The sequence below is a fragment of the Bacillus sp. ISL-41 genome (assembly GCF_018613235.1).
Classification (GTDB): domain Bacteria; phylum Bacillota; class Bacilli; order Bacillales; family Cytobacillaceae; genus Mesobacillus.
Map to the genome: position 1 here is coordinate 1 of NZ_JAGGQP010000027.1, position 187,462 is coordinate 187,462.

Annotated in this window: 189 protein-coding genes, 1 tRNA gene, 2 pseudogenes and 7 riboswitches; of the genes and pseudogenes, 53 read left to right on the plus strand and 139 right to left on the minus strand. The window is 43.0% G+C overall.

What is annotated here, in order from left to right; translation table 11 throughout:
• Window positions 1–625 precede the first annotated feature (625 nt).
• Together J7I80_RS12865 and J7I80_RS12870 are read right to left on the minus strand one after the other, a co-directional pair.
• Window positions 626–1,165, minus strand: a complete 540-nt coding sequence (locus J7I80_RS12865; protein WP_214738756.1) for a GNAT family N-acetyltransferase — start codon at window positions 1,163–1,165, stop codon at window positions 626–628.
• A gap of 9 nt (window positions 1,166–1,174) precedes the next feature.
• Window positions 1,175–2,089: a DMT family transporter gene (locus J7I80_RS12870; protein ID WP_214738757.1), complete on the minus strand. Its 915-nt coding sequence runs from the start codon at window positions 2,087–2,089 to the stop codon at window positions 1,175–1,177.
• A 156-nt stretch (window positions 2,090–2,245) separates the two neighbouring features.
• On the opposite strand from J7I80_RS12870, the gene J7I80_RS12875 reads away from it, so the two are divergent.
• The 3 genes from J7I80_RS12875 to J7I80_RS12885 all read left to right on the plus strand — a co-directional run bounded on the left by J7I80_RS12875 (window position 2,246) and on the right by J7I80_RS12885 (window position 4,139).
• Window positions 2,246–2,941: an MgtC/SapB family protein gene (locus J7I80_RS12875; RefSeq protein WP_214738758.1), complete on the plus strand. Its 696-nt coding sequence runs from the start codon at window positions 2,246–2,248 to the stop codon at window positions 2,939–2,941.
• A 103-nt stretch (window positions 2,942–3,044) separates the two neighbouring features.
• A tRNA-Ala gene (locus tag J7I80_RS12880) sits at window positions 3,045–3,117 on the plus strand.
• 254 nt (window positions 3,118–3,371) lie between these two features.
• A complete protein-coding gene (locus J7I80_RS12885; protein WP_214738759.1) occupies window positions 3,372–4,139 on the plus strand; it encodes an alpha/beta fold hydrolase in 768 nt (255 codons plus the stop codon).
• 49 nt (window positions 4,140–4,188) lie between these two features.
• On the opposite strand, the gene J7I80_RS12890 is transcribed toward J7I80_RS12885, so the two are convergent.
• The 8 genes from J7I80_RS12890 to J7I80_RS12925 form a co-directional block, all read right to left on the minus strand.
• Complete coding sequence (locus J7I80_RS12890) at window positions 4,189–4,890, minus strand: polysaccharide deacetylase family protein (RefSeq protein WP_214738760.1); 702 nt, start codon at window positions 4,888–4,890, stop codon at window positions 4,189–4,191.
• Between the two features lie 37 nt (window positions 4,891–4,927).
• The gene (locus J7I80_RS12895) at window positions 4,928–5,320 is read right to left on the minus strand and encodes a MarR family winged helix-turn-helix transcriptional regulator (RefSeq protein ID WP_214738761.1); all 393 of its coding nucleotides are present in this window, start codon (window positions 5,318–5,320) and stop codon (window positions 4,928–4,930) included.
• 200 nt (window positions 5,321–5,520) lie between these two features.
• Complete coding sequence (locus J7I80_RS12900) at window positions 5,521–6,201, minus strand: Dph6-related ATP pyrophosphatase (protein ID WP_214738762.1); 681 nt, start codon at window positions 6,199–6,201, stop codon at window positions 5,521–5,523.
• A gap of 121 nt (window positions 6,202–6,322) precedes the next feature.
• On the minus strand, window positions 6,323–6,880 hold the full coding sequence (locus J7I80_RS12905; RefSeq protein WP_214738763.1) for a hypothetical protein: 558 nt from the start codon (window positions 6,878–6,880) through the stop codon (window positions 6,323–6,325).
• A 2-nt stretch (window positions 6,881–6,882) separates the two neighbouring features.
• Window positions 6,883–7,515 carry an SCO family protein gene (locus tag J7I80_RS12910; protein WP_214738764.1) on the minus strand — a complete coding sequence of 211 codons (633 nt, stop codon included), beginning with the start codon at window positions 7,513–7,515 and terminating at the stop codon, window positions 6,883–6,885.
• Between the two features lie 263 nt (window positions 7,516–7,778).
• Window positions 7,779–9,464, minus strand: a complete 1,686-nt coding sequence (locus tag J7I80_RS12915; protein WP_214738765.1) for a cbb3-type cytochrome c oxidase subunit I — start codon at window positions 9,462–9,464, stop codon at window positions 7,779–7,781.
• A gap of 15 nt (window positions 9,465–9,479) precedes the next feature.
• Complete coding sequence (locus J7I80_RS12920; protein WP_214738766.1) at window positions 9,480–9,941, minus strand: cytochrome c oxidase subunit II; 462 nt, start codon at window positions 9,939–9,941, stop codon at window positions 9,480–9,482.
• A gap of 15 nt (window positions 9,942–9,956) precedes the next feature.
• Complete coding sequence (locus J7I80_RS12925) at window positions 9,957–10,124, minus strand: hypothetical protein (RefSeq protein ID WP_214738767.1); 168 nt, start codon at window positions 10,122–10,124, stop codon at window positions 9,957–9,959.
• A gap of 344 nt (window positions 10,125–10,468) precedes the next feature.
• On the opposite strand from J7I80_RS12925, the gene J7I80_RS12930 reads away from it, so the two are divergent.
• Complete coding sequence (locus tag J7I80_RS12930; RefSeq protein ID WP_214738768.1) at window positions 10,469–10,633, plus strand: hypothetical protein; 165 nt, start codon at window positions 10,469–10,471, stop codon at window positions 10,631–10,633.
• A 102-nt stretch (window positions 10,634–10,735) separates the two neighbouring features.
• On the opposite strand, the gene opuFB is transcribed toward J7I80_RS12930, so the two are convergent.
• From opuFB to J7I80_RS13020, 19 genes and pseudogenes are all read right to left on the minus strand, one after another.
• The gene (gene opuFB / locus J7I80_RS12935; protein WP_214738769.1) at window positions 10,736–12,253 is read right to left on the minus strand and encodes an osmoprotectant update ABC transporter permease/substrate-binding subunit OpuFB; all 1,518 of its coding nucleotides are present in this window, start codon (window positions 12,251–12,253) and stop codon (window positions 10,736–10,738) included.
• Window positions 12,250–13,197, minus strand: coding sequence for an ABC transporter ATP-binding protein (locus tag J7I80_RS12940; protein WP_214738770.1), 948 nt, complete (start codon window positions 13,195–13,197; stop codon window positions 12,250–12,252). Before J7I80_RS12940 ends, opuFB begins: the two co-directional genes overlap by 4 nt.
• 233 nt (window positions 13,198–13,430) lie before the next feature.
• Window positions 13,431–14,420, minus strand: a complete 990-nt coding sequence (mgrA, locus tag J7I80_RS12945) for an L-glyceraldehyde 3-phosphate reductase (protein ID WP_214738771.1) — start codon at window positions 14,418–14,420, stop codon at window positions 13,431–13,433.
• A gap of 33 nt (window positions 14,421–14,453) precedes the next feature.
• The gene (locus tag J7I80_RS12950; RefSeq protein WP_214738772.1) at window positions 14,454–15,389 is read right to left on the minus strand and encodes an aldo/keto reductase; all 936 of its coding nucleotides are present in this window, start codon (window positions 15,387–15,389) and stop codon (window positions 14,454–14,456) included.
• 26 nt (window positions 15,390–15,415) lie between these two features.
• A complete protein-coding gene (locus J7I80_RS12955) occupies window positions 15,416–16,786 on the minus strand; it encodes an MATE family efflux transporter (RefSeq protein WP_214738773.1) in 1,371 nt (456 codons plus the stop codon).
• 279 nt (window positions 16,787–17,065) lie between these two features.
• Window positions 17,066–19,996, minus strand: a complete 2,931-nt coding sequence (locus J7I80_RS12960; protein WP_214738774.1) for a carbohydrate binding domain-containing protein — start codon at window positions 19,994–19,996, stop codon at window positions 17,066–17,068.
• 120 nt (window positions 19,997–20,116) lie between these two features.
• The gene (locus J7I80_RS12965) at window positions 20,117–21,451 is read right to left on the minus strand and encodes a glycoside hydrolase family 30 protein (protein ID WP_214738775.1); all 1,335 of its coding nucleotides are present in this window, start codon (window positions 21,449–21,451) and stop codon (window positions 20,117–20,119) included.
• A 20-nt stretch (window positions 21,452–21,471) separates the two neighbouring features.
• Window positions 21,472–24,651, minus strand: a complete 3,180-nt coding sequence (locus J7I80_RS12970) for a cellobiose phosphorylase (RefSeq protein ID WP_214738776.1) — start codon at window positions 24,649–24,651, stop codon at window positions 21,472–21,474.
• A gap of 26 nt (window positions 24,652–24,677) precedes the next feature.
• Window positions 24,678–26,012 carry a GH1 family beta-glucosidase gene (locus J7I80_RS12975; RefSeq protein WP_214738777.1) on the minus strand — a complete coding sequence of 445 codons (1,335 nt, stop codon included), beginning with the start codon at window positions 26,010–26,012 and terminating at the stop codon, window positions 24,678–24,680.
• A 19-nt stretch (window positions 26,013–26,031) separates the two neighbouring features.
• Complete coding sequence (locus J7I80_RS12980; RefSeq protein ID WP_353050107.1) at window positions 26,032–26,838, minus strand: glycoside hydrolase family 16 protein; 807 nt, start codon at window positions 26,836–26,838, stop codon at window positions 26,032–26,034.
• Window positions 26,839–27,032: 194 nt separating this feature from the next.
• A complete protein-coding gene (locus tag J7I80_RS23675; protein ID WP_214738778.1) occupies window positions 27,033–28,544 on the minus strand; it encodes a response regulator in 1,512 nt (503 codons plus the stop codon).
• A complete protein-coding gene (locus tag J7I80_RS12990; RefSeq protein WP_214738779.1) occupies window positions 28,537–30,399 on the minus strand; it encodes a sensor histidine kinase in 1,863 nt (620 codons plus the stop codon). The genes J7I80_RS23675 and J7I80_RS12990 overlap by 8 nt, the downstream gene beginning before the upstream one ends.
• A gap of 193 nt (window positions 30,400–30,592) precedes the next feature.
• The gene (locus J7I80_RS12995; protein WP_214738780.1) at window positions 30,593–32,248 is read right to left on the minus strand and encodes a type 2 periplasmic-binding domain-containing protein; all 1,656 of its coding nucleotides are present in this window, start codon (window positions 32,246–32,248) and stop codon (window positions 30,593–30,595) included.
• A gap of 211 nt (window positions 32,249–32,459) precedes the next feature.
• On the minus strand, window positions 32,460–33,287 hold the full coding sequence (locus J7I80_RS13000) for a carbohydrate ABC transporter permease (RefSeq protein ID WP_214738915.1): 828 nt from the start codon (window positions 33,285–33,287) through the stop codon (window positions 32,460–32,462).
• 84 nt (window positions 33,288–33,371) lie between these two features.
• On the minus strand, window positions 33,372–34,307 hold the full coding sequence (locus J7I80_RS13005) for an ABC transporter permease (RefSeq protein ID WP_225650232.1): 936 nt from the start codon (window positions 34,305–34,307) through the stop codon (window positions 33,372–33,374).
• A gap of 415 nt (window positions 34,308–34,722) precedes the next feature.
• A pseudogene (locus J7I80_RS23320) lies at window positions 34,723–34,915 on the minus strand (ZIP family metal transporter); the annotation flags it as partial.
• A gap of 77 nt (window positions 34,916–34,992) precedes the next feature.
• Complete coding sequence (locus J7I80_RS13010) at window positions 34,993–36,699, minus strand: methyl-accepting chemotaxis protein (RefSeq protein WP_214738781.1); 1,707 nt, start codon at window positions 36,697–36,699, stop codon at window positions 34,993–34,995.
• Window positions 36,700–36,754: 55 nt separating this feature from the next.
• Window positions 36,755–37,216 (minus strand): chemotaxis protein CheW, encoded by a 462-nt coding sequence (locus J7I80_RS13015; RefSeq protein ID WP_214738782.1) that lies wholly within the window; start codon window positions 37,214–37,216, stop codon window positions 36,755–36,757.
• Between the two features lie 81 nt (window positions 37,217–37,297).
• A complete protein-coding gene (locus J7I80_RS13020) occupies window positions 37,298–38,002 on the minus strand; it encodes an EAL domain-containing protein (RefSeq protein WP_214738783.1) in 705 nt (234 codons plus the stop codon).
• 395 nt (window positions 38,003–38,397) lie between these two features.
• On the opposite strand from J7I80_RS13020, the gene J7I80_RS13025 reads away from it, so the two are divergent.
• From J7I80_RS13025 to J7I80_RS13050, 6 genes are all read left to right on the plus strand, one after another.
• Window positions 38,398–39,753 (plus strand): helix-turn-helix transcriptional regulator, encoded by a 1,356-nt coding sequence (locus tag J7I80_RS13025; RefSeq protein WP_214738784.1) that lies wholly within the window; start codon window positions 38,398–38,400, stop codon window positions 39,751–39,753.
• Window positions 39,754–39,848: 95 nt separating this feature from the next.
• The gene (gene map, locus J7I80_RS13030; RefSeq protein ID WP_214738785.1) at window positions 39,849–40,592 is read left to right on the plus strand and encodes a type I methionyl aminopeptidase; all 744 of its coding nucleotides are present in this window, start codon (window positions 39,849–39,851) and stop codon (window positions 40,590–40,592) included.
• A gap of 182 nt (window positions 40,593–40,774) precedes the next feature.
• A riboswitch (SAM riboswitch) is annotated at window positions 40,775–40,878 on the plus strand.
• Window positions 40,879–40,968: 90 nt separating this feature from the next.
• Window positions 40,969–41,072, plus strand: a riboswitch (SAM riboswitch).
• Window positions 41,073–41,134: 62 nt separating this feature from the next.
• The gene (locus J7I80_RS13035) at window positions 41,135–42,190 is read left to right on the plus strand and encodes a methionine ABC transporter ATP-binding protein (protein ID WP_483297702.1); all 1,056 of its coding nucleotides are present in this window, start codon (window positions 41,135–41,137) and stop codon (window positions 42,188–42,190) included.
• Complete coding sequence (locus J7I80_RS13040) at window positions 42,180–42,830, plus strand: methionine ABC transporter permease (protein WP_214738787.1); 651 nt, start codon at window positions 42,180–42,182, stop codon at window positions 42,828–42,830. The genes J7I80_RS13035 and J7I80_RS13040 overlap by 11 nt, the downstream gene beginning before the upstream one ends.
• A 16-nt stretch (window positions 42,831–42,846) precedes the next feature.
• Complete coding sequence (locus J7I80_RS13045) at window positions 42,847–43,683, plus strand: MetQ/NlpA family ABC transporter substrate-binding protein (RefSeq protein ID WP_214738788.1); 837 nt, start codon at window positions 42,847–42,849, stop codon at window positions 43,681–43,683.
• Between the two features lie 200 nt (window positions 43,684–43,883).
• The gene (locus J7I80_RS13050) at window positions 43,884–45,098 is read left to right on the plus strand and encodes a M20 family metallopeptidase (protein WP_214738789.1); all 1,215 of its coding nucleotides are present in this window, start codon (window positions 43,884–43,886) and stop codon (window positions 45,096–45,098) included.
• A gap of 124 nt (window positions 45,099–45,222) precedes the next feature.
• On the opposite strand, the gene J7I80_RS23510 is transcribed toward J7I80_RS13050, so the two are convergent.
• Entirely contained in the window at window positions 45,223–45,345 is a 123-nt protein-coding gene (locus J7I80_RS23510; protein ID WP_285289143.1) for a hypothetical protein, read from the minus strand.
• A 393-nt stretch (window positions 45,346–45,738) separates the two neighbouring features.
• Here J7I80_RS23510 and brnQ point away from each other — a divergent pair, with 393 nt between their 5' ends.
• On the plus strand, window positions 45,739–47,103 hold the full coding sequence (gene brnQ, locus J7I80_RS13055; RefSeq protein WP_214738790.1) for a branched-chain amino acid transport system II carrier protein: 1,365 nt from the start codon (window positions 45,739–45,741) through the stop codon (window positions 47,101–47,103).
• An 89-nt stretch (window positions 47,104–47,192) separates the two neighbouring features.
• Here brnQ and J7I80_RS23515 read toward each other — a convergent pair whose 3' ends face one another.
• A complete protein-coding gene (locus tag J7I80_RS23515; protein ID WP_285289144.1) occupies window positions 47,193–47,315 on the minus strand; it encodes a hypothetical protein in 123 nt (40 codons plus the stop codon).
• A 351-nt stretch (window positions 47,316–47,666) separates the two neighbouring features.
• Here J7I80_RS23515 and J7I80_RS13060 point away from each other — a divergent pair, with 351 nt between their 5' ends.
• Complete coding sequence (locus J7I80_RS13060) at window positions 47,667–47,837, plus strand: hypothetical protein (RefSeq protein WP_214738791.1); 171 nt, start codon at window positions 47,667–47,669, stop codon at window positions 47,835–47,837.
• A gap of 60 nt (window positions 47,838–47,897) precedes the next feature.
• Here J7I80_RS13060 and J7I80_RS13065 read toward each other — a convergent pair whose 3' ends face one another.
• Window positions 47,898–48,635, minus strand: coding sequence for a C39 family peptidase (locus tag J7I80_RS13065; protein ID WP_214738792.1), 738 nt, complete (start codon window positions 48,633–48,635; stop codon window positions 47,898–47,900).
• Window positions 48,636–48,720: 85 nt separating this feature from the next.
• Window positions 48,721–48,963: a hypothetical protein gene (locus tag J7I80_RS13070; RefSeq protein ID WP_214738793.1), complete on the minus strand. Its 243-nt coding sequence runs from the start codon at window positions 48,961–48,963 to the stop codon at window positions 48,721–48,723.
• Between the two features lie 683 nt (window positions 48,964–49,646).
• Here J7I80_RS13070 and J7I80_RS13075 point away from each other — a divergent pair.
• Window positions 49,647–50,639 carry an LLM class flavin-dependent oxidoreductase gene (locus J7I80_RS13075; protein ID WP_214738794.1) on the plus strand — a complete coding sequence of 331 codons (993 nt, stop codon included), beginning with the start codon at window positions 49,647–49,649 and terminating at the stop codon, window positions 50,637–50,639.
• 171 nt (window positions 50,640–50,810) lie between these two features.
• Here the strand turns inward: J7I80_RS13075 and J7I80_RS23520 are convergent, their stop codons facing one another.
• Entirely contained in the window at window positions 50,811–50,939 is a 129-nt protein-coding gene (locus J7I80_RS23520; protein ID WP_285289145.1) for a hypothetical protein, read from the minus strand.
• Window positions 50,940–51,101: 162 nt separating this feature from the next.
• Here J7I80_RS23520 and J7I80_RS13080 point away from each other — a divergent pair, with 162 nt between their 5' ends.
• Entirely contained in the window at window positions 51,102–51,425 is a 324-nt protein-coding gene (locus tag J7I80_RS13080) for a BC1872 family protein (protein ID WP_214738795.1), read from the plus strand.
• Window positions 51,426–51,478: 53 nt separating this feature from the next.
• On the opposite strand, the gene cydS is transcribed toward J7I80_RS13080, so the two are convergent.
• The 10 genes from cydS to J7I80_RS13125 form a co-directional block, all read right to left on the minus strand.
• Window positions 51,479–51,577, minus strand: coding sequence for a cytochrome bd oxidase small subunit CydS family protein (cydS, locus tag J7I80_RS23740; protein WP_396654820.1), 99 nt, complete (start codon window positions 51,575–51,577; stop codon window positions 51,479–51,481).
• Window positions 51,578–51,588: 11 nt separating this feature from the next.
• Window positions 51,589–52,614, minus strand: coding sequence for a cytochrome d ubiquinol oxidase subunit II (locus J7I80_RS13085; protein WP_214738796.1), 1,026 nt, complete (start codon window positions 52,612–52,614; stop codon window positions 51,589–51,591).
• Window positions 52,611–53,957, minus strand: a complete 1,347-nt coding sequence (locus J7I80_RS13090; RefSeq protein WP_214738797.1) for a cytochrome ubiquinol oxidase subunit I — start codon at window positions 53,955–53,957, stop codon at window positions 52,611–52,613. Before J7I80_RS13090 ends, J7I80_RS13085 begins: the two co-directional genes overlap by 4 nt.
• 279 nt (window positions 53,958–54,236) lie before the next feature.
• Window positions 54,237–54,884: a phosphatase PAP2 family protein gene (locus J7I80_RS13095; RefSeq protein WP_214738798.1), complete on the minus strand. Its 648-nt coding sequence runs from the start codon at window positions 54,882–54,884 to the stop codon at window positions 54,237–54,239.
• Between the two features lie 133 nt (window positions 54,885–55,017).
• Window positions 55,018–56,340, minus strand: a complete 1,323-nt coding sequence (locus J7I80_RS13100; RefSeq protein WP_214738916.1) for a UDP-glucose dehydrogenase family protein — start codon at window positions 56,338–56,340, stop codon at window positions 55,018–55,020.
• Window position 56,341: 1 nt separating this feature from the next.
• Window positions 56,342–57,238 carry a UTP--glucose-1-phosphate uridylyltransferase GalU gene (galU, locus tag J7I80_RS13105; protein WP_214738799.1) on the minus strand — a complete coding sequence of 299 codons (897 nt, stop codon included), beginning with the start codon at window positions 57,236–57,238 and terminating at the stop codon, window positions 56,342–56,344.
• Between the two features lie 119 nt (window positions 57,239–57,357).
• Window positions 57,358–58,125, minus strand: coding sequence for a HipA family kinase (locus J7I80_RS13110; RefSeq protein ID WP_214738800.1), 768 nt, complete (start codon window positions 58,123–58,125; stop codon window positions 57,358–57,360).
• Entirely contained in the window at window positions 58,118–59,224 is a 1,107-nt protein-coding gene (locus J7I80_RS13115) for a glycosyltransferase family 4 protein (RefSeq protein WP_214738801.1), read from the minus strand. Before J7I80_RS13115 ends, J7I80_RS13110 begins: the two co-directional genes overlap by 8 nt.
• A 44-nt stretch (window positions 59,225–59,268) precedes the next feature.
• Entirely contained in the window at window positions 59,269–60,285 is a 1,017-nt protein-coding gene (locus J7I80_RS13120) for a serine/threonine-protein kinase (RefSeq protein ID WP_214738802.1), read from the minus strand.
• A 27-nt stretch (window positions 60,286–60,312) separates the two neighbouring features.
• Window positions 60,313–60,696, minus strand: coding sequence for a hypothetical protein (locus tag J7I80_RS13125; protein WP_214738803.1), 384 nt, complete (start codon window positions 60,694–60,696; stop codon window positions 60,313–60,315).
• On the opposite strand from J7I80_RS13125, the gene J7I80_RS13130 reads away from it, so the two are divergent.
• Complete coding sequence (locus J7I80_RS13130) at window positions 60,674–61,459, plus strand: hypothetical protein (protein ID WP_214738804.1); 786 nt, start codon at window positions 60,674–60,676, stop codon at window positions 61,457–61,459. The two genes, J7I80_RS13125 and J7I80_RS13130, sit on opposite strands and share 23 nt — an antisense overlap.
• 195 nt (window positions 61,460–61,654) lie before the next feature.
• Here J7I80_RS13130 and J7I80_RS13135 read toward each other — a convergent pair whose 3' ends face one another.
• The 10 genes from J7I80_RS13135 to J7I80_RS13180 form a co-directional block, all read right to left on the minus strand.
• Window positions 61,655–62,575 (minus strand): type II secretion system F family protein, encoded by a 921-nt coding sequence (locus J7I80_RS13135; RefSeq protein ID WP_214738805.1) that lies wholly within the window; start codon window positions 62,573–62,575, stop codon window positions 61,655–61,657.
• A gap of 2 nt (window positions 62,576–62,577) precedes the next feature.
• Window positions 62,578–63,537: a type II secretion system F family protein gene (locus J7I80_RS13140; RefSeq protein WP_214738806.1), complete on the minus strand. Its 960-nt coding sequence runs from the start codon at window positions 63,535–63,537 to the stop codon at window positions 62,578–62,580.
• Window positions 63,534–64,964: a TadA family conjugal transfer-associated ATPase gene (locus J7I80_RS13145; protein WP_214738807.1), complete on the minus strand. Its 1,431-nt coding sequence runs from the start codon at window positions 64,962–64,964 to the stop codon at window positions 63,534–63,536. Before J7I80_RS13145 ends, J7I80_RS13140 begins: the two co-directional genes overlap by 4 nt.
• Complete coding sequence (locus J7I80_RS13150) at window positions 64,964–65,827, minus strand: CpaE/TadZ family protein (RefSeq protein WP_214738808.1); 864 nt, start codon at window positions 65,825–65,827, stop codon at window positions 64,964–64,966. Before J7I80_RS13150 ends, J7I80_RS13145 begins: the two co-directional genes overlap by 1 nt.
• Window positions 65,828–65,849: 22 nt before the next feature.
• Window positions 65,850–66,548, minus strand: a complete 699-nt coding sequence (gene cpaB, locus J7I80_RS13155; protein WP_214738809.1) for a Flp pilus assembly protein CpaB — start codon at window positions 66,546–66,548, stop codon at window positions 65,850–65,852.
• Between the two features lie 10 nt (window positions 66,549–66,558).
• The gene (locus J7I80_RS13160) at window positions 66,559–67,467 is read right to left on the minus strand and encodes a pilus assembly protein TadG-related protein (RefSeq protein ID WP_214738810.1); all 909 of its coding nucleotides are present in this window, start codon (window positions 67,465–67,467) and stop codon (window positions 66,559–66,561) included.
• Window positions 67,468–67,477: 10 nt separating this feature from the next.
• Window positions 67,478–67,861: a TadE/TadG family type IV pilus assembly protein gene (locus J7I80_RS13165; protein ID WP_214738811.1), complete on the minus strand. Its 384-nt coding sequence runs from the start codon at window positions 67,859–67,861 to the stop codon at window positions 67,478–67,480.
• Window positions 67,858–68,379, minus strand: coding sequence for an A24 family peptidase (locus J7I80_RS13170; RefSeq protein WP_214738812.1), 522 nt, complete (start codon window positions 68,377–68,379; stop codon window positions 67,858–67,860). The genes J7I80_RS13165 and J7I80_RS13170 overlap by 4 nt, the downstream gene beginning before the upstream one ends.
• 126 nt (window positions 68,380–68,505) lie before the next feature.
• Complete coding sequence (locus tag J7I80_RS13175) at window positions 68,506–68,697, minus strand: Flp family type IVb pilin (protein WP_214738813.1); 192 nt, start codon at window positions 68,695–68,697, stop codon at window positions 68,506–68,508.
• A 16-nt stretch (window positions 68,698–68,713) separates the two neighbouring features.
• Complete coding sequence (locus J7I80_RS13180) at window positions 68,714–69,058, minus strand: DUF192 domain-containing protein (RefSeq protein ID WP_192472188.1); 345 nt, start codon at window positions 69,056–69,058, stop codon at window positions 68,714–68,716.
• Between the two features lie 93 nt (window positions 69,059–69,151).
• Window positions 69,152–69,238, minus strand: a riboswitch (cyclic di-GMP riboswitch).
• A 415-nt stretch (window positions 69,239–69,653) separates the two neighbouring features.
• On the opposite strand from J7I80_RS13180, the gene J7I80_RS13185 reads away from it, so the two are divergent.
• Window positions 69,654–70,037, plus strand: coding sequence for an SET domain-containing protein (locus tag J7I80_RS13185; protein WP_214738814.1), 384 nt, complete (start codon window positions 69,654–69,656; stop codon window positions 70,035–70,037).
• Between the two features lie 55 nt (window positions 70,038–70,092).
• On the opposite strand, the gene J7I80_RS13190 is transcribed toward J7I80_RS13185, so the two are convergent.
• The 10 genes from J7I80_RS13190 to J7I80_RS13235 all read right to left on the minus strand — a co-directional run bounded on the left by J7I80_RS13190 (window position 70,093) and on the right by J7I80_RS13235 (window position 80,668).
• Window positions 70,093–71,556, minus strand: coding sequence for a PAS domain-containing sensor histidine kinase (locus J7I80_RS13190; protein WP_214738815.1), 1,464 nt, complete (start codon window positions 71,554–71,556; stop codon window positions 70,093–70,095).
• A gap of 130 nt (window positions 71,557–71,686) precedes the next feature.
• Window positions 71,687–73,099, minus strand: a complete 1,413-nt coding sequence (hemY, locus tag J7I80_RS13195) for a protoporphyrinogen oxidase (protein WP_214738816.1) — start codon at window positions 73,097–73,099, stop codon at window positions 71,687–71,689.
• A gap of 398 nt (window positions 73,100–73,497) precedes the next feature.
• The gene (locus J7I80_RS13200) at window positions 73,498–74,295 is read right to left on the minus strand and encodes an ABC transporter permease subunit (RefSeq protein ID WP_214738817.1); all 798 of its coding nucleotides are present in this window, start codon (window positions 74,293–74,295) and stop codon (window positions 73,498–73,500) included.
• A gap of 15 nt (window positions 74,296–74,310) precedes the next feature.
• Window positions 74,311–75,108, minus strand: coding sequence for an ABC transporter permease subunit (locus J7I80_RS13205; protein WP_214738818.1), 798 nt, complete (start codon window positions 75,106–75,108; stop codon window positions 74,311–74,313).
• 3 nt (window positions 75,109–75,111) lie between these two features.
• Entirely contained in the window at window positions 75,112–75,996 is an 885-nt protein-coding gene (locus tag J7I80_RS13210) for an ABC transporter ATP-binding protein (protein ID WP_214738819.1), read from the minus strand.
• A gap of 28 nt (window positions 75,997–76,024) precedes the next feature.
• Window positions 76,025–76,654, minus strand: coding sequence for a TetR/AcrR family transcriptional regulator (locus J7I80_RS13215; protein ID WP_214738820.1), 630 nt, complete (start codon window positions 76,652–76,654; stop codon window positions 76,025–76,027).
• A gap of 139 nt (window positions 76,655–76,793) precedes the next feature.
• The gene (kynB, locus tag J7I80_RS13220) at window positions 76,794–77,420 is read right to left on the minus strand and encodes an arylformamidase (protein WP_214738821.1); all 627 of its coding nucleotides are present in this window, start codon (window positions 77,418–77,420) and stop codon (window positions 76,794–76,796) included.
• A gap of 54 nt (window positions 77,421–77,474) precedes the next feature.
• Window positions 77,475–78,305 carry a tryptophan 2,3-dioxygenase gene (gene kynA / locus J7I80_RS13225; protein ID WP_214738822.1) on the minus strand — a complete coding sequence of 277 codons (831 nt, stop codon included), beginning with the start codon at window positions 78,303–78,305 and terminating at the stop codon, window positions 77,475–77,477.
• Between the two features lie 15 nt (window positions 78,306–78,320).
• Window positions 78,321–79,607 (minus strand): kynureninase, encoded by a 1,287-nt coding sequence (gene kynU, locus J7I80_RS13230; protein ID WP_214738823.1) that lies wholly within the window; start codon window positions 79,605–79,607, stop codon window positions 78,321–78,323.
• Window positions 79,608–79,759: 152 nt separating this feature from the next.
• Window positions 79,760–80,668: a hypothetical protein gene (locus J7I80_RS13235; RefSeq protein ID WP_251027751.1), complete on the minus strand. Its 909-nt coding sequence runs from the start codon at window positions 80,666–80,668 to the stop codon at window positions 79,760–79,762.
• Between the two features lie 310 nt (window positions 80,669–80,978).
• Here J7I80_RS13235 and J7I80_RS13240 point away from each other — a divergent pair, with 310 nt between their 5' ends.
• Window positions 80,979–82,106: a CAP domain-containing protein gene (locus J7I80_RS13240; protein WP_214738824.1), complete on the plus strand. Its 1,128-nt coding sequence runs from the start codon at window positions 80,979–80,981 to the stop codon at window positions 82,104–82,106.
• Window positions 82,107–82,616: 510 nt separating this feature from the next.
• On the opposite strand, the gene J7I80_RS13245 is transcribed toward J7I80_RS13240, so the two are convergent.
• From J7I80_RS13245 to J7I80_RS13285, 9 genes are all read right to left on the minus strand, one after another.
• Window positions 82,617–83,858 (minus strand): S8 family peptidase, encoded by a 1,242-nt coding sequence (locus J7I80_RS13245; protein WP_214738825.1) that lies wholly within the window; start codon window positions 83,856–83,858, stop codon window positions 82,617–82,619.
• Window positions 83,859–84,117: 259 nt separating this feature from the next.
• Entirely contained in the window at window positions 84,118–84,927 is an 810-nt protein-coding gene (zupT, locus tag J7I80_RS13250) for a zinc transporter ZupT (RefSeq protein ID WP_214738826.1), read from the minus strand.
• 423 nt (window positions 84,928–85,350) lie between these two features.
• Window positions 85,351–86,229, minus strand: a complete 879-nt coding sequence (locus J7I80_RS13255; protein WP_251027752.1) for a peptidylprolyl isomerase — start codon at window positions 86,227–86,229, stop codon at window positions 85,351–85,353.
• 12 nt (window positions 86,230–86,241) lie between these two features.
• A complete protein-coding gene (locus J7I80_RS13260; RefSeq protein ID WP_214738827.1) occupies window positions 86,242–87,444 on the minus strand; it encodes a S1C family serine protease in 1,203 nt (400 codons plus the stop codon).
• A 225-nt stretch (window positions 87,445–87,669) separates the two neighbouring features.
• Window positions 87,670–88,140: a 6,7-dimethyl-8-ribityllumazine synthase gene (gene ribH / locus J7I80_RS13265; RefSeq protein ID WP_192472173.1), complete on the minus strand. Its 471-nt coding sequence runs from the start codon at window positions 88,138–88,140 to the stop codon at window positions 87,670–87,672.
• Between the two features lie 29 nt (window positions 88,141–88,169).
• Window positions 88,170–89,363 carry a bifunctional 3,4-dihydroxy-2-butanone-4-phosphate synthase/GTP cyclohydrolase II gene (locus J7I80_RS13270; RefSeq protein WP_214738828.1) on the minus strand — a complete coding sequence of 398 codons (1,194 nt, stop codon included), beginning with the start codon at window positions 89,361–89,363 and terminating at the stop codon, window positions 88,170–88,172.
• 11 nt (window positions 89,364–89,374) lie between these two features.
• Window positions 89,375–90,031 (minus strand): riboflavin synthase, encoded by a 657-nt coding sequence (gene ribE / locus J7I80_RS13275; protein WP_214738829.1) that lies wholly within the window; start codon window positions 90,029–90,031, stop codon window positions 89,375–89,377.
• A 12-nt stretch (window positions 90,032–90,043) separates the two neighbouring features.
• Complete coding sequence (ribD, locus tag J7I80_RS13280; RefSeq protein ID WP_214738830.1) at window positions 90,044–91,126, minus strand: bifunctional diaminohydroxyphosphoribosylaminopyrimidine deaminase/5-amino-6-(5-phosphoribosylamino)uracil reductase RibD; 1,083 nt, start codon at window positions 91,124–91,126, stop codon at window positions 90,044–90,046.
• A 328-nt stretch (window positions 91,127–91,454) separates the two neighbouring features.
• Window positions 91,455–91,600: riboswitch (FMN riboswitch) on the minus strand.
• A 56-nt stretch (window positions 91,601–91,656) separates the two neighbouring features.
• Entirely contained in the window at window positions 91,657–91,998 is a 342-nt protein-coding gene (locus J7I80_RS13285) for a metal-sensitive transcriptional regulator (protein ID WP_225650214.1), read from the minus strand.
• 181 nt (window positions 91,999–92,179) lie between these two features.
• On the opposite strand from J7I80_RS13285, the gene J7I80_RS13290 reads away from it, so the two are divergent.
• The 3 genes from J7I80_RS13290 to J7I80_RS13300 are packed head-to-tail and all read left to right on the plus strand — an operon-like array spanning window position 92,180 to window position 95,883.
• The gene (locus J7I80_RS13290) at window positions 92,180–93,673 is read left to right on the plus strand and encodes a spore germination protein (RefSeq protein WP_214738831.1); all 1,494 of its coding nucleotides are present in this window, start codon (window positions 92,180–92,182) and stop codon (window positions 93,671–93,673) included.
• Window positions 93,663–94,775 carry a GerAB/ArcD/ProY family transporter gene (locus J7I80_RS13295; protein ID WP_214738832.1) on the plus strand — a complete coding sequence of 371 codons (1,113 nt, stop codon included), beginning with the start codon at window positions 93,663–93,665 and terminating at the stop codon, window positions 94,773–94,775. Before J7I80_RS13290 ends, J7I80_RS13295 begins: the two co-directional genes overlap by 11 nt.
• On the plus strand, window positions 94,759–95,883 hold the full coding sequence (locus tag J7I80_RS13300) for a Ger(x)C family spore germination protein (protein ID WP_214738833.1): 1,125 nt from the start codon (window positions 94,759–94,761) through the stop codon (window positions 95,881–95,883). Before J7I80_RS13295 ends, J7I80_RS13300 begins: the two co-directional genes overlap by 17 nt.
• Window positions 95,884–96,000: 117 nt before the next feature.
• On the opposite strand, the gene J7I80_RS13305 is transcribed toward J7I80_RS13300, so the two are convergent.
• Window positions 96,001–96,201, minus strand: a complete 201-nt coding sequence (locus J7I80_RS13305) for a hypothetical protein (RefSeq protein WP_214738834.1) — start codon at window positions 96,199–96,201, stop codon at window positions 96,001–96,003.
• 114 nt (window positions 96,202–96,315) lie between these two features.
• Between J7I80_RS13305 and dacB the strand changes: the two genes are divergently transcribed.
• Window positions 96,316–97,797: a D-alanyl-D-alanine carboxypeptidase/D-alanyl-D-alanine endopeptidase gene (gene dacB / locus J7I80_RS13310; RefSeq protein WP_251027753.1), complete on the plus strand. Its 1,482-nt coding sequence runs from the start codon at window positions 96,316–96,318 to the stop codon at window positions 97,795–97,797.
• 1,174 nt (window positions 97,798–98,971) lie between these two features.
• Here the strand turns inward: dacB and J7I80_RS13315 are convergent.
• From J7I80_RS13315 to J7I80_RS13325, 3 genes are all read right to left on the minus strand, one after another.
• Window positions 98,972–99,766, minus strand: coding sequence for an NERD domain-containing protein (locus J7I80_RS13315; RefSeq protein ID WP_285289146.1), 795 nt, complete (start codon window positions 99,764–99,766; stop codon window positions 98,972–98,974).
• A complete protein-coding gene (locus J7I80_RS13320) occupies window positions 99,767–99,910 on the minus strand; it encodes a hypothetical protein (RefSeq protein WP_214738837.1) in 144 nt (47 codons plus the stop codon).
• 219 nt (window positions 99,911–100,129) lie between these two features.
• Window positions 100,130–100,717, minus strand: coding sequence for a cell wall hydrolase (locus J7I80_RS13325; RefSeq protein WP_214738918.1), 588 nt, complete (start codon window positions 100,715–100,717; stop codon window positions 100,130–100,132).
• Between the two features lie 396 nt (window positions 100,718–101,113).
• Here J7I80_RS13325 and katA point away from each other — a divergent pair, with 396 nt between their 5' ends.
• Window positions 101,114–102,574, plus strand: a complete 1,461-nt coding sequence (katA, locus tag J7I80_RS13330; protein WP_214738838.1) for a catalase KatA — start codon at window positions 101,114–101,116, stop codon at window positions 102,572–102,574.
• A 172-nt stretch (window positions 102,575–102,746) separates the two neighbouring features.
• Here katA and J7I80_RS13335 read toward each other — a convergent pair whose 3' ends face one another.
• The 3 genes and pseudogenes from J7I80_RS13335 to J7I80_RS13340 all read right to left on the minus strand — a co-directional run bounded on the left by J7I80_RS13335 (window position 102,747) and on the right by J7I80_RS13340 (window position 104,560).
• A complete protein-coding gene (locus J7I80_RS13335) occupies window positions 102,747–103,382 on the minus strand; it encodes an FMN-dependent NADH-azoreductase (RefSeq protein ID WP_214738839.1) in 636 nt (211 codons plus the stop codon).
• Window positions 103,383–103,509: 127 nt separating this feature from the next.
• Window positions 103,510–103,694: pseudogene (locus J7I80_RS23325) on the minus strand (NADPH-dependent oxidoreductase); the annotation flags it as partial.
• A gap of 8 nt (window positions 103,695–103,702) precedes the next feature.
• On the minus strand, window positions 103,703–104,560 hold the full coding sequence (locus J7I80_RS13340) for a VOC family protein (RefSeq protein WP_214738840.1): 858 nt from the start codon (window positions 104,558–104,560) through the stop codon (window positions 103,703–103,705).
• A gap of 207 nt (window positions 104,561–104,767) precedes the next feature.
• Here J7I80_RS13340 and J7I80_RS13345 point away from each other — a divergent pair, with 207 nt between their 5' ends.
• Window positions 104,768–105,076: a winged helix-turn-helix transcriptional regulator gene (locus J7I80_RS13345; protein WP_214738841.1), complete on the plus strand. Its 309-nt coding sequence runs from the start codon at window positions 104,768–104,770 to the stop codon at window positions 105,074–105,076.
• Between the two features lie 266 nt (window positions 105,077–105,342).
• Here J7I80_RS13345 and J7I80_RS13350 read toward each other — a convergent pair whose 3' ends face one another.
• The gene (locus tag J7I80_RS13350) at window positions 105,343–105,783 is read right to left on the minus strand and encodes a Dps family protein (RefSeq protein WP_214738842.1); all 441 of its coding nucleotides are present in this window, start codon (window positions 105,781–105,783) and stop codon (window positions 105,343–105,345) included.
• A 345-nt stretch (window positions 105,784–106,128) separates the two neighbouring features.
• Between J7I80_RS13350 and J7I80_RS13355 the strand changes: the two genes are divergently transcribed.
• The gene (locus J7I80_RS13355; protein WP_214738843.1) at window positions 106,129–106,320 is read left to right on the plus strand and encodes a hypothetical protein; all 192 of its coding nucleotides are present in this window, start codon (window positions 106,129–106,131) and stop codon (window positions 106,318–106,320) included.
• Here the strand turns inward: J7I80_RS13355 and J7I80_RS13360 are convergent.
• From J7I80_RS13360 to J7I80_RS13375, 4 genes are all read right to left on the minus strand, one after another.
• Window positions 106,317–108,431 carry a glycoside hydrolase family 3 protein gene (locus J7I80_RS13360; RefSeq protein ID WP_214738844.1) on the minus strand — a complete coding sequence of 705 codons (2,115 nt, stop codon included), beginning with the start codon at window positions 108,429–108,431 and terminating at the stop codon, window positions 106,317–106,319. The two genes, J7I80_RS13355 and J7I80_RS13360, sit on opposite strands and share 4 nt — an antisense overlap.
• Window positions 108,432–108,599: 168 nt before the next feature.
• Window positions 108,600–108,995 (minus strand): HIT family protein, encoded by a 396-nt coding sequence (locus J7I80_RS13365; RefSeq protein WP_214738845.1) that lies wholly within the window; start codon window positions 108,993–108,995, stop codon window positions 108,600–108,602.
• A gap of 156 nt (window positions 108,996–109,151) precedes the next feature.
• Window positions 109,152–109,370, minus strand: a complete 219-nt coding sequence (locus J7I80_RS13370) for a hypothetical protein (protein WP_214738846.1) — start codon at window positions 109,368–109,370, stop codon at window positions 109,152–109,154.
• Between the two features lie 93 nt (window positions 109,371–109,463).
• On the minus strand, window positions 109,464–109,913 hold the full coding sequence (locus J7I80_RS13375) for a DinB family protein (protein WP_214738847.1): 450 nt from the start codon (window positions 109,911–109,913) through the stop codon (window positions 109,464–109,466).
• Window positions 109,914–110,169: 256 nt separating this feature from the next.
• On the opposite strand from J7I80_RS13375, the gene J7I80_RS13380 reads away from it, so the two are divergent.
• Window positions 110,170–110,685: a DoxX family protein gene (locus J7I80_RS13380; RefSeq protein ID WP_192472151.1), complete on the plus strand. Its 516-nt coding sequence runs from the start codon at window positions 110,170–110,172 to the stop codon at window positions 110,683–110,685.
• 45 nt (window positions 110,686–110,730) lie between these two features.
• On the opposite strand, the gene J7I80_RS13385 is transcribed toward J7I80_RS13380, so the two are convergent.
• The 3 genes from J7I80_RS13385 to J7I80_RS13395 form a co-directional block, all read right to left on the minus strand.
• A complete protein-coding gene (locus J7I80_RS13385) occupies window positions 110,731–111,063 on the minus strand; it encodes a nucleoside triphosphate pyrophosphohydrolase (protein WP_214738848.1) in 333 nt (110 codons plus the stop codon).
• A gap of 217 nt (window positions 111,064–111,280) precedes the next feature.
• Complete coding sequence (locus tag J7I80_RS13390) at window positions 111,281–111,505, minus strand: hypothetical protein (RefSeq protein ID WP_214738849.1); 225 nt, start codon at window positions 111,503–111,505, stop codon at window positions 111,281–111,283.
• A 265-nt stretch (window positions 111,506–111,770) separates the two neighbouring features.
• A riboswitch (cyclic di-GMP riboswitch) is annotated at window positions 111,771–111,855 on the minus strand.
• A gap of 161 nt (window positions 111,856–112,016) precedes the next feature.
• Window positions 112,017–113,342, minus strand: a complete 1,326-nt coding sequence (locus tag J7I80_RS13395) for an outer membrane protein assembly factor BamB family protein (RefSeq protein WP_214738850.1) — start codon at window positions 113,340–113,342, stop codon at window positions 112,017–112,019.
• Window positions 113,343–113,556: 214 nt separating this feature from the next.
• Here J7I80_RS13395 and J7I80_RS13400 point away from each other — a divergent pair, with 214 nt between their 5' ends.
• The gene (locus J7I80_RS13400; RefSeq protein WP_214738851.1) at window positions 113,557–113,901 is read left to right on the plus strand and encodes a hypothetical protein; all 345 of its coding nucleotides are present in this window, start codon (window positions 113,557–113,559) and stop codon (window positions 113,899–113,901) included.
• 221 nt (window positions 113,902–114,122) lie between these two features.
• Here J7I80_RS13400 and nadE read toward each other — a convergent pair whose 3' ends face one another.
• Window positions 114,123–114,944: an ammonia-dependent NAD(+) synthetase gene (gene nadE / locus J7I80_RS13405; RefSeq protein ID WP_214738852.1), complete on the minus strand. Its 822-nt coding sequence runs from the start codon at window positions 114,942–114,944 to the stop codon at window positions 114,123–114,125.
• Between the two features lie 259 nt (window positions 114,945–115,203).
• On the opposite strand from nadE, the gene J7I80_RS13410 reads away from it, so the two are divergent.
• Window positions 115,204–116,259: a lactonase family protein gene (locus J7I80_RS13410; RefSeq protein WP_214738853.1), complete on the plus strand. Its 1,056-nt coding sequence runs from the start codon at window positions 115,204–115,206 to the stop codon at window positions 116,257–116,259.
• A 47-nt stretch (window positions 116,260–116,306) separates the two neighbouring features.
• Here J7I80_RS13410 and J7I80_RS13415 read toward each other — a convergent pair whose 3' ends face one another.
• The 5 genes from J7I80_RS13415 to J7I80_RS13435 form a co-directional block, all read right to left on the minus strand.
• Entirely contained in the window at window positions 116,307–117,290 is a 984-nt protein-coding gene (locus tag J7I80_RS13415; protein WP_214738854.1) for a Gfo/Idh/MocA family protein, read from the minus strand.
• A 61-nt stretch (window positions 117,291–117,351) separates the two neighbouring features.
• Window positions 117,352–118,758: a sensor histidine kinase gene (locus J7I80_RS13420; protein WP_214738920.1), complete on the minus strand. Its 1,407-nt coding sequence runs from the start codon at window positions 118,756–118,758 to the stop codon at window positions 117,352–117,354.
• Window positions 118,748–119,446 carry a winged helix-turn-helix domain-containing protein gene (locus J7I80_RS13425; protein ID WP_214738919.1) on the minus strand — a complete coding sequence of 233 codons (699 nt, stop codon included), beginning with the start codon at window positions 119,444–119,446 and terminating at the stop codon, window positions 118,748–118,750. Before J7I80_RS13425 ends, J7I80_RS13420 begins: the two co-directional genes overlap by 11 nt.
• Window positions 119,447–120,017: 571 nt before the next feature.
• Window positions 120,018–121,403, minus strand: coding sequence for an MBL fold metallo-hydrolase (locus J7I80_RS13430; protein WP_214738855.1), 1,386 nt, complete (start codon window positions 121,401–121,403; stop codon window positions 120,018–120,020).
• A 193-nt stretch (window positions 121,404–121,596) separates the two neighbouring features.
• Window positions 121,597–122,796, minus strand: a complete 1,200-nt coding sequence (locus J7I80_RS13435; RefSeq protein WP_214738856.1) for an MFS transporter — start codon at window positions 122,794–122,796, stop codon at window positions 121,597–121,599.
• A gap of 201 nt (window positions 122,797–122,997) precedes the next feature.
• Here J7I80_RS13435 and J7I80_RS13440 point away from each other — a divergent pair, with 201 nt between their 5' ends.
• From J7I80_RS13440 to J7I80_RS13450, 3 genes are all read left to right on the plus strand, one after another.
• Window positions 122,998–123,513 (plus strand): DoxX family protein, encoded by a 516-nt coding sequence (locus J7I80_RS13440; protein ID WP_214738857.1) that lies wholly within the window; start codon window positions 122,998–123,000, stop codon window positions 123,511–123,513.
• Between the two features lie 271 nt (window positions 123,514–123,784).
• A complete protein-coding gene (locus J7I80_RS13445) occupies window positions 123,785–124,288 on the plus strand; it encodes a DoxX family protein (protein WP_214738858.1) in 504 nt (167 codons plus the stop codon).
• A gap of 110 nt (window positions 124,289–124,398) precedes the next feature.
• The gene (locus J7I80_RS13450) at window positions 124,399–125,175 is read left to right on the plus strand and encodes an STAS domain-containing protein (RefSeq protein ID WP_214738859.1); all 777 of its coding nucleotides are present in this window, start codon (window positions 124,399–124,401) and stop codon (window positions 125,173–125,175) included.
• A gap of 43 nt (window positions 125,176–125,218) precedes the next feature.
• On the opposite strand, the gene J7I80_RS13455 is transcribed toward J7I80_RS13450, so the two are convergent.
• The 7 genes from J7I80_RS13455 to J7I80_RS13485 all read right to left on the minus strand — a co-directional run bounded on the left by J7I80_RS13455 (window position 125,219) and on the right by J7I80_RS13485 (window position 131,015).
• Window positions 125,219–125,581 (minus strand): cupin domain-containing protein, encoded by a 363-nt coding sequence (locus J7I80_RS13455; RefSeq protein ID WP_214738921.1) that lies wholly within the window; start codon window positions 125,579–125,581, stop codon window positions 125,219–125,221.
• An 11-nt stretch (window positions 125,582–125,592) separates the two neighbouring features.
• Complete coding sequence (locus tag J7I80_RS13460) at window positions 125,593–125,961, minus strand: hypothetical protein (protein WP_214738860.1); 369 nt, start codon at window positions 125,959–125,961, stop codon at window positions 125,593–125,595.
• A gap of 79 nt (window positions 125,962–126,040) precedes the next feature.
• Complete coding sequence (locus J7I80_RS13465) at window positions 126,041–127,300, minus strand: DUF445 domain-containing protein (RefSeq protein ID WP_214738861.1); 1,260 nt, start codon at window positions 127,298–127,300, stop codon at window positions 126,041–126,043.
• Between the two features lie 426 nt (window positions 127,301–127,726).
• Window positions 127,727–128,257, minus strand: a complete 531-nt coding sequence (locus J7I80_RS13470) for a chromate transporter (protein WP_214738862.1) — start codon at window positions 128,255–128,257, stop codon at window positions 127,727–127,729.
• Complete coding sequence (locus tag J7I80_RS13475; protein ID WP_214738863.1) at window positions 128,254–128,829, minus strand: chromate transporter; 576 nt, start codon at window positions 128,827–128,829, stop codon at window positions 128,254–128,256. Before J7I80_RS13475 ends, J7I80_RS13470 begins: the two co-directional genes overlap by 4 nt.
• Window positions 128,830–129,004: 175 nt before the next feature.
• Window positions 129,005–129,661, minus strand: coding sequence for a potassium channel family protein (locus J7I80_RS13480; RefSeq protein ID WP_214738864.1), 657 nt, complete (start codon window positions 129,659–129,661; stop codon window positions 129,005–129,007).
• Between the two features lie 13 nt (window positions 129,662–129,674).
• Window positions 129,675–131,015 (minus strand): TrkH family potassium uptake protein, encoded by a 1,341-nt coding sequence (locus J7I80_RS13485; RefSeq protein ID WP_214738865.1) that lies wholly within the window; start codon window positions 131,013–131,015, stop codon window positions 129,675–129,677.
• Between the two features lie 182 nt (window positions 131,016–131,197).
• A riboswitch (cyclic di-AMP (ydaO/yuaA leader) is annotated at window positions 131,198–131,341 on the minus strand.
• A 279-nt stretch (window positions 131,342–131,620) separates the two neighbouring features.
• Here J7I80_RS13485 and J7I80_RS13490 point away from each other — a divergent pair.
• Window positions 131,621–132,511, plus strand: a complete 891-nt coding sequence (locus tag J7I80_RS13490) for a diacylglycerol/lipid kinase family protein (protein ID WP_214738866.1) — start codon at window positions 131,621–131,623, stop codon at window positions 132,509–132,511.
• Window positions 132,512–132,589: 78 nt separating this feature from the next.
• Here the strand turns inward: J7I80_RS13490 and J7I80_RS13495 are convergent, their stop codons facing one another.
• From J7I80_RS13495 to J7I80_RS23525, 7 genes are all read right to left on the minus strand, one after another.
• On the minus strand, window positions 132,590–134,419 hold the full coding sequence (locus tag J7I80_RS13495; RefSeq protein WP_214738867.1) for a M6 family metalloprotease domain-containing protein: 1,830 nt from the start codon (window positions 134,417–134,419) through the stop codon (window positions 132,590–132,592).
• A gap of 1,091 nt (window positions 134,420–135,510) precedes the next feature.
• Window positions 135,511–136,287, minus strand: coding sequence for a sulfite exporter TauE/SafE family protein (locus tag J7I80_RS13500; protein ID WP_214738868.1), 777 nt, complete (start codon window positions 136,285–136,287; stop codon window positions 135,511–135,513).
• A gap of 106 nt (window positions 136,288–136,393) precedes the next feature.
• The gene (locus J7I80_RS13505; RefSeq protein ID WP_144478685.1) at window positions 136,394–136,621 is read right to left on the minus strand and encodes a sulfurtransferase TusA family protein; all 228 of its coding nucleotides are present in this window, start codon (window positions 136,619–136,621) and stop codon (window positions 136,394–136,396) included.
• 75 nt (window positions 136,622–136,696) lie between these two features.
• A complete protein-coding gene (locus J7I80_RS13510) occupies window positions 136,697–137,818 on the minus strand; it encodes an MBL fold metallo-hydrolase (protein ID WP_214738869.1) in 1,122 nt (373 codons plus the stop codon).
• A gap of 44 nt (window positions 137,819–137,862) precedes the next feature.
• Window positions 137,863–138,441, minus strand: coding sequence for a sulfurtransferase TusA family protein (locus J7I80_RS13515; RefSeq protein ID WP_214738870.1), 579 nt, complete (start codon window positions 138,439–138,441; stop codon window positions 137,863–137,865).
• A gap of 27 nt (window positions 138,442–138,468) precedes the next feature.
• The gene (locus J7I80_RS13520) at window positions 138,469–138,948 is read right to left on the minus strand and encodes a DsrE/DsrF/DrsH-like family protein (RefSeq protein ID WP_144478679.1); all 480 of its coding nucleotides are present in this window, start codon (window positions 138,946–138,948) and stop codon (window positions 138,469–138,471) included.
• Window positions 138,949–139,436: 488 nt separating this feature from the next.
• Window positions 139,437–139,571: a hypothetical protein gene (locus J7I80_RS23525; protein ID WP_285289147.1), complete on the minus strand. Its 135-nt coding sequence runs from the start codon at window positions 139,569–139,571 to the stop codon at window positions 139,437–139,439.
• 144 nt (window positions 139,572–139,715) lie between these two features.
• Between J7I80_RS23525 and J7I80_RS23530 the strand changes: the two genes are divergently transcribed.
• The 6 genes from J7I80_RS23530 (at window position 139,716) to J7I80_RS13545 (ending at window position 144,715) form a co-directional block, all read left to right on the plus strand.
• Window positions 139,716–139,838 carry a hypothetical protein gene (locus J7I80_RS23530; RefSeq protein WP_269745711.1) on the plus strand — a complete coding sequence of 41 codons (123 nt, stop codon included), beginning with the start codon at window positions 139,716–139,718 and terminating at the stop codon, window positions 139,836–139,838.
• A 222-nt stretch (window positions 139,839–140,060) separates the two neighbouring features.
• Entirely contained in the window at window positions 140,061–141,434 is a 1,374-nt protein-coding gene (locus J7I80_RS13525; protein ID WP_214738871.1) for a cbb3-type cytochrome c oxidase subunit I, read from the plus strand.
• Window positions 141,435–141,449: 15 nt separating this feature from the next.
• A complete protein-coding gene (locus tag J7I80_RS13530) occupies window positions 141,450–141,992 on the plus strand; it encodes a cbb3-type cytochrome c oxidase subunit II (RefSeq protein WP_214738872.1) in 543 nt (180 codons plus the stop codon).
• Window positions 141,993–142,077: 85 nt separating this feature from the next.
• Entirely contained in the window at window positions 142,078–142,473 is a 396-nt protein-coding gene (locus J7I80_RS13535) for a c-type cytochrome (protein WP_214738873.1), read from the plus strand.
• Between the two features lie 16 nt (window positions 142,474–142,489).
• On the plus strand, window positions 142,490–143,101 hold the full coding sequence (locus tag J7I80_RS13540; protein ID WP_214738874.1) for a 4Fe-4S binding protein: 612 nt from the start codon (window positions 142,490–142,492) through the stop codon (window positions 143,099–143,101).
• Window positions 143,102–143,128: 27 nt separating this feature from the next.
• Complete coding sequence (locus tag J7I80_RS13545; protein ID WP_214738875.1) at window positions 143,129–144,715, plus strand: beta-propeller fold lactonase family protein; 1,587 nt, start codon at window positions 143,129–143,131, stop codon at window positions 144,713–144,715.
• Between the two features lie 77 nt (window positions 144,716–144,792).
• Here J7I80_RS13545 and J7I80_RS13550 read toward each other — a convergent pair whose 3' ends face one another.
• Window positions 144,793–145,695: a LysR family transcriptional regulator gene (locus tag J7I80_RS13550; protein ID WP_214738876.1), complete on the minus strand. Its 903-nt coding sequence runs from the start codon at window positions 145,693–145,695 to the stop codon at window positions 144,793–144,795.
• Between the two features lie 42 nt (window positions 145,696–145,737).
• Between J7I80_RS13550 and J7I80_RS13555 the strand changes: the two genes are divergently transcribed.
• The 7 genes from J7I80_RS13555 to J7I80_RS13585 all read left to right on the plus strand — a co-directional run bounded on the left by J7I80_RS13555 (window position 145,738) and on the right by J7I80_RS13585 (window position 150,404).
• Window positions 145,738–145,923 carry a hypothetical protein gene (locus J7I80_RS13555; RefSeq protein ID WP_214738877.1) on the plus strand — a complete coding sequence of 62 codons (186 nt, stop codon included), beginning with the start codon at window positions 145,738–145,740 and terminating at the stop codon, window positions 145,921–145,923.
• 280 nt (window positions 145,924–146,203) lie between these two features.
• The gene (locus J7I80_RS13560; RefSeq protein ID WP_214738878.1) at window positions 146,204–146,917 is read left to right on the plus strand and encodes a cytochrome c biogenesis CcdA family protein; all 714 of its coding nucleotides are present in this window, start codon (window positions 146,204–146,206) and stop codon (window positions 146,915–146,917) included.
• Between the two features lie 63 nt (window positions 146,918–146,980).
• On the plus strand, window positions 146,981–147,676 hold the full coding sequence (locus tag J7I80_RS13565; RefSeq protein WP_353050109.1) for a response regulator transcription factor: 696 nt from the start codon (window positions 146,981–146,983) through the stop codon (window positions 147,674–147,676).
• Between the two features lie 4 nt (window positions 147,677–147,680).
• On the plus strand, window positions 147,681–148,730 hold the full coding sequence (locus J7I80_RS13570) for a HAMP domain-containing sensor histidine kinase (protein ID WP_251027755.1): 1,050 nt from the start codon (window positions 147,681–147,683) through the stop codon (window positions 148,728–148,730).
• Window positions 148,731–148,798: 68 nt separating this feature from the next.
• A complete protein-coding gene (locus tag J7I80_RS13575; RefSeq protein WP_214738879.1) occupies window positions 148,799–149,212 on the plus strand; it encodes an OsmC family protein in 414 nt (137 codons plus the stop codon).
• The gene (locus J7I80_RS13580; protein WP_214738880.1) at window positions 149,209–149,820 is read left to right on the plus strand and encodes a hypothetical protein; all 612 of its coding nucleotides are present in this window, start codon (window positions 149,209–149,211) and stop codon (window positions 149,818–149,820) included. Before J7I80_RS13575 ends, J7I80_RS13580 begins: the two co-directional genes overlap by 4 nt.
• On the plus strand, window positions 149,817–150,404 hold the full coding sequence (locus J7I80_RS13585) for a redoxin domain-containing protein (RefSeq protein WP_214738881.1): 588 nt from the start codon (window positions 149,817–149,819) through the stop codon (window positions 150,402–150,404). The genes J7I80_RS13580 and J7I80_RS13585 overlap by 4 nt, the downstream gene beginning before the upstream one ends.
• Window positions 150,405–150,547: 143 nt before the next feature.
• Here J7I80_RS13585 and J7I80_RS13590 read toward each other — a convergent pair whose 3' ends face one another.
• From J7I80_RS13590 to J7I80_RS13620, 7 genes are all read right to left on the minus strand, one after another.
• A complete protein-coding gene (locus J7I80_RS13590; RefSeq protein WP_214738882.1) occupies window positions 150,548–152,005 on the minus strand; it encodes a bifunctional metallophosphatase/5'-nucleotidase in 1,458 nt (485 codons plus the stop codon).
• A gap of 404 nt (window positions 152,006–152,409) precedes the next feature.
• On the minus strand, window positions 152,410–153,531 hold the full coding sequence (locus J7I80_RS13595) for an MBL fold metallo-hydrolase (RefSeq protein ID WP_214738883.1): 1,122 nt from the start codon (window positions 153,529–153,531) through the stop codon (window positions 152,410–152,412).
• Between the two features lie 26 nt (window positions 153,532–153,557).
• Window positions 153,558–153,947 (minus strand): DsrE/DsrF/DrsH-like family protein, encoded by a 390-nt coding sequence (locus tag J7I80_RS13600; RefSeq protein WP_192472589.1) that lies wholly within the window; start codon window positions 153,945–153,947, stop codon window positions 153,558–153,560.
• A gap of 14 nt (window positions 153,948–153,961) precedes the next feature.
• Window positions 153,962–154,540, minus strand: a complete 579-nt coding sequence (locus J7I80_RS13605; protein WP_214738884.1) for a sulfurtransferase TusA family protein — start codon at window positions 154,538–154,540, stop codon at window positions 153,962–153,964.
• Between the two features lie 160 nt (window positions 154,541–154,700).
• Window positions 154,701–155,069 (minus strand): hypothetical protein, encoded by a 369-nt coding sequence (locus J7I80_RS13610; protein WP_214738885.1) that lies wholly within the window; start codon window positions 155,067–155,069, stop codon window positions 154,701–154,703.
• Between the two features lie 98 nt (window positions 155,070–155,167).
• Window positions 155,168–156,196 carry a F510_1955 family glycosylhydrolase gene (locus tag J7I80_RS13615; protein ID WP_214738886.1) on the minus strand — a complete coding sequence of 343 codons (1,029 nt, stop codon included), beginning with the start codon at window positions 156,194–156,196 and terminating at the stop codon, window positions 155,168–155,170.
• On the minus strand, window positions 156,193–156,765 hold the full coding sequence (locus J7I80_RS13620) for a TVP38/TMEM64 family protein (protein ID WP_214738887.1): 573 nt from the start codon (window positions 156,763–156,765) through the stop codon (window positions 156,193–156,195). Before J7I80_RS13620 ends, J7I80_RS13615 begins: the two co-directional genes overlap by 4 nt.
• A gap of 106 nt (window positions 156,766–156,871) precedes the next feature.
• Between J7I80_RS13620 and J7I80_RS13625 the strand changes: the two genes are divergently transcribed.
• A complete protein-coding gene (locus tag J7I80_RS13625) occupies window positions 156,872–157,129 on the plus strand; it encodes a hypothetical protein (protein WP_214738888.1) in 258 nt (85 codons plus the stop codon).
• Window positions 157,130–157,301: 172 nt separating this feature from the next.
• Here J7I80_RS13625 and J7I80_RS13630 read toward each other — a convergent pair whose 3' ends face one another.
• The 8 genes from J7I80_RS13630 to J7I80_RS13665 form a co-directional block, all read right to left on the minus strand.
• The gene (locus J7I80_RS13630) at window positions 157,302–157,637 is read right to left on the minus strand and encodes a hypothetical protein (RefSeq protein WP_214738889.1); all 336 of its coding nucleotides are present in this window, start codon (window positions 157,635–157,637) and stop codon (window positions 157,302–157,304) included.
• A 41-nt stretch (window positions 157,638–157,678) separates the two neighbouring features.
• Window positions 157,679–158,566 carry a helix-turn-helix domain-containing protein gene (locus tag J7I80_RS13635; RefSeq protein ID WP_214738890.1) on the minus strand — a complete coding sequence of 296 codons (888 nt, stop codon included), beginning with the start codon at window positions 158,564–158,566 and terminating at the stop codon, window positions 157,679–157,681.
• A gap of 113 nt (window positions 158,567–158,679) precedes the next feature.
• Window positions 158,680–158,838, minus strand: coding sequence for a hypothetical protein (locus J7I80_RS13640; protein WP_214738891.1), 159 nt, complete (start codon window positions 158,836–158,838; stop codon window positions 158,680–158,682).
• 1 nt (window position 158,839) lies between these two features.
• Entirely contained in the window at window positions 158,840–160,096 is a 1,257-nt protein-coding gene (locus tag J7I80_RS13645) for a Ger(x)C family spore germination protein (RefSeq protein WP_214738892.1), read from the minus strand.
• Entirely contained in the window at window positions 160,071–161,180 is a 1,110-nt protein-coding gene (locus J7I80_RS13650; protein WP_214738893.1) for a GerAB/ArcD/ProY family transporter, read from the minus strand. The genes J7I80_RS13645 and J7I80_RS13650 overlap by 26 nt, the downstream gene beginning before the upstream one ends.
• A gap of 3 nt (window positions 161,181–161,183) precedes the next feature.
• On the minus strand, window positions 161,184–162,728 hold the full coding sequence (locus tag J7I80_RS13655) for a spore germination protein (protein ID WP_214738894.1): 1,545 nt from the start codon (window positions 162,726–162,728) through the stop codon (window positions 161,184–161,186).
• 115 nt (window positions 162,729–162,843) lie between these two features.
• The gene (uptA, locus tag J7I80_RS13660; RefSeq protein WP_214738924.1) at window positions 162,844–163,434 is read right to left on the minus strand and encodes an undecaprenyl phosphate transporter UptA; all 591 of its coding nucleotides are present in this window, start codon (window positions 163,432–163,434) and stop codon (window positions 162,844–162,846) included.
• Between the two features lie 124 nt (window positions 163,435–163,558).
• Entirely contained in the window at window positions 163,559–163,765 is a 207-nt protein-coding gene (locus J7I80_RS13665; RefSeq protein WP_214738895.1) for a hypothetical protein, read from the minus strand.
• Window positions 163,766–163,977: 212 nt separating this feature from the next.
• On the opposite strand from J7I80_RS13665, the gene J7I80_RS13670 reads away from it, so the two are divergent.
• The gene (locus J7I80_RS13670; protein ID WP_214738896.1) at window positions 163,978–164,973 is read left to right on the plus strand and encodes a potassium channel family protein; all 996 of its coding nucleotides are present in this window, start codon (window positions 163,978–163,980) and stop codon (window positions 164,971–164,973) included.
• Here the strand turns inward: J7I80_RS13670 and J7I80_RS13675 are convergent.
• From J7I80_RS13675 to J7I80_RS13700, 6 genes are all read right to left on the minus strand, one after another.
• Window positions 164,970–165,374, minus strand: a complete 405-nt coding sequence (locus tag J7I80_RS13675) for a YugN-like family protein (RefSeq protein WP_214738897.1) — start codon at window positions 165,372–165,374, stop codon at window positions 164,970–164,972. The two genes, J7I80_RS13670 and J7I80_RS13675, sit on opposite strands and share 4 nt — an antisense overlap.
• A gap of 260 nt (window positions 165,375–165,634) precedes the next feature.
• Window positions 165,635–166,984: a glucose-6-phosphate isomerase gene (locus J7I80_RS13680; RefSeq protein ID WP_214738898.1), complete on the minus strand. Its 1,350-nt coding sequence runs from the start codon at window positions 166,982–166,984 to the stop codon at window positions 165,635–165,637.
• 130 nt (window positions 166,985–167,114) lie between these two features.
• Window positions 167,115–168,545, minus strand: a complete 1,431-nt coding sequence (locus tag J7I80_RS13685; protein WP_214738899.1) for a sodium/glutamate symporter — start codon at window positions 168,543–168,545, stop codon at window positions 167,115–167,117.
• Window positions 168,546–168,616: 71 nt separating this feature from the next.
• Window positions 168,617–169,300, minus strand: a complete 684-nt coding sequence (locus J7I80_RS13690; RefSeq protein WP_214738900.1) for a class D sortase — start codon at window positions 169,298–169,300, stop codon at window positions 168,617–168,619.
• A gap of 54 nt (window positions 169,301–169,354) precedes the next feature.
• Window positions 169,355–170,674 (minus strand): LPXTG cell wall anchor domain-containing protein, encoded by a 1,320-nt coding sequence (locus J7I80_RS13695; protein WP_214738901.1) that lies wholly within the window; start codon window positions 170,672–170,674, stop codon window positions 169,355–169,357.
• 137 nt (window positions 170,675–170,811) lie between these two features.
• Window positions 170,812–170,900: riboswitch (cyclic di-GMP riboswitch) on the minus strand.
• Between the two features lie 253 nt (window positions 170,901–171,153).
• Window positions 171,154–172,317 (minus strand): iron-containing alcohol dehydrogenase, encoded by a 1,164-nt coding sequence (locus tag J7I80_RS13700; protein ID WP_214738902.1) that lies wholly within the window; start codon window positions 172,315–172,317, stop codon window positions 171,154–171,156.
• 202 nt (window positions 172,318–172,519) lie between these two features.
• On the opposite strand from J7I80_RS13700, the gene J7I80_RS13705 reads away from it, so the two are divergent.
• Window positions 172,520–172,753, plus strand: a complete 234-nt coding sequence (locus J7I80_RS13705; RefSeq protein ID WP_023626663.1) for a DUF378 domain-containing protein — start codon at window positions 172,520–172,522, stop codon at window positions 172,751–172,753.
• A gap of 65 nt (window positions 172,754–172,818) precedes the next feature.
• Here the strand turns inward: J7I80_RS13705 and J7I80_RS13710 are convergent, their stop codons facing one another.
• The 4 genes from J7I80_RS13710 to J7I80_RS13725 all read right to left on the minus strand — a co-directional run bounded on the left by J7I80_RS13710 (window position 172,819) and on the right by J7I80_RS13725 (window position 177,272).
• Window positions 172,819–174,015 (minus strand): ornithine--oxo-acid transaminase, encoded by a 1,197-nt coding sequence (locus tag J7I80_RS13710; RefSeq protein WP_214738903.1) that lies wholly within the window; start codon window positions 174,013–174,015, stop codon window positions 172,819–172,821.
• A 508-nt stretch (window positions 174,016–174,523) separates the two neighbouring features.
• The gene (yugI, locus tag J7I80_RS13715) at window positions 174,524–174,919 is read right to left on the minus strand and encodes a S1 domain-containing post-transcriptional regulator GSP13 (RefSeq protein WP_041967157.1); all 396 of its coding nucleotides are present in this window, start codon (window positions 174,917–174,919) and stop codon (window positions 174,524–174,526) included.
• 114 nt (window positions 174,920–175,033) lie between these two features.
• A complete protein-coding gene (locus tag J7I80_RS13720; RefSeq protein ID WP_214738904.1) occupies window positions 175,034–176,722 on the minus strand; it encodes a hypothetical protein in 1,689 nt (562 codons plus the stop codon).
• Complete coding sequence (locus J7I80_RS13725) at window positions 176,715–177,272, minus strand: RNA polymerase sigma factor (protein WP_214738905.1); 558 nt, start codon at window positions 177,270–177,272, stop codon at window positions 176,715–176,717. Before J7I80_RS13725 ends, J7I80_RS13720 begins: the two co-directional genes overlap by 8 nt.
• A gap of 274 nt (window positions 177,273–177,546) precedes the next feature.
• Here J7I80_RS13725 and J7I80_RS13730 point away from each other — a divergent pair, with 274 nt between their 5' ends.
• The 3 genes from J7I80_RS13730 to J7I80_RS13740 all read left to right on the plus strand — a co-directional run bounded on the left by J7I80_RS13730 (window position 177,547) and on the right by J7I80_RS13740 (window position 180,377).
• Window positions 177,547–178,890, plus strand: a complete 1,344-nt coding sequence (locus J7I80_RS13730; RefSeq protein WP_214738906.1) for a sodium-dependent transporter — start codon at window positions 177,547–177,549, stop codon at window positions 178,888–178,890.
• Window positions 178,891–178,983: 93 nt separating this feature from the next.
• Window positions 178,984–179,229: a helix-turn-helix domain-containing protein gene (locus J7I80_RS13735; protein ID WP_102264162.1), complete on the plus strand. Its 246-nt coding sequence runs from the start codon at window positions 178,984–178,986 to the stop codon at window positions 179,227–179,229.
• Between the two features lie 293 nt (window positions 179,230–179,522).
• Window positions 179,523–180,377: an alpha/beta fold hydrolase gene (locus J7I80_RS13740; protein ID WP_214738907.1), complete on the plus strand. Its 855-nt coding sequence runs from the start codon at window positions 179,523–179,525 to the stop codon at window positions 180,375–180,377.
• Window positions 180,378–180,409: 32 nt separating this feature from the next.
• On the opposite strand, the gene J7I80_RS13745 is transcribed toward J7I80_RS13740, so the two are convergent.
• On the minus strand, window positions 180,410–180,670 hold the full coding sequence (locus J7I80_RS13745; RefSeq protein WP_214738908.1) for a DUF1871 family protein: 261 nt from the start codon (window positions 180,668–180,670) through the stop codon (window positions 180,410–180,412).
• Between the two features lie 86 nt (window positions 180,671–180,756).
• Here J7I80_RS13745 and J7I80_RS13750 point away from each other — a divergent pair, with 86 nt between their 5' ends.
• Window positions 180,757–181,926 carry a MalY/PatB family protein gene (locus J7I80_RS13750; RefSeq protein WP_353050110.1) on the plus strand — a complete coding sequence of 390 codons (1,170 nt, stop codon included), beginning with the start codon at window positions 180,757–180,759 and terminating at the stop codon, window positions 181,924–181,926.
• Between the two features lie 50 nt (window positions 181,927–181,976).
• Here J7I80_RS13750 and J7I80_RS13755 read toward each other — a convergent pair whose 3' ends face one another.
• From J7I80_RS13755 to J7I80_RS13765, 3 genes are all read right to left on the minus strand, one after another.
• A complete protein-coding gene (locus J7I80_RS13755; protein ID WP_214738909.1) occupies window positions 181,977–182,426 on the minus strand; it encodes a hypothetical protein in 450 nt (149 codons plus the stop codon).
• A gap of 316 nt (window positions 182,427–182,742) precedes the next feature.
• A complete protein-coding gene (locus J7I80_RS13760) occupies window positions 182,743–182,955 on the minus strand; it encodes a hypothetical protein (RefSeq protein ID WP_214738910.1) in 213 nt (70 codons plus the stop codon).
• A 73-nt stretch (window positions 182,956–183,028) separates the two neighbouring features.
• On the minus strand, window positions 183,029–183,766 hold the full coding sequence (locus J7I80_RS13765; RefSeq protein ID WP_214738911.1) for a peptidylprolyl isomerase: 738 nt from the start codon (window positions 183,764–183,766) through the stop codon (window positions 183,029–183,031).
• A 106-nt stretch (window positions 183,767–183,872) separates the two neighbouring features.
• Here J7I80_RS13765 and kapB point away from each other — a divergent pair, with 106 nt between their 5' ends.
• The gene (gene kapB / locus J7I80_RS13770; protein WP_214738912.1) at window positions 183,873–184,253 is read left to right on the plus strand and encodes a kinase-associated lipoprotein KapB; all 381 of its coding nucleotides are present in this window, start codon (window positions 183,873–183,875) and stop codon (window positions 184,251–184,253) included.
• Window positions 184,254–184,388: 135 nt separating this feature from the next.
• Here kapB and kapD read toward each other — a convergent pair whose 3' ends face one another.
• Window positions 184,389–185,012 carry a 3'-5' exonuclease KapD gene (gene kapD, locus J7I80_RS13775; RefSeq protein WP_214738913.1) on the minus strand — a complete coding sequence of 208 codons (624 nt, stop codon included), beginning with the start codon at window positions 185,010–185,012 and terminating at the stop codon, window positions 184,389–184,391.
• A gap of 393 nt (window positions 185,013–185,405) precedes the next feature.
• Between kapD and J7I80_RS13780 the strand changes: the two genes are divergently transcribed.
• A complete protein-coding gene (locus J7I80_RS13780; RefSeq protein WP_251027756.1) occupies window positions 185,406–187,241 on the plus strand; it encodes a transglycosylase domain-containing protein in 1,836 nt (611 codons plus the stop codon).
• The last annotated feature ends 221 nt before the right edge of the window (window positions 187,242–187,462 follow it).

Sequence of the window (187,462 nt, forward strand, 5' to 3'; positions counted from 1 at the left end):
TGTTTAGTTTTCAAAGAGCAAGTTGTTCAGTTCGTCGCCCAGAAGCGACTTTATTAATATAACACGTTGATTTGTTATTGTCAACATCGTTTTTTGTTTTTCTTTTTCGTAAAAACCGATGTTTGATTTTCAATTCAACGTTGTTTTCCTGAAGCGAGATTAAATATACCATGGATAAAATATGTTTGCAATATAATTTTAAAAGAATTTTTCACAAGAAGAGAATTCTTTTCAGGTTTTCCGAGTTTCTTCTTATTAAAGTGTTTTATAATAATTTCTTACAAAGTCCTCATATAATTTAAAGGTTTTTATAATAATTTCTTATAAGTCCTCATATAATGCTTTGGAAAAACTATTTTACAGAGGTGATCCTACTTGCTGCAATCAATCGCACTATATCTATCATTATCTATGGCAATTCTTTTATTTAGCATTGCCTATATTGAAGCCATTAAAATTGCAAACACTGAAGGAAAGGTTCACGGTGGAACTCTTATTTTAAGCTCTGTCTGTGCATTATTATTTTCAAGGTTCACTTACCTATTCATTTAAAAACATTTAAAAAAATCCCCTCTTAATGAAGGGGATTTTTTTGTCTACCCCTTAAGGTCTCGCATCTATACTCTTACAGTTTTTCTCTAGCAGCCTGGCGCAGCAGTTTTAAATCTCTCCACATATATGCTACTTCGATAAATTCTCTGCCTGCAATTTTCACAACTTCTTCCCCAGCTTTTTGCGGCTGAAGGCTTTCATAAAATTTCCGGCTTTCATTATCTGCTAACACCCACACGAGGATGGATTCGTAATTTTGATTCAGCAAATCATCCACACCGGCTTGCAGCAGCCTCAGGCCCAGTTTTCCTCTTTGATACTCTTTAAGGATATAGATCGCGTACAATTCTCCGTCGGCTTTAAAATTCCCTGATCTTTCTTTTCCAAAGGATGCAAAGCCTACTATTTCCCCTTCTGGATTAACAGCGACAAAAACCGGAGAGATATTAGCACTTTCTGATAAGCTTTTTTCCCATAAAGGTTTCCGGTCCTCCACCTTTAAAGTATCCAAGTAATCCTGGCTTATAATCCCCTGATAAGTTTCTTGCCAGCTTCTGACGTGAACCCTGGCAATTCCGCTTGCATCATCTTTTGTAGCCTTTCTAATCTGCACATACATCCCCTACCCCGATATTGATTTGATTTCGGCTTGATTTTTCAGCTTCATCTTTCTTTCATCTACTAAAAACAATGTTATGCCTGCAATAACAACTAGTCCTCCGATAATCTGAGTCCAAATGACTTTTTCACCGAGCAGATAGAAGGCAAGTACGGTTGCGCCAACTGGTTCGAAAAGTATCGCCATCGAAATAACTGAGGCGCTGATCCATTTTATTGACCAGTTGAACAGTGTATGGCCAAGCAGAGTTGGAATCAGAGCTAGAAGGATAAAGTAAACCCAATCACTCGTAGGATATGGATAGAACGAGTCACCAACAGCTACTACATAGAAGAACAATGTAATTGAACTGATGCTATAGACGATAAAGGTATAGGTTATTAAAGACATCCTTTTCCTGACTGTTTGGCCAAATAAAAGGTATACGGTTACTAATGCACAAGCTACAATCGCCAAAAAATCTCCAAACAGAGCGCTTCCACTGATTTTAAAATCACCCCAGCTGATGATGACACTGCCGCCAATCGCAATTACACCACTTAAAATCGCTTTAGCTGAAACACGCTCTTTAAAGAACAGATAAGCACCCACAAATGCAAATAGAGGCTGAAGAGTGACCAGCACGGTTGAGCTCGCTACCGAGGTATAGTTTAGTGATTCAAACCAGAGGATAAAATGGAAGGCCAGAAATATCCCGGCTATTCCGGTGAATACCCAATCCCGTTTCGTAATAAGACGAAGTTCCGAAACATACTTTATAAGAAACACCGGCAGCATTAATAGTACAGAAAAGAATAATCGATAAAAGGCTATGACTCCAGACGGCGCGGATGAGACCTTTACCAGGATCGCAGAAGTTGAGACTGCCACGACACCGATTGCTACCGCCATATACGGATTTACTTTAGGTGATTGCATTTCTATTCTCCTTTAAGTTATACAATGTGAATTAAATGTATTTTACAATGAATTCGAGGTTTTATCTTGAATTATATTTTATTTTTTCTATAAAAAGTTTAGTCCGTGGTTTTTAGGGAAAGTAAATACATCTTATTTAGGGGCAGGAGAAACGATATGTTCTATTCAATTGATATGGAAATATTGCTAAAGTTGGGGATTTCCGCATTCTTGGGCCTGGTGATCGGGCTCGAACGGGAGATTAAAAGAAAACCGGTAGGACTTAAAACAAGCCTTGTTATATCAATCGTCAGCTGTCTTTTAACGATTGTATCAAGTGAGTCGGCTTATATGTTCCCTGGGGATGAAGATGTGAATATCACGATGGACCCGCTCCGTTTGGCAGCGCAAATCGTCTCAGGGATAGGTTTCCTAGGTGCCGGAGTTATTTTACGAAGAGGGAATGACACAATTTCTGGTCTGACCACGGCAGCGATGATTTGGGGTGCCGCTGGAATTGGCATCACGGTTGGCGCCGGGTTTTACTGGGAAGCCATTGCTGGTGTTGCTCTACTCATTGTGAGTGTGGAATTCATACCGTTCCTGATGACTTTCATAGGTCCAAGACAATTAAGGGAAAAAGAGATCCGGCTGCAGTTTAATGTCAATAGTCGGGAAAGTATAGCCGATATTATTACCAGGATCAAAGAGGAAAAAATCGCCTTGAAAAACGTCCGAATTAAGGATCTTGCAGAGGGAAACCAGCTGGTGCAATTGATTGTAACCGTGGACTTCCGCAGAAAGACGACGGATGTGTATGAAACGGTGTCGGAAATCGATGGGATCAACAGGGTTGAAATCGAAGGTTTGTAGGAAAAGCCGCTTATTGCGGCTTTTTTGCGTGCACGTGAAATTTTGTCTTGCATGTCCGGCGAGATGGTTATATAATCTTTCTTGTACCTTATCTATTAGATACGGGGGATTAGCTCAGCTGGGAGAGCGCAACGCTGGCAGCGTTGAGGTCAGGGGTTCGAGCCCCCTATTCTCCACTTCCTAAAAAAGCCGTCAAACCAATTGGTTTGACGGCTTTTTTCATTATTGATTATCTTCCTTCATTAAACGAAATACTCTCCATATCCTTTATCTCTTTAGCTTACCCAGGAAATACGCATTTTTTATAATAAAGTAAGGGAAAATATCATTGAGTGCTTCAGTAAACTTTGTAAGACGGTCTAAACCCTTCCTGATCAGACAATTTTGTTCAAGAATTTAATATTCAATTAGTAATTGAGGTGTCAAATACATGCCCATGCTGAATATGAAAAGTACCAGTCTGTTTTATACTGTAAAAGGAAGTGGAACTCCGATTGTTTTTATACATCCTCCTGTATTGACTTCAGTGAACTTCCAATATCAATTAGAAAAACTCTCAAAAAATTTTCAGATTATTACCTTCGATATTAGAGGACACGGAAAAAGCCCATACTCCACAGAACCCATAACCTATCCACTGATTATCAAGGATATCATTTCAATATTGGACCATCTTAATATAACCAAAGCGTTTATATGCGGATATTCGACGGGCGGTTCTATTGTTTTGGAATTCATGCTGACGTTTCCTGAGAGAGCTTTGGGGGGAATTTCGGTTGGGGCAATGCCCGATGTGAATGACGATTACTTGAGAAAGAAGATCTCTTTAGGAATCAAGCTTTCAAGCAAAGGAGCCATAAACTTATTAGCCTGGTCCATCTCCTGGAGTAATTCAAATAATATAAAGCTGTTTAAAAATATGTTTTCAGAAGCTAAAAAAGGAGATTACCGCAACATTGAGCAGTATTACCGCTATAGTCTAAAATACAATTGTGTCAATCAGCTGCATGAAATTACTCTGCCTATCCTACTGGTTTATGGCAAGAAGGATAAGCCCTTTCACTCTTATGCAAAGCAATTGCATGAAAAATTGCCCCAAAACGAATTGCATTTTATCGAGAATGTCGACCACCGTGTCCCTACTAAGGGTGCGAAAGAACTTAACCAGCTAATTTCTCAATTTATAAATACAAAATGACAGGTATCTATAGGTACCTGTCACCGTTCTTGTAAAAAGCAACTTTAAGTCAATCTCTATTCTGAAGTTCATTTACCGTGATGAATGAATATCCTTCTGCACTCAATGCCTTCAAGATTCCCTCCAGTGTTTGAAGCTCTTCGCCTGTCTTATCATACATAGGATGCAATAAAATGATGGATCCCGGTTTTACATTGTTCTTGATGTAATTTATTTTCTCGGATGACTTGGTGAAATAGGAATCGGGCTCAAGATTCCAGGTGATTGTATCAATATTTTGCTGATCCAGGTAATAAGGAAGAGCGAGCAGTTTTTTCCCATTAGGCGGCCGGAAGTCAATTTCACCGGTAAAGCCGGCCTTTACTATCAGCGTATTAGTTTTCTGGATTTCCTCTTTGATAAAGGAAGGGGATTTCAACACCATTCTATTATGGGAGTATGTGTGATTCCCAATTTGATGGCCTGCCCTGGCGATGAATTGTGCCGCTTCTGGATTTTTTTCGATTTCATTGCCAATCAGGAAGAATGTTGCCTTGGCATCGTACTTCTCTAATATTGGCAAAATGTCTTCCACTTGTTGTGTAGGGCCATCATCAAAGGTTATAGCCACTATTTTTTCGTCGGTATTTACTTGGGCTGTCAGTCCGCCGAACAATTGAAAAGTCCTGGAATTCATCAATTTATAAGTTCCTAGTAAAAGGAGGATTATTACTATAGTTAAAGTTCCAAAATAGATGATTCTTTTCTTCATAAGTTACCTCTTATTTCTCCCGTCATTTATCTGTGTATTAAAACTTCTCCTTGAACAATCCAATCCGCTTTATTTCCTCAAGGTGAATCGCAGACAGGCCCTCGAGAATCTCCATTCCTTTATCCGTTACATCTATCAATACGCTTCTCCCGTCTTCCGGGTTTTTCCTGCGTGAGACCAGTTCTGACTTTTCGCAGCGGTCAATCAGTCCGACGCATGAATGATGGGTGATTTGCAATCGTTCTGCCAGCTCGCTCGGTGTAGCATAATCCCTTTCCGGGTACCCTTTGATGGCTAGCATCAATTGGTGCTGCTGAGCTGTGATGCCCATATTTTCAGCTGCTGTTTCACTGAACTTCTGGAACTTCCTCAATTGGTACCGAAACTCCGCGAGGTACTCATATACGTCTTTACTAAGCAAAAATTCCACCTTACTTTCTTATTGATAATTATATCTTAACACGATATAATTAAAATACAAAATATCGTAATACGATATTTACATCTAAATAAAGGGGTGCTTTTTATGGATCTTTTACATTATCTTTCTCCAAACTCAATTTCGGGCGTCATTTTTTTCATTGTTGGAAGTTTGTTTACTATTTATTTGCACTTAAAAGTTTATAAACTTTAATACGGGATTAAATCTATATATAAGAATCTATCTTTTTTAGTGAAATAGTCCTTTGTCACTTTTTCCTCGCCTAATCTATATTTGATGGGGAATGTAAAGTTAGGTCCATCGAACACAAATGAATGGAATTCTCCATTCTCTCCGCAAATATCATGGTCTTTCGGATATTCCATGATAAATTTTCTATCATATACTTTTCCTGCATAGGACGGCTCCAGACTTTCTAAATCAACACATGTTAAAACCGTTTTGAATCCAAGATCAACAAACTCACGACTTACTTCCTCAACAGGTAAACCCCAGAGAGGGAATATTGGGATTATTCCCGATGCTGATAACATTTTTTCTCGATATTCCCGAACATCCTGAAGATGTATATCGCCAAAAGCGATATGGGTAACTCCGTCTTCTGTCATGCCGGCCATTGCTTTTCCCATAATGTCTTGATATTTTTCATCCGGACAGTCCTTTGGAAGCCAGACCTCTCTTAATGGAATTCCCAATGACTCAGATTGAAGCTTCAACAGCTCGTAGCGGACTCCATGAATCGATACGCGATCGAATCCTTCCGTCAGCGTCACGAGCAATGAATCAACCTCAAAATCAGGATTGTTTTGTATTTTGTATAATGCTAGCGTAGAGTCTTTTCCGCCACTGAATGAGACTGCTATTTTCATATTTGGCCCTCCTTCGCCAGGTTATGTCTATGCAACAATTACCGCTTCTAATAAAATCCCTTCAACTTATTATACCTGATAACGCACCTCACTGTGACTTCTCGTCAAAATGGATCATTTCTTACTCATATAATGAAGGATCCACTAACGCTGTATACGCTAAGTAAATCACCATACAGATGGCCATTGTGATGAATCCCCACCCGAGGATTATCTGATCAACTACCAAATAATTGTTGCATAGCTGATCGTTTGCTTGAATATATAACCAGCCCATACCCAGGAAAATCACTGTGAAAAATCCAATGGTAAAATTTTTCCGGTTCTTGCTGAGTTTTTTCCAGGAATCTCTCAGAGGCACTCCCGCCAATAATGGCAGACTGATAAACTTGAATAATTCCACACTATTTCCCGTCAAGGCTTCATCCATTGTGCGCGGCAGCATCCAATAACCCATGATGATGATAAAAAGAAGGGTTCCTGGAATGCCCTCTTGATTATATTTTAAAAAGAAATGAGGAAAGCGCTGCTGAAAAAACTGTCCCATGAAAAATCCGGCGATCACCAGCATCGGCATCTGCATATGCATGTGAATGATCATGACGGATTCCATTAAGTTTGCAACAGGAGGAAGCATTAAACCGATTAAAAGTGCGAGCCCAAACAGAAACTGATTCATCTTTATTTCCTCCTGTCTGCTTCTAGAGTCTCTTTCAACTTATCTGCAGCCTCATTTACCTTTGTAAAATCCATTACGTTCACTAGTTCTCCCTGCCGGTCCACTAAATAAAACGCTGAATTATGAGCGAAGTTCCCATTTCCATCTGGGATCACAATGACGCCAAACTTCTCCAGCAATGTGTCTAACTGATCCTGGTCCGGGATCCTGGCCATTCTCCATGTCTCCCCATCACTTCCGAATAAATTCTTATACTTATTCAAAGTAGCTGGGTCATCTTTGCCCGGGTCAAAGCTTATGCTTAAAAAGACAATCTCCTTGCCTATATATTCACTGGGAAGCAAGTCGTACACCTGCGACATATTTTCTTCTAATTTAATGCATATCGTAGTGCAGCCTGTATAAATAAAAGTGATAAATACATACTTACCTTCAAATTCAGATATAGAATAGGACCGCCCCTCACTATCCTCAAAGGTTACTTGTGGAAACTGGGGCTGTTCCTCAACCAGCTTTGTCACTCTTGCTGTCTCTGCTGTATAAGCAGTGAATCCGTCTGTTCCTGTATAAAATAAAAGCAGTCCAAACACCAATACAACTATACAGGAAATGAGCGTTTGCCGATTTTTGATCAAATTGATCACATCCCATTTTTTCAGTTGTGATTCTTTTAAGGATTAAGATTTCACATATCGTGCTGATTTGAAAGAGATAGCCCTGAATCAGGAGCTATCCCTTTGTTTACATTACAAGAAAGTTAAAAGGTTTTTGCAATAATGTTAGCTCCAGCGCCTAGCCAGTTTTCATCCTGAAAGTGCTCCCCGACTATCTTGCGATAAGCGTCAGCCTTGAGCAGTTCGAGTCGTTTCGGCTGACTAAGGCGCTTGCGCTTTTCTTTTTACCAAGTTTTAAATGGCGGCGATCCTGGAGGTGCATTCATGATCATGTCTGCGATTGGCAGGACGTAAGCCATTGAAACAACCAACAGCATGAGTACAACCCAGATTCCCCAGCGTTCTGTCCAGTATGGAGTTTTCGCTGCCCCTGCTACCTCTTCGGCAATTGGGAATTCTGTTACTCCCTTAGGTGCGAAGAACATGAGGTTGAACACCGCATAAACTTGAAGGATGACGGCAATCAGCAATAAGCTTGCTCCTATTCCTACCGCTGCCATAAGAGGGTTCCATCCAAGTTTTTCCGCAAAGTCTCCATAGGTGGTGAAGGATGTTCTCCTTGGTGAACCGAAGAGACCTGCAGCATGCATGGAAATCGACATGATCACCATGCCTACAGTCCAAATGACGGTTTGAATCACGCCCAATCTATTTATGGCAGGAGTCAACACCCGTTTTGATAAATATGGAACCAGCCAGTAACTGATGCCGAAGAATGTCATGATGACAGACATTCCAAGCGTCAAATGGAAATGGCCTACCACCCACATCGTATTGTGTACAACCTGGTCCAATTGGTTTGTGCTTTGAGCAATTCCGCCGGCTCCAGCTGGAATGAATGCTACCATGGCGATAAATGGCGACAGGAATCGTACATCTCCCCATGGCATCTTTTTATACCAGCCAACCAAACCCTTTCCGCCTTTCGCTCTTGCTGTACGTTCAAATACCCTGAACATCGCGTATGCGGTCATTAAAGAAGGAAATCCAATAGCAAGGCTCATGAATACGTGCATATATTTGATGGACTCCGAAATACCAGGGTCAATGATCTGATGGTGGAATCCGCCGGTAATGTTCATGATCACTAACGGTATGACAACCATACGAGTCAAAAGATCATTCCAACGGTGTCCGCCGATTATTTTTGGTACGATTACATACCATGCTGATACAGCTGTCAGATACCAAATGTTCACGGCAGTATGTCCGAATGCCCAGAAAAGTGTACGCGCCAGCAATACGTTTATGCCGTCAGTCCAGCCAAGTGTCCATGGAATGATCATGAAAAGGACTTCTACTGCAACAAAAGCTGTTGCGCCGACTAACAGGACAAAGACACCAGTTGCAAAGAAGGCGAGAATCGGGAGATGTTGTCCTTTGTGATTCCTTCTCCAGTTTGCAACCTGAGTAAACGCTCCCAATGAAAGCATCCAGATTCCCAATACAATGAACACTAAGCCAAAGTAAAACATTGGCGATGCAGCCATTGGCGGGTAGAAGGTGTACATGACAGAGGCTTCATTCTTTAAAATCGGAATGACGACCAAAACAAATCCAAAGATTTTCATCCAAAAACCGATCCATGCCATTTTCCTTACTTTAGGCAGCAATCCACCCAGCGTGTGAGAGAGTCCGGCATAAAAATATCCAATGGTGAAAAACGCGGATAGTACAACAACTAACAGGATTCCGTGGGCCGTCAGCACCTGATAATAGTTAAGCCACGGAGGCAATTGCAGGACACCGGCGCGGTTGAGACCTTGCAGCAAGCCCAGAAAGCCGCCGAGCAGCATAGCGATAAACGCGATAGATAAGTATGATTTCGAAATTCTTGCATCTTCGTTGCTGATTCCTAATACTTGATTAGTTTTTTGTTTAAATGAAGTTGATTTTAATGCAGACTGCACATTCTTTCCCCCCTTTTAATTAACGATGATTTTCGTGCTCATTGCCTGGTGTCCTGCACCGCAATATTCATTGCATAACACCAAATATTCACCTGGTTCATCAAACTTCTGTGATATTTTTTGGATATGCCCCGGCATAACCATTGCGTTCAAATTTGTATTTGCCACCTGGAACCCATGAACAACATCTTTTGACGTTAAAGTGAAGTGGACAGTTGATCCAGCAGGAACTTCGATTTCCATCGGTGTAAAACTAAATACCTGAAGCGTCATGACAACTTCATACTCATTTTCACCAATTTGTTTGATTCCCGGCTCATCAAACGGAGCTGTCTGATCGACCTTTTGGGGATCGATCGTTTCTTTATGGCTTGGGGGCCCCATTCCCAAAGCCACTGCCTGGTACCCAGTAAATATCATGAAACCCATGATCATGCCAAAACTTAAAAACAGCCAGATTTTTTCATCTAAATGCATTTCTCTCTCCCCCTTCTAAACTCTTGCCATATAAAGTCCAAATAGAATAAAGTACGTAGCAAGAATCACTGCTCCCACTACTCCAACCGATATCCAGGTCCCTACCTTTGTTTTCTCGTGACTGGTAACCTCCACGATTTCACCCTGAACTTCTGTCTGGGCCTTCCTGTCTGTCGCTTTCAACCAAATCCCCTCCTTTGATTTCTTACCTTCATCTTAATTGCGAATGATTATCAATGTAGTGAGTCAAATCACATATAAAACCCCTGGGAGTACTAGAAATTTATCTTTTTTTAGAAATGTTTTAAACTTTGGCAAACAACAAAAACCCTCGCTTCATTCATCGAGGGTTTTAAAAAACAACTTGTAATTTTCAATACGCTTGGGGGCGAACCCCTTAAGTAGTTCAGAATGAGTTTATTAGTTTTTAAAAGAGGGTAAACATTCATCTACCAAGAAAGCCAACTATGGTTTTTCCATCATGGATTTTTATATTTCCCAACAATAGTTCAACAGGAGGATTTTATATGTTTAAGGATATTTTGACTACAGAAGAACATAATTTAGTGAAAGAATTAAAATATAAGGTTATAGATGTGGCTAATAAAAATGAAAGAGAATCGATTCATGGCGAAATCAATGCCATTTTTGAACAGGCCAAAACTCGCTTTCTATCGAGTATAAATAACTAGTCTGTATTAATTCTTCACTGACAAAGAGGCAGAAAAACCAATTGGTTTTTCTGCCTCTTGTCATTATCCTGATACTCTTCTTAACATTTGTTCCTGAATTATTTATTCCAATAATCCAGCTTCTCTTAAATACTTCCGTGCTGTCTCTTCAGCCGACTCCCCTTCTACATTCACCTGATAATTCATTTTCCGCATTTCGTCATCGGTGATTTTACCGGCCAGCTTGTTGAGCGCCTTGACGATTTCGGGATACTTCTCTGCTGTTTCAGCTCTCATGAGCGGGGCTCCCTGATATGGAGGGAACAAGTTTTTATCATCTTCAAGTACGACGAGATTGTATCGCTGGAGCTCGCTGTCGGTTGAGTAGGCATCCACAAGGTTTATTTCGTCATTTTTGATTGCCCTGTACCTGAGTTTCGGTTCCATCGTGATCAGGCTTGGCAGGTTTAGTCCATAGAGTTTTTGGATTCCTTTATATCCATCTTCCCTGTCTGAAAATTCAAGTGTAAACCCTGCTTTTAGCGAGGATTCAATTGACTTCAAGTCAGAGATAGTTTTCAAGTCATTCTCTTCAGCCAGCTGTTTAGGAACTGCTAGAGCATACGTATTGTTATAGTGCATTGGCTGAAGCATTTCCATACCAAACTCTTTTTTCATCCCATCCCTTGCCTGCTGGTATACTTCTTCCCTGTTTGTGCTGCTGGCTGTTTCTTTTAAAAATTCCGAAATGGCCGTGCCGGTGAATTCGGGATAAATGTCAATATTGCCGTTTTCCAATGCTGCAAAAACAAATGGAGTCTTTCCCAGTCCAGGTTTCAACTGGACAGAATGGTCCGTTTCTTCTTCAATAAGAAGTTTATACATATTGATCAAGAGCTCTGGTTCGGCACCCAGTTTTCCTCCAATAACAATCTCTTCTTCATTTTTTCCGCCTAAAAATGGAATGACCATTATGAAAAGGACTGCTAAGGATAAGGCACCAATGGTGATAAGGGATTTTTTAAAGGAAACCGTTTCAAACCTTCTGAGCACAAGGTCGAACAGGATGGCAAGCAAGGCAGCGGGTATTGCGCCAAGAACGATTAATGTCGTGTTATTCCTGTCGATACCAAGAAGGATCAGGTCACCTAAGCCGCCCGCTCCTATCAGCGCGGCAATCGTCGCTGTTCCGACAATCAAGACCATTGCCGTCCGGATTCCAGCCATAATGACTGGCATCGCCAATGGGAGTTCAACTTTGAGCAAACGGCGCTTGCTGTTCATTCCCATGCCCCGGGCGGCTTCAATTAATGATGGATCAACCTCATTGATTCCTGTATATGTATTTCTTAAAATCGGCAGCAGCGCGTATGCCACAAGGGCAATGATTGCAGGGACTTTGCCAATCCCGAATAAAGGGATCAACAATCCAAGGAGCGCAAGGGATGGGATTGTCTGGAGGATCGCAGTAATCCCAATGATTCCTTCTGAAATCCGCTTCCTTCTAGTCAGGAAAATCCCAAGAGGAATGGCGATTAAGACTGCAAAAAACAGCGCAATAAAGGAAATTTGTATATGTTCAAGCAGAGCACTTAACAGCTCGTCTTTTCTATCTGTAAAAGTGGAAATCCAGCTGTTCATTTAATACCCTCCATCTGCCGGGATAAGATCCGGATCATTCCCTGTCTATCTATCGTGCCGATTATTTCATCTTTTACTTCAACTGCTAGCTGTTCATGCTCGCTCAATAAGGCGAGGATTTCATTTATCGGTATTCGGGAGGATATGACAGGTAGATTGTCCGCTTCTCTTGGATTTACAGGCTTGACACCTTCACGAATATCCACGATTTCTGCCTGAGCCTGGTCAATCCCGACAAATTCACGGACAAAGTCATTCGCCGGCTGTTGGAGCAGCTCTTCCGGAGTTCCGGTCTGGACAACTTCTCCATTCTTCATCAGACAAATCCGTTCTCCGAGCTTAAGCGCTTCACTCATATCATGGGTCACAAATACAATGGTTTTCTTTATGTTCTTTTGCAGTTCGATAAGATCATCCTGAAGCTTCTCTCTGCTTAGGGGATCCAGGGCGCTGAATGGCTCGTCCATTAAAATAATCGGCGGGTTTGCCGCAAGCGCCCGAGCCACGCCAATTCTTTGCTGCTGTCCTCCGGATAGTTCATGAGGAAGTCTTTTACGATACGTTTCCGGTTCAAGTCCGACCATATGCAGCAATTCATCTATGCGCTGATTGATTTCTTTCTGTTCCCATTTCTTCATTTCCGGAACAACCGCAATATTTTCTTCAATCGTCATATGCGGAAATAAGGCAATTTGCTGAAGGACATATCCAATGTCCCAGCGAAGCTCGTGAATATCATAGTCACTGATTTTCTTATCCTTGATTTTAATGTAGCCCTCCGTAAGAGGAATCAACCGATTGATCATTTTTAAAGTTGTCGTTTTTCCGGAGCCGCTTGGACCAATCAGGACAAGCAATTCCCCTTCCTTGATATGTAAATTAAAATTCTTTACCGCGAAGGTTCCATCGTCATATCTTTTCGATACATTTTCAAAGCTGATCACTTTTTCACCCCTAAGTCTTCTTGTCTTTTAACTATTGTTGGCACTTTGGTGATTTCTTATTTTAAGTGCCAAAATGATGCTAAATAAATACTACCAAAGGAAACACCTTTGGTAAAAGAGGCGCATCCTAATCTGATGTAAGACAAAAATACCTTTACCCTAAATACAAGAAAATCATTCCAATACAAAAAAAGCTGTAAAACCAATTGGCTTTACAGCTTTGTTTGGACTACTTATTTTAAAATTTCATCAATCATGTTCAATTCTGATTCGCTGAAATTAAGATTGTTCAGTGCAGCGACGTTTTCTTCAATTTGGCTGACCTTGCTTGCACCGATAAGTGCTGAGGTGATTTTTTGTTCCCTGAGCACCCAGGCAAGTGCCATCTGGGCAAGTGACTGGTCGCGTTCCTGGGCTATTTCATTTAATTGTCTAACCTTAGTAAGGACTTCTTCCGAAACATCTCCTTCGTTCAGGAAGCTGTTTGGCTTCAAGGCCCTGGAATCTGTGGGAATTCCATTGATGTACCTGTTGGTCAGCAATCCTTGTGCCAGCGGAACAAATGCAATCGAACCGACTCCTTCTTCTTGAAGCAGATCGGTAAGTCCATTTTCTACCCAGCGGTTAAACATCGAATAAGCAGGCTGGTGAATCAGCAAAGGAGTACCCAGCTCTTTTAAAATTCCGATGGCCTGTTTCGTCTCCTCGACGCAATAATTGGACAGTCCTACATACAAGGCTTTTCCTTGTCTGACGACATGGTCAAGCGCCATCATTGTTTCCTCTAAAGGCGTTTCTGGATCTGGTCTGTGATGGTAAAAGATATCGACATAATTAAGGCCCATCCTTTTTAAACTCTGGTCGAGGCTGGACACGAGGTATTTTCTTGAACCCCAGTCGCCATAAGGTCCCTGCCACATTCCATATCCTGCTTTTGTTGAGATGACCATCTCATCACGGTAGCCTGAAAAGTCCTTACGCAGGATGCTGCCGAAGTTTTCTTCTGCTGATCCAGGTGGCGGACCATAGTTATTCGCAAGATCAAAATGGGTAATACCAAGGTCAAAAGCTCTTCTGATTAACGAACGGCCATTCTCAAAAGGATCCTGGCCGCCGAAATTATGCCATAACCCCAGTGAAATAGCTGGCAATTTAAGTCCTGATTTGCCGCATCTGTTATAAGTCATTGTTTCATAGCGATTGCTGTCTGGTTGATATGCCATTAATTGAAACCTCCATTAAATAGTCTGTTTTAGTTACCAACCCAATGGGTCAGCTTGAAGCTTTTGTTCCCATATCTCCTCTATCTTTTCTGCTTTTTCAACAGAGATACTTTTATCTGAAGCAGACAGATTTTCTATCAGCTGCTCGAGATTTTTGTTTCCAGGAATGACGGTAGAGACTTCCTGATAATTAAGAATATACCTTAAAGCCAACTGGACCAACGATTCACCAGGTTCCAGCATTTCCTTAAGGACAGGCAGGAGTTCTGCTCTTTTCTTAAGCTGTTCACGGCTCCAGCGACTCCGGATGTCTGTAAAAATATTGTTTTCACCATATTTGCCTGACAGCCACCCAGAATCAAGCGGAACTTTTACAATCAGTCCGACATTTTTTTCTGCTGCCTTCTTGAAGGCTTTTCTTGGTTCCTGATGAAAAATGTTGAACATCACCTCAATAACCTGGCTTCCGGTATTCCGAATCAGCTCATCCATTTCTCTCGCAGAGTCCACTGAAGCACCATAAGCCCGGATCTTGCCTTCCTGTTTGAGGGATTCCAACACATCAAAGTGATCCGTAACCCCGGTCAGGATTTCAAACGGTGGGTTATGAAGCAAAATCGAATCAAGATAATCCGTTTTAAGCCGGCGTAGGCTATTTTCAACCGAACTGCGGATCTTCTGTGAATCGAAATTCAGGGTGTTATCTGGATGATGACCGAACTTGCTGTTAATCACCGCCTCGCTCCTTCTTCCAGTAAGAGCTTTCCCAAGCAATGACTCACTATTGCCCCCGCCATAATTAGGGGCGGTATCAAAGAAATTGCAGCCCTGCTCAAGCGCTTCATGCACCAGCTTGATTGCCTGATTGTTCTCCATACCTTCCCAGTCCCTGGCGTTCCCGAGCTGCCAGGCACCAAAACCAACTTCCGACACCTTTATCCCTGTGCTTCCAAGCTGCCTGTATTTCATCTCACTCCTCCTTTCAAAAATAACGATTACGCTGTCTGTACCCTGTCTTCAACCAGGACCTTCTTCTCCCAGACTCGGCTTCTCCATCTGATATACATAATGATTCCTCTGAACCATTCATCAATGATAAAGGCTATCCAAATGCCAGAAAGTCCGAAGCCCATTGTAATCCCTAAAAAATAGGCGAGCGGGACACTGATTCCCCACATCGAGACAAGAGCCATCTTCACCGGGAATACAGCATCTCCGGCTGCTCGGAGAGAGCTGATCACAACTATATTAAAGGTTCTCCCAGGTTCAAGGATCAGACACAAGAGCAGAACCTTGCTTCCTTCCCTGATGATTTCCTTATTATCGGTAAAGACCCCAAGTATAGGTTCTCTGATTGCAACGATTACTACGGTAATCGCCATTGTGATGATAATACTTAGTTTCAAGCTTTTTAATAGTTGATGGTAGGCTTTATCAAACTCTCTTGCCCCTACTTTGTATCCAATCAGTATTTGCGTGCCCTGGCCTATCGCGATTCCGAATAGCATCATAAATGACATGATGTTAAAGGTGTATACCCTTGTTGTCAGTGCCATAGCCCCCAGCAAACCTATAATGACGGTAATCGCCATCTGGCTGGTGTTATACACAACATTTTCGCCAGCGGAAGGAACACCGATTTTCAAAATCTTTTTGATAAAAGATTTATTGAAGTTCAGATAGTCTTCTAAAGCAATTCTCATAGGGAGCCTGCGGTATAGTAATCGGAATATCAGAATCACTGCGATTGCCCGGGATATGGCTGTCGAAATAGCCACACCCTGAACACCCATTTCCGGGACGCCGAATAGTCCGTAAATAAATAAACTATTACCCGCTAGGTGAATGATATTCATGACAACCGAAATGACCATTGCCTCTTTTGTTAACCCATTTGCCCTCAGGATTGCCGACGCAGTGACAAGCAGCGCCTGTGTAAAAAGTGTTCCACCAACTATCGTTAAATACTGTTGAGCAAGACGGTGTATTTCGGGCGTCAGATTGAACATTTGTAAAAATAAATCGTTGAAAACAACCACAATGATACTGACGATCACTCCAAATATGAGATTCAAAGAGAGTGAGAGACCTGAAATCTTTCTTGCATCAACCTGAAGTCCTGCTCCAAGGTTTTGTGATACCAAAACTGCAGTTCCTGTGGCTACAAAACCAAATACGAGGATCATGAAAAATACGAGCTGATTGGCCACCCCTACAGCCGCAACAGCTTCATCCGAAATATGGGACAGCATGAAAGTATCCGTGCTGCCCATTAACATGTGCAAGAACATTTCTATAAAAATAGGCCAGGTAAGTGCTAATAAGCCAATCTGTTTAGGCAGACTGTTGTTTTTCTGTATAGTCATCTTGCATTTCCACCTTTTAAAGTTCACTATGATGGTCAGTATTACGCTGGCCTCCGCTCATTCAACTGTGATAGTTAATAAATTTTTAAGCAACGCAATGGAATAGAAGGAAAAAGGCAGAAAAGACTTGCTGTTCTGCCTCTTGATTCCGACCTATTTGAATTTTATTGGCGAATTTCATAATAATTCGACCACATTTTGAGTTTTATTGGCGAATTTTTAAATAATTCGACCACATTCCCAATTATTTCGACCAAGTCGCCCCATCCGCTAATTAACTTAGTTTTTTATGATGCTTACATTGTCCAGATAGACATTCGTTGCCGCATTGCCGTCTAAAATATTGCCGAGTTCGAAAACGATTTTGCCATCGTTAAAGGTTTCTTCAGTCATGACAAAGATATAGCTATGTCGTTTCATTTCAGTCGTTAAATCCACTGTTTTTGTTGGCATATAGCTAATGAACCAAGGATCGTATGACAACTCTTTCCCTATATTGACATTCATTTTCCTTGGCACATCTGCTCTTGCATCAAACGTTACTGTATAGCTGCTGCCATTTTCAAAAAGCAGGTCCTTCTGAAAGACTTGAGGGGAATATGAAGCATCGCCAACCTGTGAAATCGCAACCTTCAGTTCTCCATTTTCAGCAACCATCTCTCCAACAGCATAACCGCCCCACTGGTCGCCCCACCATGCTGTCCAACCTGCTGTGCCTTCACCGAATGTTCCGTTGTCAATCCCAGGTGTGGAAACAGGCTCTTCTTCGGCCGTAGCGTCTCTAACCTTTAACACCACGTTATCGATAAATACATCATGTGCGCCGACTGGTGAAAGAGCGTTTTTACCAAGAAGCATTTTGAAAGACGCAATGTCATCATCGGGCATGGTGAATTCATATGTGAATTGCTGCATTTCGTCACTAAGAGGGATCACTTTTTCGAAATACCTGTGGTACTGTGCGTTTTCTATCGTAACCTCTGCCTTCCTCTCCTTCGTAGAGCGAGCGGCAAAGCTAAGCTCATAGACTACTCCCTTAGCAAGGCTTAAATTCGGCTGTTCCAAAAGGACACTCCAGGTTTCATTGCCTTCATGGCCGATACTAACTTTTGCCTCGCCATTTTCTACTGTAACTTGGCCACCTGCATCGTAATGCACATAACTTCCCCATGATGAAAAACCGTCTGAAAAATCACCATTCTTCAAAGGATATAAGTCGATATCTCCATAATCTGGAGTATTTGAAGTCTTCAACAGGACAACATCATCCAAATAGACATCGCCGGCTTCGTTTCCAAAACTAAAGACAAGTTGAGCTTCTGGATTGGATACATCCTCTGGCATTGTAAATTCCAATGTGTACTCTTCCATATTGGAAGTGAGTTCGATTGTGTCCATTCCAGAGTAATTAACCGTGTCGTCCACGTTCATAAGACTGACTTGAATTTTTCTTGGTTCGTCTGATCTTGCTTTAAAGCTAAGCTTATAATCATTTCCCGCAACCAGGTTCATCCCCTTTTGGTCAAGCTGGACTGCTTCCGGATGGCTGCCACCATCTTCAATTGCCACATCTAGTTCTCGTGTGTTTTCAGAAACAGATGCCGTTGCAGATGCCTCGCCGACTGAGAAATTCCAATACATCATTCTATCCATGCCGCCCTGGTCAAATGTACCATTATAAACGTGATTCCCATTCGGCAGCGGCTGCTTAGTCGCATCTTCGTCTACCGGAGTCCCAGTAATATCTTCTACTTTCACGTTACCAATCCAAACTGGGTTGGTCCCGTTCCCGCCAAGATTGAATTCAAGTCTGGCTGCGATATCGGTTTCATTTAGCATATCAAAAGTGAAGTCATAGGTTTTCAGTTCATCAGATAGCTGGAAGGATTCCTCATTAGAATACTTTACCCAGTCTCCTTCAGCGCCCGCACCAACTTTTACCATCATGTTTCTGGCAGCTGTCGATTTGGCGTCAAAGCTAACCTTATACTTCCCGCCATTTCCTAGCGAGATGTTCTGAATCATTTGCAGGGAATAAAGCGCTGATCCGGGATTTGAAATTTCCGTCTTGGCAAAATTTGTGCCATCCAGATTTTGAACTGAAATGCTGCCAACTCCGTCAAAATCCGGTAAGTGGACAAAGTTCCAATACTTTAAATTCAGCTCATCACCAGGCATACTCACATCAGTAATTGCTTCCTCAAAATTCTGGTCATAAACTAAATTGCCATCCTCCATCGGCTGTTTCGCATCTGCAGGCAATACAACAGGCCCTGCCACTGGCTCAATCGGCTCGCGGTAATCCCGTTTCTTCAAATCGTATACCCTGACATAGTCGACTTCCATCTGGCTTGGAAATATCGTCGTCTCGTCAACTTCCCCGTCAAACCAGCCGCCAACTGCGAGGTTCATAACTAAATAGAATTCCTGGTCGAAAGGTGCAGGATAGGAAAAGTTTGCTGCATTATCCGTACCTTTTGAGTACCATTTATTCTGAGTTTGATAGAGTTCTCCGTCTACATACCAGCGCAGCTCGCCAGGCTCCCATTCAAGGGCATATGTATGCCAGCTGTCGATGCCTCTGTTTTTAGGAAGCTCGAATTCCTTGCCGGTATACTTATTATTCGGCCAGCCTTCGCCATAGTGGATCGTTCCTGCCACTTTATGCGGACTGCTTCCCCACGCCTCCATAATATCGATTTCACCTGAAGCTGCCCATGTACCATATTTATCTTCTTCAGGAAGCATCCAGATCGCGGGCCAAAGTCCTTTGCCTGTCGGCAGTTTCGCCTTGATTTCGTATCTGCCATATTTCTTGCTGAACAAGCCCTTTGTCTTTAACTTGGCAGAAGTATAATCATAGGTGCCGAATTGATCCGTAACCTTTTCTTTTTTCGCTTTTATCACAAGCTTGCCATCATCGATGAAGGCGTTTTCACTAGAATCCGTATAATACTCTTTCTCGTTGTTGCCCCAGCCAGGTGTTATCCCATTTCCATCCTCGTCCACGATCCAGTTCCCAATATCATAGGTCCATTTGCTGCGGTCGATTTCGGAGCCGCTGAACTCATCAGACCAGACAAGCGACCACTCGGATTTATTCTGTTTTGTTTTCAGCATTTCATTTTCCGGCTTATCTTTAGGAGCCGCGTTACTTGCTGCAGGTAAAATCATCATGGCACTCAATAAAAGAGCCAAGGTCTTCTTCATACCAATTCCTCCTTCATTATTTTACAAGAGTTAAGATCGGTTTCTAAAACAAACCACCCCCTTTTCATGTAAATCACTTAGCATAAAGCACATTTTGTCATGACAAGGAGGTGGCAGAACTTAACTTTCTATAATGAATGTTGTAATCGAATGACCAGGCAGCTCGGCTTTGGCAGTCTTGCCTCCGACTGATAGTGAGAATGACTCAGTGGTGTCTGCATCGTTCATGACAACCGCGACAATCGAGCCATCTTCATTTTCGAATGAAACTGCTTTTAAAGATTCATGATTTAGTTCATGACCGATTCTAACTGCGTTCGGCTTAATGTATTTGCTGAAGTGTCCAATATAATAAAAGGAGCTGTTATAGTGAACCTCTCCGGTTTTAGTATCGACGATGACCGGTGCGTCGCAATAATTGCCTACATGGTTCGGCCCGCCCTGTTCGTTCAGGACGATATTCCAGTCAATCCAGCCTTCAAGCCAGTTGTTGATATCACCCATGATGTTCCTTGCGTAGCGTTCTCCAGTATGCCATGCGCCGAGCTGTACTCCGCCTTCTATGCAGCCTTCGGTAAAAATCAGGTGCTTATCAGGGAAGTCTTCATGAATCTTGCTCAAATTCTCGAATTCTTCTGATACATACCAGTGGAGCCCTGTGCCCCAAATATATTTTGCAGCCTCGGAATCTGATAAAATCGTTTTTGCCCGCTCATAGGCAATATCCCTGTTATGATCCCAGATGATGATTTCCTTATCACCCAGTCCTTCCTGTTCCATGACAGGTCCTAAATGATTTTTAACGAAATCGCGTTCTTCTTCGGCACTATATCGGCAGGAGTCCCACACTTGAGTTGCCTCCGGCTCATTTTGTACGGTGATGCCCCAGATTGGAATCCCTTCTGATTCCATTGCCTTGATGTATTTCGTGTAGTACAAAGCCCATGTATCATAAAATTCAGCCTTCAGCTTCCCGCCGTTGTTCATTTCATTATTCGTTTTCATCCAGGCTGGAGGGCTCCAGGGAGAAGAAAGAATCGTTAATCCTTCCCCCCTGGCCTCTACAGCATCCTTTATGAGCGGCAGTACGTATTTCTGTTCCCGCTCTATCGAAAATGTTTTTAGTTCGACGTCATTTTCCTCGACATAGGTGTAATTCTCCAAGGCAAAATCACAGCTGTGGATATGGGTCCTGCCAAGGCTGTAACCTAGACCTGTCTCCTGGTTAAAATAGCTGTCGATTATTTTTGCGCGTTCTTCCACGGAGATTTGTGCCAATGTGTAAGCAGCTGCCTCTGTAAAAGCTCCGCCGAATCCCATGAAGTTTTGATATTTCTTTTCTGGATCAAGCTTCATCACAAGATTTTGGCCAGGCTCATCTGTAAAAGAAAGATTGCCCTTGTCCGCAAAGCGTTCTCCTGTATTCTTGACTGTCTGGATCATTTTTAATTCCATGTGTCAACACCTCAGTTCTATTAATCTAGATAAACATCTATCTTTGATACTTTTCCTTCCCGAACAGCTTTTGCATATGATTCTTGCAGCTGCTCGCCATGAATCTCAACCTCTTCGCCCTTGATATGGAGGACATATTTTACTGTCTTGGCACCATTGTCTCCGAAAGTATCTCTCTTTGAAGGGTTATGGTAGGTTACCTGAATTTTGCCCAGCATTGTAAATTGCACCTTGCCCTCTGAATCGAAAAGCCATGAAGGAAGAATCGGCTCGAGCTTCAGTGTCAATCCTTCTTCATTTACCTCGAAAAGTTTTTTCCCCATCATCATCAACTGCCAGATGCTTAAGAACTCTGCCGTTGTTCCACTCAGCCTCGCAACAAATCCTTGTCCATGGAGGCTGGAATCAGGGTTAACACTGCTCGCGATAAAGGAGGAATTCTCCAGTACGCTTCTGCCGTATACTTCCGCATCCATGAATGGAGGCATCGCATAGTTGATATCTTCATAGAACTCATCATACAATCCGGACTTCAGGACACTGAGCAGGTACTTGAATTCCATATGCATGAAGATGGATTCGCGCTCAAGCCATCCAGGAGTGAATGCCCTCGCTCGGCCAATATCAAAGGTTTGGTCTTCAAGAGACCCAGAAGTTTTGTACATTTTCAGCTTAGTGTCGTAAATTTCCGAGTTCCTTACATGCTGATATGTCGACATTGCTGTTTGGTGATCGGCAGTCTTCAGGGCCCTTGCAGGACCTTCAAGGAAATGCGGCAGGACAGACACTTCAAAGCTATTGACCTTGATTAACGGCAAGCCTTTTTTATTCAGTTTTTCATTTCCGCTTTCATCCATAATTTTTTCCCAGTCAACAGCTTCGAAGGAAAAATAGGTTGGGATAAGCCCATTGCCAAGATCTGTCGCTTTTTCGATTCCTGCTTTTGTTTTAAGAAGCATTTGCTTTGCATAAGCAGTTAGCTTTTGTAACTCGATGTTCTTTTCCGTACCTTCAAAGCCATTTTTCACTAACTCGCGATATTTTTCACGGGCCGCCGCAGTTTGATCCCAATAGCTGTAATCATTCAGCTCGCCATTTTCAAATTGATTCAGGAATTCTACAACTGTCTCAGTCAGATCGACTACTTCTGCAGGGAGTGTAACCTCCAACTTACCAGCATCTCCAGAAGCGATGACAAATTCGAGCAGGCGTTTCAGCTCTAATGTCTCACTCATGGCTGATCCGAAAATTCCTGGCAGGCCATTCATGGAATCATTCCAGCCTGGCTTATTCGCTTCCATTTCCACACCCATACCATAAGGATCCAATGTAGAAAATTTCAGCAGTGCAAGCGAGAATAGTTTGCTGTAAAGATTGGATGCAAAGAACTCACCTTCAGGCTTCCTCACCCAATTTGACTCTTTCTGATGCCCAAATTCAGTAATGGCATCGTATTGACGGACCTTGCCATTTGCCAGGACATATTTTTCAGAACGCGGGTTCACAAATACTGGGCTAAGGAAGTATTTGTAGCCATAATCATCAAACAAAAGCTGCGTTTTTTTTTCCGGATACACCTTCAAATAGTTTTCAACCAGGTCAAGATTGTACGTCCAGTGGTCCATCCAGTAGCCTTCTCCAAACTCAGCTTCAATGTTCTGGGAGCTCCTTGAAAGGACTTTTTTCAGGAAATCCGGAAGTGACGAGGCAAGCTGAATATCGCTATCCGAGATCGTTTGAAGTAAATCGCCTGGTGTATAGGTTCCGCTCAGCTTCTTTTTAATGAATTCAGCATCCTTTTGCAGAGGAACCAGATCATCCAGCCATCCCCAATCAGACTGATCTTTTAATTCAAAGCTTGCTCCTTTTACAACGAGCGGATTATAGCCATCCGCCTGGATCAGGCTCATGAACAGCTTGATATTGTAGTCTCTCGTCTCAGGATGGAAAAAGACATCATTCCTGCGGTTCTGGTTCACATCACGGAAGTTTCCGTTCCCCTGCGAGAAGAATTCAGGCGCAAGCGAGAAAAAGTTATAATCCCGCTCTAAATCCCCGTGCTTGCGGGAAAAAACATAATAAGTAAATGCTGAATCATCAGTCTCCAATTCAATTGGAAAGCCGCCGCGCAGCACATTATCAAGGTAGCTTTGGTTTACATAGGCATCGAATAGCGGTGAAGCTGTCTTTGTTTCAATATCCTTCGTTATCTCTGTAACAAGACTTTGAGCTTCTTCGTATTTTCTTTGCATATATCCAGCAGCTAGAATGTCACCTGCTTTTTCATTGATAATTTCGATGTCCTTGACATGACCGATTAGAGTATGGAAGCTCAGCTTTCCACCCTGTTCAAGTACTCTGCCCATACCGGAGAAACCGGAAGGAACCTTATTTGAGGTTACGGGCTCAGCTGCTATTAACTCATCAATAGACGATTTTTCAAACTCATCCGGATAAGACAGTGAACTGTTCGAACCAAAAATCAGTTCCGCGTCAACGATTGGCTTGATCAGCTGACCTTCATCATCAAAGCTTAAATAAAAGTGTCCCTTGGAAACCTCTTCTACTTCCGCGGAATCATTCGTAGATGAACGTACTCGATAGTATGGGATACTATTTTCAAGATTGAATACATCCATCCAGCTCTTCAGCGTATTCCCAACTGCTTTATAGGCAGCGTCATCAATTCCGAACGGGATAATCGCAGGCAGCCCATCAATGATCTCAAATTCAAGTGGACCCTCAGAAAGGTTTTCAACTTCCACCTTTCTTGCGAGAGCACCAAAGTTCTCATTCGGAAGCGTGAAATACGTTACAACTGTTTTCACGCCATATTGATGGTTGATTTCTTCCAGCTTCATTTCATTTTCTTTTATATACATCGTTCTCTTTCGGTCTTTCTTGCTTCCATATGAAGAAAACGGCTCAAAAACGGTATTTCCATTCAGCTTGATGAATGTGCGGAAACCATTTGTTCCTACTCGCTGATATGCCTGGTTTGCCGGGGAAAATTCAGTTATAGCATGATTTTTATCCTGCACACCGAAGCTGACAATTCCCTGCCCACGGTTAACGTAAAACGCCCATATTGGTATACCGTATAAACCTGCCAGTCCAGGAAGGAAGCTTGAGAATGTTTTTGCCTGGTCGAATTCCTGTATTACAAGATATTGATTATCATCAAAGCGGTATCTTTCCATTATTGATCACTCCGAAGTCATTGGATTTAGATAGAACGGTTCCTGATAATTTCTGCATAACGGTAACCGCTATCTTTAAGGATTCTTTCCTGAGTTTCAAAATCAACATAAGTAATTCCAAAACGTTTGTCGTAGCCAAATGCCCATTCGAAATTATCGAGCAATGACCATAGATAATATCCAGCGATGTTCATGCCCTCTTCATTAAGCTCGGCAACTGCCTGAATATGCTTTTCTACATAATCCTGTCTGTCAGAATCATGGACACGATGGTCATCTGATACGTGATCATCAAACGCCGAACCATTTTCGGTAATATAGATTGGCAGATTCGTATATTCCTTGCGCAAGCGGTGTATCAGCTCTTTAAATTCAGCCGGTGATATATCCCAGCCCATTCCGGTCTTCGGATAATCCGAGTATGCACTCTTGAACAGGAAGTCCGATGCTGCATTGAATTCAACAAGACTTCGATTATAATAGTTGATTCCAAAGAAATCACATTCTACTGAAATCTTCTCCAAGTCGCCTTCCTGGATAAAATCAAAAGAATGAACATATTTGGAGAACAAATTCATCATGTCAACCGGATAATGACCCTTAAGCACAGGATCCAGGAACCACCTGTTTGTGTAGCCATCCGCATTATTGGCAGCCAGCTGGTCATTTGCAGAATTGCTTGCCGCGTACATCGGTGACAGGTTCAGCGTGATTCCGATCGGAGTTGTGGAAGCAAATTTCCCTTTAAGCAAGGAAACCGCCTCACCATGGGACAGAAGCATATGGTGGACAGCTTTCAGCGCCTCTTCCATATTGGTATGGCCTGGCGCATGGACTCCCTGATGGTAACCGAGGAAACCGGCGCACCATGGCTCATTATGAGTGATCCACATCTCGACATGCTCATCAAGTTCCTCAAAGCATTTCTCTGCATACTCGATAAACCAATTGACGGATTCTCTGTTTGTCCAGCCGCCTTTTTCATGTGCCCACATTGGCAAATCCCAATGATAAAGAGTCACCGCTGGCTTTATTCCGTTTTCGATCAGGCCTGTTATAAGCTTCTTATAAAAATTCATCCCTGCTTCGTTATACTTGCCCTGCTCTGGGAAAATCCTTGGCCAGGCAATCGAGAAACGATAGGAGTCCACACCAAGTGTCTTTAAAATTTCAATATCCTTCTCATATAAATGGTAATGGTCACACGCGACATCCCCGTTATCCATATTGAAGACCTTGCCGGGAGTGCGTGAAAATGTATCCCAAATGGAAAGGCTCCTGCCGTCTTCTTTATACGCCCCTTCAATCTGGTAGGAGGATGTAGCCGTTCCGAAAATAAAATCTCTTGAAAATCTAGTCATCTATTTCTCACCTCAAATGTTATTGGTTTTCTCTCTTGTAAACTTTGATGTAATCAACTGCCATCCTCTGAGGAAACTGGGTTGTTTCATCAGGGTACCCCGGCCACTTTCCCCCAACAGCAAGATTCAGCTGGAGGTAAAATTCTCGGTCAAAAGGTGCAAAACCAGGCTGCTGTTCCTCTGATTCCGAAGCCTTGCTGAACCATTCAGTCTGCCTTGCATACAGGACATCGTCCAAATACCATCTGAATTCGCCTGGTTCCCAATCAAGGGTGAAGACATGGAAATCATCAGAGAATTTTTTACTGTCAGGAAGCGTATAATTTTCACCTGTATATGTGTGAGGCATGCCGTAATGCAGCGTTCCATAAACCGTACCAGGCTGATGGCCGATCAGCTCCATGATGTCAATTTCCCCGCAGGCAGGCCATCCAGTATACTTTTCCATATCCTCTGGCATCATCCAGATTGCTGGCCAGATTCCCTGGCCTTCAGGCAATTTCGCCCGAATCGAAAATCTTCCGTATGTCCAGGCCGCCTTGCCTCTGGTCGTCAATTTAGCGGATGTATAATCCATCCCGTTGTAATCTTCATTCCTGGCCTCAAGAACGAGCATGCCATTTTCGATTCGCGCGTTTTCTTTCCGTCTTGTATAGTACTGGGATTCTTCATTCCCGAACCCAGTGCCGGCCTCAACAAAATTCCATTGGTTTTCATCTATTTCAGGAAGACTAAAGTTCTCTTCCCAAACTAACTTCCATTCTGCTTCAGATTTTGAAAGCGTCATCATTTCTTTGTGTAATTTCCCATGATTCTTTGAATCCACCTAAACTCCCCCTTCTGAAAAACTGAATGCTTTGAACAAAACATATCTCAATTCCTATTCTACCTTTGACAGCCAGGCATCTTGAGATAGAGAATTTTGTTTAGGGTGTCAATATTTTAGAAGAGCGTAAAATCCTATGAAAACACTTCCAAAAAAAACCTTAAAATAAAAAAAGAGAGCCAATTCAGCTCTCTTCATCCATTCATTTCCCGATATTCTTTTGGGGAAATACCTTCGACTTCCCGGAACACTCTTGCAAACTGTTTTGGGTTCTTGTAGCCGACCATCTCACTGATTTCCAGTATTTTAAAATCTGTCTCCTTCAACAGCCGCTTTGCACTGTCTACTCTGACCATTTTCAGATAGTCAACGAAGTTTTGTCCAATATACTCCTTGAACATATGGCTGAAATAGGAGTAATTCAATGAAATGTAATTGGCAACTACGGCTAAATTCAAATCCTTATGGTAATTTTCCCTTATATACGCAATCGCCCTGTCCATGTACTTTTGCTCTGAATACACTGCTTTTACCTGTTTATTGTATTCATGGATTCTCATCAGCAAATCCTCGAGGGCATGGAAGTATTCATGGAAATTGTCAAAGTTGTAGATATTGTCGATCTTATTTAAAAGCTCAAACGTGACAAGAGATTCTTCCCCCAACCTCTTGAAAAAGCCTTTGAAAATCGTCTCATTGATTTCCTCGTTAAGGTTTTCAAGATAATCGATGCTACTGTGGGCAATGACATCAAAATCCATAACCTGTCTAAGGTTATCTTTAATTTCCTTTTCACGTTCAGTCCCCAGCATATTGGAAATTTTATTGATCAGGTCTGCCGGAAGAGAGGCTACTTCTGGTTTCTCTTTAACATTCTCATATAAAATGATCTGGCGACGCGGATAAAGGAAATGATACTTGATCGCTGTGGCTGCCTGACCATAAGTTTGTTTAAACTCTCTTATATCCTGTGCCTTTTCGCTAATTCCAATGGTGAAAATCGAATGCCTGTCTCGGCCAAGCTGTTCTTTCAGAATGGAGAATTGCTCAAAATCTGCTGAAATGATGGTCACCCGGCCGTCTTTATCAAGGAAGGGAATACTGCCACTGCTGGAATAGAGCAGCTGATTAATCTTATTAAGAAAGTCCTCTCCATCGATATCTCCATCCACCTGGATGATTCCAACGTAGTATCCATCCGGATAAGATTCTATTTTCATTTTCTTATAAAGATCTTCTACAACTTCCTGTTGAATATTAGGATTGAGCAAAATGTAATTCAGTTGGCTGGCACGATAGTCATCCATATGCTGGTAGGTCATTTTCTGGCTGTTTTCCAGTTCTTCTATGATGGTATTCAAAGTTTTGAATAGCTCTGTGCGGTTTACCGGCTTCAATAAGTAATCTTTTACCTTATGTTTGATCGCTTCCTTGGCATACGTGAAATCATCGTATCCGCTGAGGATTACAATCGATGGTTTTATTTCTTCCTGCTGTTGGAGTTCCCTGATTAATTGAATACCATCCATCCTTGGCATTTTAATATCAGTGATCACGATATCCGGTTTATTCTCGAATATACCGTCAAGAGCTTCCTGTCCATCTGAAGCGATGAATGTTTCAAAATCTGGATATTCCCGCTTGATCATTGCCTGTATACCCAACCTGATATTTTTCTCATCATCTGCTATAAGAACTTTATACACTTCGGCTGCCTCCTTTCATGATTTTACTAGGCAGTTTTACCGTCACCATTGTGAATGCACCTTTCTCACTTGCAACAAACACTCCATACTCCGGCCCATAGTAAAGCTGGATTCTTTCATTCACATTATGGATACCTATTCCATTTCCACCTTTAGAACCAGAATTTTGATATTCCGCGCCTGTTTGAATGGATAAGTTGAGCGATTCACACTCTTCATTTGTCATCCCCACACCATTATCTTTTATCTCAATGATGATATGGTCCTCTGAACATCTAGCATTCACCTGCAGGTTACCTTCATTTTTCTGGTCGTTAGGAATAATCCCATGTTTAATTGCATTCTCAACGATCGGCTGCAGTGACATCTTCAGAACTTCCTGGTCATACAGTTCATGGGGGACATCAATGTTCAAGGTTAGCAAGCCATCCAAACGCAGATTCATAATCTCCACATAGTTCTTTATATAATTCAGCTCTTCATCAAGTACTACAAAGTCATTCTTCCATTTAAGATTGTAGCGCATCATTTCGCCAAGGGAGGTCACGGCATCAGAAATAGGATACTGTCCTTCTATTTCTGCCATCATCTTGATGTTTTCCAATGTGTTGTAAAGGAAGTGAGAATCAATTTGGGTTTTCAACGCCTTTAATTCAGTTTCTTTTGCTGTTGCCTGCTTGTTGACAGCTTCAGCGATCAATCCATTCATTTTACCAAGGAGACTTTTAAAATGAAATGCCAGCTCCGAAATCTCATCTTGCCCACCAATTTCAACATCAACAGAAAAGTCGCCCTGTTCTACCCGCTTCATTGAATCTTTCAATTTGTACATTTTTTTCAGGAGCAATAAAACAAGTACATAGGTGACAAAAGAAAGAATAATAACAAGAAAGATAATTCCGCTAAAAATGACATTCCTCGTCTTCGCCGTTTCCGCATATAGACCTTCAAGCGAAATGACATTCAGCAGATAGGCATCCAAATCATCAATATAAGCAGTGATGACAAGATAAGGTGTTTCATTGTTTTCGAATTGAAAACTGCCGGTGCCTTCGTGTTTTGATTTGTTGAATTTAAGTTTGAGTTCTTCAGTATCAATTCCCTCATCTTCAAAATAGGTGTGATGGAAATTCCTGATCATGTTGTTATCCTTATCAATGACGACATAGACCGAATCAGGATCCTGCACCGTTCCGAACATCTTAGGGAAAAAGTTTTTAAGGAACATATTGATTTCGATGATGCCTAAATGTTCATCCTTAGGGTAATCCAATTCCCGCAACAATGAGATTTTCGCTGTGTTTTGCGATGGCAGTCTCTCAAGAACATCCTCTGTCTGCTGATCGAACCACCAAACTTCCATCCCGTTCCTGTTGATGACCTCTTCTCTCCATGGCTTATCCATGATTCGATCTTCTTTAAAGAGAATCGGCCACATTTCGGTTATATATGGATTGGTGGTATACAGGCGAATATTTTCAATCGCTGGGTTATTGGCCTGCAGCCTGGTCACATTCGACAGCTCATTCATTCTGAAATCAATCAACTGATCAATATTTGCTTCGTTTCTGCTTTTCACAAAATCAATGAATTCTATGTCCGAAACGACCATTTGGGCCGTTCGTCTCATTGATTCAATATTGTTTTTTATATGGATTTTCTCGATTTCAAGAGCATTTTCACTTTTAATCCTGATTTCATTGATCGCTCTGTCATACACGTTACTGGAATAAATAGAAATGAAAATAATAATAGGAATAATGATAATAATGATATATAAGGCAATCAGCTTTTGCTGCAAGGAAAGTCGATTTAACCATGATGCAGCTTCGTTAATTGTTTTTTGAAAATTCATATTTTCACATCCATTTTTTCCGCATAAAAAAATTATAAATTATATTCAATATTAATATTGTGGTAAAGTGTTTCAATTTGATGAAATTATGTTGTGTAATCCATCGCAGTGATACGTGCCTGTATGCAAAAAGAGGAATAGACTGCCCCCTCAAGAAATTTAATTCTAGAAGGAACAGTCTTTCCATAGTTATTTATTTTGCTGCATCAAGTTTCTCTTTGTTCTTTTCATAAATTCCTTGCTGATACTTTTCAACTTTTTCATAGCCATAAGAATCACGTTTCTTCAGGAATCCTTCAAAGATTTTATCGAACTCTTTATCGGATTTTGCTAAAAGAAGCTTAGGAAGAGTTTTGCCCCATTCCTGTGCAATTTTGCTTGCTGCTACACCTTCTGCAGAAGTTCCAGTCGGGCTGATGCCGTCGAATTCAGCATAGCTGACTGTCTTTCCTTTTGTCCAATCTTCCATTTGCTTGAAAGGTTCAGAAGCAGGAGGTGCCCACGCAAGGCTCATGTTTGTATCCATCAGCATCCAATATTTGAATGATGCGCCATACTGCTGGTCAAAAGCTGCACGGTCTTTGTTCAATAGATCAAGTACTTCTGGCTTGAATTCTGGCTTACCGTTCACCATATCATACGTTTCGCCTTCTTTACCCATGTAAAGGTCCATTTGTCCTTCTTCACTGATCATGTAAGTCAGGAATTGAATCGCTCTTTCTTTATCTTTTACATCTTTAGAAATCAAAGTAACTGTCCAGCCTGAGATGCTGTCACCTGCTAGTGCTGGCCCATCTCCATTTGAGTTCGCTGGTCCGTCAACTGCGATATACACGGAATTAGGATCTTTTGCATACAATGCGTGCTGTTGTGCTGCAAGGTCACTGCGCTGGTAAAGCATTGCGAAGTAACGGCCTTGTGAAATTTTCTCTTCCATTTGTGGACGCTTATCGATAAAGATATCTTTTGCAAGAAGTCCTTTGTCATTTGCTTCTCTGAAGGTCTTTAACCATGCAAGATACTCAGGATCCTGGCTGCGGTCATAAACCTTTCCGTCTTTTTCCATAGGGATGTTCAGGAAGTTTTGAAGATAGCCTTCAAGAGAAGTATTACCTACATCAGTGAACTCATTCAAACCGAATGGAATCAATGGTGCACCGTTCACTTCTGGGAATTCCTTCTTAGCAGCTTCAAGAGCCTTCAAGAATCCTTCTGGAGTGCTCATATCAGGGCTGCCGATCGCTTCATACATATCCTTTCTTACAAGGAATGTCTGGTTAGATGGCTTAAGGTCTTTATACTTGTCAAAATCCTTTGGTGAAGAAGAAGCATTCGGGTAACCATACGTATTGCCATCTTCTTGCTTATACCATTCGATTTTTGCTCCATCTGCTACTTTATAAAAATATGGATCATATTGATCTGCAAGTTCATTTAATGGAAGGACAAGCTCGCCTTCGATCATCTTCTTAACTGCATCTTCCCACCAGCCGATTGTGATGAAATCAGGAAGCTTTCCAGATGCGATCATTGTGTTCATTTTTTCTGCTTCGTTACCTGCTGGTGAGATGAAGTTAACTGACACACCAGTTTTATCGGTTACATATTTGGAAACAGCATCGTCACCCCATTTATGCGCGAACCAAGAAAAGTTAACATACCAATCAAACGTAATAGGTTCTTTATTGGATTGCCAGCCAGGAGCATCAGCTGTTGCCTTTGGTTTGTCTGCGTCCTTTTCATCGGAAGCGTTTTCATTTGTCTTGCTGGAACAGCCTGAAAATAGTGCTAAAACCAATGACAGAACAAGCAATAGTGAAAAGCCTTTGGAAAAGAATTTTCTCCTCATTTTTTGACCCTCTCTCTTTTGTGTTATTTTGGGCCACATTACTAAATGTACACTGCTTTAAAAGAGCGGGAAAGGCTTTTTTCCTAAGTACCAGCCTTTCCCAAGGTCAGAAGGGGGTATCCTTCATGTATAAAGCAGGACATATCAATAATGAAGCCAGGATTATTTAAATTTCTTCTATGAAGAAAAATTTAAATCGAAGTTTAGTAGATCAACCTTTTACTGATCCAATCAGCATTCCTTTTACAAAGTACTTTTGCAGGAATGGATACACTAGCATGATTGGAAGTGTTGTAACAACCATCGTAGCCAATTTGATAGACTGGGATGTTACTGTCTTCGTGGCAATCGATCCTGCTGCATTCGTCATCATCTGGTTTGAGCTTGACTCAGCAACTACTTTGTATAAATAGGTCTGGATCGGCTGCAGGTCTGGATTATTCACAAAGATGACCCCGGCAAAGTAGTCGTTCCACTGATAGACTCCCTGGAACAATGCAATGGTTGCAATAACCGGCATTGAAAGCGGGATGATTACTCTGATAAAAATCATAAAGTCATTTGCGCCGTCAATTTTTGCTGCTTCTTCCAGAGACGTTGGCAGTTCCCTGAAGAATGATACAAAAATGATTAAGTGGAAGAAGTTAAACATTGTCGGAATGATATATACAAGGAAGTTATCAAACAATCCTAGATCTCTGATTAACAGGAAGTAAGGAATCAATCCGCCGCTGAAAAACATTGTGATGACACCGACCAGCATGTAGAAGTTCCTGCCGTAAAGGTCACGTCTTGAAATCGCATACGCAACCATGGCGGTGAAAAATACATGGGTGATAGTCCCGATAACCGTTTTGGCAATTGTCACGCCAAATGATGTGACAATACCCGGAGTCTCAAAAACAGCCTTGTAGTTTTCTAAAGTAAACTCTCGCGGCCACCAGTAAATCCCGCCTCTCATGGCGTCCACACCATCATTCAATGAATTGACGAGTACATACCAGATTGGGTAGATCGTAATGGCACAGATAAAGAGCATGATCAGAATGTTAATGTTGTCAAAGATGTATTCGCTTGTTGTTCGCCGGTTCCGTTTAAAAAGCTTAAACACAACCTCACCCCCTTAGAATAAAGATGTTCCATTCAGTTTCTTCACAATCTTGTTAGCAGACAGGAGCAGGATAAAGGCAATGATCGCTTTTAATAAACCGACTGCTGTTGCGTAAGAGTAGCGTGCATTCTGAAGTCCCATTTGGTAAACGTAAATGTCAATTACATTACTTGCGCTTTCATTCAATGAGTTACGCAAAATCAAGATTTGGTCGAAGTTTGAATTCAAGACACCGCTTACAGCAAGGATGAAAAGAATTGTGATTGTCGGGCGAATCGACGGCAATGTGACATGCCACATCTTTTGGAAACGATTTGCTCCGTCAATTGTTGATGACTCGTACAGCTCTGGTGATACGCCAGCGATTGCTGCAAGATAAATGATTGCTGACCAACCAAGTTCTTTCCATATATCCGAGAGAATGACGATTGCCCAGAAGTTATCAGGTGAAGCAAGGAAATTCGTACGTTCACTGATTAACCCTAAACCTAGCAGGATATCATTTAAGACACCGATATCTGCCAGCCATGTTGTCAAAATCCCTCCAAGTACAACCCATGAAATGAAGTGAGGCAAGTAAGAGATCGTTTGAACCGCTTTCTTGAGCTTCATTGATGTAAGTTCATTCAGCAAAAGAGCAAAAATGATTGGAAGCGGGAACCCGATAATTAATTTAATCAAGCTGATTCCCAGTGTATTTTTCAGGACGATCCAGAAGTTCTCATCCTGCAGGAATTCCTTAAACTGCATCAATCCTACCCAAGGTGCTTCTGAGATAGTTTTGATAATGCTGTATTCCTTGAATGCGATGATCAACCCGTACATCGGGATATAGTTGAAGATGAACATCCACACTACACCGAGAAGCGCCATCGTCTGCAAATACTTTTGAGAAATGATTGTCTTTTTGATTTTTTTGTATTTTTCTTTTTTTGTAGGCTCTACCATTATGGTGTCACTGACTTGTTGTTCGACTGGCTGTTGAATCTTGACTTCCATTTCTTCACCACCTTAGTTGCTTTGTCTTTCTTGTACCTTAATCATAAAAAAAAGGGCTTACATTTATAAGCCATGGAATTTTGCTTATGGTACCAATTTTTTAGTTTTAGGTTTATTGAACAAAATATTGATACCATCGTGTTGGTATCGTTTACATTATAAGAAGGAATTCGTGGAAGCCAGATACCAGTTGAGCTTTTGCATAATCCGAAATGTTAAGTTGTCTCCTATGTAGTGGACATTTTTGTAAAGCTTCTTTTCAAGCTTTCCAGCTTATACTTTCGAATAAAAAAAACCTGCGTAATAGACTTTTATATGTGTCTACTACACAGGATTTGCAGCTTTATCATATTTATCAACCCTCAAAACTTAGAGCATTCGGAAGGATCGGCTGTATAAACATGACAGCCCGCTGCCACTCGTTCCACCATGCCAGAGAATTGGCCGTAAAGGAAGCTATTCTTCCTCGCCATTCCTACCGTTCTTAATGGTATGGAAACTGTAACACCTTCAGGGAAGTTCTGAATTCCTATCCCGATCTCAAGTGCGATTGCCCCCCATCAACGATTCTGAAAGAAAGCCGGCAACCATAAAAATTTTCAATACGGTCACTCTACATGGCTCAATGTAAATCCTAGATTCTGAACTTACTCACAGTGTCTTGTAACCCTTCAGCCATGGTTGATAAATTGTTTGCTGCTGCTGATATTTCTTCCATTGATGCTAGTTGCTCTTCTGCTGAAGCTGCTACGCTTTGGCTATGCATGGAAGATTCTTTGGAAATCGTTGTTATACCTGTAACAGTTGCAGCCACCTCTTGGGTACTTGCGGACATTTGTTGTGTAGTCGCTGCCATTTCATCAATTTGTTCTCCCATTTCCGACATTGACTGCAGAATTTCTTTGAAATTATCTTGGGTCTTCGTTACAATTCCTAAGCCATTTTGGACCTCTTGTTTTACTAGTTCCATTGAGCCATTAGAACGTTCCATATGGCTTTGGATTTGCTTGATTAAATCTGATATTTCAGAGGAAGAGTCCTGGGATTGCTCTGCAAGTTTTCGAACTTCGTCTGCAACGACCGCGAACCCTTTGCCATGCTCGCCAGCTCTGGCAGCTTCAATGGCTGCGTTCAACGCTAAAAGATTCGTCTGGTTAGCAATCTCTGTTATCACTTTGGATATATCTCCAATTTGCTTGGATTTTTCATTCAATAATTTAATCACATCACTCGTTTCATTGACAGTGGAATGAATCATATTCATTTGTTGGGAGGTTTCGCTAACAAAATCTCCTCCCTGTTTGGCGCGGTCACTTGCTATTGATCCAGATTCAGAAATGGATGATGACGTTTCAGCAATATTTGAAATACCTAATGCCAACTCTTCTAATGCTCTTGCAGTCTCTTCAACACTTTGCGTCTGGTTATCTGAACCATTGGCAATTTGCTGTATGGCTTCTGTTATTTGTTCCGTGGCCTTACTCGTTTGTTCGGCTCCGGCCGTCAGCTCTTCAGATGAGGATGCGACTTGTTCCGAAGTTTCCATTACTATCTTAATCATACTGCTTAAGTTTGCTTTCATATTGTTATAACTTGATGCAAGATCACTTAATTCGTCGCCTGCATTATCGACAACGACCGCCGTAAAATTACCCTCGCCCGCATTTTCCAACGCATTGCTGATGTCTTCCAAACGTTTCTTCAATTTTCTAGTGAAAATTAAAACAACTAAAGAAGCAATGATCATTACTGAAACGATGACAATGATAAATACAGTTAAAAATGAAGACATGATTTTGTCAATAATTTCTTGAGATGCTCCTACATAAAGAATACCAACCTTCTCTCCACTGTTATTCTTAATCGGCATGTAGGCAGTTTGATAATTCTTACCAGCGACCACGGCTTCTCCATAAAAATTTTTGCCCTCTTTGAGAACTACATCAGCTACTTTTTGCGATACTTTCGTCCCTACTGCTCTCTCTCCATTAACTATTACATTTGTTGCGATTCTTGTATCACCCTGAAAGATGGTTACCGTATCACCTGTTTCAGCGCCAATCAAATCTACTAATTCATAATTTTCGTTAAGCAATTGATTTCCTTTATATAATTTACCGCTTTTGATCTCCCAATCACCTGTGAATTTGCTGTCAATGAGTTGATTGCTCATTGCCAAGTCACCTTTCGCTTTTTCAATTGCAAATGACTTGATTCCATCAGTTACTTTACTTATAACCACAGTTCCTATAATGAGAGAAAGTAATATGACAATACTTATAACGATTAAATTGATTTTTGTCCCTAATTTTAGCCTTAAATTTTTCTTGCTAGTTCTCATCTGTTGCCTCTCCCTTGAAGTTCATTATTAATATGTACAGATATACAGAGTTTCCTTATTGGTTTCCATTTGATATGTATCGTTCCTTAAAATTTTCAATATCTTTCAAGGACAAAAGCATTTCCTCAATATTTAGAATTGATATGATCCGGTCTCCTTCTAGCACAACCCCATCGACAAAATTGCTTTCATTTACGATTTTAACTGGGCTGACTGTGCCAATATGTAGATCAATGATTTCATTTGTGTTCTCAACCATCAGTGCAATCGTTACCCCCTCAATATCCAGTAAAATGTATCGAGCCTCTTCATCTACATTTATCTTCTGGTTGTAGAGAACTTGATTACTGTCTATTACCGGGATAATTTCCCCTCTAATATTGGCAATGCCAACTATATATTCAGATGACTTAGGGATACTGGTTGTCTCACGTTTCTTTTCAATCGATATTACTTTCCGAAGGTCCACTCCGAATACTGCATCATTTGCTTTAAATAGTATGAATGTTTTTTTCATGATTTCTCTCCCTTAGGTGCATATATCATCCATTATGTTTATCCAGATTAATATTTGATGGAAAAGCTCATCGAAGGTTGGTCACAACCTGTGTGGCTTCGAAATATAATAACCTTGCACAGCAGGTATGCCTAACCGGCAAGCAGCGATTAAATCTTCCTTTTTTTCAATTCCTTCGAGAACAACTACCGAATCTTCAGTTGAGTCAGCAAGGAAGGCTTCGATATTTTTTTGTTTTTCTTTGGACTTTGACAAATTTTCGGAACAAGATCGGTCTAGTTTCGTAAAATGCGGTTTAATCTTCCTAATCTTGCTCAATGAAATGGGAGTAAGTGGTAAATCATCCAGGGCAATCAGCAACCCCGTATTTTTTAATAACAATATTCCGTTCACAAATTCTTTTTTATCCCAATACTTGTCTTCAAATGAATCCTCATTGATTTCAAAAACCACTCTTCCCTTTAACATAGGGAACTTCTTGACTAACCCCTCTATAAATTCAGGAAACATAGGGTGAATGATAGTCGAAGGAAAAATATTAACAAAAAGCAAATACTCTTCCCAGTAATAAAGAGGATATTCTCTTATTGAGTTCAGGATAGAAGCTGTATCTAATTCATACAGCAGCCCTTCTTCTCTTCCATGTTTAAAAACTAGGAGAGGATTAATACTTGGTTCGGTTCGCAACAAGGCTTCATAAGCAAAAATGGCTTCAGTTTCTGTGTTCCATAGAGGCTGGTACTCATTGTACAATGAACCTGTTGTTATGAGGCTTGAAATATCCATTACGCACTCCATCAATTCATGCTCCTTACTTTTTGTATGATGCCAAAATACTACCAAGTCGAAAATGGGCATAAAAAAAAACACTTCTATTGAATTTGTATTCAATGAAAGGAGTGTTTTAGCTTTTAGCAGGATCGCTGCTCAAATTCTAAGATTCCTAAGGTAACAGCTAAAAGAAATGTTAGCAAGCAACAGGTGCCCTGTTCTCCACCATACATAATCTTTTAGAATATGAAACTTTCGAACTATCAATAACTGAAGTATATACAGGATAATTTAAACTTTCAATGATTTTTTTTGAAAAAATGTAAAAAACTTTCACTTTAGAGTATTATAATTACCAATAATTACACTTTGGTAGTACAATTTAACTATTCTTTATTTCAGGAGTAAATATGAAAACACAAATACCTAGGCATAATAATATTGGAGAAAAGATCAGAGAGAAAAGAAAAGAACTGAGAATGACATTAGGTGAATTGGCCAACGGAATATGCTCAGTAGGCAAATTAAGTAATATTGAAAATGGACATACACCAGTTTCAACTATCGACCTAAAAAAATTCAGCGATAAACTCGAAACACCAATTAGTTATTTTTCTGATCCCTTCATCAGTGACAAAATCCAGGATCTTGACTACCAGAAGCAAAAAATAAAAGATTTAATATATTTTAAGCAATGGGATATAGTCGTTATTGAACTTGAGGCATTTAAAAGAAAAATAGATTCTTATCAAATTACAAGCAGAGAGATTGACTATGATTTTCTTTCCGGAATTTATTATCTGGAGACAAACCAATTGTATCTATCAGAAAAATTTTTGACTCATGTTATGGAATTAAAAGAAACCAACAATTATTCATTACGCCTGAAGCTAAAAGCCTATAATGCAGCTGCTAATCTTTTTTTTACTCAAAAAAAGATAACGAAAAGCATACAAATGCTTGAAAAGGCTTTGGAACTTTCTAGAGAAAGCCCTACCATTACGAAGGAGGAGAGAGACAATATTTATTTCAACCTTTCAATCCTTAATCTGTGTGCAGGAGCGTATTTTAAAGCATTACAAAGTGTAAATAATGTGAGCCATTATTTAATTGATAACCATGAAACAGAATACATCCAAATCCTGATCAGATTACTTGAAAACTCACCATTAAGTGATGTTAGAAAAGATTTACTCAAGCTTAGGGAAAAATTACAGCAAAAGAAGGACAAGGAAGGTATAATCCGTGGATGGGCTTTAACACTCTATACAAGTATGACTTATTATCCTTCTTCGGATCTATTTGATACACTAAAACAGCAATTTTGGGAGGACATGGGAGTCATCAGCCAAATGGATGAATATAAAGAAACAGCATTACCTCTATTTCAACTGGCACTTTTCGTTTCCATTACAAATAATTACAATTTATATTTTTCACAGGATTTAGTCAATAAAACAAAGGAGCTGCTCTTAAATACAGCGCACAAACTAAACACAGCCAGAAATTATTATCTTGAAGGAAAATTCCATACTGAATACCTATCCAGCAAAGATACGGCGTTAAATCTATTTCAGCAGGCGCTGGATGCATTAGATAACGAATACAATGGCCTATTAAAAGCTGATATCCTTTTCGAAATTTCTAAATTAAAATCGATAAAAAATGATGCAATGCTCGCTTTGGAATTGTACCATGGCCATTTTAAAAACCAGTTTTTATTTACTCATTTTGATGAGTTAATCTTGCCAACCTTTAAATATTAAAAAGCAATACCTCATCCGAAGTTTTCTGAATGGATTTTCACAGCAAAAAGGGATACTCTAATAAAATAATTCAAATGATTTGGGAAGGGATAAACATGATTGCAAAAACAGAGGAAGATTTTAACGGCTTGAAAGAAATAGGCAGGATTGTCGGCTTGATACGTGATGAATTGGTCCAAAAGACCGTGCCTGGGATCACCACCATGGAACTTGATGAAATCGCGGGTGCCATGTTTGAGCAGCATGGTGCGATTTCTGCGCCAAAGGGTGAGTACAATTTCCCGGGGTACACATGCATCAGTGTGAATGAAGAGGTGGCCCATGGAATTCCGGGGAGCCGCGTCATCAAAGAAGGCGATATTGTGAATATCGACGTTTCCGGTTCGAAAAATGGATATTTCGCTGATACTGGAATCTCATTTGTTGTTGGCGAAGCTGATCCGATTTTAACAAAGATTTGCGAAACAGCTGTCGAGGCCTTTGAAGCAGGATTGAAAAAAGCGAAACCAGGTTCGAAGAAAAGCGGACTAGGAAAGGCCGTTATCGCCACTGCGAGAAAGAATGACCTGACAGTGATCAAGAATTTGACCGGACACGGGATTGGCCGGACAATCCATGAAGCACCCGATCATATCTACAACTATAATGAGCCATGGGATGACGAGCTTTTAAAAGAAGGAATGGTCATCGCTTTCGAGCCATTCATTTCAACTCGCGAGGAAGAAGTCTTCCAAAATGAAAACGACGAATGGACATATGTAACTGAAAACAGCTTTGTCGCTCAATGTGAGCATACGATTATCCTTACGAAAACTGGGCCGATTGTCATTACCAGATAGAGCTTTTTCTCGATAGAAACCCTTGCTGCTGCAGGGGTTTCTATTTTGTTGCATGTTCCCTGTCACCTTTCATACTATATTCCTATTTTTCGTATTGCTAAAAAAATTAAGCGAAAATGATTGACACTTTTTCTATGACGAAGTAAAGTAATAAACAAGATTTACAACTCAATATTCGTTACTTCTTATCAAGAGAGGTTGAGGGACTGGCCCTATGACACCTCGGCAGCGGACTCCTTTGGAGGACTGTGCCAAATCCAGCAAGCATGAGCTTGACAGATAAGAAGAGGCTGACTTTTAATTTGATGTCCTCTTCTTTCTGAAGGGGACTTTTTGCTTTTCCAAATATCCCCACTCATAATTTCATAACGATACTTTCTTATCAAGAGAGGCGGAGGGACTGGCCCTATGAAGCCTCGGCAGCGGACTCACATTGAGGACTGTGCCAAATCCAGCAAGCAAGAGCTTGGGAGATAAGAAGAGATATTGTCCAGCAATCGTTGCGGCATGACCTCTTCCTGTTTCCGGGAAGAGGTTTTTTTATGCATCTAAAAGGAGGAGAACAATTGATTAGGTTTGAGAAAGTTGAAAAAGTTTATGAAAGCCGCGGGAATAAGGTAGCGGCACTGAATGGAATTGACCTGGAAATCAAAGAAGGAGAGATATTCGGAGTCATTGGTTTTAGCGGTGCAGGAAAAAGCTCTCTGATACGCTGTGTGAATCTGTTGGAACGGCCAACAACCGGACGGGTGATTGTGGATGGCTGCGATATGACCTCCCTTTCAGTAAAAGAAGTCAGGGAGGTAAAAAAGAATATCGGCATGGTATTCCAGCATTTCAATCTTTTAAACTCGAAAACTGTTTTTGATAATGTCGCAATGCCGCTCATTCTCGCAAAACTTCCAAAAGCCAAAATTAAAGAGCGGGTCCATGAGCTCCTCGACTTTGTCGGCCTGGCGGATAAAGCAGACAATTATCCAGACCAGCTTTCGGGCGGCCAGAAGCAGCGAATCGGAATTGCCCGGGCTCTGGCAACCCAGCCGAAAATCCTGCTCTGTGACGAAGCGACATCTGCCCTTGATCCGCAGACGACCAGTTCGATCTTGCAGCTTTTGAAAAAAATCAACAAGGAGTACAATATTACGATTTTAATCATTACCCATGAAATGTCCGTCATCAGGGAAATTTGCGACAGAGTTGCTGTCATCGAGGATGGCAGAATCATCGAAGAAGACACTGTCTTTAGTGTTTTTTCAGCTCCTAAAACAGAAACAGCAAGAAATTTCGTCAGCACCATCATGAATGACAGCATTCCCGATTCCGTGTACAGGATTATTGAAGGAAATTCAGGGCTGCATAAGGTTTTCCGGATCAACTTTGTCGGTGAGTCAGCCGGTCAGCCACTTCTTTCCCAGCTTTCTAAGAAATACGATATCAATGTCAATGTTCTCTTCGGCAATATCACAGAGCTTCAGGGTATACCTTTCGGAAACCTGATTGTCGAGTTCCAGGGCAGTGATAAAGAAATTTTGAGGGCTCTTAATTTTATCGATCAACAAAAAGTAAGCATAAAGGAAGTGACAGCACATGCTAGTTAACTCAGAGCAAATCATTCAGGCCTTAATTGAAACACTGCAAATGGTTGCGTTCTCGCTCCTATTTTCGGCAATCCTCGGAGTGCCGCTGGGAATTGCGCTTGTGGTCACAAGGAAAGGCCATTTACTAGAGAACGCACCTGTTTTCAATGTACTCAACAGCGTCATCAACGTATTTCGGTCAGTGCCATTCATCATCCTGCTGGTCGCAATCATCCCGCTGACCCGGCTGATTGTTGGCACGTCAATTGGTACAGCCGCAGCTGTCGTCCCGCTCGTCTTCTATGCAGGTCCATATATTGCCAGATTGGTAGAGAATTCCCTGCTAGAAGTAGATCCCGGCGTGATTGAGGCAGCCGAAGCAATGGGAGCCACTCCCTGGCAGATTGTTTTCAAATTCATTCTTCCCGAAGCGATGAGCTCGCTGATCCTTGCTTTTACGATTGCAACTGTTGGATTGATCGGCGCTTCAGCAATGGCCGGGGCAATCGGCGGCGGCGGACTGGGCGACCTGGCAATTACATATGGCTATCAGCGTTTTGATACCCAGACAATGTTCATCACAGTTGGCATCTTGATTGTAATGGTACAGGGACTTCAATCCCTTGGAAATATATCAGCTAAAAAAATCAGAAGAAGATAACCAGGAGGAAACCAAAATGAAAAAACTTTTATTAGCATTGATTGTACTTAGTCTAGCAGTAATCAGCACGGCGTGTGCAAGCTCTTCATCATCCGCGAAAGGCGGAGAAACTGCCAAAGTGAAACTTGGAGTTAGCGGCACCGATCATCGAGTATGGGATTTTGTCGCCAAAAAGGCAGAAAAAGAAGGAATTGAAGTCGAAATCGTCACTTTCTCTGATTATGTCCAGCCGAACCTGGCCCTTGCTGAAGGTGAATTGGATGCCAACTCATTTCAGACCGTTTCCTATTTTGACGCTTTTATCAAGGAACATAATCTTGACCTTGTTCCAATCGCAACCACACAGATTGCACCAATGGGTATTTATTCAGACAAATACAAAGACGTGAAAGATATCCCTGAAGGCGGGAAGATTGCCCTTGCAAATGAAGCTACGAACATGGGCAGAGGACTTCTTTTACTTCAGGAAGCTGGGTTGATCAAGCTTGAGGACGGCTTCGATGGAATTGGCTCCCTCGATAAAATCGTTGAGAATCCAAAGAATCTTGAACTTGTTACGCTTGTTGCCGGCCAGACTCCAAGGGTAATGCCGGATGTAGCAGCATCCATTATCAACAACGGAATCGCAGTCGATGCAGGACTTACACCAAAGAAGGATGCGATCTTCCTTGAGAGTGCAACTGCCACTCCATATATCAACATCATCGCTGTCCGGGAAGAAGATAAAGACAATGAAACTTTGAAAAGATTGGCTGAACTTTACCAGCAGGATGACACAAAGGAGTTCATCGAGAAAGAGTACAAAGGAAATACGCTTCCTACCTTTGTGCCGCTTAGTGAGATTGGGTGGTAATAAGACATCTGCCAAACTGTGACCGTAATTACGGGAACTTCCCTTTTACGGTCACAGTCCCCTCCTTTCTGCGACCGAATACTCTTTTAGAACACATCATCGAGCGTGCAGCAGTAACAAGAAGCTTATTTCCAGCCCTAAAAAAATGCATAAGTTAGATAAGTATCATCCATTTAAATAGAACTCAAGGAGGAATCAGGATGACAACACCAGTAAAAGCACTTAAAGAGTTAAAGGAAATTATTACAGGTAACGTTGAGCTTAATAAGGAGCTGTACTTAGTAACCAGCCATGAAATCCATGAAAGACCGGAAATCGGTAATGAAGAATTTTTCGCCTCTGCCAGGCTTATCAAGATTTTAGAGGATGAGGGTTTTGAGATTGAAAGAGCGGTAGCTGGACACGAAACCTCCTTTGTTGCACGGAAAAAGTCTGAAAAAGATGGACCATCAATCGCCTTTCTGGCAGAATATGATGCTCTTCCGGGGTTAGGCCATGCTTGCGGCCATAACATCATTGGCACGACAAGTGTTGCCGCAGCCATTGCGTTAAGCAAAGTGCTGGATGAAACTGGCGGTGAAGCAGTCGTTTTTGGAACACCTGCCGAGGAGGGCGGACCAAACGGAAGCGCTAAAGGAAGTTTTGTAAAGCATGGCCTAGTTGAGGGAATCGATGCGGCATTGATGCTGCACCCCTCAGGACAAACAAGGTTGACTACGTCTTCCCTTGCTGTTGATCCACTCGACTTTGAATTTATCGGCAAACCAGCCCATGCAGCCGCATCGCCTCATGAAGGAATCAATGCATTGGATGCGGTCATCCAGCTATTCAATGGCATCAATGCATTGAGACAGCAGTTGACAGATGACGTCCGAATCCACGGAATCATCACCCATGGAGGTGATGCACCGAACATCATTCCTGAATACGCAAAAGCACGATTCTTCATCCGAGCTGCAACACGAAGTGGTTTAAATGAAGTGACCAGCCGCGTTAAAGCAGTCGCTGAGGGAGCAGCCCTGGCAACTGGTGCTGAACTGAATATTATTGCCTTCCAAAATGAAGTTGACAATCTTCTATTGAATGATCGATATAATGAGGTTTTTAAAAGTGTTATCGAAGACCTTGGGGAGACAGTTGCAACTGATGAAAGGGATGGAATTGGCTCAACCGATGCCGGCAATATCAGCCAGGTCGTGCCAACCATTCACCCTTATATCAAAATTGGACCGGATAATCTCGTTGCCCATACTGTTCCGTTCCGGGAAGCAGCCGCTTCTCATCAGGGGGATGAAGCTTTGCTTAAAGGGGCAAAAGCACTCGCTTTGACAGCTTTTCAATTAATTACAGACCAGGAGTTATTAAAAGATATAAAAGCAGAGTTCGAGGTTAGAAAAGCTGCGGAAAATAATTAGTATTCATTTACTTCATATAAGAACCCTTGCACCAACGCAAGGGTTCTTATTTAATGCTCGAAGTCAGCTATCCTAATTGAGAGTCAGACTGGCACTGAGTTTAAACAAATAAACAGAACCAAGTCTACTTCTGTTCTTTTGATAATGCCATACTGATTAAGAAGTCAATTGCTTCCATTTCTTCTCTTGTCAAATAACGTCCCAATTCCGGATTCTTCAAAATGGCTTCTGCTTGTTCGATCGTCATATGATTCTCTCCTGAACTAAAATTTTCCCTTCTATACTATCGGATGAGAAGAGCAGTTTTTTAACAGCCAGTAACATTTCAAATTTACGGTGTGAATAACCAAATTCCCTGAAGAAAGCCCTCGATGGATTTGGAAGCCAAACTGCTTTCCTTCTATTCGAAAAATACTAAAAACTTAATTGACTTGTGAAGAGTTAGTATATATAGTAGTGTGTATTATTCTTCTTTTGAGAAAGATTTCAATCTCTTGTGATAGATTGAACAAGTCTTAACTATCTTTCCAATGCTTGGGATTTCCTTCCCTGCTTCAAAGGATTTATGGAATTTCTCCTGATCCACCTGAAGAAGTGCTTAACCAGAATTCACAACATCAAGAAGAGGAGACAAGTGTATATGCAGCAAAAAATTTCGTTTTCAACTTATGCCCTGATTGGGACCATGCTATTCGGAATGTACTTTGGAGCGGGGAATTTGATTTTCCCTATTCAACTAGGACAGCTGGCAGGCACGAACTTCTGGCCTGCATTGATTGGCTTCCTTGTAACAGCCATCGGCCTCCCCTTTTTAGGCATATTGGCGATTGGACTTTCGGGAAGCACTGGCCTGCGTGATTTAGCCAGCAGAGTGCATCCTGTTTTCGGCATTGGCTTTGCCGCCGTCCTTTATTTGACGATCGGACCCTTTTTCGCGATTCCACGGACTGCGACTGTCCCGTTCGTTGTGGGTTTTGAACCCTACATTGCTCCAGGACAAGCAGGTTTGTGGCTGGGGATTTTCAGTTTCTTTTTCTTTGCCATCGTTTACTTTTTCTCACTGCATCCTGCGAAGGTGATGGACTACATTGGAAAATATCTGACCCCTGCTTTTCTCGTTTTTTTATTTATATTAATTGGGATCTCAGTAATGAAGCCAATGGGCAGCTTTGGGGACCCGAGCGGTGCTTATGAAAATTTAGCTTTTATCACAGGATTCAAAGAGGGCTATAATACAATGGATGCCCTCGCTTCCCTGGCATTCGGGATTGTTGTCATCAATGCCATTAAAGGGCAAGGAATTACCACCACGAAGGAAATTGCCAGCGCTACATTGAAATCCGGCATCTTCGCAATGTCCTTGATGATGCTGATATATGGACTTATAACGTATATGGGGGCATCCAGCGTATTAACGATCGGAACATTCGAGAATGGCGGACAAATTTTTTCTGCAGTCGCCAAACACTATTTCGGGCCCTACGGTGCAATCTTGCTAGCTATCATTATTGTACTGGCATGTTTAAAAACAAGCATTGGGTTAATCACAGCATGCAGCGAGTTTTTTCATGATCTATTGCCAAAGGTTTCATATCAAAGGTTTGTGCTTCTTCTTTGCATCGTTTCTTTCACAATCGCAAACTTTGGTCTGAATAATATCATCCAATTTGCTGTACCAGTTTTAATGTTCCTGTACCCATTAGCGATCATTCTTATCTTATTAACTCTGATATCGCCGCTTTTCGGAAATAAGCAAAGCGTATACGCTGCTTCAATGGCGATGACATTCTTTGTGAGTTTCATTGATGGCTATAGCGCTTTGGTCGCGAATCTGCCAATTATCGATATTTCATTATTCAACTCTGTCACGTCACTATACATGGACCATCTTCCTCTATACGATATCGGGCTTGGATGGCTCATTCCCGCATTCATCGGGGCTATAATGGGCTATATTTTACCTAAATTGCATTTACCAGTGAAAAAATACCAAAAAGAACTGTAGATTACTCTGCAGTTCTTTTTTTCGTGGTTTTTAATAAACAAATTTTTAAAAAATCTTCAATTGGCTGACCTGTAAAATCCAGAAGCAGATCATTTATTTTGTTTCCTTTGAGCTTTTAATGCTACCTTTTCAAAACCATTTCCTCTTTCCTCCGCAAATTCAATATCCGCTTTCGGAAGAGCTTTATTATGCTTCGGTTTCTTTTTCGCCATATGATCACCCCCTTTGTATATTACAGGCTAACTTTCCTATAACCTTTTCGCGGGTTCTCTCCCTTTTAGACTCTGTCAGTGGTAGAGGCTGCTCACTATGGATAGCGCTTTTTTCGCTGTTTGCCTCTTTACGTGTCTCCATAGGACCGATGGATAGCGCTTTTTCCTATGATTGCTGCTTTTCGCGTCTCCATCGGAAAAAACACCCTGGCTTTAGTTTTTGTTCTTTTTAGTCAGGTATGCTTTTTTTCACTAAGTAACTTCTAACGTTTATAAGGATTATGACCGGGTATGTTTTAGATAATAATAATCCTACCCAAACTAGGTTGTTTGGATGAAAGGAGACTTATCATGAAAAAGAAACTTTTTTATGGAATTCCAATGGCGCTTGCGATTTTTATTGGTGGTTGTTCTGCAGAGACGGACCAGGAGAATGAACCGCCTGTGGAGGATACTGAAAATGATGTGGAAGATGAGGACTTCAAACTGGATGATGATAAATCAGACAGTGATGGAGAGTAATCCCATGGTGTCCGAAAGAAATGCTGCTCCTTCATTTCGGAAGAAGCAGCATTTTTCATTTTATGGTTTGTAAGTGATTGCCTGTTTTCCAAACTGTTCCCATCCTGCAACGAACTCTTCTTTTGAGAGCTTATCATTTTTGCCGCCTAGCGGATCGTTGACATAAACGTTTTTATCGTCAAAGCCTGTGACCAGGACTGAATGCCATTTGTACGTAATCTTTTCTTTGCCTTTTTTCGTATTCCATGTTTCCCAGTGCTTGTCTGGTACGACGGCAAAGGTACTTGGTACCAGCACCCATACTGGACGGCCATCTTTTACATGCTTCTCCACTTCGTTAAATCCTTCTCCCGTCAGGTCTAATATTTTTCCGGGAAGGTAAGCTTCTCCCAGTTCCGCAACGGGACCATGATAGACACCTAGCCCCGGCTTGTCCAATGTCTTCATATTGCCGACAAATCCCTCACCCGGATGCCCCCTCATACCGCCTTTTTCAAATGGAACACGTGCAATTTCCTTTGACAACTCCATCTTGCCAACATCCTTGCCCGCATGCTGTAAGATCATAGCAAGGGTTGTGACCTCGCAGCCTCTTTCTAATTCAGGCAATTGCGATATATGGGGAGCGTCAAGTTCCACCTTTGTCTCACTGTCTTGTTCTGAGTTATTTTTTTTATTTGAGTTCTCCGTCTCAGTTTGTTGCTGCTTATCAGGGGCCGGACCTGACTCTGGAGGAGGACTATCAGCGCCCGTACACCCCGCAAGCAGGATGATCAACGGTAAAATAGCTTTTCTCAACCTTTTTCGCTCCTTTTGATAAATGTAGGATTTTCTAATGAAAAAACCTTAGTACCAAGACGGTTCTAAGGTTTTTCGTCATACATTATTCTTCAACCGATTCCTCGATTGTTTCCTGTTCCTCTTCGGTTAACTCTTCATCATTTTCGGTTGTACCTTCTTCAGGTTCATCAGGCAATTCGTGGGTTCCATCTGGTGCCGGAGGAGCTTGTTCATCCTGTTCCATCACCGGATCTTCTTCTGGGGGCGGCTCTTCTGTGGCTCCGCAGCCGGCAAGCAGTAGGCCTGTCCCAAACGTGAATGAAAGCAGTAGATTTCTTTTCTTCATGTTGCCACTCCTTCCTTTTCTGTCTTATTTTACATTTAGCCCAAATGGAGGCAGATAAACATGGACAGAGAGAATAGGGAAGGTAATATATGGTTTGTTCGGAGATTTTTAATTTTGATAAGGGATTTGAACTAATACTGCTAAAAGGATCGAAGCCACGGCGGCTATCCTGGTGCTAGTTTGTATGTACACGACCGGGGAATACTGTTAAAAGGCTCTATCGGAGAAATCCATCGAGCTTTTCTCGATTTGTGTCCATTAGAAGGGCTCTATCGGACAAATCGAAAGGACTTTTCTCGATTTGTGTTCGTTAGAAGGGCTCTATCGGACAAATCGAAAGGACTTTTCTCGATTTGTGTCCGTTAGAAGGGCTCTATCGGACAAATCCATCGAGCTTTTCTCGATTTCTGTCCGTTAGAAGGGCTCTATCGGACAAATCCATCATACTTTTCTCAATTTGTGTCCATTAGAAGGGCTCTATCGGACAAATCCATCGAGCTTTTCTCGATTTGTGTCCATTAGAAGGACTCTATCGGACAAATCCATCGAGCTTTTCTCAATTTCTGTCCGTTAGAAGGGCTCTTATGTTCATTTGATAATAAGTGGTCAATAAAAATGTAGGCCTGCTCTTTTCACAATTTGTTTCCATAGTGGAAGAAGCAATCATATAGCGGGGTGTTAAAATGAAATTAAGTGTTCTTGACCAGTCCGTCATCAGCAAGGGGGATTCAGCTGCCCAGGCGTTAACAAAGACGGTTGAGTTGGCACAGATGGCTGAAGAACTTGGTTACACCAGGTTCTGGGTGGCTGAACATCATAATACCAATGGCATCGCTGGTTCTTCGCCAGAAGTATTGATCTCCCATATAGCTTCCAGAACGAAGAAAATCAGGGTAGGTTCCGGCGGTGTTTTGCTCCCGCAATACAGCCCCTACAAAATCGCGGAAAACTTCAAAGTTCTGGAGACTTTGTTCCCTAACCGCATCGATGCTGGAATAGGCCGCTCTCCGGGCGGATCAGCCACGACAAGGCTTGCATTGACGGATGGGATGAGGAAAAGCTTAAACGAATTTCCGAGACAGGTTGAAGACCTCCAAGGATTTTTAAGAAATGATCTACCCGGGGAACACCCATATCATCAGGTAAAAGCATACCCTGAGGGATCTGGATCTCCTGAATTATGGATATTAGGAATCACTCACCGAGGTGCGAGACTTGCTGCAGAACTTGGAACTGCTTTTACATACGGCCATTTCATTACACCAGTTAATGGCAAACGGGCGCTGGAACAATATTACCGGGAATTTCAACCCTCAGCATTACTTAAAACGCCTAAAGCAAATGTTTGTGTATTTGTTATTTGCGCGGAAACACAGGATAGAGCTGAAGAATTAGCTTTAAGCCAGGATTTATGGCTTTTGCGAGTTGAAAAGGGATTGGACACAAGAATCCCATCGTTGGAAGAGGCAAGGCATGCTCCACTTACTTCTAGCGATCGCTCCAGGATCAAGGAAAATCGAAAACGGATGATCATTGGTACACCAGAAAAAGTTAGAGATGGACTTTTAAGGCTTGGCGAGGTTTACAGAACGGATGAATTTATGATCATTAACAATCTGTTTAGCTTTGAGGATAAGGTGAAGACATACACTTTGTTGGCTGACTTCCTTCTTTAATTTGTCCTTGCTGGAAGGGGGAAAGTCCCCCTCCTACTATTCCTTTAAATCTTTTTTGGTCATTTCGCTTCGGATATTAACATCTTTGGAGATATTCCGTTCTTTATTGTTAGGGTATTTGTTTTTACGTTCGCGGTTATCGTTACGATTTGTCATGGCTATCCCTCTTTCTTATTTATTGCGGCTTTTACCGGAGTTGATGTCCCGGTCATTACCTAACTGACCGTTCGTGCGGCCTTTTTCCTTAGCGATTTTCCCGCCAAGTCTTACATTAGGCTGGCTGATTTCTTTTTCCCTCATATTTGTCACCCCCAGATTTAAGATGCTCCATTTTTCAAAATAAAATTTCAGTAATTAAATCTTTAATCATTGCACATTCATTCTGTTATGTAATATAATTTATATTAAAATATCTGTTATATAACAATAGACGGTAAATTTATGAAAAGAGAGGTAGAATGGATGACTAAAACGGATGCAATTGCACGCAGGATTTTGGGTTGGAAGCTTAACAGATGGGATCGCTGGTTTGATTATGAAAAAGGCGTTTTCATCAATGACTCTGAATTCCAGCCGGAACAGAACCTTGTCCATGCGATGCTGGTTGTCGAGAGGTTGGAGAAATTGGGCTACAGATTCTCATCCAATGGAGTTTCAGAGGCCGCTTTTAACCAGTTCAAAGGTACGGGGGAAAATTTGCCTGAAGCAATCACAAATGCTGCCTATGCGATCATTGAAAATGACTCAGTCGTCTCTAGTTCATCTTTGTGGCGCAAGCTTTCGTAATACTAACAAAAAGAGCTGTCATCCGGACAACAAGGATGACAGCTCTTTTGAATTTATTCCACCTTTTCATCCTTCCCTGCCAGCCAGAATGACGCGGCAATCGATGCGATGATGACAATGAAAGGAGCGTAAAACATCGTGAATTCAGCCATTTTCAAACCCCCTATGCGTGGTCGTTCCTCTTCCCCTGAACATAGTCCTTATTAAATAAAAACAACCTCAGAAGCAGGTACAGTGATGGCAGAAGCAGCCCAAGCCCTGCAATGAACGCAATGATAAGTGCAATGGCCATCGCTTCATTTGTAAAGCTGTCGTATATGCTGAGAAACGGATATAGCAGATACGGGTAGTGCGAAATACCATAGGCAAAAAAGGCGATAAAGAATTGGCCGGTCAAAAGTCCGAACGCCACGCCATATGCCTTGCGTTTTCCAATCAGGTACACGGTTCCCACAAACAGGATGAAGGAGATGGCAAACAGCCACCATAAATCAACCAGTCTGCTGTAATGCTCAGGGTTATGGCCCCTAAGTTCCACGATGATGCCTGTTGCCGTAACGATTGCCGGCACAGACCAAATCAAGGCATACTTCCTTAGCAGTTCCGTAGCCGGTTCATCCTGTGCCTTATTCGCATACCAAGTTAAAAAAATGGCTGAGATATAAAGAACTGCAGTCAGACTCAGGACAACAATGCTCCATGTCAATGGACTGGTGAAAAGAGCCCAGTAGTCCAACGCGATCCCCGAAGCCGTCTCCTCCACAAAGCCTCCCTCTGAAATCGTCAGCACGATCGATAGTGAGGCAGGGATGAACAAGCCAGTGAGTCCATATAAATACGTGTATCTCTTATGCTTCAATCCGCCGTAAGTCGTGAACGCATAATATGCTCCGCGAATCGCGAGCAAAACAACTCCAATGCTGGCCGGTACCAGCAGGATAGTTCCATAATAATAAGCCGTTTTAGGAAAGAAGCCGACAATTCCTACGAAGAAAAACACAAGAAATACATTGGTGACCTCCCAGACAGGCGATAAGTATCGCTGGATGATTCCTGTGAGGATATGCTGCTTTCCTCTGAATAGGCTGTATGCATTGAAAAAACCTGCACCGAAATCGATGGAAGCGACGATGACATAACCAAATAGAAAGAGCCAAAGAACTGAAATCCCTACTATCTCAAGCGTCATCGAAACTCACCTTCCTTCTCCAGTTCCCTGTCTGCCAGTTCCTGTTCAACTGTATTTTTCCGAAACATTCTTGTTAATACTACGGTGCTGCCAACTGCCAGGATCAAGTATAAACCAGCAAACAGAAGCAGCATCAAATCGACCTGTCCGCTTGTCGTTGCCGCATCCTCAACTTTCATGATTCCTCGGAGGATCCATGGCTGCCTTCCAACTTCGGCGAACCACCAGCCGAGTTCAATCGCCACCATCGATAACGGTCCGCCGAAGACAATCAGCCAGCGGTACCATCTTGTCCTGATAAAACTCCATTTCATCCACACGCCCACAACATAGACAAGCGAAAGGGCCATCATCCACATCCCAATTGTCACCATTCCATCAAACAGATAATGGATGTACAATGGCGGGATCTCGTCTTCAGGGAATTCATTCAGGCCAATCACTTCAGCGTTAGGGTCGCTATGAGCCAAGATACTCAGTGCATAAGGAATTTCAAGCGCATATTTTACTTCGCCGTCATCAAGAACACCATACAACATCAACGGTGCCCCCTCATGCGTCTCAAAGTGCCACTCTGCTGCTGCCAACTTTTCTGGCTGGTATTCTGCGAGGTATTTACCCGAGAAATCGCCGATGACCGCAGCGGCAATCGAAAAGATAAGGCCAATTTTCATCGTTAAAAATAATGCTTTTTTATGGTAGACATGATCGGATCCTTTTAAAAGCCGGAATGCGCCAATCGACGCGAGTACAAATGCTGATGTCATATAAGCTGTCGCCAGCACATGGGCGACCTTTGTCGGCATCGCCGGATTAAACATCGCCAGAACCGGGTTGATATTGACCAGCTGGCCGTTCACAAGGTCAAAGCCTTGCGGCGCATTCATGAATGCATTAACAATCGTGATGAACACGGCTGAAAAAGAAGCCCCAACCGCAACTGGGATCAGCAGCAGCAAATGTTTCTTCTGGTTTTCAAACCGGTCCCATGTATATAAGTAAATTCCCAGGAAAATTGCTTCAAAGAAAAACGCGAATGTCTCCATGAACAGCGGCAGAGCGATGACATTGCCCGCCAGTTCCATAAAATTGGGCCACAGCAAGCTCAGCTGCAAGCCAATCGCCGTCCCGGTCACAACTCCGACCGCAACAGTGATGACAAAGCCGCGCGTCCATCTCCTTGCCAGCAGGATATAATGCTCATCTTGTTTTTTGATTCCCAGCCACTGAGCGATCATAATCATCAGCGGTATTCCCACCCCGATGGTGGCATAAATAATATGGAAGGATAATGTAAGCTCCGTCAACACACGGCTGAAAAAAACTGATTCTTCATTCCCCATTTTTCAATACCCCTTTTCTATCCAGCAAAAATTCGGCCGATAAAAGACAATCCCATGATTGCCGCTACAATAAAAGCAAGCCACATAAGCATTCTTTCTTGTTTTTTATACATAAAGTCACCTCTGGAGTTTGTTCACTAAATCACATTTTTACGCAGCCTTTGACCTAATCTTTTATACAGTATAAATGTGAGAGAAATATGTTATGTAATCCATTTTGGCGTCTTTCATTTCATTCCCGTTCTCCGGCCTGTTAAAACGAAAAAAAACAGTATATTGTCAGTGTGAACGTTTAGGTATTTCAAGCTTTTCTTTATATCTTTGGAAAAACCAAATAACAGCTGCCACCCACAGACCGCTGGCAAGAAAACCGCCTATGATATCGCTTGGATAATGGACACCTAGATAAACCCTGCTCAACCCAATCGCCAAGATCATAAAAGTGCTGAGGATGATGACAGTGACTCTCCCCATCCGGGTTGGAACGTGGCGCCAGAGCAGAAAAGCAAGGATGCTGTAAAACGAAAAAGCATTCATCGCATGGCCGCTCGGAAAACTGTATCCCCCTATTTCAATCAGCCTGTGGAAATCCGGTCGTTCTCGATGAAAATACAGTTTCAGCAACCTGTTCAGAATCGGTGTAATATAAACTACAGACAGAAAAACAAGGATTTCCAGCCTGTGTCTTAACACATAAAAAAGGAATAGAAAAATGGGAATCGTCAAGATTACGATGAATTTTAAAGAGCCAATATAGGTAAAGAATTTCATCGCCACAGTCAGACCGTCTGCTTCGAGCCCCTGCACAGCATCAATGACAAGCTGATCGAATACAACTAGATGTTCAGCCTGTACCAGATAAGACATAATGATAAAGCAGAATAACGAACCAAAAAAGGCGATTAATAGCTGAAGATTGAACTTCATGAACCTTGTTCCCTCCCATGAATTCTAAATCCTCCTTACTATTCCCAAATCCGTTATTTTAAAAAGACTTTTGGATGATTACCTCATTAGCAAGTTAGCAACATTCACAAGCCAAACAAAAAAAGGGATGAGTTCACTCATTCCCTTTTAAAATAACCGCCGGCCTCCCGACTGGATAATATTCAATTGTTCCGCATGCCTTAAGGGCAGTTTCATCCAGACAGTTCCTGCCGTCAAAGATGATTGGCTGCTTCATGACAGCCACTAATGCTTCGAGTTCTAGCTGCCTGAACTCCTTCCACTCTGTGACGATGAACAGCGCATCTGCACCTTTTGCAGCCTCCATTGCTGAGTCCATATATGTGATGGCATCGCCGATGACTTTCCTTGCATTGTTTGCTGCAACTGGATCGCAGGCTGCAACCTCAGCTCCAGATGCGGTTAAGGCCTGTGCAATTTTGATCGATGGTGCTTCCCTCATGTCATCCGTTTCCGGCTTGAATGAAAGGCCGAGCATGGCGATTTTCTTTCCCTTTAGCTCTCCTAAACGTTTCATCGCCTTATCAACAAGCAGCTTTTGCTGCTGGTCATTGATAGCAATCGTCTCTTCCAATAATGTAAACGGAATCCCCAGCTCCCTGGATGTATGAAGCAGCGCTTTTACATCCTTTGGAAAACAGGATCCGCCGTACCCTATTCCGGCCTTTAAAAAGGCTGATCCAATCCGTTTGTCAAAGCCCATTCCTCTCGCAACATCTTCCACGTCTGCTCCGACAGCTTCGCACAAATTGGCAATTCCATTGATAAAGCTGATCTTCGTTGCCAAAAAAGCATTGGAAGCGTATTTAATCATTTCAGCGCTTCTCACATCCGTCAATAAAAATGGCACATTCAGCGGCCGGTACATCTCCTCGATTTTTTCAGAGGCTCCCTCATCGTCAGAGCCTATGATAATCCTGTCCGCTTTCAAGGTATCCTGGATGGCTGATCCCTGCCGCAGGAACTCAGGGTTGGAGACCATCTTGATCTCAATGTTATTTTTCAACTGCCCTAGTAACAGTTGTTTCAAATATTCATTCGTGCCCACTGGCACCGTACTTTTAACCACGATAATACAATCCCGGACGATATGCTGGGCGAGATCCTTTGCCGCTTGCTCAAGAAAGCTCAAGTCCGCCTGCCCGTCATCACTCTGGGGTGTACCGACAGCAATGATGATGACTTCCGCTTCCCTTAATCCATGCTGATGGGAAGCAGTGAAGGCCAGTCTTCCTTCGGAGGAATTTTTGACCAGAAGCTCTTCAAGTCCTGGTTCATAAATCGGGGACTTCCCTTCTTTCAGGAGGTCTATTTTCCTTTCATCAACGTCTATGCAAACGACTTCGTGGCCGATTTCAGCGAGGCAGACTCCGGTGGATAACCCTACATAGCCTGTTCCAAGTACAGCGACCTTCATGTCAGTCACACTCTCTCTTCATGCCCGTCATCTCGTACACGTCATTTAAATACTGAATGACATCATCCCTGGTATCTTCTCTTTCCAGAGCAAAATCCATCGTTGCCTTTATAAAACCGATTTTATCCCCGATATCATATCGCTTGCCCTCAAAGTTGTAGGCCAATACTGCCTGCCGCCTATTCAGCTCATTAATGGCATCGGTCAATTGTATTTCTCCGCCGTGGCCGGTGGGAAGCTGTGCCAGGACTTCAAAAATTTCCGGCCTCAATACATAGCGTCCCATAATCGCATAATTGGAAGGAGCCTTATCTTTTGACGGCTTTTCTACCAGAGAATCGATATAGAATAAGTTCGGTTCCAGGTTCGCTCCCTTTGGCTTTACGATTCCATACTTACTTACATCGGTATCTGGTACGCTTTGAATAGCAATGACAGAGCTATTGCAGTATTCAAATACGTTGATGATTTGCTTTAAGCATGGGACCTCTGACTTTACTATGTCATCGCCAAGCAAAACAGCAAAAGGTTCATTGCCGATGAAACTCCTGGCGCAGAGGATAGCGTGCCCCAGGCCAAGTGCTTCCTTTTGCCTGACATAATAGATCTTTGCCAGGCTTGATATATTTTGGACTTCTTCTAAAATAGCAAGCTTATTCTTTCTTAGTAACGCATCTTCCAGCTCATAGGATTTATCGAAATGATCCTCTATCGATCTCTTTCCCCTGCCGATGATGATAATGATTTCCTCAATCCCCGAGGCTACTGCTTCCTCTACAATATATTGGATTGTCGGCTTATCAACGATCGGCAGCATTTCCTTTGGCTGCGCTTTTGTTGCCGGTAAAAATCGTGTCCCGAGCCCGGCTGCCGGGATAATCGCTTTGCGGATTTTCATATGCTGCCTCCCTTTTGAATTCCATAGTCTTGTATATTCAAAAGGCCAAGCTCCCGGCACGTTAAAGGCCTACCAATTCGAAAATAGACTATTAACGCATGAGTTAGCTAGATTTCTGTCTATTCATGAAGAGGCCTGAAAACTTTTTTAATAAAACGGGGCAGCAGCTTCGGAAGGATCTTCTTGCGCCTTTTCAACAGCACAGTCACCATCGCCTTTTTCTCTTCTTTAGTCATCATCCAATCGTCAGGGATGGTAGAAACAATTTCCTCTATTAAAAAAATCGGGATCGTCTGGATTAACTCGAGGTATTCAGTGAATGCCTCTTCTTTTTCAATAAAAGCTGCCATCATTCGCTGAGCTGAGCTCTTCCTCAACCCTGTCGGCAAATTTCCGATGCTTTGAATCTCCCAATTATAAGACCCGAGAATCTCGGCGTGGTCAATGATCCATAAATGATAAACATCCTTTGTATCTTCCTGTAATAGAATATTTTTGCGAGTCCGATCCCTGTTGCCAAGCCAATAATCAAGCAGGATGATTCCCGCCAGCGTCTCTGCATTCACAATCCCGGAGACATCTGTTACTTGGTGGCCGTCAAGGCAGTTCGGCACATACAGAGAGGCAAATTGAAACTGCGCAGGAGTAAATTGAACGTAATCAGGAATCATTGCAGCAAATTCCTCGGGAATTTCGACCAGCGTGGCAAAAGGAACAGGCAAACCGAGGTATCTTGCGAGGCAATAGGCCACCCATTCATTTGGCAAGGTTTTCCCAAAACCAGGCTGGAAAAATTTCACGACATAATCTCTGCCATCATCGAAAGCGATGAGATGGGCATTCGATTTCCCTTCTAATTTCCTTCGGTAGGCAACAGGTTTAATCATGGCTCTCCTCCTCTGCATTTCCATGGATGATTTCGTACAATAGATCGATATACTGGTCCGCAACGACTTCAATGGCAAAATGCTGCTCGACATGCTGGATAGCTGCTTTGGACATTTGCTGCTGCCAATCAGGGGAGTCAATGATGGAGTACAGCTTTTGGACGGCATCCTCGACATTTTGTCCGTAGTAGAGCATGCCGGTTTTCTCCTGGAGCACCAGCTCTGTTACAGGCATCATGTTCGACGCCACTACAGGTACACCGCATGCCATTGATTCAATAAAGGTATTGCCGAAGGATTCAGACTTGGTCGTCGCCAGCGTGCAGCCCCCGGATTTACGGATTTTCGCATAGACGTGAGGCATTTGCTGATAAGGAATGACAGGGTGCCATTTAAGGATATCTGTCAGGTTTTCCTCCTGCCATTTGGCTGCGAACTGTTCCCGTTGGACGCTTTGCGCACCGCCGATCAGCCAAATTTCAATATCCTTTCGTTCAGCTTTGATTCTTTTGGCTATTTCCAGAAGCATCGGCCAGTTTTTCCGTTTATCGACTCGGCCAATCCAACCGATGATTTTCTTTTCTTCCGGCAGCACCGGGGCTTGATGATAATCGATTTCCCTTTCCCTCAAAGGGCGGAAGAAAGATGTATCCACTCCGTTATAAATCACCTGGACTGGCTCAGTTTCAGTTAATATGGAAACGACTCGCTTTTGATAATTGGAAGGGACAATGATGGTTTCAGGTTCAATTCCCCTGAAAGTTCTTAAATGAGGCTGAAGCTTGATAATTTCTGGGGTACGGGCCTCTATAATCACCGGGCCTGTATAGTTCGCTTTCCGGATCCATTTATAGGCATCCTTCGTATCGATAACGATAATCGCATCAAAATTATTGGCTTTGATGATCCCTACTATTTCGTTTTCATCTTTCGTCAGGTAGACTGGAGCAATATCCTCCATGATATGAAGCCCGCCATGATCGGTCGTATACAAAAACTCGGTATCAATTCCATGCTTTTTAAAATAGATGGAACGATTCCTCCACCCGGCGTTCACTCCGCCAACAGTCAGCAGCCGCCAGATTACTAGTACTTTCATTTTGCAATCTCCTCTCTATGGATTGGGCATCCTCCTGGACTTATTTACTTTTTCCGTTTCTTTTTCTTCTTTTTCTTATCCAGGCTCTTCATGATTTTATCCCACGATGGGTCTCCAGCAAGGCTGTTCGTTTTTTCAGCATTTTTATTAAAAAATGATGATAAATCGATTTGTCGCTGCTTCTTGTTTTTGCCTTTAAGCTTTCTGGCCTTTTTAGGTTCCAATCCCATTTCTCTTCCCTCCCAGTATTCATCGATTTTATCCATGACCGCTTCAGGGTCTTCCCCACGGGCAAGCATCGTCTTCACCCATTCCTCCTTGAACACCTTGTGCATCATGTTTTCCAGCTGGCGCAGATGGACCTTTTTATCAGAAGTCGTTAACAGACGGTCACTTAATTCGCGTAACTTTTCCTTATCCGGTTCCTCTTCAAGCAAGAGATAATAGATTTCGCGGGAGATGTCTTCCATCTCGATATAGTACTTCCATTCCTCATACAGCTCTGGCTTCAGGGATTGAACATGCTCCAAAAAGATCTTCTTATTCTTTTCACCAAGTGAAGTCATCAGCTTCCTGGGATAAGGATATACCCTGTCACGCCAAACGGCCCTGGCAACATCAATCACCTTCAGAGTGCCATCAGGCTGAAGGTAGATTTGCCTTTTATGATGATCAATCCGGTCATAGCCAATCTCCTTGAAGGTGATCAGCATGTGGATTAATTTCAGCGACAGCTCCTCACTCAAAGGCTGGGACTGCAAATACTCCCTAACATCCACCCCTTTGATGATCTCCATGGCAATGTACAAATCTCCCTTCGCATACAGGCGTGGAAAAAGATCTGATTGCTGGCCGAGAGAAAGAGCGTAATACTCTCGCTCACAGTCCTCCTCATTGCCAAACACCTTCACACAAATATCATCGCTCAATTTAAAAACAGCCCCCTGGCGGCCCTTTCCGATCATCACAAGAGGGGAATCATTCACAACGTCTACATCCTCATTCTCCAGGTTCGTAACCCTGATCTCCTTCATGCACTTTTTCAAATACTTCGTATCCACAATGCTCCTCCTTGCTATCCTCAAGTTTCAGTTCTTAATTAATAAATTCAAGGTTGGCCAAAAACGTAAGGGCATGAATCTAGTAAAAGCAAAATGTGTGCAAGTAGAGATGTTAGTGGAGATGGATGACGGACAATAATTGCTTTGTTTAAATCTTTTCTGTCCGTCATGACCCTGATGACCGACAATAATTGCTTTGCTTGCTTCTTTTCTGTCCGTCATAGCTGGTTGATGGACAGAAATTGCTGAGTTCCCACCCTTGTTGTCCATCATGACCAGATTGGCGGTTATATCTCGGTTCGGCTTTGGTTCAATGTCATCCACCAATGGCTGGCGCTTTTTTTCTTTGTCCTGTAGAGGTAAAATAAATCTGAAAGGAAGTGGAAAGATGGCAAACTCAACTGCAGGCACCAGTCAGTCGCATTTAACTCAATATATCCCGCCTAAGGGCATGTACGAACAATTTGAGGATGAACCTCATTATCTCGAGAAGGTCAAAGAATGGGGTTTGAGCACGAAGAAAGAGTTTTGGTATAAAGATAGATACCAGCATTGTCTTGTTACGATAAAGGGGTATGAAATCTTCGGTGAAACAGCTGAATTTAATACTCTGGTGGTTGAATTTCCGGATGGCACCTTAACTTGTATCCACCCGGCGTACCTAAAGGAGATGCAATCTTCCGGCTTTGGGAAGGAAATCATCACTCCAGCTTCCGGAGATGGAAGTGAAGCAGCAGAGGTGAAGATAGAGAAGCCTAAAGCAGCGGCACCAGCGGCGACAGAAGCTAAAGAAAAAACTCCTGTAAAAAGGGAAAAAGCTAAAAAGGAAAAGGCTCCTAAATTAGTGCTGCCAGAGGAAAAGGTCCATTTTACAGCGACGGTAAAGCAGTTTGCGCTTAGCTGGAACCATTTCAATGAAGATAATGACGAAGTAGTCGTGTTCGAGAATGTCAGGATCGAGCAGGAAGAACCAATCGAGGTTGGCCTGGCATGGGGCTCACACAGCAAAACACTGAAAAAGCACGAACTCGAGCCTGGACAGCAGCTTGAATTCGACGGCAAAATCGTCAAAAAAAGCCTTCCAAAAGGCAAGGACGTCGAAGATGAATCTATGCTTCTCGATGTTTCGGTCTCTTACAAAATCAATAACCCTTCAAAAATCACTAAAAAATAAAGATGGACTGGCGTCATAAAAGCCAGTCCGTTTGTTTATTTATAAGAAAATATATACTTTTGGCATTAAGATAATTGTCCAGCTCCAGCGCCTAGCCCCTCGAGACGCTTCGGTCCTGTCAATGAAGTCAAATGACGACTTCACTGTCAGGCCCTCCAGCGCTTTTCGGGGCTTACCAAGGCGCTTACGCTTTTCTTATTTTGAAAAGGTTTGGAGAAATTGGATCAGTGCCGGGCCCAGCAAAACGATGAACAAGCTTGGAAAAATAAACAGGACAAGAGGAAACAGCATCTTCACTGGGGCCTTCATAGCTTCTTCCTCGGCGCGCTGCCTCCGTCGTTCCCGAACCTCATTCGACTGGACACGGAGAACCTGAACCATACCTATTCCCAGCTTTTCAGCCTGCAGGATGCTGCTGATGAAAGCTCGTACTTCCTCGACTTCGATCCTATTTTTGATTCCGGAAAGCGCTTCTCTCCTCGTCCGGCCAAGTCTCAGCTCTTCAAGGCTCCGATGGAACTCGGCAGACAGGACGCCATTCTTTTTCGCTACGACCTTGCTGACTGCCGAATCAAATCCAAGTCCAGCTTCCAGGCTGACCGTCAATAGATCGAGGATATCGGGAAGTTCTTTCAAGGCGCTTTTATTCCTTGCCTTTTTCTTGATGCTTAAATAATAGTGTGGCAGGAAAATGCCGGCTGCGAGACCTATGATCAGGAACAGGAATATCCCCGCATAGCCTGCCTGGAGGAGGGCCCCATATCCGCCTGCCAAAAGCGGGAGCAGAAGCACGAGGGAGATTTGCAGCAGCCTGAAATCAACAGGTGACATTCCAAAAGGACTTCCGGCCAGCTGAAGCTTCGTCTCGATTTTCGCTTCCTTTTCGCCTGGCATCCTCCGCTTAAAGCTTCTTTTGAAATCATTCATCAATGGCTTTCCGATTCGCTCAAATAGGGAAGCATTGCTGGCTTTTTCAGTGATATCCGGATTCTCTTCCTTCACGCCGCTGACGAAGGTTGACATACGCTTTTTCAGGTGGGTGGCCTTCTCTGCCCGCATTAAGTACAGTCCATAGATGGCTAATGAAATCGTTAAGAAAAATGTAAAATATAGCATCCCTACACCTCGACTGCCGTAATTTTGCGAATCAGAACGAAACCAATGATGCCGGAGAAAATGCCGGCGACCGTCAATGCAATTCCTATTGGATGACGGAAAAGCGTTCCGATATATTCAGGTTCGATTAAATAAAGGACGAAAGCCAAAATGATCGGGAGCAAACCAATGACAATTCCCGATAGTCTCCCTTGAGCTGTCAGGGAAGATATCTGCCTGTGGATTTTCGTCCGCTCCCTGATAGTCTGGACAATTTTATCAAGCACTGTCGCGAGATTCCCGCCTACCTGACGCTGAATCAAAATTGCCTGGATCATTAAATCCAAATCTTCGCTGGGCATTCTTTCTTTAAGCTCATTCAAGGAATCCTCCAGGCTGGCTCCATATTGCATCTCTTTGATGACACTGTCCATTTCTTCCTTTATCGGTGAACCCGCTTCTTCTATCACTGTTTTCAAAGCCTGCTGAAAACTAAACCCGGCTCTTAAAGAACCGACAATCGTGGAAATCATGTCTGGAAGCCCCTCGTTGAATTTCACGATTCGTTCCTTGATTTTCTTTTTTACATACCAGCCCGGCAACAAGAATCCTATGAAAAAGCCGACAACCATCAGGAGCATGTTTCCGGAAACAAGGAGCATTAAAAATCCCGTGACTCCTGCTGCCAGCCATTTGAATAGGATATATTCCTCAGGCTTAAGTGGAAGCCCTGACCTTCTGAGCATGGTCTCGAGCTTCGAATTCTTCTCCTTGGTCAGCATGTTTTTCCTGACCTTTTGCTTTGTCATTTGGTAGTAAACCATCAAATCATATTGCTTCCGGTCAAGCTTCGTCCCTGAACTGGACAGGTATTTTTCAATTCGCTTCTCCAGACGCTTGTCCGAAAGAAAAATCCGATGGAAAATCGAATAGAACAGTAAAAATACTGTCATCATGAACAGGGCGGAAAGGATATAGATCATGCTCCCCACTCCTCGCCTTCGATAAAGACATTTGCTGGAATGTGGATGCCTGATGCTTCAAGGCGCTCATAGAACTTAGGGCGGACACCAGTAGGAACAAGATGCCCGATGATTTTTCCATCCTCATTTACTCCCTGTTGCTTATATGTAAAAATATCCTGGAGGACGATGACATCGCCTTCCATTCCCTGCACCTCGGTAATGCTGGTGATTTTCCTGGTGCCATCCTTCAAACGCGATTGCTGAATGATGACGTCAAGCGCACCGGCGATTTGTTCACGGATTGCTTTTACCGGAAGCTCAACACCTGCAAGCAGTACCATCGTTTCCAGACGGGCAATCATATCCCTTGCGCTATTGGAGTGACCGGTTGCCAGAGAACCATCATGTCCGGTATTCATAGCCTGAAGCATATCCAGGGCTTCGGCACCGCGGACCTCACCAATTACGACCCGATCCGGCCTCATCCGAAGCGAATTCCTCACAAGATCCCTTATTGTGATTGAACCCTTCCCCTCGATATTGGGCGGCCTTGATTCCAGTGAGACGACATGGTCCTGCCCCAGCTGAAGCTCAGCCGCATCCTCGATTGTGATAATCCTCTCATCATGAGGGATAAAGTTGGACAATACATTGAGTGTGGTCGTTTTTCCGGAGCCCGTTCCGCCGGAGACGAAAATATTAAGCCTTGCTTTTACACAGGCCTCCAGGAAAATCGCCATTTCATTGCTGAGTGTCCCGAAGTTGACCAAATCTTCAATTTGAAAGGGGTCCTTCGAGAACTTCCTGATCGTAACTGTCGGCCCATTCAATGCCAGCGGAGGAATGATCGCGTTGACACGTGAACCATCCGGCAGCCGCGCATCTACCATCGGCGAGCTTTCATCGATTCTCCTGCCAAGAGGTGCAACGATTTTATCGATGATGCTCATGACATGCTCTTCGTCTCTGAACATGATTGAAGTCAGCTCAATCTTCCCTTTTCGTTCACAATAGACCTGAGCCGGTCCATTTACCATAACTTCGCTGACATCTTCATCAATCAAAAGCGGATTGATTGGTCCAAACCCCGTCAAATCATTTCTCAGTTCATCGACGACCTTTTTCCGGTCAATGCTGCCCCTGAATTGTTCATCCTCTTTCATGATTTCGATCGCCATTCCATCTAGTTGAGGAATGATGTCTTCTACAGGTGCATCTTTAAAATCCTGAAGAATCTTTTTATGAATGAGGTTTTTAAGCTCCTGATGTTTATCCTGTTTCCTTTTGACTTCCGGACTGACAGCCTCTTTTTTATGTGGTTCCCTGAACACAGACCGGATATCTACCTTCGGTTGCGAGTCAGCCTGGGCAAAAAATTCGTCCTGCTGGCTCTCGATTGCTTCGACTTGCTGTGTCCTTTCCTGGATGCGGTTCAGAAGGCTCATTATGCTGTTCCTCCCTTCATGCGTTTTCTGCCAATTAATTTTGATAGGAAAGAAGGTCCTTTCGCTTCCTTGAACAAGGTAATTTCCCGCCTGCTCGAGATTCTTTCAGCCATTTTAAAAATGGCTTTGGCTACATCGGTCTTGCCCTGGTTGATGACAAAAGGAATTCCAATATTAAGTGATTGTGAACATGTTTGAAAGTCATTCGGGATATATACAGGATCCTCGTAGCCAAGAATCCTTGCCGCATCTGCTGCCTGGATGACGCTCTCCATGTTTGCCCGATTCACTACGAGTGTGACTTTATTTTTCAGTTCGAGGATATCGAAGGTCTCGAGCATCAGCTTCGTATTTTTCAACGCTGTCATCTCGAGATTGGCCATAACCATGATTTGGTCTGCTTTTTCAGCGATATGGACTGTATGATCATTAAGGCCTACAGACGTATCAACGACCACATAATCATAATTCAGCAGCATAAAGTCGAGGATTTTATCGACGGCTTCTTTCGTGACAAGATCTGCATACTCAGGCCGGTCCGGAGCCGCCATGACCTTCACACCGCTTTCATGCTTCGACATATAGCCTTCCATAGAATGTTCATCGAGAGTGCTCATCCCCTCAATCACTTCTTTAATGGTAAAAGCAGACTTCAAATCCATGGCTAGCCCGATATCACCAAATTGAAAATCCCCATCCAATATCGCTACAGATATATTTTTCTTCACTAAAGCTCCAGCCAGATTGACCGTGAGGACCGTGCGACCAATCCCGCCTTTTGCACTGCAAACGGCAATAAGCTCGCCACGTTTCATCTTAGCCGGCTTCTTTTCATGTATTTGCAGTTCATCCGTGTTTTCCATGATTGGTCACCCTCCATCTTCTTCAATCTTGGTCGCTGTCGCCCGCTTCTTTTTCTGTTATGACTGGCCGCTTATGCAGCATGAAATGGATATTGCCTTGTTCAGCCGAATTGACAAGTTTTAAAGCATCCGCCGGCTTAAGTTCTACCGTAACTGAAGTATATTCGGCATATGGCTCTTGTGTATCCTCAGGAAGGACCATTTTCCGCCCAACCGCCAGTACCCTTGCTTTTTCCAAGATGATTTTAGACTCAACTTTCCCTTCCTGCCCCGGCAGCTTTTTAGAGAACATAATGTCGACTTCATCTTCAGGTTCAATCAGGTTTGCAGTTGATTGATTTAAATTTACTCCCACAGAAACAGCACGATAACCATCCCTGACTTTTCTTGAAACATAGATATTTTCTGCAGTCTGGGATCCCAGCCGGTGGGAAAGGATTGGCTCGCCTTGTTCAATCTCAGCGTTCGCCAGCTTCCCCTCAACATCGCCAAAGCTTTTAATGGAGTTGGCGTGCAATGCCTTTTCAGGAACCATGGCAGTTTCCAGTTTTGCAGAAGTGATTTGCTCATTTTTCTCGATTTTTTCTTTGGCGACAACAATCTCCACCAAATTGCTGTTCATCGCCTTTTCAGCTTTCACTTGATTCATATATTGAAAGAATAAAAACGTCGTTACTATACCCATTACTAATGCGAGGACCAAAACAAGCTTTGACCGCATATTTGATCACCTACTCCGTTATTCGAATGCTGTATGCGCCCTTAAAGGCGGCTGTTTCACCTTCAAAACCCGTTCCTGCGCGTTTGATGAAAATCCCCTTGATTGAAGTGTCATGGCTGTCCATTGGGTCGGTAATATAGAAATAAGCGAAACCAGTGATTTTCACTTCTTTTACCTGGTTGACATCCGTGCTGTATGGTTTATAGACAGGGACAAGCAGGATCCTTGAACAGTTCCTTGAATTTATATCCCTTGGGAGTTCTGGACAAGAATTCACTTTCTCCTTGACCACTTCCCTTGTTTTACCGGCAATATTACCTGTTTGTGTGATGACGATATCCCCTACAGAAAGCTCGTTTTGATAGCCATTACGGAGGTTTTCTTCATATGGACGGGCTCCTGTATCACCCAGTGCAAGGACTCCAAAGTTGCCATATTCTACTCCGCCAGTATCCACTTTCAGCTGGTATTCCTTATTAAACTCCAATGGAATGCTGTCATCGATGCCAAGCGGTGCTGCACCTTCTGCCCGTCCCATCGTTCTTAACTCAGCAGCAGAATGCGCTTGGACATTGACAGTTTCAAAGCCAAGTAGTTTTGAGAATGCGAGGTCTACCTTTTTGGACAAATCAATACCGACTTTCTTCTCCATATCTATTGAAATATCATCTACATTCGAGCCGTCTTTATGGGCTGCAACGATGCTTCGTACCACCTCTTCAACCTTCGCTTCATTGTTTGTCAGCTCCTGGGCTCCAGAAAGGACCGCCGCATTAGCTGTTTTCTGAAGCTCCGCCTTCGTCATATATACCATCCCGCCATCAATTGCGAGACCGGCCATACTAAGGATGACAAACATCGAAAGGGCAGCCAATAGAATGGTGTTTCCTGATTCCTCCGCTAACCATCTTCGTGCCATATTTTCCTCCTCACTCCACTCTGATCGTTGACTCCGCCTTAATCGTCAAGGATGAAGAAAACAGGCTGGATATAAACGGAGTGAAAAATTGATAAGGATATTCCAACTTCACAGTTATATAGTCACCAGCAACACGTCCCGCTTCTCCAGGAGAAATAGAGATGGCCAGTTTATCAATTTCATTCAGCTGTACATAATCCCTGGCAAAAGCAGTGACTTCGGAATCACTTTTACCGAGACCTCCCACCCTGACGGTTTCCTGGGCTGCCATATGAAGATGGGCATATGAATACATAATCCTTCCGAAATCCAAAATCCCTACCAACAGCAATAAAAGAACCGGCAGAACGAGGGCCGTCTCAACCAGTGATTGCCCCCTCTCATCACGTCTCAAAGCAATCCTCCTCCAGCTGGAAACACAATGGCAGCCAAAGCTCCAATCGCGATGGCCACTCCATATGGATAGGTCGTGTTCAAGGCTTCCTTATCCAGTCCAAGCGGGACTTTCATACCGCTGCGCAACCCGCCCAGGAACATGCCAATCTGCTTCAGCCTATTCAAGGCACCCTTTCTGAAAAACAGGATGATCATCGCCATAATCCCTCCAGCAAGCGCCATATAAACAGCCGCCGTCAATACAAATACAACTCCCTTTAAGCCCCCCACCACCGCAAGCAGTTTCACATCCCCAGCTCCCATCCCTCCGAGCAAATAGGGGATCAGCAAAATAGAGAAACCAACTGCTGTCCCTGCAAGGGCAAAGCCCAGCCCCTGGACTCCATCAATGGCCGAATTCAAAACCAGACCCACCAGTAAAAAAGGAAATAAAACCTTGTTATAAATCTTCCGTTCTCTCAAATCGGTTATGACACAGATAACTATTAAAGTTATCAATAAAAAATCAACAAACATGAATTTACCTCATTTCAGTGAGGAGTTTTAAAAAAGCCTCACGTTTCTCAACGCGAGGCTGTTTATTGGTGTACCTCTGACTACAATTTATAAATAAATGAATAAATGCCTTAGTTAATAGTAAGATTATGGTGTAGTAGGAGTATCATTTCTGCCGGTTACTGCTTTAGTTACCTCTCTAAACATTTCAAGAATCTGTTCACGCAATAAAGCCAACACACCAACAACCGCTACCGCAATAACTCCAAGTACCAAACCGTACTCAGTCATACCTTGTCCTTGTTCTTCTGTGAATAGTGCTTTCATTTTTGCTTTCATTGTTTAAAACCCCTTTTCATTTTATTAGTTTGATAGAATGACCGACTTTCGTTCCGCTATTCCGGATCGTGCCTTCTGGAAGCTCGAAGACGGAATATGCACCTTTGCAGCGCTTTCCCATTTTCGCAGGCTCAAGTTGTTCGTCCGCGCCTACAATTTCATCGTTCTCGTTGATGTAAAGAACATCGATGGAATAGTTCATAAAAAAGGTATGGATGGACCGGCAGGGTTTTATATAGAGACTGTGTCCTTCTGGCAAGCTTTCTGTCAGCATCAACCCTTTGAATCTGCTGAAAAAGGTATCTGCTATTTTTACATCCGCTGCCAATTCTTTGCCGTTCGATTCGTTCACAAGTCTCATTCCGCTTTTCACCTCCGACTGTACAAAAATAACCCCGCCTTTACCGAAAGGGGGGTTCGCTGAATACATATTTCATGTAATTCACCCTGATCTTTCGGTAGCTGGCTGGCTTAGCAATGGTTTGCCGTAGCCCCTTTAGCTTTGCGTCGCTGGTTTTCACCAGGTTTGCCTTTATCGAGAATCAGTGTATATCCGACTGATCTCTTACCCACATCATAATTTGATTCATTCTTCAACAAAATCCATCAAAAATCCTGATTTTTCTAAAAATTTAACCAGGTCTTTTTGCTCAGGAAAAAGAAACTACTTTTCCGATAGATAGGGCTTAAATCATGATTCAGGTGGTTAACAATTTTCAGATGTGAGTAACTAAGCTGAACAGAGCTTTTATTGTGGATAATTAGGCATGTATCGCGACATGTTTTATAGGTATATTGTTTTATTTTCTGTGGATTTTTATGTCTTAGCTAGGTCATAAACCACTGGATTTCTTAAAATAAATATGGATTTTATAATAAATTTGCATTTCTTTTAAAAAACCGTCATGCTAAAAGAGGAAGCAACAACAATGTAATAGAGCGAGCAGGTGAAAAAAATGATTGAAGTTAAAACTTCTGAAATTAGCGATGGTGAATTCAATAGAGGTGTATTCGCAAAGCGTGATATTGCAAAAGGCGAATTGATCCATGAAGCTCCCGTGCTATCCTATCCGAACGACCAGCATGTCCATATCGAGAAAACGGCGCTGGCGGATTATGCCTTTGAATATGGCATTAATCATTCTGCCATCCTTCTCGGATATGGAATGTTATTCAACCACTCATACGAGCCTAACGCAACGTATGAAATCAATTTCGACAATCACACATTTGATTTCTATGCCTATCGTGATATCAGCGCAGGGGAAGAAATTTTCATTAACTATAATGGAGAAGAAGATAATAACGATCCATTATGGTTCAACAAAGAAGAGGATTAACAAGAAAGCGGCTTCCGATTCAGGAAGCCGCTTTTTTTATGTTTCTCTCTCTGCCCTATGTCTCCAAACAATCTAGTTCAACAATCACTGTGGTCCCCTTACCCTCTTCACTTATGATCTTCATTGTTCCATCATGCTCCTGGATGATTTTATTGCTGACCGTCAATCCAAGTCCAATCCCTTTATCTTTTGTCGTATAAAAAGGCGTTCCAAGGTATCGCAGCCGGTCTGATTCGATGCCTGTTCCTTCATCTGAAATGCTTATCTGCACCTTACCCGAACCTTTCATCTGAAGGTCAATATGAATTTTTCCGCCTTCGGGCATGGATTCAATCGCATTTTTCAGGAAGTTTAAAAATACCTGTTTTAGCTGGTGCGGATTGCATGACAGCATCAGATTCTTTTCTGGATAATGAGTGATGATTAGGACATTATGCAACAATGCTTGCGGGTGAATTATTTTGATAGTGCTGTCCAGGATTGACTTCAGGTCTCCCTTTACAAACTTTACCGCCTGCGGCTTTGCAAGTGACATGAACTCATTGACAATCGTATCAATCCTGTCGAGTTCATTCATCATGATAGCCAGGTAATCCTCCTGCTTCTCCTTATCGAGACATGTCTGTAATAATTTCGAGAAACCTTTCAATGAAGTAAGCGGATTGCGGATTTCATGAGCCACTCCTGCTGCCAGCTGTCCGGTGACCGAAAGCCTGTCCAGATTCCGGATGGTGGCGTCCTGTTTGACACGGTCGGTAATATTCCGGCCTACACTGACAAAGGACTCTATCTCTTTTTTCTCATTGTAGATCGGTGAAAAATTATATTCTGTATAGACCGTATTTTGATCACAAGTCGTAAACTTTTTCCGCAATATCTGCGGCTCACCTGTTTCGAGAATTTCCTGGAGTTTTTTATCAAGAATGACATCCTCTTCAGCCGTCAAAAATTCACACAAGCTTTTGCCTACAATTTGCTCTGGCTTCAGACTGATTACTTTTTCATGCGATGGTGAAGCGTACACAATCACTTTATCTTTATTAATCACCTTGATCATGTCAGTCGTATTCTCTGTGATCAATTCGTACAATTCACGTGTTCTATTCAATTCACGCTCCATGTTCACGATTTTGGTGATGTCACGGTAAATCGCTATGATTGCAATGATTTTTCCATGCTTATTCCGGAATGGAGAGTAGGAGACCGCAATATCCAGCATTGATCCGTCTTTATGGAATCGCTGGGTTATCATATTTGTAAAAGCTTCTCCATTCTTAACTTGGGCTATGATTCCTGGAACAAAATCAGGGTTCGAGAACTCATAAAAAGTTCTTCCAATCAAGTCTTCTTCTGTATAGCCGAATATTTCGGTGTACTTTTGGTTGATTCTTAAAAATCGATTCTCCATATCGACAATAGCAAATCCGTCAGCTGTGCAATCCAAAAATAAACTTAGCAGTTCATTAGGATTATAGATTGTTTCATCATCAGTTCCAAATATTGGAAAACTATTACGCATAGAGATCTCTCCAAACTTTTTATGCTTATAGTTCCATTTTACAGAAGATTTAGATATTAAAAAAGAAATATTTGGCTATCATACTATTAAAACTAAAAAACCGCTACCTTTTGAAAGATAGCGGCAGATATTACTTTGAAGTCAGATGGCCGATTGCTTTTGCCACTGCTGATTCCGCCTGGTCGATACAGCCAGGGATGCCCACGCCCTCGAATGACCCGCCGGCAAGGAAGACACCAGGAAGTTCCCGGCTAAGCTGCTTTTTAACCCGACCAATCCTTTCAAGATGCCCGACCGTATATTGCGGCATCGCTTTTCTCCACCTCGTGACGACATGGAAGAGGGGTTTTGCGGTAATATTCATTGTCTTATTCAAATCATTTAATACCAGCTCAACAATCTCCTCATCTGACAAATCAACTGCTTCCTGGTCATCCGGTTTACCGACATAACAGCGGAGTAATGCCATATCATCAGGAGATGTGCCAGGCCATTTCTTGTGCGTCCAGGTACATGCCGTTATCCTAAAATCACTGTTCCTTGAAACGAGGAAGCCCGTTCCATCGATATCTTTCTCGATTGCTGATTTTGGAATGGCCATCGCGACATTTGCCACGGAATTGGACGGCATATCTTTAAACTGTTCCATAAATGCGTATTCGGAAAGCATCCGCTGGGCATGGAAATGATCAGTGGTAATGACGACACTGTCCGCTGCTTCTGCATCTCCAGTTTCGAGCTGGACCTGGTAGGTATCGCCTGTTTTCACTACCTTATTTACAGCTGTACCTTTCATGACCGTGCCCTCTTCCAGTCGGCTTTCAACCCGGTGGATCAACTCTTCAAGGCCCGTTGACAATGAGATGAACATTCCCTTTTTAGAACCAGGCTTTTGGGCCGTTTTCGGAGGCTTTGGCATCGATTTATTCAATCCTATTACCAGGCTGCGATGATTCTGCTCAATTTCATAGAAGTTTGGGAACAAGGACATCAGGCTCAGTTCATCAATATCGCCCGCATAAATACCTGACAATAGCGGATCGATCAAATTGTCGACCACCTCATCACCCAGCCGATGGCGGAAGAAAGCACCAAGTGACTGGTCTGCTTTGGGCGCTCCTTTTGGTAAAATAAAATCCCCCGCTGCACGAAGCTTTCCCAGCGGTGAGAATAATCCTGATAACGCAAACGGAGTTACCTTCGTCGGAATGCCCATGAAGGAACCCTCGGGCATTGTGTGAAGCTTGCCTCTAGCGTAAATATACGACTTCCCGGCTGTGTTGGAAATGATTTTATCCTTGAGGCCAACTTCTTCTATCAATCTCATAGCACTCTTCTTTCTCGCTATGATCGAATCCGGACCTCTTTCAATAACGAATCCATCCCGCTTCTGAGTGCTGATGACACCGCCAAGGCGTTCGCTTGCCTCAATCAATTTCACTTTAATGGGTAATTGCTTTTCCTTGGCTTCCTTTTGGAGATAATAGGCTGTCGCGAGCCCAGTGATCCCGCCGCCAACAACAATGACCTTCTTTTCTTCCATTCCGCTCACCTATTCTTTAGTAATATATTGATTATCCTATAGTTGAATTAACTAGGTATGTGCAGTTTTTAACATATTTAAAGTATAGCACCGGAAATTAAAAGGAAGATGGGAGTTTTTTTACTAAAATGTGAACGAAGAATTGGAAAAAACCATCGATAATTTCCAGTTCGCGGAATTAGGGGTGGATTTCGCGGAATCAAGTGTGTTTTTCGCGGAATTAAGTGGGAGTTTCGCGGAATCAGGTGGGTTTTTCGCAGAAATAAGTTTCTCATTCCCAAAATTTGTATGATTTTACTCTTACTCAAGTCATAAAAGTGCAGAATTTATTGTCTTGACGGTTAAACACCCGTTTAAAATCTACTCCTCCATAAAAAAATCCCGGATTCACCGGGATTTTAAACATTCATGTCTCTTTTTCGATAAAAAAGGTAGGTCACAATTGTGAGGCCGGCCAGCAGCAAGAAGGACAACCCAAGATACACTGACTCGAACCCGCCCTTCTCCAATACCAGCTTCGCATCATAATACTTGAATGGAGTAAGGAATTTCAATCCATCCAGCTTTTCAGTCAAATCAATTGCGATTGACAGAATGAAGAGGATGAGCAGGATTCCTGTTGCCAATGATGTGGCTTTTTTAGCATTTTTCAAAACAGCGGCAATCGCTGTACCGATGACGAGGAAAATCAATTGAAGGATGAGCATTCCAGCCATCAGCAAGGAAATATCCCCGGTCGCGTTCTCACCTTCTGCATATTTCTGGACCATTCCTACAGAGGAAGCGAAGGTCACCGCATTTAAAATCAGAACATTGACCAAAGCTGCCAATAGCTTGGATGTAATCATCCTCATTCTTGAAAGTGGTTTGACCAGCAGGAACTCTACCGTCTTATCCCGTTCTTCCTTGGCGATGATATTCGATCCGAGCATCGCTGCATGAATGGCTCCCATCACGGCTAGATACAAGAAAAGGACTCCATAATAACCGATGGGTGTCGACAAATCGAGCGAACCTGTACCCATGATTGCCTGGAGCGATTTAGGCATGTCGGCCATCAGTGCATTCATTGATTGCCCGGTCCCTTCCAGGCTGGAAAACTTGGCCATGCCCGAAGCGACCATAAAGATGACACCGATGCTCCAAATGATGAGCGACTTGAGATTTGCTTTCATTTCCCTTTTAAAAAGATTCACGATTTTCCCTCCTCCCTAAACGGAATGAACATCCTTTTTACTGTACAAATAATAGCTGGCAATGACCGCAGCTATGATAACCAGCGCCCCGGTTACCAGAAAAGAAGTTTCATAGCCTGCATGCTCCGTGATGTAAGTCGAGTCGAAATAATTGAAGGGTGTTAAGTAACGCAAGGCTTCATCCTCCGTTGTCGAACTAATCATTCCGAGCATAAAGAACCCGAACACAGTACCGAGTGACACCGAGATCACCGATTTTATTTTAGGAAAAATCACTGAAATCACAATTCCCAACGCCATGAATATGAGCTGAAGAAAGAATAGGGATATCGCAATCAGGAATAAGGATTCATTGTTAAAATCGTCCCCAGCCACGATCGATGCCATCATAAATGTTGCCACGATAAAAACGATATTGGTAGTGACGAGGGAAACCAGTGCGGCCAGCAGCTTTGAAGTAACGACCTGCGACCTTGTAACTGGTTTTGTCAGCAGGAAGTCCGCTGTCTTTTCCCGGGATTCCTTGGATAAAATCGTGGTTCCAAGATTCATAGCCTGAATGGCGCCTGCCAGCTTCAGGTACAGGAACGCATACGAGAAAAAACCAATCAATGTCGCAATACTGTCCACCGACAATCCGATCGCTTTTCGCAACTCAACCGGGAAACCTTCGAGCAGCTTCTTGAACTCTTCGGCATCCTTCGAAAAGGAAGGAAACATTGATAAAAACAGCACCACCAGCGCCACCAATGACAGGGTCCATATCAGCGTCGATTTCCGGTATGCCTTCAGTTCATGAAGGAATATATTCATGTTCTATTCCTCCTTTTCATAGTAATGCATGAAGATCTCTTCAAGGTCAGGCTCCTCCACCCAGAGGTTGGCGATCTCGATTTCCGCGATTTTTTTCATGATGGAGTTGATATTACCTTTGAAAAGGAAGCTGATCGTTCCGCTGTCCTGCTCAAGCTGGTTCACACCTTCGATATCAAAAAGACTTTTATCAATTCCGGAATTGGATTCGATTTTGAATTTCTTATATGTGTTTTCTTTTAACGTGCTGATTTTCTCGACAGTGACAATCCGCCCGTGCTTTATGATGGCGACCCTGTCACACAGCCTCTGCACCTCGCTGAGAATATGGGACGAAAACAGGATTGTCGCACCTTTCTTGTTTTCTTTTTCAAGAAGATCAAAGAACTTCTGCTGCATGAGCGGATCAAGCCCGCTCGTCGGTTCGTCAAGGATGATCAGCTTCGGCTCGTGCAGCAGACCCTGGACAATGCCGACTTTTTTCTTGTTTCCAAGTGAAAGGTCATCGATTTTCTTCGTCAGGTCCAGCTCCATGATGTCAGCAAGCTCCTTGATTCGTTTGGTGCAATCCTTTTTGTAAAAGCTTGCCGAATACTTGAGCAGCTCCATGACCTTCATATTGTCATAGTAAAACACTTCAGATGGCAGATAGCCGATATCCTTTTTAATTTCCGGCGCGGCCGTAATGATGTCCTTGCCGAAGATCGTCGCGCTGCCGCTCGTCGGATAAATCAGCGACAGCAGTGTTCGGATCGTCGTCGATTTCCCCGCGCCATTCGGTCCTATGAACCCGAAAATCTCTCCCTCTTTTACATCGAAGCTGACATCCTCAATTCCCCTGGCCTTGCCGTACATTTTCGTCAGATTGTTAATCTCAATCACGTTCATGCCAGACCCTCCCAGATACTTTTCTATTTTATAAACTTTTGTAAAATGCCTTCTTCATCATATCGATATACACTTCTGCTTCTTTGAATGCTTCATCGAAGTTAGGCTTTACAATGTTCAGTCTTTTAGCTTTTTCCAACTCCTGATTACTGAAGCCCTGGAGCGTCCACATGATGATGTTGATCGCTCTTTGGATGTCGACACCGTCCCTGAACCTAGTGATGTCAATATTCTCGAATAGCCGGCTGTAGCTTGCCTGGATTAGTTCGGTATTTGTGTTATTCAATATTTCCTTTACTTCTTCCGCGGTTTCCATTGAAGCTGCAACCGTGAAGTCGAATACTTCCGGATGCTTCGCCATCAGTTTATTTTTCAGGATCATCAGCGTTTTCATCCGTTCAAAAATGTCGGTTTCACTTAGGTTCATTTCATTAAAGAACTCTTCTACCATCACATGTGTAAAGTGATTATAAAGGAACAGATATAATTCTTTCTTGTTTTTAAAATAATGGAATAGCAGGCCTTTTGATATTCCTGCTGATTTAACAATTTCATTCGTAGAGGCATTTTCGTACCCTTTTTGGGCAAACTCCTTGAGAGCAGCGTTGAGAATACGTTTTTGTTTTTCAGGATTCAAGCTTAAGAATTTCGAAGACATCATGACCTCCTTAAAAACTTCTTTATTGACCGAACTGGTCAATATCATTATATTCCTCATTGACCAACCCGGTCAATAGCAATCATGGTATATTTTTCGACAAAAAAAGAGCTGCCCAAATCTCGGCAGCCCCTTCATCCTATCCGATTTTTCGAACCACAGCTCTCACTGGACTGCCGTCACCCTGTTCTAGCGGCAAAGGCAATGCAGCGAGCTCATATTTTCCTGGTTCAATTTTATCTAGTACCAGTCCTTCAAGAATATGAATGCCCTGGTTGTTCAATTCATGATGCGCATTCAGTTCCTTGCTGTCCAATGGATCGACCGATGGCAAATCAAGACCAAGCAATTGCACACCATGTCCAGCAAGATAAGCAGCCAGTTCCGGCTCGATATGTGGAATTGACTCCGGGAAAAATGTCTTATCCTGCCAAGAGTCGGTCCTGATCAACAGACGTTTCACTCCGTTCAGATCCACACCTTGCAGTTCTTTAACTCCGATACTTTCAGGCTTCTCCACATGGATCACAAGAGCAGGTCCAATGTATAAGTTGAAATCCAGCTCGATTACCTTTTTGCCATCGTTTTCGAAATGAAATGGCGCATCGATGTGTGTGCCGGTATGCGTACTCATTTTCACCTGACCGACATTCACGGAGCCGCTTTCTTCCATTCCCCAGCTCACTTCATATTGAAATGGCGTGTCACCCGGCCAAACGGGAATGTTATTATTCAAAACCTGCGAAATATCAATCCAATTTCCCATGCGGTTACCTTCTTTCTTTTTATAACTTCGTGCTAAGCTCAGGGGATTCCCTTATTATAGCTTCGTCCTCAGGCTCCATAGCTCAGGGAAGAATCGGTGGTCGACGACCTTTTTCAAATAGGATACACCGGCAGAGCCGCCTGTTCCGGTTTTGTGGCCGATGATCCGTTCAACTGTACTCATATGATTGAAGCGCCACAACTGCTGCTGGCTGCCGATATCGACAAGCTTTTCAGCAAGCTCATACAGATCCCAATATTGATCCACGTTACGATACACCGTAAGCCATGCTTCCTCAACACTGGCATTTGGTTCGTACGGAGCAGACCAATCACGATTCAGGGCCGCATCATCTATCGGCAAGCCACGCATCGCCATCGCACTGATCGCTGCATCATATATCGACCGTTCATGCAGCGCATCCTCCATTTGTTTATACAGTTGTGGATCATGTTGGTAAACGGACAGTACATGTGCGCTTTTTTGACCAAGAGCAAATTCAATCAATCGGTTCTGATAGGATTGGAATCCTGATGAATGGCCAAGCTTGTCTCGGAACTCCATATATTCAGCCGGAGTCAGCGTCGACAAGACACTCCATGACTGGATCAGCTGCTGCTGGATCCTCGACACCCTTGAGAGCATCTTGAAGCTCGGCTCCAGGTCATTTTTACGAATGCAGTCAATCGCCGCGCTCACTTCATGTAAAATCAGCTTCATCCACAGTTCGCTGGCTTGGTGGATGATGATGAACAGCATTTCATCATGGTGATCCGACAGGCGCTGCTGGCTGGATAAAATTTTATCTAATTGCAAGTAACTGCCATAAGAAAGCTCTTTTGAAAAATCAGTATGAATTTGATGTGTTTTTTGCTCTTCCTTCATTCCCAGTCTCCTCCCCTACGCCACAACTCCGCGCTCATTGCTGAATTTCTCGTATAATTTACTATCCATGATTTCTTTTAAAATCTGGACAGCATTCCAGACGTCAGTGTAAGAAGTATAAAGCGCTACAGGTGCAAGGCGGACGATGTTCGGAGCGCGGAAATCAGGAATAATCCCATTTTCCTTCAAAGCCTTGCAAATCCTTGCTGCTTCTTCATGCTCGAGACTGACATGGCCGCCCCGTCTGTAATCTTCTATTGGACTGCCGATTTTGAAGCCGGCAACGCCAAGCTCCTGCTCAATCAGGTCCATTAGATATTGATTGATCCTCAATGATTTTTCGCGGATATTTTGAATTCCCGCCTCGGCGAACATTTCCAAGGAGCCAAGCAAAGGGGCAAGACTCAATACATGAGGAGTTCCAATCTGGTAGGCCCCCGCATTCTCAGCAGGAGTCAGCACATGCTCCATATCAAACTGTTTGTCTTTTCTCGAACCGAACCAGCCGGCAAGTCCCGGCTTCGCGCCAAAATGCTTAGAATTCACATAAAGACCTGCTACTGCTCCAGGTCCGCCATTCAGATGCTTATAATTGCACCAGTAGGCAAAGTCGACTCCCCAATCAGAGAAGGCATGCGGAATCGCTCCAATGGAATGACAGCCATCGAAACCGATCAGGATACCACGTTCATGAGCAGCTCTTGTCAACCGCTCCATATCAAGTATTTGCCCGCTGCGGTACAGAACAGTCGGCAATACGACAAGTGCAATTTCATCCGTCATCGCCTCAATGATATCGTCCTCATCAAGAAACCTTCCGTCCCTGCTCTTCACCCTGACCAAATGCGTATCCGGATCGTAGCCATGGATTCGCAGCTGGCTTTGCAGTGCATAGATATCGGAAGGAAAATTCAATTCGTCGGCGAGGATCTTTGTTCTCTTGCCTTCCGGCTTGTAAAAGGTGGTGACCAGCTGATGCAGGTTGACTGTTGTGGATCCGCTTACAATAACCTCCTCAGGGGCAGCACCAACAAGCGGAGCAGTCAATTCTCCAAGTTTTTCAGATAAATAGAACCAAGGGTGGCTGCCATCCATCCAGCCATCGATGCCAAGCTCACGCCAGTCAGCCAATGATTCAAGCATTGTCTGTTCCGCCCTCTTTGAAAGAAGACCAAGCGAGTTTCCATCAAGATAAATACGATCAGGTTTCAGGTAAAATTCATCCCGGTAACGGGCCAGTATATCTTCACGGTCAAGCTGTGCGGCAAATTCCGCATCAGGTTCAAAAGAATAAGGCTTCATCATCATCTCTCCCATCCCATTTGCAACTAGAGAAATCGTAACAAAGAACAGAAGCAAGCGTCAACAAAAGGTCTGATAATTCCAAGAAATGTGGAAACGCCGTGGCCAGTTGTTTTATCTGAAAAGAAAAAACAGCCTCCATTAAAGGCTGTTTAAGCAAAACGATAATAAATCAGCACAAAGGTCGACAGAACGAAAATGAAGTTCAAAAAGATAAACACGAACTGGTCGACTCTCGTTTTGTGCAGCTTGATGGGCGGGTTATAGAAGGAAACGCCTTCGATAATGAAGATGATCAGGACGATATGGATCATGAAATGGCCGATGATTTCTGTAAAGCCGAATAACATGGTCGTTAAGATAAAGATGACCGTGACAACAGCCCCTAATACGCGGTTCAAAATACCAACCACCAGCAAGTAGCCGACAACAAATTCAACAAAAGCTGCCATCACGATAAAGGCTGCTGGATCAAACCCGAAAGTAGGTACCTGATGGTTAGCGACGATATCAAGCGCCATCGTAGGGTATACCCATTTTTCAACAGCGACCCAGCATAGGGAAAGCCCCGTCCCCAAATACAAAAACGGAAAGCCGACCTTCTCCAGATTCGTTTTGCCAACAAGCAGCACGCCGATGATTGCAACATAAAAACCGTAATCAAGCATATAGAAAATTCCGTGCTTTACAGTCACCATAACGAATAATATCAATAATATGGCCGCCCCTATTTTTGTTGCAATATGATGCGGCACAAGAAGCAGGCCAATCGTAACCCACGCTAAAATTGTCATCAAGGTGCTGTCCAGGTGGAACTCGGGTGCAAATAAGGTACCGTTTGTAACCTGTATGATCAATGCCAGGGCTGTTCCGTATTTTAATAAGTATCTGGAATATTTACGGAAACTTGAAAGGAAATCATCCCACTTTTTGATTAGCGGCCATTGGGCCATTTTGGGGATGATTAACGTCAGTGACGCGAGAACCACAGCCGCGAGAAGCGCTAGCCCCATAAATAACGGCGATAAAATGTTTTCAATACTTTCTTTCTTAGGCGCCACTTCGGTAAACCATTTCACATTGCATTTGTATAAAAAGGTGTCAGAATAAGTCCGATTATAATAATGATTTGTAATAGTTTTTTCAAGATAAGACCTCCTGGTAATATAAACACTATTGAGATAGTAATAATACTACTGATCCATAAGAATTTAGCATAAGAGTTATGAACATTATGTGAAAAGTTTCACAACTGATGAACTTGGATAGTTTTACATACAAAGTTTGCCCTGCCGCCAAGCTAGTATGCTTTTTTAATCAAGTATTAATGGGTATATTGGTGATAAGGAATAAAAGGATGGTGAAAAAACCTTGGGACGATTGTTTTCACTTCTGATTTTAGGGGGCCTGCTTTATTTTGCATGGCCATTTTTGACGAATGAAAAAGATCTTCAAAATTTAAATAATGAAATAAACAAAATAAAAGAAAGCCCTGAGCTCAGTAAAGCATTGGAAGCGGTCAACAGCGGAATCAATCAGTTATTATGGAAGCTTGATGAGAAGAAGGAAGAATTAACAAAGGATGAACAAAATCTTTTGCCGAAAGTGGCTAAACCGGAGCTGGAGACTCCTTCTGAGAAAACCTTTACCATCCATAATATTGGAATTGGCGAAGCGAAGGGTGAAGTTGAAAAACAGCTTGGCTCTCCTAAAAGGGTTTCCGTGAACGAGTATGGAACCGAGTGGCATGCCTATCACGAGAATTTCCAGAACTTCCTCATGATTTCCTACAACAAAGATGGGGTTGTAAATGCTTTGTATACAAACCAGGATTTAATCGCCGCCAAAAACGGCATCAAGTATGGCGCTTCGAAGGAAACAGTGCGTCAGACGCTTGGTGAACCACTTGGCGAAATCAGGAAGGGGCTTGTCTATTACCAGTTCCAACAGGACCAGGACTATGATGTCTATCATTTGGACGACAGTTATGTGACGGTGTTTTATGATAAACATAGAAATAATAGTGTCGCTGCAATCCAGATTGTCAGCGAAAAATTGGAACAAAGCAAGGCAGGCTTTTATACTGAAGCAAGTGAGTCATTGAAGGAGGGTTTTGAATATCAGCTCTTCGATTTGACTAATGCTTCGAGGCGTGCTCACGGGTTGGGTGTTCTTGAGTGGGACGATCAGGTTCGGGTAACTGCCCGCAAGCACAGCGCCGATATGGCGGAAAACTCGTTTTTCAGCCACACGAACCCTGAAGGACAATCGCCTTTTGACAGAATGGAAGAGGATGATATTGCGTTTTCCGTCGCCGGAGAGAATCTCGCGTATGGACAATTCAGCAGCATTTTCGCCCACGAAGGCTTGATGAACTCGCTTGGCCACCGCGAAAATATCCTTAAGTCGGACTTCAAACTGCTCGGAGTCGGTGTCGCTTTCGGCCCGAAGCATGAGCCTTATTTTACCGAGAATTTTTATTCGAAGCGGATCTTTTAAACCGAGTCAGATTGGCTCGGTTTTCTTTTTTATTTCCGGAAAAAAATTGGGGATTATTTCCAGTTCGCTATAAAAAGTTTGAAAGTCGCTATATAAATTATACACTCGCTTTAAAAATAGAAAAGTCGCTATAAAATCAGAAAATCTCTATCCCAAAGAGAAATTTCACTATATAAAATCAGTATTTTCTCTCTATAACTAAAAGTTATGCTATAAAATCGGCTGCCCCCTTGTTAACAGCATGATTTTTTCAAAAAATGCATCTCATTTCATGCCTTTTTCTTCATAGAAAAATTTTATTGGCATTTTCACAACTTTATTGGCGATTTCCACTAACTTATTGGCGAAAATCAAATTTTATTGGCGAGTTGGAAATTTCGGACGTTTTTTTCCAGTTCGTGCAAGGGCGGACGCAGCTCAATCCTACCGCAGCTGCAGCATCAGACAAGATCAAGTCATGAAAAAACCGCTCAATCGTCATCAGACGATCAAGCGGATTTCCACTATTATTTACTTCACACGAGGGAACCCAAAGCCTGATGCATAGTCATCACCAGAAGCTGCTCCTGATCCGCCAAGGATATCATTCGCTTTTGCGCGGTTTTGAAGTTCCGCACGAAGTTGGGTATGGCTCATGCCTGGATTTTCAGCCCAAATCTTTGCTGCCAATCCGGATACGTGCGGAGTGGCCATAGATGTTCCGCTGATTGTGTTATAAGAACCGTCATACCATGTGGATTCAATCGCTCTCCCTGGTGCGGATACTTCCACATCGAGCTCACCGATCACATAGTCACCGTCAGTTAGCGGGTTACCGCGGGATGAGAAGTCTGCGACACGGTATGTACCGTTTTGCTGAACATCCTCTAAAGCGGCAACAGCTACTGCATTTGTTAAGGCACCTGGATAACCAATTGTATTGGCATTCGGTCCGCTGTTACCAGCAGCTGCAACCACGAGGACACCTTTTCCATAAGCATAGTCAACTGCATCAGCAATCATTGCGCTCTTGCTGCTTGATCCCAGTGACATAGAAATGACTACCTTCGAGCCTGTACGCGCCGCTTCGTCTGCAGCATGCCTGATTGCTCCGGCGATATCATCCGAATAGCCTGAGCCTCTGTCATTCAAAACTTTATATGCCCAAAGGTCGGCTTCCGGTGCCACTCCGTAAATTCCCAAACCTGTGCCTCCATGAGCAAGGACTGTTCCGGCAACATGGGTTCCGTGGCCATTTTTATCGGAACATGAATTATTGACAATCGGTGATTTACGCTGTGTGAAATCCTTACATTGTTCATCGCTGCCAGCTAAATCAGCATGGTTAACATTGACGCCGGTATCGAGGACGGCTACCTTGACGCCAGCTCCGCCAGAAGTGGCCTGAAGATTGTTATCGTTATAGATTGCTTCCATTCCCCATGGAGTTTGATCAGTTGGTGCTGCCTGTGCGCCAGAACCCGGCTTGGCTTCCAGCTGTACCTGGGAAACTGTTTCTACTTGTAGATTCTTATTTTTCAATAGTGCCTGGTATTGCTTGGCAGTGACTGTTGTTGTAAAACCTTTCGCTCCAAAATCCCATCTCTTGCCGTACTGATCTTTTGCCTTAGCCTTTTCAGCTGCAGGACCCTGGACCAAAACCCGATATGTATCCTGTGCCTCTGGTGCCTGGCCAAATGCCCCAGCCGTAAACATAGATAGACCCATTGTCATGCTTAGTAGTGCTGCTCCTAGTGCTTTTCTTTTTTTCATTCAACCACTCCTCTGCATTTTATGGTGTTGCTGGTTTTACAAAATCTATTATATTTAAAATATTCTGATAACAGCAATATGCTAATCTGTTCATTTTTAAGTCTTTTGAATCAGGTAATTCTGCACGTTTACACAAAAGTCACATGTATATGGATCTATTTTTAAATTTTCCCAATATCGAAAGCACCAAAAAGAGTGACCATTTTTTTACAGGTCACTCTTGTTGATGGAAAATAATAGTATTTTAAGCACTTGTTTTTTAAATGAACAGAAGCAAGCTAACTGCCATGACGGCCATACCGGCAACCAATCCATAAATGGCGAGGTGGGATTCGTCATATTTTTTTGCAGCCGGCAATAATTCATCGAGTGAGATGAACACCATGATACCCGCTACAGCTGCAAATATGACGCCAAACATAATATCATTCAGGAACGGCATCAAGAAAAGGTATGCCACAAGTGCGCCAATTGGTTCGGAAAGACCTGAAAGAAATGATAGTTTAAAAGCTTTCTTCCTATCGCCAGTCGCAAAATAAACTGGTACGGAAACAGCGATTCCCTCTGGAATGTTATGAATGGCGATCGCGATGGCAATTGCCACACCCAAAGCAGGATCCTGAATTGCAGAGGTGAAGGTGGCGATCCCTTCCGGAAAGTTGTGGATTCCAATCGCCAAGGCAGTAAAGGTGCCCATTTTCAGAAGGGCCGCATCATTGGCAGCTTTTGAAGGTGTATTCATGTCCTCGACCTTTTTCAGTTCATGTGGATTTCCTTGCTTTGGTATGAACTTATCGATCAATGCAATCAACACGATTCCGGCGAAAAAACCACCCACGGTTGCCCAGTTTCCTGATTGCACTCCCAGCGCCGTTACAAGGGAATCCTTCGCTTTTACGAAGATCTCGATCATCGATACATAAATCATGACTCCGGCTGAAAAACCAAGCGCGAGCGACAGGAACTTTGTATTGGTCCGCGATGTAAAAAAGGCGAGAATACTTCCGATCCCGGTGGCAAGACCTGCGAATAAAGTCAAACCGAAAGCAAATAAAATCTCCTCTGTCATTTTTATTCTCCTTTGAATATGAATATTTGACCTGACCCGTGTAATTTTCAAGAAGGAAAACAATAATTCTTAGTCTATGCAACTGCTTGAAAAAGTTTCACATACAGGGATAATCTCCATTTGATGGACTTACTCTAAAATGTTTCCTTAAGTCAACTTTTTGGGTACAGGAGTCCTTTGTAAAAATAATATATGCGTCTGGGTCAAAAAGTTTCCTATGGTAAACATTTTATCGCATAGGAAACTTGACCTGCAACTAAATTGTTTAAGAATTTTTATAATTTGCTGATAGATACTGCACTTATACATAAAATCATCACTTAGATATATACAATGGAATTCTACATGCCCGGATTGAATGCATTCCATTGACAGAGGAAGGCACGAGAAAACCCCTGCAAACACTGCAGGGGCTTAGGACAACTATAGATAACTTTTAATTTCATATTCTGCTTTTTTTTCCTCCAGCCAGTTTGTATACTCTGCCTGGATTTTCTGGTCAAATAACAAGTCTTTAATTTCATCCTTATGATCATCAAACTTTGCGGCCTTCGCAGCTTTTTTATCCACAAGCTTGATGATATGATAGCCAAACTCTGTTTTTACCGGTTCACTAATCGCACCGGTTTCCAACGCGAATGCTGCCTTTTCAAATTCCTCAGCCATTTCTCCTTTTCCGAAATACCCGAGGTCCCCGCCGTTGTCGGCATTGCTTGTATCCGTTGAATGCTCTTTTGCCAGTTCAGCAAAGTCCTTACCATGATCAAGCTCTTCCTTGATTTTCTTGGCAGTTGCTTCATCTTCCACTAAGATATGGCTCGCTTTCACCTGCTCCTTTTGGTCAAAAGAGTCTTTATTTTCCTCAAAATACGACTTCATTTCTTCTTCGCTCACATCAATGGAAGCACCGATCATTTTTTCCGCAAGCAGATATACTTCGATGTCCTCCCTGATTTTGTCCATTGACACCTGGTTCTGTTCAAGTGCAGCCGCAAAGGCTTCTTCACCGCCATATGATTCCTGAAGCTTCGTCAACTCTTCATCTATCTCATTGCCGGTCACCTTCACCTTTGCCTTCGCCGCTTCCATTTCAATCACTTTATTTGTGATCAGCGAATCCAAAATATCAGGGCCATACATTTCGGTCAGTTTAGTATCCAGTTCTTCCTTGGTGATTTTTTCGCCATTAACGCTTGCCGCTGTTTCTGTTTTTGTAAAAGCTGTCGCAAACATTAAGAGAAGACCTAAAACGATCACTCCAAATATAATCGGCAGTTTATTATTTTTCATAAAAGCACTCATCATTTTCCTCCATTATTCAGCGCTTGAAGCAGACAAATCAACCTTTAAGGTTTGCTGCTTGCCGTCACGGTATATTTTCAATTCGACATTGTCGCTACTTTGAAGTTTCGTATACATGTATCTTCTCAGGTCACTCGCCTGTTCCACGTTTTCATCATTGATCCCAACGATGATATCCTGCTCCTGAAGGCCCGCTCTGGCTGCCGCCGAATTAGGGTCTACGTAGGTAACCATCGTACCTGACTCGACACTGTCAGGAAGATTCTCAAGATACATATCTGGAATTTGCGCCAGATCAGCAAGGCTTACACCTAAATATGGACGTTCTACTTTTCCCTTTTCTATCAGCTGGTTGACGATCGGCAAAGCCTCGTTGCTTGGAATCGCAAAGCCTAGGCCTTCCACGCCGTTTTGAGAAATTTTCAAGCTGTTGATTCCTATCACCTTGCCATTCGTATCGATTAACGCACCGCCGCTGTTGCCCGGGTTGATTGCTGCGTCCGTCTGAATGACGTTCATTTCCCATTCCCCAGCAGAAGTCGGTACTGAGATGGAGCGGTCTACCGCACTGACTATTCCCTGAGTTACCGTCCTCGATAAATCAAGGCCAAGCGGGTTTCCAATCGCGAGCACCTGGTCTCCAGCCCTTAAGACAGATGAATCACCAAATTCGATGATATCCGCTGCTTTGGCTGCATCGATTTTGACAACCGCTAAATCAGTTAATGCGTCTGCTCCTACAACCTCTGCCGCAACCTTTTCCCCATTATATAAGCTGACTTCCACCTTGGATGCTCCTTCAATGACATGGTTGTTCGTCACAATGAAAGCACTATTGCCTTCCTTTTTAAAAATTACACCTGACCCAGATCCGCTTTCTACATTGCCCTGGCTTTGGGAAAAAGGATTGTTTTCTGACTGGATATTGGTAATGCCCACAATTGATTTTGAAGAAGTTTCGATAATATCAGCAATTGATCCAGAACTCTTTGTGGAAGTTGGTGTCGTAACGATATTTGAGTTACTTTCTGCGGCTGATTCAGTTTGAGGCTGCTGTTGATTTCCTGCATCCGCTTCTGTAAAATTCACCGCGGCAAGTGTAATTGCCGAGCCTACTACCCCTGCCATCACAGTCGACATGATACTTTTGAATCTATATGATTTTTTGACTGGCTCCTGTTCTTGATAACGGGAACGCTGTTCAAATTCATTCATGTTTTTTTCCTCCTCGCTTCTAACTTGTCTTCATCTTAACCAGAAATTATGAACAAATTATTAACAAACTGCGGCGAGGATTTTAAAAGATTGGGAAGATTTTGCGTAAAGGGGGAATGTATTTGGGCATCCTTTTTTTTGGGGTACCCGAGGGTCCATGCGGCGGAGCATTTACCACCAATAAAAAACTGCAGACAATTTTGCCTGCAGCTTCAATATAAGCTCTTACATTTCAATATTCTTCATCAAATTAGCCATTTCAATTGCGGACATTGCAGCGTCCCAGCCTTTGTTGCCTGCTTTTGTGCCTGCGCGTTCGATTGCCTGCTCGATTGTATCGGTAGTCAGTACTCCGAAGATGACAGGGACTCCTGAATTCATCGCAGCGGCTGATACACCTTTTGCTGTTTCATTGGAAACATAATCGAAGTGTGGCGTGGATCCGCGGATGACTGTGCCTAATGTGATGACCGCGTCATACTTATTGCTTTTCGCCATCTTTTGAGCAACCAATGGGATTTCGAAAGCACCTGGAACCCAGGCAACATCGACATTGCTTTCCTCGACACCGTGCCTTTTCAAAGCGTCCTGTGCGCCGCCCAAAAGCTTGCTTGTGATGAACTCATTAAAGCGCCCGACTACGATTCCGACTTTAAGACCCGTACCTACTAAATTACCTTCAAACGTTCTGTTCATGTCCTATTCCTCCAATTAGATGATTTCATTTAAAAATTAAGTAAATGCCCCAATTTGCTGTGCTTTGTTTTTAAATAATTTTCGTTTTCTTCTCTTGTTGGCATCTGGATTGGCACCCGGTCGACTACTTCCAGGTCATACCCCTTAAGACCTTTGATTTTCCTTGGGTTGTTGGTCAGCAATTTAATTTGCTTGATGCCAAGGTCTTTTAAAATCTGGGCTCCAATTCCGTATTCACGCAGATCGGCTCCGAAGCCGAGTTTTTCGTTGGCCTCAACGGTGTCATAGCCCTCTTCCTGCAGTTTATACGCACGCAGCTTGTTCATCAGGCCGATGCCTCTGCCTTCCTGGCGCATATAAAGAAGGACACCGCGCCCTTCCTTGTTGATTTGGCTCAATGCTGCATGAAGCTGCGGGCCGCAATCACAGCGGAAGGAACCAAATACATCGCCAGTCAAACATTCAGAGTGGACCCTTACAAGAACCGGTTCATCAGGGTCGATTTCTCCTTTTACAAGAGCGATGTGTTCTTTGTCATCTACTACATTTGAATAACCGACTGCCTTAAAGATTCCAAACTCAGTAGGAAGATTGATCTCAACCTCTCTTTTAACCAACTGGTCCTTCCGATTGCGGTATTGAATGAGATCCTTGATTGTAATCATTTTCAGCTCAAACTGGTCGGCAATCTTGCGCAGCTCCGGAACCCTGGCCATGGTGCCATCTTCATTCATGATTTCGCAGATGACCCCGGCAGGCTTGGCGCCGCTCATTTTAGCCAGATCGACAGCCGCCTCTGTATGGCCAGCTCTCCTTAATACTCCGCCTTTTTTGGCTACGAGAGGAAAGACGTGGCCAGGCCTTTTAAAATCAGCGGCCTTTGACTCTGGGTCCAGCATGCTTAATACAGTGGCCGAACGCTCGAAAGCCGAAATCCCGGTTGTTGAATACTTATGGTCAATGCTCACGGTAAAAGCTGTGCCATGAGGGTCGGTATTTCGTGAAACCATCGGCAATAAATCCAGCCTCTGGGCTAATTCCTGTTCAATCGGTACACAAATCAATCCCCGGCCGTGTGTTGCCATGAAATTGATGACATCCGGTGTCGCCTTTTCTGCCAGAGCGATGAAGTCTCCTTCATTCTCACGGTCTTCATCGTCACAAACAATGACTACATTTCCTTGCATTAGTTCATATATAGCATCTTCAATTGGATCAAACATTTACATCACCCTCACATAAACCCGTTTTCCTCTAAGAATTGGGCTGTAATATTGTTGCCACGTTTTGGTGCTGACGGAAGCTGGTTGCTCAAAAAGTGCCCTACATACTTGCCAATCATGTCACATTCGATGTTGACGATATCCCCTTTTTCCTTGAACCCTAAGACTGTATCTTGTAAAGTGAGCGGAATGAGCGATAGAGTCAAACTGTCTTCTGATACTCCAAAAACAGTCAGGCTCGTTCCATCAACAGCGACAGAGCCTTTCATGATGACATATTTCAACAATTCAGGATCCACTTGAATTTCATAGTAAACCGCGTTCTCAATTTGCTTTTTCCCTTTGATGGTTCCGACACCATCCACGTGGCCGGCGACAAAGTGCCCACCGAACCGGCCTCCCGCTGCCATTGCTCTTTCCAGGTTCACCTTTGAACCTCGTTTGACGGATTTCAAGCTGGATGCTTTGACCGTTTCAGGCATGACATCTACTGTAAATCTGTTCTCTGTAAAGGAGGTGACGGTCAGGCAGACCCCGTTAACAGCAATACTGTCTCCAAGGTGGACATCTGTCAGGACTTTCCTTGCGTCAATCGTCAGTACAAATGACTCGCCGCTATGCTGAATATTGGCGACAGTCCCTATCTCTTCAATTATTCCCGTAAACATATAAACCTCCTTTTAAACCGGCTCAGCGATGATCCTGATATCCTGGCCAATTTGTTTAACATCTTTAATTTCCAAAGCAACAGTATCCTCGAGCCTGGCAATGCCTGCGCCTCCGTATGCAGCCGGGGCGTTTTTCCCGCCGAGCAGCTTTGGAGCGATATACGCTATGACTTGCTGAAAGGCCTTCTCCTTTAAAAAGCTGCCATGAACCTCGGCTCCGCCTTCTACGTAAACAGAAGTGAAACCCCGTTTCCCCAATTTTTTCAGCATGTCATCAATCCCGATTTTCTCGGTTTCCAGCTTGATAACCTCAATGCCCAGCTCAGTAAACTGCTTTATCCTTTCAGGCTCTGCCCTTGCTCCTGTCACGATAATGGTTTCGGCAGCCCTGTCATTCACGATCCTTGAATCCCGAGGGGTGCGAAGAGTGTTGTCCAGCACGACCCTCACCGGATTCCTCCCTCCAGCCTCAAGTCTTGTCGTCAGGCTCGGATTGTCTTTTATGACAGTGTTGACGCCAACTAAAATAGCATCATGTGAATGGCGGAACCGGTGGACATCCTTTCTTGCCTCTTCTCCTGTAATCCACTTGCTCTCTCCGGTCACAGTAGCTATTTTTCCATCAAGGCTGGTGGCTGACTTCAACGTAACATAGGGCAAGCCAGTGCTTATGTAATGAAAAAACACTTTATTCAGTACTTTTGCTTCTGCCTCCATCAAACCAACCTGGACATCTATGCCCGCCTCAAGCATCTTTTTCACTCCTGCTCCGCCGACAAGCGGATTCGGATCGACCGAAGCAACAAATACTTTCTTGATGCCTGACTCTATCACCAGATTAGAGCATGGCGGCGTCTTTCCGAAATGGCTGCATGGCTCAAGGGTCACATACAGCGTTGCGCCTTTGGCCTTCTCACCTGCCATGGCGATTGCGTGCACTTCAGCATGGGGCTCACCCGCCTTCAAATGAGCGCCCATACCAATGATTTGGCCGTTTTTCACAAGAACAGCACCAACCTGGGGGTTCGGTGATGTCTGGCCTTCAGTCGCACTGGCCAGATTGATGGCCAATGCCATATAGTCCTGGTCGTTCACTTCTATCCCTCCTTTCTAATTTTTCCCTCGGGCAATGTAAAAATAAAAAGCTGTTTTCGTAAAAATTGTTGTTAAAATCCTAAAACCGCTTTTAACGAAATAAAAGGCCATTTTTAGGTCGGTATTAAGTTTGCATGCTCTTTTCTCACAAAAGAGTCAACTTTTCGAAGGTAAATAGGTCCTATTTTGTAATCAATAGCAACAAAGTTTGAGAAAAGAGCCAAATAAAAAGACCCCGAAACAAAATTGCTTCGGGGTCCTAAAAAAGGCAATGCTAAACTAGAGGGTTAAAAAAGGGTACACTGCTCCCGTCTTTTTAATCCTCGTTTTTTTCCTTCTCCCATCCAGACTTTAACTGTCGGCCCTGGAGTTTCACCAGATCCACCGTTTAACAAGTGTTAACCGGGTCACGGACTAAGAAGCACATGCTTCATCACCGCCGGTTGGGAATTTCACCCGACCCCGAAGGAATGTATTAAGTTAGTGTCATTATACAGAACTATTAGATAAATGAAAAACAAAACAACCTTTTACTTTTTCATCAGTTTCTCAATCGTGGTCAGCAGCTCATCAACGACTTCATCGTCGCCTTCTTGAATTCGTTCGACGATGCATGATTTCATATGGCCTTCGAGCAGAAGTTTGGCCACACTGTTCAGGGCCGCCTGTGTTGCGGAAATTTGCGTGATGACATCATCACAATACGTATCTCTCTCAATCAGGCCTTTAATGCCGCGAATTTGTCCTTCTATCCGATTCAATCTCGTCACGAGATTCTTTTTCGTTTTTTCAGAGTGATGGCTCTTTCTTTCTGATGAGCAACAGCTGTCACCACAATCAGATGGGTTCACTTTGGGTTCCAATATGTCCATCAAAAAACCCCCTTTATCTTTTAAGCTTATTTTATCATACCCCCATGATTTACTTAATCGCAAATGCCAGATGTCCCTTGCTTTGTTCTCGTCCCCTGCTTTGTATATTTTGATATGTCATTTGGAATAACTACTTCTAACAATTAAGGCTTCCATACTTCAATAAAAAAGTGGTGTAGTTATGAAAAAGTTCAGGCTGCCGAAGAGCTTCCAACAGGCTGCTAAAGACGAAACTATTAACAATAGCATCTACCAAAGTCTTAAATCTGTGTTCGAACATACAGCAGATTTTAAAGAATTGAAATTTACCAAAGGTGACAAATCCTTTATCTTTTGCTTTCTTGAAACCTTAGTCTCAAAAGAAAATTTCAATGAATATTTATTGGTACCGTTGTTCGAACATGGGTCTGATGTCAGCAGGGAAAGTTTAAAATCTTTAAATGGCACGGAAAATCCCGAGTACAAAGAACTTATAGAAGGTATCCTTGATGGTGGATATGTGTTGTTTCTATGTGGCAGTAGTGAATCCTGGCTATTCCAATTCCCTAAAAGTAATCAGAGGTCGATACAAGAGCCTCAGAATGAAAATGTTGTCCGCGGCTCTCATGATGGTTTCATTGAAAATCTCGAAGTGAATATCAGCCTATTAAGACAAAAAATTAAAGATCCTGATTTTACTGTTAAATATCATGTGTTAGGTGAAAAAACTAGAACAAAGCTTGCAGTTGTATATATTAGAGGAATCGCTGACGAGGAGGTTGTCGCCGAAGTAGAAAGAAGACTATCCTACATCTCAACTGATATGGTAATAAGCCCAGGTTATATTGAAGAATTCATTGAAGACGATCCCTTCTCTTTGTTCCCACAAATTATTAATACCGAACGGCCTGACAGAACTATGGCAAATTTACTGGAAGGGAGGTTAGCATTGATTGGTGAGGGTAGTCCCACTGCTTTGATTCTTCCAGTCACGTTTTTTTCATTTTACCAATCATCCGATGATTACAACGGCAGGTGGATACCCGCGACCTTCATCAGGATGCTGCGATATGTAAGCTTTATTATTGCGATTACTTTTCCGGCATTTTATATCTCAATTATTGCATACCATCTAGAAGTCATTCCTCATGAATTGATTTTGTCATTGAAAGGATCAGTAGAAGGAATACCTTATCCGCCATTGTTGGAGGCCTTCTTCATGGAGATTACGATTGAACTGATCAGAGAGGCAGGGGTCAGGCTTCCAAAGCCTGTTGGCCAGACAATTGGCATCGTCGGCGGTCTTGTTATCGGAGATGCTGTAGTCAGTGCAGGGCTCATCTCTAACATAATGATCGTCATTGTGGCTGTAACGGCTATTTCTGCCTTCGTCGTTCCCTCCAATGAAATGAGTACGACAGTTCGCCTGATCAGGTTTCCTCTTATGGTTGCTGCATCATTCATGGGGTTTGTCGGTTTGATTTTTGGGTTGATTATCATTTTTATCAAGCTTTGTAAACTAGAGTCATTTGGTGTCCCTTTTTTTTCACCGCTGGCCCCATTGCACCTAAAGGACTTAAAAGATACATTCATCAGGCTGCCGCTTTGGAAAATGGATGAACGACCAAAAAACTCCCGTGCAAAAAACACTAAAAGACAGCGGGATACAAGAGGTTGGAAGATAGATGGCCAATAATAAAGATATGATCACCTATCAGCAGTATTTCTTCCTGCTTATCCATACCCAATCAGGGGTTGGCGTACTTTCACTACCCTATGATATGCATAATTCTGTCCAATCAGATGGATGGCTTTCCATTCTCATTGCAGGAGTGGTGGTACAGTGTATACTATTTGCTTACTTGCTTCTTTTTAAGAGATTTGACTCACAAAACCTTCTCGAAATATCATATTTACTGCTTGGCAAAAAAATAGGGAAAGTAATCTCTCTATTTTACTCTCTCTATTTCATAAGTGTCGGGAGCTTAATTTTAGTTCTTTATATTGGGATTATCGACCGGTGGATACTTCCTTACACACCTAACTGGATTATTGGTGCATTATTAGTACTGACTGGGATTTATTTATGCGTAGACGGATTAAATATATTAGCTCGTTTTTTCACGTTAGTTACACCCCTAATGGTCATTCTCTTTTTGCTGATTTCGTACACATTGAAAGATGCAAACATATACTACATCCTCCCGATCGGCCAGAGTGGTATAAAAGATATATTTTTTGGCAGCAAAGATGCATTCCTGTCCATGCTCGGGTTTGAAGCGGTTTTGATGATTTTCCCGTTAGTAATGGGATCAAACAGAACCAAATTCAAGGTAATGACTTTTGCGAATTTGTTTATTACGCTTTTATATGCCTATCTAATCCTTGTCAGTTTCATGTATTTCAGTCCGGATGAATTGAAGATTATACCAGAACCTCTATTATATATGCTGAAATCTTATACCTTTAAGGTCATAGAGCGTACTGACTTGTTGTTCCTTTCAATATGGATAATAATGGTTTTCACATCTTTTAGTACTTATCTGTTTTTGGCAGCAAAGTGTGGCAAAAGTTTATTTAAAAAGGCACAACATAAAAAGCTTATTTATTCTGTTGGTTTAATTTGTTTTGGAGTATCGTTGATTGCAGAATCAAATATTCTTTTTGCTGAATCGATGAGTGGATATATTACAAAAGCCAGCTTCACCTTTCTTCTTTTCCCTGTTCTCTTACTGCTTGTCTCATACCTGTTTAAAAAAACAGTGAAAGGAAAGATTCACCATGATCAGGGCAAGTAATTTCTTATGCATCGCATTCTTGACAATTTTTTTAAGCGCATGTTGGGACCAAAATTTATTGAAGGATGTAAGATTATACTTGGCTGCCAGTTTTGACCTGGATACAGATGGAAAAATAATCGATACAGTTTCTTTTCCGATTATAAAAAAGGAGAACCAGGGAGAGGGATCATCAGAAACCTACCAGATTATCACTGGGATTGGAGATACACCTAGAGGAGCAAGGGGAGCTATAGACAAAAGAGTTTCAAAAACATTTGATGCCTCGAAACTCAGAGTTCTCATTATTGGAAATAAACTAGCAAAAGAAGATATATATCCAGTTCTTGATTTATTTTATCGAGATCCAAAAAGCTCCCTTAGCGCTAAAGTGGTTATTGCTGAAGGGATGGGGAAGGAAATTCTTCAGCTTAATATTAAGGATCAAAAAATTAGTGAATATCTATTTGAGTTATTAGAAAGCAAGGAGGATTCATTACTAATACCAGAGGAAAACATCCAATCGATCTGTGCTGAAATGTTTGACCCTGGTGAAGACTTTAGTCTCCCTTATATAAGCCAGGATAAAGGTGGGAAATTAGCAAATTTGGTAGGAATCGCATTATTTAATGAGCGAAAATTCACAGGACATATTTTATCAGGCGATGAGGCGGAAATATTTTTATTGATGGACGGCCAAAATGGGAAGACGCCTTCCTTCACAAAGGAAATCGCAAAGTACAATGATTCTGACCTTCGTGACTTTGTTTCTTTCAATGTGAAAAAAGCAAAGCAAAAGTTGGAAGTGAAAATTGAGAATGAAGAAGTAAAAGTTAACATCAATCTTAACTTAAAAATTACACTTACTGAGTATGCAAGAAATCAGTTGTATAAAGAACAAGAAATCAAGTATCTGAATGATGAGCTTTCTGAGTTAATCTCAAAAGATGCAGAAACTGCCATAAAGAAACTTCAAGAAGCGAACAGCGACAGTTTAGGCATTGGCCGCCGGCTTATTGCGCTCCATAATGATTATTGGCAGCAAGTGAATTGGAAAGAAGAATACCCAAACATTTCGATCACACCGAACGTGACTGTAGAAATTATCGGACATGGCATAATAGAATAAGCATACCATTCGCAGGTATTCTCCAATTTTGCAATGGTTCAATATTAATTCAAAAATACTCCCATTGAGCTTCCCATAATTAAAGGAAGTTCAAAAGGAGTATTTTTTATTTCAGAGTTAAATTTGTCTATTCTCACTCCTGGATTGTGAAACTAACAGAAGCTCTCTTGAAATCCCTGCCGTAAACAGGCAGCCCGCGAGAATTGCCAATGCACCGTACAGAGGATCTGTCACCTTTGAAAAAATCAGTTGGGCATAGAAGTAAAATCCTGCTCCGATGGCTAGAATGAGTAAAGTATTCGAAAAGTATCGGTACATTTTTTTCCCTCCTGAACCTTATATTATTTAAAACATTATCATAGACTCTACTAGTTGGTAATTGGGAAATTTCCTGTCGAATACAGTTGAGGTATGAAAGGGATGAACCAAAAATTGAAACAAAAAACTACATTAATCACCATATTTTCATTAGTCATCATCTTAGCCATCATTCCGTTTTTTCATACAGAAGAACCTCCAGCTGAGGCAGTCCAGCCTAGCGGGGAGCTGTCAGCAGAAATCAACAAACTTTTAACAAGTGAGCCAGTTCTCGATGGAGCTTTGGCTGGTGTCAGCATCAGGTCTGCGGAAGATGGAGGGCTGTTATACGAGCATATTGGAAATACCCGGCTGCAGCCAGCTTCGGTATTGAAGATGTTTACTGCTGCAGCGGCGCTTTCAGTTTTGGGCGAAGATTATCGCTTTACAACGGAAGTTTTGGCACATGGAAGAATTAACGGCGGAACGCTTGAGGGTGACCTATTTTTAAGAGGAATGGGCGATCCAACCTTGCTTCCGGCAGACTTTGATGAGATGGCTAAGAGACTTAAGAGTAAAGGAATCAATAAGGTCACAGGCGATTTAGTGGCTGATGACAGCTGGTATGATGATGTCCGTTATTCTGAAGACTTGACCTGGAATGACGAGCATAAATATTACGGTTCCCAGGTTTCCGCCTTAACCGCTTCGCCGAATGAGGATTATGATGCCGGCACTGTCATTGTCAATATTTTACCACGCAAGAAAGGTAATGGAGCGAATATTTCAGTAGAACCCGATACCGATTTCGTAAAAATTATAAATGACACAAAAACGGTAGATTCCGAGGGAGAACATGACATAAAAATTGAACGTGAGCATGGGTCGAATAGCATTATGGTAAGCGGAACGATCCCGGCCGATGCCCAGAAGGCCAGGGAATGGATTGCCGTTTGGGAACCTGCCCTTTATGCAGGAAGTCTTTTTAAAAAGTCACTAGAAGAACAGGGAATAAAAGTAGTTGGGAAAATTAAAACGGGCAATGCCTCAGTCACAATGACCAGTCTAATTTCCCATAAATCAATGCCACTTTCCGAGCTGATGATCCCCTTCAAGAAGCTGAGCAATAATGGGCACGCCGAAGTGCTTGTTAAGGAAATGGGCAGGGTCGTTCATGGTGAAGGCAGCTGGGAAAAGGGACTTGAGGTCATGGATGCAGAGCTTTCTCGGCTTAGTATTGACACCAACCGGCTTGTATTGCGTGACGGCTCCGGAATCTCTCATGCTAACCTCATACCAGCAAACGAGATTACAAAGCTTCTTTATATGGCACAAAAGGAGGAATGGTTTCCTGTTTTCCAGCGTTCGCTTCCAGTTGCCGGAGCAAAGGACAGGATGATTGGCGGGACGATGCGGAACAGGCTGAAGGAAGAGAACCTGAAGGATCGGGTGGCAGCTAAAACGGGCACACTGACAGGCGTAAGCACCCTCGCAGGATACGTTGAAACAAGCAGCGGGGAAATTCTTATTTTTTCGATTATGCTGAATAACCTGCTGGATGATCGAGAAGGAAGGGAATTTGAGGATCAAATCGTCAGGATCCTTGCAAGATACTGAAGTAAGCCCGAAATTTTCCATTATATAAGTGAAATGCGATTCATAAGGGTACATTAAACATCTAAACGCGCCCTTATGCCGGTGAAATGCCTTTTATAAGGGTGCATTTAAACACGAAACGCGCCCTTATGAAGGTGAAATGCCTTTTATAAGGGTACATTTAAACACGAAACGCTCCCTTATGAAGGTGAAATGCCTTTTATAAGGGTACATTTAAACACGAAACGCTCCCTTATGAAGGTGAAATGACCTGCATAAGGGTGCATTTAAACACGAAACGCTCCCTTATGAAGGTGAAATGACCTGCATAAGGGTGCATTTAACATCTAAACGCGCCCTTATGAAGGTGAAATGCCTTTTATAAGGGTGCATTTAAACACGAAACGTGCCCTTATGAAGGTGAAATGACCTGTATAAGGGTGCATTTAAACACGAAACGTGCCCTTATGCCGGTGAAATGTCTTTTATAAGGGTACATTTAAACACGAAACGTGCCCTTATGCCGGTGAAATGACCTGTATAAGGGTACATTTAAACACGAAACGTGCCCTTATGAAGGTGAAATGCCTTTTATAAGGGTGCATTTAAACACGAAACGCGCCCTTATGAAGGTGAAATGACCTGCATAAGGGTGCATTTAACCTCTAAACGCGCCCTTATGCCGGTGAAATGCCTTTATAAGGGTACATTTAAACACGAAACGCGCCCTTATGAAGGCGAAATGACCTGCATAAGGGTGCATTTAACCTCTAAACGCGCCCTTATGAAGGTGAAATGCCTTTTATAAGGGTACATTTAAACACGAAACGTGCCCTTATGAAGGTGAAATGACCTGCATAAGGGTGCATTTAAACACGAAACGTGCCCTTATGCCGGTGAAATGCCCTGTATGAGGGTGCATTTAACCTCGAAACGCGCCCTTATGAAGGTGAAATGACCTGCATAAGGGTGCATTTAACCTCTAAACGTGCCCTTATGCCGGCGAAATGACCTGCATAAGGGTACATTTAAACACCAAACGTGCCCTTATGCCGGTGAAATGACTTTTATAAGGGTACATTTAAACACGAAACGCGCCCTTATGAAGGTGAAATGACCTGCATAAGGGTGCATTTAACCTCTATAGAGACCTTCAAAAGCTAGAATTGTCTTAAGGGAACATTTCTCATGTACTTTACTCTATTAGTAGGAAGCCTTCATCATTCTCTTTAATTGTATAGTGAGCACCACGGCCACAGCCGCTTAATGTATAGTTATCGAAAATCATATTTCTGATGGCTTTTTTTGTTTTGATTGATTTACACCATTCTTGAATTCGGCTGACTGTTAATGCTTCTTCCGGTAAAAGTAATTGGAGTTCTCTAATACTTCTCAGTACTGCGTCATGAATATTCTCCCGTTTCCCGCAGCTATTGCATATTAATGTTTTTCTGGTAACTATAGTATTCAAAGTATGACAATGGGAACATGATATTCCCTTTTTAAGCACGTCGAAACTATATCCAGGGAGCCTCTCATACGGTGAATCATGGGAATGCAGGGAAAGAAGCTTGTCCGATAGGTTTGTATGGGTATTTTTTATTGGAGTGATTTGTTTTTGCAGGTTATGAAGAAGTCTTGGAATCTGGTTGGGAAAGATGATTGGTAAATTTCGCGGAGCTTGATAGAGGTAAAAGTTTGGGTTCACGAAGACTAGAGTTGATTCGATATTAATGTTGAATCCAAGGTCTCGTACCATCCTTCGCAGGAGTGACTCTGCTCTTTCCATTTGTTGCAGTGGATTTTTGATTTCTACTCCATTATTGGTATACCACCGATTACCTTCGATAAAATAATCGCCTTCGAAATACTTCACTTCGAACAAATGGATGATCTTTGAAATGAATAGAGAATCGATTTGAAATTTGGTATTTCCATATTCAAGGAGCAGATCATTCATCACCAGGAAACCTTTTTCAACCTCCTCCATTCATCGGTCAAATATCACTTCTCCTTCATAACCTTTTTCCAGGTATAGATAATTACTGTACTCTTTCGGAGATAAGTTCATTCGAGCATTCAGCATTCTCAGAATCTGAAGCTCCATTGATTCTACACGAGATTTAACTATCAAAAAACATTCCTCCATTCATTATGTATTGCAATTAAATAGTATGATTTATATGAATATTTAACAAGCTTTTTCGCTTGATAGTTGTAAGTTTTATAAAATCCCACCGTAATTGAGAAAAAGCCGCGCAGAATGAGAATACGCACGGCTTTTTCCAGGTTATTTAGCGATTACCGGTTATTACGGTTTACTTCGCGAATCTATGGTTTCCAGTTGTTACGGTTACTTCGCAAATCTATGATTTCCAATTGTCACGGTCACTTCTCTTGAGAATACCCATTTGCTTACTGCTGTTTTCGGGTTAAAGAAGAACAGTGAGCCACTGCCTTGTCCTCTGAAAGCAAGAGCTTCTTTTACAGCTTTCTTTGCTTCTGCATCAGTTGGCCTATTGATTGCTCCATTTTTTACAGGAGTGAAGGCATAGTACCCGTTTGCCTTTTCATAGACGACTCCTCTTACTGTGTTAGGGAAATCCGGGCTTGCTACTCTATTCAAGACAACAGTTGCTACTGCTACTTTCCCTGCATATGGCTCGCCTTTTGCTTCAGCATGAACAAGCCTTGCAAGCAAGTCCTGATCCGCTGCAGACACTGATACAGCCGGGATTGTCAACTTTTGGCCTGGATATAGTAGAGTGCTAGTTCTATTGTTCACTTTCTTCAATTCTGTCACTGGAACACCATACTTGCTGGCGATTCCCCACATCGTATCTCCTGTTTTCACTTGATAAGTTGCCGCTTCAGCAGCTGCGCCCATTGAAAATAAAGATAAAGATACAACTGCTGTTAGCGCTGCCAATGTTTTTTTCATGTTTCTCATTTTCCATACCTCCCAGTATTGCTGCTCTCTATTTCTACTTATAAGGCTAGCAGTTGTAACATAGTTATTCATTGTCCAATAAGTACCAATAAGAAGATACCTCTTCTATCCATTGAAACCGCTTGATTCTTTTTAAACCTGGAAATTTATTTCACTCCTGTCCACTTTCCTACTATAACCAGACTTGTAAGTTAACGGCTCAAATTTTACATAGTGTTACAGCTTTGTAACTTAAAACTATCAACTAAACTCAGGAAGTGTATTGGGAGTTTTATAACTTATATTAATTACTTATTTAAAATTATTATAATTAAGTATTGATTTTTAATTGAAAAGTGTTATCATTTAGCTATAAACCAAATTCATTAAAAAAGGCGGGTTGAATAAATGAGCATTGATCAAAAGAATCATCTAACTACAAGCTGGGGAGCGCCGGTTGGGGACAACCAGAACTCCATGACTGCGGGACAAAGAGGACCTACTTTAATTCAGGACGTCCATTTACTTGAAAAATTGGCGCACTTTAACCGTGAGCGTGTGCCAGAGCGTGTGGTACACGCAAAAGGCGCCGGAGCACATGGATATTTTGAAGTGACAAATGATGTGACAAAGTATACGAAGGCAGCTTTCCTTTCAGAGGTTGGCAAGAAGACACCTCTTTTTATTCGTTTTTCTACTGTTGCAGGAGAACTGGGATCAGCAGACACAGTCCGTGACCCGCGCGGTTTCGCGGTGAAGTTTTATACAGAGGAAGGAAACTATGATATCGTCGGGAATAATACTCCGGTATTCTTCATTCGTGACGCGATCAAGTTCCCTGATTTTATCCATACACAAAAGAGAAACCCACAAACACACTTGAAGGATCCCAATGCAGTATGGGATTTCTGGTCACTTTCTCCTGAATCGCTGCACCAGGTAACCATCCTGATGTCCGACCGCGGCATTCCGGCTACCCTCCGCCATATGCATGGCTTTGGCAGCCATACGTTCAAATGGACAAACGCTGAAGGTGACGGTGTCTGGATCAAGTACCACTTCAAGACAGAGCAAGGAGTCAAAAATCTTGCAGCAGATGCAGCAGCTAAAATTGCAGGAGAAAATCCTGACTACCATACAGAAGATTTGTTCAATGCAATCGAAGCTGGGGACTTCCCTGCATGGAAGCTTTATGTGCAAATCATGCCTCTAGAGGATGCCAACACATATCGTTTTGATCCATTCGATGTCACAAAGGTTTGGTCACAAAAAGACTATCCACTGATTGAAGTCGGACGCATGGTATTGGACCGCAATCCTGAAAATTACTTCGCGGAAGTTGAGCAGGCTACATTCTCTCCTGGAAACCTCGTCCCTGGTGTCGATGTTTCTCCAGATAAAATGCTTCAGGGCCGCCTGTTTGCTTATTCTGACGCACACCGCTACCGTGTGGGGGCGAACCATAATCACCTGCCGATCAATAGGCCGAAATCAGAAATGAACTCTTACCAGCGTGACGGCCAGATGCGCTTCGACGGAAATGGCGGCAAAACAGTAAACTATGAGCCTAATAGTTTCGGAGGACCAACAGAGGTAAATGAACACAAGCAGGCAAGCTTCCCTGTCAGCGGTGTTGCTGAAAATGTGGGCTATGATCACCACGACCATTACACACAAGCTGGTGACCTGTACCGCCTGATGAGTGAGGAAGAACGCGAGCGCCTTGTCGCTAACATTGTCGCTGCTATGAAGCCAGTTCAGCGCGACGACATCAAACTCCGCCAGATCGGCCATTTCTACAAGGCAGATCCTGAATACGGAACACGCATTGCTCAGGGATTAGGGCTGCAGGTGCCGCAGGAAGTTTAAACAACACAAAAATCGGATGCCAAAATTGGCATCCGATTTTTTAACATATAAACGAAAGTCCACTAGACAGCTCTATCGGACAATCTCAGGACGATTCCCTGTAAGAGTGTCCGTTAGAAGTGTTCTAACAAAAGAAGCAGACCTATACCGGCCTGCTTTCATCCATTATTCATTAGAATGTGTGCGCCAAATCCTTAGCACGTGCAATTCCGTTTTCTTTAATTTCCTGTGCTTTTTCAGGGTTTGCATTGTGGCCTTCCAGGTATAGGCACTCCATTGAAGGTACACCGAAGAAGTTCATCATTGTTTCGATATAGCGATTTCCCATCTCCATGTTTGCTGCCGGTCCTTCTGAATAGTAACCGCCGCGAGCCTGGATATGAAGAGCTTTTTTGTCTGTCATTAAACCGACAGGTCCTTCCTGTGTATATCTGAATGTTTTGCCTGCTACTGCAACTGCATCCAGATATGCCTTCATGACTGGCGGGAATGAGAAGTTCCAAAGCGGTGTCACGAAGATGAATTTGTCTGCTGCTGTGAACTGTTCAACCAGTTCAGCTAGACGGCCTACTTTTGACTGTTCGTCTGCGGATAGAGCAGAGAACTCAGTTCCTTTTTGCAGCTTGCCCCAACCGCCTAATACGTCGGCATCGATGTGAGGAATATTTTCCTTAAATAGATCCAAATGAATGATTTCATCATTCTGGTTCTGATTTTTGTACGTATCAATGAATGCTTTTCCTGCTGCCAAACTGAAGGATTGTTCTTCTGTCAGCGGGTGTGCTGTGATGTATAAAACTTTAGCCATGATGTAATTCCACCTATTCCTTGTTGATTTTAAAACTATTTCATGAAAATAAATCTCGAATTTAAAATAGCTTACTTCGAGATATTAATCCGTTTTTCATCAAAGGTCAAACGAAATGCTCGTCTGCCTATCTCAATGATTTCAGTGCGCCGCTTAAGGTCTCGACCTCGTCCAGCATCATATTGACATTGTCGAGGTGCAGAGCCTGCGGCTTGAAATCTGTATCGTACTCAAAGTCAGTAAAAAGGATAATGACCGATGTTTGTGGACGTCGGCAATCTTCAATTCTCCAAAGATTCCTCTTTCATGCTCTTTTAATTTTACTTAGCTGTTTCCAGCTTGATGCGGTTTCCAGAAGGATCTTGCGTAATATAGATGCCATTTTCCTCTTCGACAGCAGTCCCGATTTCTTTCAGGCGGTCTGCTGTGTCTTTCATGCTCGCTTCGTCGGGCAGAATGAGAGTATAAGATTCAAGTCCCACGCTATTAGCAGGCGGTTGAGGAGCCCCCACCCCATTCCATGTATTCAGTCCGATGTGGTGATGGTACTTTCCTGAAGAAATAAAGAGAGCCTGCGGTCCGTATCGGCTTACCACGTCAAAACCAAGTCCTTTTGTATAAAACTCTTCTGTTTTTGCTAGTTCTGCGACGTGTAAATGAATATGCCCCATCACAGTGCCTGCAGGAAGCCCGTTCCAGCTTTGCTCCATTCCTTCCGCAAGTAAGTTTTCTGCATCCAGAGCCTGAGTGGCCATCACCACATGTTGCTCATTCCATTCCCATTCTGACGCTGATCTGTCTGTATAGATCTCAATTCCATTTCCATCCGGATCTGCTAAATATAAAGCCTCACTTACAAGATGGTCTGATGCTCCCTGCAATGGATATCCAGTCTGAACGAAATGCTTCAGTACTCTTGCCAGATCAGCCCGATTAGGCAGCAAAAGGGCGTAATGATACAATCCAGTAGTTCTTCCCTTCTTAGGAATCACATCGGATGGCTGCTCAATGCTTAATAGCACCGTTTTTCCATCGGCAGTTAACTTGGCGGTTTTATCCGTTTTTTCATATACCTTAAAACCGATTACCTCCTGATAAAAGGCAAGGGAACGTTCCAAACTTTGTACCTTTATATTTACTTGGCCTACAAAAGTGACCGGCGGTTGATGAAAACTCATAATCTTCCTCCTTTAAGCATTCTTTGATTGAAAAATAACATTATCCAGGGCAAAAAGCGATTTGTTTGTAATGTAAATACGGAGTAACTAACTTACTTTATGTAAGTAACTATATTACTGTAAATAAGTTACGTCAAGTATACATTTTATAAAAAGTAATTTATTTTTCAGTTGTTATGTTTATAATGTTAGTAAGGAGTGATTGATATGGATAAGTCGATTTGTCCCAGATTTGAAAAAGCCATGACAATCCTAAGCCAGCGTTGGACTGGAATGATCATATATCAGCTGTTGTCTGGACCGCAGCGTTTTTGTACGATTGAATCCTCTGTAGGAGTCAGTGGTAGAGTGCTTTCAGAGCGATTGAAGGATTTGGAAAGCGAAGGGATAGTGAGACGCGAAGTTCATCCTGAAACGCCAGTCCGGATCGAATATTCTTTGACCGAAAAAGGCAAGGCACTGGAACCTCTTATGAAAGAAATTGAAAAATGGTCACAGAGCTGGCTGGAGGCATAATAATAGATTCCAAGATGGAATTTTTCATTTAAAGCACCCGTTGAATGGGTGCTTTTTGCTTTTTGAACCTATTACGATTTTTCAACACCCCCCTCGCGTAAAACCCAAACAAGACTTGATAAGGAACCTTTATTAGACCTTTCGCCTCGGCTTCTTGCTTGAAATATCCATTAAACATCTGCTTCTGCTGATTGCTTGAAATGTGTGTCGTAAAATAGATCTAAAAAAGACGTATGCCGCTGCATACGTCTCATTTCTTTCACTTTTTATCTCCCAAGGAAAGAGTTCAGCATCCATACATGTTTTTCTAAGCCTGCGTGAATGGACAGCAGCAGGTCGCTTGTTGTTTCATCATTGACTTCCTCTGCCAGTTCCATGCCCTTCTTTAGCTCTTGGATCATTGTTGAATAGTCTTCTACTATGCTTGCGACCATATCAGTTGCGCCTTCATTTCCTGATGCTTCTTTTACAGATGCGAGTTCTAGCGCACCGGACATGGTTGCGACTGGTTTGTCACCCATTGCCAGCAATCTTTCTGCAAGTTCATCGATATGTAAGGCAGCTTCGTTGTAAAGCTCTTCGAATTTTGCATGAAGAGTGAAAAATTCTGGACCTGTCACATACCAGTGATAGTTATGCAGCTTAATGTAGAGTACAGTCCAGTTTGCGATTTGCTTGTTGACTGTTTGTGTTAATTCATTTTTCATCTTGAATCCCTCCTGTTTTTATGTACGGATTCATTATAGTCCAAGATTATCCAATAAAGAGTTTGAGCGTGGATTGTTCACAGGAATGTCAACTTTTTAGACAAGTTATGTGCTAGTACCGGGGCAAAAACCAAAATTCTCCATAAACTATACATAATAAAGCAATTATTTCTCCAAACTATGCATAGAACTGGAGGTGTTCATGAATGGGTTTATTTAATGCGCTCAACCAATGGAGAAATGCCAGATACGAAAACCATCTTTCGAATATGAAGGACCAGAATAAATGCCCGGACTGCCATGGCAGAGGATATTACGCTTTTTCCGCGAATGAGTTTGTCTACTATGCAGCTCCATACGAATGTCCTGGCTGCAGCGGCAGTGGATTATATACAGATTGGAATAACAGTACAATATAAAATGGCCACTGCTTTTGCAGAGGCCATTTTTCTTTCACTGAATGGAGAAGGTATCGTACAATCCTTCATCCCATATGGACTTGATTTCATTCCTGAAATCCCGCCTATTTCCATTTAGTAGGTTAATCCGTGACCGAACTCGTATAGCACGCCGCCATTGTAATCTGGAATCGTAACTGGCAGCTTCCCTGCTGGTGCGAATTCACCAAATAGCACTCCCGCCGCTGCTTCAAACGCCGATGGATGGAAACCGTATTGGGTCATATAAGCGTCAATTTCAGGGTATGCCATAATGTCGTATGGATTTTGGATGCCGACACCGATGACAGGAGCATCTGACATTTCAATGATTTGTTTGACCAAGGTCATTTGCGTGCTCGATGGCTTCCTTCCTGACACATTGTAAGTATATGTGCTGACTATTACCGCGCTGGCGCTCTTAATTTGTTTCAGCTGATTCTCTGTAAGCTTAAAAGTGGAAGCTGCAATGACGATTGTATTTCTGTGACGCTTTTTGATCTCATCACCCAGCTGCCTGATAAAAGTGTTTCCCACAACGACGACTTTCTCACTACTATTCATCTTTAAAGGCATTCCTGCATCTTTTTTTACCAATGTGATTGATTTCTCAGCCGCTTCTTTTTCAATTTGCTTATGCTCGTCAGAACCGACCACCTTCACGGCATTCGCTATCTTGTCTTGAACTGTAATAGAAGCTTCTTTCTTGATCACGCCTCTTTTTACCTTCAAAGTTAAAATACGTCTGACTGATTCCTCAACCCGTTGCTCGGAAATCTCTCCAGTTTTCACAGCCTTAAGCAGTCCGGCTGCTACTTTTTCAAGTCCGACCGGCATCAAAACGATATCCGTGCCTGCTTTTACCGCTGAGATGGCTGCATCGACAGGACCGAAATGGTCAGCTATCGCTTTCATGTTCATCGCATCTGTTGTGATGACACCTTCATAGCCCATCTCCTCACGCATAAGCTCTGTCAGGACCTTGTATGAAAGAGTTGCCGGAATCGCGATTTCTTCTCCTGTTTTCTGCGAGACGGCTTTGGTTCCGTCGATTTCAGGGAAAGTGACGTGCGCCGTCATGATCGCGTCAAGCCCCTCTTCCATTCCTTTTTGGAACGGATACAATTCGACTTCCTTCAAACGTTCTTTATCATGTGGAACTTTAGGCAGTCCAAGGTGGGAATCGACTGCTGTGTCCCCATGGCCGGGGAAGTGTTTGGCTGTCGCCGCGACACCAGCTGCCTGAAGTCCTTTTGTATAAGCTATACCCATGTCTGCCACAAGTTCTGGGTCTTCACCAAATGAACGTACGCCGATGACCGGGTTGTCCGGATTGTTATTTACGTCCATAACCGGTGCCAGGTTCATGTTGATACCCAGTGACGCCAATTCCTCGCCGATTGCGTTGCCTGCGTTATAAGCGACTTCTGGTGACCGTGTTGCTCCTATTGCCATACTTCCTGGCATATCCGTGCCTGATTGTAGTCTAGTAATAATTCCGCCTTCCTGGTCAATCGTCAGCAACAGTCCGAATTTTTCAGCCGCCTCCTGGTAATCAGATACTAAGCGTGCACTCTGTTCTGTTGTAACGACATTCTCACGGAAAAGGATGACTCCACCCAAATGGTATTTTTTCACGAGCCGCTGGATTCCCGGCAGCATTTCCGTTACATTTTTACCCTTCCAGGTTTTGAAATCCGGCATCAGCATTTGACCTGTTTTTTCCTGAATGGTCATTTTGCTGATCGCTTTGCCAATCAAATCATATCGCTGGCCCTCCTGTTTGATGACCACCACTTCAGCTTCAGGCTTTCCCTCCGATTTGGAGGATGGCTTCACTTTATAATGTAGTGCAATCTTGTCCTCAAAAGCACCATCTGTCACTGTAATGAACGCCTTTCCATTCAGCCCTGTGAAATCCACATTTCCATCATGGTCAACTTTTGCGACATTTTCATTTGCCGATTCCCACACAAGGTTTTCAGCTGTCAGCATAAAATGCCCTTCTGAATACACATGGAGTGCTTTCAATTGTATTTTTCCATCTTTCACTGCTGCTTCCGCTTCAGGCATATTTTCGTAAATCACCAGATCCTCCACTATGCTCCTTTCCTCGGCACTAGCCTTCTCCAATGTAATGCCAGGCAGCATTTGTGAAAGTGATAGCACGAACACTATAAAATAGAGCATAAGCTTCCTTATTTTCCTCATGAAATCTCCTCCACTTTGCCTATTTTATCCAATCCATTGAAAATTACCAAAGTCAGTCACCCGAACAAAGAAAAATCCCGTGACTGTTCTTCACGGGATTTTGGAATCTCATATAGTAAAATTATTTAAAAAACTTCACGAAAAATTCCCTACATGGAACTTTCTGAACTATTTCCGCTTGTTCTCCTTTTGTTTAATCCAATACCTTATTCCCTTGCCTGCAAGAGGCTCATCCTTGAATCGCGGAATCACATGCAAATGAGCATGGAAAATCGATTGCCCTCCAGCTTTTCCTGTATTCCAGCCCACACTGTAACCGTCTGGAGCATACTTATCGTCAAGAATCTTCTTCGCCCCAAGCAGTAACTCCCTGGAATCCTTCCACTCCTGTTCTGATAACTCAAAAACATTTTGTTTATGGAGCTTCGGGATAATCAGCCCGCTTCCCTGCAGGACGTGCTGCTCTGACTCCTTCTGGATAAAATAACAGGTTTCATTCTCCAAGACGATTTGCTGCTCGTCATCTGCGTTCACATTGCAATATGGGCAATTCTCCTGGTACATATTTTAGTGCTCCATTTCCATCACTTTATTAATTAGAAAAAAACACGGATATTTTCCAGTTCGCGGAATCCTGATGAAATTCACGGAATAAGCTGCAGTTTTCGCGGAATACCAAGTTGAATAAGATGGTGCAACTTCAATTTACGATAGCACTCTTTATCTCTTATCACTTTTTTTATCCAACTTATTTAACCAACTCTCATAAAACTCATATACCGAGCCTGCAGCGACAAAACCAATCAACAGCATGATGACCGAAAGGGTCTTTTTGATCCACGTGATGTCAATGAAAAGGAATAATGCTCCAGCTGCCGCAAAAGAAACTAATATAATGATCCATCTTCTGAGAAGCCTTGAATCCTTATCCGTGCTCATTTCACACACCTGCCTTCCTTATTTAGTAATACGTAATAATGGATAACAGGTTTCAAAAAACAGGGCCCAAAATAGGACCCTGCAAATTTATTACTAGACTAATTTTCTCATCGCATGGATCTGGCCTAGATGGTAGGCTTCATGAAATAGGGCCATGTTCGTAAGCTCTCCGAAAGTTTCCAGCCCAAGGAAAGGCTTTTTGAGCTTTTCATCCAGCATTGAAACTGGTACTTCCTTGATCCTTCCCAGCTGCGCTTTCAATTGGTCCCGCAAAACATCAACGGAAGGAACATCTCCAGTCCATTCGGATGGTCGGGTACCGTTTCCGAATAACTCTATGTAGCTTGCAGGAAGATGACTCGATTTTTTCGGGAACCCCATCATGAATTGTTCTGTAACTGTCAGCACATGTCCGATGTGCCAGTGAATGTTATTATTGAAGCCCTCTGGCTGGACACTTGCCTGTTCCGCAGTGATGCCTTCAATCGTCTTCAAAAAAGACCCTCTTGTTAATTCAAACTGCTTGAATAATAGCTCACTCATCATTACCTTCCCCTTTCCAGCTTGTACTTCTCACTATATTTATTCTATATATTTCCAACATATGCGACAAGGAAAAAGGAAAAATCATATAAATACCCCTATATGTATTATATTCCATAAAAGGAAATCAACTGACAAAATTTGTTCAAAACATTATGGCTGATATGTGTCTTCACACTTTTTTCACAGATTTCCATAAATTGCTTTGATATCTTATAAATGTAATCATTATAAATTTTGAAGGGAAGCGATTTAGATGTTCGCTAAATGGTTAAGAGAAAACAATATTGCTGCTGGCCTGTTGACTGTGATTCGTGTTTGGCTGGGTTACAACTGGATGACTGCTGGATGGGGAAAATTAACTGGTGAAGGATTTGACGCAACTGGATATTTGAAAAATGCAGTGGCCAATCCAGTAAAAGGTCCAGACGGAAACGCAGTATATGGTTGGTATGTAAACTTCCTTGAAAGCTTTGCGATCCCGAATATCGAACTTTTCAACTTCATTGTCCCGCTTGGAGAATTCCTTGTTGGTCTTGGTTTGATCCTTGGAACACTGACAACTGCGGCCATGTTCTTCGGCCTTGTGATGAACTTCAGCTTCTTCCTTGCCGGAACAGTTTCTCACAACCCAACAGACATCTTCTTCGGCTTCATCATCCTGTTTGCTGGTTACAACGCTGGTAAATACGGCTTGGACCGCTGGGTGGTTCCTTTCATCCGCAAGACTGTTTTCAAACAAACACCAGAAGCTGCACATAAATCTGCTTAACGATATAGCAAAAGCCCTCCGCCGACAAGGCAGAGGGCTTTTTTATCAGGATTTTTCCTCAATTGTTTTAAGCATGATTTTTTTCCTGAAGCCGCCGCTGCGATTCTTCTTGAGCTGGCGCATAAACTCTACTTCCGATTCAGTGATTCCCCTGTGCTCGGCAATCGCATAGACCACCTCAAGCAAATCAACGATTTCACTCAGCAGCCTGTCCGTTCCAGCATTACGGAACTTCTCGACTTCGTCATTGAACTTCTCCATCAGTTTTTCACTATATTGACTTCCATTCAAAATTTCAAATTCAACATTCTTGCCTTTTTCCTTCATTAAATCCGGAAAATAGTCTCTAACAAGCTTGTTATATTCCTTTTTCTCCATGTCGATTCCCCTTTAGCTGTCCTATTGATAAACATATCCTTTATTCGATATGTTCAAACACTTTTTTGAAATATGCTGTAGTACATAGGGTTGTTGTTTGCCGATCAGGCCACTATAAAGCAGAATACATACCAACCAGGTATTATCCCTCTTCCTAAAATAGAGCAATAGAAAAAGCCTGTGGATCGGTCCACAGGCTTTCATATTTTAATAGTTTCTAAACCACATAATCTTCTGTTAACTTACTGCAGGCATTCGATAGATTCTGCAAGCATTCCATCCTAAGCTTTTCGTCGCAGATAAAGTCATTAAGCAGCTCTTCTTCAAGCTTAAATTGAATTTGATTGATTTCTTCCCGTAACCTCTCTCTTTTTTCAACTTCAGATAAATGAAACTCTATCTCCCGTTCAAAGTACTCTACCGTCCCAAATAAAACCGTCAACGTTTCCTCCACCTTTCATAAAAAATTGAATATCCTATGTGCTGAAACCAAATCTGCCAAAAGGATCATTTTATTTTGTCCTGTCAAGTAACTTAAGTATTATTTATCCTATATCGCAAAATACAAACGTGAAATTCGTTTCTTTTTGCAATATGGTGCAGAAAGAGACATTCCAAAAAAAAATCCCCCAAAAGGACGGCGGATTTAATGTGGCAAACAGTCTTCAAAACCATCCGCCTGTACCTGGTGTTCTCATCCGTTCTTTTTTGGCAACCCGACGATCATAGCAGTCATGCCTTAGACTCGTGGCTTTGCGTCCTCATCTTTCAATGAGTTTGCCTTTTTCAGTTCTAATTAAAATATAAAACTTTAGTACTGTTATTTCAACAATTTTCGCCATTTTCTTACAAGGATGAGTCTTTTTTCCTACAACTTTGTGAATGCCAGGTGCCATCTCTTGCTTTTGAAGAAAAGAGAGACCGTCTCCAGATGAGACAGTCTCCTGATTTTGCTATGGCAATAGACTCTTCAATGGTTTTGCGTAGACATTATGATCCTGGCTGCCGATGAACAATGTCTCATTAATGATCACAGGTCCTCCAGGCGATAAAGGCCCCCCTAATTTAACTTTATTCAGCAGTTTGCCATTGCTTGCTTGCAGGACATAAAGATTTCCTTTTACATCCCCTGCATAAACCAAGCCATCCTTTACAGCGGGTGCTCCTTTGATGCCTTCACCTGCTTCATGCTCCCAAACCTTTTTTCCAGTCGGAACATGGTAAGCCATGAGTGACTTGGTATATGGGCTTCCTACAAACGCATACTCCCCTTCAATCGTGACTGCTCCAGATGTATTCGTATGCGGAATTGGCACCTTCTGGTCAGGCCCTGTTCCCATTAAGTCCTTCCATAGCAGCTTTCCGGTCTTATTATCAAATGCGTAGATAAAATGATAATTTTCTGCATCATCACCATATAGCCTTGTTTCTTTTTGAGTTATTTCAAATGCCATATTGGGCATGTTCTCGCCATATTTTTCCCATAGCTGCTTCTTATTCAGCTGTAAATTCATTTTCGCTCCGGTCACAATCACTGTATTCCCCGCTACAGCAGGCGGTACATCTGTTACAGATCCAAGCTTTCCCTGTTTCCAAATAATCTTCTGTCTTTTTAAATCAACGGCAACGAGCTTATCCAGTGCGCCGACATATAAAATATCGTCTTTAATATGTGGAGATGACATGCTTGCCCAGCCAGGGAGCTTCAATTTCCATTTCAGCTTTCCGATTTTTGCATCCAGGGCATAGAGGTGGCTATCCCCTGAGGCAATGTAAACCTCTCCCTTGTAATAAGCAGGTGCCGGCATAACCTCACCCTCTGTCTTATACTCCCACACTTTTTCTCCAGTCTGTGCCTGAAATGCTGCTACTCCACTTTCTCCTGTTCCTCTTACTTTTTGCTTGAATGGATCTTTGAATTTTCGATTGCCATATCCGACATACAAAAGCCCGTCATGATAAACCGTATCGGCATGGATCCAATTTGGCACAGACGACTTCCAATTGATCTCACCTGAAAACAAATCGAATGAGTAAAGGTCCCCGCTATTGTGGTTGCCGACATACAGACTGTCTCTGACAATCACCGGATTTGACCTTACCTCATCCCCTGTAGAATAGATTTGCTCAATCGAGCGAGGATCACCATTGGAATAAACGGCGTTATTGGACGTATGGAACCGATATTGCTCCCAGTCATCGGGACCATAATTCAAATCACTTGCATAAGCAAAAGACCCAAAACTTAAAACCATCAAGAAACTGATCATTACCTTCATCCTCTTCCTCCTTTGAAAAAATACCCCAGCGGCCATATATGCTTATAATTCCCAAAAGGTTTTTAATGAAACCGCTTTCAAGTTATTGCCAATTTAGGTCCGCTCTCTTTATTATTGTTTTCACAATGTAATATCCCAGCAATCTCTATGTAAAATTCACTTGCTAGAATAAAAGGAAGAAGCTTTATTACAGGCGAATGGCAGGGGGATCCTTATGGAACAGCATGTTAAGAAGTCGCTAGATGAGTGGAAAGCAGAAATTGAAGAGATTCTTCAAGAGATTGATGCGGAGTATGAAGAAGTTAAAAACGAGTTAAAAGTGTATACATATAAATTCAACATCACAAAGCAAGTCGTCCAGTCGACAGTGAATCCAGACTTAAACAGGAAAATCCGCGAACTGTATCATCAGCCATTCGAGGAGAAATTCAATGATTTAAAGGAATATATCAAGGAATTGGAAGAGAAAAAGCGAGTCTTTCAAATGTTCACCGATAAAATCGACAAAGTGACGGAAAAAGAAGATACGCCGCAACTCGCAATCGCGCAAACTGAATAAGAACAAAAAGCGCAAACGACTCGATCAGCCCCGACAAGCGTTGGAGGGCCGACCGGTGAAGTCGTTCTTTGACTTCATTGAAGCGACTCGAGGGGCTAGGCGCTGGAGCTGGATTATGAAAATCACAAGTAGTTATCCAACAACTAAATAATTTTATAATTTCCTAAGAAACAAGAAAAGCCTGGCTGATTGATCGAAATCTCAGCCAGGCTTTTTTATGCTTATCTCTTCCACCATGAATCAAACATCGATGCGGGCATATGACGTTTATGCTCTGAAGCAAGGTATCTGCCTTCAATTTTGGCAGCGTCTCCTTCGTCAATCTGCTTTCCTTCAAGATAGTCATCGATTGCTTCATAGCTGACTCCAAGCTCGGTTTCGTCTGACTGTAGCGGCTTGTTGTCAAGAAGGTCGGCAGTAGGTTCCTTCAGGTACAGTCTCGGTTCTGCGTTCAATGCCTTAAGCAGCTCCCTGCCCTGACGCTTGTTCAGTCCGGATAGAGGCAGCAAATCGGCACCGCCGTCTCCGTATTTTGTAAAGAATCCGGTTACAGCCTCGGCAGCATGGTCTGTCCCGATTACCAGCAAGCCTTCCTGTCCAGCGATGGCATACTGTGTGATCATCCTCATCCTTGCCTTTGCATTTCCTTTATTGAAGTCCGTCATATTATCGCCAATACCTTCCTCGAACTGTGTATTGAACGTATCGACAGCCGGCTGGATATTGAAGGTGATCATCTGGTCAGCCTTAATGAAGTCCAATGCTTTCTGCGCATCTTCCTCATCTTTTTGCACAGCGTACGGAAGTCTGACTGCCACGAATTTAGCCTCCTTGCCTTCTGACCGCAATTCCTCCGCTGCCATCTGCGCCAGCCTGCCAGCGAGGGTGGAATCCTGGCCGCCGCTGATTCCAAGCACGAACCCTTTCGCCCTTGAGGCGAGCAAATATTCTTTTAAAAAATCGATTCTCTTCCTGATTTCCTGCTGGGGATCAATTTGCGGCTGTACATTCAATGCGTCAATTATCTGCTTTTGCAAGCTCATAATAAACCTCCTAAACACTTTAAACTGATATTTTTAAGTTGAGAAAGCCTTTGCTAGAATCTCATTATAAAAGAGCATATCCCTTAAAAAGTTTAAAGTCCAGATTTTGGTCAGGTTATCTAACATTCATTTTACAAACGAAGTTCTCCTGTACTATTTTACCCATTCACCTGTTGTTCGTAACATTTTGTACCCCAGGATTTTTTTGCTAGACTATAACTTAGACTATTCATGCTAGATCAAATTGGAGGCATTCATAATGGCAACCCATGAAAAATTCAAAGGCTATTTCGGTACATATACAAAAGGAGACAGCGAGGGCATCTACTCTTTCACCCTTGACACGGTAAATGGAAAAATCCTCGACGTGGAACCAGCGGCAGCCCTGGAAAACCCTACATACCTGACAATCAGTCATGACAATCGCTTTCTTTATGCCGTCGCAAAGGAAGGCGGTACCGGAGGCGTGGCAGGCTTTGGTATCTTGGAATCCGGAAAGCTGTCATTCATCAATTCCGAGCTTGCTCCAGGAGCGTCACCATGCCATGTGAGCGTGAACATGGAAAACAACCTTCTTTTATCTGCCAATTACCACAAAGGGTCTGCTGATTCCTATCTGCTGAACTCTGATACAGGCAATATTGAGTCAGCCTTATCAAGCGCGGTCCATGAAGGCTCAGGACCGGATGAGCGCCAGGAAAAAGCGCACACCCATTATGCAGGATTCACCCCAGACGGAAATTATGCGGCAGTTGTCGACCTTGGCATCGACCAGTTGATTACCTATACTCTCGATAACGGCCAGCTAATCGAGAAGAGTGTGCTCCATATTGTACCAGGCAGCGGCCCAAGACATCTTGTTTTCCATCCAAACAATACCACCGCTTATTTAATGACCGAATTCAGCTCTGAAGTTCTGGTTTTAAAATACAATTCACAGGACGGCAGCTTTGAACAGCTCCAGGCACTCTCCACCCTGCCTGCAGATTTTAGCGAAAACAATCAGGGAAGCGCCATCCATATTTCATCTGATGGAAAATACGTCTACGCTGCCAATCGCGGCCATGACAGTATCGCGATTTTCAGGGTGGATCCAGAAAGCTTCCAGCTCGCATTTATCGAGCATACGGCTACGGAAGGAAATTGGCCAAGGGATTTTGTGTTAGACCCAAGCCAGAAATTCCTGATTGCGACGAACCAGAATTCCAGCAATGTCGCGCTTTATGCCCGTGACGCAGAAACAGGAAAATTGACTCTGCTGCAGTCTGATGTGAAGGTTCCGGATCCGGTCTGTGTGAAATTTTTGAATTACTAAAGGTTGTAAAACAGGGCAGGTGCCGTTAAGCGCACCTGCCCTTTCTTTTATCTGTCACTTGGGAACCTGACACCCATTTGCAATCTTGCTTCATCAAGAATCCTCATCGTGATTCTCGAGTTTTCAAGCGAGTTGTTCGTCGATTCCAATTTACCTTGCTGAATCACTGAAATGAACTCCTCTGCTTCGTAAAACATATTATCTTCCAATTGTTCTCTCGAAATGTCTTCATTTTTCCCATCGCGATAGATGATTTCCACTTTTTCCGGTGTACTGATTTTATCAATCCTGATGTTTCCATTCTCGCCGTGTATTTCAGAAGGAAGTGATGAATCAGTGATTTTCGAAAACATGATGACCGCATCCATTTCCTCATATTTCATAATCAGGCTGCCTTCCCCATCCACACCTGATTCAAGCAAATAGCCGGTTGCCTGAATAGACTTTGGCTCTCCAAACAGGACAACGAGAGGATAGAGGCAATAGATGCCGATGTCCATCAGTGAACCTGCCGAAAATTTCGGGTTGAAGGCGTTCAATACGGTACCTTCTTTATACTTGTCATAGCGGGACGAATACTGGCAATAGCTGGCGAAGTACCTTCTGATCGTGCCGATTTTATCCAGATTCTCCTGGACGGCCTTGAAGTTCGGCATCAGGGTCGATTTTAGCGCCTCCATCAAAACAACCTGATGATCCTTTGCCGTCCTGATCATATCGTCCAGCTCGCGGCTGTTAGACGCAATTGCTTTTTCGCAGAGAACATGCTTGCCATTTTCCATGAGAGTCTTCGCCTGGCTGGCATGCAGAGAATTGGGACTTGCAATATAGACGGCATCAATTAAATTGCTTTTTGCCATCTCTTCCAGGTCTGTAAAAATAGTATCCACTCCGAATTTGCCGGCAAACTCCGCGGCACGGTCCTCAGTACGCGAATAAACGGCATTAAGCTGAAAATCCTGATGGTGGCTTGCCCCCTTGATAAATGCTTCTGTAATCCAATTTGTACCTACTACTCCGAAACGCACCATGTTGTTTCACCCTTTCAAATAGGAAAAGCCGGGGACCATGCCCGCAGCTTCTTTTTTCATCTTATCGAAAAGGGAGTTCGATCACAAACTTTGTCCCTTTTCCATGCTCGCTTTCCACTGAAATTTTTCCATCATGCATCTGTACCAGCTGTTTGACTATGGACAAACCGAGGCCGAACTCTCCAAACGGGTTGCTCGTTCTCGAGATATCGGCTTTGTAAAAGCGATGCCAGATTTTTTCGATTTCAGCCGGTTCGATGCCAATGCCTGTGTCCTCGATTTCAATCACCGTCTTCGCCCCAGCCATCCTGCCGCGAAGCCAGATGGTCCCATTTTCTGTGAACTGGATGCTGTTTTTCGTAATATTGATCAAAATCTGGACAAGACGGTCATAATCAGCATGGACCATGGCTGATTCTTCCGTTTGGATCTCAATTGAGTTATTTCGTTCCTCCGCCTGCAGCCCTAGTTGGTCCTGGATGATTTCGAATACCTCAATCAGTTCAATATCTTCTTTTAAAAGCAGTACTTGATTCGAGCGGATTTTATCATAATCCAGGTTCTCATTAACCAGCCTGATCAGCCGCTTCGTTTCCTGGCTGACCAGGTTGATGCCCCGCTCTTTCTCCGCCTCGGGAATCATATTATTCCTGAGCCCCTCAATAATTCCGCTAATGGTCGTAAGCGGCGTCCTCAATTCATGGGAAACATCTGACATGAACTGGCGGCGCCGGTTTTCCAGGCTTTCGATTTCTGATTTCGAATCGTTCAGTTTGCTTACCATGCTGTTAAAATCATTCGCCAATTCACCGATTTCATCGAAGTCAGAGGATGGAACTTTTACGGTATAATCCCCTGCAGACACGAGCGATGTGGCTTCCTGCAGCTTTTTGATCCTGTTCACATGGATGCGTGACAGCACCCAGCTCAGCAGGAACGAAACAGCAAGCGCAATCAGCACAGTATAAAATAAATATTTATTGATTTCTGTAATCATTTCCCGTGTCCCGCTGATTGGCGAGGTCAGGAGAATGCCGCCGATGAAATTTCCACGATCCACATATGGCAAAACAACCAGGGTCACAGCACGGTCATACCGTTCTAGATCAAAATTTTTCACAATCGGATTTCCGTTTGTGAGCTGGCTCCACTCTTCTTCCGATAACTCGATCGCCGGCCCTCTCCATCTGATTGGATTCAGCAGCTGGATATTCTCATCAAATACACTGAACTGGATATCCCGGCCAAAAAGAACCCGGGCATACTGATTGATCACCTGATCAGGACGTTCACTGCCTCGATCAAGATCTCGGAGGATATTTTCCCCGTAGGAAATCAGCTCCTCCGTTTTATTTTTATAAACCAGCGTTTCCACATACTGTGTGAATACGAGGCTCAGGATGAGGAAGGCAACGATGATAATGCTGATATGGCTCAGAAATTGCTGGTATATATATTTAACCTTCATGCCCATCAACCAGTTCATCGAATTTATAGCCTACGCCCCAAACCGTATGGAAGAATGGCTGTTCAGCACTGCCAATCTTTTTCCTTAGTCTCTTGATATGGACATCCACCGTACGTTCATCACCGTAAAATTGGTATCCCCAGACACGCTCAAGAAGCTGCTCCCTCGTGAATACCTGGCGCGGATGCTGGGCGAACAATAGAAGCAGGTCGAATTCTTTTGGCGTCAAATTTGTCACTGGGCTGCCGTCCAGGCTCACTTCACGAGTTTCTTTGTTGATTTTCAGACGGCTCGTCCCAACCTCGCTGTGCTCACCGGGTTTCTGTTTTTGATATCGCCGGGCCACAGCCTTGATCCTCGCCATCAAAGCCAGCGGACTGAACGGCTTCGTCACATAATCATCCGCTCCCATCTCCAGTCCAAGAACCTGATCAGATTCACTGTCCTTGGCCGTCAGCATGATGATCGGCACATCACTGCCATCCTGCCTGATCTTCCTGCAAAGTGTGACACCATCCATACCCGGAAGCATCCAGTCGACAATCAGCAAATCCCACTCTGCGCTTTTGTAAGCCTCATAGCCCTGGAGGCCATCATTCACAAACCTGCCTTCTATGCCCTCTTTTAAAAAGAACATCTCAATCATCGCACAGACACTTTCATTATCCTCAATCACTAATATTTTCACGGCAATCCCCTCTGTTCCGACATCTGTTATATATAAATTATAGCGCAATGGCGAGAGAATCAACTGTTTCACCTGCTGTTACAGATTATTTAACATGTTGGTCATAGTTTGTTCATGATTGCAGATGGGGGAATCGTTTAACTGGCTTATTTTTTTGGGATTAATACACCTTTCAGGGATAGACCGCTCTATTGGTGACCTCTTTTCTCATATTCTTACAATTTAGGGCACCAATACGCTTTATTGGTGACCTCTTTTCTCAGATTCTTACAATTCAGGGCACCAATACGCTTTATTGGTGACCTCTTTTCTCAGATTCTTACAATTCAGGGCGCCAATACGCTTTATTGGTGACCTCTTTTCTCAGATTCTTACAATTCAGGGCGCCAATACGCTTCATTGGTGACCTCTTTTCTCGGATTCTGGCATATTAGGTCACCAATACGCTCTATTGGTGACCTCTTTTCTATGATTCCGGCATATTAGGTCACCAATACACTCCATTTGCGGTCTAATAAGTGCCTATATCCTACTAAATAAAGCCAGCTCAAAAACTGAGCTGGCTCTGATATTAATCCTTTTTAACAGGCAATCCTTCTTCTTCCCAGGCGGAGTAGCCGCCTTCGAGGTTGACTACATCCTTGTAGCCATTTTTCAAAAGCAGGCTTGTTCCGATTGCGGAACGCGCGCCTGATTGGCAATGGGCGATGATTTTCTTGTCTTTTGGCACTTCGTCAAGCTTATCGGTCAGGTTTCCGAGCATCATGTGATGGGCACCTGGGATATGGCCGCTGTCCCATTCACTCTGATTACGGACGTCGATGACAAAGTAGTTGTCGTCTTCCATCATTTCTTTTGCCTCGCCGGCGGTGACGGTCTTGTATTCTTCCAGGCTCCCGCCTAGCTCTTTCGGGTCAACATAACCTGTAACCTGGTCAAGTCCGATTGACTGCAGGGATTTTTCAACGTCAGGCAGTTTTTCCGGATCAGCAATCAATACGATATCCTGGTCATAGCTTAACAACCAGCCTGCCCAGTTCGTGAAGGATTTATTATATGGGATATTGATTGTTTCTTCAGCATGCCCCTCGGCGAAGTCATCTGCCGGACGGGTGTCGACAACCACTGCATCCCTCGCGTCAGATAATGACACTTTAGGAGTTTCCTCTCGTCTGAGCAGTTCAGGGCCAACTTTATTCAGCTTTTTCATCTGAGCGAAGTATTTCGGAGGCTCCGGCTGTCCTGCAAGCAGCTCCTCAACAAATTTGTCTTCCTCATGAATTTGGAAAGCCCAGTTGAATTTTTTCTCATAGCCTAATGTGGACATTGGCACAGCGCCAAGTGATTTTCCGCATGCGCTTCCTGCTCCATGTGCTGGCCATACCTGCAGGAAGTCAGACAGCTTTTCCACTTTGCGAAGCGATTCGAACATCTGGTGTGCACCCGCTTTGGATGTATCCTTGATGCCTGCGGCTTTTTCGAGAAGGTCCGGGCGGCCGACATCGCCTACGAACAGGAAGTCTCCTGTGAAGATTCCCATCGGCTCATTGGCGCCGCCTCCCTTATCCGTCAGCAGGAATGAGATGCTTTCCGGTGTATGGCCCGGCGTGTGGATGACTTCAAAATAGATATTCCCAATATTGAACGTCGAGCCCTCTGTCAGCAATTCATGCTCATACTGGTCGACATATTGATACTTCCAGTCCTTATCCCCTTCATCGGATACATACAGCTTCGCTCCATGATGGTGGGCAAGCTCCCTTGCTCCTGACAAATAATCTGCATGAATATGGGTTTCGGTTGCAGCTGATACTTTGAGGGCTTCTTTATTGGCGATGTCCAGATAAGGCTGGACATTCCTTGCCGGGTCGATGACAATCGCTTCGCCCGTTCTCTGGCAGCCGATCAAGTACGACATATGTGCAAGCTGGTCATCAAAAAATGACTTGAAATACATATGAACTCCTCCTTCATTTTTGATAGGCTTATGAAGACTATACTCTCTTATATACCCCGCACCATATCTTTTAAAAGCCAAAAAAACATCAGTGCCGGGCGCTGCCTGAATTCCAATATACCTATATCTGTATTTTACTCTGTTAAAAAATCTTCTTCAAATAAAAAGAACCTGCTCCAAAATTGGAACAGGTCTATTTTCCAGCAGGCCGTTTCATCATCAAAATATAGAGAAGAAGCGAAACGGAAACGGAAATGGCGGAAGCGATATAGATGCTGCCATAGCCGAGCCAGTGACCGATCTGGCCAAAAGTCATCGCTCCGACACCAACGCCCAAATCGAAAAAGGAGAAGAAGGTAGCGTTAGCCATACCTTTTCGATTCATCGGTGCATCCTGGACAGCCCATGCCTGAAGTGCCGGCTGGACCGAGCCAAAACCGAATCCGTACAGGCCGGCTGCGATGAACATCACCAGGCTGTTTGGCAGCCAGGCTAAAAGGATCATGGCGATCATGATTAAAAATGTCCCGGGCAGGAAGACGGCGCCATGTCCTTTTTTGTCATAGAGTTTGCCCGCAAATGACCGGGATAGCATTAGGGTAATCGCAAAAATAAAAAAGTACCATTCTATCCCTTCAATTCCCTTCTGTGCTGAGTAGAGGGGCAGGAATGAAGCGATTCCTCCGAATGTGGTTGTAATGAACAATAATAGCAAGGATGGCTGCAGGGCGGACTTTTCGTATACATCCCATCTGCGCTTGACCGCATTCTCTTCCGCTTTTACTTCCGCTTTCTCCACCTTTTTATAGGTAATCCTTGATGCCAGCAGGAAGGCAGCAAGACCCAGGATCGCACTGATTAAAAATAACTGCTTAAAGGTGATTGCCGCAGCCAGTGCAAGACCAAGTGTCGGTCCCATCGCGAGAGCAACGTTCCCGGAGAGACCGAAATAACCCATTCCTTCTCCCCTGCGCCGCGGCGGTATTAAGTCGGTTGCGATTGTACCAGAAGCTGTCGTGGAAAATCCCCAGCCAATCCCCTGGACAATCCGCATTAAAAACAAGAAGACGATTCCTGAAGCAAATCCGAATGAGCCTACAGAGACCACGAAAATTGCCAGGCCTGTCAGATAAATGAACCCCCTGCCTTTCGTTTCCAGCATCCGTCCTGCAAATGGGCGTACAATCAATGCTGAAAATGTGAAAATCCCAACGACAAATCCGATTAACTGGTCATTTCCGCCCAGATGCTCCACAAACAGTGGAATGGTAGGCAAGGTCATTTGAAAACCAAGGAAAATGAAGAAATTCGCCAGGAATATAAACATAAAGTCCCTGCTCCAGATTTTTTCAGTGCCCTGAGGCTGTTGAGCTGCTCCTGTTGATTGATCCATCTGCTTTCATCCTTTCTGATTCCATGCTTTGCTTAGGCACTGTTGCCAATCCATCCTTTTAAAAGGATTCACGTTCAATATTCCGTCAATTTGTTGTTGCATTTGTGTGAACAACTTCACAACTAACTCATTTTTATTTCGGATTCTGATATATTGTAAGTGTAATCAATAATTACTTATTTTTGAAGGGAAGCGATTTAGATGTTCGCTAAATGGTTGAGAGAAAACAATATTGCTGCTGGCCTGTTGACTGTCATTAGGGTATGGCTCGGATATAACTGGATGACTGCTGGATGGGGCAAATTGACTGGCGAAGGCTTTGACGCAAGCGGATATTTGAAAAACGCCGTTGCAAACCCGGTAAAGGGTCCCGACGGAAATGCAGTTTATGGGTGGTATGTGAACTTCCTTGAAAGCTTTGCGATCCCGAATATTGAACTTTTCAACTTTATCGTTCCGCTTGGTGAATTCTTAGTTGGCCTTGGATTAATCCTTGGTACTTTGACAACAGCCGCCATGTTCTTCGGACTTGTGATGAACTTCAGTTTCTTCCTTGCCGGAACAGTATCTCACAACCCAACTGACATCTTCTTCGGCTTCATCATCCTGTTTGCAGGCTATAACGCTGGCAAGTACGGTTTAGACCGCTGGGTGGTTCCTTTCATCCGCAAGACTGTATTCAAAAGAGAACCTGAAGCTGCCCATAAAGCAGTTTAACTGAAATCATAACCAGAGAGCTGGGCATTTGCCTGGCTCTTTTTTTACGTTTCCCCCCAGCTAATTATTAACTTCCCATTAGTTCGTTTTCCTCCCCGAGTTTTCTCATCTCATTTTTTCCACGTCATTGCCTTTCCAAAGTGTTCAAAATCCTGACAATATGTTTTTGCTAATTTGTGAACAAAGACTTCCTGCCCGCATTTTAAAATAGAAGATTAATATATTGTAGTGTAATCAAATAATACTTCATCCTTGAAGGGAAGCGATTGATATGTTCGCAAATTGGTTAAGGGAAAACAAGGTTGCCGCTGGCCTGTTGACTGTTTTAAGATTATGGCTCGGTTATAACTGGATGATTGCTGGATGGCATAAAATGACCGGGGAAGGCTTTGATGCAACTGGATATTTGAAAAATGCCATCGCCAATCCGGTAAAAGGTCCTGATGGAAACATGGTTTATGGCTGGTATGTTTCTTTTCTGGAAAACTTCGCGCTGCCAAACATTGAGCTTTTCAACTTTATAGTACCGGTCGGTGAATTCCTCGTCGGTCTGGGTCTCATTCTTGGCTGCCTGACAACTGCCGCAATGTTCTTCGGCTTAGTAATGAATTTCAGCTTCTTCCTTGCCGGAACCGTATCCCATAATCCAACAGATATATTCTTCGGTTTCATCATCCTCTTCGCTGGTTTTAACGCAGGGAAGTATGGGTTGGACTACTGGGTGATCCCATATATCAGAAAAACAATTTTCAAACAGAAAGCAGCCACTAAATGAACTTTCGGCCTCCTGCGCTCAGGGCAGGAGGCCTTCGGTATTCCTTGTCCCAACTGGAAAACTTAGCTATAATTTTACATAGAACGCCTATTAGAATAGGAGCGATTGTTTTGTTCAACCTCGGTGCACTAGAAACCCATCAACTCTTAAATAAAATCAATGAAAATATTTTAATTGCTGATCAAGATTACAAAATCGTTTTTATCAATGATTCTGCCCTAAAACTATTGGCCAAAATCGGGCCTTATTTAGGGGTTACTGATCCAGAAGAATTCCTTGGCAGGGATTTAGGAGAGTTCCATGGCAGCCGTCAACAAAAAATCCTGGCTGAAGGAAAGTTTCCCCATTTCGCCAGCATCACTTTGTTCAATAAATTTTCAGCCGAAATTATGGTAGATCGACTTACAAATCATGAGGGCAAGGAACGCGGATTTATTCTTACGTGGAAAGATGTCACTGAATTCGAAGAGGCACTGGAGGAAAACAGGAAACAGCTGCAAGTTCTTGATATGCCTGTCATCCCGCTATCCGTCGACTCAGCTGTCCTGGTTCCGGTCATGGGAAAATTGACTGAAGACCGACTGGTGCTTCTTGGTGACAAAATCCTCTCCCACAGCGCCAGGCAGGGAAATCAATTTGTGATTTTTGACTTTACCGGTGTTTCCGATGAAATTGACGCATCCATCGCCTTTCGTCTTCAACAGGTCATCAATGCTTTGAAGCTTATGGGTGTTCAATCCATCTATGTAGGGCTCCGTCCCGAAATGGCCAAATCAATCGTGCTGAATGGTTTGCATGTTAATGTTCCAACTTTTAACACATTTGTCCATGGAATCCGCTATGTGTGGAAAGAAACAGGTTTCGAACTGGTGAAAATTGATGATTAACCATAGTAAAAGGCTTGGTCACTGACCCAGCCTTTTATCATACTTATATTGTTGGAAGATCGGAAACCGTTCTTTCATTCATTTCTTCGCCTGTATTTAAGGTTGATTTCGGTTCGAAAAAGATAACATGTGCTTCTTCTTCTGCAATAGGTAGGTGCTCAACTCCTTTAGGGACAATCATGAATTCCCCTTCTTTCAGGTGTACATCTCGATCCCTGAATTTAAGCAAAATCTCACCTTTTACAACAAGGAACATCTCATCCTCATGTTCATGCATATGCCAGATGAACTCACCTTTTAGCTTGGCGAACTTTACATGCATATCATTTATTTCTCCTGCGATTTTCGGACTCCAATAATCACTAAAAAGCGAGAACTTTTCGTTGATATTTACCTTCTCCATAATTGCCAATCCCCCTATTGCCCAAATGGAAACTCCGTATGAATTTCCCAATATTTTGTTATCGTATTTCCGGTTGATAAAATAAATCCTATTTGCACTTTTTCCGTTTCATTTTCAAAAGTCAAGATACCGACGGGTAAGTAGTCGTATGTAAGTCCGTCATTATACTGGAAGGTCCTCGGGCTTTCATTTATGTCTGAAATGATTTTAGCAATCTCGTCCTGGTCTTTTATGACCAGGATTGTTGAGCCTTCCATGCCGCTGACTGTCAATTTGTCATAATTACCTGACAGAATATTGTGATGATAAGCCCAATATGCTGTCAAAAGAACAACACTCACCAGAACAAAAATGACTGTTACAAGCTTCTTCCTTTTACCCATGCCACTCCCTCCCCTTATCATTTTACCATTTCCTTCAATAAAAAAGACCAACCCGTTGGATTGGCCTCATATTACTATTTTACATCACAATAAGCTTGAAGATCGTCAAACCAATCCCGATCAGGAAGCCGCAGACGGCTCCGTTCACCCTGATCCATTGCAGGTCTTTTCCCACGTTGTTTTCCATCATGTCAATCAGTGTTTCTGTATCGAGCTTATCAAGATTTTCTCTGACAAGCTTGCCGATTTTAGAGTGGTTTCTTTCAATCAGACCAGCTATCTTTGCATGGAGCCAGGTTTCGATTGCTTTTACCTTTTCATCATCAGCTTTGATTTCTTCAATGAACTTTTTCACCACTGGTGTAACCGTATCATCTACAAAGCTGTCTTTTTCGATAAGCCCAATTGCACGATCCTTCGCCTTGGCCAATACACCTTTGATTTGTTGTGTTAAGTCCATCTCTTCGACCATCTTGTTTTTCCAGGTTTGGATTTCCGACATGAGAGCTTCACGCTCATTGATGCTTCCCAGTTCTTTGCGGATTTTATCAAGAATCATATGGCGGTAGCGATTATCATCCTGCTGCAGGTTTTTCATTCTTTTTAAAATGAATGATTGCAAAATATTGCCTACTTTTTCTTCCGTGATCATATTACTGAACGATTGGATCGCGAATTTCAAAAGACCGTCAGCTTCCGTTGTATCGATCGCCTGTTTTCCCAGTTTGCCAAGAACCAGTTTCGCTTCATCCTGAGAAGCCCATTTTTCCGTCTCTTGCAATACATAGTCAAAAGCGGCCGAGTCATACTCTTTTACAAGTATATGGCTGGATGCTTTTTGTAAAAACTCGGAGGAATCTGCTGATAACAGGAATCCTTTGATTTCCTGTTCAATCGTCGGTGCAAATCTTTCTACGTCTATTTTTTTCACAACATCCAGACTGAAAGACTGGATACTTTTTTTAACAGACTCAGAATGCAATTCCTTCTCAACCGTTTCGAAAATTTTATCAAGAATATGAATCTGCTTGAACTTTTCCATGATGCTCTCTTTCGTGAGCCAGTCATTCTCAAGCATGTTGATTAACGCGCGCGTTACTTTATCACGATTTTTCGGCAAAAGTGCCGTGTGCGGAATCGGGATTCCCATCGGGTGCCTGAATAGCGCCGTTACCGCAAACCAGTCAGCAAGTCCGCCGACAAGACCAGCTTCAAAGCCGCCCATCAGCAATTTCCCGATCAATGAATCCTGAAACGGAATCGCAGCGAGGAACCCCGCTCCCATAATCGCCAGCGAAATAGCCGCTAGATGTCTAGATCTCTTATCACGTTTTTCCATATATCTCCCTCAGTTACTGTTTGATTGATGCCAAATTCCACCTTGTTCGTCAAAATCCTACTATTAAAAGAACAAAAGAGCCTTTATAAAAAGAGTCTCTTCAATATTTTAACCAATTTATAGGGGAGAAAGCTATAAAAAAGGAAAGGCTCTTTTCTCAAACACGTTGCTATTGACTAAAAAAATAGGATTCAATGACCTATTTTTCTCACATAAATACGCTTATTACTAAGAAAAGAGCTTGCACACTTATTACCGAACTACAAAACGGCTTATTATCACGTTAAAATTGGCTTTAGGATTTTAACAACAATCTTTACGAAAACAACCAAAAGAAAAGTCCCGGGAGTTTAGGCTTCCGGGACTTCAATATTATGACTCTCCTGCTTCATCCATTCTGCCTTTCTGAAGCCTTGGAATTCTTGCTTACGATAAAACAATGGCACCGTAAACAAGGGACCCTGCGATGACATAGGCAGGGTGGACTTTGAGTTTTTCCATCAGGATGAAGCTGATTCCGCCAATCAGAATGGTCTGCATCAGGCCGACCCCCTCATAGGAAGAGAAAAAGAAATCATAGGTCATGACTCCTAAAAGGACGGCAATGACAGGGCGGACGACAATTGTCAGCCTTTTGACACGGGGTGAATCTTTGAACTTCATCAACAAACCGAGCAAGCTGATCATCAGGATTAGGGATGGTGCTACCGTGGCAAATACCCCAACTATAGCACCGAGGATTCCTCCTTCTGCATATCCGATATACCCAGCCATCTTGGTGGCAATCGGTCCTGGCAGGGCGTTCCCCATCGCCAGCACTTCACTGAATTCATTGACTGACATCCATCCATAACGGTCAACGACTTCATTTTCAATTAATGGAATCGAGGCAGGACCGCCGCCATATCCTAAAATCCCGGGAATGAAAAAGGCCAGAAATATATGGAAATAAATCACTCCTCCTCCCCTCCTGTTTGTTTATTTTCAGAGGTTGCAGGGTCTTTTTTCAGCAAGGCGCCGAGCAGCAATACAAAGATTAAAATTGCGGGATGCAGATTCAAGTATTGAAGAAGAACCAGGCTGCCAATAAGCGCCACAAATGTCCACGCCCATCCGAGGTTTGATTTGCCTGACTTCTTGATAAAATCCCATGTCAGAACGGCAAGCATGACGGCAACAACTGGTACAACAGCCTCTGTCATTCCTATCACCCATGGCTCATCTTTGTATGAGTTCAGGCCCGTCAGCAGCAGGATCATCAGGATGATTGCCGGAATCATCGTTGCTGTAAGGGCATTGATCATACCAAGGTATCCGCCTACTCGATAGCCAATGTAGCCGGCCATTTTTGTGGCAATCGGACCTGGCAGCGCATTGCCCAAAGCAAGAATATCACCGAATTCATCAGAGTCCATCCATTTATATTTTTCAACTACTTCCTTATGTACAAGCGGAATCGAAGACGGGCCGCCGCCATATCCGAGGATTCCGACGCGAAAAAACGCTAAGAATAAATCTCTTTGCTTCAAAACTTCACCTTCTCTTCTGTTATTGGTACATGAAGATCCTTGAATATAACTCTTGTTTCTTTTAATTTTATTATAGACTCATATAATCGATCCTGCATGCCAAATTCAAGAAAAGAGCCTTGACTAAACAACAGAAAAAAGCAGACTGTGATTCCCCAGCCTGCCTCGATGTAGATTATTTTATTTTCGTAAACTTGTTCAAATCACCATTCTCACCTAGTACAATCAGGATATCCTCTGCCCTTAGCGTTTTCTCTGGGTCTGGAGAGATGTCGACCTTGTTGGCTGTCTTCACGCCGATAACCGTGATATTATATTTGGCACGCAGATTGATTTCAATCAGGTTCTTTCCTGCCATGCTCATCGGAAGCTTGATTTCCTCGATACTGTAGTCATCCGATAGCTCGATAAAGTTCAATACATTGGGTGATGCCATTAGCTGATGGGCAACTCTCTCCCCCATATCCCGTTCCGGGAAGATGACTTTGTCCGCCCCAACCTTGAACAATACTTGCGCATGATGTTTGTTAAGGGCTTTGGCAACAACATTGGCAACACCCATTTCTTTTAAAATAAGAACGGTAAGGATACTTGCCTGGATATCGTCCCCGATTGCCACAATGACTGTATCAAAGTTCCTGATTCCTACAGCCTTTAACGTTTGCTCGTCCGTTGAGTCGCCGATTACCGCATGGGTAACAAACTCCTTATAGTCCTCGATATGTTGTTCACTTTTATCAATCGCCAACACTTCGACTCCTTCATTATATAAAGTCGTCGCTACACTGGACCCGAAACGGCCCATGCCGATTACTGCGTATTGTTTTGCCATAAAAAACTTCCTCCTACCCAATCATCACTTTTCCAGCTGGATATCGATAATGATCCTCTTTTCTTTTTTTCGTAATTGCAAAAGCCAGTGTCAGCGGGCCAATCCTGCCCGCGAACATCGTAATCGTTATTAATATTTTTCCATACGGTGACAGCTCAGTGGTCAAGCCCATGGAAAGCCCTACAGTTGAAAAGGCAGAAACTGTCTCAAAGAATATCATCAAGAACTCTTTTCCTGGTTCAGTGATGGTCAGCACCATTGTAACCAATCCTATTGAAAAAAGTGAAATCAGTGTAATCGTCAACGACTTGGAGACAATGCTTTGATCCATTCTTCTGCCAAAGAATGTGATATCCTCCCTGCCGCGGATTTGTGACCTGACTGCACCAATTAGGACCGCAAATGTGGTTGTCTTGATTCCTCCGCCCGCAGAGCCTGGCGAAGCGCCAATGAACATCAGGAAGATGATCAAAAACAAGGTTGACTGCTTCAAGTCCGGGATATTCAAGGTATTAGATCCTGCTGTCCTCGGTGTGACAGCCTGGTAAAACGCTCCGAATATTTTACCAGTCATCGTCATTGGCTTCAAGGTGGACGGATTGCTGAATTCCAGGATAAAAAACAGAAGAGCACCTCCAAACACCAATACAGCCGATATTGCTAAAACGATTTTTGAGTGCAGGGAAAGTCTCCCTGTCCTGCGATAGTCAAATAGCTCATTCATGACAATGAAGCCAATCCCGCCCAGACTGATAAGAGTGATCATGGTAAGATTGACGACCGGATCATCAGCATATGCAGTCAGCCCTTTGAACCCGCCCATCAAATCAAATCCGGCATTATTAAAGTTCGATACGGCATGAAAAAAACCAAAATAAATCGCCTTGCCTGCAGCCATCTCCTGTGAAAATCTCAGAGACAGAATGATTCCGCCAGTAATTTCGACTACCGCTGTAAAAAGGAAGATTCGTTTGACAAGCCTGACAATCCCTTCTACAGTCGCGTTATTCAATGATTCCTGGATAATCAGCCTTTCTTTAAAAGAAATTCTTTTTCCTAAAATAAATGCAAGCAAAGTGGCGAAACTCATGAAACCCAGTCCGCCAACCTGGATCATCGACAGGATGACCATTTCACCAAAACGTGTAAAGGTATCGCCTGTGTCAACGACGACAAGACCTGTTACACAGGTTGCTGAAGTTGCCGTAAACAATGCATCCAAAATCGGAAGTCCCCTGCCATTCACTGTGGAAGCCGGCAGTGAGAGCAACACAGTCCCTAACAATATAATGGCTCCAAATCCAAAAACAAGTACTTTCGGGGGATCCATCCTAAAAAACAACTTCTTGCGCATGATTCTTCCTTCTTTCCTTAGTATGAGGAATTATGCGTCTAATATTTCTTTGCAGGGACTTTGTTCAAACTGGAATTTTAGCATAGCCGGCATATCTAAAATACAGCAAAACAAAAAAGCCCCCAGAGGCTAAAAGATAGCAGCCTTGTGGACTTTTGAACATACCTGTCACACAAGCTTCATCTTCCTCTTCTTCAACGCTTACGGAGTTAGCTGTCGGATTAGGGCTCAGAATAGCCCCGCCTATCATTCAGGCCTCACCCCAAGTGGATTTCCATCCACAAAGTTGGTTCCCCCGCTCCTATTGGATTCAGCGATTTAGAAATATGAAACTCATTTAATATCTTAAACTGCTGTAATCATACTCCTCCCTCATTCTACTTGTAAACATGAAAAGGACGCCAAAAATGACTCTTTTTATTCAATTTAACCCGATATTTATGCCAAATCACAGTCTCTCTCACTGAATCACCGTTTTGCTTCGTTTTTTACTTCGTTTATAACCTGGGCAGTTCCCACTAGTTTATAGTGATTCATTTAAAGGTAAATAATAGGGTTGATAAAATACTTATTTTTGTGAAGAGATTTTGGGGAGGTTATCCTGGATGAAAGCCATGATTATTTTGAATCCATCTTCAGGAAAAGAAAAAGCGGCTGACTACGCTGAGAAAATAGAGGAAACATTAAGAAATCAATACAATGATATAGATATTCGAAGAACCGAAAAAGAAGGCGATGCTGCTGCATTTGCTACCGAGGCCTGCGTTGCTTTATACGATGCTGTCATTGCCATGGGCGGGGACGGGACAATCAACGAGGCGATAAATGGACTGGCTGAACAAGCCCACAGGCCTGCTCTCGGCATCATCCCACTAGGTACGGTCAATGATTTTGCAAGGGCACTCAATTTACCGCTGGATCCCTATGAAGCTATTTCTGTTCTGGATGGGCAAAACCTGCAGCCAGTAGATATAGGTAAAATCAATGAGCATTATTTCGCCAATGTCATAGCAGTCGGCGCCATTGCAGAAGCTTCTTACAGCGTGAGCCCTGAACTAAAAACAAGACTAGGTTCACTAGCCTATTTTATGGAAGGTGCAAAATCGTTCCTAAATGGCGAGGCAATCGATATATGTGTCGAACACGACAACGGTAAATGGGAAGGCCAGACTTTCCTGCTGATTGCTGCGCTAACGAATTCTGTAGGCGGGTTCGAGGCCCTTGCCCCCAAAGCCAGTGTGAATGATGGAAAGTTTCATGCATTCATTATTAAAAAGATGTCTGTCCCGAAAATTGCAGCCCTGATCCCATCCCTTATGAAGGGAGAATTGCAGGAAAGTGAAGAAGTAGAATATATCCGAAGCACCTTCCTTAATGTTACTTCCGGCAAACACCATGTGGTGAATATTGACGGTGAAGAAGGCGAGCCATTGCCATTCCAGGCGAGAGTGCTTCAGAGCCATCTGGAAGTTTTTGTGCCTGAAAACGTTAAATGAGCTACTAGGAATCATCCCTTATCGAAATATAAAAAAACCTGAACAGGAACGAACCTGCTCAGGTTTTTTCAGCGTTATTTATTTTACACTAGAATTGAAGTTGTAGAAAAACTTAGCTGTGATTGATCCATCTTTGTTTTCTTTAATATCCGTTACATGGATACCAGAATCAGCAGGTGTATCGCTAAAACCTTTCCAGAAGTAGTACGAACCAGTGTGAACGTTGCCGCTTACTGGAGTGATTTTGCTGCCAGTCTTGAAGAAGTCACTAGCGTCACCGCGATTAAGGTTTCTTTCAAGGTCATAATTGCCGTCTGCCTGAAGGACAGATAGACCATAATGTGTGACAACATCGCCATTGCTTGCAGTCTGTGACTGGTTGAACTGGAAGCGCTTGTTCATCCAGTTTTCAACGTTGTTTGGACGGAAGCCAGCTGTCTGGTAAAGATTGATGACATTTTCATCGACATGCCATGCAACTAAACCATGAGCGTTTTCACCTTGGCGAACCATACCCTTGTTAAAGCCATCCTGCTGCATATTTTCGAACAGGAAGTATTCAGTTCCGTTTGATCCTGGAACTTCCATTTTAACGATTCCGTTATCAGCTTTCGCCTTGTTTGCAGCCGGCAAAGTGATTGTTTGTACTCCACTTTCTGGTGTTACTTCGATTGGTTCAGCCCATCCTAAGAAAACCTTTGAGAACGGATCGAAGTGAGTTGGAGAGTTTCCGCCGTACTCAGCCTTATTAGGATAGCGCATCCAAGATCCGCCAGCCATCATTGAGTAGTTACCTACACCTTCAGATGAGTAAACAGTGTCATAGAAATCAGGAAGTCCAAGTGCATGTCCAAACTCGTGCGCATAAACGCCAGTCTGTACTGGGAATGGACCAGTTTTTGCTTCTTCTTTATAAGTGTTTGTAGCTGTATCAAAACCAGCTACGTTACCGCCGATACCCGGCTGGATGTTGTAGTTATTTACAATTACGCCGTCATATGTCATGTCTTCTGTTTCTGTTTTTGCAATCCATTCAGATTGGCTCATGCCTGCATGAACATCCGCTGGCTTGCCAGTTTCATAGTATTTTCCATAGTAAAGGGCACTTAGCAAGCTCCACTTGTGTGACCAGAACTGTGCTGGGTCACGGCTATATTCAGCACCTGTTCCTTCGTGAACGACGAATACGTTTGGAACTTGGCCGCTTTCATCAGCATATTTAGAAAAGTCGACTTGATCGTCCGCTGCTTTTAACAGGTCACGGATGAACTCACCTGTATGGGCATCACCATTTACGTTACCAAGCTTGTAGACTCCGCCTTCAGCATAAGTGCCTTCCTGGTCAAGGTAGTAAGAGGCACCTTTCGGAAGCTCAACCCACACAAATTCTGTGTTCTCATGGCGGACCAAGTTCGTTTTTCCGTAACTTGATTCCTTATAGGCGTTTTGCATTGTGCGGTCCTTTGGAACATCTGGGCCATCATACTTTTGGAATTGTGGCAGCTCATATGGATTATATTCATCACCAAAAACTAAATCCTCATAATATTTCGCTGGAACCTGACCAGGCATGTCACCGATTGGCTCGTCTCCATCTTTGTACTTAGCTAGAATAACGAGTACCGGAATATCACCAGTTGCCTCTTTATAAGCTACATGATTATCGCCAGGCTGCTGGAATTTAGCTCCATTTTGTGCAGCCTTTTCAGCAGGATCGACCTTAGAAATATCGATTCCTAATTCCTTTGCTCTATCAACTAGCTCCGGAGCTGCACCTACATGGTGAGCAAGGCTTAGTTCATATTTACTCTGTGGTTTTACTGCTGAATCTGCTGGGCTGATTCCCGCAAACACTGCGCTCCCTGCTAAAGCAAGAGAAAGCGCTGAAGTTGAAAGGACTTTTAACACATGATCCACTCCCTATTAGAATATTTCTATTTCCTAAATAATATAAAAGATTCAGTATATTCTAAATAGGGAGAAAGTATGGTTTGATAGTTTTTTTCGTGAGTCGAAAGACTTAACTTTTAATACTTTTAATAAAAATTAACTATATTGCCATAATAAACCAAACAATAATAGTTATTACTAACAAACTCGATTGAAGGTGTTCTTTGGGCTTTTACTGTCCTTCTCTTAATCTTAGGCAAAAGTTGCATTCGGTTCTGACAACTTTTCTTGCTTTTCCTCCAAACCTGTCACAATAATCGTGTTTTCTTGACAACTTTGGGCTCTAACCCCTCAAACCTGTCACAATAATCGCGTTTTCTTGACAGCTTTGAGCTCTAACCCCTCAAACCTGTCATAATAATCGTGTTTTCTTGACAGCTTTGAGCTCTACACCCTGAAACTTGTCATAATAACGGCGTTTTCTTGACAACTTTGGGCTCCACGGCCTGAAACCTGTCATAATAACAATGTTTTCTTGACAGCTTTGAGCTCTAACCCCTCAAACCTGTCATAATAACAATGTTTTCTTGACAGCTTTGAGCTCTAACCCCTCAAACCTGTCACAATAATCGCGTTTTCTTGACAGCTTTGAGCTCTACACCCTGAAACTTGTCATAATAACGGCGTTTTCTTGACAACTTTGGGCTCCACGGCCTGAAACCTGTCATAATAACAATGTTTTCTTGACAGCTTCGGGCTCTAATCCCTCAAACCTGTCACAATAATCGCGTTTTCTTGACAGCTTTGAGCTCTACACCCTGAAACTTGTCATAATAACGGCGTTTTCTTGACAACTTCGGGCTCCACACCCTGAAACCTGTCAAAATAACAATGTTTTCTTGACAGCTTTGGTCTCCACACCCTCAAACCTGTCACAATAATCGTGTTTTCTTGACAGCTTTGAGCTCTACCCCCTCAAACCTGTCATAATAACCTCGCTTTCTTGACAGTTTTGGGGCTCTGCACAAGAAACCTGTCATCATAACGTTGCTTTCTTGAATCAAAAAAAACAAGACTCCACAGAAGCGAAGTCTTGTTTAAATAAATCCTTACAGGATATCCATCCAAATCTTGATTGCAGTACCTAAGATCAAGAATGCGAGGATATACTGAAGAATTTTAGTATTAACTTTCTTACCAGCATTTGCACCCAATGGCGATGCGATTAGACTGGCAACTACCATGATCAATGCCGGCCAAAATTCCACCTGGCCAGTGGCAAGCTTACCGACTGTCGATCCAATGGAAGAAATGAACGTAATGGCAAGTGATGTTGCAATTGTCATTCGAGTAGGAATCTTCAACACGACCAGCATGATTGGCACCAGCAAGAATGCCCCAGCTGCTCCTACAATACCCGCTCCAATCCCTACGATAAATGCGAAGAGTGCTGCCAGCCATTTATTGAAAGTAACCTGGTCTAACGGAATGTCATCTACGCCCTTTTTCGGAACAAACATCATAACAGCAGCAATCAATGCAAGAATGCCGTATACAAGGTTGATGCCGCCTTCAGACATGAAGCGGGAACCGTAGCTTCCGATCAAAGAACCGACCAGGATCGCGGAACCCATATAAATGATCAATGTTTTATTTAAGTATCCACCCTTACGGTAAGCCCACACACCGCCGATTGTCGCGAAGAAAACCTGGACCGCACTGATCCCTGAAACTTCGTGCGCGCTGAATGCGGCAATGCCGAACAATGGCGGAATGTATAATAGCATTGGGTATTTAATGATTGAACCGCCGATTCCAACCATCCCGGAAATATAAGAACCGATAAAACCAATTAGAAAGATGACAATAAGATACGTGAAATCCATCTGGCTTCCTCCTTTTTGTACATAACTGCTTCCACAAGAATGCCTCGAAGCATTCCTCATTCAAAAAACGAAAAAGAAAAGGGAGACGAGCCCCCCTTTCGTTCAATTACGCCTTCTTCATCCAGAACTTGAACACACCGTTTTCTTCTTCGTGCTTCAGAAGTTCGTTTCCAGTGGATTGTGCCCAGGCTGCTAGATCTTTTACAGCGCCTTTATCAGTTGTATGGATTTCTAGTACATCTCCAGATTGAAGGTCAGTGATAGCCTTCTTAGTTTTTACGATTGGCATTGGACAAGCTAGTCCCTTTGCGTCTAATACTTTTGCTACGTTCATGTTAAAATCCTCCTTGGTTGTATAAAAAGTTGTATTTTTCAATAGCGATCAGGGAGCAAAGCCCCCTAACCAGATTTATCTTACCGCACAGCGGTTTGGTCCAATTTCCATTTCTCTCTGCTTCTCATCGTCTGGGTTGATTTTGCCCATGTTTGTTTCACGAATTTCCTGGTATGCATTTGGCTGTGGCGGCAGGTTCTCAGTTACAAGTCTTCTGAATTCAGCCTCGTCTTCGATATTCAAACCATGGTTCTTAGCGAAAAGAGTACCTAGCTTTTCAGATACGCTGCCATCTTCGTTCAGCTCTTCAATGATCATGAAGTGCGCAGGCAGTACGACAAGCTCATCAGAAAGCTGCTTGTAGCGAGTGTATAGTGAGTTTCTTAGATCTGCTACCCAGTCTTCAGCTTTACCAGCAAGGTCCGGACGTCCAATTGAGTCAATGAATAGTATATCCCCAGAAAGAAGATATTTTTCGTCTACCACAAAAGAAGTGGATCCGATTGTGTGTCCTGGTGTGTATAGTGCATTGATGTCGATGTTTGTTTCACCGATTTTCACATTATTTCCATCTTCAAGAGGCTGGTAGTTGAATGTTACTTCATCAGCGTCTTTTGGAGGCAGCCAGTATGCTGCACCTGTTGCTTCAGCAATTTTTCTGCCGCCGGAAATATGGTCAGCGTGCAAGTGTGTATCGAATACATGCTTGATTTCAACGCCAAGCTCTTTTGCGAAGTCAAGGTATACATCTGTCATTCTTGTTGCATCGATCAATGCAGCTTCACCGTTAGAAACAACTGCGTAAGATAGGCAGCCTTTTCCGATGCGGACGAACTGGTACATTGCTCCGCCATCTTTAAGATCTCCTACCTTTACTGGCTCAAGGTGTTCACTCCATGCTTTCATACCGCCTTGAAGATAAGACACTTCACGGCCAGCTTCGTCAAGCATTTCAGCGACCATTACTGAAGAACCTTCTTTAGCACATACAACTAGAACTTCTTTATCAGTAGGTACTTTATCAAGGATTTCTTCTACTCCATCAAGAAGATCGAAGTATGGGATGTTAAGGTATTCGAAGTTTTCGCCTTCGATTTTCCAATCGTTGAAGTCGCTCTCGTTGCGGACATCAAGGATGAAAAATGGTTCTTTATTGAATACTTTTTTCGTTACCTCTTTAGACGTCATTGCTTTCATAAACTATTTTACCTCCCTGGGTATGGTTTTTTCAAAAAAATAAATTATTGTACTTTTGTTTCAGTTGGGCCGTTCCATTCAGACATGCCTGGCACTACATTCCAAACCTTCTCAAAGCCTTTGCCTGCAAGTGCCTGGGAAGCCATATCACTTCTGTTGCCTGTGCGGCAGACAACCAGGATTGTTTTGGACTTATCTAGTTCTTCGAGTCTGCTTTCAAGTTCACCAAATGGAATAGAAACTGCATTTGGAATGTGGCCAAAAGCATATTCAGCCGGCTCTCTTACATCAAGGACAACAACATCCTCTTTTGCTTCAAGCTTCTTGACAACATCATCGTTTGAAACAATGTTTGGATATTTTGTTTCTTCTTGTTCCTCACTAGAACCGCCCTTGCGGATATAGTGTTTAAGAACATCGCCTTCCTCAATCGTTCCAAGGTATTGGTTGCCAGAGCTTTTAGACCAAGCCTGTATATCCGCCTTAGAACCTTTATCCGTTGCAAGCACCTCTAAAACCTCGCCAGGTGTTAAATTGTTGATTGCTTTTTTGGTTCTGACAATCGGCATTGGGCATGCAAGCCCTTTTGCGTCGACTGTTGCATTTGTTTTAACAGTTTCCATTTGTGGACCTCCAATTAATAGTATCTATTAGATGAACAGGTTGACGTTTCCGTTTTCCGCATCAGCCAGGTAAGCTGCTACACCAGCAAACTCAACGCCTTCCATGATTTCTTCTTGCTTAAGGCCAAATAAGTCTACTGTCATTTGGCAGGCAACAAGCTTTACATCCTGCTCTTTTGCCATGTCAATCAAGTCTGGAAGCGGCATTGCATTGTGCTTCTTCATTACATCCTTGATCATTTTAGGTCCGAAACCTGCATAGTTCATTTTTGACAATCCCAATTTGTTCGCGCCTCTTGGCATCATCTTGGCAAACATCTTTTCAATGAAGCCTTTGTCAGCCTGGATCGGCTCATCTTTCCTTAGTGCGTTCAAGCCCCAAAATGTGTGGAAAATTGTCACTTCATGATCATAGGCAGCGGCACCATTAGCAATAATATAAGCAGCCATGACTTTATCATAATCCCCACTGAATAAAATAATTGTGGTTTTTTTCTGTTCTCCCATTATTTATCTCCCTCTCTTTAATTACCGTAATGGGTATTTATGACTGCAAAAAAAATATAATATCTTTTCTAACGTGATTACGTTGTTAAATACCTCACAGGGTATATATTATAAAAGATCAACACCTTTGTCAACCGTAATTATGAATTTTTTATGACTTTTTTTATCATAATTAATCATAAACTTTAAAAACACAGTTCTTTGACGCGGATATAAACATCATATGTTTCAATTTTGGATTGTTGAATGGAATAAGAGTTAAAACAATATGTTGGAAATCGGAAGGCACGCAGCTGATAAAATATATATATAGAAGAAAATAGTTTTCTGAAATAAAAAAGCTATGAAATAGCAGCTAGTCAGATAAGAGAAATTAGTGTGAATTGAGTTAGAAGAAGTAATAGTGGGATAGTAATAAGAAAATGGAAGCCTGGAGAAATAAATCTTTATAATTAGCAGATTGTAAAGATTGTGTGATCCAGGCTTGATTAGTCTTCATCAAGCATTCTATATTTTACACTTTCATCGTAAAGCCTGTTTTTCTTGCTCCAGGCCCAGACAAGCCCTGCTGAAGCAGTGAATGCGAACATAACCATGAGTAAGAGCCAAGCTCCAGGTACCATAATTGCACCTCCTCTTTGAAAATTGTCCTATACTATCGAATTACTCTAACAGAAATTTTCGAAACCGTCCAGAGTATATTTTGGGGTTGTAAAAAAAAAACTTTGGGATTACAATGTGTTCAAATTAAATTAGGAGGTAAACAAATGGAACATGAATCCCTGGGTTTTTACTTCGACTTTCTTTATTATATTGGAGTCCCTATCCTGATTATCTTCGTCCTTGATACACTGCGCAAAAAGAATAATAAAAAAGAAGAACAAAATTAATAATCCTCTGACAGAGCGAAATCTTTTCGTTCTGTTTTTTTTTGGCAAAATTGTAAATTAACACGGTTTTTTTCCATTTAGACAGCAAGTATAAAACAATTAGATAACACTATAAAAAACTTGAATAACTTTATTTCTGTATGGGATGTATCATGTAACATAGCAGATTGTGAAGAAATTGTGAAATATTTGTGTTTATTTTATGAACAAGGGAGTGTCAAAATGTTTACAGACGAAAAATGGAGTTCTTCCAAGAATTGGTTCATCGCTGCTGTCTTCTGGATCATCATCGGCATGAGCATGGGACTTCTTACTGCAACAAAACAAATTTGGCCAGAATTGTTGAACAATCGCTGGTTCACTTACGGGCACGTCCGTTCTGCCCACGTTATGCTTGTCATCTATGCATGGTTATCGATGGCATATGTAGGCTCTATGTTCTACATGATTCCAAAGCTTGCTAAAACGAAGGTTTATAGCGAGAAGATGGGGAATTTCGCTCTAGTATTTTATAACATTGTCATTTTGGAAGGTTTCTTCGCATTGCTGTTGGGCCAAACCGAGGTTATTGAATACGGTGAATTCCCATTATGGGTAGACGTTCAGCTTCTTGTCGCAATTGGACTTGTAGCTTATAACCTTTTCAAGACAGTTGGACGCCGCAAGGAAAAAATGCTATATGTCAGCCTTTGGTATTTCCTTGGATCATTGCTATGGCTCCCATTGACCTGGATTGTCGGAAACTTCCCGGCACAATGGATTCCAAGTGGGGTACAGCAAGGCTTGATGGGCTGGTTCCTGGGCCATAATGCAATCGGTCTTTGGATGACAACAGTCGGGGTTGGACAGATTTACTACCTGCTTCCTAAATTGACTGGACGTCCGTTATACAGCCACCAGTTATCCATGATTGGTTTCTGGGCAATCGCAACATTCTATGTTTGGAATGGTCCTCACCACTTGATGAATGGACCGATCCCAGGCTGGATCTCAAAAGCTGGGGTTATTCCTTCAATCGTTCTTTTGATTCCAGTTTGGGCAGTTCTAGCCAACTTCTGGGGAACAATGAAAGGATCCTGGTCACAGACAAGAACAAGTGTGCCGCTTCGTTTCACGGTGGCGGGTACGATTTTTTACCTGTTCGCATGTCTTCAGGGACCATTGCAAGCCCTTCCATCTGTAAGTTCAGTCATTAAGTTTACTCACTGGACTGTCGGGCATGCACATATGGGACCATTCGGTGCGTTCTCTTTCACATCTTTCGCAGCAATCTATTATATCCTGCCTAAGATCGTTGGACGCGAGATGTTCAGCAAAAGAGCAATGGAAGCTCACTTCTGGTTCTCTACTGTTGGTTTCTTAGTATTCGCATTCTCATTGTGGATCGCAGGTGTTGTCCAGGGATTTGCATGGATCGAAGGCATTCCATTCCTGCAGACTGTATTGATGATGGAGCCTTACGTACAAGGCCGCGCAATCGGTGGAACTATGATGTATGTAGCTCAGTTCTTCCTTGCATGGAATATGTATAAAACTATTAAACTTGCAAAACTTGAGAAAAAACAGCAAGCTCAGCAGCAAGCTGCTAGTGCTTAATGAGGAGGGAACACGTTGGAACGTAAACCATCAGCTGTATTAATCGTTGCTTTAATTCTATGGACTTTCGGTGTAGCCGGAACGGTCATCCTTCCCCTCTTCGACCAGGAAATCAACTCTGCAACTGCGAGCGGTGAGCTCCGCAACTATCAAGAGGATTCCGCCGAAGCAAGAGGAAGAGAAATATATGTACAAAATGGCTGCCAGACTTGCCATACACAATTCGTAAGAGCATTGCCTGCTGATACGAACCAAAACCTTGGTCCCGTAACTAAAGGCGGCGACTACAAATATGATTTACCCCATTTATTGGGTTCTAACCGTACAGGCCCTGACTTGATGTGGGTTGGTTTGAAATATAACGAAGATTGGCAGCGCCAGCACTTGATTGATCCCCAATCAACTAGCCCTGGAACAATCATGCCATCTTTCGATTATCTGTCGAATCAGGAACTTGATGACCTTGTCGCTTACTTGATGAGCCTCAAGCCAACAGAAGAGAGACTGGAAGAGTACAAGAAAGAACTCGAAGAAGCAAAATTGAATGACAAGAACTAAACCTCACTTTACTAACCATTACCTTAAGCCCCGTGGTTTAAGGTAATGATTTTCTATCACAGCATTTTAAAGGCAGGTGTAAAAAATGAAAAAAGAATATCAGCAACATGATAGCAAAGAGGCGGATATCGTCTCTGATATTAAAATTGAACACAATAAAGTGCCTAAGCTCCTGGTAGCTGTATTTTATGTTGTGGCCATTTGGGCGATCGGATATGCGATCTTCATGCCTGGAAAGCTTGCAGTCGAACCTGCTGCCGCTCCACAGGATAATAAAGGAGAGCTTATTTTTGAGGGCACTTGCCTGAGCTGCCACGCTACGGGTGCAGCACCTGACTTGAGAGGTGTAACCGACAGAATGCCGGAAGAGGACATCAAGAATGTCATCAAAAAAGGCCGTAACACGATGCCTGCGATCGGACACCTTTATACAGAGAAAGAAATCGACAAAGTTTATGAATACTTAGAGGACTACAGATAAGGAAAGGAGGATTCTCGTGGGTAAAACTATAACAAGATGGGCATTTTTTATCATTATTTTCACTCTTCCATTCTGGAACGGCTTCAGAATGGATATCGACAATGAAAAACTGTTCTTATTCGGCTTCGAATTATCCTATGAAGCTGGCTATCTATTTTTCGTTTTCTTATTCTTGTTCCTGATGGCTTTCCTTGCACTATCACTAATCGTGTACAGGGCGTTTTGCCAGTATGCATGCCCGCACAATACCTTCAGCATGCTTTTGAACAAGATTGAAGCAAAATCAGGTGATAAAGGCAAAGCAGTAACGTTTTTGCTTGCCCTGTTTGTAAGCATCTTCATGGCTTACGCGACAGTAAGTTACTTTTACAATCCGATCACGATTTGGGAATCACTCGTTAACTTTAAAATGAATAAATACTTCTTCCTTGTCACTTCAACTGCTGTGCTATATACAGCTTTATCGTACAAGGCAAGGAACTCTTTCTGTAAGGTTTGCCCATACGGACTTGCCCAGGGCATCTCACGTGTGGATGATAAAACTCAATGGCTTACACATCCAGGAGTATGGATTACATGGGGTACAACGACTGCCCTAGTACTAGTCCTGCTTGTTGGATGGTTCTAAGAAAAACAAAGCGAGGTGAAAACATAAATGAATAAAATCTTGAAACTGTCAGCATTCGCACTACTTTCAATTTCTCTTACTGCCTGCTCTGAAGCCGCAGTAAAAGATACATCTCTTGATGATGTAAACAAGAAGGATCTTCCACCAATCCATGAAGACTATTCATCTAACTGGTGGAAAGACCAGCCGAACGGAAACGCGGATACCAATAAGGACTGGGACGGCGAAGGCTGGATCTTGTCAGCAAACGAAGTTAGTAACGGTATTGCCATCGCTGATATTAAAACTGGCAATCCCGTAAAATACTTTCAAAGCTCTGGTACACCCCACCATGTCCACCTGAACAAAGACCAGTCATGGGCTTTTGCAACACAGCGTTACGGAACAAGCGTGTTAGCCATCAACATGGAGACACTCGAGGCACATGACATCGATTTTCCGGGCTTTGACAGCGATCCTGCACCACAGCATATGACATTCTCGAGAGATGGAAAATACGCTTTTACCTCCTTGAATGGTGTAGGAGCGGTTGGAATGATCGATGCTGAAAAAGCTGAACTTGTAAAAGTCTTCAAAGATGTTGGTAAAAAACCAAGGGATCTGAATGTCACTCCTGACGGCAAAAAGCTGTTTGTCAGCTTGCAGGCTGAATCTTTCATTACAGTCATCGACATCGAAACAGGTGACATGAGATACCTTGAAAGAACGGAAACAGACTACGGAAAGGGAACAGGTTCCGGTCTGGATATGTCAAACGATGGCAAGCTTGTGGCAGTATCCAATACTGCTGACAATGAAGTGGCGATCTATGACGCTGAATCTGAGAAGCTTTTAAAGAAAATCGGAGATATTCCTAAGCCAGTCAACGTAAGTTTCATGGGCGATACTTATGATTTGGTTTCAGGGAACCGTAATGATGGATCCATTTCCATCATTGATGCAGATAAATTAAAGTTCATTAAAACCATCAAAACAGGTCCGGGAACAAATATCCCATATCTTGGTCCAGATGGATACTGGTACACTTCCCAAAATGGTGCAGGGTATCTGACAGTGCTGGATCCGGAAGACAACTATAAGATCGTAAGGAAAATCTGGGGCGTCCAGAATATCCACTGGCTGACTTGGAGCCCGGATGGCAGCATGATGTTCGGTTCTAACTGGGGAGATAAAACCCTTACTAAGATCGATCTAACTAAGAAAAAGGATTTCCGACAGACCATTCCTGTAGGTTTGAATCCGAATGGAATCGCTATTAAGACAAATGTTCCTAAAGAGCAACTCCTCGCAAACCAAAAAGGCAATGAGGAAGAAGCAAACAAGATCAAAAAAGCATCCACTCTTGTATTCCCGGATGCAAGGAATATTAATGAAGAAGCATTCCTGGGCACTTGCCTGACTTGCCATGATATCGGCCGTATCATGAGGAACAACAGTAAAGGTGCTGAGGCGTGGACATCAGTTGTTGACCGCATGAAAGGAAACGGAGCGAAAATGACCGATGAAGAGCGTCAGCAAATCATCGATTACCTGGCTTCTGACGAGCATAAGTCCCTTTCAATCCAAACGGAACTCGAAATGGAATTGGCTGAACAAAACAAAGATAAAGAATAAGAACAACTAGCTCGAGCACATTTGGCTAGAACCAACCTATACGCTGTTGATGCACAAAAGAAAAATCCTAATGCTTCTTAACAGGGAGCATTAGGATTTTCATCTAATTCTTTTATATAGTCCCATAGTCTCTTATGAAGGTTCGATTTGAACTGTTTATCCTTCCTTAATAGGTAAAATGGGCGGAAACGATCCCTGTCTTTGAAAGAACTGACCATAAGCTGTCTTGTTTTGACCTCGGGGCAGATCGCCAGCTTGGAAAAGACAGCCACACCAAGTCCATTTTTCACACCTTCTTTGATGAGCGTGTTGCTATTATACACAAGGACGGATTTCGGTTTGATATTCAACCCATTCCATAGATCCAGGGTTGCCTGTCTCATCGCACAGCCTGGCTCTCTAATCAGCCAGGTCATTTCTTCGAGCTTGGCAGGGTCCTGGGCTTCCGGGTCTACCCTAAGCTGTGGAGAAACACCCAGAACGAGCAGGTCATCATAGAACTCATGAGAAATGAAGTCATATCGGCCAGCCTGTCCCTCGACAAGCGCAAGGTCAATATCAGAAGCATACAGCAAATCTGTAATGTGGACAGATGTTCCGATTGTGATTTGGATTTGATTGCTTTTAATATCAGGATTCAGCTTGATGAAATCCTGTACCATTTTTGAAATCAGGCATTCGCCGATCGTATTGCTGCAGCCAATCTTAATTGTTTGACTTGAATCTCCTTCTGCAAGGATATTTTCCAGTTTCTCATTCAATGCAATCAACTGCTGGCCATGTTCATACAATGTTTTGCCAGCCTCTGATAATTTGATTTTACGATTGGCCCTAATAAATAACTGTTTATTGTAATAAGCCTCTAACTGGCTGATTTGATGGCTGACGGCTGGTTGGGAAAGATTAAGCATCTTCCCTGCCTGGGAGAAGCTCTCATATTTCGCAGCAGCAATAAAAGTCTTTAAATGTTCCAGATTCAATATGATCGCACCCCTTTATACTATAGAATTGGAGGGAATAAAATGAAAAAAGTAGATATCATCATTACGGTTATTGTATTATCTGTTTTTATCTTCGGCTTAATGTACTTTACCAAGGATAATTCCGTCACATATCGCGACGTTAAATTCGAAATTGCTTCATTGGCCATTTTAACCACTGTTTCCCTGTTCACTTATTTCGGTATCAGAAGAAATTTAAATCATTAATTGGCATTATACCACACAGGGTTTAAGTTGTGAGAGAAATATTGTTGAGTAAAACCTAGGAGAACTCCTAGGTTTTATTTTGTTCTTTGAAGCAGTATACTAGCAATCAAAAGAATGAAAAACCGTGCCGGCAAAAATAAGAGAATAAATTTGAAACTTATCTACAGTAATTATACAATAAAAACAGTTCATACCATCAGGGGTATATTTTTAAATACTCTTAATTAATCCTTAACAAAGACATCACAATATAGATAACAGAAAAGGAGTGAAATATTTAATGACGGAAATCGGTTTATTTTTTGCTTTTACTGCTGGAATTTTATCATTCTTCTCACCATGCGTATTCCCCCTGCTCCCCGCTTACATAACACATTTGACTGGCGGAAAGATTGAGGGATCCAAAGTTGCAGTCGATCGCGCAACACTATTTACCCGTTCATTTGGTTTTATCGTAGGTTTTAGTTTGATTTTTATCGTCATGGGTGCCTCGGCATCTTTCCTTGGACAGGTTTTCGCAAATTACCGGACAATCGTCATGCAAATCGCAGGATTGCTGATCATCATTTTCGGTTTGCAGATGGCCGGCTTGCTGAATATCAAGTTCCTGATGATGGAAAAAAAGGTCCAATCTGATGCTAAACCAAAAGGTGCATTCAGTTCAGTGTTTCTAGGAATGGCGTTTGCCAGCGGATGGTCACCTTGTGTCGGACTCGCACTCTCCTCCATCCTTTTATTGGCGAGCTCTTCTGATACTTTATACCAGGGAATGTACCTGCTGACTTCTTATTCTCTTGGGATGGCAGTCCCTTTCCTTATCATCTCTTTTGTCATTTCTTATTCATTAAGGGCAATCAAGAAGATCAACAAATATCTTTCTAAGCTTGCATTTGTGAATGGTATGATTATGGTAGGAATGGGCTTCCTTGTCCTTTCCGGGCAAATGCAGAAAATCAGTGCCTGGCTGTCTGCATACAGCTTATTCGGAGTTTAAGAATCCTGCTTTAATGCTTTTTAATAAGTTGATGTAAAGCAGTATTAAGGAGTGACCTATGCAGTGAAGAAAGAACTGATTGGAAAAAGTGTACTGGTTGTCGAAGATGATCCGAAAATCCGTACACTTGTAAAGATTTATTTATCAAATGAAGGCTATGAGGTCCTTGAAGCGGACAATGGGATTGCTGCACAGGAAATGATTGAAAAATATGATCCGTGCATCCTCATCCTTGACCTTATGCTCCCTGGCAAAAACGGTGAGGAAATTTGCCGCTGGCTGCGGAATGACCTGGAAAGCATGATGCCTGTCATCATGCTGACCGCGAAAGCTTCTGAAAAGAGCAGGATCGAAGGCTTCAAGCTTGGCGCCGATGATTATGTCGTAAAACCATTCAGTCCAGCGGAGTTGATGGTCAGGATTGAAGCGGTGCTAAGAAGGACGGCAAGCAGATGCGGGAAGCTGACTTTTACAGGACTAACCATTAAACCGGCTAAAGGGCAGGCACTGGTCGATGGCGAACCGCTCGAGTTGACCAATTTTGAATTCAGGCTTCTTCATATGTTCATGCAGCATCCTGGTCAAATCCTTTCGAGGACACAAATACTCGATACCATTTATGAAAACAACGAAAAAGCCGTTACTGAGCGGACCATTGACGTCCATATAAAAAATCTTCGTGAAAAAATAAAAGAAAAGACGCCGAAGGATTATATTCAGACTGTAAGAGGAATGGGGTATAAATTTGCGGCGAATTAAAAGCATGGCGAATTTGTTGTTATCCAAGCTTGTCGCAGTCAATAGTGTCGTCATCCTGCTGGTGATCATGCTGGCCGGGATATCGGTAAAAGATTATGCCTGCTTCCTTGTCAATCATGAACAAGTGACCGGTGCGCAGCTTGTTGACACTTTAAATTCCTTCCTTATCAAAGTAAGTGTCGTGGCATTTGTCATTGCGGGTCTTTTGCATTATTTTTCAGTAAAAAGGATTGTCAATCCTGTAAAAGCAATGGCATCAGCGGCAAATCAGGTTAAAACAGGTAATATCCCGCCGAAGATCGATGTCCCTGCAAGCGGAGAACTCGGTGAACTTGTTACAAACTTTAACGCCATGACAGAAACACTATCCGTTGTCCAAACAAGGCGGGAAGAAATGTTAAGGGATATCGCCCACGAATTAAGGACCCCGCTTACGAATATCAACGGCTACCTGGAAGCCCTCCACAATGGTATTTTAAAGGGCGACGAAGAGCTTTTTGGATCGCTTCTCGATGAATCCAGGCGGATCACAAGGATTGTCGACCTGATTGCCGAGTTGGATGCCTGGAGTCAGGAGTCCCACTTCCCGGAAAAACAGTTTGAAGAAATTGACATGAAACAGGTATTGGCCGAATCCCTTGCAGCCTTCCACCTGAAGCTGTCGGGCAGGTTCGGGTCAATCAGCCAGCAGATCGATCATGCTTCAATTCTTGGCCATAAGGACGGTTTGAAACAAGTGCTGGCCAATCTGCTGCAGAATATCATTGATTATGATACCGGCAGTCACCTTGCCATCAAGGGACAGCAAGACGCTGAAGGATACAGGGTTACTTTTGCCCATGAAGGAACTTACATTGATCCAGATAAAAAAGAACTTATTTTCGAGCGCTTTTACAGGCTTGAAGAATCGCGCAGCACAAAAGCGGAGGGTGCCGGACTCGGGCTGGCCATCGCCAAAAGCATTATTGACGCCCATCATGGGACAATAGGTCTCGATACAGATGGGCACCATCACTCATTCTGGATAAGGCTCCCAATCCGTTCCATTTCTTAATCAATCCTTAACAATACGATAGCATACTGGTCTGTAAATCTAGTTTTCGTATTGAAGGAGAGATTGCCATGGAATTTACTTACTATAATGAGAAGCTGATCGGACAATTGGAATATGGATTCCTTCCAATATCCCCGAATACCGAGATGGGCTACAGGCCTATGGAACTGTTCGTATCCTCATTGACTGGATGCAGCACCTCGGTGCTCGCAAATATTCTAGCCAAGAAGAGAATAGACTATAAAAGAATTGACGTCGAAGTGACAGCAGTCCGAAATGCCAAAGAGGCCAACCGAATTGAGCAGTTGACATTCAATGTGGCCGTCCAGACTGATACAGAGGATAAGGCAAAGCAGGCTGATAAAATTGCCGGCCTTGTCCTGAAAAATTGCGGCATGATTCAATCTGTCATTGGAAGTATTAATATCCAATATCAGGTTGCTTTCACGCCAGACCAGCCAAAAAAAGGTGATGTTGCTTGAACTATATAACATTGGGCAGGTTCACGCTGCCTGCAGATTTGCTTGCAGCGTTTGCCGCCATTTTTATCGGAGCCTTGATTTACCGTATCAAGGAAAAAAAGAGTATCGACGATTGGTTTTGGAACAGCTTCTTCATTTACATAGCGATTTATAAACTCAGCTATGCAATCTTCAATTTTAAACTGTTCATCGATACCCCGTTCTCCCTTCTTTACTTTAACGGCGGTACAGAAGGCCAGATTCTAGCATTCCTGGGAATCGCAATATATTTATTTTGGCTAACAAAGAAAAAGGGCAATACCATCAAAGCTGGGGACTATCTCCCTGGATACTTTATATTCTTTTTACTGTATTGGACAGGATTATTTGCCTTTTCACAGGATTTCCTCGCCGCTGCAATCCAGGCCATCCTATTGGTGTTGTTCATTTTGTTTTACTTAAAGAACATAAAGCTTACTGCTGAGTACGCTATATTGTTCCTAATGCTAGAAGCACTGATACTTAGCCTTTATTCCAATTTACTGGCTGTGGAAAATCTGTTGATTTTCACACTCGGAATTTACTTAATCATTTTTCAGCGTTTTAATAAGGAGGAATTTCAGCATTGAATAAAAATCTTTTATCATTCGCAATTTTAGCACTGGCTGTTGTCATTTTGGTCGTGAATATCTGGAAACCAGGTTCAACAGAAAGCCAAAAAGATACAACAGCTCCATCAGGCGAATCAGTAGAAACAACTGAAGATATCCCAGGCGCGAAGCTGTCTTCGTTGCGTGAAGGCGCTGAGGCTCCTGATTTTGAGTTAACTACACTGGACGGTCAGCCTGCAAAGCTTTCAGATTACCGGGGCCAAAAAGTCATCTTGAACTTCTGGGCGACCTGGTGCCCTCCTTGTAAAGCAGAAATGCCGCATATGCAAAACTTTTATGAAGAACATAAAGATGATGGTGTGGAAATTCTGGCTGTTAACCTGACAAGCATGGATAAAGGTGTGGATGAAGTCCAGAAATTCGTCGATGAGTATGGCCTGACCTTCCCAATCCCACTTGATGAAGAGGGAGATGCAGGAACGACATACCAGGCATTTACCATCCCAACCAGCTACATCCTTGATGAAAACGGCGTGATTATCAAGAAGATAGTTGGCCCGATGGATGAGAACATGATGAAGGACCTTACCGGGGTAAAATAAAAAAAGTCGCGGCAGATGCCCGCGACTTTTCTTGTTTAATGGACATTTTGATGATGCTTCACCCTTGAAATGTCCATTAAACCCTCTTTCTTGGACATTTTGGCTCTGCTCCGCCTTCGAAATGTCCATTAAACCAATGGATCCTAGGTGCTTAGGATTTTCGGTTCTTGATCTGCTTTGTATGTTCCCGTTTCTTTTAAAAATTGCTTAATAACATCTACTGCATGTACACCATGGTAGGTTTTATCAGCCTCTGCCCCTTTGAACAGCTGCTTACCTGCCCCTTTGAACAGCTGCTTACCTGCCCCGGCGATTTTGTATTTCTTTTTCAGATCAATTTCCTTCCCGCCAACAAGAAGCTTCTGAATTCTGTTCCCTTCCGGATTGTATGGCTTAAAGGACATGAATAATCCAGAGGACCTGAGAATATATCCGCCTTTTTGTTTGAACGGGTCTCTTGAGAACACCATCTCCAGATTCTTCTCGAGGGCATTCATCAGCCGCTCTCCTGTCATCTCAAGAGTGAACATTTCCGGGTTCGTCGGGATGATGGTATGCAGGTCATACTCGGTCAAATCCCCTGCCGGGACAGGCGTACCGTATCTCCAGCCATGTGAAAACGCCAATTCACTATTGTAGGCATGAAGATAGGCATCTGTAATCAATTGGTCCATCGGTGCTTCATTCAAGGTCATCCGGTGTAAAATCGACTCTGTCCTGCCGACGATATTCCCCCGTTCCTTACTGAATGGCTCTAATAAATTAGCAATGATTCCCGACATTTCCTCGTCCTCAGAGAAGCTTTCGTCGATTGCCACCAATTCGTATCGATAGTCCTCCATTTTTCCGCCTTCGAGGGTGATCTCCAGTTTTCCAAGAAAGGATGCACTAGAACCAGCCTGGACGACGAGCGTATCATTGACAGTGATTGGTTCCTCCACCCGGTCATGGCTGTGGCCGGATAAGATGATATCAATTCCATCAACAAGCGTAGCCAATTCAACATCAAGCGGGAGACCCATATGGCTAAGCAGCACGATCAGATCCACGTTACCTTTTAATTCATCAACACATTGACTGGTCTCTTCCACCCCTTTTGAAAATTCCAGGCCTTTTGAAAAGCTAGCAGGCATGGTTTCGTCAACATACGGATAGGTAAGTCCAATGACACCTACCTTGATGCCATTGAGCTCTTTGATGATATATGGCTTTAAAAATGACTGATTGTCATTCTCCTCCTCTTTTACGTTGCATGCAATAGTCGGAAAAGGAAGCTCTTCTACCAGTGAAGCTAATTGCTCCTTTCCGTAAGCAAAATCCCAGTTTCCAGGCACCCAGCCATCCAGCTCCATCTTTTTCAAAGCTGGCAAAATAGCTTCGCCTTTTGAAGCAACTAAAGGAAGTGTTCCATGAAAAAGATCGCCGCCATCAAGGAATAAGACATTCTCATTTTGCGATTTAAGATCTTTGACATATTTGGCGATCCTCGGGAAACCACCTGTTTTACGCAATTCTGGCTGGTTCTCTTTCCAAAATAATTCGTGATGGAGTTCCAGGCTCCCATGTGTATCGTTTTGCTGGATTATCGTCAACTTCGTCATAGTATCCTCTCCTCCATTGAAAGCTGTTTCCATAAGCGTCCTGTTATGCATGAAGCTTATGGAAACAGCCTTTCATTTTATATGCTTTGTTAACTTCGGCTGTTTTTTTTCGTTCCAGGCGCTTCGCTTTCCGCGGGCTGGCGCTGAGCCTCCTCGTCGCTTCGCTCCTGCGGAGTCTCATCTGACCAGCTAATCCCGCAGGAGTCTATGCGCCTTCCACTTCAATAAACAGGACTTTAAAACGCAAATGGGCTTTAACAGAGCCGAACTTAAAAAAGATTTGCAAGTTCATAAATACCCAACTGTATTTTTCTTTTGGTAAAAAAAGGGACACCTTTGTTTTAAGGTGCCCCTTTTTTACAAAGCTTAGCGTCTTTTCTCTTGAATCGCTTTCGCTTTTCTTTTTATCTTACTGCGCAACGGTTCGGACCGATTTCCATTTCCCGCTGTTCTTCGATGTCCGGGTTGATTTTCCCCATATTCATCTGCCTTATTTCCTGGTAGGAGTTAGGCTGAGGCGGAAGGTTTTCGGTTACGGTCTTCCTGAACGTATCTTCACTGTCGATTTGCAATCCGTGGTTCTCGGCGTACAGTACGCCAAGTTTTTCGGAAACGCTGCCGTCATCATTCATCTCATTGATTCCCATATAGTGGGCAGGCAGGACAAGCAATTCATCCGCAAGTTCTTTATAGCGCTTGTATAAAGTATTCCTCAAGTCGCCTACCCAGTCCTGAGCCAGCCCGGCTAAGTCAGGGCGTCCGATTGAGTCGATGAACAGAATGTCGCCCGTCAGCAGATATTGGTCATCAATGATGAACGAAGTACTTCCGATCGTATGACCAGGAGAGTACAAAGCCTGGACCACGGTGTTTCCAACCTTAATTTCATCGCCATCCTGAAGTGGTTCATATTGGAATGTCACTTCTTCTGCATCTTTAGGCGGAAGGTAATATTTTGCTCCCACTTTATCAGCAAGCTTCTTACCGCCGGAAATATGGTCAGCATGGAGGTGGGTATCAAGCAGGGCTACCAGCTTGAAGTCCTTGCCTGACATGAATTCCTCATACTGTTCAATCATCCGGTTTGTATCGATGATTGCAGCCTCGCCATTTGATTCAACGAGGTAGGAAAGACAGCCTTTCCCGATACGGACGAATTGATAAAGCGTTCCGCCATTTTTCAGGTCACCGATCTTGATAGGCTCTAAATGTTCACTCCAGGCCTTCATGCCGCCCTCGATAGAGTAAACATTCGTATAGCCGGCCTCTTCAATTTGTTCGGCAACGAATTCTGACGAGCCACCTTTTGCACATACGACGTAAATTTCCTGATCCTTCGGCAAAACATCCTTAACGGGATCCACACCTTCAAGCAGGTCAAAATACGGCGTATTATGGACTTTTACATTACGGCCTTCGATTTTCCAATCATCGAAGTCATCTGTATTTCTTGTATCAAGGATAAACAGGTCTTCATGGTTAATGACTTTTCGAGCTAATTCTTTTGCTGTGATTGTCTGTACCATTTCATTCCTCCTGTTATACTTTGAATTTAGAACGTCAATGTAATGTTTGCATCGCTTGCGAAGTGAAGGAATGAAGCCGCTCCGCCAACGTCAATGCCATCGACGAACTGGTCTTTTTGAAGAGACATAACATCCATTGTCATCTGGCAGGCAATCATTTTGACGCCCATTTCTGCTGCCATTTCAACTAGCTGCTCTACAGGAGGAACGTTTTCTCTTGCGAACCCTTCCTGGAAGTGCTCAGTTCCTGCTGGCATAGGAAGCTGTTTATGCGCTTCCTTATGGATCAGGTTAAGCCCTTCAAACGTGAAGAAAATCCCTACTTCTGCATCTGTTGCTGCTGCCGCAGTCGCGATATTGAATACTTTGTATGCGTCGAACATTCCGCCGTTAGAGGCGATGATAGCTACTTTCATTTTTTGGTTCCTCCTTATTTTTCAACTGATGTTTCCGTCGGGCCTGTCCAGTCCTTCATGCCGGAAACAACATTAATTGGTTTCTTGAATCCTTTTTCAGCAAGCTTCTTCGCTGCCATATCACTTCTTGATCCAGAGCGGCAAATGATGTAGACATCCTCTTGAGGATCCAATTCATTAAAACGCTGCTCTAGTTCTCCAAGTGGAATTGATTTTGCATTCGGAATATGCCCAAAAGCGTATTCAGCTGATTCTCTTACATCAAGAACCGTTATTTTTTCATTGCCTTCCAGCTTTGCAAGCACTTCTTCAAGTGTTGCTGTATGCGGGTGTGGCGATTCATTGTTCAGTTCATCTTCACTGGCTTTGCGCAGATAGTGCTTAAGCACATCTCCATCAGTGATCGTACCGAGGTATTGATTGCCAGTACTTTCAGCCCATGCTTTTAAATCGGTTGTTGAACCTTTATCTGTAGCCTGTACTTCAATAACCTGGCCAGGCTCTAGCTCATTCATGGTTTTCTTCGTCTTGACAATAGGCATCGGGCACGCAAGACCTTTTGCGTCCAGTACTTTATCCGCAGAAATTGACATAGTAATCCCCCTTCCTACACTTTAGTATTTATGAATTCGCGGAATCCATACTGCAAAAATACTCCCTAGTTTATATACCTCCTACGGTAAAAACTATGCGTATATTGTAAAAAAAATAAAAAAAAACAGCAACCATTTTGCCTTGGCTGCTGTTTCCTGGTTATTCTTTGCCAAAATAGGTATTTGGATAAGACTGGTATGGATTGGCGTATCCGCCCCTGCTCAGCCATGGAATATAGCTCACCGGGTTCACACTGATTGCATACCTGAACATATTGTTCATCATACTGTCCATACCCATAAAACTCATGTTCATCCCCATATACATGGCCTCGATAGTGTTAAACTGGGACAGTTCAACTACATAGACGATTCGGTCTGCCATAACTCCAATTTGCCCTTCTGTCCATAAAATCCTGTCTGCCATGAAGCCAATTTGATCTTCTGTATATAAAACTCCTTCTAATGCTTGCGTAAATGTGTCAGCACCCATTTGACCCACATACACGATGGCTCTGCTAGTTGCCATCTGCATCACCTCCCAATAGTCAGGATATGTACCCCTGGGAGGATGGTGTCTGGCTATTTAAATAGGGTATGACTGCTAATGATTCAAGGCTGCTGCTCTTATTGCTCAATCCTCCCGTTAACCAGCAATCTTTTCCATGTCCTGCCTCCGTCCTCAGACTCATAAAGGTCGTTAAGGATGGTCATGAAAGCGATTCTTCTCTCCTGGCGCGGGTCTGCGGCTATATATGTAATCGGGTTATCATAATTAAGGTGCGGGATTGTAAGGTTTTCCGCCTTCCCTCTATCTTCGTCATCAAGCCTGAACAGTTGGATTGTTTGCTGATGAACCGGAGAGATATATAGAGATTCCCTTGAAAACGCTACTGCTGTTACCAGCTCAAATTCACCGGCTCTCTTCACATTTTTTCCATAATTATCCGTGATGAAGACACCTTCCTTTGTAGCCATTGCAAAGGTACCGCCTTTGTCAGGATGAACTGCCATCATTCCTAGTGTACTTGACTCCAGGCCATCCAACTCAACAGGCTCCCAGCTGCTGGCATGATCCCTGGATAGATAGACACCCCTTTCCAGCTTTGAATTGGGCTCTTCATTGATTAGATACAGGCTGCTGTTGCTGTAGCCAGCGGAAAGGAAGTGGAAATCACTTTCGCCATAAAAAGCGATTTTCTCAAGTGTCCTGCCCTTGTCCGTACTTTCTACAAGGCCAAGCGGATCCTTTAAATTCGAACCTTTTTCCGGATGTCCACTTGCAAAAAAACCATCTTCAGTTGCCTGAAACCCCATATAGTCATGATTTTGCCCGGCAGTTTCCAGCCATTCCCCATTTCTGTATATCCTCAAGCCATTGTGGGTGGCAACATATAGGCTCTCATCATTACCTGGATATCCAATTCCATGTACATGCTCTATTTTTTGCCCTGACGCTTTTCTGATAAATTCTTCATCAGGGATATCGCTCGTTATGTCCTCTTCCATGCTCTGCTGGTTTTCCGCTTGTTCCTTTGTTTCCTTCTTTTCCTGCATTTCCTGTTTATCCTGCGTTTCCTCCTGGTCCGCACAGCCTGTCAAAATCAGCGCCATGAAAGCGAATGCTGTGGCTATAAGCTTGTTTCGATGACTCATTCTAAATCCTCCGTTTTCTTTTTCTTCTTAGTCCAATAATAGTAGCAGACACCTGCAACGATCGCAAAAACAGCCATTGAAAGCTGGTACTCCGTTTTCCAGCCCAGCAGGGTATTGACTGAATACGCTTCGATGAAGAGGGCTGGGATTTTCCCAATCGTACTCGATATCATGAAACTCGGTGCTCCCATTTTGCTGTAAGAAGCTGCAAGCGTCACCAAACCCGAGGGAGCGAATGGGAAAAGCCTTAATAAAATCACAAGGACAAACGCCTCTGCGCCTGCAGTGTTCTTAAGTCGTTCCAATCCCTTTACCGATTTGCGGCTAGAGATATTTTGCGCCAGTTTTTTTACCCCTTTTCGGTACAGAAAAAAGCTGATGATCGCCCCTGCGGCCTCTCCGATGATTGACAGAACAAGCCCGCCGGCAAAACCAAAATAAATGATATTAGCAGCGGTTATAAACGCACTGGGAATGACCCCCAGAACTGAAATAGCAATACTGACCGCAAGGCTGATGAAAATTGCAATCCAGACTGGCTGGCCTGATAAGGTTTCTAATAATGGCATTTGTAAGCCTCCGCTAAAGAATCCATTAATTTGTCACTGCTTCTGCTAAGTTTTTGCAAACTGTCCCGTTAAAATAACTCTATAAACGAAAGGAGCTGGCTAAGGCATGAAAAAACTGACGTTAAGCATTTTAGGCGCAGCATTGATACTCGGAGCAAGTACTGCTGCCTTCGCAGAAGAAGGATCAGACGGTAAAGGTACTTTTAATTTTGGCCAAATGAAGCCGTTAATCGAAAAGATGCACCCAGACCTGTCCGATGAAGAAGTCAAGCAAATGTACAATGATTGCCACCGAACAAACGGTGCCATGCCGAGCAAAAACTTTAATATGATGGATGGCAGCGATATGGATATCATCGATTAAAGTGGGACTTCCTCTGTCACTTAAAAAGGTTCTGGAAAAAAGTCCAGAGCCTTTTTATATGTACTCGATCTATTTTAGCTTAAGATTTTGCAGAAAACATGTAAGAAAGCAATTTTAGCACCATTAAAAAACAACCTGACCAAAACGGTCCAGGCTGTCTCAAAAAAGTTTCTTAAACTATTACTTCATTCTGATCATGCTGGGACGGCAAGTCGGCTACCATTGTTCCCTCTTGTGCATGCTGTGACGGCAACTCGGCTATGGTTGGTCCACTTTGCGAGTGCTGTGACGGCAGGAGCGCTATGGTTGTTCCGCTCTGCGAGTGCTGGGACGGCAAGTCCGCTATGGTTGTTCCGCTCTGCGAGTGCTGCGATGGCAGATCGGCTATGGTAGTGCCGTTTTGCGAATGCTGGGATGGCAAATCTGCCAGGTTCTTTTCAGCAGAATTCAAACAGAACATACCAGCAGCAAAAGCTGCAATAAGGGGAAAGATTATTTTTTTCTTCATTTTAAACCTCCTCTGCCTGGGTCCATTGTCCATATAAACAATCAGCAATATTTCAGTAATTTTCCCATTTCATCCATAACTAAGCTGGCAAACTTCTCATTCTTCTGAAGCTTGAAAATCATGATTGCCTTTTCCAGATATTCCTTACCTTTGTTTTCTTTACCCAATTTTATAAAATTCATGCCTGTTTGGTAACAAAGTTCTCCAAATAAATACATATTTTCTTCATATATACAGTTGTCGATTCCTTTGCTGCAATAGATGAGCGATTCTTCATATCTCTCAAGCTTTGACAGTGCCTGAGCAAGACCATAAAGGATCCTTAACCAGATCCTTGAATCCTGGACTTGAGGCAGCCCTGTCAGCTCGTTCAGGGCATTCTGAAAAATCCCGACAGCTTTGTCCAGGTTTCCGCTATCTTTTTCGATGATGGCCATACTTGTTAAAATCTCAATTTCACGCTCTGACATTCCAGCCTGTTCCTGATGGGTCATTTCCAAAGCCTGGCCCAGCAAGTCAATGGATTTCTGTCGATCTCCTTCTAGGTAATAGCTGCATATGCCCTGGTGCCACACCAAAAATTGATTGAAGGATGTATGTTTGAACAGCGGATTATCCTGCTCCTTCTGAACTATTTCATGAATAGCGGCGTAATCCCGCTCTCTTTTATACTTTTTAATTAATTCCGTGACAGCGATTGCGTAATTGTATGTATCAGTGGAAGCAATATCGAAAAAATGGTTAAGCTCTACCTCAAGCTTTGATGCCATTTTGAATAATTGATCGATTGTTGGATATTTCTCTTCTTCTTCAAATTGAATGATATCCACTTCAGAACATATACCTTCAGCCAACTGTGCCTCAGTCAATCCTTTAAAAACTCTTGAAGACCTAAGAATTTCTCCGAAGTTATACCCAACCAGGCTCATCCCTACACCCCATTTAATAGTATTATTTTTATATTATCACAACGTTATGAAATTTTAAAAATCCGAATAATAAACCAGGATCATGAAATTGATTTTCCCAATCCTGGTTATGTTTATTTTATATAAGTAAAGTAAGGGAGTATGAGAATGGTAAGTGTGAGGAAACTGATCACGATTGCTCCAGCCTTGTTCTTTTTCTTCCAGATTGTCACTGCGAAAGCGAATGTATATACAGATACCAGCAGCACGGCACCCCAAATCAAAACAATCATTTCAATCCCTCAATTCTTGAAGACTTGGCAGTTTCGTTTGCCGTCCGAACTCACCGAACCGGATATCGACATTGACATTTATTTCAGCGTCAGGATAGGATTTCATCCAGTCAAATTCCCGAAACTCCTTAAGGGTGGCAAAATTCTTTCTTATCGGAATGGATAAATGAAAGGTGTCCCCTTTAAACTCTTCCTGAGTATATTTGATGTATTGCGTTAAATGTTCTTCCATCGACTTCGTCAGCGATTTCTTGAGTTCAACGATTTTTTCCTCATTTTTAGAGAAATTAACCAAACTTGGGTCACTAAGGATTTCAATATACATAGGAACCTTAATATCGATTACAGGCTGCCCTGATTGCTGCTTGAATTGGTAGGTATTCTTCCTTGGTTTGGCCAATCGTGCAGATATTCGATATTGTCCATCAAAGGGATCCTGGAATGCTGTAATAAAGTCTTGCAGTTCCCATGTGTTGTCCAGCAGGCTTGAGATCCTCGTCTCCTCCCCAGTAATTTTCCCAATCATCATTCCTTCTTTAAAAACAGCAGACCCGGCAAACTGTGCAGCCTTCTCCTTTCCGCCAAAATGAATTTCACCAGCCATAAAATCATCATCGGAAGCGGCTCCTTCATCACCTTCTTCAGTTTCAGTTGTTGCGTAGATTCCCAGGAATAAATCCGAATCACTTTCCGCTACCTGAAAAAAATCATTCAAGTCTGTGTCTGGAATCATCCCTGTTTCCTTGCCCCTGCCAATCTTTACTTCAAAGAATTTATGAGGCCTTGCCTCTAGTGTTGGTTTGTTGTTCGTGATGAACTTTTCTGCTTTTTCTTTTGTGACGATCAGCTCTGCGCTTCTCTTAATTTCCCTGTCTTTTGCAGCAGAGTACATCACCCTTATAAAATCAGGCTTTCTTGCGAGCTCCTCGGATACAATAATAACACTAAGCAGATCATAGGAAATTTCTTTGGAAATGACAGTGTTGGCAGTATTCCGCGAGCTGATAAAATCATTGGCAACGAATGTGACGATTTCCTGCGGCGGCTCATTCGTACCACCGCCCGATTGCTGGGATCCTACCTCTGGATTGGCGATCAAATAGGTCACCTTAATTTTACCTGCCTTTTCATGCGTGTCCAGGCCCATGCCAATTACATAGGCCTTCTCGTCGAGCTCTGTCTTATCCCAGCAGCCGGCCATGGAAAGGACTATGCATACCAAAATCAAGACTTTAACTAGATTCTTGTATTGCCTCATTTTTAAAATCTCCCCGTATCTTGGCAATCAGCCACATAAGCGGCGGCAGGCATAAAAATGCCGGGCTAAGCAGCATCAACAGTTTTTGCCTCATGATATAAAGATAAATTGATGGACTGTCAGGCGCCAAACCAAGCAGTAAAATGATGATCGTAATTAATGGAATCAAATATTCGAATTCTTCGATTTTCAGGATTCCACCGAGTAGGCTCGCACTCAGATATAAGTAAAATGAAAATCTTATAAATGTAGCCACAAGCCAAAACGGGAAAAATAATGTTTCCACGTTTGGCAGGAAGCCAATCTCGATATACCGAATTGTTTCATGAAAAGGGTAATTGAGCATCTCTGCAGTTGTGTAATCAAAAAGCATCACATATGAGATCAGCGCCAGGCTAATTTCAAATGTCACAATGAAGAGGCCTATTGTGGTACCCTTCTTGAAATCCTTGAAAGACACTACCAGCGGAGCGATTAAACCTATAAAAAGAAAATCGGAAAATATGGATACATTCTTAATTGAGGACTTCACAATTTCCATTTTCCCTTCACCCCATATTGGAAAAATGAAATCAAAATGGCCTGAATTAAAACTGACTAGAAATGCAACGAACAGAGTGATCTTTAAATATGGAATCAACACCCAGGCCACAGAGCCGATCTGCTCAATTCCCCTCTTCGCCCCGTAAGCACAGACGAGCATAAGCACCATATAAATGATACTTGTCGGCGTCTTGGTAAAATACATCGTCCCGATAATATCAACATATGTTCCGGTGTCAACTGTCACTGAAGCCACACCTACCAGCAGAAGAGCAATGGATAGGATATTGCCGAAAAAACGCCCGAACAGGTGGATGATCACCTCATGCAAATTTTTGTCTGGATGGGCTGAAAAAACTTTAATCAGCAAGATGATCGGAATGATGGCCATTGCACCCATAAGCAATACCGCAATCCATCCAGCATTCCTCGCATTCTCAAAAATAATTGAAGGTGTGTCGTCACTGAGCTTGGTGCCAACTGTCAAGGCTATGATGGCTATATATTCTTTTATCCCGATCTTCCCCTTGTTTTGTTTCATTACTTATGCCCCATCACTCTTTTTTTGTGAATCGGATGTTTTCAGAAAACCTGGCCGCAATTTTTCATTTTTCACAAGCCTGCGAAAAATAGTATCTTTGGAAGATTTATAACTTGGAGACAGCGGCGCTAAATATGGAACACCAAATGATTTAAGTGATACCAAGTAAAAAATTCCGGCTGCAAAAAAAGCTGTCATCCCGTAAATGCCGATCATTGCTGCACATAGAATAAAAGCAAAACGGATGAGCCGGACAGCAAAGTTCAGGCTTAAATCACTTACGGCAAAGGAGCTTAGTCCGCCAAGGGCAACCACAATGATCACGATTGGACTGATGATATTCGCCTCAACAGCGGCCTGTCCAAGAATCAACGCCCCTACAATTCCTATCGTGGGCCCGATTGGACTGGGCACACGAAGACCTGCTTCACGTATCAGCTCGAAAGCTGTCTCCATGATTAAAATTTCGATCACGGCCGGAAATGGGACTCTTTCACGTGAAGATGCAATCGCCAGCAACAAATCTGGCGGAATCATTTCAGCATGGAAGGTTGTAATCGCAATATAGATGGCCGAAGTGAAAATGGTAATAAATAAAGCCACCATTCTTAATGCTCTCGTGAAATTCCCATAATGGATTTTTAAATAATGATCTTCCGGACTATGAAAAAAAGCCCAGAAGGTCGCTGGCAAAATGAGACTGTCAGGTGAATTATCCATTAATAGAGCAATATAACCATCTTCCAGAAAAGAGGCCGCTCTGTCAGGCCGCTCCGTCGTCAATACACTCGGGAAAAGGGAATAGTTTCGTTCCTCAATATATTCTTCAAGCAAAGATAAGTTTTGAATCGCATTGACTTCAAGACTCCCCAGCCGTTCCTTGATGTTATCCACCAGCTTTTCATTCGCAAGTCCACGAATATAAACGATAAACACATCATTATGGGAGCGTTGAGAAACTTCGATTGATTCAAAAATCAAGTTCTCATTCTTGATTTTTTTCCTGAGCAGCGAGATATTCGCCACCACTTTTTCATTGAATGCCTCTTTCGGTCCCTTGATTAAGACTTCAGTTTCCGGTTTCTCGATTGCTCTGCTTTGGAAGTCCGGGCAATCCAGGATATATGCATTTGCTTCTCCATCCAGCAGCAGCAAGGCATTCCCTTTATTCATATCCTTGACGGCATCCTTAAATATACCGACTTCATGGACCATTTGGATGGATACAACATCTTTTACCTTTTTATTCGCAGATGTATTTTCTACCAATGGCTTCAGGATGTTTTCTTCTATACTCTTAACATCTGTAATGGTACTGATGAATACAAGTGCAGCATTTTTATTGAAGCCTTCAAGATACATTTCCCGCAATTTTACATCCTTATTGTCAGGAATGCTGTACAGCGTCCTGATCACCGACAGATTTTCCTGAAGATTGCTGCTAAACTGCTGTTCCTTAAGGTCCGTCCGTTCGCCCACGATTTTTTCTTTCGCGGGAGGTCCCTGGTTTTGCTGTTTCTTGAACAGCCTGAGCATTTCTTTTAACATATTGAATCTTCTCCCTGCCAGTACCGGGTTATATTTCCTATTCTTAACCTTTACTAACCTGCTTTGTTTTATGAGCTGTGGCCATATAAAAAACTCAGGAAATTTCCTGAGTTGGTTAAAGGTTCTTTTGTTTTCGTGCTGCCAGTATGTATACTGCACCTCCACCTAGCGCAATGATGCTAACAGGGATGATGAATGGCTTGGCAATATCCTTAATTCCTGACCAATTTTCACCGAGGACGATTCCTAGATAAAGGAAAAATACTGTCCATGGAATCATTGCGGCAATCGTATAGAGCGTGAACTTGATGGCTGACATGCCTGCAATCCCTGCAGGTATTGAAATCGCATGCCTGACTACCGGGATGAACCTGGCCGAGAAAATGACACCTGATCCATATTGGTTGAACCATTTTTCCGATATTTCCAGGTGATGCTTATTGATCAATAAGTACTTCCCGTATTTCTCCAGCATTGGGCGGCCGCCAAAATATCCAAGCCAGTACAGGAACAGCTGCGCGATAGTTCCGCCGATGATTCCTGCAACCACTGCCCCTGTAAAACCAATGGTCCCTTCAGAAATCATATATCCCCCATACCCGAGGACGATCTCACTCGGAATGACCTCAAGCATCAAACCGAGAGCAATTCCAAAATACCCAAGGCTCGACAGCCAGTCCAGAGCATTCATCATGACATCATGCATTTCACCAACTCCCATTCTGTTCCTCTCTTTTAAAAATATATTGAACGATGTACAAGTTTATCTCTATTTTTCTAAGAACATGAAAAAGAACCTGCCATTAAGACAGGTTCTGTTAGCAGGAACGTCAGCCGCGCCAGCCGCCTCTGAACAGTACCCGCAAGCCGATAAAAATAATGACAAAAGCGAAAAGCACGATAACAATTACACCAATAATTCCAAAGATGCCTAGCCCCGCAAGAGTCAACAGCAACGGCCCGAATTTAATCAAAGCCCATCCAGCAAGCATACAGGCGAGAAATAGCAGTACATTCGATCCCCAGTTGAATGACATATCATCATCCCTCCTTTCACTATCCAGCATATGTATGGCAGGAATTTTGGTACGGGCTGATGAACTATTCCTGAATTTTTTGTGTAAAAAAGAACCTGCTCGACGAAAATAGAATTACATAAATCTGGCTAAACCTGTTTTTGAATAGAAGAACAAGGGAAAAGTAATTATTGTTTTCATATATAAAGAAAGGAAAAAAGAGGGGGACTATAATGACTAATCATTTATATATGCGTTTTGTAAAACTTCCGATTTTGTTGAGGATCCTGATGATTGCCGCTATGATGATTACTCTGTTTGGTGTAGTCATTCATTATGTTGAACCGAAAAGTTTCCCGACGATCTTTGATGGTGTCTGGTGGGCTATCATCACTGCGTCAACAGTAGGATTCGGAGATTTCTATCCCGTTACCACATGGGGACGAATCACAGCCATCCTGCTCCTGTTGATTGGCACAGGATTTTTATCTTCATATTTCATTCATCTTTCTGCTGCAACGGTTACTAAACAAAATGCTTATGCTGAGGGAAAGGTAGGCTTCAGAGGAAGCAGTCATATTATCATCATCGGCTGGAACGAGAGGTCTCGTTCAGTTATCCGTTCTCTCATAGAGGCGGATGAAGCCATCATATTGGTGGACGATACACTGGGGTCAAACCCCATTAAGGATGACAATGTCCATTTCATCAGAGGCCGCGCGAACAAGGATGATACCTTATTGAGTGCAGGTATCTCAACAGCAAGGAAAGTGATTATTACATCAGACCAGAATCTGGATGAGCTGCAGGCCGATATGAACACGATTCTCACGCTGCTCGCCATCAAAGGATTGAATCCAGACATCCGTTGCATCGCTGAAATCCAAACAAGCGAACAAATCAATAATGCGAGGAGAGCTGGGGCTGATGAGCTGATTCCCGCTAACGCCCTTACCAGCGCGGTACTTTTGAACAGCATCGCCTCAGCGGAGGTTGTGAACCCTTTATTGGATTTGCTTGGGGAATTGAATGGGAAACGCTTATCTTATATTGAGGTGGAAGCTTCTCTGATTGATAAGAACTTTCAGGAAGCAAGCAGCTTTTTGCTGAAAGAGCGCAATATTATTTTGATTGGACGTAAAAGAGGGGATGACGTAATTGTCAACCCCAAAAACAATATCAAAATCAAATACGATGACCAGCTTCTTGCGATTTCAAATGATGATTAATGTAATAATGCAGATTCTACTTCGCGGACAAGCGACCGCCCTACTTCGATGTACTTTTCCGGAAAGCTTGCATCCTTATCCACCGGTTCCTGGAACTGGTTGAAGGATGCGCTCGCATTCCCAATTTCCGCATGATCATCGATCCCCCGCTGATATTTATGTGAAAGCAGGAAAGGGCGTTGCATCTTCACTGTACAGCCTTTCGAATCAAGCTGGCCATCAATTGCCTTAAATGGAAGCCTCAGAAATTGGTATCCAACTTCGTCATCTATTTTGTAATCGAACGCGCCATGGTCATAATCCCAGTTTCCACCGATGTTATATCCTAACGGTTTAAGCAGCTGCTCCAGTTTAAAAAGATCAAAATGTTTGCCCTCAAGCTCAGACTGTATCTCAATCAATGGTTGTTCCGCCTTTCCAAGTGTGTTTTTGCTTAGTTTTAACCAAAAGCGGTATTTTAATGAGCAGCGAACAAATAGAATAGCCTTAAATGCGGGCAATGACTGCTGGTGTTTTAGGTTTATTGGGGGAGAAATAATTTTATTGGCGGTTTTCACAACTTTATTGGCGAACTGGAAATTTCACGAGATTTTTCCAAGCACTCAAAAAACCAATTCACACAAAAGGAGCACCCATTGTTATCGGGTGCTCCTTTTCAGAATTATTTAAGTCTCTTTTCCAATTCTGCTTTCTTTTCTTCGAAGCCTGGTTTACCAAGCAATGCGAACATGTTCACTTTATATGCCTCAACGCCTGGCTGGTCAAATGGATTCACACCAAGCAGGTAGCCGCTCATGGCGCAGGCTTTTTCGAAGAAATACACAAGGTAACCGAATGTGTACTCATCCAATTGAGGAATCGTCAGAACAAGGTTCGGTACCCCTCCGTCTGTATGGGCAAGCATTGTTCCTTCGAACGCTTTGTTGTTCACGAAATCAACTGTCTTGCCTGCAAGGTAGTTCAAGCCGTCAAGATCGCTTGCCGCTTCTTCAATCACCATTTCATGGCGAGGATTCTCGACCTTGATGATTGTTTCAAACAAGTCACGACGGCCTTCCTGCACATATTGACCAAGTGAATGAAGGTCAGTGGAGAAGTTCGCTGAAGAAGGATAGATTCCCTTCTGGTCTTTCCCTTCACTTTCGCCGAACAGCTGCTTCCACCATTCAGAGAAGTACTGCAGTGATGGCTCATAGTTGATCAGCATTTCGATCGTCTTGCCTTTATTGTAAAGCGCGTTACGGACTGCTGCGTATTGGTACGCAGGATTTTCTTCAAGCTCTGACTTGCCGAAGTCTTCCCTCGCTTGTGCGGCACCCTTCATCATCGCTTCGATGTCTGAACCGCTGACAGCGATCGGCAGCAAGCCTACTGCAGTCAAGACAGAATAACGTCCGCCGACATCATCAGGAATCACGAATGATTCGTAGCCTTCCTCGTCAGCAAGAGTTTTCAATGCACCACGTGCTTTATCCGTTGTCGCATAAATGCGCTTGCGTGCTTCTTCGACTCCATACTTTTCCTCAAGAAGCTTGCGGAAAATACGGAATGCGATCGCAGGCTCCGTCGTTGTTCCAGATTTTGAAATGACATTAATGGAGAAGTCTTTTCCTTCGAGAAGGTCCATCACATCTGTCATATACGTTGAACTGATGTTGTTGCCGATAAAAATGACCTGCGGTGTCTTGCGCTTATCTTTTGAAAGAGCGTTATAGAAGCTGTGCTGTAAGAATTCAAGCGCAGCACGGGCACCAAGATAAGAGCCGCCAATCCCTACAACGAGCAGGACATCAGAATCACTTTTGATTTTTCCAGCTGACTTCTGGATGCGTGCGAATTCTTCTTTATCATAGTCTACAGGCAGATCGATCCAGCCTAAAAAGTCGCTGCCTGCACCAGTCTTTTCATGTAATGAATGATGGGCTACTTTTACAAAATCCCTTAAGTATGTAACTTCGTGTTCACCAAAAAAGCTTAGCGCCTTTGAGTAATCAAAACGAACATGTGTCATGTCTGATCCTCCATTATTTTATATTCTCTATCACTTTATCGAAATGAATCTCAATAATCAAGAAACACTCTCAGATGTAAGCGTGCCCAATTGTGAAATTTTAAGTAAACTTTGCAAAAAGTTTTTTTCATCACGATTGGGCACGTTTATTACCATCCTTTTTTCCAAAATAAAAGAGTCCAATTGAAAGCCAGCCCGCGAATAGTATACCTGTCCCAATCAAAACAGGAACCGGTCCAAATTGTGCAATCAGCGGCATGGAAGCAGCGGTGAACAGGCCGCCACCGACAATCGGTTCAAACATGATTTGTTTATAGCCAAATGCATTGAGTGCTGGCGTTTCTTTTTCCGGATCCACTATTTGCAGTAAAAGTAAGCCGGTAGTGGTCATCCCCATGGATTGTCCATATTCGAGGACAGCTCTTTCAAACCAATGATCAGTCAAAACCCTTTTTGCCAAAAAGAAGAATGCAGCGAGATTCAACACGATTCCCGCACCGGCAAGGATCAGGAAAGGCAGGATATGTTCACTAATCGCTGAAATGGATAGAGTGGTGATGGATGCCACGATCAAGACATCCAGGGAAAACCCCTCAATCCGTGCTAGAACTTTTTTATCAATAAGCTTGTACGGACTGAACCGATCATATAGCAGCTGAGTCGCCACTCCTCCAAGCAAGGCCATAGGAAACAACGGGACATGCTTGATGATTTCGATATCGTAAGCCGGACCCCAAGTGGTATTTTCCAGTAGCAGAAGTCCTTTTAATAAAAGCATACCTGCGCCGACTGCCACAAAAATGAATAAAAAGTTGACTGTCATCGATTCAATGGATTCCGATCTTGTTGATAATTCTCCAGCCGACTGTTCTTCATCCTCAGGGTACAGACCTTTTCGTTCTCGATCAGAAAGCTCGGAAGCTTTTTTCGCTTCCTTCGCCATACCTTTTCTGATGCCCCAATTGACAATGATAATGCCGGTAATCACACCAGTCAGGATCCCGACTGTTGCCAGTCCAAGGGCAATACTGGCTCCTTCAGAAAAATCGAGGGCCTCGAATGTCCCTCTCATTCCGGCAGCCGTACCTGGCCCGCCTTCAAATCCGATTTCAATCAAAGCCCCTGCCATTGGAGGAAGACCGAAAACTGGCTTCAAAATAAAAATCGCCAGAAGGATTCCGACCACATACTGGCCCCATGATACGGTTTGGCCATAGGCAACTTGTGGACCGGCAATCTTCCATATCTTTTTGATTCCGGGAATTTTTTTACCTAAAAAAAGCGAGGCAAAAATAATGGTGATTGCGACTTCAGGAATCGAAAGCATCGCATCGTACACTTTTTCGGGATATACGCCATTTTCCAGAAATCCTGCCCCAGGAATGGTCGATCCCAGCTTTCCCAATGCTTCCTTACTCATTAACAATCCAATTAGACCTGCAATAAGGGAAGTAGGGATAAAATACTTTTGGAAAAAAGGAATCGTCATCCGCAGGAGCATTCCGGCAGCCAACAAGACCGCAATAAACACGAATGCCAGCAGAACACTGTTAAATTCCATCTTCTCCTCCTAGAATTAATCATTTCTCCTAATCCCATACCCTCTCATGCATGGTAAAAACACAGAATCTATTATGGCTTGATTTTCGCTTTGACAATCAGCCTGTGTGTTGCCGTATCAATAGGCGTGCATGTTATAAGGGTTAGTACCTTTTCATCCTGGCTGCCATTGAGTACCGAGGTTTCATGTGGTTCCACCACCAGCGTTTCGTATACTTCATATTGGTAAGTACTGTTTTTATCTTTGACCGTCACGGTATCCCCTACGCCTACTTCATCGAGCCGGTTGAACATGCTTCCGTAGGCTCTGTTTCGATGGGCAGCAATTGCGCTGTTCCCAGGCATACCTGGAGCCGGCGTTCCTTCCAGGAGGCCGGCGCCTTTATCCAAGTTTGCATCCGATGCACCATTCAAAATCGGAAGCTTCACGCCAATCTTGTCAATTTCAATGACACCGACCATTCCAGTTCGCGATTTCTGTTTAATTTTTGTTGTGTCAGATGCCGGTACTTCCTCAGACTCTTGATTTTCAACTGGCGTAATGTCACTTCCACTGCCCTCCGCCTGTGTTTCGATACTGAATACTTTCTCAAGTTCCTTAAGACTCTCAGCAGCCACCGTATTTTCCTGATTGCTGCCTTCCCATTCTTCAATCATATTCTCCTGATTGTAGGAGGTATTAAAATCCTTTGCAGCAGGATAAAAAAAGATCGACAGGCCAGCTATAATCAATAATAGCGACAATACTTTTCTCATTATTTTCACCTCTTATAATAATAAAAGAGGGGAATCTCTTCCCCTCCACCCCGTTTAGTTCTTCAATGGATTCCTGAACCTTAGCAATACTCCTCCTGCAGCGAGCAGGAAGCCCAGTACATAGAACATCGTCCTGCTGCTTTCACCAGTTTGAGGAAGGACCTCGCCGTTCCATACTTGTTCATTTGTTGTGCCATCAGATGTATTTCCGGAATCTGAATTATTGCCAGGTGCTGTCGTCTCACTTTCCTCTTCTGTATCAGCCTCTTCAGTTTCTTCCTCGACTATTTCACCTTTCATATCCCAGTTCACTTGAAGGGTAAGGACACTCTCCACGATTTCCAGAGACTCGATATCCGAGAGCAAGATCAGCTTCGTTTCACCATTGCTGGTAATCTCAATGCCGCGAATCAATTTCAGTTCGACTTCTTCTGTTAGAGTGAGACTGAAAAGTTCATTGACTCTTTCAAAATCAACTCTCTTCCCGCTCATCATCAGCAGTGTCACCTTTTCAATCTGGCGCGGATTCTCGTCAATCATAATTTTTATCATAGATAACAGTTTCATCGTGTCATCAGTATCCTCTGAATCGTCCGTCTCAGATGGTTCTTCTGCAGGAAGCTCACAGCTTTCCAGCCAGTAATTGACAGAGCCTTCTGCTTCAACTCCCACTTTTACTTCACCGACTGGGACAACCAGCTCTTCACCTGTTGTAAAAATCAGTTTGAATGCCGTAACATCATCTTGAATGAACTCCCCATCATCAAATGCTTTAAATAAAGGGGAAGAACCAGGATTCGTCATCTCCTGCCACTCACCGCTAATCTGGACATAGGCCGTTTCAACAGGATTGACACATTGATCGATGTGAAGGTGAATCTGGGTGCTTTTATTATCATTGCCTGGCACGGTTCCATCCTCAGCTGGTGTCGACTCATTTTCGCTATCTGCCGGTGTATTTTCTTCTTGGCCATTGTCTTCTTCTGGAGCATTACTTTCTTCTTGGCCATTGTTTTCTTCTGTATTTTGTTCCTGATTATCTTCCTGATTTGCACTATTTTCAGATTCATCAGGATTATTTGTTACTTGTTCTGAGTCATTTTTAGCTTGGCCAATTGTCTTAGAATCGGTATCTTGCTTATTTTCATGGTCATTTTCCGTAGAAGCTGCTTTTACATCAGCACTGGATTTTTCCTGCTTGCCAGCAGACTCATTATCTTTTTGGACCTGCTCCTCTTGTTTAACAATCTTTTCTTCTTTGGAATTTTCTTTTTGCTCACTATTTTCCGCTGCAAATGCACCTGTAAACGGGAAAGCAATCATAAGCAAAAGCATGAATGCAGCTAAAATGGATAAACGTTTTTTCATTTTCATATTTTCTACTCCTTTGTATTTAAAATCGAGCACTAAAAATAAACTGAATTTTCAGTTTTTAATAAAGGCATTTTCCCTCCTTTTACAATTATTCATTCTCTTTTTCTCGACAAAACAACAGCTTGAATTCCTCTATCCATGGCAACTAGGACAATCTTAGCTGGATGGCAGCCTTAGATTCCTTGTTTTGCGTCCCTGTCTTTCAACAGGTTTGCCCTGAGCATGATGATGTTGATCGTGCTTATGTAAATTATTCCTACTGCTCCATTGTCTTACATTTAGAGACTTACCACAGTTACCCAGTTACTTAAACATTTAGTCCTAGAAAAAATATTGGTAAATTTTTCTTCACCTTCTTTTTTACCCGTATTGAGTGATTTTTTCAGTACATCGATGTCTATCCCAAACTATCTCCATGAGTTTTTTTGCCCATATAAAAGACAAAGGACCCAGGAAATACTCCCGGGTCCTTTAGATTTTTATAATGACATACGATAAATTTCTTGTACGTCGTCTTTATTCATTTTCGCAAAGTTGCCAAATTCACCGTTCGCCATGGCTTTATCCGCCATCAATTCCAGCTTGCTGTCATCAATATCATAATCAGCAAGGCGTGACGGTGCACCAATGCTGTTCCAGAATTCACGCAGCTTTTCGATTCCTTCCAAACCTGCTTCTTCGTCTGTCTTGCCTTCCGGGTTAACACCGAAGACCCTGACAGCCATTTTCTTGAAGCGTTCTGGTTTAACCTTAAGATTATGCTTCATCCAGTTCGGGAACAGGATGGCCAGCCCGCCTCCGTGAGGGATATCATACACTGCCGATACGGCATGCTCGATATTATGAGTCGCCCAATCGCCGCGGTAACCCATGTTAAGAATTCCATTCAAGGCCATCGTTCCTGAATAAAGGATGGTTGCACGGTATTCATAGTTCTCCAGGTCCTCTAGCAGCTTCGGAGCTGTTTCCATCACAGTCAAAAGCAAGGATTCACACATGCGGTCCTGGAATTCCGTATTCTCCGTCAAATGGAAATAGTGCTCGAACACATGTGACATCATGTCGACAATTCCATAAATCGTCTGATCCTTCGGAACGGTAAAAGTGTTCACAGGATCAAGGATGGAGAATTTCGGGAATGTGACCGGGCTTCCCCAGCCATACTTTTCATTCGTTTCCCAATTTGTGATGACAGAACCAGCATTCATTTCAGAGCCTGTAGCTGCCAAAGTAAGGACCGTACCGAATGGAAGAGCTTCTGTTGCAAAAGCCTTCTTTGTGACAAGATCCCAAGCATCGCCATCGTATTTTGCGCCTGCAGCGATTGCTTTCGTGCAGTCAATGACACTGCCGCCGCCTACTGCCAGCAGGAATTCAATGCCTTCTTCCTTGCAAATCTTCACGCCTTTATGGACAGTCGACAAACGGGGATTCGGTTCAACACCAGACAGTTCGAATACTTCCGCGCCAGTTTCTTTCAGAGTGTCCATGACAGAATCATAAAGCCCATTGCGCTTGATGCTGCCACCGCCGTAAACAAGAAGCACCTTCTTGCCATACTGGGGGACTTCATTTTTCAGCTGCTCCAGCTGGTCTTTGCCAAATATCAGTTTCGTTGGATTGTAAAAAGTAAAGTTATCCATTTAAATCACCTTCCTCAACGCTAATTATGTTCCTTTTTAAAAAGCATTGCAAAAAATACACTTCTTAATGTTCTCCAATGTGCTGTAAAATGTTACAACTTTTTTCACATGGGTAGGTAATAAATATAGGGCGAATGAATAATTCATTTCGTGCTGAAACAATCTATAAAAGAACAAATTTATTTTTAAGGAGGAAACATCCATGAGCGGTATTCAACGTGCAGCACTTGTACTTACCATTATCGGAGCCATCAACTGGGGCTTAGTAGGATTCTTCCAATTTGACCTTGTTGCTGCTATTTTCGGCGGACAGGATTCAGCATTGGCTCGAATCATCTATGGATTAGTCGGTCTTGCCGGTCTCATAAACATCGGACTTCTTTTCGCACCAAGCGAAAGAGAAGAGAGAGCCGCAGAACCACGCGCTACTCGGTAATTAAAAATGCGGCTTAATTGGCCAAAAATGAAAAACCCGCCCTATCGAGGCGGGTTTTCTCATGTTTATGATAATACCTTCTTGATTCTTTCGATTGCCCAGTCCAGTTCTTCCTGGCTGATGACAAGCGGCGGTGCAAAACGAATGACCGTATCATGCGTTTCTTTACAGAGCAAGCCTTCTTCTTTTAATTCTTCACAATACTTACGTGCAGGTTCGGTCAGCTCAACGCCAATGAACAGGCCGCGGCCGCGGATATCCTTGATGATGGAGTTGTCGATTTCACGCAGTTTGCTGATGAAATATTCTCCAAGTTCAAGGGAACGGTCGGCAAGCTTCTCATCAATCAGTACATCCAAAGACGCGATGGAAACTGCGCAGGCCATTGGGTTGCCGCCAAAAGTAGACCCGTGGGAACCAGGGTTGAATACTCCCAGTACATCATTGTCTGCAACGACGCATGAAATTGGGAAAACCCCGCCGCCAAGCGCCTTTCCAAGGATGTACATATCAGGCTCAATACCTTCCCATTCACATGCGAACATTTTTCCTGACCTGGCAAGACCGGCCTGGATTTCATCAGCAATGAAAAGGACATTGTTTTCTTTACATTCCTCGAACGCAGCTTTCATGAAACCTTCTGGCGGAATGACGATTCCCGCCTCACCCTGAATCGGTTCAATCAGGAAGGCAGCTGTGTTAGGAGTAATAGCTTCCTTAAGCGCGTCAAGGTCTCCGTAAGGAATCAGTTTGATCCCTGGAAGCATTGGCCCGAAGCCTCGTTTATATTCTTCTTCAGATGATAGAGAGACCGCCGTCATTGTGCGGCCATGGAAGTTGCCGATACAAGCGATCACTTCAGCCTGGTTGTCCGCAACGCCTTTTACATCATAAGCCCAGCGGCGAGCTGCTTTAATAGCCGTTTCAACCGCTTCTGCTCCAGTGTTCATCGGCAAAGCCATTTCTTTGTTCGTCATCTTGCAAACCTTTTCATACCATGGTCCAAGCTGGTCATTGTGGAATGCTCTTGAAGTAAGAGTCACGCGGTCTGCCTGGTCTTTAAGCGCCTGGATGACCTTAGGATGGCGGTGCCCCTGATTGACAGCCGAATACGCGCTCAGCATGTCCATATATTTGTTGCCTTCTGGATCCTCTACCCAAACTCCCTCTGCCTTCGAAATCACGATTGGCAGCGGATGATAGTTATTCGCACCGTACTTTTGAGTCTGCTCGATCAGCGAGCTAGTTTTTGTTGTTGTCATGAATTTTCCTCCGTTCCAATGAAAAAATTGGTTAGACATTCATATTGTAACCTGTAAGCTCTTTCATTTTAACCCCCTAAAAAAGAAAGACAGACGAATTCAGTTTCTTTTATAGAGAGGAGGCACCGGGTTCGGGCTGTTTTTTGGTAGGATTGATTAAACCTTGTCCGAAGTCGCACCAAGTCACTCTGTTTGCACTACTTAAAATACCACCATTTTACCAAAATTAGGAAGACGGCACGATTATACTCTATTTTGGATTAATTACAGGAACTTTTCGGGCAATTAAACCGAACATCCAGGAGATTATGACGTCGTTTCGGGAGATTATCAGCAATCATTAAGAGAATAATTTTTCCAGCTCCCAAATGAGGTCATATCAGTAGCAAATAAGACGATTTTTAAAAGAAAATCAGGCATTTTTCCAGCAGCAAAAACAGGAAAATCCAAACAAGAATTTCCCCATAAAAAAAACCGGACAAAATTGTCCGGTTTTTCGCTTTAAAGCTTATTTCTTAGCCATATCTGACTGGTTGATCCACTCTTGAAGCTTATCCTTCAAAGTGTTGAAGCCTTGAGCTGAATCATCCTGGTGCTGGACTACAGCAGCCGGACGCTTGGCGCCACGTGGCTTCTTAGCGCGTTGTGGTTGTTCAGGTGCTTCTTCAGTAGCACGGATTGATAAGCCGATTTTTCCAGCAGCTTCATCAATTGACAAAACTTTCACTTTCACTTCATCGCCAACTGTAAGGTGCTCGTTAACATCCTTAACATAACCGTGTGTGATTTCTGAAATGTGCACTAGACCTTGTGTATTTTCATCTAATGCTACGAAAGCGCCGTATGGCTGGATTCCTGTAACTTTTCCTGTTAAAACGCTGCCTACTTGAATATTTTCTGACATGGAAACACTCCTAAATATTGTTTTATTTTATCCCATTAATACGCAATTAAAAATTATATCATATTCTGTAGCATTTATCAAAAGGAATAAGATAATTCTATAGGAGTGCTCCCATTATTGAAATGGCAAATATTGGACTTTCCAAAAGCCGTCCTCCTGGACCACCTGGAAGACTGGAGCATCAGGGCGGTCATTGAAATGAAGCTGGATTCCAATTACTTTTTCCGGATCATCCTCCGGGTGGTAAAGGGAAGCGAACTCATAGCCCTTCAGCACTTCGCTTACCGTCCCTTTCGCTTCCTTCATTTCTTGTATATATTGTTCTTCTGGAGGCTGGCCGCCATTCTTACTGTATAGTGCGTATTTGGTTTCGTACTCACCCGCCTGGTCTGCATGGAAGTATAGCTGCATGATTTCAAATGGGCCATAATTTTTCAGGATATTGAAATTCTTCTTGGCCGCGAATTCCTTATAGCTCGACATCAGAGCATCTGAGAGCGGGAGCACTTGTCTGTCAATTACGTCTTCCTGCTTTATATGGGCTGGGATCTCCATAATCTCCATATACCTTGGAAAATCAAGCTTCTCGACATCAGCCGGCTTTTGGAAGTTATTGTTTTCCATCTTTTTGTACATATTTTGCACAGCTGAAGCTGTGTCGGTCTCCGGATAGGTTTTAACCAAATATATATATGCTTGTTTTACTTCATCTTTCAACTCGTTATTTTTGTCATAAATATGTTGACTGACAACAAAAAGGCCAAAGAGATTCCGGACGTCAATCCGCATCGTTTCCTCGATGGTCGCATCCTCCACTGTTGCAATTGTTTTTTCGAGCTTTACCAGTAAATCCGCCAGGCCCTCAAAGGAAATGACCTCTCCGTTACGGTCCTGAACTCTGTTGCTCCTTAGTTCCAAATACTTTACGTAATCTTCATGAGCTGTTCCGCGAAGGCGGTCTGCAATGCCGATAAAGTTCACATAAGGAACAATACTGCCTGCTTCTTCCCTAAAAGCATATCCATTTTCAACAGCTCTTGATGACATTTCTTTCAACTTAGCAGAAGAAATACCTTCTCCACTGGCATTCATCTTTTTGACAACCACGGTGACACTTTCTTTCTCAATTGCTTTATTTATGTCATCTTCGTAATAGGTCATCGAAAGATAATAAGCTCCTAAAAAAGACTCCAGTTGATTTAGGAGGGTATACTCAGGACCATCAAAAGAAACTTCGTCATTTTTTTCTTGTAAAAGCCTGTCGATGATCTCTGCTGGCATGGTGAAAGCTTGATCAATCTCACTGGTAAGTCTTTTTCTCGTCTCATCCAAATCGGTTTGTTCATATGCTTCCAGGTTTGATAGAAAAGCTGTTTCCTCATCTTTAAGTTCCATTGGAATATCTCGGTATAGATAATTTTCAAATCCTGATAAGAATCCCAGCTTTTCTTTAGTCTGAAGTTCCCTCTCCTGATAATACTCCTGTAGATCCTCAAACACAGCTTTTACATCCGCTTCTCCCAGCTCACCGGAATCATTTTCACCGGATGATGCCTGATGCAGTTCTGTCTTGTCCTTAGCTGGCGCTTGATCCCCGATATATTGCATCATCAAGACCCCTGCAATCATCCCCACTCCAATAAAGCTCGCGGCGTAAGGTAGGTGAAACCATTTGTTTTGTTTCTGCTTCTTTTGGTCCTTTTTGATTGCCGCAAGGATTGCTGAACGATTCTCATCTTCCGGCATGTCATCGTATGCTTTTTTCAGGCTGTCCAGACGCTTTTCCAATAATTGATCATCCATGGTTTGCACCCTCCTTCTTTTCGGCTAGAGTGAGCAGTTTCTTCAAGTGTTCTTTCCCTCTTGACATTCTTGTCTTTACATTTGCCAGAGATGCACCACTAATCTCCGCGATTTCGTCATAGCTTTTATCATGAAAATAGAAGAGGACAATCGGGATGCGGTATTTCTCATCGAGTTTTTGGATGCACTCATGCAGTGTCCTGTCTTCTTCATATCGCAGGAGGCTTTCTTCTGCTGTCTTCTCGTTGTATGAGCGTTCCTTGCCGATCTTCAGTACCTTTTTAAATTGCCTATGTTTACTGCGTGCAAAATCCCTTGTGACATTCAGGGTGATTTTATAGAGCCAGGTTGTGAATTTGGCATGTGAAAATTGATCGAGGAAGCGGTATACCCTAACGAATACTTCCTGAGTGATATCATCTATGTCGTCATATTTGTTCCCAAGTTGGAAGGCAAAGCGCTTGACGGTTGGAGTATGGATATCGATCAACTCCGCGAAAGCCTGCATATTGCCATTCCGGGCGCGGAACACTAATTCATCATCGTTCATTTTGGAACCCCCAAACTGGTACCTTCTCTTTTTTCGTTCTTTTACGGAGACAGCTGCGGCCGCATGCGTTTCTGTCTCTTTAATCGAAAATAACTTTTACCTATAAAACGGCATATTTTGTTTTTTGTTTCAAAAAAATAACAAAAAGCTTAATAATTGTTTAAAGCCTGAAAATACTATGCTTTTTCCTGAAAAAATAGTAACATGAAAAGGTATTTTTTTATTTTGTCAGAAAATATAAATATTCAGTCTTTTTTAAAAAAGGAGTTTTCTTATGAACAGGCACGAACAATGGACTTCAAAGCTCGGGTTCATCCTGGCTGCAGCAGGATCAGCCATCGGACTCGGGGCGATTTGGAAATTTCCCTATATGGCAGGAACAAATGGAGGCGGCATCTTTCTGATCTTCTTCTTGCTGATGACTATTTTTATAGGTGCACCTATCTTGCTGGCTGAATTTATCATTGGCCGCAATACTCAAAAGGACGCTGTTATGTCTTATAAACACCTGGCGCCGAAAAGCGCATGGCCTTTGCTTGGGTATGGCGGTGTCATTGCCTCCTTCCTGATCCTGTCTTTCTACAGTGTAGTTGGCGGGTGGATCCTTTCCTATTTAGCGCGGAGCCTTACCGGATCACTTTCTGAATTAACCCAGGCGGAATACGGTGCAGCATTTGAAAACATCATATCCAATCCAGTTGAAGCTGTTGCTGTTCAGCTGTTATTCCTTGTCCTTACCATCTGGGTCGTGCAGGGCGGCGTCCAGCAGGGCATTGAAAAAGCGAGCAAATACATGATGCCCGCTCTGTTCATCCTTTTTATCATCCTGGTAATCAGGTCTTTAACTTTGGATGGAGCGATGGCCGGGGTAGAGTTTTTCCTGAAGCCTGACTGGTCTGCTGTAACAGGGCAAACCATTTTGATGGCTCTCGGGCAGTCCTTTTTTGCTTTAAGTGTCGGACTTTCCGTAATGGTGACTTATGCTTCTTATTTGCCCAAGGGGGAAAGCCTGGCAAAATCCGCTTTTTCAGTAGTCGGGTTGAATATTCTCATATCGCTGCTCGCCGGCCTTGTCATTTTCCCGGCTGTATTCGCGTTTGGTTTAGAACCTGAAGCAGGACCCGGACTCGTTTTTGTCGTCCTGCCTGCCGTATTTAATGAACTGGCATTTGGCGGGTTATTTATGACGATTTTCTTGATTCTGCTGCTTTTTGCGACATTGACATCCGCGTTTTCAATTCTTGAGATCATCGTCGCGGTACTATCTAAAGGAGACAAAGATAAACGGAAGAAGTTTTCCTGGATTGCTGGCCTGCTTGTTTTCGCTGCGGGAATTCCGAATGCTCTTTCCTTCGGTGTTTTATCAGAGGTGAAATTTTTCGGAAAAACCTTCTTCGATCTCGCCGACTTCCTGACTAGCAATATTGCCCTGCCGCTGGGAGCTTTCTTCATCGCCATATTCGTCGGTTATGTCCTCCCGCGAAAAATGGTCAGACGTGAAATGGAGGAAGGAATTGAAAGCAATGCATTATTATTCAACATTTGGTTCTTCTGCATTCGCTACATCGTACCAATAGGTATCGGCATTGTTTTTTTACAATCGATTGGTATAATCTAAAGTTAAGAAAACGTTCACATTATTGTCGATATTTTCAAAAATTTAATGATAAACTTATAGTAAGAGATATTTTATTTTTGGAGGTGATGAGCGATGACTGCAATTGGACAGAATATCAAGATGTGCCGTGAACGAGTCGGAATCTCACAGGAGGAGCTCGCTTTAAAAATCAGGGTAGGTACGCGGACGATCCAAAGATACGAAAGCGGCGAGCAGACACCTAAATTGCAGACGATTCTAAAAATCTCGACAGCCCTTGATGTCCCTGCATCCGAATTAATGGGAGAGATTTATTACGCTGCACCGCCAGAACTCGACCAAAGACCAAGCAGCTTGTAACCTGCAATATCATAAAACCACTTAGCAGGCAGGTTATTATGCCTGCTCTATTTTTTTGCTGCTGTAAATGTCGGCCGCATAGAATGAGAACCAGTCATTAAATTTTTCAAAATAAATGTATACTATTCTGCCAATCTGGCTATCCTAGTCCCATAAGGCTTTCTAGTATTCCCCCCTTTTTTAATGGGCACCAGCATTGGTGCCCATATTTTTTTGTTTTTTATTGTGTGAAGCAGCGTTTTGCGGGGAAAATAAATGGCATACCTTGCCTAATATGTCAGGAGTGAAAGCCGATGGAATTTGCCAGGAATAAAACCGTTAGAGGAATCGACCTTTACTATGAGCACTACCAGAACCCTGACGCAGAGGAAACTTTGGTTCTGCTCCATGGTTTTCTGTCCTCTACTTTCAGCTTCAGGCATTTGATTCCTCTGTTAAAAGAGGATTATAACGTGATTTCAGTGGACCTTCCCCCTTTTGGGAAGAGCGGGAAGTTATCGAGCTTCAAATATTCTTATGAGAACCTGGCCGCGACAGTCGTTGAGCTGATGAAATCCCTTGGTGTCCGTGAATTCAATGTCATAGGGCATTCAATGGGCGGCCAAATCGCCATGAATATCCTATTGCATCATCCGGAATATGCGAAAAAGGGAATCTTGCTTTGCAGTTCGGGATATTTGAAAAAGGCAAAGCTGCCGCTAGTCCTTTCAAGCTACATCCCGTATTTCCATCTTTACGTAAAGTTCCACCTGGCACGATCGGGTGTAAAACAAAACCTGCAGAATGTCGTATATGACCATTCGATGATCAATGATGAAATGCTGTATGGCTATCTCTCTCCATTCCTGGAGGATGATATTTTCAAAGCGTTGACGATGATGATCCGCCACCGGGAGGGCGACCTTTCATCCGAAGAGCTAAGGAGAATCGAAGCTCCATGCCTGCTGATTTGGGGCGAACACGATAAAGTCGTCCCCGTCCGGATCGGGAGAAAGCTGAATAAGGACTTGAAGAATTCAGAACTCGTCATTTTAAAAGAAACTGGCCACCTCGTCCCCGAGGAACGCCCGGAGGATGTCCATCAATTGATCAACAGGTTCATAGCAGCAGAGGAAACAGCTGAAGCAACAGCAAACGGCAGCCGCTGATGGCTGCCGTTTCTGTTCGTATAGAGGAAGAGTTATAAGGAGCAAACATCTTCATTTTTGATCGCAAGCATTGTGTTTGCGACTGTCAGGCATTGATCATACGGCAAGACCTGTTCGAATGAAAACTCGAAAACGGACTGAATCCTGCGGGCGATTTTATCAGCTTCGTCATAATCATGGACAGCCTGGAGGATATCGGCGATTTCCGGGTCGAACTGGCCTTCGCCAACCTTGAAGGGATCCCATTTATTCAAAACATCAATTAATTTATAGCTAAGTTCTTTCGATTCCAATCCAATCACCTGATTATTTTTTAAAAATATCTTATCATAAAGTAAGAGTAAGATAAATTTTTCAAGGAGAAGGCGGTGCGTACATAGTGGATAGAATAAATTTTGACAAGGTAGTGGACAGGAACAATTCGCATTCAGTAAAGTGGGATGCGATTGATAAGGTTTTTGGCAAAGATGATGTCCTGCCAATGTGGGTCGCAGATATGGATTTCCATCCTCCCGAGGCGGTCACCGATGCACTGAAGGGTCGGATCGAACACGGGATATTCGGCTATACCTTTGTGCCGATGTCAGTGACAGAAGCCATCCAGGACTGGATGAAAAATCGCCATGATTGCGAATTCAAGAAATCATCCATCGTTTTCAGCGAAGGAGTCGTCCCTTCGATCAGCACGGCAATTCGTGCGTTTACGGAAAAAGGTGATAAGGTACTTGTTCATTCTCCAGTGTATACACCATTTTTTAACATGGTCAAAAATAACGACCGCACCCTCGTTACGTCTAATCTATTGATAGAGAACGGGCGATTCGAAATGGATTTTGCCGACTTTGAAGCCAAGCTGCAGGATGGCGTGAAAATGTTCATTCTCTGTAACCCGCATAATCCTGGAGGCAGAGTCTGGACTCGTGATGAACTGGAAAAAATCGGCGACCTGTGCGTAAAGCATGACGTTCTGATGGTTTCCGATGAAATCCATTCGGACCTTGTGTTCAAGCCCAATGTCCATATCCCAATCGCTTCGATCAAGGAAGAATTCAGGGAGATCACTGCCACCTTCGTTGCGCCAAGTAAAACCTTCAACCTTGCCGGCCTTCAGGCTTCCGCCGCCCTGATTCCGAACAAGGAGCTGAAGGCGAAATTCAAAAAAGTCCAAGAGCAGCAAGGCTTCTTTACATTGAATGCCTTTGCGATTGCAGGAATGGAAGCTGCCTACCGTGAAGGTGAAGAATGGCTCGAGCAGCTGCTTGAATACCTGGATGAGAATATGAAGATCACAACTGATTTTATTGCCGAACACCTGCCAGCACTAAAACCGATGAAGGCAGATGCCACGTACCTCCTCTGGATCGATTGTCGCGGTCTTGGTTTGAGCGACGAGGAGATCAAAGATCAGCTGCTTGAAAAAGGAAAACTCGGACTGGAACCAGGAACGAAGTATGGTGAAGGCGGCGAAGGCTTTGTCCGGATGAACCTGGCCTGTCCGCGCGAAACCTTGAATGAGGGACTTGAGAGGTTGAAGCTGGCATTCAGTTAGACTTTTAGTAAGCAAAAATGGAGCCGTCCCATTCGGGCTGGCTCCATTTTTTATGCGCTCACTTCCAGCGCTTCGTAGTATGGCTCTAAGGAATAGCCAATGATTGTGTCCAGGAATGGATGCAGCCTTTGCGGAATCAGCATGCGCGCATAATCCCAGGCATTCATCTCAATCTGGAGGGCAATGCTCTTCTTCAACACGTCATTGCCGGTTTCCTCCATACGCAGGATCAGCTCCGCAAGTTCACGGTCCTCGGCATGCCCAATCTCATGAGCAAAAACAACGGCAAGATAATCTTCAAAATGTTCCATTGAAGAAAAGACCTGCAGGCATTGCGCCTTGATCTCTTCAATATATAAAGTAATCGTATGAGTTCCAAAATTATATTTCCCGCCCGCAAAACGGTCGCCCGGAAAAAAGCCTTCAAGTTTTACCTTCACACTGCTGCCAGATTGGACAAGAATTTCTTCGACAATCTTCTCTATCTGTAAGTTCTTCAATTTATACCCCTAACTTCATTTTAGAATATAAATTGTATTATAACGTTTTAGTAAAATAATGAAAACATGACTTTTACCCTGATTTTCAACGGGATAAACCTTATTTTTAATACATATTAAATGGATAATTCCTCACTTTACATTTTTATAGCGAAAATCCTGTTTTTATAGCGAAAAAAACTTTTTTATAGCGAAAACTCAAATTTTATAGCGAAATTTACGTTTTTATAGCGAAAATCCGGATTTTATAGCGAACTGGAAATTCCGCTCGATTTTTACCAGTTATTCTGCCCATAAAAAAAGAACAGCCAATGAATCAGCTGTTCTCCTTATGATCATTCATTTGTTTCATGATTGCCTGCTCGTGTTCCTTTGCTTTCTGCGCTTCCCTTTTGGAAACTTTGATGATGTATCTCATCGTCAGGACCGCTCCGATCAGGAAAACGAGCGAAGTGATCGCGGCCGGGATATATTCAGTCTTGTCTTCCGGAAAATATAAAAATAATGAGATGACAAACCACTTACTCATTCTCATCTTCCTTTCATCAGCTCTCCAAACATTATAGCAAGGTTTGGATTTTCGTCCAACCGCAAACAACTTCCTATTTCAGCACATTGATTTTTTCGATGACGACATCTTCCTCTGGCTTGTCCTGAGGACCCGTTGGAGCAGCGGCAATCTTATCAACAACATCCATTCCCTCGACTACCTGGCCGAATACAGTGTGCCTGCCATCAAGGTGTGGCGTGCCGCCAGTTTCATACATCTTCAGGACTTCTTCAGGGTAACCTGCCTGCTTCATCTTCTCTGGAAGACTAGCATCCAGCTCCTTGTTTTGGACGATGAAGAACTGGCTTCCGTTCGTGTTCGGACCGGAATTGGCCATTGATAATGCACCGCGAATGTTAAAGAGCTGTTGTGAAAATTCATCTTCAAATGGAGCGCCGTAGATGCTTTCACCGCCCATACCCGTTCCATCAGGATCGCCGCCCTGGATCATGAATCCGTCAATAACGCGGTGGAAAGTGACTCCTTCATAGTAGCCCTCTTCGCTATGCTTAATAAAGTTCTCTACCGCTTTTGGAGCCTGCTCAGGGAAAAGCTTGATTTTAACAGTTCCCATGGAAGTGACCATTTCTACAAGCCTTTCATTTTCCTGGACTTCCGCTGTCGCTTGAGGATAATCAAGATCTTCCTCAACGGCTTGTCCAGCATTCGTCTTGTCTTCGTTCTGCTTGTCCTCGTTCTGCTTGTCTGCTTCCTGCTTTTCGTCAGCGGTGCCGCAGCCAGCTAGAACAAGCATCATTGCAAAAAGTACTGCCAATATTTTTTTAGTCATTGTATGTATCCCTCCTATAGACACTTTAAACGATTACAAAATGTTTTGCACCTTTGTTTTTGCTATAATAAAAGAAATTATGTGTATTCCGAAAGGAGCTTTCAACATGGCTGAATTGAATATCGGCGATCAAGTAACCGCCATTTACAAAACCGGCAAATACATAGGCGAAATCACAGAACGCCGGCCACAGCACTATCTTGTCCGAGTGTTGGCTGTGGCAAAACATCCGATGCAGGGCGACCTACACAATCCAAAGGACGCGGCGGTTGGTTTTTTCCATGAAAGAAAAGCACTGTCTTTCCGCGAACAGGCAAACATCCCTGAAAAAATGGTCAAGCCATATGAGGGGGAAATTCCTGATTACCTTGAATCTTTAAAGGAAGCGACGAGCAAGCTTCGCGGTGAACTTGAAGGCGACGATTCACCATGGGCACAGCAGAGCCTGAGAAACCTTGAGTCTCTGGAGAAGGATTATTTTAAATAAAGTTTCTTTCGAAAACTTTGTTGCACTCTCAACCTAATTCTTTATTCAGAAGTCTCCATGATATTGGTTAAATGGATGCCAGAACCAGCCTTAAGAGACGCAAAAAGCCAGATTGTTTTTTCCAATCTGGCTTTTCTATGCGAATTTATTGAGCAGCTTGGAGAAATCGACCATATCCCCGATTGTGGCCGGTTCCGGTCTTTGCAAGTATTGTTTGTCTTTTTCCACTAGCTTGTAAATATGGTAGGTCGTCAAAGCATCATCAAGGGCACGGTGATGTTTGCCTGTACCTTCCCTGCCATACTCCTGCACTGCCTTCCATAGCCCTGTTTGGTTCTGGTCGCCGAAGAAGCGCTTATATTCCATCGAAAGATCAATCTGCTTACCCGGCAGCGGAAAAGCGACAGACGCCTGCTGGCAATTTTGCAGCAACACCTTCATGTCCATATTGCCCCAGGTGACAATCTGGCAATTCTTGCTCCCCCCCATTGACCTAAGCTTATCTACCAAAGCCTTGAACGTAATACCCGAATTCACCTGCTCCTGGGTGATGTTCAGAAATGAGCGGCAGCGATCTGTCAAAATCGGAAAACGCAGCGGCCGGACATACGAAGAAAATTGTTCAACCACCTTGCCGTTCTCGACGAGGACAGCGCCAGCTTCAATGATTTCCGGGTAAAAGCCCCTTCTCTTGCTGTTCCGGTCAGGCATCGTAAACTCAAAATCAATAAATAATGTTGTCCTTTCTTTTTCGCTCATGCTTCCCCAACTTTCTGAAAAGCCAGTAGTTGTATGTAACCAGTATATGCTTTTCGGTCGATTATTTTATCTATTATATCACGTTTTTTATTAAATTTTTAAATTTTCTGCAATTTAAGGTGAGCATTTTTTTATTAAAAGCTCTGTTAAATTCGGCAGTTGATTTTCGTTCCAGGCGCTTCGCTTTCCGCGGGCAGTCGGGGAGCCTCCTCAGCGCTTTAAGCGCCTGCGGGGTCTCCCCATGACTTGCTCATCCCCGCAGGAGTCTTCGCGCCTTCCACTACAATCAACAGAGCATAAAAACAACCTCGGGTTTTAACAGAGCCTAATCAAAAATGAAAGTAAATTTCAGCTCATCACTTCCGATATTATGGAGAGTGGAAAGAAAAATGAATGCAGAAAGGAATTACCGTGAGGATTATAACAGGCTACCTTTTGATACTACTATTAATTCCAGCGTTTATTGCAGTTGTGACATTAACCTATACAGAAGCAGGAAATGCTGTAAGCATCAGTGATACCCTTGATAAAAAAATCGATTTGACCAAGTCGAAGCTCTCCCAAACGAGTACAATCCTTGCAAATAATGGTGAAGTTATTACCGAGATACACCGGCCTATGAACAGGAGCTATGCTGCAGGGCATGAAATCCCTGATTTTATTAAAGAGATGTTTATTGTTTCTGAAGACCGTAATTTTGAAAAACATCCCGGTTTTGATTTGCCGGCAATTGGCCGCGCTCTGGCCATCAATATTCATTCGGAGGACATAGAACAGGGCGCAAGCACCATTACCCAGCAGCTGGCGCGGAACCAATATCTGAACCACCAGAAATCATATAACCGCAAGCTTAGTGAAGTATTATATGCCTACCAGCTGGAGAAGACTTTTTTAAAGTCAGAGATTCTTGAACAGTATTTAAATGCGATTTATTTTCACAATAATGCATATGGAATTAAGGCCGCAGCGGACTTTTATTTTAAAAAAGCCCCGATGGACCTTTCCGAGGCGGAACAAGCTTTCCTTGCTGCGATTCCAAATAATCCGTCCTATTATGACCCGATACAGCACTTCGAGCGAACAAAAAAACGTCAAGAACGGCTGTTGGATCAACTTGCAAAACATGGAAAAATCAAACCTGGTTCAGCACAAAAGCTAAAGCAGGAACCAATCATACTGAAAGTCGACTCCCGGAAAAATTTATATCCTGACTATACTTCCTATGCTTTACACGAGCTGAGGGAATTGATTTCAGAACGGGAAAATCTCGATAACAGCGACGAACTAACATCAAGGATGGAGGAATTGCTTCGTTCAGGTGTGGTCATACATACAAATTTGGATATCGGTCTGCAAAATCGGGCAGTCAGAGCTGTTAAAACCCACCTCCAAGATGCAGCGATTCAAGGCGCCGCCACAGTGGTCAACCATGAAACCGGGAAGATAGTGGCGGTCGCCGGAGGAAAGGATTATCAGAGCGGCGACTTCAACCGAGCATATCAGGCGTTTCGCCAGCCAGGCTCTTCGATTAAGCCATTGCTGGTTTATGCCCCTTACTTTGAAAGATTCGATGCAAACGAGGATTCTCAAGTCAACGCCGGCCCGCTTTGCATCAAGGGTTATTGCCCAAAGAACTATGGGGGATCAAACTATGGGATGGTCACGCTTGAGAAAGCATTCATCAATTCCTACAATACACCGGCTGTACGGATTTTACAGCAGGTTGGAGCACATGAAGCCTTCAGTGACCTTACACCCTTTCAATTTGAAAAAGTAACAGAACAGGATCATGTGCTCGCCGCTGCAGTTGGCGGTTTCACAACTGGAGTCAGTCCGCTTGAAATGACATCAGCTTATACCGTTTTCAGCAATAAAGGCCTTTTCCTAAAGCCAAGAGCAATCTCGAATGTAACAGATTCGGATGGAGAAGTACTTTATAAATGGAACGACGAGCCTGCCCAGGTATGGAATCCGAGCACCGCTGAAATAGTGAGGAGCCTGATGCAAAAGACTGTTGCCTCAGGAACAGCAATAAAAGCAGCTGGTGCCGGACCTGGTGCCGGAGGCAAGACCGGAACGACAAATAACTTTAAAGACTTCTGGTTCATCGGCTTCAACGGGCCGTACACAGCAGGAGTCTGGGTCGGCAAAGACAAGCCGCAGAGCATGGAAAATATCAATCATCAGTCACCTCATCTATTGATCTGGCGTGACATCATGAAAAAATAAACCGGACAGTCACGATGACTGCCCGGTTCCTCTTAACTCATTCGCCATCAACCTTATGACAGACACTTTTTCCTTGTGCACGCTTAGTTCTGTCCGTTATCGCTCTTATGACGGATACTTTTTTGTTTCTCTCGCTCATTTCTGTCCATCATCAACCTTGTGACGGACACTTTTTTCTTCTGCACTACCATTTCTGTCCATCATCAACCTTGTGACGGACA

Coding starts and splice junctions, on each gene's coding strand:
- J7I80_RS12870 (WP_214738757.1), bottom strand. CDS start 2,089: ATGCAATCACCTAAAGTAAATCCGTATATGGCGGTAGCAATCGGTGTC.
- J7I80_RS12875 (WP_214738758.1), top strand. CDS start 2,246: ATGTTCTATTCAATTGATATGGAAATATTGCTAAAGTTGGGGATTTCC.
- J7I80_RS12885 (WP_214738759.1), top strand. CDS start 3,372: ATGCCCATGCTGAATATGAAAAGTACCAGTCTGTTTTATACTGTAAAA.
- J7I80_RS12890 (WP_214738760.1), bottom strand. CDS start 4,890: ATGAAGAAAAGAATCATCTATTTTGGAACTTTAACTATAGTAATAATC.
- J7I80_RS12900 (WP_214738762.1), bottom strand. CDS start 6,201: ATGAAAATAGCAGTCTCATTCAGTGGCGGAAAAGACTCTACGCTAGCA.
- J7I80_RS12905 (WP_214738763.1), bottom strand. CDS start 6,880: ATGAATCAGTTTCTGTTTGGGCTCGCACTTTTAATCGGTTTAATGCTT.
- J7I80_RS12920 (WP_214738766.1), bottom strand. CDS start 9,941: ATGCATTTAGATGAAAAAATCTGGCTGTTTTTAAGTTTTGGCATGATC.
- J7I80_RS12930 (WP_214738768.1), top strand. CDS start 10,469: ATGTTTAAGGATATTTTGACTACAGAAGAACATAATTTAGTGAAAGAA.
- opuFB (WP_214738769.1), bottom strand. CDS start 12,253: ATGAACAGCTGGATTTCCACTTTTACAGATAGAAAAGACGAGCTGTTA.
- mgrA (WP_214738771.1), bottom strand. CDS start 14,420: ATGGCATATCAACCAGACAGCAATCGCTATGAAACAATGACTTATAAC.
- J7I80_RS12950 (WP_214738772.1), bottom strand. CDS start 15,389: ATGAAATACAGGCAGCTTGGAAGCACAGGGATAAAGGTGTCGGAAGTT.
- J7I80_RS12955 (WP_214738773.1), bottom strand. CDS start 16,786: ATGACTATACAGAAAAACAACAGTCTGCCTAAACAGATTGGCTTATTA.
- J7I80_RS12960 (WP_214738774.1), bottom strand. CDS start 19,996: ATGAAGAAGACCTTGGCTCTTTTATTGAGTGCCATGATGATTTTACCT.
- J7I80_RS12965 (WP_214738775.1), bottom strand. CDS start 21,451: ATGGAATTAAAAATGATCCAGACAGTCAAGAATACAGGAGAACGCTTT.
- J7I80_RS12970 (WP_214738776.1), bottom strand. CDS start 24,651: ATGGAAAGATACCGCTTTGATGATAATCAATATCTTGTAATACAGGAA.
- J7I80_RS12975 (WP_214738777.1), bottom strand. CDS start 26,012: ATGACTAGATTTTCAAGAGATTTTATTTTCGGAACGGCTACATCCTCC.
- J7I80_RS12990 (WP_214738779.1), bottom strand. CDS start 30,399: ATGAATTTTCAAAAAACAATTAACGAAGCTGCATCATGGTTAAATCGA.
- J7I80_RS12995 (WP_214738780.1), bottom strand. CDS start 32,248: ATGAGGAGAAAATTCTTTTCCAAAGGCTTTTCACTATTGCTTGTTCTG.
- J7I80_RS13000 (WP_214738915.1), bottom strand. CDS start 33,287: ATGCTCTTTATCTGTGCCATTACGATCTACCCAATCTGGTATGTACTC.
- J7I80_RS13005 (WP_225650232.1), bottom strand. CDS start 34,307: ATGGTAGAGCCTACAAAAAAAGAAAAATACAAAAAAATCAAAAAGACA.
- J7I80_RS13010 (WP_214738781.1), bottom strand. CDS start 36,699: ATGAGAACTAGCAAGAAAAATTTAAGGCTAAAATTAGGGACAAAAATC.
- J7I80_RS13015 (WP_214738782.1), bottom strand. CDS start 37,216: ATGAAAAAAACATTCATACTATTTAAAGCAAATGATGCAGTATTCGGA.
- J7I80_RS13020 (WP_214738783.1), bottom strand. CDS start 38,002: ATGGATATTTCAAGCCTCATAACAACAGGTTCATTGTACAATGAGTAC.
- J7I80_RS13025 (WP_214738784.1), top strand. CDS start 38,398: ATGAAAACACAAATACCTAGGCATAATAATATTGGAGAAAAGATCAGA.
- map (WP_214738785.1), top strand. CDS start 39,849: ATGATTGCAAAAACAGAGGAAGATTTTAACGGCTTGAAAGAAATAGGC.
- J7I80_RS13035 (WP_483297702.1), top strand. CDS start 41,135: ATGCATCTAAAAGGAGGAGAACAATTGATTAGGTTTGAGAAAGTTGAA.
- J7I80_RS13040 (WP_214738787.1), top strand. CDS start 42,180: ATGCTAGTTAACTCAGAGCAAATCATTCAGGCCTTAATTGAAACACTG.
- J7I80_RS13045 (WP_214738788.1), top strand. CDS start 42,847: ATGAAAAAACTTTTATTAGCATTGATTGTACTTAGTCTAGCAGTAATC.
- J7I80_RS13050 (WP_214738789.1), top strand. CDS start 43,884: ATGACAACACCAGTAAAAGCACTTAAAGAGTTAAAGGAAATTATTACA.
- J7I80_RS23510 (WP_285289143.1), bottom strand. CDS start 45,345: ATGACGATCGAACAAGCAGAAGCCATTTTGAAGAATCCGGAATTGGGA.
- brnQ (WP_214738790.1), top strand. CDS start 45,739: ATGCAGCAAAAAATTTCGTTTTCAACTTATGCCCTGATTGGGACCATG.
- J7I80_RS23515 (WP_285289144.1), bottom strand. CDS start 47,315: ATGGCGAAAAAGAAACCGAAGCATAATAAAGCTCTTCCGAAAGCGGAT.
- J7I80_RS13060 (WP_214738791.1), top strand. CDS start 47,667: ATGAAAAAGAAACTTTTTTATGGAATTCCAATGGCGCTTGCGATTTTT.
- J7I80_RS13070 (WP_214738793.1), bottom strand. CDS start 48,963: ATGAAGAAAAGAAATCTACTGCTTTCATTCACGTTTGGGACAGGCCTA.
- J7I80_RS13075 (WP_214738794.1), top strand. CDS start 49,647: ATGAAATTAAGTGTTCTTGACCAGTCCGTCATCAGCAAGGGGGATTCA.
- J7I80_RS23520 (WP_285289145.1), bottom strand. CDS start 50,939: ATGAGGGAAAAAGAAATCAGCCAGCCTAATGTAAGACTTGGCGGGAAA.
- J7I80_RS13080 (WP_214738795.1), top strand. CDS start 51,102: ATGACTAAAACGGATGCAATTGCACGCAGGATTTTGGGTTGGAAGCTT.
- cydS (WP_396654820.1), bottom strand. CDS start 51,577: ATGGCTGAATTCACGATGTTTTACGCTCCTTTCATTGTCATCATCGCA.
- J7I80_RS13085 (WP_214738796.1), bottom strand. CDS start 52,614: ATGACGCTTGAGATAGTAGGGATTTCAGTTCTTTGGCTCTTTCTATTT.
- J7I80_RS13090 (WP_214738797.1), bottom strand. CDS start 53,957: ATGGGGAATGAAGAATCAGTTTTTTTCAGCCGTGTGTTGACGGAGCTT.
- J7I80_RS13095 (WP_214738798.1), bottom strand. CDS start 54,884: ATGAAGTTCAATCTTCAGCTATTAATCGCCTTTTTTGGTTCGTTATTC.
- J7I80_RS13100 (WP_214738916.1), bottom strand. CDS start 56,340: ATGAAGGTCGCTGTACTTGGAACAGGCTATGTAGGGTTATCCACCGGA.
- galU (WP_214738799.1), bottom strand. CDS start 57,238: ATGAAAATCCGCAAAGCGATTATCCCGGCAGCCGGGCTCGGGACACGA.
- J7I80_RS13110 (WP_214738800.1), bottom strand. CDS start 58,125: ATGATTAAACCTGTTGCCTACCGAAGGAAATTAGAAGGGAAATCGAAT.
- J7I80_RS13115 (WP_214738801.1), bottom strand. CDS start 59,224: ATGAAAGTACTAGTAATCTGGCGGCTGCTGACTGTTGGCGGAGTGAAC.
- J7I80_RS13130 (WP_214738804.1), top strand. CDS start 60,674: ATGGCAAACTCAACTGCAGGCACCAGTCAGTCGCATTTAACTCAATAT.
- J7I80_RS13135 (WP_214738805.1), bottom strand. CDS start 62,575: ATGCTATATTTTACATTTTTCTTAACGATTTCATTAGCCATCTATGGA.
- J7I80_RS13140 (WP_214738806.1), bottom strand. CDS start 63,537: ATGATCTATATCCTTTCCGCCCTGTTCATGATGACAGTATTTTTACTG.
- J7I80_RS13145 (WP_214738807.1), bottom strand. CDS start 64,964: ATGAGCCTTCTGAACCGCATCCAGGAAAGGACACAGCAAGTCGAAGCA.
- J7I80_RS13150 (WP_214738808.1), bottom strand. CDS start 65,827: ATGGAAAACACGGATGAACTGCAAATACATGAAAAGAAGCCGGCTAAG.
- cpaB (WP_214738809.1), bottom strand. CDS start 66,548: ATGCGGTCAAAGCTTGTTTTGGTCCTCGCATTAGTAATGGGTATAGTA.
- J7I80_RS13160 (WP_214738810.1), bottom strand. CDS start 67,467: ATGGCACGAAGATGGTTAGCGGAGGAATCAGGAAACACCATTCTATTG.
- J7I80_RS13170 (WP_214738812.1), bottom strand. CDS start 68,379: ATGTTTGTTGATTTTTTATTGATAACTTTAATAGTTATCTGTGTCATA.
- J7I80_RS13175 (WP_214738813.1), bottom strand. CDS start 68,697: ATGAAAGCAAAAATGAAAGCACTATTCACAGAAGAACAAGGACAAGGT.
- J7I80_RS13180 (WP_192472188.1), bottom strand. CDS start 69,058: ATGAGACTTGTGAACGAATCGAACGGCAAAGAATTGGCAGCGGATGTA.
- J7I80_RS13185 (WP_214738814.1), top strand. CDS start 69,654: ATGATTGAAGTTAAAACTTCTGAAATTAGCGATGGTGAATTCAATAGA.
- J7I80_RS13190 (WP_214738815.1), bottom strand. CDS start 71,556: ATGCGTAATAGTTTTCCAATATTTGGAACTGATGATGAAACAATCTAT.
- hemY (WP_214738816.1), bottom strand. CDS start 73,099: ATGGAAGAAAAGAAGGTCATTGTTGTTGGCGGCGGGATCACTGGGCTC.
- J7I80_RS13205 (WP_214738818.1), bottom strand. CDS start 75,108: ATGAATATATTCCTTCATGAACTGAAGGCATACCGGAAATCGACGCTG.
- J7I80_RS13210 (WP_214738819.1), bottom strand. CDS start 75,996: ATGAACGTGATTGAGATTAACAATCTGACGAAAATGTACGGCAAGGCC.
- J7I80_RS13215 (WP_214738820.1), bottom strand. CDS start 76,654: ATGTCTTCGAAATTCTTAAGCTTGAATCCTGAAAAACAAAAACGTATT.
- kynB (WP_214738821.1), bottom strand. CDS start 77,420: ATGGGAAATTGGATTGATATTTCGCAGGTTTTGAATAATAACATTCCC.
- kynA (WP_214738822.1), bottom strand. CDS start 78,305: ATGAAGGAAGAGCAAAAAACACATCAAATTCATACTGATTTTTCAAAA.
- kynU (WP_214738823.1), bottom strand. CDS start 79,607: ATGAAGCCTTATTCTTTTGAACCTGATGCGGAATTTGCCGCACAGCTT.
- J7I80_RS13245 (WP_214738825.1), bottom strand. CDS start 83,858: ATGAAAAAAAGAAAAGCACTAGGAGCAGCACTACTAAGCATGACAATG.
- zupT (WP_214738826.1), bottom strand. CDS start 84,927: ATGACAGAGGAGATTTTATTTGCTTTCGGTTTGACTTTATTCGCAGGT.
- J7I80_RS13255 (WP_251027752.1), bottom strand. CDS start 86,229: ATGAGTGCTTTTATGAAAAATAATAAACTGCCGATTATATTTGGAGTG.
- J7I80_RS13260 (WP_214738827.1), bottom strand. CDS start 87,444: ATGAATGAATTTGAACAGCGTTCCCGTTATCAAGAACAGGAGCCAGTC.
- ribH (WP_192472173.1), bottom strand. CDS start 88,140: ATGAACAGAACGTTTGAAGGTAATTTAGTAGGTACGGGTCTTAAAGTC.
- J7I80_RS13270 (WP_214738828.1), bottom strand. CDS start 89,363: ATGTTTGATCCAATTGAAGATGCTATATATGAACTAATGCAAGGAAAT.
- ribE (WP_214738829.1), bottom strand. CDS start 90,031: ATGTTTACGGGAATAATTGAAGAGATAGGGACTGTCGCCAATATTCAG.
- J7I80_RS13285 (WP_225650214.1), bottom strand. CDS start 91,998: ATGGACATATTGGAACCCAAAGTGAACCCATCTGATTGTGGTGACAGC.
- J7I80_RS13290 (WP_214738831.1), top strand. CDS start 92,180: ATGAAAAAGTTCAGGCTGCCGAAGAGCTTCCAACAGGCTGCTAAAGAC.
- J7I80_RS13295 (WP_214738832.1), top strand. CDS start 93,663: ATGGCCAATAATAAAGATATGATCACCTATCAGCAGTATTTCTTCCTG.
- J7I80_RS13300 (WP_214738833.1), top strand. CDS start 94,759: ATGATCAGGGCAAGTAATTTCTTATGCATCGCATTCTTGACAATTTTT.
- J7I80_RS13305 (WP_214738834.1), bottom strand. CDS start 96,201: ATGTACCGATACTTTTCGAATACTTTACTCATTCTAGCCATCGGAGCA.
- J7I80_RS13315 (WP_285289146.1), bottom strand. CDS start 99,766: ATGGAGGAGGTTGAAAAAGGTTTCCTGGTGATGAATGATCTGCTCCTT.
- J7I80_RS13325 (WP_214738918.1), bottom strand. CDS start 100,717: ATGAAAAAAACATTGGCAGCGCTAACAGCAGTTGTATCTTTATCTTTA.
- katA (WP_214738838.1), top strand. CDS start 101,114: ATGAGCATTGATCAAAAGAATCATCTAACTACAAGCTGGGGAGCGCCG.
- J7I80_RS13335 (WP_214738839.1), bottom strand. CDS start 103,382: ATGGCTAAAGTTTTATACATCACAGCACACCCGCTGACAGAAGAACAA.
- J7I80_RS13340 (WP_214738840.1), bottom strand. CDS start 104,560: ATGAGTTTTCATCAACCGCCGGTCACTTTTGTAGGCCAAGTAAATATA.
- J7I80_RS13345 (WP_214738841.1), top strand. CDS start 104,768: ATGGATAAGTCGATTTGTCCCAGATTTGAAAAAGCCATGACAATCCTA.
- J7I80_RS13350 (WP_214738842.1), bottom strand. CDS start 105,783: ATGAAAAATGAATTAACACAAACAGTCAACAAGCAAATCGCAAACTGG.
- J7I80_RS13355 (WP_214738843.1), top strand. CDS start 106,129: ATGCAGCTCCATACGAATGTCCTGGCTGCAGCGGCAGTGGATTATATA.
- J7I80_RS13360 (WP_214738844.1), bottom strand. CDS start 108,431: ATGAGGAAAATAAGGAAGCTTATGCTCTATTTTATAGTGTTCGTGCTA.
- J7I80_RS13365 (WP_214738845.1), bottom strand. CDS start 108,995: ATGTACCAGGAGAATTGCCCATATTGCAATGTGAACGCAGATGACGAG.
- J7I80_RS13370 (WP_214738846.1), bottom strand. CDS start 109,370: ATGAGCACGGATAAGGATTCAAGGCTTCTCAGAAGATGGATCATTATA.
- J7I80_RS13375 (WP_214738847.1), bottom strand. CDS start 109,913: ATGAGTGAGCTATTATTCAAGCAGTTTGAATTAACAAGAGGGTCTTTT.
- J7I80_RS13380 (WP_192472151.1), top strand. CDS start 110,170: ATGTTCGCTAAATGGTTAAGAGAAAACAATATTGCTGCTGGCCTGTTG.
- J7I80_RS13385 (WP_214738848.1), bottom strand. CDS start 111,063: ATGGAGAAAAAGGAATATAACAAGCTTGTTAGAGACTATTTTCCGGAT.
- J7I80_RS13395 (WP_214738850.1), bottom strand. CDS start 113,342: ATGAAGGTAATGATCAGTTTCTTGATGGTTTTAAGTTTTGGGTCTTTT.
- J7I80_RS13400 (WP_214738851.1), top strand. CDS start 113,557: ATGGAACAGCATGTTAAGAAGTCGCTAGATGAGTGGAAAGCAGAAATT.
- nadE (WP_214738852.1), bottom strand. CDS start 114,944: ATGAGCTTGCAAAAGCAGATAATTGACGCATTGAATGTACAGCCGCAA.
- J7I80_RS13410 (WP_214738853.1), top strand. CDS start 115,204: ATGGCAACCCATGAAAAATTCAAAGGCTATTTCGGTACATATACAAAA.
- J7I80_RS13415 (WP_214738854.1), bottom strand. CDS start 117,290: ATGGTGCGTTTCGGAGTAGTAGGTACAAATTGGATTACAGAAGCATTT.
- J7I80_RS13420 (WP_214738920.1), bottom strand. CDS start 118,758: ATGAAGGTTAAATATATATACCAGCAATTTCTGAGCCATATCAGCATT.
- J7I80_RS13430 (WP_214738855.1), bottom strand. CDS start 121,403: ATGTATTTCAAGTCATTTTTTGATGACCAGCTTGCACATATGTCGTAC.
- J7I80_RS13435 (WP_214738856.1), bottom strand. CDS start 122,796: ATGGATCAATCAACAGGAGCAGCTCAACAGCCTCAGGGCACTGAAAAA.
- J7I80_RS13440 (WP_214738857.1), top strand. CDS start 122,998: ATGTTCGCTAAATGGTTGAGAGAAAACAATATTGCTGCTGGCCTGTTG.
- J7I80_RS13445 (WP_214738858.1), top strand. CDS start 123,785: ATGTTCGCAAATTGGTTAAGGGAAAACAAGGTTGCCGCTGGCCTGTTG.
- J7I80_RS13460 (WP_214738860.1), bottom strand. CDS start 125,961: ATGGGTAAAAGGAAGAAGCTTGTAACAGTCATTTTTGTTCTGGTGAGT.
- J7I80_RS13465 (WP_214738861.1), bottom strand. CDS start 127,300: ATGGAAAAACGTGATAAGAGATCTAGACATCTAGCGGCTATTTCGCTG.
- J7I80_RS13480 (WP_214738864.1), bottom strand. CDS start 129,661: ATGGCAAAACAATACGCAGTAATCGGCATGGGCCGTTTCGGGTCCAGT.
- J7I80_RS13485 (WP_214738865.1), bottom strand. CDS start 131,015: ATGCGCAAGAAGTTGTTTTTTAGGATGGATCCCCCGAAAGTACTTGTT.
- J7I80_RS13490 (WP_214738866.1), top strand. CDS start 131,621: ATGAAAGCCATGATTATTTTGAATCCATCTTCAGGAAAAGAAAAAGCG.
- J7I80_RS13500 (WP_214738868.1), bottom strand. CDS start 136,287: ATGGATTTCACGTATCTTATTGTCATCTTTCTAATTGGTTTTATCGGT.
- J7I80_RS13505 (WP_144478685.1), bottom strand. CDS start 136,621: ATGAACGTAGCAAAAGTATTAGACGCAAAGGGACTAGCTTGTCCAATG.
- J7I80_RS13510 (WP_214738869.1), bottom strand. CDS start 137,818: ATGAAAGCAATGACGTCTAAAGAGGTAACGAAAAAAGTATTCAATAAA.
- J7I80_RS13515 (WP_214738870.1), bottom strand. CDS start 138,441: ATGGAAACTGTTAAAACAAATGCAACAGTCGACGCAAAAGGGCTTGCA.
- J7I80_RS13520 (WP_144478679.1), bottom strand. CDS start 138,948: ATGGGAGAACAGAAAAAAACCACAATTATTTTATTCAGTGGGGATTAT.
- J7I80_RS23525 (WP_285289147.1), bottom strand. CDS start 139,571: ATGGTACCTGGAGCTTGGCTCTTACTCATGGTTATGTTCGCATTCACT.
- J7I80_RS23530 (WP_269745711.1), top strand. CDS start 139,716: ATGGAACATGAATCCCTGGGTTTTTACTTCGACTTTCTTTATTATATT.
- J7I80_RS13525 (WP_214738871.1), top strand. CDS start 140,061: ATGTTTACAGACGAAAAATGGAGTTCTTCCAAGAATTGGTTCATCGCT.
- J7I80_RS13535 (WP_214738873.1), top strand. CDS start 142,078: ATGAAAAAAGAATATCAGCAACATGATAGCAAAGAGGCGGATATCGTC.
- J7I80_RS13545 (WP_214738875.1), top strand. CDS start 143,129: ATGAATAAAATCTTGAAACTGTCAGCATTCGCACTACTTTCAATTTCT.
- J7I80_RS13555 (WP_214738877.1), top strand. CDS start 145,738: ATGAAAAAAGTAGATATCATCATTACGGTTATTGTATTATCTGTTTTT.
- J7I80_RS13560 (WP_214738878.1), top strand. CDS start 146,204: ATGACGGAAATCGGTTTATTTTTTGCTTTTACTGCTGGAATTTTATCA.
- J7I80_RS13570 (WP_251027755.1), top strand. CDS start 147,681: ATGGCGAATTTGTTGTTATCCAAGCTTGTCGCAGTCAATAGTGTCGTC.
- J7I80_RS13575 (WP_214738879.1), top strand. CDS start 148,799: ATGGAATTTACTTACTATAATGAGAAGCTGATCGGACAATTGGAATAT.
- J7I80_RS13590 (WP_214738882.1), bottom strand. CDS start 152,005: ATGACGAAGTTGACGATAATCCAGCAAAACGATACACATGGGAGCCTG.
- J7I80_RS13595 (WP_214738883.1), bottom strand. CDS start 153,531: ATGGTACAGACAATCACAGCAAAAGAATTAGCTCGAAAAGTCATTAAC.
- J7I80_RS13600 (WP_192472589.1), bottom strand. CDS start 153,947: ATGAAAGTAGCTATCATCGCCTCTAACGGCGGAATGTTCGACGCATAC.
- J7I80_RS13605 (WP_214738884.1), bottom strand. CDS start 154,540: ATGTCAATTTCTGCGGATAAAGTACTGGACGCAAAAGGTCTTGCGTGC.
- J7I80_RS13610 (WP_214738885.1), bottom strand. CDS start 155,069: ATGGCAACTAGCAGAGCCATCGTGTATGTGGGTCAAATGGGTGCTGAC.
- J7I80_RS13615 (WP_214738886.1), bottom strand. CDS start 156,196: ATGAGTCATCGAAACAAGCTTATAGCCACAGCATTCGCTTTCATGGCG.
- J7I80_RS13620 (WP_214738887.1), bottom strand. CDS start 156,765: ATGCCATTATTAGAAACCTTATCAGGCCAGCCAGTCTGGATTGCAATT.
- J7I80_RS13625 (WP_214738888.1), top strand. CDS start 156,872: ATGAAAAAACTGACGTTAAGCATTTTAGGCGCAGCATTGATACTCGGA.
- J7I80_RS13630 (WP_214738889.1), bottom strand. CDS start 157,637: ATGAAGAAAAAAATAATCTTTCCCCTTATTGCAGCTTTTGCTGCTGGT.
- J7I80_RS13635 (WP_214738890.1), bottom strand. CDS start 158,566: ATGAGCCTGGTTGGGTATAACTTCGGAGAAATTCTTAGGTCTTCAAGA.
- J7I80_RS13640 (WP_214738891.1), bottom strand. CDS start 158,838: ATGATTGTTTTGATTTGGGGTGCCGTGCTGCTGGTATCTGTATATACA.
- J7I80_RS13645 (WP_214738892.1), bottom strand. CDS start 160,096: ATGAGGCAATACAAGAATCTAGTTAAAGTCTTGATTTTGGTATGCATA.
- J7I80_RS13650 (WP_214738893.1), bottom strand. CDS start 161,180: ATGAAACAAAACAAGGGGAAGATCGGGATAAAAGAATATATAGCCATC.
- J7I80_RS13655 (WP_214738894.1), bottom strand. CDS start 162,728: ATGTTAAAAGAAATGCTCAGGCTGTTCAAGAAACAGCAAAACCAGGGA.
- uptA (WP_214738924.1), bottom strand. CDS start 163,434: ATGCATGATGTCATGATGAATGCTCTGGACTGGCTGTCGAGCCTTGGG.
- J7I80_RS13665 (WP_214738895.1), bottom strand. CDS start 163,765: ATGTCATTCAACTGGGGATCGAATGTACTGCTATTTCTCGCCTGTATG.
- J7I80_RS13670 (WP_214738896.1), top strand. CDS start 163,978: ATGACTAATCATTTATATATGCGTTTTGTAAAACTTCCGATTTTGTTG.
- J7I80_RS13680 (WP_214738898.1), bottom strand. CDS start 166,984: ATGACACATGTTCGTTTTGATTACTCAAAGGCGCTAAGCTTTTTTGGT.
- J7I80_RS13685 (WP_214738899.1), bottom strand. CDS start 168,545: ATGGAATTTAACAGTGTTCTGCTGGCATTCGTGTTTATTGCGGTCTTG.
- J7I80_RS13690 (WP_214738900.1), bottom strand. CDS start 169,300: ATGAGAAAAGTATTGTCGCTATTATTGATTATAGCTGGCCTGTCGATC.
- J7I80_RS13695 (WP_214738901.1), bottom strand. CDS start 170,674: ATGAAAATGAAAAAACGTTTATCCATTTTAGCTGCATTCATGCTTTTG.
- J7I80_RS13700 (WP_214738902.1), bottom strand. CDS start 172,317: ATGGATAACTTTACTTTTTACAATCCAACGAAACTGATATTTGGCAAA.
- J7I80_RS13705 (WP_023626663.1), top strand. CDS start 172,520: ATGAGCGGTATTCAACGTGCAGCACTTGTACTTACCATTATCGGAGCC.
- J7I80_RS13710 (WP_214738903.1), bottom strand. CDS start 174,015: ATGACAACAACAAAAACTAGCTCGCTGATCGAGCAGACTCAAAAGTAC.
- yugI (WP_041967157.1), bottom strand. CDS start 174,919: ATGTCAGAAAATATTCAAGTAGGCAGCGTTTTAACAGGAAAAGTTACA.
- J7I80_RS13720 (WP_214738904.1), bottom strand. CDS start 176,722: ATGGATGATCAATTATTGGAAAAGCGTCTGGACAGCCTGAAAAAAGCA.
- J7I80_RS13725 (WP_214738905.1), bottom strand. CDS start 177,272: ATGAACGATGATGAATTAGTGTTCCGCGCCCGGAATGGCAATATGCAG.
- J7I80_RS13730 (WP_214738906.1), top strand. CDS start 177,547: ATGAACAGGCACGAACAATGGACTTCAAAGCTCGGGTTCATCCTGGCT.
- J7I80_RS13735 (WP_102264162.1), top strand. CDS start 178,984: ATGACTGCAATTGGACAGAATATCAAGATGTGCCGTGAACGAGTCGGA.
- J7I80_RS13740 (WP_214738907.1), top strand. CDS start 179,523: ATGGAATTTGCCAGGAATAAAACCGTTAGAGGAATCGACCTTTACTAT.
- J7I80_RS13760 (WP_214738910.1), bottom strand. CDS start 182,955: ATGAGTAAGTGGTTTGTCATCTCATTATTTTTATATTTTCCGGAAGAC.
- J7I80_RS13765 (WP_214738911.1), bottom strand. CDS start 183,766: ATGACTAAAAAAATATTGGCAGTACTTTTTGCAATGATGCTTGTTCTA.
- kapB (WP_214738912.1), top strand. CDS start 183,873: ATGGCTGAATTGAATATCGGCGATCAAGTAACCGCCATTTACAAAACC.
- kapD (WP_214738913.1), bottom strand. CDS start 185,012: ATGAGCGAAAAAGAAAGGACAACATTATTTATTGATTTTGAGTTTACG.
- J7I80_RS13780 (WP_251027756.1), top strand. CDS start 185,406: ATGCAGAAAGGAATTACCGTGAGGATTATAACAGGCTACCTTTTGATA.